Annotated in this window: 199 protein-coding genes, 3 pseudogenes and 2 riboswitches (2 of these 204 only partly in view); of the genes and pseudogenes, 98 read left to right on the top strand and 104 right to left on the bottom strand. The window is 73.3% G+C overall.

Translation table 11 applies throughout. The annotated features are described in order from the left end of the window. The 5 genes and pseudogenes from OG294_RS06865 to OG294_RS06845 all read right to left on the bottom strand — a co-directional run. Positions 1 to 1296: the 5' portion of an MFS transporter gene (locus OG294_RS06865; RefSeq protein ID WP_327065521.1), read on the bottom strand. The gene continues 171 nt to the left of window position 1, outside the view; the window shows 1296 of its 1467 coding nt (coding positions 1-1296); it begins with the start codon at positions 1294 to 1296; the stop codon falls past the left edge of the window. A 75-nt stretch (positions 1297 to 1371) separates the two neighbouring features. Beyond that, positions 1372 to 2169: pseudogene (locus tag OG294_RS06860) on the bottom strand (isocitrate lyase/PEP mutase family protein); the annotation flags it as partial. A gap of 136 nt (positions 2170 to 2305) precedes the next feature. Beyond that, the gene (locus OG294_RS06855; RefSeq protein ID WP_327065520.1) at positions 2306 to 3193 is read right to left on the bottom strand and encodes a DMT family transporter; all 888 of its coding nucleotides are present in this window, start codon (positions 3191 to 3193) and stop codon (positions 2306 to 2308) included. Between the two features lie 84 nt (positions 3194 to 3277). Further along, positions 3278 to 3736, bottom strand: a complete 459-nt coding sequence (locus OG294_RS06850; RefSeq protein WP_327065519.1) for a YchJ family protein — start codon at positions 3734 to 3736, stop codon at positions 3278 to 3280. A 69-nt stretch (positions 3737 to 3805) separates the two neighbouring features. Next, positions 3806 to 4855: a LysM peptidoglycan-binding domain-containing protein gene (locus OG294_RS06845; protein ID WP_327065518.1), complete on the bottom strand. Its 1050-nt coding sequence runs from the start codon at positions 4853 to 4855 to the stop codon at positions 3806 to 3808. A gap of 68 nt (positions 4856 to 4923) precedes the next feature. Continuing rightward, positions 4924 to 5090: riboswitch (cyclic di-AMP (ydaO/yuaA leader) on the bottom strand. Positions 5091 to 5379: 289 nt separating this feature from the next. Between OG294_RS06845 and OG294_RS06840 the strand changes: the two genes are divergently transcribed. The 6 genes from OG294_RS06840 to OG294_RS06815 all read left to right on the top strand — a co-directional run bounded on the left by OG294_RS06840 (position 5380) and on the right by OG294_RS06815 (position 13756). Further along, positions 5380 to 5805, top strand: a complete 426-nt coding sequence (locus OG294_RS06840) for a PPOX class F420-dependent oxidoreductase (protein WP_327065517.1) — start codon at positions 5380 to 5382, stop codon at positions 5803 to 5805. Between the two features lie 168 nt (positions 5806 to 5973). Further along, entirely contained in the window at positions 5974 to 6564 is a 591-nt protein-coding gene (locus OG294_RS06835) for a hypothetical protein (protein ID WP_327065516.1), read from the top strand. Positions 6565 to 6724: 160 nt separating this feature from the next. After that, the gene (locus OG294_RS06830) at positions 6725 to 7909 is read left to right on the top strand and encodes a hypothetical protein (RefSeq protein WP_327065515.1); all 1185 of its coding nucleotides are present in this window, start codon (positions 6725 to 6727) and stop codon (positions 7907 to 7909) included. 324 nt (positions 7910 to 8233) lie between these two features. Further along, a complete protein-coding gene (locus OG294_RS06825; RefSeq protein ID WP_327065514.1) occupies positions 8234 to 9874 on the top strand; it encodes an APC family permease in 1641 nt (546 codons plus the stop codon). 127 nt (positions 9875 to 10001) lie between these two features. Further along, the gene (locus OG294_RS06820) at positions 10002 to 12455 is read left to right on the top strand and encodes a SpoIIE family protein phosphatase (RefSeq protein ID WP_327065513.1); all 2454 of its coding nucleotides are present in this window, start codon (positions 10002 to 10004) and stop codon (positions 12453 to 12455) included. A 149-nt stretch (positions 12456 to 12604) separates the two neighbouring features. After that, positions 12605 to 13756 carry an alpha-hydroxy acid oxidase gene (locus OG294_RS06815; protein ID WP_327065512.1) on the top strand — a complete coding sequence of 384 codons (1152 nt, stop codon included), beginning with the start codon at positions 12605 to 12607 and terminating at the stop codon, positions 13754 to 13756. Between the two features lie 12 nt (positions 13757 to 13768). On the opposite strand, the gene OG294_RS06810 is transcribed toward OG294_RS06815, so the two are convergent. Then, positions 13769 to 14194 (bottom strand): DoxX family protein, encoded by a 426-nt coding sequence (locus OG294_RS06810; RefSeq protein ID WP_327065511.1) that lies wholly within the window; start codon positions 14192 to 14194, stop codon positions 13769 to 13771. Positions 14195 to 14305: 111 nt separating this feature from the next. Continuing rightward, positions 14306 to 15010, bottom strand: coding sequence for a Mut7-C RNAse domain-containing protein (locus OG294_RS06805; protein ID WP_327071462.1), 705 nt, complete (start codon positions 15008 to 15010; stop codon positions 14306 to 14308). Positions 15011 to 15326: 316 nt separating this feature from the next. Between OG294_RS06805 and OG294_RS06800 the strand changes: the two genes are divergently transcribed. Further along, on the top strand, positions 15327 to 15983 hold the full coding sequence (locus OG294_RS06800; protein ID WP_327065510.1) for an NAD(P)H-binding protein: 657 nt from the start codon (positions 15327 to 15329) through the stop codon (positions 15981 to 15983). 13 nt (positions 15984 to 15996) lie between these two features. On the opposite strand, the gene OG294_RS06795 is transcribed toward OG294_RS06800, so the two are convergent. Both OG294_RS06795 and OG294_RS06790 read right to left on the bottom strand, forming a co-directional pair. Then, entirely contained in the window at positions 15997 to 16716 is a 720-nt protein-coding gene (locus OG294_RS06795) for a DUF5825 family protein (protein WP_327065509.1), read from the bottom strand. A 42-nt stretch (positions 16717 to 16758) separates the two neighbouring features. Continuing rightward, positions 16759 to 18675 (bottom strand): RiPP maturation radical SAM C-methyltransferase, encoded by a 1917-nt coding sequence (locus OG294_RS06790; protein ID WP_327065508.1) that lies wholly within the window; start codon positions 18673 to 18675, stop codon positions 16759 to 16761. 509 nt (positions 18676 to 19184) lie between these two features. Between OG294_RS06790 and OG294_RS06785 the strand changes: the two genes are divergently transcribed. Next, positions 19185 to 20954, top strand: coding sequence for an ABC transporter ATP-binding protein (locus OG294_RS06785; RefSeq protein ID WP_327065507.1), 1770 nt, complete (start codon positions 19185 to 19187; stop codon positions 20952 to 20954). Here the strand turns inward: OG294_RS06785 and OG294_RS06780 are convergent. From OG294_RS06780 to OG294_RS06770, 3 genes are all read right to left on the bottom strand, one after another. After that, positions 20882 to 23218: a LuxR C-terminal-related transcriptional regulator gene (locus OG294_RS06780; protein WP_327065506.1), complete on the bottom strand. Its 2337-nt coding sequence runs from the start codon at positions 23216 to 23218 to the stop codon at positions 20882 to 20884. The two genes, OG294_RS06785 and OG294_RS06780, sit on opposite strands and share 73 nt — an antisense overlap. A gap of 193 nt (positions 23219 to 23411) precedes the next feature. Further along, positions 23412 to 26411 (bottom strand): AfsR/SARP family transcriptional regulator, encoded by a 3000-nt coding sequence (locus OG294_RS06775; protein ID WP_327065505.1) that lies wholly within the window; start codon positions 26409 to 26411, stop codon positions 23412 to 23414. Further along, positions 26411 to 27208, bottom strand: a complete 798-nt coding sequence (locus tag OG294_RS06770; protein ID WP_327065504.1) for an exodeoxyribonuclease III — start codon at positions 27206 to 27208, stop codon at positions 26411 to 26413. The genes OG294_RS06775 and OG294_RS06770 overlap by 1 nt, the downstream gene beginning before the upstream one ends. Positions 27209 to 27524: 316 nt before the next feature. Here OG294_RS06770 and OG294_RS06765 point away from each other — a divergent pair, with 316 nt between their 5' ends. Next, the gene (locus OG294_RS06765) at positions 27525 to 28304 is read left to right on the top strand and encodes a GntR family transcriptional regulator (RefSeq protein ID WP_327065503.1); all 780 of its coding nucleotides are present in this window, start codon (positions 27525 to 27527) and stop codon (positions 28302 to 28304) included. An 86-nt stretch (positions 28305 to 28390) separates the two neighbouring features. Here OG294_RS06765 and OG294_RS06760 read toward each other — a convergent pair whose 3' ends face one another. Next, the gene (locus OG294_RS06760) at positions 28391 to 29548 is read right to left on the bottom strand and encodes an ROK family protein (RefSeq protein ID WP_327065502.1); all 1158 of its coding nucleotides are present in this window, start codon (positions 29546 to 29548) and stop codon (positions 28391 to 28393) included. A 561-nt stretch (positions 29549 to 30109) separates the two neighbouring features. Here OG294_RS06760 and OG294_RS06755 point away from each other — a divergent pair. Then, on the top strand, positions 30110 to 30814 hold the full coding sequence (locus OG294_RS06755) for a class I SAM-dependent methyltransferase (RefSeq protein WP_327065501.1): 705 nt from the start codon (positions 30110 to 30112) through the stop codon (positions 30812 to 30814). A gap of 121 nt (positions 30815 to 30935) precedes the next feature. Then, the gene (locus OG294_RS06750) at positions 30936 to 31361 is read left to right on the top strand and encodes a GNAT family N-acetyltransferase (RefSeq protein ID WP_327065500.1); all 426 of its coding nucleotides are present in this window, start codon (positions 30936 to 30938) and stop codon (positions 31359 to 31361) included. Positions 31362 to 31386: 25 nt separating this feature from the next. Here OG294_RS06750 and bioD read toward each other — a convergent pair whose 3' ends face one another. Genes bioD through bioB form a run of 3 tightly spaced genes read right to left on the bottom strand, consistent with a single transcriptional unit; the run spans position 31387 to position 34754 of the window. Beyond that, the gene (bioD, locus tag OG294_RS06745) at positions 31387 to 32109 is read right to left on the bottom strand and encodes a dethiobiotin synthase (RefSeq protein ID WP_327065499.1); all 723 of its coding nucleotides are present in this window, start codon (positions 32107 to 32109) and stop codon (positions 31387 to 31389) included. 52 nt (positions 32110 to 32161) lie between these two features. Continuing rightward, complete coding sequence (locus tag OG294_RS06740; RefSeq protein ID WP_327065498.1) at positions 32162 to 33454, bottom strand: adenosylmethionine--8-amino-7-oxononanoate transaminase; 1293 nt, start codon at positions 33452 to 33454, stop codon at positions 32162 to 32164. A 10-nt stretch (positions 33455 to 33464) separates the two neighbouring features. Continuing rightward, positions 33465 to 34754: a biotin synthase BioB gene (gene bioB / locus OG294_RS06735; RefSeq protein WP_327065497.1), complete on the bottom strand. Its 1290-nt coding sequence runs from the start codon at positions 34752 to 34754 to the stop codon at positions 33465 to 33467. Between the two features lie 306 nt (positions 34755 to 35060). Here bioB and OG294_RS06730 point away from each other — a divergent pair, with 306 nt between their 5' ends. Continuing rightward, positions 35061 to 35876 (top strand): hypothetical protein, encoded by an 816-nt coding sequence (locus tag OG294_RS06730; RefSeq protein WP_327065496.1) that lies wholly within the window; start codon positions 35061 to 35063, stop codon positions 35874 to 35876. Between the two features lie 104 nt (positions 35877 to 35980). Here OG294_RS06730 and OG294_RS06725 read toward each other — a convergent pair whose 3' ends face one another. Further along, positions 35981 to 38476 (bottom strand): DEAD/DEAH box helicase, encoded by a 2496-nt coding sequence (locus OG294_RS06725; protein WP_442789313.1) that lies wholly within the window; start codon positions 38474 to 38476, stop codon positions 35981 to 35983. 161 nt (positions 38477 to 38637) lie between these two features. Between OG294_RS06725 and OG294_RS06720 the strand changes: the two genes are divergently transcribed. Beyond that, positions 38638 to 39819, top strand: coding sequence for an 8-amino-7-oxononanoate synthase (locus OG294_RS06720; protein WP_327065494.1), 1182 nt, complete (start codon positions 38638 to 38640; stop codon positions 39817 to 39819). Positions 39820 to 39827: 8 nt separating this feature from the next. On the opposite strand, the gene OG294_RS06715 is transcribed toward OG294_RS06720, so the two are convergent. Then, a complete protein-coding gene (locus OG294_RS06715; RefSeq protein ID WP_327065493.1) occupies positions 39828 to 41252 on the bottom strand; it encodes an MFS transporter in 1425 nt (474 codons plus the stop codon). A gap of 193 nt (positions 41253 to 41445) precedes the next feature. Between OG294_RS06715 and OG294_RS06710 the strand changes: the two genes are divergently transcribed. After that, positions 41446 to 42219, top strand: a complete 774-nt coding sequence (locus tag OG294_RS06710; protein ID WP_327065492.1) for an enoyl-CoA hydratase/isomerase family protein — start codon at positions 41446 to 41448, stop codon at positions 42217 to 42219. Positions 42220 to 42223: 4 nt separating this feature from the next. On the opposite strand, the gene OG294_RS06705 is transcribed toward OG294_RS06710, so the two are convergent. Further along, on the bottom strand, positions 42224 to 42880 hold the full coding sequence (locus tag OG294_RS06705; RefSeq protein WP_327065491.1) for a GNAT family N-acetyltransferase: 657 nt from the start codon (positions 42878 to 42880) through the stop codon (positions 42224 to 42226). A gap of 263 nt (positions 42881 to 43143) precedes the next feature. Here OG294_RS06705 and tdh point away from each other — a divergent pair, with 263 nt between their 5' ends. The 4 genes from tdh to OG294_RS06685 all read left to right on the top strand — a co-directional run bounded on the left by tdh (position 43144) and on the right by OG294_RS06685 (position 47350). After that, the gene (gene tdh / locus OG294_RS06700; RefSeq protein ID WP_327065490.1) at positions 43144 to 44175 is read left to right on the top strand and encodes an L-threonine 3-dehydrogenase; all 1032 of its coding nucleotides are present in this window, start codon (positions 43144 to 43146) and stop codon (positions 44173 to 44175) included. 8 nt (positions 44176 to 44183) lie between these two features. Further along, on the top strand, positions 44184 to 45377 hold the full coding sequence (locus tag OG294_RS06695) for a glycine C-acetyltransferase (RefSeq protein WP_327065489.1): 1194 nt from the start codon (positions 44184 to 44186) through the stop codon (positions 45375 to 45377). A gap of 51 nt (positions 45378 to 45428) precedes the next feature. Next, positions 45429 to 46340: a LysR family transcriptional regulator gene (locus tag OG294_RS06690; RefSeq protein ID WP_327065488.1), complete on the top strand. Its 912-nt coding sequence runs from the start codon at positions 45429 to 45431 to the stop codon at positions 46338 to 46340. A gap of 104 nt (positions 46341 to 46444) precedes the next feature. Then, a complete protein-coding gene (locus tag OG294_RS06685; protein ID WP_327065487.1) occupies positions 46445 to 47350 on the top strand; it encodes a Gfo/Idh/MocA family protein in 906 nt (301 codons plus the stop codon). A 98-nt stretch (positions 47351 to 47448) separates the two neighbouring features. Here the strand turns inward: OG294_RS06685 and OG294_RS06680 are convergent, their stop codons facing one another. Next, complete coding sequence (locus OG294_RS06680) at positions 47449 to 48027, bottom strand: hypothetical protein (protein WP_327065486.1); 579 nt, start codon at positions 48025 to 48027, stop codon at positions 47449 to 47451. Positions 48028 to 48336: 309 nt separating this feature from the next. Here OG294_RS06680 and OG294_RS06675 point away from each other — a divergent pair, with 309 nt between their 5' ends. Further along, the gene (locus OG294_RS06675) at positions 48337 to 49032 is read left to right on the top strand and encodes a Clp protease N-terminal domain-containing protein (RefSeq protein ID WP_327065485.1); all 696 of its coding nucleotides are present in this window, start codon (positions 48337 to 48339) and stop codon (positions 49030 to 49032) included. Between the two features lie 31 nt (positions 49033 to 49063). On the opposite strand, the gene OG294_RS06670 is transcribed toward OG294_RS06675, so the two are convergent. Beyond that, positions 49064 to 49633 (bottom strand): AAA family ATPase, encoded by a 570-nt coding sequence (locus tag OG294_RS06670; protein ID WP_327065484.1) that lies wholly within the window; start codon positions 49631 to 49633, stop codon positions 49064 to 49066. Positions 49634 to 49768: 135 nt separating this feature from the next. On the opposite strand from OG294_RS06670, the gene OG294_RS06665 reads away from it, so the two are divergent. From OG294_RS06665 to OG294_RS06635, 7 genes are all read left to right on the top strand, one after another. Beyond that, positions 49769 to 51517: an acyclic terpene utilization AtuA family protein gene (locus OG294_RS06665; protein WP_327065483.1), complete on the top strand. Its 1749-nt coding sequence runs from the start codon at positions 49769 to 49771 to the stop codon at positions 51515 to 51517. Next, complete coding sequence (locus tag OG294_RS06660; protein WP_327065482.1) at positions 51514 to 53112, top strand: acyl-CoA carboxylase subunit beta; 1599 nt, start codon at positions 51514 to 51516, stop codon at positions 53110 to 53112. The genes OG294_RS06665 and OG294_RS06660 overlap by 4 nt, the downstream gene beginning before the upstream one ends. A gap of 57 nt (positions 53113 to 53169) precedes the next feature. Next, positions 53170 to 55182, top strand: coding sequence for an ATP-binding protein (locus OG294_RS06655; protein WP_327071461.1), 2013 nt, complete (start codon positions 53170 to 53172; stop codon positions 55180 to 55182). A gap of 15 nt (positions 55183 to 55197) precedes the next feature. Then, on the top strand, positions 55198 to 56379 hold the full coding sequence (locus tag OG294_RS06650; RefSeq protein ID WP_327065481.1) for an acyl-CoA dehydrogenase family protein: 1182 nt from the start codon (positions 55198 to 55200) through the stop codon (positions 56377 to 56379). 94 nt (positions 56380 to 56473) lie between these two features. Then, entirely contained in the window at positions 56474 to 58042 is a 1569-nt protein-coding gene (locus OG294_RS06645) for an AMP-binding protein (protein WP_327065480.1), read from the top strand. 166 nt (positions 58043 to 58208) lie between these two features. Beyond that, positions 58209 to 58886, top strand: coding sequence for a TetR/AcrR family transcriptional regulator (locus tag OG294_RS06640; RefSeq protein WP_327065479.1), 678 nt, complete (start codon positions 58209 to 58211; stop codon positions 58884 to 58886). Between the two features lie 64 nt (positions 58887 to 58950). Next, the gene (locus OG294_RS06635; RefSeq protein WP_327065478.1) at positions 58951 to 61431 is read left to right on the top strand and encodes a SpoIIE family protein phosphatase; all 2481 of its coding nucleotides are present in this window, start codon (positions 58951 to 58953) and stop codon (positions 61429 to 61431) included. A gap of 51 nt (positions 61432 to 61482) precedes the next feature. Here the strand turns inward: OG294_RS06635 and OG294_RS06630 are convergent, their stop codons facing one another. From OG294_RS06630 to OG294_RS06615, 4 genes are all read right to left on the bottom strand, one after another. Continuing rightward, on the bottom strand, positions 61483 to 63000 hold the full coding sequence (locus OG294_RS06630; RefSeq protein WP_327071460.1) for an MFS transporter: 1518 nt from the start codon (positions 62998 to 63000) through the stop codon (positions 61483 to 61485). A gap of 20 nt (positions 63001 to 63020) precedes the next feature. After that, the gene (locus OG294_RS06625) at positions 63021 to 63575 is read right to left on the bottom strand and encodes a TetR/AcrR family transcriptional regulator (RefSeq protein WP_327065477.1); all 555 of its coding nucleotides are present in this window, start codon (positions 63573 to 63575) and stop codon (positions 63021 to 63023) included. 157 nt (positions 63576 to 63732) lie between these two features. Next, on the bottom strand, positions 63733 to 64125 hold the full coding sequence (locus OG294_RS06620; protein WP_327065476.1) for a cell division protein SepF: 393 nt from the start codon (positions 64123 to 64125) through the stop codon (positions 63733 to 63735). A 281-nt stretch (positions 64126 to 64406) separates the two neighbouring features. Then, complete coding sequence (locus OG294_RS06615) at positions 64407 to 64922, bottom strand: DinB family protein (RefSeq protein ID WP_327065475.1); 516 nt, start codon at positions 64920 to 64922, stop codon at positions 64407 to 64409. A 149-nt stretch (positions 64923 to 65071) separates the two neighbouring features. On the opposite strand from OG294_RS06615, the gene OG294_RS06610 reads away from it, so the two are divergent. After that, positions 65072 to 65806 (top strand): SDR family oxidoreductase, encoded by a 735-nt coding sequence (locus OG294_RS06610; RefSeq protein ID WP_327065473.1) that lies wholly within the window; start codon positions 65072 to 65074, stop codon positions 65804 to 65806. On the opposite strand, the gene OG294_RS06605 is transcribed toward OG294_RS06610, so the two are convergent. Continuing rightward, on the bottom strand, positions 65764 to 66468 hold the full coding sequence (locus OG294_RS06605; protein ID WP_327065471.1) for a TVP38/TMEM64 family protein: 705 nt from the start codon (positions 66466 to 66468) through the stop codon (positions 65764 to 65766). The genes OG294_RS06610 and OG294_RS06605 overlap by 43 nt on opposite strands. Continuing rightward, on the bottom strand, positions 66465 to 67655 hold the full coding sequence (locus OG294_RS06600; RefSeq protein WP_327065470.1) for an MFS transporter: 1191 nt from the start codon (positions 67653 to 67655) through the stop codon (positions 66465 to 66467). The genes OG294_RS06605 and OG294_RS06600 overlap by 4 nt, the downstream gene beginning before the upstream one ends. 141 nt (positions 67656 to 67796) lie before the next feature. Here OG294_RS06600 and OG294_RS06595 point away from each other — a divergent pair, with 141 nt between their 5' ends. Both OG294_RS06595 and OG294_RS06590 read left to right on the top strand, forming a co-directional pair. Further along, positions 67797 to 68987, top strand: a complete 1191-nt coding sequence (locus OG294_RS06595) for an ROK family transcriptional regulator (protein WP_327065469.1) — start codon at positions 67797 to 67799, stop codon at positions 68985 to 68987. 367 nt (positions 68988 to 69354) lie between these two features. Further along, positions 69355 to 73431, top strand: a complete 4077-nt coding sequence (locus OG294_RS06590; RefSeq protein WP_442789115.1) for a Pls/PosA family non-ribosomal peptide synthetase — start codon at positions 69355 to 69357, stop codon at positions 73429 to 73431. 150 nt (positions 73432 to 73581) lie between these two features. Here OG294_RS06590 and OG294_RS06585 read toward each other — a convergent pair whose 3' ends face one another. The 3 genes from OG294_RS06585 to OG294_RS06575 all read right to left on the bottom strand — a co-directional run bounded on the left by OG294_RS06585 (position 73582) and on the right by OG294_RS06575 (position 76414). Next, positions 73582 to 74412 carry a hypothetical protein gene (locus OG294_RS06585; protein ID WP_327065467.1) on the bottom strand — a complete coding sequence of 277 codons (831 nt, stop codon included), beginning with the start codon at positions 74410 to 74412 and terminating at the stop codon, positions 73582 to 73584. Then, entirely contained in the window at positions 74396 to 74884 is a 489-nt protein-coding gene (locus OG294_RS06580; protein ID WP_327065466.1) for a hypothetical protein, read from the bottom strand. Before OG294_RS06580 ends, OG294_RS06585 begins: the two co-directional genes overlap by 17 nt. 165 nt (positions 74885 to 75049) lie before the next feature. Beyond that, positions 75050 to 76414 (bottom strand): hypothetical protein, encoded by a 1365-nt coding sequence (locus OG294_RS06575; protein ID WP_327065465.1) that lies wholly within the window; start codon positions 76412 to 76414, stop codon positions 75050 to 75052. A 310-nt stretch (positions 76415 to 76724) separates the two neighbouring features. Here OG294_RS06575 and OG294_RS06570 point away from each other — a divergent pair, with 310 nt between their 5' ends. From OG294_RS06570 to OG294_RS06505, 14 genes are all read left to right on the top strand, one after another. After that, positions 76725 to 77069, top strand: coding sequence for an ATP-binding protein (locus tag OG294_RS06570; RefSeq protein WP_327065464.1), 345 nt, complete (start codon positions 76725 to 76727; stop codon positions 77067 to 77069). A gap of 276 nt (positions 77070 to 77345) precedes the next feature. Beyond that, positions 77346 to 79262 (top strand): nucleotidyltransferase domain-containing protein, encoded by a 1917-nt coding sequence (locus OG294_RS06565; protein ID WP_327065463.1) that lies wholly within the window; start codon positions 77346 to 77348, stop codon positions 79260 to 79262. Beyond that, entirely contained in the window at positions 79259 to 80386 is a 1128-nt protein-coding gene (locus OG294_RS06560) for a hypothetical protein (RefSeq protein ID WP_327065462.1), read from the top strand. Before OG294_RS06565 ends, OG294_RS06560 begins: the two co-directional genes overlap by 4 nt. Continuing rightward, positions 80367 to 81158 carry an SDR family NAD(P)-dependent oxidoreductase gene (locus OG294_RS06555; protein ID WP_327065461.1) on the top strand — a complete coding sequence of 264 codons (792 nt, stop codon included), beginning with the start codon at positions 80367 to 80369 and terminating at the stop codon, positions 81156 to 81158. Before OG294_RS06560 ends, OG294_RS06555 begins: the two co-directional genes overlap by 20 nt. Positions 81159 to 81193: 35 nt before the next feature. Next, complete coding sequence (locus OG294_RS06550; protein WP_327065460.1) at positions 81194 to 81625, top strand: NUDIX hydrolase; 432 nt, start codon at positions 81194 to 81196, stop codon at positions 81623 to 81625. Positions 81626 to 81927: 302 nt separating this feature from the next. After that, the gene (locus tag OG294_RS06545; RefSeq protein ID WP_327065459.1) at positions 81928 to 82344 is read left to right on the top strand and encodes a TOBE domain-containing protein; all 417 of its coding nucleotides are present in this window, start codon (positions 81928 to 81930) and stop codon (positions 82342 to 82344) included. Positions 82345 to 82399: 55 nt separating this feature from the next. After that, positions 82400 to 82873 carry a hypothetical protein gene (locus tag OG294_RS06540; protein WP_327065458.1) on the top strand — a complete coding sequence of 158 codons (474 nt, stop codon included), beginning with the start codon at positions 82400 to 82402 and terminating at the stop codon, positions 82871 to 82873. Continuing rightward, positions 82870 to 83616, top strand: a complete 747-nt coding sequence (locus OG294_RS06535; protein ID WP_327065457.1) for a glycerophosphodiester phosphodiesterase — start codon at positions 82870 to 82872, stop codon at positions 83614 to 83616. The genes OG294_RS06540 and OG294_RS06535 overlap by 4 nt, the downstream gene beginning before the upstream one ends. Continuing rightward, positions 83616 to 84746: a winged helix DNA-binding domain-containing protein gene (locus OG294_RS06530; protein ID WP_327065456.1), complete on the top strand. Its 1131-nt coding sequence runs from the start codon at positions 83616 to 83618 to the stop codon at positions 84744 to 84746. The genes OG294_RS06535 and OG294_RS06530 overlap by 1 nt, the downstream gene beginning before the upstream one ends. Before the next feature lie 84 nt (positions 84747 to 84830). Continuing rightward, positions 84831 to 85934, top strand: a complete 1104-nt coding sequence (locus tag OG294_RS06525) for an AI-2E family transporter (RefSeq protein WP_327065455.1) — start codon at positions 84831 to 84833, stop codon at positions 85932 to 85934. A gap of 88 nt (positions 85935 to 86022) precedes the next feature. Then, positions 86023 to 86979 carry an alpha/beta hydrolase gene (locus tag OG294_RS06520; RefSeq protein WP_327065454.1) on the top strand — a complete coding sequence of 319 codons (957 nt, stop codon included), beginning with the start codon at positions 86023 to 86025 and terminating at the stop codon, positions 86977 to 86979. Between the two features lie 143 nt (positions 86980 to 87122). Continuing rightward, a complete protein-coding gene (locus OG294_RS06515) occupies positions 87123 to 87911 on the top strand; it encodes a spermidine synthase (RefSeq protein ID WP_327071459.1) in 789 nt (262 codons plus the stop codon). A 140-nt stretch (positions 87912 to 88051) separates the two neighbouring features. Further along, the gene (locus OG294_RS06510; protein WP_327065453.1) at positions 88052 to 88879 is read left to right on the top strand and encodes a class I SAM-dependent methyltransferase; all 828 of its coding nucleotides are present in this window, start codon (positions 88052 to 88054) and stop codon (positions 88877 to 88879) included. 121 nt (positions 88880 to 89000) lie between these two features. Continuing rightward, positions 89001 to 92723, top strand: a complete 3723-nt coding sequence (locus OG294_RS06505; RefSeq protein ID WP_327065452.1) for a TIR domain-containing protein — start codon at positions 89001 to 89003, stop codon at positions 92721 to 92723. Here OG294_RS06505 and OG294_RS06500 read toward each other — a convergent pair whose 3' ends face one another. From OG294_RS06500 to OG294_RS06485, 4 genes are all read right to left on the bottom strand, one after another. Beyond that, positions 92724 to 93635 carry a hypothetical protein gene (locus OG294_RS06500; protein WP_327065451.1) on the bottom strand — a complete coding sequence of 304 codons (912 nt, stop codon included), beginning with the start codon at positions 93633 to 93635 and terminating at the stop codon, positions 92724 to 92726. A gap of 85 nt (positions 93636 to 93720) precedes the next feature. Next, the gene (locus OG294_RS06495) at positions 93721 to 94674 is read right to left on the bottom strand and encodes an AAA family ATPase (RefSeq protein WP_327065450.1); all 954 of its coding nucleotides are present in this window, start codon (positions 94672 to 94674) and stop codon (positions 93721 to 93723) included. A gap of 26 nt (positions 94675 to 94700) precedes the next feature. Then, positions 94701 to 95978 carry a toll/interleukin-1 receptor domain-containing protein gene (locus OG294_RS06490; protein WP_327065449.1) on the bottom strand — a complete coding sequence of 426 codons (1278 nt, stop codon included), beginning with the start codon at positions 95976 to 95978 and terminating at the stop codon, positions 94701 to 94703. Positions 95979 to 95991: 13 nt separating this feature from the next. Next, complete coding sequence (locus OG294_RS06485; RefSeq protein WP_327065448.1) at positions 95992 to 96879, bottom strand: DUF4231 domain-containing protein; 888 nt, start codon at positions 96877 to 96879, stop codon at positions 95992 to 95994. A 28-nt stretch (positions 96880 to 96907) separates the two neighbouring features. On the opposite strand from OG294_RS06485, the gene OG294_RS06480 reads away from it, so the two are divergent. Further along, positions 96908 to 102046, top strand: coding sequence for a DNA/RNA helicase domain-containing protein (locus OG294_RS06480; protein ID WP_327065447.1), 5139 nt, complete (start codon positions 96908 to 96910; stop codon positions 102044 to 102046). Between the two features lie 17 nt (positions 102047 to 102063). Here the strand turns inward: OG294_RS06480 and OG294_RS06475 are convergent, their stop codons facing one another. Continuing rightward, positions 102064 to 103530 carry an MFS transporter gene (locus OG294_RS06475; protein ID WP_327065446.1) on the bottom strand — a complete coding sequence of 489 codons (1467 nt, stop codon included), beginning with the start codon at positions 103528 to 103530 and terminating at the stop codon, positions 102064 to 102066. Further along, entirely contained in the window at positions 103527 to 104213 is a 687-nt protein-coding gene (locus OG294_RS06470; protein ID WP_327065445.1) for a TetR/AcrR family transcriptional regulator, read from the bottom strand. Before OG294_RS06470 ends, OG294_RS06475 begins: the two co-directional genes overlap by 4 nt. A gap of 172 nt (positions 104214 to 104385) precedes the next feature. On the opposite strand from OG294_RS06470, the gene OG294_RS06465 reads away from it, so the two are divergent. The 4 genes from OG294_RS06465 to OG294_RS06450 all read left to right on the top strand — a co-directional run bounded on the left by OG294_RS06465 (position 104386) and on the right by OG294_RS06450 (position 107879). Continuing rightward, positions 104386 to 105051: a DedA family protein gene (locus OG294_RS06465; RefSeq protein WP_327065444.1), complete on the top strand. Its 666-nt coding sequence runs from the start codon at positions 104386 to 104388 to the stop codon at positions 105049 to 105051. A 109-nt stretch (positions 105052 to 105160) separates the two neighbouring features. After that, positions 105161 to 105829, top strand: a complete 669-nt coding sequence (locus OG294_RS06460) for an O-methyltransferase (RefSeq protein ID WP_327065443.1) — start codon at positions 105161 to 105163, stop codon at positions 105827 to 105829. A gap of 284 nt (positions 105830 to 106113) precedes the next feature. Beyond that, a complete protein-coding gene (locus tag OG294_RS06455) occupies positions 106114 to 106707 on the top strand; it encodes a hypothetical protein (RefSeq protein ID WP_327065442.1) in 594 nt (197 codons plus the stop codon). Positions 106708 to 106808: 101 nt separating this feature from the next. Further along, the gene (locus OG294_RS06450) at positions 106809 to 107879 is read left to right on the top strand and encodes a hypothetical protein (RefSeq protein WP_327065441.1); all 1071 of its coding nucleotides are present in this window, start codon (positions 106809 to 106811) and stop codon (positions 107877 to 107879) included. Between the two features lie 35 nt (positions 107880 to 107914). Here OG294_RS06450 and OG294_RS06445 read toward each other — a convergent pair whose 3' ends face one another. The 6 genes from OG294_RS06445 to OG294_RS06420 all read right to left on the bottom strand — a co-directional run bounded on the left by OG294_RS06445 (position 107915) and on the right by OG294_RS06420 (position 116201). Beyond that, positions 107915 to 109339, bottom strand: a complete 1425-nt coding sequence (locus tag OG294_RS06445) for a family 2B encapsulin nanocompartment shell protein (RefSeq protein ID WP_327065440.1) — start codon at positions 109337 to 109339, stop codon at positions 107915 to 107917. Between the two features lie 293 nt (positions 109340 to 109632). Then, positions 109633 to 110619, bottom strand: a complete 987-nt coding sequence (locus tag OG294_RS06440) for an aldo/keto reductase (protein ID WP_327065439.1) — start codon at positions 110617 to 110619, stop codon at positions 109633 to 109635. 79 nt (positions 110620 to 110698) lie between these two features. Continuing rightward, positions 110699 to 112057 (bottom strand): vWA domain-containing protein, encoded by a 1359-nt coding sequence (locus OG294_RS06435; protein WP_327065438.1) that lies wholly within the window; start codon positions 112055 to 112057, stop codon positions 110699 to 110701. Further along, a complete protein-coding gene (locus tag OG294_RS06430) occupies positions 112054 to 113322 on the bottom strand; it encodes an AAA family ATPase (RefSeq protein WP_327065437.1) in 1269 nt (422 codons plus the stop codon). Before OG294_RS06430 ends, OG294_RS06435 begins: the two co-directional genes overlap by 4 nt. Before the next feature lie 101 nt (positions 113323 to 113423). Then, positions 113424 to 114857, bottom strand: coding sequence for a hypothetical protein (locus tag OG294_RS06425; RefSeq protein ID WP_327065436.1), 1434 nt, complete (start codon positions 114855 to 114857; stop codon positions 113424 to 113426). Positions 114858 to 115109: 252 nt separating this feature from the next. Next, positions 115110 to 116201 (bottom strand): hypothetical protein, encoded by a 1092-nt coding sequence (locus tag OG294_RS06420; RefSeq protein WP_327065435.1) that lies wholly within the window; start codon positions 116199 to 116201, stop codon positions 115110 to 115112. A 124-nt stretch (positions 116202 to 116325) separates the two neighbouring features. Between OG294_RS06420 and OG294_RS06415 the strand changes: the two genes are divergently transcribed. Further along, complete coding sequence (locus OG294_RS06415) at positions 116326 to 117093, top strand: SDR family NAD(P)-dependent oxidoreductase (RefSeq protein WP_327065434.1); 768 nt, start codon at positions 116326 to 116328, stop codon at positions 117091 to 117093. A 79-nt stretch (positions 117094 to 117172) separates the two neighbouring features. Here OG294_RS06415 and OG294_RS06410 read toward each other — a convergent pair whose 3' ends face one another. Both OG294_RS06410 and OG294_RS06405 read right to left on the bottom strand, forming a co-directional pair. After that, complete coding sequence (locus OG294_RS06410) at positions 117173 to 117904, bottom strand: bestrophin-like domain (protein WP_327065433.1); 732 nt, start codon at positions 117902 to 117904, stop codon at positions 117173 to 117175. Continuing rightward, a complete protein-coding gene (locus OG294_RS06405; protein WP_327065432.1) occupies positions 117901 to 118047 on the bottom strand; it encodes a hypothetical protein in 147 nt (48 codons plus the stop codon). The genes OG294_RS06410 and OG294_RS06405 overlap by 4 nt, the downstream gene beginning before the upstream one ends. Before the next feature lie 435 nt (positions 118048 to 118482). On the opposite strand from OG294_RS06405, the gene OG294_RS06400 reads away from it, so the two are divergent. Then, the gene (locus tag OG294_RS06400) at positions 118483 to 118626 is read left to right on the top strand and encodes a hypothetical protein (protein WP_327065431.1); all 144 of its coding nucleotides are present in this window, start codon (positions 118483 to 118485) and stop codon (positions 118624 to 118626) included. A 168-nt stretch (positions 118627 to 118794) separates the two neighbouring features. On the opposite strand, the gene OG294_RS06395 is transcribed toward OG294_RS06400, so the two are convergent. Then, positions 118795 to 119550, bottom strand: coding sequence for a TetR family transcriptional regulator (locus OG294_RS06395; protein WP_327065430.1), 756 nt, complete (start codon positions 119548 to 119550; stop codon positions 118795 to 118797). A gap of 649 nt (positions 119551 to 120199) precedes the next feature. On the opposite strand from OG294_RS06395, the gene OG294_RS06390 reads away from it, so the two are divergent. Continuing rightward, positions 120200 to 121558 (top strand): GH1 family beta-glucosidase, encoded by a 1359-nt coding sequence (locus OG294_RS06390; protein ID WP_327065429.1) that lies wholly within the window; start codon positions 120200 to 120202, stop codon positions 121556 to 121558. Between the two features lie 8 nt (positions 121559 to 121566). On the opposite strand, the pseudogene OG294_RS06385 reads toward OG294_RS06390, so the two are convergent. Both OG294_RS06385 and OG294_RS06380 read right to left on the bottom strand, forming a co-directional pair. Continuing rightward, positions 121567 to 121678, bottom strand: a pseudogene (locus OG294_RS06385) (FAD-dependent monooxygenase); the annotation flags it as partial. Between the two features lie 64 nt (positions 121679 to 121742). Next, positions 121743 to 122648 carry a LysR family transcriptional regulator gene (locus OG294_RS06380; RefSeq protein WP_327071458.1) on the bottom strand — a complete coding sequence of 302 codons (906 nt, stop codon included), beginning with the start codon at positions 122646 to 122648 and terminating at the stop codon, positions 121743 to 121745. 140 nt (positions 122649 to 122788) lie between these two features. On the opposite strand from OG294_RS06380, the gene OG294_RS06375 reads away from it, so the two are divergent. The 3 genes from OG294_RS06375 (at position 122789) to OG294_RS06365 (ending at position 125153) form a co-directional block, all read left to right on the top strand. Beyond that, positions 122789 to 123631 carry a 3'(2'),5'-bisphosphate nucleotidase CysQ gene (locus OG294_RS06375; RefSeq protein ID WP_327065428.1) on the top strand — a complete coding sequence of 281 codons (843 nt, stop codon included), beginning with the start codon at positions 122789 to 122791 and terminating at the stop codon, positions 123629 to 123631. A gap of 48 nt (positions 123632 to 123679) precedes the next feature. After that, positions 123680 to 124276 carry an NADPH-dependent F420 reductase gene (locus OG294_RS06370; RefSeq protein WP_327065427.1) on the top strand — a complete coding sequence of 199 codons (597 nt, stop codon included), beginning with the start codon at positions 123680 to 123682 and terminating at the stop codon, positions 124274 to 124276. Positions 124277 to 124595: 319 nt separating this feature from the next. Continuing rightward, complete coding sequence (locus OG294_RS06365; RefSeq protein WP_327065426.1) at positions 124596 to 125153, top strand: hypothetical protein; 558 nt, start codon at positions 124596 to 124598, stop codon at positions 125151 to 125153. Positions 125154 to 125277: 124 nt separating this feature from the next. On the opposite strand, the gene OG294_RS06360 is transcribed toward OG294_RS06365, so the two are convergent. The 4 genes from OG294_RS06360 to OG294_RS06345 are packed head-to-tail and all read right to left on the bottom strand — an operon-like array spanning position 125278 to position 130304. Next, positions 125278 to 125913, bottom strand: coding sequence for a sarcosine oxidase subunit gamma (locus OG294_RS06360; protein ID WP_327065425.1), 636 nt, complete (start codon positions 125911 to 125913; stop codon positions 125278 to 125280). Continuing rightward, the gene (locus OG294_RS06355; RefSeq protein WP_327065424.1) at positions 125903 to 128773 is read right to left on the bottom strand and encodes a sarcosine oxidase subunit alpha family protein; all 2871 of its coding nucleotides are present in this window, start codon (positions 128771 to 128773) and stop codon (positions 125903 to 125905) included. The genes OG294_RS06360 and OG294_RS06355 overlap by 11 nt, the downstream gene beginning before the upstream one ends. Beyond that, a complete protein-coding gene (locus OG294_RS06350) occupies positions 128770 to 129063 on the bottom strand; it encodes a sarcosine oxidase subunit delta (protein ID WP_327065423.1) in 294 nt (97 codons plus the stop codon). Before OG294_RS06350 ends, OG294_RS06355 begins: the two co-directional genes overlap by 4 nt. A 23-nt stretch (positions 129064 to 129086) precedes the next feature. Beyond that, positions 129087 to 130304, bottom strand: coding sequence for a sarcosine oxidase subunit beta family protein (locus tag OG294_RS06345; RefSeq protein WP_327065422.1), 1218 nt, complete (start codon positions 130302 to 130304; stop codon positions 129087 to 129089). Between the two features lie 366 nt (positions 130305 to 130670). Between OG294_RS06345 and betA the strand changes: the two genes are divergently transcribed. Continuing rightward, complete coding sequence (gene betA, locus OG294_RS06340) at positions 130671 to 132350, top strand: choline dehydrogenase (protein ID WP_327065421.1); 1680 nt, start codon at positions 130671 to 130673, stop codon at positions 132348 to 132350. Here betA and OG294_RS41020 read toward each other — a convergent pair. Next, positions 132283 to 132717, bottom strand: coding sequence for an FAD-dependent oxidoreductase (locus OG294_RS41020; protein ID WP_442789114.1), 435 nt, complete (start codon positions 132715 to 132717; stop codon positions 132283 to 132285). The two genes, betA and OG294_RS41020, sit on opposite strands and share 68 nt — an antisense overlap. After that, entirely contained in the window at positions 132714 to 133034 is a 321-nt protein-coding gene (locus OG294_RS06330; protein ID WP_327065420.1) for a bifunctional 3-phenylpropionate/cinnamic acid dioxygenase ferredoxin subunit, read from the bottom strand. The genes OG294_RS41020 and OG294_RS06330 overlap by 4 nt, the downstream gene beginning before the upstream one ends. A 214-nt stretch (positions 133035 to 133248) precedes the next feature. On the opposite strand from OG294_RS06330, the gene OG294_RS06325 reads away from it, so the two are divergent. Continuing rightward, entirely contained in the window at positions 133249 to 133998 is a 750-nt protein-coding gene (locus tag OG294_RS06325) for an IclR family transcriptional regulator (protein ID WP_327065419.1), read from the top strand. A 78-nt stretch (positions 133999 to 134076) separates the two neighbouring features. Here the strand turns inward: OG294_RS06325 and OG294_RS06320 are convergent, their stop codons facing one another. Both OG294_RS06320 and OG294_RS06315 read right to left on the bottom strand, forming a co-directional pair. Further along, the gene (locus tag OG294_RS06320; protein ID WP_327065418.1) at positions 134077 to 135648 is read right to left on the bottom strand and encodes an amino acid permease; all 1572 of its coding nucleotides are present in this window, start codon (positions 135646 to 135648) and stop codon (positions 134077 to 134079) included. Positions 135649 to 135755: 107 nt separating this feature from the next. After that, the gene (locus OG294_RS06315) at positions 135756 to 137252 is read right to left on the bottom strand and encodes an aldehyde dehydrogenase family protein (RefSeq protein ID WP_327065417.1); all 1497 of its coding nucleotides are present in this window, start codon (positions 137250 to 137252) and stop codon (positions 135756 to 135758) included. A gap of 194 nt (positions 137253 to 137446) precedes the next feature. Between OG294_RS06315 and OG294_RS06310 the strand changes: the two genes are divergently transcribed. The 5 genes from OG294_RS06310 (at position 137447) to OG294_RS06290 (ending at position 145193) form a co-directional block, all read left to right on the top strand. Beyond that, positions 137447 to 139969: a GcvT family protein gene (locus OG294_RS06310; RefSeq protein WP_442789113.1), complete on the top strand. Its 2523-nt coding sequence runs from the start codon at positions 137447 to 137449 to the stop codon at positions 139967 to 139969. 77 nt (positions 139970 to 140046) lie between these two features. Further along, on the top strand, positions 140047 to 141168 hold the full coding sequence (locus OG294_RS06305; RefSeq protein WP_327065415.1) for an aromatic ring-hydroxylating oxygenase subunit alpha: 1122 nt from the start codon (positions 140047 to 140049) through the stop codon (positions 141166 to 141168). Positions 141169 to 141473: 305 nt separating this feature from the next. Continuing rightward, a complete protein-coding gene (locus tag OG294_RS06300) occupies positions 141474 to 142313 on the top strand; it encodes an SDR family oxidoreductase (protein ID WP_327065414.1) in 840 nt (279 codons plus the stop codon). 358 nt (positions 142314 to 142671) lie between these two features. Further along, positions 142672 to 144153 (top strand): cytochrome ubiquinol oxidase subunit I, encoded by a 1482-nt coding sequence (locus OG294_RS06295; RefSeq protein ID WP_327065413.1) that lies wholly within the window; start codon positions 142672 to 142674, stop codon positions 144151 to 144153. Beyond that, a complete protein-coding gene (locus OG294_RS06290; RefSeq protein WP_327065412.1) occupies positions 144153 to 145193 on the top strand; it encodes a cytochrome d ubiquinol oxidase subunit II in 1041 nt (346 codons plus the stop codon). The genes OG294_RS06295 and OG294_RS06290 overlap by 1 nt, the downstream gene beginning before the upstream one ends. A 53-nt stretch (positions 145194 to 145246) precedes the next feature. On the opposite strand, the gene OG294_RS06285 is transcribed toward OG294_RS06290, so the two are convergent. Genes OG294_RS06285 through OG294_RS06275 form a run of 3 tightly spaced genes read right to left on the bottom strand, consistent with a single transcriptional unit; the run spans position 145247 to position 148151 of the window. After that, complete coding sequence (locus tag OG294_RS06285; protein WP_327065411.1) at positions 145247 to 145375, bottom strand: hypothetical protein; 129 nt, start codon at positions 145373 to 145375, stop codon at positions 145247 to 145249. A gap of 1 nt (position 145376) precedes the next feature. After that, a complete protein-coding gene (locus OG294_RS06280) occupies positions 145377 to 146324 on the bottom strand; it encodes a cyclase family protein (protein WP_327065410.1) in 948 nt (315 codons plus the stop codon). Positions 146325 to 146330: 6 nt separating this feature from the next. Next, positions 146331 to 148151 carry a glycoside hydrolase family 15 protein gene (locus OG294_RS06275; protein WP_327065409.1) on the bottom strand — a complete coding sequence of 607 codons (1821 nt, stop codon included), beginning with the start codon at positions 148149 to 148151 and terminating at the stop codon, positions 146331 to 146333. Positions 148152 to 148537: 386 nt separating this feature from the next. On the opposite strand from OG294_RS06275, the gene OG294_RS06270 reads away from it, so the two are divergent. From OG294_RS06270 to OG294_RS06230, 9 genes and pseudogenes are all read left to right on the top strand, one after another. Continuing rightward, complete coding sequence (locus tag OG294_RS06270) at positions 148538 to 149095, top strand: gluconokinase (RefSeq protein WP_327065408.1); 558 nt, start codon at positions 148538 to 148540, stop codon at positions 149093 to 149095. A gap of 192 nt (positions 149096 to 149287) precedes the next feature. Next, complete coding sequence (locus OG294_RS06265; protein ID WP_327065407.1) at positions 149288 to 150208, top strand: aldose 1-epimerase family protein; 921 nt, start codon at positions 149288 to 149290, stop codon at positions 150206 to 150208. A 161-nt stretch (positions 150209 to 150369) separates the two neighbouring features. Then, positions 150370 to 150558 (top strand): hypothetical protein, encoded by a 189-nt coding sequence (locus tag OG294_RS06260; RefSeq protein WP_327065406.1) that lies wholly within the window; start codon positions 150370 to 150372, stop codon positions 150556 to 150558. Continuing rightward, the gene (locus OG294_RS41015) at positions 150518 to 150949 is read left to right on the top strand and encodes a family 1 glycosylhydrolase (RefSeq protein ID WP_442789312.1); all 432 of its coding nucleotides are present in this window, start codon (positions 150518 to 150520) and stop codon (positions 150947 to 150949) included. Before OG294_RS06260 ends, OG294_RS41015 begins: the two co-directional genes overlap by 41 nt. Positions 150950 to 151048: 99 nt before the next feature. Then, positions 151049 to 152338 carry an MFS transporter gene (locus OG294_RS06250; protein ID WP_327065405.1) on the top strand — a complete coding sequence of 430 codons (1290 nt, stop codon included), beginning with the start codon at positions 151049 to 151051 and terminating at the stop codon, positions 152336 to 152338. A gap of 63 nt (positions 152339 to 152401) precedes the next feature. Next, entirely contained in the window at positions 152402 to 153025 is a 624-nt protein-coding gene (locus OG294_RS06245) for a GNAT family N-acetyltransferase (protein ID WP_327065404.1), read from the top strand. 73 nt (positions 153026 to 153098) lie between these two features. After that, positions 153099 to 153680: pseudogene (locus OG294_RS06240) on the top strand (GNAT family N-acetyltransferase); the annotation flags it as partial. Positions 153681 to 153852: 172 nt separating this feature from the next. Further along, the gene (locus OG294_RS06235; RefSeq protein WP_327065403.1) at positions 153853 to 154143 is read left to right on the top strand and encodes a hypothetical protein; all 291 of its coding nucleotides are present in this window, start codon (positions 153853 to 153855) and stop codon (positions 154141 to 154143) included. A 212-nt stretch (positions 154144 to 154355) separates the two neighbouring features. Beyond that, positions 154356 to 155297: an amidohydrolase family protein gene (locus tag OG294_RS06230; protein WP_327065402.1), complete on the top strand. Its 942-nt coding sequence runs from the start codon at positions 154356 to 154358 to the stop codon at positions 155295 to 155297. Between the two features lie 32 nt (positions 155298 to 155329). Here OG294_RS06230 and OG294_RS06225 read toward each other — a convergent pair whose 3' ends face one another. Both OG294_RS06225 and OG294_RS06220 read right to left on the bottom strand, forming a co-directional pair. Then, on the bottom strand, positions 155330 to 155623 hold the full coding sequence (locus OG294_RS06225) for an MTH1187 family thiamine-binding protein (protein WP_327065401.1): 294 nt from the start codon (positions 155621 to 155623) through the stop codon (positions 155330 to 155332). A 114-nt stretch (positions 155624 to 155737) separates the two neighbouring features. Continuing rightward, a complete protein-coding gene (locus tag OG294_RS06220; protein ID WP_327065400.1) occupies positions 155738 to 156487 on the bottom strand; it encodes a hypothetical protein in 750 nt (249 codons plus the stop codon). Between the two features lie 502 nt (positions 156488 to 156989). On the opposite strand from OG294_RS06220, the gene OG294_RS06215 reads away from it, so the two are divergent. Both OG294_RS06215 and OG294_RS06210 read left to right on the top strand, forming a co-directional pair. Then, a complete protein-coding gene (locus OG294_RS06215) occupies positions 156990 to 157403 on the top strand; it encodes a DUF6191 domain-containing protein (protein ID WP_327065399.1) in 414 nt (137 codons plus the stop codon). Positions 157404 to 157480: 77 nt separating this feature from the next. Continuing rightward, positions 157481 to 158377: a DUF3626 domain-containing protein gene (locus OG294_RS06210; RefSeq protein WP_327065398.1), complete on the top strand. Its 897-nt coding sequence runs from the start codon at positions 157481 to 157483 to the stop codon at positions 158375 to 158377. A 34-nt stretch (positions 158378 to 158411) separates the two neighbouring features. On the opposite strand, the gene OG294_RS06205 is transcribed toward OG294_RS06210, so the two are convergent. The 6 genes from OG294_RS06205 to OG294_RS06180 all read right to left on the bottom strand — a co-directional run bounded on the left by OG294_RS06205 (position 158412) and on the right by OG294_RS06180 (position 165644). Beyond that, a complete protein-coding gene (locus tag OG294_RS06205) occupies positions 158412 to 159539 on the bottom strand; it encodes a serine hydrolase domain-containing protein (RefSeq protein ID WP_327071456.1) in 1128 nt (375 codons plus the stop codon). Positions 159540 to 159657: 118 nt separating this feature from the next. Further along, positions 159658 to 160668, bottom strand: a complete 1011-nt coding sequence (locus OG294_RS06200) for a TIGR03842 family LLM class F420-dependent oxidoreductase (RefSeq protein ID WP_327065397.1) — start codon at positions 160666 to 160668, stop codon at positions 159658 to 159660. Between the two features lie 91 nt (positions 160669 to 160759). Beyond that, positions 160760 to 162163 carry a dihydropyrimidinase gene (gene hydA, locus OG294_RS06195; RefSeq protein WP_327065396.1) on the bottom strand — a complete coding sequence of 468 codons (1404 nt, stop codon included), beginning with the start codon at positions 162161 to 162163 and terminating at the stop codon, positions 160760 to 160762. Beyond that, on the bottom strand, positions 162160 to 163464 hold the full coding sequence (locus OG294_RS06190) for an aspartate aminotransferase family protein (RefSeq protein ID WP_327065395.1): 1305 nt from the start codon (positions 163462 to 163464) through the stop codon (positions 162160 to 162162). Before OG294_RS06190 ends, hydA begins: the two co-directional genes overlap by 4 nt. 110 nt (positions 163465 to 163574) lie before the next feature. Continuing rightward, positions 163575 to 164423, bottom strand: a complete 849-nt coding sequence (locus OG294_RS06185) for a nitrilase-related carbon-nitrogen hydrolase (protein ID WP_327065394.1) — start codon at positions 164421 to 164423, stop codon at positions 163575 to 163577. Between the two features lie 333 nt (positions 164424 to 164756). After that, positions 164757 to 165644, bottom strand: a complete 888-nt coding sequence (locus OG294_RS06180) for a DMT family transporter (protein ID WP_327065393.1) — start codon at positions 165642 to 165644, stop codon at positions 164757 to 164759. Positions 165645 to 165917: 273 nt separating this feature from the next. On the opposite strand from OG294_RS06180, the gene OG294_RS06175 reads away from it, so the two are divergent. Both OG294_RS06175 and OG294_RS06170 read left to right on the top strand, forming a co-directional pair. Beyond that, the gene (locus OG294_RS06175) at positions 165918 to 166223 is read left to right on the top strand and encodes an antibiotic biosynthesis monooxygenase family protein (RefSeq protein WP_327065392.1); all 306 of its coding nucleotides are present in this window, start codon (positions 165918 to 165920) and stop codon (positions 166221 to 166223) included. 114 nt (positions 166224 to 166337) lie between these two features. Continuing rightward, positions 166338 to 166826 carry a pyridoxamine 5'-phosphate oxidase family protein gene (locus tag OG294_RS06170; RefSeq protein ID WP_327065391.1) on the top strand — a complete coding sequence of 163 codons (489 nt, stop codon included), beginning with the start codon at positions 166338 to 166340 and terminating at the stop codon, positions 166824 to 166826. An 85-nt stretch (positions 166827 to 166911) separates the two neighbouring features. On the opposite strand, the gene OG294_RS06165 is transcribed toward OG294_RS06170, so the two are convergent. Next, a complete protein-coding gene (locus OG294_RS06165) occupies positions 166912 to 167262 on the bottom strand; it encodes a hypothetical protein (protein ID WP_327065390.1) in 351 nt (116 codons plus the stop codon). 120 nt (positions 167263 to 167382) lie between these two features. On the opposite strand from OG294_RS06165, the gene OG294_RS06160 reads away from it, so the two are divergent. After that, complete coding sequence (locus tag OG294_RS06160) at positions 167383 to 167934, top strand: DinB family protein (RefSeq protein WP_327065389.1); 552 nt, start codon at positions 167383 to 167385, stop codon at positions 167932 to 167934. Between the two features lie 62 nt (positions 167935 to 167996). Here the strand turns inward: OG294_RS06160 and OG294_RS06155 are convergent, their stop codons facing one another. Further along, positions 167997 to 168776: a hypothetical protein gene (locus OG294_RS06155; RefSeq protein WP_327065388.1), complete on the bottom strand. Its 780-nt coding sequence runs from the start codon at positions 168774 to 168776 to the stop codon at positions 167997 to 167999. A gap of 186 nt (positions 168777 to 168962) precedes the next feature. Between OG294_RS06155 and OG294_RS06150 the strand changes: the two genes are divergently transcribed. Together OG294_RS06150 and OG294_RS06145 are read left to right on the top strand one after the other, a co-directional pair. After that, a complete protein-coding gene (locus OG294_RS06150) occupies positions 168963 to 169481 on the top strand; it encodes a methylated-DNA--[protein]-cysteine S-methyltransferase (RefSeq protein ID WP_327065387.1) in 519 nt (172 codons plus the stop codon). After that, complete coding sequence (locus tag OG294_RS06145) at positions 169411 to 170229, top strand: serine hydrolase domain-containing protein (protein WP_327065386.1); 819 nt, start codon at positions 169411 to 169413, stop codon at positions 170227 to 170229. The genes OG294_RS06150 and OG294_RS06145 overlap by 71 nt, the downstream gene beginning before the upstream one ends. Here the strand turns inward: OG294_RS06145 and OG294_RS06140 are convergent. From OG294_RS06140 to OG294_RS06125, 4 genes are all read right to left on the bottom strand, one after another. Further along, positions 170210 to 171163 (bottom strand): IS481 family transposase, encoded by a 954-nt coding sequence (locus OG294_RS06140; protein ID WP_327065385.1) that lies wholly within the window; start codon positions 171161 to 171163, stop codon positions 170210 to 170212. The two genes, OG294_RS06145 and OG294_RS06140, sit on opposite strands and share 20 nt — an antisense overlap. A 136-nt stretch (positions 171164 to 171299) precedes the next feature. Next, positions 171300 to 171779, bottom strand: coding sequence for a hypothetical protein (locus tag OG294_RS06135; protein WP_327065384.1), 480 nt, complete (start codon positions 171777 to 171779; stop codon positions 171300 to 171302). 11 nt (positions 171780 to 171790) lie between these two features. Beyond that, positions 171791 to 172654: a C40 family peptidase gene (locus OG294_RS06130; RefSeq protein ID WP_327065383.1), complete on the bottom strand. Its 864-nt coding sequence runs from the start codon at positions 172652 to 172654 to the stop codon at positions 171791 to 171793. A gap of 222 nt (positions 172655 to 172876) precedes the next feature. Next, positions 172877 to 177148 (bottom strand): nSTAND1 domain-containing NTPase, encoded by a 4272-nt coding sequence (locus tag OG294_RS06125; protein WP_327065382.1) that lies wholly within the window; start codon positions 177146 to 177148, stop codon positions 172877 to 172879. A gap of 181 nt (positions 177149 to 177329) precedes the next feature. Here OG294_RS06125 and OG294_RS06120 point away from each other — a divergent pair, with 181 nt between their 5' ends. Next, positions 177330 to 177752, top strand: a complete 423-nt coding sequence (locus OG294_RS06120) for a MarR family winged helix-turn-helix transcriptional regulator (protein ID WP_327065381.1) — start codon at positions 177330 to 177332, stop codon at positions 177750 to 177752. Positions 177753 to 178132: 380 nt separating this feature from the next. On the opposite strand, the gene OG294_RS06115 is transcribed toward OG294_RS06120, so the two are convergent. Both OG294_RS06115 and OG294_RS06110 read right to left on the bottom strand, forming a co-directional pair. After that, positions 178133 to 178939 carry a LysM peptidoglycan-binding domain-containing protein gene (locus OG294_RS06115; RefSeq protein ID WP_327065380.1) on the bottom strand — a complete coding sequence of 269 codons (807 nt, stop codon included), beginning with the start codon at positions 178937 to 178939 and terminating at the stop codon, positions 178133 to 178135. Positions 178940 to 178944: 5 nt separating this feature from the next. Then, positions 178945 to 179070: riboswitch (cyclic di-AMP (ydaO/yuaA leader) on the bottom strand. A 331-nt stretch (positions 179071 to 179401) separates the two neighbouring features. Continuing rightward, positions 179402 to 180850, bottom strand: coding sequence for a serine hydrolase domain-containing protein (locus tag OG294_RS06110; RefSeq protein ID WP_327065379.1), 1449 nt, complete (start codon positions 180848 to 180850; stop codon positions 179402 to 179404). A gap of 259 nt (positions 180851 to 181109) precedes the next feature. On the opposite strand from OG294_RS06110, the gene OG294_RS06105 reads away from it, so the two are divergent. Further along, entirely contained in the window at positions 181110 to 181880 is a 771-nt protein-coding gene (locus OG294_RS06105) for an SAM-dependent methyltransferase (RefSeq protein ID WP_327065378.1), read from the top strand. Between the two features lie 7 nt (positions 181881 to 181887). Here OG294_RS06105 and OG294_RS06100 read toward each other — a convergent pair whose 3' ends face one another. Continuing rightward, positions 181888 to 182808 (bottom strand): carbohydrate kinase family protein, encoded by a 921-nt coding sequence (locus OG294_RS06100; protein WP_327065377.1) that lies wholly within the window; start codon positions 182806 to 182808, stop codon positions 181888 to 181890. Positions 182809 to 182912: 104 nt separating this feature from the next. Here OG294_RS06100 and OG294_RS06095 point away from each other — a divergent pair, with 104 nt between their 5' ends. From OG294_RS06095 to lpdA, 4 genes are all read left to right on the top strand, one after another. Next, a complete protein-coding gene (locus OG294_RS06095; RefSeq protein WP_327065376.1) occupies positions 182913 to 183872 on the top strand; it encodes a pseudouridine synthase in 960 nt (319 codons plus the stop codon). Beyond that, positions 183869 to 184573 carry a pyridoxine/pyridoxamine 5'-phosphate oxidase gene (locus OG294_RS06090; RefSeq protein ID WP_327065375.1) on the top strand — a complete coding sequence of 235 codons (705 nt, stop codon included), beginning with the start codon at positions 183869 to 183871 and terminating at the stop codon, positions 184571 to 184573. The genes OG294_RS06095 and OG294_RS06090 overlap by 4 nt, the downstream gene beginning before the upstream one ends. An 89-nt stretch (positions 184574 to 184662) precedes the next feature. Next, the gene (locus OG294_RS06085; protein WP_327065374.1) at positions 184663 to 185640 is read left to right on the top strand and encodes an alpha/beta fold hydrolase; all 978 of its coding nucleotides are present in this window, start codon (positions 184663 to 184665) and stop codon (positions 185638 to 185640) included. A gap of 125 nt (positions 185641 to 185765) precedes the next feature. Beyond that, entirely contained in the window at positions 185766 to 187175 is a 1410-nt protein-coding gene (gene lpdA / locus OG294_RS06080) for a dihydrolipoyl dehydrogenase (RefSeq protein WP_327065373.1), read from the top strand. A gap of 64 nt (positions 187176 to 187239) precedes the next feature. On the opposite strand, the gene OG294_RS06075 is transcribed toward lpdA, so the two are convergent. From OG294_RS06075 to OG294_RS06060, 4 genes are all read right to left on the bottom strand, one after another. Then, entirely contained in the window at positions 187240 to 190212 is a 2973-nt protein-coding gene (locus OG294_RS06075) for an SGNH hydrolase domain-containing protein (protein ID WP_327065372.1), read from the bottom strand. 14 nt (positions 190213 to 190226) lie between these two features. Next, positions 190227 to 191948 (bottom strand): glycosyltransferase family 2 protein, encoded by a 1722-nt coding sequence (locus OG294_RS06070; protein ID WP_327065371.1) that lies wholly within the window; start codon positions 191946 to 191948, stop codon positions 190227 to 190229. Between the two features lie 181 nt (positions 191949 to 192129). Then, positions 192130 to 192474 (bottom strand): rodlet layer protein, encoded by a 345-nt coding sequence (locus tag OG294_RS06065; RefSeq protein ID WP_327065370.1) that lies wholly within the window; start codon positions 192472 to 192474, stop codon positions 192130 to 192132. 146 nt (positions 192475 to 192620) lie between these two features. Next, a complete protein-coding gene (locus OG294_RS06060) occupies positions 192621 to 193259 on the bottom strand; it encodes a TetR family transcriptional regulator (RefSeq protein ID WP_327065369.1) in 639 nt (212 codons plus the stop codon). 135 nt (positions 193260 to 193394) lie between these two features. Here OG294_RS06060 and OG294_RS06055 point away from each other — a divergent pair, with 135 nt between their 5' ends. Together OG294_RS06055 and OG294_RS06050 are read left to right on the top strand one after the other, a co-directional pair. Next, positions 193395 to 193550 (top strand): hypothetical protein, encoded by a 156-nt coding sequence (locus OG294_RS06055; RefSeq protein ID WP_327065368.1) that lies wholly within the window; start codon positions 193395 to 193397, stop codon positions 193548 to 193550. A gap of 91 nt (positions 193551 to 193641) precedes the next feature. Further along, complete coding sequence (locus OG294_RS06050; protein ID WP_327065367.1) at positions 193642 to 193893, top strand: DUF4190 domain-containing protein; 252 nt, start codon at positions 193642 to 193644, stop codon at positions 193891 to 193893. 87 nt (positions 193894 to 193980) lie between these two features. Here the strand turns inward: OG294_RS06050 and OG294_RS06045 are convergent, their stop codons facing one another. The 3 genes from OG294_RS06045 to OG294_RS06035 form a co-directional block, all read right to left on the bottom strand. After that, complete coding sequence (locus OG294_RS06045) at positions 193981 to 194763, bottom strand: SGNH/GDSL hydrolase family protein (protein WP_327065366.1); 783 nt, start codon at positions 194761 to 194763, stop codon at positions 193981 to 193983. A gap of 93 nt (positions 194764 to 194856) precedes the next feature. Beyond that, entirely contained in the window at positions 194857 to 195588 is a 732-nt protein-coding gene (locus OG294_RS06040; RefSeq protein ID WP_327065365.1) for a YoaK family protein, read from the bottom strand. 47 nt (positions 195589 to 195635) lie between these two features. Continuing rightward, entirely contained in the window at positions 195636 to 195920 is a 285-nt protein-coding gene (locus tag OG294_RS06035; RefSeq protein ID WP_327065364.1) for a DUF427 domain-containing protein, read from the bottom strand. Positions 195921 to 196168: 248 nt separating this feature from the next. Between OG294_RS06035 and OG294_RS06030 the strand changes: the two genes are divergently transcribed. Further along, positions 196169 to 196354, top strand: coding sequence for a hypothetical protein (locus OG294_RS06030; protein WP_327065363.1), 186 nt, complete (start codon positions 196169 to 196171; stop codon positions 196352 to 196354). Between the two features lie 34 nt (positions 196355 to 196388). Here the strand turns inward: OG294_RS06030 and OG294_RS06025 are convergent, their stop codons facing one another. The 5 genes from OG294_RS06025 to OG294_RS06005 all read right to left on the bottom strand — a co-directional run bounded on the left by OG294_RS06025 (position 196389) and on the right by OG294_RS06005 (position 201829). Beyond that, entirely contained in the window at positions 196389 to 197237 is an 849-nt protein-coding gene (locus OG294_RS06025) for a hypothetical protein (RefSeq protein WP_327065362.1), read from the bottom strand. Positions 197238 to 197736: 499 nt separating this feature from the next. Then, complete coding sequence (locus OG294_RS06020; protein ID WP_327065361.1) at positions 197737 to 198132, bottom strand: DUF3592 domain-containing protein; 396 nt, start codon at positions 198130 to 198132, stop codon at positions 197737 to 197739. A gap of 123 nt (positions 198133 to 198255) precedes the next feature. Further along, positions 198256 to 200583, bottom strand: coding sequence for an ABC transporter permease (locus OG294_RS06015; protein ID WP_327065360.1), 2328 nt, complete (start codon positions 200581 to 200583; stop codon positions 198256 to 198258). After that, positions 200580 to 201305, bottom strand: coding sequence for an ABC transporter ATP-binding protein (locus tag OG294_RS06010; protein WP_327065359.1), 726 nt, complete (start codon positions 201303 to 201305; stop codon positions 200580 to 200582). The genes OG294_RS06015 and OG294_RS06010 overlap by 4 nt, the downstream gene beginning before the upstream one ends. Beyond that, on the bottom strand, positions 201305 to 201829 hold the full coding sequence (locus tag OG294_RS06005; RefSeq protein WP_327065358.1) for a PadR family transcriptional regulator: 525 nt from the start codon (positions 201827 to 201829) through the stop codon (positions 201305 to 201307). The genes OG294_RS06010 and OG294_RS06005 overlap by 1 nt, the downstream gene beginning before the upstream one ends. Positions 201830 to 202055: 226 nt before the next feature. Here OG294_RS06005 and gndA point away from each other — a divergent pair, with 226 nt between their 5' ends. The 3 genes from gndA to OG294_RS05990 are packed head-to-tail and all read left to right on the top strand — an operon-like array spanning position 202056 to position 205374. Further along, on the top strand, positions 202056 to 203498 hold the full coding sequence (gene gndA, locus OG294_RS06000; protein WP_327065357.1) for an NADP-dependent phosphogluconate dehydrogenase: 1443 nt from the start codon (positions 202056 to 202058) through the stop codon (positions 203496 to 203498). Next, positions 203495 to 204577 (top strand): Dyp-type peroxidase, encoded by a 1083-nt coding sequence (locus OG294_RS05995; RefSeq protein ID WP_327065356.1) that lies wholly within the window; start codon positions 203495 to 203497, stop codon positions 204575 to 204577. Before gndA ends, OG294_RS05995 begins: the two co-directional genes overlap by 4 nt. Then, positions 204574 to 205374, top strand: coding sequence for a family 1 encapsulin nanocompartment shell protein (locus OG294_RS05990; RefSeq protein WP_327065355.1), 801 nt, complete (start codon positions 204574 to 204576; stop codon positions 205372 to 205374). Before OG294_RS05995 ends, OG294_RS05990 begins: the two co-directional genes overlap by 4 nt. Before the next feature lie 39 nt (positions 205375 to 205413). On the opposite strand, the gene OG294_RS05985 is transcribed toward OG294_RS05990, so the two are convergent. From OG294_RS05985 to pdxR, 6 genes are all read right to left on the bottom strand, one after another. After that, complete coding sequence (locus OG294_RS05985) at positions 205414 to 206517, bottom strand: calcium:proton antiporter (protein WP_327071455.1); 1104 nt, start codon at positions 206515 to 206517, stop codon at positions 205414 to 205416. Positions 206518 to 206846: 329 nt separating this feature from the next. Next, entirely contained in the window at positions 206847 to 207281 is a 435-nt protein-coding gene (locus OG294_RS05980; RefSeq protein WP_327065354.1) for an NUDIX domain-containing protein, read from the bottom strand. Beyond that, entirely contained in the window at positions 207281 to 207973 is a 693-nt protein-coding gene (locus OG294_RS05975; RefSeq protein WP_327065353.1) for an HAD family hydrolase, read from the bottom strand. Before OG294_RS05975 ends, OG294_RS05980 begins: the two co-directional genes overlap by 1 nt. 77 nt (positions 207974 to 208050) lie before the next feature. Beyond that, on the bottom strand, positions 208051 to 208695 hold the full coding sequence (locus tag OG294_RS05970) for a dihydrofolate reductase family protein (protein ID WP_327065352.1): 645 nt from the start codon (positions 208693 to 208695) through the stop codon (positions 208051 to 208053). A 45-nt stretch (positions 208696 to 208740) separates the two neighbouring features. Next, on the bottom strand, positions 208741 to 209901 hold the full coding sequence (locus OG294_RS05965; protein ID WP_327065351.1) for a glycoside hydrolase family 3 N-terminal domain-containing protein: 1161 nt from the start codon (positions 209899 to 209901) through the stop codon (positions 208741 to 208743). Between the two features lie 188 nt (positions 209902 to 210089). Next, positions 210090 to 211550, bottom strand: a complete 1461-nt coding sequence (gene pdxR, locus OG294_RS05960) for a MocR-like pyridoxine biosynthesis transcription factor PdxR (RefSeq protein WP_327065350.1) — start codon at positions 211548 to 211550, stop codon at positions 210090 to 210092. Positions 211551 to 211598: 48 nt separating this feature from the next. On the opposite strand from pdxR, the gene OG294_RS05955 reads away from it, so the two are divergent. Further along, on the top strand, positions 211599 to 212105 hold the full coding sequence (locus OG294_RS05955; protein WP_327065349.1) for a carboxymuconolactone decarboxylase family protein: 507 nt from the start codon (positions 211599 to 211601) through the stop codon (positions 212103 to 212105). A 39-nt stretch (positions 212106 to 212144) separates the two neighbouring features. Here OG294_RS05955 and OG294_RS05950 read toward each other — a convergent pair whose 3' ends face one another. After that, a complete protein-coding gene (locus OG294_RS05950) occupies positions 212145 to 212441 on the bottom strand; it encodes a DUF6296 family protein (protein ID WP_327065348.1) in 297 nt (98 codons plus the stop codon). A 202-nt stretch (positions 212442 to 212643) separates the two neighbouring features. Then, positions 212644 to 213432, bottom strand: a complete 789-nt coding sequence (locus OG294_RS05945) for a DedA family protein (protein WP_327065347.1) — start codon at positions 213430 to 213432, stop codon at positions 212644 to 212646. A 220-nt stretch (positions 213433 to 213652) separates the two neighbouring features. Here OG294_RS05945 and OG294_RS05940 point away from each other — a divergent pair, with 220 nt between their 5' ends. Together OG294_RS05940 and OG294_RS05935 are read left to right on the top strand one after the other, a co-directional pair. Continuing rightward, entirely contained in the window at positions 213653 to 215155 is a 1503-nt protein-coding gene (locus OG294_RS05940) for an MFS transporter (protein WP_327065346.1), read from the top strand. Further along, positions 215152 to 215781 carry a TetR/AcrR family transcriptional regulator gene (locus OG294_RS05935; RefSeq protein WP_327065345.1) on the top strand — a complete coding sequence of 210 codons (630 nt, stop codon included), beginning with the start codon at positions 215152 to 215154 and terminating at the stop codon, positions 215779 to 215781. Before OG294_RS05940 ends, OG294_RS05935 begins: the two co-directional genes overlap by 4 nt. A 53-nt stretch (positions 215782 to 215834) precedes the next feature. On the opposite strand, the gene OG294_RS05930 is transcribed toward OG294_RS05935, so the two are convergent. Beyond that, entirely contained in the window at positions 215835 to 216119 is a 285-nt protein-coding gene (locus OG294_RS05930) for a hypothetical protein (RefSeq protein ID WP_327065344.1), read from the bottom strand. Positions 216120 to 216334: 215 nt separating this feature from the next. Next, complete coding sequence (locus OG294_RS05925) at positions 216335 to 217081, bottom strand: PIG-L deacetylase family protein (protein WP_327065343.1); 747 nt, start codon at positions 217079 to 217081, stop codon at positions 216335 to 216337. Positions 217082 to 217322: 241 nt separating this feature from the next. Between OG294_RS05925 and OG294_RS05920 the strand changes: the two genes are divergently transcribed. The 3 genes from OG294_RS05920 (at position 217323) to OG294_RS05910 (ending at position 219506) form a co-directional block, all read left to right on the top strand. Then, entirely contained in the window at positions 217323 to 217667 is a 345-nt protein-coding gene (locus tag OG294_RS05920) for an ArsR/SmtB family transcription factor (protein ID WP_327065342.1), read from the top strand. Further along, on the top strand, positions 217664 to 218170 hold the full coding sequence (locus OG294_RS05915; RefSeq protein WP_327065341.1) for an SRPBCC family protein: 507 nt from the start codon (positions 217664 to 217666) through the stop codon (positions 218168 to 218170). Before OG294_RS05920 ends, OG294_RS05915 begins: the two co-directional genes overlap by 4 nt. Before the next feature lie 133 nt (positions 218171 to 218303). Then, positions 218304 to 219506 (top strand): ROK family transcriptional regulator, encoded by a 1203-nt coding sequence (locus OG294_RS05910; protein ID WP_327065340.1) that lies wholly within the window; start codon positions 218304 to 218306, stop codon positions 219504 to 219506. A 46-nt stretch (positions 219507 to 219552) separates the two neighbouring features. Here the strand turns inward: OG294_RS05910 and OG294_RS05905 are convergent, their stop codons facing one another. Next, entirely contained in the window at positions 219553 to 221100 is a 1548-nt protein-coding gene (locus tag OG294_RS05905; RefSeq protein ID WP_327065339.1) for a Na+/H+ antiporter, read from the bottom strand. A gap of 244 nt (positions 221101 to 221344) precedes the next feature. Here OG294_RS05905 and OG294_RS05900 point away from each other — a divergent pair, with 244 nt between their 5' ends. Next, complete coding sequence (locus OG294_RS05900; protein ID WP_327065338.1) at positions 221345 to 222490, top strand: lactonase family protein; 1146 nt, start codon at positions 221345 to 221347, stop codon at positions 222488 to 222490. A 73-nt stretch (positions 222491 to 222563) separates the two neighbouring features. On the opposite strand, the gene OG294_RS05895 is transcribed toward OG294_RS05900, so the two are convergent. Together OG294_RS05895 and OG294_RS05890 are read right to left on the bottom strand one after the other, a co-directional pair. Next, positions 222564 to 223949: an APC family permease gene (locus OG294_RS05895; RefSeq protein ID WP_442789311.1), complete on the bottom strand. Its 1386-nt coding sequence runs from the start codon at positions 223947 to 223949 to the stop codon at positions 222564 to 222566. Positions 223950 to 224136: 187 nt separating this feature from the next. Further along, a complete protein-coding gene (locus OG294_RS05890) occupies positions 224137 to 224652 on the bottom strand; it encodes a mycothiol transferase (protein ID WP_327065336.1) in 516 nt (171 codons plus the stop codon). Between the two features lie 241 nt (positions 224653 to 224893). Here OG294_RS05890 and OG294_RS05885 point away from each other — a divergent pair, with 241 nt between their 5' ends. Next, positions 224894 to 225574: a type 1 glutamine amidotransferase domain-containing protein gene (locus tag OG294_RS05885; protein ID WP_327065335.1), complete on the top strand. Its 681-nt coding sequence runs from the start codon at positions 224894 to 224896 to the stop codon at positions 225572 to 225574. Between the two features lie 100 nt (positions 225575 to 225674). Here OG294_RS05885 and OG294_RS05880 read toward each other — a convergent pair whose 3' ends face one another. Next, positions 225675 to 226358 carry an NADPH-dependent F420 reductase gene (locus OG294_RS05880; RefSeq protein WP_327065334.1) on the bottom strand — a complete coding sequence of 228 codons (684 nt, stop codon included), beginning with the start codon at positions 226356 to 226358 and terminating at the stop codon, positions 225675 to 225677. 50 nt (positions 226359 to 226408) lie between these two features. Next, the gene (locus tag OG294_RS05875) at positions 226409 to 226834 is read right to left on the bottom strand and encodes an HIT family protein (protein ID WP_327065333.1); all 426 of its coding nucleotides are present in this window, start codon (positions 226832 to 226834) and stop codon (positions 226409 to 226411) included. A gap of 136 nt (positions 226835 to 226970) precedes the next feature. On the opposite strand from OG294_RS05875, the gene OG294_RS05870 reads away from it, so the two are divergent. After that, positions 226971 to 227495 carry a hypothetical protein gene (locus OG294_RS05870; RefSeq protein ID WP_327065332.1) on the top strand — a complete coding sequence of 175 codons (525 nt, stop codon included), beginning with the start codon at positions 226971 to 226973 and terminating at the stop codon, positions 227493 to 227495. A gap of 13 nt (positions 227496 to 227508) precedes the next feature. Here OG294_RS05870 and ctaF read toward each other — a convergent pair whose 3' ends face one another. Continuing rightward, complete coding sequence (gene ctaF, locus OG294_RS05865) at positions 227509 to 227898, bottom strand: aa3-type cytochrome oxidase subunit IV (protein WP_327065331.1); 390 nt, start codon at positions 227896 to 227898, stop codon at positions 227509 to 227511. Continuing rightward, positions 227895 to 228615, bottom strand: the final stretch of a protein-coding gene (ctaD, locus tag OG294_RS05860) for an aa3-type cytochrome oxidase subunit I (RefSeq protein WP_327065330.1). 1010 nt of this gene lie beyond the right edge of the window; the window shows 721 of its 1731 coding nt (coding positions 1011-1731); its start codon lies off the right edge, out of view; it ends in the stop codon at positions 227895 to 227897. The genes ctaF and ctaD overlap by 4 nt, the downstream gene beginning before the upstream one ends.

The following is a 228615-nucleotide window of genomic DNA, read 5'->3' as shown; positions in this document are numbered from 1 at the left end:
CGCCTGCTGCGCGCTGCGCGGGGTGCCCAGCACGCTGACCACCACCGCGACCCCGACCACCGCGCCGATCTGGCGGCCCATCGTGGTCACCGCCGAGCCGGTGGCGAACCGGGTGGGCGGCAGCGCGGTGGCGGCCGCGCCGATCAGCGTGGGCAGGGTGAGCGCGACCCCGACGCCGGTGAGCAGCATCCCGGGCAGCAGCTCGCTCGCGTACCCGGGAGTGGTCCGCACCGTCGCGATCCACCAGGCGATCCCGGCCGTGAAGCAGAGCAGTCCGAGCGCGGCCAGCCGGCCGTGCCCGAGGCGGCGCAGCAGCGGCCCGGCGCCCAGCGTGATCGGCGGCACCAGCAGCGGCCCGGGCGCCACGGCGAGCCCGGTGCGCAACGCGGAGTAGCCCCAGACCTGCTGGCACCAGAGCACCGAGGTCAGCAGCATGCCGGAGAACGCGATGGTGAAGAGCAGCGCCGTCGCGTTGGCGGCGGCGAAGACCGGCACCCGCAGCAGGGGCAGTTCGACCACCGGCGCGGGGTGCCGGGCGGAGCGCAGCAGGAAGCCGGCCGTCAGGACGACGGCCCCGGCCAGGCTGCCGATCACCCGGGCCGATCCCCAGCCCCAGCCGTCCGACTTGACCAGGCCGATCGCGAGCAGCGCGATGGCGGCGGTCAGCAGCAGCGCGCCGACCAGGTCGGGCCACGGGCCCTGGCTCCGGGCGCGGGGCCGGGGCAGCACCCGCAGGCCGGCCACCAGCCCGGCCGCCCCGACCGGCAGGTTGACCAGGAAGACCCAGCGCCAGTCGGCCTCGACCAGCAGCCCGCCGAGCACCGGGCCCAGGCCGGCCGCGATCCCGCCGATCGACGCCCAGGCCCGGACGGCGCCGGGTCGCCGCTGCGGCTCGGTGGCGTCCAGCAGCAGCGCCAGCGAGGTGGGCATCAGCAGCGCACCGCCGAGCGCCTGCAGCAGGCGGGCGCCGACCAGCCAGCCGACGCCGGGCGCCAGCGCGCAGAGCGCGGAGGAGAGCGTGAACAGCGCCAGCCCGGCCAGGAAGGCACCACGGTGGCCCACCCGGTCGGCCAGCCGCCCGGCGGGCACCAGCAGGGCGGCGAAGACGATGGCGTAGCCGTTGAGCACCCAGGAGAGCGAGGTCAGCGTGCTGCCGTGGAAGTGCTGGTTCATCGCGGGCAGCGCGACGTTGACGATGAAGAGGTCGAGGTTGGAGACGAAGACGGCGGCGGCCACGACGAGGAAGACGGCGCGGGAGCCGCCCGGTCGCGCGTTTGGATTTCCAACTATGTGCATGACGTGGCACGGTAGTGGGAGTGGGTTTGGAAACGCAACTCTATGAGGTTGGAGAGAGGCGGATGCCGCGTCGGCTCAGTCCGTCCCGGGCACCGCCATCAGGGCGTTGGCGTCGCCGAAGGGCAGGGCCTCGGCGAGCGCGGCGAAGCTGCCGGTGCGCAGGACGGCGTCGGCCGCGCGCCGGGCCGCGCCGAGGGCGACCCGGGAGAACCCGGAGCCGATGCTGATCCGCCGCGCGCCCAGCTCGCCGAGCTGGCTGACCGTCAACTCGGCCAGTGGGCCGGCGGCCAGCACGTTGACGGGGCGCGAGACCGCGGCGCAGACGGTGCGCACGGCCTCGGCGTCCGGCAGGCCGGGGGCGAAGAGCACATCGGCGCCCGCGGCCTCGAAGGCCTGCAGGCGCCGCACCGTGTCGGCCAGGTCGGGGCGTCCGTGCAGGAAGTTCTCGGCGCGCGCGGTGACGGTGAACGGGAGGTCCAGCCGCCGGGCCGCCGCGACGGCGGCACGCACCCGCTCGACGGCCACCTCGAACGGATGGATCGGGGCCTGCTCGTCGCCCGTGGCGTCCTCGATCGACCCGCCCACCAGGCCCGCCTCGGCGGCGAGTTCGATCGTGGCGGCGATCGCCTCGGCGTCCGGGCCGAAGCCGCTCTCCAGGTCGGCGGAGACCGGCAGGTGGCCGGCGCCGACGATCGCGCGGGCGTTGGCCAGCGCCTCCGCGCGGTCGACCAGCCCCGCGCCGTCGGGCCGGCCGAGCGAGAAGGCCAGGCCCGCGCTGGTGGTGGCCAGGGCGGCGAAGCCGAGACCGGTGAGCAGGCGCGCGGTGCCCGCGTCCCAGGCGTTGGCGACGACGAACACGTCGGGGCCGGTGTGGAGTTCGCGGAAGGCGAGCGCGCGGCGGCGCTAGTCCTCGAGGGAGAGCTGCACGGAGAATCCTCTGCTGAAGGCGACGGTGGCAGTTGTGACGGTGAGGGCGGTGAGGTCGGGGGACGGACGCGCGGGCGGCGGGTCAGGGCCGCCGGGAGAGCGCGACGCCGCCCAGGCAGAGGCAGCCGCCGAGCAGGGTCAGCAGCGCCGGCACCTCGCCCAGGACCGCCCAGGACATCACTACCACCAACGCGGGCACCGCGTAGGTGGTCGCGCCCATCCGGCCCGCCGTGGTGCGGGAGAGCGCGTAGGCCCAGGTGCTGAACGCCAGGGCGGTGGGGAACAGGCCCAGGTAGACCAGGTCCAGCGTGGCCGAGGCCGGGGCGTGGGCGAGCTGACCGGCCAACTGGCCGCTGAACGGCAGGCAGACCACCATGCCGATCAGGCAGCTGAACGCGGTGGCCTGCAGCGGGGTCGCGTGCTGCAGCGCGGGCTTCTGGGCCACCACGCCGGCCGCGTAGAGCAGGGCGGCGACCAGGCAGAGCAGCACGCCGAGGTACGAGGCGCCGCTGCCACCGGACTTGGACAGGCCCACCACCACGGCTCCGGCGAACGAGACCGCCATCCCGGCCATCAACCGGCGCGGAAACCCCTCGCGCAGCAGCCAGCCGCTGAGCAGCGCGATCACCAGGGGACCGATGTTCACCACCATGGCCGCGGTGCCCGCGTCGACCTTCTGCTCACCCCAGTTGAGTGCCAGCATGTAGAGCCCGAACCAGAGCACGCCGCTGAGGGCTATGCCGGGCCAGGAGGCGCGTGGCGGCAGGCCCTCGCCGCGCACCGCCCAGATCGCGAGCAGCGCCACCGAGCCGACCGCGAGGCGGCCCAGGGCCAGCACGCCGGGGCTGTAGTGCTCGGTGGCGGAGCGGATCGCCACGAAGGAGGAGGCCCAGAGCAGGACGGAGGCGGTGGCCGCGGCCACCGCCTTGGAGTTGAGTCGGGTGGTGCCGGCGGTGGCAGGGAGGTCCATGGGGGCAAACTAATCGGTGACCGAAGCTTCCAGCACGCAATTTATCGGTGCCAGGGCCTCACCAGCGGTGCGGCGGCGGTCCGTTCAGTCGGTCGCGGTGATCGTGCCGTCCAGGTAGACCCAGGATCCCTCGTGGCGCACGAAGCGGCTGTTCTCGTGCAGCCGTCCGTCGAGCCTGCCTTCGACGTAGTGGGCGACGAACTCGACGGTGCCCTCCTGGTGGAACGGGCCGCCCTCGGTGCTGCCCAGGATGTCCAGTCGCTGCCAGCGGAGCCGCGGGTCGAAGTCGACCTCGGAAGGCCGGGTCCGCGGGTGCCAGCTGCTCAGCAGGTAGGCGCTGTCGTGGACCACGAAGGCGCTGAACCGCGATCGCATCAGCTGCTCGGCGGTGGCCGCCTCGGCCTCGCCCCGGTGCAGCCTGCGGCAGCAGTCGGCGTAGCTCGCCGGCCGGCCGCAGGGGCAGGGGAGAGACCCGTCGGACGCGGCGGGCGCGAGGGCGGGGGCGGGCCTGGCCGGGCGGGTGCGATTGCTGCGCTTGGACATGACCCCATTCTGACGGGCCCCGGCGGTGCCCGGTGACAGTCCACCGGGCACCACCTGACCGGGCACTCCCTAGGAGGGGAGCTGCAGGTGCTGCCCGGGGAAGATCAGGTCGGGGTTGCCGCCGACGGTGCCGAGGTTCTCCTGGTAGAGCTGCTGCCAGTTGTCGACGTGGTGGTCCATCGCGATGGCCCAGAGCGAGTCGCCGCTCTGCACCGTGTAGCCCTGACCGGCGTCGCTCTGCCCGGTCGGGGCCGCCTGGCCGGTGGTGGGGCCGACCGGGGCCGCGGGCACGGCCGGTGCGGGTGCCACGGGAGCGGTCGGGGTGGTGTCGCCGACTGGGATCTGCGTGCTGCCGGGGGCGAGCGGGGACGGGGTGGTCGGCGCGTTGCTCTGCTGTGTGCCGGGGGCGGTCGGTGCGGCCGGGGGCGTGGTCGCCGTCGGGTTCGGGCTCGCGCTGGGGGCGGGCGTGCTCGGCGCGGGTGCGCTCGGGGTCGGCGAGGCGGTCGGGGTGGTCGGGCCGCTGGTCGGCGCGGTGGAGGGTGCGGTGGTCGGCGCCGTCGGCGTGCTGCTGGGCGTCCCCGTCCCCGTCCCCGTCCCCGTGCCGGGGGCCGGGGTGGTGGGCGCAGCCGGCGTGGTGGCCGTCGTCGTGGGCGTGGGGCTCGGCGTGGGTGCCGCGGTGGGCGCGGTCACCGGCGCGGGCGAGCCGACCGGTGCGGGGGTACCGCTCGCGGGCGGCGTGCTGGGCGCGGTGGGCGCCGCAGGCGCGGTCGTCGGGTTGCTGCTGGGCGTTCCGGTCGGCGCGGCCAGCCCGGCCACCGCCGCGCAGCTGCCCCAGACGCTCGGTCCCTGGCTGGCGAGCAACTGCTCCGCCACGGCGATCTGCTGCGCCTGGGTGGCGTGCGAGGCCTGCGCCGCGTACTGGTCGCCGCCGTTCGCGACCCACTGGCGCTGGGTGAGGTGCAGTCCGCCGTAGTAGCCGTCGCCGTTGTCGGCGGTCCAGTTGCCGCCGGTGACGCACTGGGCGAGCGAGTCCCAGGTGGTGACCGGCGCGGCGTGCGCGCCGGTCGCGGTGAGCAGCGGCAGGGCGACGCCGACGCCGGCCACGGTCGCGGCGGCCACGGCGCGATCGGTCTGGGTCGGGCGGCGGTGCCGGCCCGGGCCTGAGAACACCCCGGATATGCCCATGGAACATCCCTCTCCGCACGCCTGCGAGGTGAGCTGTCGGGTTCGGGCCGGGAGGCTGGCCCGGCCGCCCGCCCGGACGGATCCGGCGGACGGCTTCACCCCTAGCCGCGTGGGGACGGCGCTGAACCTGGGTCCCCCGCGCCTGCCCAGAAGTCGGTGATCGAGGACCCGGAGCGCGGTGGGCAGGACTCGGCGTACCTCGTCCGGGCACCCGCGTCGGCGGGTTGCAGGGAGACTAGACGGATCATCACTCCGATAACAACCCCGCATCGCACACGTCACACAAGAATCACGGAAGCTGCGCGGTGCTCCGTATCGACACCTCTTGCGCGTACTGCGTCAGGTCCGCCCGCCCGACGGGTGACGAACCCGCCCGGCGGGCGGGTGTCCGCCGCTAGGTTGGGCGCTGGAACCGTCATCGACCGACGGACCGTCAACTCGACGCAGAGGAGAGGCCCATGGCCGACGAGGCCAAGATCCGTGAGCTGTTCGCCTCCCGGATCAACGGGGTGCTGGTGACCCTGAAGCGGGACGGACGGCCGCAACTGTCCAACATCCGCTACGCCTACGACCCGGCGAGGGAGCTGATCCGGGTCTCCGTCACCGCGGACCGGGTGAAGGCGAAGAACCTGGCCCGGGACCCGCGGGCGAGCCTGTACGCGACCAGCGAGGACTTCTGGACCTGGGCGGTGGCCGAGGGCACCGTCGAGCTGACCCCGGTGGCCGCGGCGCCCGACGACGACACGGTGGAGGAGCTGATCGACCTCTACCGCGCGCTCGACGGCGAGCACCCCGACTGGGACGACTACCGGGCCGCGATGGTCCGCGACCGCCGGCTCGTGGTCAAGCTGCACGTGGAGCACTTCTACGGCCAGACCCCCTGAGACCGGGGCGGAACAGCGGCGTGGGACAGGGCCGGGCGGGCCGGTGCGGCGGCCCGCCCGGCCCCGCGCGCGGGTTTGCCCGATCGGCGGACACCGCGCCGCGTGCCGCAGCACGATAGGAGGGCGCGCCCGGGCCCGGGTGTGGGCGGGCGCGCCGGGAGGTGGGCTGTGCACGAGCTGGAGCCGGCCGTCGAAGCGGCCGAGGGCGATCCGCACTGGTGGTGGGAGGTGGACTCCGCGCTGATGGGCAAGGCCTCCGCACTGGAGGTGTCCATGTACTGGGCCCTCGGCCTGACCCGCTGGGCGGCCGGCCACGACCCCAGAGTGGCCGGCGGCGATCTGGAGGCCGTGCGGACCCTGTTGGGCCTGGCCATCTACCGCGCGGCCCAGGGCGAGGCCGTCACCGATCCGGGCCGGATCCCCACCCTGCTGCCGCTGCTGACGCTCGCTCGCGGCGTGGCCAGGAGCACCGCCGAGGCTCGGCCGCTCGGCTACGGCGACCGGGGCCGGCTCCGGTTGGCCGACCGCGCCCGGCTGCGCACGGTGCTGGCCGATCCGGACCGGGCGGTCTTCGAGGGCCTGCGGAAGGAGACGGTGCTGGTGCTGGTCGCCAACACCGACCACGCCCGCACCGAGCTGTGCCGGCGCGCCAACGACGCGACCGTCTGGAAGGACCGCCCGCTGATCACCATCAGCACCCGCGAGGCCCACCTGCCGGAGCACGGGCTGCTGCCCTGGGACTGGTACAGCACGGGGTGAACGCCGCGCCCGGACCCGCCGCCACCTGCGACGACGTGCACCCGGTGGCGGGGGCCGGCCCGGTGGCCCCGGCGCCGTGCGGCGGGGGCGGCTCCCGTACGCTCGGGTGCTCCACGGGTGGAGCAGGACAGCGTAAGCAGTACAGGGGGAGGCCAGAACGATGAGCGCCGACGATGTGTGGCGGGCGCCGGATCCGGACGCGGAGCCGGTGCGCCGGCCGGATCCCGCGCCGTACCAGGGCCCCGCGCCCCACCCCGCTCCCGCGCCGCACCAGGGCGGCTGGCCGCCGCCCGGCCTCGCCTGGGGCTACCGGCCGCCGCCGCCCCGGCCCGGCGTCATACCGCTGACGCCGCTGGGCATCGGCGAGGTGATCAGCGGCGTCTTCCGCACCCTGCGCCAGTACGCCAAGGCCCTGCTGGTCCCGCTGTCGCTCGCGGCCCTGGTCGTGCTCGCGCTGTGCGGGGTCTACCTGGCGGTCGGCTACAGCGCGGTCAGCGGCATCATCGACGACGCCCGCAGCCAGGTGGACTACCAGCTGACCGACGGGCAGTCGATCACCGTCGGCATCACGGCGGTCGTCGGCGTGCTGCTCCTGCTCTGCTGCTTCTGGGGCTTCTCGCTGGTGGCGACCACCGTGAGCACGGCGGTGCTGCGCCACGCCGCGGTCGGCCGGCCGGTGACGGCCGGCCGGCTCTGGTCGGAGAGCCGGCCTTACCTGGGGCGGGTGATCCGCACCCAGCTGCTGCTCGGCCTGGCGGCGCTGAGCGGCCTGCTGGTCGCGGTGCTGCCCGGGGCGCTGATCGGGCTGGCCACCGGCAGCGCGGCCGTCTTCGGCGTGCTGACCGCCTGCCTGCTGCTGCCCGTCGCGGCGTTCGGCGGCTATGCCGCGGTCCGGCTGGCGCTGGTGACGCCGGTGCTGATCCTGGAGAACCAGCGGCCGGTGGCGGCGGTCCGCCGGGCCTGGCGGCTCAACGAGGGCTCCTGGTGGCGCAGCCTGGGCATCCCGTACGTGGTCCGGATGATCGGCTCCTTCGCCGCCCAGGTGGTCACCGTGCCCGCGATGATCATCGGAGTGGTGGTCATGGTGAGCACCAGCGCCCCGACCGAGCGGATCGACGAGTACGGCGAGGCCGTGACGAGCAGCGTGCCGACGGCCTTCGGCGTCTTCTTCCTGATCGGCTGCGTGCTGGTCGGCTACGGGCTGGCGATGGCGCTGGCCGCGCCGCTGCAGCCGTTGACCGACGGGCTGCTCTACCTCGACCGGCGGATCCGCCGCGAGAACCTGGCGGCGGTGCTGGCTGCCGAGGCGCAGCGTGCGGCCTCGGCGGAGCGCGATCCGAGCTGACGCCGAGTCGGTCCGGCAGGACCGAGGGGTCGATCCGGAAGGACCGGGGCCTGGGCCGGGCAGGGGAAAGGTTCCCGGCCCAGGCCGGACCGGGTGGGTGGGGCAGGGCCTGGCGGGGCCGGGTCGAGCCTGGCACGCCCCGGCGCGCAAATCAACGCTTGCTGACATGATTCTCCGTCACATCCATCTCAGCAGGTGATGATCCCTCGCCCGCTAGGCCGGACGGCTGGCGATGATGGCGCCCGTTCGGCGTGCGGCACGCGGGCCGGGGCCGTTCTGCGGGAGCGTCGGGCTGACCCCCGCCGTCGTCCGAGAGGACCAGCCATGGCAACGCCCGCTCCGGCGCCCCCGAACAACTCCCAACGGCACGTCCTGCGCCGCGAGGTCGGCATGCTCGGCCTGCTCTGGGCCTCGGTCGGAGCGATCATCGGCTCCGGCTGGCTCTTCGGCGCCGAGAAGGCCGTCACGGCCGCCGGTCCCGCCGCACTGCTCTCCTGGGGCGTCGGCGCGATCGCCATCGTGCTGCTCGCCCTGGTGCACGCCGAGCTCGGCGGCCTCTTCCCGGTGGCCGGCGGCACCGCGCGCTACCCGCACTACGCCTTCGGCGGCTTCGCCGGCATGTCCTTCGGCTGGTTCACCTGGCTGCAGGCCGCCACCATCGCCCCGATCGAGGTGCAGGCGATGATCGGCTACGCCCGGCACTGGAGCTGGGCGGACGGCTTCCAGAACAAGAACCAGACGCTGACCGGTTCGGGTTTCGCGGTCGCCGCGGTGCTGCTCGCGATCTTCGTCGCGATCAACTTCCTCGGCGTCAAGTGGCTGGCCCGCACCAACAGCGCGGCCACCTGGTGGAAGGTCGCCGTGCCGGTGGTGACGATCCTGATCTTCGCGTCGCAGGAGTTCCACGGCTCCAACTTCACCTCGCAGGGCTTCGCGCCCTTCGGCGCCCGCGGCGTGCTCTCGGCGATCAGCACCAGCGGCGTGATCTTCGCGCTGCTCGGCTTCGAACAGGCCATCCAGTGGGCCGGCGAGAGCACCCACCCGCGCCGCGACATCCCCCGCGCGGTGCTCGGATCGGTGCTGATCGGCAGCCTGGTCTACATCCTGCTCCAGGTGGTCTTCATCGGTGCGCTGCCCCCGGACACCTTCGCCAAGGGCTGGGGCAACCTGACCTACCAGGGCATCAGCGGCCCGTTCGCCGGGCTGGCCACGCTGATCGGGCTCAGCGGGCTGGCCACCGTGCTGTACATCGACGCGATCATCTCGCCGGCCGGCACCGGCCTGGTCTACATCACCTCCAGCTCCCGGATCACCTACGGCCTCAGCCGCAACGGCTACGCGCCGCAGGCGATGCAGGCCACCGACCGGCGCGCGGTGCCCTGGGCCGGCCTGCTGATCGCCTTCGTGGCCGGTGTGCTCTGCTTCCTGCCCTTCCCCAGCTGGCAGCGGCTGGTCAGCTTCATCACCTCGGCGGTGGTGCTGATGTACGCGGGAGCGCCGCTGGCCTTCGGCGTGCTGCGCAAGCGCTTCCCCGACCTGGAGCGGCCCTACCGGCTGCCGGCCGGCGAGTTCGTCTCGCCGCTCGCCTTCGTGATCGCCAGCCTGGTCATCTACTGGTCCGGCTGGGACACGCTGTGGCGGCTGGGCGCCTCGATCCTGCTCGGCTACCTGCTGCTGGGCTCCTACGCCGCCTACGCCCGGTCCAAGGGGCTGCCGGGCGCCCCCCGGATGGACTTCCGGGCCGGCCAGTGGCTGCCCGTCTACCTGGTGGGCATGGGCGTGGTCTCCTGGCAGGGCCAGTTCGGCGCGGGCGCCGAACACCACCTGCCGCTGTGGTGGGACATCCTGGTGATCTCGGTCTTCTCCCTGGCCGTCTACTACTGGGCGCTGGCGGTGTCGCTGCCGGCGGCCGACATCGAGCGCAACATCGCCGATGTCGAGGTGCTCGACGCGGGCGGCCACTGACCGCTCCGGCCCGTCACCGAGCGTGGCCCGGCAGGCGGTCTCCGGTCACTGCCCGGAGCGCCGCAGCGCCGAAACGGGAAGTCCGATGGAGGATGAGGAGAGAGCGCGACCGGGCGAGGTGGACGGCATGGACGACTCCCGCTTCCCGTTCCTCGACGGCGTGGCAGGGGTACTGGTCGACGGCGGCGGCAGGATCATGGACTGCACGGCCGCCGCCGAGACGCTGCTGGCCCTCCCCGCAGGGGTGCTGCGCGGGCGCCGGGTCCGCGAGCTGCTGGCCGCACCGGCCGAGCCGGCCGGCCCCCCGAGCACGGCCGGGCCGCAGGGCTACGCGCGGCGCGGCAGCAGTTGGGCGGGGCGGGTCAGCGTCCACACCGGCGACGGGCGGCTGATCGCGCTGGAGGTCCGGATACTGGTGCTGCGCGGTGCGCCCTTCGGTGACCGCAGCAGCGCCCGCTATGTCGTGCTCGGTGCCCGGGCCGGCGCCGCGGACCGCTGGCGCCAGGACCAGGCGTTCACCCGCGAGCTCTTCCTGCAGGACCGGCTCGGCCTGGTGGTCTTCGACCAGGACCTGCGGATCGTGCGGACCAACACCCACCTGCTGCCCTACTCCGGCATGCCGGTCACCCTCACCGGGCGCAAGCTGGCCGACTTCCTCCAGCCGCAGGACGCCGCCGCCTTCGAGCAGCACCTGCGCGAGGTGATGGAGACCGGGCGGCCGCTGGTGCTGGCCGAGGAACTGGCCCGCACCGTGATAGACCCGCGCGGCGGCCGGATGATGGCGATCTCCGCGTTCCGGCTGCAGGCCTCCGACGGTGCGGTGATCGGCCTGACCGCGCTCTTCAACGACATCACCGACGAGTACCGCACCCGGCGGCGCCTGGCGCTGCTGCACCAGGTCACCGTGGCCACCGGGCGCTCGCTGTCGGTCACCGAGAGCGCCCAGCAGCTGGCCGAGGCGCTGGTGGGCGACTTCGCGGACGTCGCGGTGGTGGAGGTGGCACCCGCCGTCTTCACCGGCGAGGAGCCGGCCCCGGACCGCGACGGCCTGCTGCTGCTGCGCCGCACGGCCGTGGCGGGGCCGCCCGAGGCGGTGCCGGCCACCGGGGACAGCGTGCAGGTCGGACCGGACGGAGCGGAGGCGGCCGGGCTCGCCGCGGACCTGGGGGAGCCCTGGCTGGTCACCGCCCCGCTGATCGCCCGCGGCCTGCTGCTCGGCCGGATCGGGGTGCGCCGCGACCACTGGAAGGAGGCCTTCGAGGAGGAGGACCGCACGCTGCTGCGCGAGATCGCCGCCCGCGCCGCGCTCGCGCTGGACAACGCCCGCCGCTACACCCGCGAGCACCGTGCCGCGATCGGCCTGCAGCGCAGCCTGCTGCCGCCGGCCGTCCGCTCGGTCGCCGCGGTCAGCACCGCCAGCGTCTACCTGCCGACCGACACCGTGGGCGGCGTGGGCGGTGACTGGTTCGACGTCATCCCGCTCTCCTCGGCCCGGGTGGCGCTGGTGGTCGGCGACGTCACCGGGCACGGCCTGCACGCCTCGGCCACCATGGGCCGGCTGCGCACCGCCGTGCGCACGCTGGCCGACCTGGACCTGGAGCCGGACGAACTGCTGGTCCACCTGGACGACCTGGTGGCCCAACTGCTCGTGGAGGCGGCGCTGGCGGCCGACGGGGAGGTGGACCTGGAGGCGGAGGGGCTGGACCCGGGCCGCTACGGCGCCGGTGTCCAGAGCCACCCCTGGGCGGAGGCCGAGGGCGAGCGGGCCGCCGGCCGGGCCGCCCGGCCGGAGCCCGGCTCGTTCGGCGGGACCTGCCTGTACGCGGTCTACGACCCGGTCGCCCGGACCTGCACGGTGGCCAGCGCCGGCCACCCGCCGCCCGCCGTCGCCCACCCGGACGGCAGCACCGAGTACCTGCCGGTGGCGCCCGGGCCGCCGCTGGGCGTGGGCGGGCTGCCGTTCGAGGCCACCAGGGTGGTGCTGGAGCCGGGCAGCGTGCTCGCGCTCTACACCGACGGGCTGATCGAGCGCGGCGAGGGCGACATCGACAGCGGGATGGACGAGCTGACCAGGCGGCTGGCCGCGGTCCGGGCCCAGGACCTGCCGCTGCCGGAGGCCGGGCAGCGGATCATCGCCGGACTGCCGCCGACCCGGCTGCACGACGACGTGACCCTGCTGCTGGCCCGCACCAAGGTGGTGCCCGCCGCCGACACCGCCGTCTGGTCGGTCGAGCCCGACCCCGCGGCGGTCGGCCGGGTGCGCGAGGACGCCACCCGGACGCTGGTCGCCTGGGGCCTGGAGGAACTGGCCTTCACCACCGAGCTGGTGCTCAGCGAGCTGGTCACCAACGCGATCCGCTACGCCGGCGGGCCCGTGGTGGTGCGGCTGATCCGGGCGGACATGCTGACCTGCGAGGTCTCCGACGGCAGCAGCACCCAGCCGCGGATGCGCCGGGCCCGGCTGACCGACGAGGGCGGGCGCGGGCTCTACCTGGTGGCGCAGCTGACCAGCCGCTGGGGGAGCCGCTACACCACCTCGGGCAAGACGATCTGGACCGAGCAGGAACTGCCGGGGCGGTAGCAGCGGTAGCGGCGGGTGCGCGGCGGCCGGGACCGTGCGGCGGGCTTTCGCACGGCCCCCGATCGGAGGAGAGTAGCGAACTGACTTATCGTCAGATCCATTCGCACACAAGACCATTGGTGCGATGGACGGGGCAGGGGTGGTGGACTGTGGCGCAGTTGCCGACGGCGGGGCGGGTGCCGGTGCAGGGCAGTGGGAACGGAGAGGAGCAGATGCTGGCGCGGCTGCTCACCGTGGCGGAGTACGAGGAGCCGGCGCGGGCCCGACTGCCCGCCCCGGTCTGGGACTTCCTGGCTGGTGCCAGCGGTACCGAGACGCTGCCACGGGCGGTGCGCCAGGCGCTGGACCGGGTCCGGCTCCGGCCCTCGGTGCTGGTCGACGTCGACCGGGTGGACCCGGCGGCCGAGCTGCTCGGTGCCGCGCTGGGCATGCCGGTGGGCATCGCGCCGATGGCCTACCACCGGCTCTGCGATCCGCAGGGCGAGGTCGCCACCGCCCGGGCCGCCGGAGCGCAGGGTGCGCTCTTCATCGCCTCGATCTTCGCCAGCCGGACCCTGGAGGAGATCGCCGCGGCCGGTGCCGGACCCTGCTGGCTCCAGCTCTACTGGCTGCGCCGCCGGGAGGCGCTGATCCAGCTGATCGCCAGGGCCGAGGCGGCCGGCTTCCGCGCGCTGGTGCTCACCGTCGACGCCCCCCAGGTCGCCCGGCGGCTGCGGGACGACCGCAACGCCTTCACGCTGCCCGATCACGTCCATGCGGTCAATCTGGACCCGGAGTTGATGACCGCCAGCCATGTCCGGCAGGACGGCCGGTCGGCCATCGTCCGGCACGCCCGCGAGCAGTTCGACGCCTCGATCACCTGGTCCGACCTCGGCTGGCTGCGCCGGCAGACCTCGCTGCCGCTGGTCCTCAAGGGCATCCTGACCAGCGAGGACGCCCGGCGGGCGGTGGACGCGGGGGCGGCCGGCATCGTGGTCTCCAACCACGGCGGACGTCAACTGGACGGCGCGATACCGGCGATCACCGCGCTGCCGGAGATCACGGCCGCCGTGCGCGGGCGCTGCGCGGTACTGGTGGACGGCGAACTGCGCACCGGTGTCGACGTGTTGAAGGTGCTCGCGCTCGGCGCGGACGCGGCGCTGCTGGGCCGCCCCGCGCTGTGGGGGCTGGCGGTGGCGGGCGAGGCCGGGGTGAGCGCGCTGCTGGCGCTGCTGCGGGAGGAGTTGACGGAGGCGATGGCGCTGGCGGGGCGTCCGCGGGTGCGGGACGTGGACCGGGGGCTGGTGCGGGTGCTGGGCTGACGGTGCCTCGGATCAGCTGCGCTCGGTCTGCGCGGCGCGGTGCACGCGCAGCGCCCAGCGCACCAGCGGGACCTGGAGCGGCAGGCGGGCGAGCGCCGCGGTGCGCAGCGGGAGCGGGCGGTCGCGCCAGTCGGCGGCCATCTTGACGTTGGCCGGGAAGACGGCGACGAAGAGTCCGGCGGCGGCCAGCGCGCCCAGCCTGCGGGTGCGCGGGGCGGCGACGGCCGCCCCGATCGCGAGCTCGGCCGCCCCGCTCGCACGGGTCCAGGCGCGCGGGCTGCCGGGCAGCGCACGGGGCACCATGGCGTCGAAGGTGCGGGGTGCGACGAAGTGCGTGATGCCCGCGCCGATCAGCAGGCCGCCGAGCAGCCGCGCGGAGCGCGTGGACCCGGGGGAGGCCGAGGGCCGCACGCCGGGGCGGGGCGAGGATGCGGGCACGGGGCACTCCATCGTTCGGCGACCCGCCGTCGGGGCGGATCCCGCTGCGGTGTCGTTACCGGAGAGTAGCTCCTGGTCGTGGCGCGCGGAAGTGTCAGGTCCGGACAGGCCCTATGGCCGGGCCGGCTGTGTCGGCCGGCCGGGGCCGAACTCGCCCAGCGCCTCGTCCACGATCGCGGTCAACCGGGCGTGGTGCGCCCCGCGCCAGTACACCTGCCCGCAGTCCGCGCAGCGGGCGAAGGCGTCGTAGGAGCGCTCCGTGCCGTCCTCCAACTGCTCCTGCACAGTGGCCTTCGCGGCCTGCCGCAGTTGCCCGTTGCAGCTCGTACACCTGGTCCAGGGGGCCAGTGGCGGCGCGAACCGGGAGAGCACGTCGCGCAGTTGCTCCTCCGGGCGGTGGCTGTAGACGTATCCGCCCGCCCACAGCTCGCGGCGCCGCAACAGGCCCCGGTCGCGCGAGAGCAGCACCCGCTGCTCGGCGGCGGAGCGGGCGGCGAGCGCGGCGTCGCCGATGTCGGGGTTCTCGTAGGACGCGTCGATCCCCAGCAGGCGCAGCCGTCGGGCCAGGGTGCCGAGATGGACGTCGAGCAGGAAGCGGGGCGGGCCGGGCAGCGGCTGCGGCCGGGTCACCCCGCGCACCGAGATCTGCTCGCCGTGCCGGGGCAGGTGTCCGGCGGGCACCGGGCGGCCGTCGGCCAGCAGCTCGCCGACCTCGGTCAGCGGCACACCGAGCGACTCCACCAGGTGGCCGAGGGTGGCGGCGCCGTCGGTGCGCACCATCGACCGGCCGATCCGCCGCGCCGCGGGGAGGAACATGCGCAGCTCGGCGGCCACCTCGAGCCAGACCTCGGGCCGCTCGACGGCAGTGGTGGTCGCGGTGGTCGCGGAGGCCACCGCGGGCTCGACGTTCTCGATGTGCTCCACACCGTCCAGCATGCCAGCGCGGGGGCGGCCGGGGCCAGCAGGTTTCCGGGCCCGGCGCAGGGCCGGTCGGGCCGGTCTGGTCGGTCGGGCCGGCCCCGGGACGCGCAGCTGCCGGTCGGGGCCGACGGTCCGGTCGGCGGTGCGCCATCCGGTGCTGACACGGTGTCAGAAGCCTGCCGCGGAGCGCCCGGCCGGTAACGTGGCCCGCATGCGTATCGTCATTGCCGGAGGCCATGGTCAGATCGCCCTCCACCTGGAGCGGCTGCTCGCCGAGCGCGGGGATCGCCCGGTGGGCCTGATCCGCCGTGCCGAGCAGGAGGCGGACCTGCGGGAGCGCGGCGCCGAGCCGGTCCTGCTCGACCTCGAAACCGCCGACCGCGCGCGGGTCGCCCAGGTGCTGGCCGACGCCGACGCGGTGGTCTTCGCCGCCGGTGCGGGGGCGGGCAGCGGTGCCGCGCGCAAGGACACGGTCGACCGGGCGGCGGCCGTCCTGCTGGCCGACGGCGCCGAGCAGGCGGGGGTGCGGCGCTACGTGATGCTCTCCTCGATGGGCGCCGACGCCCGGGCCGGGGACGGCGCGGACCCGGTCTTCGGCGCCTACCTGCGGGCCAAGGGCGCGGCCGACGACGACCTGCGCGCGCGCCCGGGCCTGGACTGGACGGTGCTGCGCCCGGGGCGGCTGACCGACGACGCGCCCACCGGGCTGGTCCGGCTGGCCGATTCGACCGGCCGGGGCGCGGTGCCGCGCGCCGACGTGGCCGCCGTCATCGCCGCGCTGCTGGCCGACCCGGCGCCACTGGTGGGACGCACGGTGGAGCTGGTGTCGGGCGAGGACACCGTGGCGCGGGCCGTCGCCACCGCCTGACGTTGCGCCCGCCTCACAGCACGATCGGTGCGTGCGCCCAGCGCCGGACCCGGTAGGGCAGCCACCAGAACAGCTCGCCCACCTGGCCGACCAACTGCTCGCCGCGCAGGTCGGCCAGGATGTGCGCGGGCAGATCGGCCTGCGGGGCGCCGTCCACCAGGCGCTCGATGACCTCCTGGTAGTCCGGCTCGTCGACCGTGAAGCGGCGCAGTTCGCCCCAGCGGCGGTCGCGGATCTGGACGAACCCCGGGCCCTTGCGCCACAGGCACTTGCCCACGTGGTGGGTGTCGGTCCACAACCGCAGTGCCGCGTCGGGGTCGGCGGGGCCGAGCAGGGCGGTCGGCGGCTGGAGGTGGCCGAGTTCCTCCCAGGCCTCGGCCCGCGGACCGAGGCGCAGGGTCCAGTCGACCTGGACGGCGCGTGCGGTCAGGTCCCGGATCAGGCAGAGCCGGTGGACCGTCGCCGAGGCGGTGGCGGTGGCGGTGGCGGTGGCGGTGGCGGTGTCGGTAGTGGTGGCGGTGTCGGGGCTGGTGAGGTCCACCGTGCCCGGGATCTCCACCCGGCGGGCGCCGAGGTCCCAGAGCCGCTGGGCGGCGGGCCCGCTCGGGCCCGCCACCTCCACGGTGCCGAGGGACATCGACGGCAGGTACCGCGTGACCGGCTCGACGTCACGCCAGGCCCGGACCGCCACGGTGGCCGGTCGCGGCGGCGCGGTGAGTGCCGTGGTGTTCATCAACTCTCCTGCTGCTGTTGGGGTTTGTCCGGAGAGGTGCGGTCAGGCCGGCACCTGTTCGGGCCGGGTCGCCGGCCAGTCCTCGGCCTCCTGGCGGGCCCGCCGGTAGCCGAGCCTGAGCAGCTCCTGGTTGACCGCGGGCGGCGCGACCTGGACGTACTGGCCGTTGTCGGTGAAGACCAGGCCCTGGGCCGACCAGCGGTCCAGCAGTGCCTGGACGGCTACCGCGTCCGCCTGTGCGCAGCCGGGCCGGGCGGCGACCTTGCGGGCCAGTGCGGCCGGTGCGTGCGGCTGGTCGAGCAGTCGGAAGGCGGCCAGTTCCAGCGGCTCGGAGAGCTCCAGGACGGTCCAGTCGAAGGCCCGGCGCCGGCTCACCAGGACGATCCGGTCGCCGAGGTCGGTGTGGGTCAGCCGACTGGCCGCGTGGTGCTCCTGCCAGGCGGCCAACGCCTCGTTCAGCCGGGCCACGGTCGGCTCGCCGATGCCGCGCGGCGGCACGTCGAAGATGTAGGCGAGGTCGAGCAGTTCGGCCTCCGGCAGGTCGTAGACGACCCGGTAGGGGAGGGCCGGGCGCAGCTCGGAGAAGCCGAGTTCGGGCCGGTTGAAGTACGGGCTGAACCGCTCGATGGCGATCCGGGCGGACAGGTCGCCGGGCGGGTCGAGGTGCTCCAGCGCCGGGAGTTGGCCGATCACCCCGTCGTAGTCCCGGTCCTGCTCGCCGGGGAAGCCGTGCAGGTAGTTCCAGGCCACCGAGAGGCCGGCGGCCGAACCGTCGCGCAGCATCCGGACGTTCTGGCAGCCGCTGACGCCCTTGTCCATCAGGTCCAGCACCCGGTTGTTGAGGCTCTCGATGCCGGGCTGCACGTAGACGAGCCCTGCGTCGGCCAGCGTCCGCAGCTGGGACTGGCGCATGTTGGCCTTGATCTCGATGTGCAGCCGCAGGTCGTAGCCGGTCTCGATCAGGCGGGGCAGCAGGGTGGTCAGGTAGCCCATGTCGAGGATGTTGTCGACCACGAACATGTCCAGCACCTGGTGCTCGCGGGCGAGTTCGACGATCTCGGCGAAGAAGTCGTCCGGGTGCTTGCTGCGGAACTGCATCGAGGAGCCGTTGAGGCCGCAGAAGGTGCAGTGGTGCTTCTCGCCCCACCAGCAGCCGCGCGCGCCCTCGACCACCAGCTTCGGCTCGGTCCAGGTCCGCGCGTGCGAGGCGGCCAGCCGCTCGAAGTAGCCGCGGTAGTCCGGCCGGACGATCGCCGCCGGCGGCAGCGGGGTGGTGCTGATCGGGTTGGCCCGCGGGCCGGACGCGTCGCGCCAGCACAGGCTCGGCACCGTGGCGAGGTCCCGGCCGGCCGCCAGCGCGTTGAGCAGCTGGGGAAAGGCCACCTCGCCCTCGCCGCGGACGACGTGGTCGACGAAGGGGAAGTTGCGGTGCATCGCCTCGCCCTGCGCGCCGTCGCAGTTCGCGCCGCCCAGCACGGTCACGATCCCCGGTGCCAGCCGCTTGACGTGCTTGGCGGCGGCGAGCGCGGCGGTGTTCTGCTGGAAGGTGGAGGTGAAGCCGACCACGTCCGGCGCTGCGGCGACGATGGCCTGCGCGATCTCCTGGACGAACCGCGGTGCCTGGCGGTGCAGTTCGACGGCCTGGCGCAGCCGGTCCTCGTCCAGGTGGCTGCCGAGCAGCTCGGTGAACTCGGCCTCGCGCCACTGCGGGTCGTCGTACAGCGCGGAGGAGAAGACCCAGTCCCCGCAGCCGAGGAAGTAGGAGTCGAGCGAGTAGTACTCGTAGTCGCCGAGCGTGAACTCCCCTTGCCGGGTGAGCCAGTCGACGTACTCCAGGTTGGCGTGCAGCACCTCCGCCTGTCCGTCCGTCTTCTCGTCGACGGCCCGTTTGAGAATGCCCAGGGCCAGCGACGGCACGTCGATCGGTGACCAGGGCATGTTGACCAGAAGCACGCGCACGGTCTTCCTCTCCTCTCCATTGTCCTGCGCCGGGACTTCTTGCGCCGGGAGTTCCTTCGCCGGGCTTCCTGCGTCCGGACTTCTTGCGCCCGGACTCCTTGCGCCGGGACGGCCGGCCGCCCCGGCAGCGGTGCCCGGGACGACCGGCGGTGGTTGCCCGGGTCAGCTCATCAGGCCGGCGTGAGGGCGCGGAGCGTGATCGGGATCCGAACGGTGACTCCGATCGGCGGCATCTTGATGTGCGGCTCGGCGGCGGACAGCTTGTCGCCCTTGATGACGTCCTTCTTCATGGGTGCTACCTCCTTCAGGATCTTCGGTGACGGCCGCCGGTCGCTCCGGCGTGCCGCCTTCAGGAGACCAAGGGGCCGATGGCCGCGGCCAGAGCAGGAAACTGGCAGCAGCCGGTGGCAGATCCGGCGCCCTGCCAGGCGGATTCCTGTCATGGCCGGCGGCCGGGCGGGCTCCCTAACCTGGGCCCTCCGGCCGCTCCCGCCTACCGAAGGAGTCCGATGTCCGCTGCTGCTGCCGGCGGCACGCCAGGGGTGAGCCCGCTGCGTGCCGTGCTGCGCCGCCACGGTGTGCAGGTCGGCCTCGCGTTCGTTCTGCTGCTGGCCTCGGTGGCCGCCTCGCTGACCGTTCCGCTGACGGTGCGCAACCTGGTCCAGGACCTCGGGCAGCATCGTTCGGCCGCGTCCGACGCGCTGGCGCTCGTGGTGCTCGCACTCGTCGCCGCGCTGGCCGCCGCCTGGGGCTCCTTCGTGCTGGGCCGGATCGGCGAGCTGACCGTGCTGGAGACCCGGGGGCGGCTGATGCGGCACGTGCTGCGGATGCCGGTGCTGGACGTGCGCCGGATCGGCGCGGGGGACCTCACCAACCGGGTCACCGCCGACACCGCGCAGCTGCGCACCATGCTCGACGTGGGCATCACCGCGCTGCCCGCCTCGGCGATCACGGCCGTCCTGACGCTGGTCGTCATGGGGCTGCTCGATCCGGTGCTGCTGCTCATCGTGGTCGCCACCTTCGCGGTGGCGGGCAGCGTGATCGCGGTCTTCGTGCGCAGCGCGCGCCGGGGGTCACTGGCCCAGCAGGAGGCACTGGGTGCGCTGGCGCAGGGCTTCAACTCGGCGCTCGGGGCGCTGGCCGCGGTCAAGGCCAACCGCGCCGAGGGGCCGATCGGCGACCAGGTGACGGGCACGGCCACCGCCGCGACCGACGCCGCCGTGGCGGCCGACCGGCGGTTGGCGTTCATCACCCCGGTGATGGGCCTGGGCCAGCAGATCGCGATCGTCGGGGTGCTGGCCGGCAGCGGCGCCCGGCTGGCCTCGGGCAGCCTCAGTGCGGCGGACTTCGTGGCCTTCATGATGTACCTGTTCCAGCTGGTCACCCCGCTCACGGTGCTGGCCACCGGTTTCGGCCGGCTGCAGACCGGCCTGGCGGCGCGGAGCCGGGTCCAGGAGGTGCTGGACCTGCCGGCCGAGGAGCCGGGCCCGGCCCAGGAACCGGACCCGGACCGGCACGCCCCTGCCCTGCGGCTGAGCAACCTGGCCGGCGGCTACGGTGGCGAGCGGGTGCTGCACGGCGTCAGCTTCGAGGTCGCCCAGCGCGGCCTGACCGCACTGGTGGGGCCCTCGGGGGCCGGCAAGTCGACCGTCCTCGCCATGCTGGAGCGGCTGTTGCCGCCGGAGCGGGGCACCGCGGAACTGCACGGCGTCGACCTCGCCGAGTGGCCGCTGGACGTGCTGCGCCGCCGGATCGCCTACGTCGACCAGGAGTTCACCCTGCTGGAGGCCAGCGTCCGGGAGAATCTGCTGCTGGGCCGTCAGGGCGGACGCACCGATGGCGAGTTGTGCAGCGCGCTCGCCCAGGTCGGACTGGCGGAGCAGATCGCCGCGCTGCCGCAGGGCCTGGACACCCGGCTCGCCGGCGCCGTCGACCTCTCCGGTGGCCAGCGCCAGCGGCTGGCGCTGGCCCGGGCGCTGCTCTCCGAGGCCGAGGTGCTGCTGCTGGACGAGCCGAGCTCCCAGCTCGACGGCGTGAACGAGCAGTTGCTGCGGCAGGCGGTCGACCGGCTGGCCGCCGACCGGGCGGTGGTGGTGGTCGCGCACCGCCTGTCCACCGTCCGGCACGCCGATCAGATCGTCTTCCTCCAGGACGGCCGGGTCCACGGCATCGGCACGCACGACCGGTTGGTGGCCGACTGCCTGGGCTACCGCGCGCTGGTGGCGGGCCAGAGCGGTGGGTCGGCGCGGGCGGCGGGACCGCTCGGCTCGCCGGTGTGAACCCAGCGCGCCACCTGGGCCCGGGAACCGCAGCCGAGCCGCTTCATGATCTCCCGCATGTGGTTCACCACCGTCCATTCCGAGATGAGCAGCTGGCGGGCGATCTGGCGGTTGCCCAGGCCGTCCGCCACCAGCAGCGCCACCTGGTGCTGACGCAGTGTCAGAACATCGTTACTGGAGGCATTCTGGCCCTGGACGGCGATGGCGGGGCGTGCGGCCGGTGCCGGCCGGTCGGCCGTTCGGCGGTACTGGACGGCCAGTTCGGCCAGCAGCAGCGGCAACGGGACGGCTGCCCCGGCGCGCTGCGCCTCGTCGAACTCCCGCTCGCTGAGCATGGGACGGTAGCGGCGCTCGATCCGGCTGACCGCCAGGTCGGGCTCGGTGGGCGTGCCCAGGCAGGCCTCCCGGCCGGCGTGGAAGCCCGCCAGCACCCGGACGGCGCCGCGCGCCCGCACCTCGGCGGCCGACAGCAGCGGACTCGCCGCGATCGTGAGGAACGCGCCGAGGACGGCGGGCGCGCCGAGGGTGCGCAGGTTCGCCATCGCCCGTTGGTGGCAGTCCTGGGCGGCGGCCGAGTCGCCCGTGGCCGCCAGGAAGAGGCTCAGGTGGAGCAGGGCGCCGCCCGCGCCCACGACGTCCTGTCGGCGCAGCGCGTCCGGCAGGACGCGGCGGACCGCCTCGACGGCCCCGGCGCTGTCGCCGCTCAGGAACCGGGCCAGGGCCGCCTCCAGCCGGATCCGCGCGGCACCCCGTTCCGCTCCGCCGGCGGCGCCGTCCCGCCGTGCGCACTGCAGCGCCTGCTCCGCAGCGCGCTCCAGCAGGGCCGAGCCGGCGGCAGTGTCGTGCCAGAACTCGCGCACCGCGCAGAGGCGTTGCCAGCGCGCGCCGTGCGGACCGGTCGGCGCTCCGGTCGCCACCGCCTGGTCGAGCAGCGCCTGCAGGCCGTCGGCCTCGCCCGCCTGCAGGCAGGCCTCGGCGAGCAGCAGGGCCAGCCGGTCCTGCTCGCCCGGCGGGCACGCGGCGGCGAGGGCGCGCAGCTGCCCGGCCGTCGCGAGCTCGATCCCGGTGGCATCGGCGTAGCCCCGGGTGTCCTCGATCAGGTCGAGCGCCTCGCCGGCCGGTCCCGCGCCGAGCAGGGTGTCGAGGGCGGTGCGGATGTTGCGCTCCTCGCAGTGCAGTGCGGCCAGCCCGCTCTGCTGGGCGCCCTCCTCGATCCGCCGCGCGCCGGCCCGGGCCAGCCGCGCGTAGTAGCGGGCGTGGGCCAGGCGCGCCGCAGGCCGGTCGAAGCCGGGCTCGCGCGGATCGGGCGGCGGCTGGGCGGGGACGTCGAGCGGCAGGTGCAGGCGCACCCGGGTCAGGCCGCTGAGCCGCCCGGACGGCAGCCCCGAGAGTGCGAGCAACTGCGCGTCGACCAGGGTCTGCAGCGCCACGGTGAACTCCTCCACCGGCACGCCGGTCACCTGGCGCAGCGCCTCCGCGCCGAACCCGCCGGTGAACAGCACCGCGTGGGCGAGCAGCCGGCGTTCGGCCGCGGTGAGCTGCGGGACCGGCCCGCTCGGCCGGCCCCGCCGGTAGGCGTTGAGCAGCCGGACGAGTTCGGGGCCCTCGGGCCCGGCGCGCCGCTCCAGTATCGCGGTGAGGACCTCGGGGCCCTCCAGCCTCGCCACCCGGGCCGCCAGCACGAGTGCGCCGGGGACGCCGCGCAGGTCCACGCAGGTCTGGGCGATCTGGTGCTGATTGTGCCGATCGATCCGGAAGTCCGGGTTCAACTCCCGTACGTGGGAGGCGTAGAGCTGGACCGAGGGGACCTGGCAGAACTCCTGCAGCGCCACCCCCGAGCAGTCGGCGGGCACCGCGAGCGGGGCGACCGGGCAGCCGGTCAGGCCGGGTGCCGCCGCGCGACGGCGCGCGGTGGCCAGCACCCGGACGCCCCCGGTCCGCGCCGCGGCCAGGGCTGCGCGGCCCAGCTCGGGATCCAGTGCGTCGATCCCGTCCAGCAGCACCAGCTGCTCGGCGCCGGGCGGGGACAACGGGTCGGCCCGGTGGCGCAACAGGGCGCTCGACTCCGTGACCGGGCCCCGGGTGGCCGCGACGACCACCAGCCCGCCGGTGCGCCGCCAGTCGGCGGCGACCGCCTGCGCGAGCCAGCTCTTGCCCACCCCCGGCGGCCCGTGCAGCACGACGCCGCCCCCGGCGTCGGCCGCCAGCAGCGAGCGGACGGCGGCGACCAGCTCGGCGGCATCGCCGACCGGTCGTGCCGGCAAGGCTTTCTGAGTACGCGTCACGAATTCCCCCAGGCACCTGAGCAGCGCGGTGGCGGGAGGGAGCGACGTGGGAAGTCGAGCCTGCGCCATTCATTTCAGCTGCTGAGGTCAGCTTTCCCGCACACACCAGCTCTGTCAACCGGTTGCGGAAGCGCTGTCAACCGGTGGTCGGCCGTGCCCTCGCGGTGCGGGGTCACGGTCCGCCGAGGCGGGTGCGGACCGTTTCGAGTTGGGAGGTCGCCTTCAGTTCGGTGTACAGCTCGGCGCTCTGCTCCCAGTGCTCCCGGGCCAGGCCGGGGTCGCCCATCGCCTGGTGATCGTCGCCGATGCGCAGGTGACAGGCCGCCAGTGAGAACCGGTCGCCGATCGCGGCGCAGATCTCGCGGGCCTGGTGGTGGCGGGCGAGAGCCTGGGCGGGGTCGGTCGCGCGTTCGACGTCGCCGAGGCCGTTGAGTGCGAAGATCTGGCGAGTCCGGTCGCCGGCTCTGGTGGCCATCGCCAGGGCCTGGTGCAGCACCCGTGCGGCCTCGGCGGGCTGGCCGAGGTGGTGCAGCGTCATGCCGAGGTTGGCCAGGGCCCTTCCCTCGGTGACGTGATCGCCGACCTCCCGGGCCAGTTCGAGGGCCTGACGGTGGTACTGCGCCGCCTGCTCGAAGTTCTCCGTCCGCTCGCAGACCGCGCCGAGGTTGTTCAGCACGATCACCTGGCCCGCGCGGTCGCCCGCCGCTCCGTAGGCGGCCATCGCCCACGTGAAGTGGTCGATCGCTTCCTCGTGGCGACCCAGCTGGGCGTAGGTCGCGCCGAGGTTGGTCAGCACCCGGCGCTCTCCGGCCTGGTCCGCGAGGTTCCGGAAGTCGAGGAGCGCGGCCTGGAAGCACTCGATGGCCTCCGGGTAGCGGCCCAGCAGCCAGTACGACCCCGCCAGGTTCGTCTGGGCGGTGGCGTGACCGGCCAAGTCGCCCGTGACCGTGGTGGATTCGGTGGCCGCGGTGTGGAGGGTCAGGGACTTGCCGTAGTGGCCGTAGTGGTCCAGATAGCGGGCGAGGATCGCGGAGAGGTCGCTGCTGTGCTGTGTGGCGGCGGCGACGGGGTGCGTGCCGGCGGCGATCAGGTTGGTCAGCTCGGTGTCGAGCCAGTTGCGCGCGCTCTCCTCGCCGTGCAGCGGGTCGGTGGGCGTGGCGGGTTTCGGGGGATGCGGGCGCCGGTGCGACTCGTGGGGGTAGAGGACGTCCGCCGCTGCCGCGGCGGTGTGGCCGTAGTAGTCGAAGAGCCGTTCCAGCGCGGCCCGCCCGGTGGCGTCGGTTTCCTCGGACCGGGCGAGACCGCGGGCGTGCTGGCGCAGCAGGTCGTGGAACGTGTAGCGGCCGGGGGACCGCTCGATGAGCAGGTGGTGGTCGTGGAGTTCCTCGACGAGGTCCTCGGTCCCGGTCAGCGGCAGATCGGCGAGGGCCGCCAGGGCGTACGCGGAGAAGTCGTCGCCGGGGTGCAGTCCCGCGAGGCGGAAGAGCCGCTGCTGGTCGGGGGCCAGGGCGTCGTAGGACACGGCGAAGGCCGCGGCGACGCTCTGGTCCTGCGTCCGGAGCTCGGTGGGCAGGCTGATCCGGTCGCGGAGCCGGGCGAGCAGGTGGGAGGGGGTCCAGGTGCCACGGTGCGCCAGGCGCGCGGCGGTGATGCGGATGGCGAGGGGCAGGTGGCCGCAGAGCCTGACGATCTCGGCGACGGCGTCCTCCTGGCCGACGATCCGGTCCGGGCCGCAGATCTGGCCGAACAGGGCGACAGCCGTGCCCGGTTCGAGGACGTCCAGCGAGAGCGCGCCGGCTCCGGCGAGAGCGGGCATCCGGCGCCGCGACGTGACGAGGACCAGGCAGCCGGGGGATCCGGGGAGCAGGAGCCGGACCTGTGCGGCGTCGACGGCGTTGTCCAGGACGATCAGGAGGCGGCGGTCGGCGGCGACGCTGCGCCACAGCAGTGCACGCTCCTCGGGATCCGCGGGAAGGGCGTCCTCGCTCACCCCGACGGCGCGCAGCAGCCGGGCCAACGCGGCGCCGGGCTCCAGCGGGGTCTGGCCCGGGGTGAAGCCGTGCAGGTCGACGAAGACCTGGCCGTCGGCGTACCGGTCGGCCAGGGCGTGGGCGACGTGGACGGCCAGCGCGGTCTTGCCGACCCCGGCCATCCCGTCGATCGCGGAAATCACGACGGCGCTGGTCGCCGGGGCGGCCGCGGCTGCCAACAGGCGGTCCGTTTCCGGGCCGCGGCCGGTGAAGTCGGCCACGTCCCGCGGGAGGCTGTTGCGGGGCGCGTACCCGGCCGGGGCATTCGCGGTCGTCGCGGCCCCGGCGCCCGGCCTGCTGCCGCGGCGTCCGGTGCCCGCGGTCCGGCCCGGTGCCGTCCCGCCGCTCTCGGACTGCTCCGCCGGGTCGAGCAGCGAGGGGTCCGCGGCGAGGATCCGGAGCTGGAGATCCGCGACCTGCGCCGAGGGCTCGACCCCGAGTTCCGCGACCAGCCGCTTGCGCAGGTCCTGGTAGACCGCGAGGGCTTCGGCCTGGCGGTCGGCACCGTACAGCGCCAGCATCAGCTGCCCGTGCAGCGCCTCCCGCAGCGGGTGGGCCCGGGTGAGCCCGCGGAGTTCGGCGACCAGCTCCCGGTGCCGTCCCAGCCTCAGGTCCGCGCCGACACGGTCCTGCCACGCGTTCATGCGGGTCTCGTCGAGCTGGTGGGCCCGCGCGGCGCCGTCGACACACGGTGGCAGGTCGGTGAACGGCTCGCCGCGCCACAGGTCCAGTGCGGTGCTCAGCGTCCGCCGCGCCGCCGAGGCCTCACCTGCGCGCAACTGCTCCGCGCCGAGCCGGCACCCCTCGACGAACTCCTCCACGTCCAGCTCACCGGGATCCGTCCTGATGAGATAGCCCGGCGCCACGGTTCGCAGCCGCAGCCCCGTGTCGTCACCGAGCATCCGGCGCAGGCGCAGGACGTGGTTGCGCAGCGACGCGATGGCGGTGGACGGACGGTCCTCGCCCCACACCGCCGACGCCAGTTGCTCCGCCGACACGACCCGGTTCGCGTTCACCAGCAGCATCACCAGCACCGCGCGCGGACCGCCCGAGGGCAACACCACCTCGCCGTCCGGGAGGGTGACGTGCACCGGCCCCAGCAGGTTGAAGCGCACGGGGCCGGGACGCTCGCTCGGGTCCATCAGATGTCGTACGCGACCGTGACCGGTGCGTGGTCCGACCACCGCTCGGCATGGGTGGCGGCGCGCTCGACCAGGGCGGTGGTGGCGCGGTCGGCCAGGCCCGGGGTGGTGATGTGGTAGTCGATCCGCCAGCCCGAGTCGTTGTCGAAGGCGCGGCCGCGGTAGGACCACCAGCTGTAGGGGCCCGCCTGGTCGGGGTGGAGGCGGCGGACCACGTCGACGTAGCCGGCCTCGTCCAGGACGCGGCCGAGCCAGGCGCGCTCCTCGGGCAGGAAGCCGGCGGACTTCTGGTTGGCCTTCCAGTTCTTGAGGTCGGCCTCCTGGTGGGCGATGTTCCAGTCGCCGCAGACCACCACCTCGCGGCCGTCGGCGGCGGCCCGGGCGCGCAGGCCGGTGAGGTGGACGAGGAACTCCGCCATGAAGCGTTCCTTCTCGTCCTGGCGCTCGGTGCCGACCTCGCCGGAGGGCAGGTAGAGGCTGGCGACGGTGAGTCCGGGCAGGTCGATCTCCACGTACCGGCCGGTGCCGTCGAACTCCGCCGAGCCGAACCCGACCTGGGTGCGCTGCGGTTCGGTGCGGGACAGGACCGCGACGCCGGCCCGGCCCTTCGCCGCGGACGAGGCCCAGACGGCGTGCCAGCCCGGCAGCTCGCGCAGCTCGGGCGGCAGTTGGCCGCTCTCGGCGCGCACCTCCTGCAGGCAGAGCACGTCCGCCTCGGTGGCGGCGAGCCATTCCAGGAAGCCCTTCTTCGCGGCGGCCCGAATCCCGTTCACATTCACAGTCGTTACCACAGTCACCCGGGCAGCCTACCGGGCGGACGGCAGGGGCCACGGCGGCCTGCGGGAGGGGTGCGCGGGGTGCGGTGGGTGTGCGCTGTGATGCCTGGGAGTTTGCTGGGTGTTTCGGGCTCGTCAAGGCTTGTCATTGGTCTTGACCATCTCCCGGCGGGCAGCCTAGGGTCGCTTACTGCAAAGACCTTTAATAAAGAAGGACGGATAAAGTCCGCGCCCCTACCTGGCGATACGCGCCGGTGCGGCCGGGGCGCACCCTGTCCTTCAGGATGCCGGCGGTCCCGTCCACAGCGGCCGACCGCGGGCCAGGGTGGAGGACACGGTGGGGACAGCTCAGCTCGCGGCGGTACCGGAGCCGAAGTACTGGCACCTGCGCACGGTGCTGCTGCGCGCCATCGACTCGGAGTTCTCCACCGGTGAGGTGATCCCCAACGAGCGTGAGCTCGCCGCCCGCTTCGGCGTGGCCCGGGCCACCCTGCGCCAGGCCCTGGACCAGCTGGAGCTGGAGGGCCGGCTGGTCCGCCGCCGCGGTATCGGCACCCTGGTCGCCGCCCCGCGGGTGGGCGTGCCGGTGAGCCGGCGCGAGGAGGGCTGGCCGGGCAGCAGCCGCGAGCAGTCCTGGCAGACGGTGGACTGCGTGAGCGCCGCCGCGGCCGAGAAGCTGGCCAAGGCGCTGGGCGTCCCGGTGGGCGAGACGGTGCACACGGTGCGCCGGGTGCGGGTCGAGCAGGGGCAGACGGTGGCCACCGAGTCGCTGCACGTGCCGGAGTCGGTGCTGGCCCAGCTGCCCGAGATCCGGCTGTCGGGTGCGCCGGCGGAGGGCGAGGACCAGGCCCGTTCGGTGCTGCGCCGGCTGGAGCGGCTCACCGTGGAGGGCGAGTCGCGGGCCGTGGAGCTCGGCGTGGCCGAGGCCGAGGAGGGCGCGCTGCTCCAGCGCCCGCCGGGCACGCCGGTCCTGGTGGTCACCACCCAGTACGCCTCGGGCGGTCGGCTGGCCGCGCTCGCGGTCTCGACCTACCGCGCCGACACCTGCCGGCTGACCTTCGGTGAGACCGGCCTGGTCGAGGTCACCCCGGTGGCTCCGGTGCGCACCGCCTCCTGAACCGCGAAGACTGATGAGAAGGCCTGAGGGCCGGACCTCCCAGGAAGGGGTCCGGCCCTCGGTCGTGTCAGGCTCTCGGTCGCCGGTCAGCTGCGGGAGGTCGGCTGGTCCACCGCGAAGAGCTGCTCCTCGACCTGGTCCAGCGCCACCCGCAGCGCTCCCAGCGCCACCACGTCCTCGCCCAGCGTGGAGAGCGCCACCTCCGGCGCCCGCAGGCAGTAGAGCGCGAGTTGCTCGCGCAGCGGCGAGAGCACGTCGTCCAGCCCGGCCGCCCAGCCGCCGATCACCACCAACTGCGGGTCGATCGCCAGCACCAGGGCCGCGACGTCGTGCACCAGGCGCTGCAGGAAGCGGTCCATCGCCACCTGGGCCACCGCGTCGCCCGCCCGGGCCAGGGCCAGCACCCGGGCCACCGCCGCCTCGTCCAGCGGGTCCAGCGGTTTGGCGCCGGTGGAGAGCAGGCGCTCGGGGGTGGCCTCCTGGCCGAGCAGGTGCAGCGCGCCGATCTCGCCGGCCGCGCCGCCGAAGCCGCGGTGCAGCCGTCCGTTGATCAGTGACCCGGCGCCGGGGCTCAGGCCGGCCAGCACGAAGACCACGTCGCCCATGCCGACCGCCGCGCCCTGCCAGTGCTCGGCGATGGCGGCCAGGTTGGCGTCGTTCTCGATCAGGACGGGGCAGCGGAACGAGCGGCGCAGCCGGGCGCCGAGGTCCAGGCCGGTCCAGCCGGGCATCGCGGTGCCCAGGCGCACCGAGCCGTCGCGGTCCACGATGCCGGGGGTGCCCACCCCGACCGCCCACAGGTTGTCGCGGGAGACGCCGGCCTTGCGCAGCACCTCGGCGACGGCCGCGCGGGCGGCGCCCAGGCGCTCCTCGGCGTCGAGCGTCTCGTCGACCAGGCGCGCGAAGGTGCCGATCTGGCGGCCGGTCAGGTCGGCCAGCACGACGCGGACGACGTGGACGCCGATCTCGACACCCAGGATGTGCCCGGCCTCGGCACGGAAGCGGAACCAGCGGGCCGGACGGCCGCGCTGGCGACCGCTCTCCTGGGCCTGGTCCACCTCGGCGACCAGGCCGGACTCCATCAGGCCCTCGATCACACCCTCGACGGTCGGCCGGGACAGCCCGGTGTCGCCGACCAGCTGGGTCAGCGTGACGGCCTGCCCGTCGCGCAGCGCGCGCAGGGTGACCGCGGCGTTGATCCGACGCAGCAGCGAGGAGTCCCCTCCGGTGAGCCGATCCGCCAAGTCGCTGCCTTTCCGCGTTCGCGCGACTGCAGGTGGCGCGCGGTGACAAGTGCACGGTGAGCTCCGTTGCTCCGCGGCACGGGCCGTCCGGCGGCGTCGCGAGGAGCACCGCACGCCGGAGGGCGTCAGCCGGATCGTACCCGCGGGGCATCCTGGTCGCGAGCAAATGCGCAGCTCATGACTGGTTCGGTATCGAAAGTTGACCTAGGCCGTGTCTCACAATTCGCGTCGGATCAGCGTGCGGCTCCCCCAGCCTTCGGCCGGGAGGTACCCCCACCACCCAGCCTGGCGGCTGGGTGGCGCCCGGCTGGGTGTGCCGGCGAAGCGTCCTCGTACTGGGTCGTACGTGGATGATTCGCCGGTGCGTCCAGGCGGGCAGCGACATCAGCAGCTGACGCTGCGGGCCGGCGTCGCGCGCCTGGCGGGAATTGTGAGACACGGCCCAGGCCGTGACTGACGGGATGTCAGGCCGTGCGGGGGGAACCCCGGCGATGTGCACTAGGGTCTGCTCAACCACCACACGCTACAAGTGCACGCACGCCACGAGCAGAGGAATGCACCATGTCCGATCTCGTCAGCCCGCCGGCTCAGTGCCCGGACCCGCCCGCCGCGGACGTGAACGAGGAGTTCGTGCGCGCGCAGACGCGGCTCGGGGCCCTCCCGTTCGTCCCGGAGATCAGCCTGTACACGGCGCAGGAGGCGATCGCGCTGTGGGAGCGGACCGAGTCGGCGCGTGGCCGGGTCGGACTGCCGCCGCCGTTCTGGGCCTTCGCCTGGGCGGGCGGACTCGGGGTCGCCCGCTATGTGCTGGACCACCCGCAGGCGGTGGCCGGCCGGTCGGTGCTCGACCTGGCGGCCGGGTCGGGGCTGGTGGGGGTGGCGGCGGCGCACAGCGGGGCGCGTACCGTGCGGGCCGCCGAGATCGACGCCTACGCGGTGGCGGCGATCGGGCTCAACGCCGCGGCCAACGGGGTGCGGATCGAGGCCGAGTGCGCGGACCTGCTGGACGGGGACGGGGCGCCGGCCGAGGTGGTGCTGGCCGGTGACGTCTTCTACGAGCGCGCGATGGCGGCCCGCTTCCTGCCCTTCCTGGAGCGCGCGCACGCCCGCGGCGCGCTGGTGCTGGTCGGCGACCCGGGGCGGGCCTACCTGCCGCGCGAACGCTTCACCGCCGTCGCCGAGTACGAGGTGCCGGTGCTGGCCGACCTGGAGGACAGCGCGGTCAAACGCACCACGGTGTGGCGGCTCTCGGAGCGCTCGGCCTGAGCGGGGGCTCGGCCCGGGCGGTTGTCCGGCCCGAGTGCCCGGCCCGAGCGCCCGGTCCGGGCGGCCGTCCGACCAGTGGAATTCCCGGAGCCGGCCCGGCGGCAGCTGGTAGGACGGTCCGATGAGCGAGCTGACGATCCGTCCTGCCACCACCCCCGAGATCCCCGCGCTGCTCGCCTTCTGGGCGCGAGCGGCCGAGGGCACCAGCATCAGCGACGACCCGGCCGGCGTGGCCCGGCTGATCGAGCGCGACCCCGAGGCGCTGATCGTCGCCGAGCGCGAGGGCGTGCTGGTCGGCACCGTGATCGCGGGCTGGGACGGCTGGCGTGCCAGCCTCTACCGGCTCGCGGTCGACCCGGACCAGCGTCGCCGGGGCATCGGCGCCGCGCTGCTGGCGGCGGCCGAGCGGCGCTTCACGGCGCTCGGCGGCCGACGGGCGGACGCGATGGTGCTGGAGCGCAACGAGCTGGGCCGACGGACCTGGCAGGCGGCCGGCTACCAGCGCGAGGAGCAGTGGCGCCGCTGGGTCAAGCCCTTGGGGGCGTAGTGCAGCAGGAGCGCGAGGGCGTCCGCTACGCCTGGGCCGCCGTGAAGGCCGCCGCATCCCACTGCCCGCCGAGGGCCGGCGCCAGGCCGGCGGCTGCCAGCCCGGTGAAGTCCGCCGCCCGGGGCGCACCGGTCGGCAGCGCGCCGAGCAGCGGGGCACCGGCGGCGATCGGCAGGTCGATGACGTTGCAGCGGGTGGCCAGGTCCGGCTCGCTGGGCCAACTGCCCACCACCACACCGGTGATGGCCAGCTTGCGGGCCCGCAGCGCCTCGGCGGTCAGGGTGGTGGTGTTGAGCGTGCCCAGGCCCGGCGCCGCCACCAGAAGCAGCTCGGCGCCGTCCACGGCCTGCGCCAGGTCGGCCAGGGTCAGGCCGTCGGCGTCGTAGCGGACCAGCAGGCCGCCGGCTCCCTCGACCAGCACCAGGTCATGGGAGGCGGTCAACTCCTCGATCGCCGCAAGGAACTGAGGAACCGTCACGAACGGCTGCCCGGAGCGTAGCGCGGCCCGCTCCGGGGAGAGCGGCTCGGGGTAGCGGACCAGCTCGCGGATGGTCAGCGGCGCGTCGGCACCGACCAGCCGGGCCACCTCCTGCGCGTCCCCGGGCTCGTCCGGCGTCACGCCGGTCTGGCCCGGCTTGAGCACCGCGGTGCTCAAGCCGGCACGCACCGCGAGCGCGGCCACCGCCGCCGTCACCGCGGTCTTGCCGACCTCGGTCCCGGTCCCGGTCACGAACAGCACCCGACTCACTGACCCACCTCGTTCATCCGTCGTCCCTTGTCCCGCCGGTCGCCGTGCCGGTTCATCCCGCCACCGCCGCCGCGCGCACCGCCGCACCGATCCGGGCGAGGTCCTCCTCGCCCGTGACGTACGGCGGCATGGTGTAGATCAGATCGCGGAACGGCCGCAGCCACACGCCCTCGCGGGCCGCGGCCTCGGTGGCAGCCCGGACATCGACCGGGTGGTCGAGCTGGACCACGCCGATCGCCCCGAGCACTCGCACGTCCGCGACGCCGGGCGTCTCGCGGGCCGCTGCCAGGCCCTCCTGCAGCCCGGTCTCGATCCGCTTGACCTCCCGCTGCCAGTCCTGGCCGAGCAGCAGGCCGATCGAGGCGTTCGCCACGGCCGCCGCCAGCGGGTTGCCCATGAACGTCGGCCCGTGCGCGAGCACCGGCACCTCGCCCCGGCTGATCCCCTCGGCGACCCTGCCGGTGCACAGGGTGGCGGCCATCGTCAGGTAGCCGCCGGTCAGCGCCTTGCCCAGGCACATCACGTCGGGGCTGATGCCCGCGTGGTCGGCGGCGAACAGCGCGCCGCTGCGCCCGAAGCCGGTGGCGATCTCGTCGAAGATCAGCAACACGTCGTGCCGGTCGCACAGTTCGCGCAGCAGCCGCAGATAGCCGGGGGAGTGGAAGCGCATCCCGCCGGCGCCCTGCACGACCGGCTCCACGATCACGGCGGCCAGTTCCCCGGCGTTGCGTTCGATCAGCCCGGCCAGCTCGGCCGCGTAGCCGGGGTCGACCTCGGCGTCGAAGCCGGCCGGCGGCTCGGCGGCGAAGAGCTGACGGGGCAGCACGCCGCCCCACAGCTGGTGCATCCCGCCCTCGGGGTCGCAGACCGACATCGGGTGGAAGGTGTCACCGTGGTAGCCGCCGCGCCAGGTGAGCAGCCGCTGCTTGCCGGGCCGCCCGATCGACTGCCAGTACTGCAGGCACATCTTCATCGCGACCTCGACCGCCACCGAGCCGGAGTCGGCCAGGAAGACGTGCTGCAGCGGCTCGGGGGTGATCGCCACCAGTGTCTCGGCCAGCCGGACGGCGGGCTCGTGGGTGAGCCCGCCGAACATCACGTGGCTCATCCGGCCCAGCTGCTCGCGGATCGCGTCGTTGAGCACCGGGTGGTTGTAGCCGTGCACCGCCGCCCACCAGGAGGACATCCCGTCCACCAACTCGCGGTGTCCGCCCGCCGGTTCGGCAAGCCGCAGGCGTACGCCCGCGGCCGACTCCACCACGAGGGGCGTCTGGGTGCCGGGCATCGGTCCGTAGGGGTGCCAGACGTGCGCCCGGTCCAGGGCGAGCAGGGTCGAGGTGTCCATCACGGCAGCCTCAGGCGTTCGGGGCGAGCTCGGTGCCCGCGCCGCGCAGTCGGACCCGCACCAGGTCGGAGCGGAGCTCGTTCTCGTTCTCGGTCCGGGGCTGCTCGGCCTGCTCGGCCTGCTCGGTCTGGCCGGTCGCGGCAGCCTCCGGCGCGGCCTCGCCGCACGGCCCGCAGCCGCCGCCCGCCGCCTGACCGTGACCGCCGCAGCCGCCGCCCGCAGCCGCCGCCTCGTGCCCGCCGCAGCCGCCCGCCGCGCCGTGCCCGCCGCAGCCGCCGGCCTGCTCGGCCAGCTCGGACCGGTGGCGGGGCAGGGTCTGCTCGCCCTGGCCCTCGACCTCGAAGCCCGCGTCCTTGATCATGTCGAGGTCGGCCTGGCCGGCCTGGCCCTCGCTGGTCAGGTAGTCGCCCAGGAAGATCGAGTTGGCGATGTGCAGGCCCAGCGGCTGCAGGGTGCGCAGGTGCAGCTCGCGTCCGCCGGCGATCCGCACCTCGGAGTCCGGGTGGACGAAGCGGACCATCGCCAGGATCCGCAGGCAGTGCTGCGGCGTGAGGTGCCACTCCTTGGCCAGCGGGGTGCCCTCGAACGGGATCAGGAAGTTGACCGGCACCGAGTCCGAGCCCAGCTCGCGCAGCGCGAAGACCACGTCGACCAGGTCCTCGGGGGTCTCGCCCATGCCCGCGATCAGGCCGGAGCAGGCCGACAGGCCCGCGCCGTGCGCCTTCTGCACGGTGTCCACCCGGTCCGCGTAGGTGTGGGTGGTGGTGATCTCGCCGTAGGTGCTCTCGGAGGTGTTCAGGTTGTGGTTGTAGGCGTCCACGCCGGCCGCCCGCAGCCGCTCGGCCTGGTTGTCGGAGAGCAGGCCCAGGCAGGCGCAGATCTCGACGGCCGGTTCCTGCTCCTTGATCGCCGCGATGGTGTTGGTGACCCGGTCGATGTCCCGGTCCGTCGGGCCCCGCCCGCTGGCCACCAGGCAGACCCGCTTGGCGCCGCCCTGGACACCGGCGGTGGCGGCCTCGGCGGCCTGATCCGGCTTCAGCCAGGTGTACTTGAGGATGCCCGTGTCGGCGCCCAGGCGCTGCGAACAGTACGAGCAGTCCTCGGGGCACAGGCCGCTCTTCAGGTTGACCAGGTAGTTGAGCTTGACCCGGCGGCCGAACCACTGCCGGCGCACCCGACCGGCGGCGGCGACCACGTCGAGGAGTTGGTCGTCGGTGGTGGCCAGCACGGCCAGGGCCTCCTCCCGGGTGGGGAGCTCGCGGTTCAGGCCTTTGGCGATGAGGGTGTCGAGCAGATCCATGGAGCTGATCCTGCCCGGACGACCTCAAGCGGCGCCATAGCGAATCGGCCAGAAGATCGCCGTGCGGGTGTGCGAGTTGTCACAGTGCCGCCAAGCCGGATCGTTCGTCCCCGATCACTCGCCCGTGGGCTGCGGGTTTCCTGGCCGGCGGCTGGGAGCGGGCCCGGCGGTGAGGCCGGCCGCTCACCACCTCCTGGGCGTCGTGCGCGCCGCCTCGTCCCGCGCACCGTCAGCTCCGGCCGCCTGCCGTGCTTCTGACGGATCCCCGCTGCTCCGGGTGGTCGAGCGGTTGCTTAGAATCTCGCCATGACCACCCAGGGGGACTCCCACCCGATACCCGTCGACTCCGATGACGCGCCGAGCCGGGTCAGAAGCGGTGTGCTCGGCAATCCGAGGCGTCTGCTGGTCGGGTCCGTCACGGTGGTCGCACTCGGTGCGGGCGGCTGGATCGTCTCCTCGCCGCACCCCGGCGACTGGCTGCCGGGGCTTGGCCCCTCCAGCAAGAACCTCCCCTCCCCGTCGGTGGTCGGCGGCCCGTTGCCGGCCTCCTCGGAGAACCCCAACCCGTTCGACGTCAACAGCCTCTTCCCGGCCGCCCGGCCGATAGACTTGGAGGCCTACAAGGGCCGGCTCGCGGGCGCCCGGCAGGGGCCGGACTGCGCGCAGGCCCTGCAGGACGCGGCCCAGAACGTCCTGAAGGACCAGAACTGCCAGGGCTATCTGGCGGTCGAGTTCAGCCGCCAGGACGGCAAGGTGGTGACCAGCTCGACGGTGCTGCGGTTCCCCAGCGACCAGGCCAGTGCCAAGGTGGCCCAGCTGATGCGCGGACAGGGCAGCGTGGCACGGTGGGTGCAGGCGGACGGCACCTTCGCCGCCACCGCCTCGCCCGGCGCCGCGGTCTCCCCGTCACCCGGTGGTCCCTCGCCCGTCGCCTTGCCGGGTGCCCCCGCCAAGGCGGCCGACCAGCCGCCCAAGGTGGAGTCGGTGCGGCACTACGTCACGGTGACCAGCTCCCGCTTCGTGGACGGGCACAGCCCGGTCACGCCCCAGGACCAGCAGGATCTCGACCAGGCCACCCATGCGGCCTCCTACACGGTGGACGCCGCCTTCATCTGGAGCTGACCGGCCGACCGCTGACCGGCCGACAGCCGGCCGGGCAGCAGCCGACCGGGCAACGCCGAAGCGGGGACCGACGATCCGTCGGTCCCCGCTTCGGCGTTGCGGCCTCAGCCCAGCCGGTCGACCGCGGTGACCCGCAGCACGGCCCGCCCCTCGGCGTCCGAGCCGAACAGGTCGACGACGGCGCTGATGCCCCAGTCGTGGTCACCCGCCGGGTCGTCGAAGATCTGCCGCACCCGCCAGCTGCCGTCCGCCTCGTCCTCCTCGATCAGCAGCATCCGCGGACCGCGGGCGTCGGGGCCGGTGCCGAGGTCGTCGTGCTCCTCGTAGTAGGCGTCCATCGCGTCCGCCCAGCGGTCCGCGTCCCAGCCGTCCTCGCTGTCCAGCTCGCCGAGTTCGCGGTAGTTCTCGAGCGAGCACAGCTCCACCCGGCGGAACATCTCGTTGCGCACCAGCACCCGGAAGGCGCGCGCGTTGGCGGTGACCGGCAGCGGCCGGCTCTCCACCTCGCGCTCGTCCTCGTCCTCCTCGGTGGGGTTGGCGAGTTGCTCCCACTCGTCCAGCAGGCTGGAGTCGACCTGGCGGACCAGCTCGCCCAGCCAGGCGATCACGTCCTTGAGCGCCTCGGTCTTGCTGTCCTCGGGGACGGTCTGCTCCAGCGCCTTGTAGGCGCCGGCCAGGTAGCGCAGCACGATGCCCTCGGTGCGGGCCAGGTCGTAGTGGCCGACGTAGTCGGTGAAGTTCATGGCGCGCTCGTACAGGTCGCGCACCACCGACTTGGGCTGCAGCTGGTAGTCGCCGATCCACGGGTGGGCCCGCCGGTACACCTCGTAGGCGTGGTTGAGCAGCTCCTCCAGCGGCTTGGGATAGGTCACCTCCTGCAGGCGCTCCATCCGCTCCTCGTACTCGATCCCGTCGCGCTTCATCTCCCCGATCGCCTCGCCGCGCGCCTTGTTCTGCTGCGCGGCCAGGATCTGGCGCGGGTCGTCCAGGGTCGCCTCGACCACCGAGACCACGTCCATCGCGTAGCTGGGCGACTCGGTGTCGAGCAGCTCGAAGGAGGCCAGCGCGAAGGTGGACAGCGGCTGGTTGAGCGCGAAGTTCTCCTGCAGGTCGACGGTCAGGCGCACGATCCGGCCCTCGGCGTCCGGCTCGGCCAGCCGCTCCACCACGCCGCCGGCCAGCAGCGAACGGTAGATGGCGATCGTCGAGCGGATGTGCCGGCGCTGGGCGGAGCGGTCCTCGTGGTTGTCGGTGAGCAGCTTGCGCATCGCCTCGAAGGCGTTGCCCGGGCGGCCGATCACCGCGAGCAGCATCGCGTGGCTGACCCGGAAACGGGAGACCAGCGGCTCGGGCTCGGCGGCGATCAGGCGCTCGAAGGTCTCCTCGGTCCAGCCGACGAAACCTTCCGGCGCCTTCTTGCGCACCACCTTGCGCTTCTTCTTCGGGTCGTCGCCGGCCTTGGCGAGCGCCTTGTCGTTCTCCACCACGTGCTCGGGCGCCTGAGCCACCACCTGGCCCACCGTGTCGAAGCCGGCCCGCCCGGCCCGCCCGGCGATCTGGTGGAACTCGCGGGCCCGCAGCACCCGCACCTTGACCCCGTCGTACTTGGACAGTGCGGTGAACAGCACCGTGCGGATCGGCACGTTGACGCCCACGCCCAGCGTGTCGGTGCCGCAGATCACCTTCAACAGGCCTGCCTGGGCCAGGCGTTCGACCAGCCGACGGTACTTGGGCAGCATCCCCGCGTGGTGCACGCCGATGCCGTGGCGCACGAAGCGCGACAGGTTGCGGCCGAACTTGGTGGTGAAGCGGAAGTTGCCGATGAGCGCGGCGATCGCGTCCTTCTCCGCCTTCGAGCACATGTTGATGCTCATCAGCGACTGGGCCCGCTCTACCGCCTCCTTCTGGGTGAAGTGCACGACGTAGACCGGCGCCTGGCCGGTCGTCAGCAACTCCTCCAGGGTGTCGTGCAGGGTGGTGCGCTTGTACTCGTAGAAGAGCGGCACCGGACGGGTCACGGAGCGCACCACGGTGGTGGCGCGCCCGGTGCGCCGGGTCAGGTCCTCCTCGAACCGGCGCACGTCGCCGAGCGTCGCGGACATCAGCAGGAACTGCACCTGCGGCAGCTCCAGGATCGGGATCTGCCAGGCCCAGCCGCGGTCCGGCTCGGCGTAGAAGTGGAACTCGTCCATCACCACCTGGCCGATGTCGGCCCGGTCGCCGTCGCGCAGCGCGATGTTCGCCAGCACCTCGGCGGTGCAGCAGATGATCGGCGCGGTCGGGTTCACACTGGCGTCGCCGGTCATCATGCCGACCTGCTCGGTGCCGAAGATCTTGCACAGGTCGAAGAACTTCTCCGAGACCAGCGCCTTGATCGGGGCGGTGTAGAAGGTCCGCTTGCCCTCCGCCAGCGCCGCGAAGTGCGCGCCCGCCGCCACCAGGGACTTGCCGGACCCGGTGGGGGTCGCCAGGATCACGTTCGCGCCGGTGAACAGCTCGATCAGCGCCTCCTCCTGAGCGGGGTAGAGCGTGATGCCCCGCTCCTCGGCCCACGCGGCGAAGGTGGTGTACAACGCGTCGGCGTCGGCGGGCCTGGGCATCAGATCAAGGAGGGTCACCCGCCCTATCTTGCCTGCTGCCCGTCTGGCTGGGCAAAGATCGGGTCCGCCGGGTGGCTGTCGCCACCCCACAGCCGCCCGCCGCGCCCTTGTGCCAAGGCGCACATTGCCTGCCTCCCGCCCGCCGTGCCAGGCTGCCGCCCATGATCCAGCACCCCGCCGCGGCCACCAGGGCCAGCGCCCCCGCCGTCGTCTTCGACTGGCTCGACGAGGCCGCCGAGCTGCGCGCTCGCGCCGGCCTGACCCGCACGCTGCGCGACCGGCCCGCCCAGGACCCGGTGCTCGACCTGGCCAGCAACGACTACCTCGGCCTGACCCACCACCCCGAGGTGACCCGGGCCGCCGCCGAGGCCGCGCTGCGCTGGGGCGCCGGGGCCACCGGATCCCGCCTGGTCACCGGTACCACCGAGCTGCACACCGAGCTGGAAGTCGAGCTGGCCGACTTCTACGGGGTGGAGGCCGCCCTGGTCTTCTCCTCCGGCTACGCCGCCAACCTGGCCGCGCTCACCGCGCTCACCGACCCCGACACGCTGATCGTCTCGGACGCCTACAACCACGCCTCGCTGATCGACGGCTGCCGGCTGTCGCGCGCGGACGTGCACCGGGCCCCGCACGCCGACCCCGGGGCCGCCGCCGCCGCGCTCGCCGGGCGCCACCAGCCGCGCGCGCTGCTGATCAGCGACACCGTCTTCTCGGTGGACGGCAACGCCGCCCCGCTGACCGGGCTGGCCGACGCCGCCCGGGCCCACGGCGCCGCGCTGCTGCTGGACGACGCGCACGGCCTCGGGGTGCTGGGCACCGGCGGGCGCGGCGCGCTGACCGCCGCCGGGCTCGCGGGGGAGCCGGACGTGGTGGCCACCGCCACCCTCTCCAAGTCGCTCGGCTCCCAGGGCGGGGTCGTGCTCGGGCCCCGCCGGGTGATCCGGCACCTGGTCGAGACCGCGCGCACCTTCATCTTCGACACCGGGCTCGCCCCCGCCGCGGTCGGGGCGGCGCTGGCCGCGCTGCGCCTGCTGCGCGCCGAGCCGGCCCGCGCCGAGCGCGCCCGGGAGGTCGCGCGCACCCTGGCCGCCCGCCTGACCGCCGCGGGCCTGCGGGCGAGCGAGCCGGACGCCGCCGTGGTCTCGGTCCGCGCGCCCGGCCCCGAGCAGGCGGTGGCCTGGGCCGCGGCCTGCCGCGCCGCCGGACTCGCGGTGGGCTGCTTCCGCCCGCCGTCCGTGCCCGACGGCTACTCCCGGCTGCGCGTGACGGCCCGCGCGGACCTGGCGGAGGAGCAGATCGACTTCGCGGTCCGCACGCTGAGCGTGACGGCGCCGCTGGACTGACCCGGCCCTCAGACCTGGGCGGGCACCGGTTGCTCGTCGGCGGGCGTCGGCTGCTGGGTCGGCACCGGTTGCTGGGCGGGTGCCGCCTGCTCGGTGGGTGCCGCCTGCTGGGCGGGTGCCGCCTGCTGGGTCGGCACCGGTTCGGCGGGCGCCGCCTGCTGGGACGGTGCCAGCTGCTCGGTGGGCTCCACCTGCTCGGCCGGTGCCGCCTGCTGGGTCGGCACCGGCTGTTCGGTGGGCGCCGCCTGTTCGGCTGCCCGCTGGGCCGCCCGCCTTCCGCGCCACGCCGGAGTGAGCGCGACGAGCACCAGCGGTGCCGCCGCACAGGCGAAGCAGAGCGGCAGCGGCCACCGGCCCGCCAGCGGCCCGGCCGCCGCGGTGCCCAGCGCCGACCCGGCGTTGAAAGCGGTGTTCACCCAGCTCCCCGCCCTGGTCCGGTGCTCGGCCGCCGCCCGCTCGTCCGCCAGCACGTACGCCGTGGCCAGGGTCGGGCTCACCAGCAGCCCGACCGCCGCCACCGCCATCGCCAGCGCGAGCAGCCCGCCCAGGCCCACCGCGACGCCCGCCAGCGCCAGCAGCCCGCCGAGCCCGGCCGCCGTCGCGGTCAGCCGGGTCGCCACCGGGCGCTGCCAGCGCACCGCGCCGTGCGCCAGACCGCCCACGGCGCTGCCCGCCGCCAGCGCCGCCTCCAGCCAGGCCAGCGCGCCCGCCTGCCCGCGGGCGCCGACCGCGACCACCAGCAGCAGGCTGAGCCCGCCCAGCGCGAGCCCGAGCGCCCAGGCCACCGCCACCGGTCGCCCGATCCCGCGCAGCCGCCCGCCGCCGCGCCGCGCCGTGTGCGCCCCGCCCGGCGGCTCGGCGGCGGTCACCCGCGCCGGAGCGAGCCGGGCCAGCGCCAGCGCGCCGACGATCACCAGCACCGCGCTCAGCACCAGCCCCGGGGCGCCGCCGATCAGCCCGACCAGCAGCGGCCCGCTGACGTACAGCAGCTCCTCGGCCACCGCGTCCAGGCTGAAGGCGCGTTCCAGCAGTCCGTGCGGGCCCAGCAGTTCACTCCAGCGGGCGCGCAGCACCGGCCCGAGCGGGGGAGCGCAGGCTCCGGCCGCGGCCGCCAGCGCCAGCAGCGCCGGCTCGCCGCGGACCAGCGTCAGCGCGAGCAGCAGCCCGCCGTACGGCAGGCTCAGCGCCGGCAGCACCCGGCGCACTCCGTGTCGGTCGATCAGTGCGGCGCGCACCGGCGCCAGCGCGGCGCAGGTCAGGCCGAAGAGGGCCAGCACCGCGCCCACGGCGGTGTAGGAGCCGGTGCTGTGGCGCACCGTCAGCACCAGCGCGAGCGAGACGGTGCCGTAGGAGAGCCGCCCGACGAGGGCAGCGGCGAAGACGGGTGCGGCGCCGGGTATGCGCAGCAACGCCCGGTAGGAGGACGAAGACATGGGAGTTCCTCAACTCAGATCGATCCGGGTCGGCGAAGCCTGCGGGAACGCCGAGCAGTCGCACCCGGTTGACGTCACGGGTGCGGTCGGCGGGGCAGGCTACGCACGGAAGAGGAACATGGCCGCAGACTAGCAGCGCCCGGGCCGCTATCGTCAAGGGTTCACAGCCGTTAACTCATCTGGAGGCCCCGCCATGTCACGGTTCGTCACCCTGGAGGTCGCGGACGCCGTCGGCACCATCCGACTGGCCCGCCCGCCGATGAACGCGCTGGACATCGCCATGCAGGACCAACTGCGCGAGGTCGCGCAGGAGGCCACCGAGCGCCCCGAGGTGCGCGCGGTGGTGATCTGGGGCGGCGAGAAGGTGTTCGCGGCGGGCGCGGACATCAAGGAGATGCAGGGCATGTCGTACACCGACATGGTCGCGCGGGGCGCGGCGCTGCAGCAGGCCTTCACCGCGGTGGCCCGCATCCCCAAGCCGGTGGTGGCCGCGGTCACCGGCTACGCGCTCGGCGGCGGCTGCGAGCTGGCGCTCTGCGCCGACGTCCGGATCGCCGCCGAGAACGCCAAGCTCGGCCAGCCGGAGATCCTGCTCGGTCTGATCCCGGGGGCCGGCGGCACCCAGCGGCTGGCCCGGCTGGTCGGCCCGGCCAAGGCGAAGGACCTGATCTTCACCGGCCGCCAGGTCCGCGCCGAGGAGGCGCTGCGGATCGGGCTGGTCGACCAGGTGGTCCCGGCCGAGGAGGTCTACCAGGCCGCCCTGGCCTGGGCCGGCAAGCTCGCGGCCGGCCCCGCCTGGGCGCTGCGCGCGGCCAAGGAGGCGGTGGACCGCGGCCTGGAGAGCGACCTGGACACCGGCCTCGCGCTGGAGCGCTCGCTCTTCGCGGGCCTGTTCGCCACCGAGGACCGCGAGATCGGCATGCGCAGCTTCGTCGAGGACGGCCCGGGCAAGGCGAAGTTCAACTGACCGTTCACCGCGGCCGGCTGAGCAGCACCTCGGCCCCCACCGGCCGGTAGCCGGCCGCCTGGAAGGCCCGCACGCTGGCCGCGTTGCCCGGCGCCTGCTGGGCCCAGATCACCTCGCCCTCGGGCAGCAGGTGGCGGGCGCTGATCGCCAGCGCCCGCCCCAGCCCGCGCCCGGTTGCCTGCGGGGCCACCTCGACCGCCGCCTCCCAGCGCCCGGCCACACCCACCCCGAGCACCAGCACCCCGCCCGGCACCGTCCACACCCGCACCCCGTCGCGGAACCGCAGGGCCCGCACGACCCTGGGGTGTTCGAGGTCCGCGATCTCCACCAGCGGCAGCGGCGGCGGGCCGGGCAACCGCCCGGCCACCGTCAGCAGGTCCACGTTGCCGATGGTGCGCCCGGTGCGCCCGGCGAGGGCGGTCAGGAATCCGGGGCAGAGCGGCGCGGCCAGCGGCTCGGCCACCGCCTCGGCGAGGGCCGTGTGCACCCAGGCCGGGTCCTCGGCGGTGAAGACCACCGCGTGCGCGCTGAACGACAGCACCCCCGCCGTCCGCGGTCCGGGCTGCGGCACGATGGTGACCTCGCCGTTCGGGGGCGGGAACCGGCCGCGGGCCGCGTCGGCCAGGAAGCCTGCCAGAGTGCGTCGCTGAGGGTTCGTCATACCTTTGAGCCTAACGATCTCCGACCATCCGTGATCCTCCGAACGGGTGAGGACCGGCATGGTGCCGGGCCGCCCCCACCCAGCTCGGGCACGATCGTGAAGCCCTGCTGTCGCCGTCGTTAAGAATTCCTCGATGGACCACACCCCCTCCCACCAGGCAGATTGCTCCGTGCCCGGCACGGAATGGCGCCGTCGCCGGGCTTCAGGTCTTTGGTCTTGCGCTCTGCCCCCGATCTCCCCTCCCGCGCGTCAGGAGCCCCGCCGTGAAGGCACTCGTCAAGAAGCAGGCCGAGCCCGGACTGTGGCTGACCGACGTCCCGGAGCCCGAGATCGGCCCCGCCGACGTGCTCATCAAGGTGCTGCGCACCGGCATCTGCGGCACCGACCTGCACATCCGCAAGTGGGACGGCTGGGCGCAGCAGACCATCCGCACCCCGATGACCATCGGCCACGAGTTCGTCGGCGAGGTCGTGGCGCTCGGCCCGGCGGTCACCGACGTCAGCGTCGGCGACCTGGTCAGCGGCGAGGGCCACCTGGTCTGCGGCAAGTGCCGCAACTGCCTGGCCGGGCGGCGCCACCTGTGCCGCAACACGGTGGGCCTGGGCGTCAACCGGGACGGCGCGTTCGCCGAGTACGTCGCGCTCCCCGCCTCCAACGTCTGGGTGCACCGGGTGCCGGTCGACCTGGACGTGGCGGCGATCTTCGACCCGTTCGGCAACGCCGTGCACACCGCGCTCTCCTTCCCGCTGGTCGGCGAGGACGTGCTGGTCACCGGCGCTGGCCCGATCGGCATCATGGCGGCCGCGGTCGCCAAGCACGCCGGTGCCCGGCACGTGATGATCACCGACGTCAGCCCGTACCGCCTGGACCTGGCCCGCAAGGTCGGCGTCTCGCTGGCGCTGGACGTCTCGCAGCACACCATCGAGGAGGGCCAGCAGAAGCTCGGCCTGCGCGAGGGCTTCGACGTGGGCCTGGAGATGTCCGGCCGCCCCGAGGCGCTGCGCTCGATGATCGACAACATGACGCACGGCGGCAAGATCGCCATGCTCGGCCTGCCCGCCGAGGAGTTCGCGATCGACTGGGCGAAGGTGGTCACCTCGATGATCACCATCAAGGGCATCTACGGGCGCGAGATGTTCGAGACCTGGTACGCGATGTCGGTGCTGCTGGAGGGCGGGCTCGACCTGACCCCGGTGATCACCGGCCGGTACCCGGCGCAGGACTTCGAGGCCGCGTTCGACGAGGCGGCCGGCGGTCGCTGCGGCAAGATCATTCTCGACTGGACCTCTTTCTAGGAGCCCCCGTGTTCGACTCCGTACGCGAAGACATCGCCGTCACCCTGGACGAGATCCGCGAGGCGGGCCTCTTCAAGCCGGAGCGGGTGATCGGCACCCCGCAGAGTGCCGCCGTCACCGTCACCGGCGGTGGCCGCCCGGGCGAGGTGCTCAACTTCTGCGCCAACAACTACCTGGGCCTGGCCGACCACCCCGACGTGCTCGCCGCCGCCAAGGACGCGCTGGACCGCTGGGGCTACGGCATGGCCTCGGTGCGCTTCATCTGCGGCACCCAGGACGTGCACAAGGAGCTGGAGGCGCGGCTGTCGGCGTTCCTCGGCCAGGAGGACACGATCCTCTACTCCTCGTGCTTCGACGCCAACGGCGGTGTCTTCGAGACCCTGCTGGACGAGCGCGACGCCGTCATCTCGGACGCGCTCAACCACGCGAGCATCATCGACGGCATCCGCCTGTGCAAGGCCACCCGCAAGCGCTACGCCAACCGCGACCTGGCCGAGCTGGAGCAGTGCCTGAAGGAGACCCAGGACGCCCGGCGCCGGCTGATCGTCACCGACGGCGTCTTCTCGATGGACGGCTACCTCGCCCCGCTGGCCGAGATCTGCGACCTGGCGGACCGCTACGGCGCCATGGTGATGGTGGACGACTCGCACGCGGTCGGCTTCACCGGCCCCGGCGGACGCGGCACCCCCGAGCTGCACGGTGTGATGGACCGGGTCGACATCATCACCGGCACCCTGGGCAAGGCGCTCGGCGGCGCCTCCGGCGGCTACGTCGCCGCCCGTCGCGAGATCGTCGCCCTGCTGCGCCAGCGCTCGCGTCCGTACCTGTTCTCCAACTCGCTCGCCCCGGTGATCGCGGCCGCCTCGCTGACCGTGCTCGACCTGATCGAGAACTCGCACGACCTGCGCGAGAAGCTCGCCGCGAACACCGCGCTGTTCCGCTCGAAGATGACCGAGGCCGGCTTCGAGATCCTGCCCGGCGAGCACCCGATCGCGCCGGTGATGATCGGCGACGCGGCCAAGGCCGGCCGGCTCGCCGAGCTGCTGCTGGAGCGCGGCGTGTACGTGATCGGGTTCTCCTACCCGGTCGTGCCGCACGGCCAGGCCCGGATCCGGGTCCAGCTGTCGGCGGCGCACTCCACCGAGGACGTCGAGCGCGCGGTGGCCGCCTTCATCGACGCCCGGGCCGCCCTGGAGGCGTGATCGCGCCGACAGCGTGATCGAGAGGTGCGTCCACGCTGGCAGAATGGCGGAGTGATCGACGCCAGACGCCTGCGGACGCTGCGCGCCGTGGCGGACCACCGGACGGTGACCGCCGCGGCCGCGGCGCTCTACCTCACCCCTTCCGCCGTCTCCCAGCAGCTCGCCGCGCTGGAGCAGGAGACCGGGCACGCGCTGCTCGCCCGGGACGGCCGAGGGGTACGGCTGACGGCGGCCGGTGAGATCCTGCTCAGCCACGCGGACGCCGTGCTCGCCCAGCTGGAACGGGCCGAGGCCGACCTCGCCGCCTATGCGAGCGGCGCCGGCGGCCAGGTCACGGTGGCCTCCTTCGCCACCGGCATCGCCCTGGTGCTGGCGCCGGCCATCGCCACGCTGGCCACGGCCGCGCCGGGCGTGCGGCTCAAGGTGCTGGACGCCGAGGGCGATGCGAGCCTGCCGATGCTGCTCGACGGCCAGGCCGACCTCGCCGTGGCCGTCGAGTACCGCGGCGCGCCCCGCGGCGACGACCAGCGCCTGGCCCGGTTCCCGCTCTACGCCGAGCCGTTCGAGGCGGTGCTGCCGCTGGACCACCGGCTGGCCGGACAGGCGGGCCCGGTGGCGATGGCCGAGCTGGCCGCCGAGCCGTGGATCGGTCCCTACCCCGGCAACCCCTGCCACGACGTGGTGCTGCTCGCCTGCGAGCACGCCGGCTTCGCACCGCAGCTGGTGCACTCCTCCGACGACTTCAGCGCCGTGGTCGCGCTCGCCTCGGCCGGCGCCGGGGTGGCGCTGGTGCCGCGCTCCGCGCTGCGCGGGGTCGACCTGACGCGGGTGGCGGTGCGCGCGGTGGACAGCGAGCTGGCCACCCGCAAGGTCTTCGCGGCGGTACGGGGCGGGGCCGAGCAGCACCCGCTGATCAGACCGGTGCTGGACGCGCTGGCCACGGCCGCCGCCGAGCTGGCCTGATACCGATCCGCCGGTCGCCCCGATCCTGCCGGTCGTCCTGATCCTGTCGGTCGTCCTGAATCGCCGGCCGACCTGATCCGCCGAGTGTCCCGAGGAGCCAGAACATGACTGCCCTTCCCATCGCGGTGATCGGCCTGGGCGACATCGCCCAGAAGGCCTACCTGCCGGTGCTCACCGCACTGCCGGGCCTGGACCTGCGGCTGATGACCCGTGACCGGGCCAAGCTCGACCGGATCGGCGACGCCCACCGGATCGAGTCCCGCTACACCGATCTCGACGAGCTGATCAGGAGCGGCCCGCGCGCCGCCTTCCTGCACTCCGCCACCGACACGCACGCGGCCATCGCCGAACGGCTGCTCACCGCGGGCATCGACGTCTACGTGGACAAGCCGCTCGACTACCACCTGGCCGAGTCGCGCCGGCTGACCGAACTCGCCGACCGCCTCGGCCGCTCGCTGATGGTGGGCTTCAACCGACGCTACGCGCCCGGGTACGTGCAGGCCAAGGAGCGGCCGCGCGACCTGATCATCCTGCAGAAGAACCGCGAGGGACTGCCCGAGGCAGCGCGCACGCTCGTCCTGGACGACTTCATCCATGTGGTGGACACCCTGCGCTTCCTGGTCCCCGGTGAGATCGAGCACGTGGACGTCCGCTCGCGCAGCCGGGCCGGCCTGCTCGAACACCTGGTGCTGACCCTGGCCGGCGACGGGTTCACCGCGCTGGGCGTGATGAACAGGGTGAGCGGCTCGACCGAGGAGGTGCTGGAGGTGTCCGGCGCCGACAGCAAGCGCAGCGTGGTCAACCTCGCCGAGGTGATCGACCACCGCGGCCAGCCGACCGTGCGCCGCCGCGGCGACTGGGTGCCGGTGGCCCGGCAGCGCGGCATCGAGCAGATCGTGCTGGCCTTCCTGGAGGCGGTGCGGGCCGGGAGGACCGTCGACGCCCACGACGCGTTGCGGACCCACGCGTTGTGCGAGGAGATCGTCCAGCGGGTGGCCGAGCAGGCCTGACCCGCCGGCCCGGGGACGACCCGCAGCCCGGGAAACGACCTCGCCCGCCGTACGGCCAGGACGGCCGTGCGGCGGGCGAGTCGGTGCTGCTGGGTGCCTCAGGAGGCGGACGGCGAGGCCGAGGCACCGTCGGCCGGGGCGCCGGACGGCTTCGCGGGCAGCAGCGGCGCGCAGGTCTTGTAGGCGGCGGCCGTCGCCGGGTCGGCGGTGTTCAGACCGCGCAGGCCGCCGGTGGCCGGCAGGGTGACGCCGTGGTCCTTGAGGCAGCCGGTGAACGCCTGCATCGCGGTGCTGTTGAAGCCGCCGGCGCCGCCGCGCCCCTGGCCGCCCTGCGGGCGCAGCGAGGCGCAGGCCTGCATCGCGGCCTGGCGGGTCGAGTCGGCCGAAGCGCCGCCACCGTAGAAGCCGCCACCGCCGCCACCGCCGCCCGGGGCGCCGCTGGGACGCCCGCTCGGGTGACCGCTGGGCCGCCCGGTGGGCATGGTGACACCGTGCTGCTGCAGGCAGGACGCGTACGCGGCCATCGCCTGCGAGCCCTTGCCGTCGGCGGAGGCCGAGGCGGACGGCTTGGCCGAGGCGGCCGAGGCCGTGGTCGACGACGAGGAGCAGCCGGTCAGCAGCAGTCCGGCGGCGAGCAGAGCGGCGGCGCCGACGGTGCGGATGGTGGTCCGGGACAAGGCCGGTGCCTCCTGATTCGGTGCGGGAAAAGCGAAGGGGTGCCGTTGGCGCAGCGGGGGCTTGACGCCAACGGCAGTAACGACTCAACAGCACCGTGGTTTAGGAACCCTGGGCCTTGCTGGGAGCTTCCTCTCACCCACTGCGGTCGCGGGGTGGCCGCGTGCGCGGACAACCGGGCGCTATGTCCCTGTTCGTCCGCTCTCGTCGCCCGATGGTTGCGCCATCGCGCACATGGATCTCCCAGCGTCCTCGAAGCCCGCATAAGGCGAACCCGGGTCCGGCGATGGGGTTACTGCCACCTGACCCCGATGGGGGTATCAAGGGGTTATCCCTGCCCGCACTCGCCCTGCGAGTCGGCCGGCCAGGACCTGGAGGGCCTGGCGGACCTGGACACGACCGCCCGGTTCGCCCGGTTCACCGCCCGGGCCCGCACCGCGCTCAAGCTCGCCCTCGAACGGGCCCGCGCCGAGGACGCACCCGTGGTCGGGACAGGGCACCTGCTCGCCGGAGTGCTCGCGGAGGGCGGCAACCTCGCGCTCCACGTGCTCGGTGCGCTGGAGATCAACGTCGCCCAGCTCACCGAGACCCTCGCCCGCACCGACCTGGGCGGCGAGCCCGGCGAGGAGGGCGCCGCAGCCGGCGAAGCGGCCGAGTCCGCGCTGCGGTTCAGCGCCGCCGCGGCGGCGGCCCTGGAGTTGACGGTCAACGAGGCGCTGGCGCTCGGCCACAACTACATCGGCTGCGAGCACCTGCTGCTGGGCCTGGTCGCGGAGCCGGACGGTGCGGGCGGCGGCCTGCTGCGCGAGCTGGGCGCCGAGCAGCGGCTCACCCGCCGCGCCGTGGTGGCGGCGCTGGCCGGCTACGTGCACCTGCGGGCCACGCAGCCCCAGCCGCAGCCCTCCGCCGACCAGCTGCGGGCGGTGACGGAGACCGTGCGGGCCGAGCTCCAGGCCGAGCTGCCGCCACTGGTCGAGCGGATCGCGCGCCTCGAAGCCCGCGGCTGACCGACCGCTCCCGGCTCGTCCCGTTCACTGCTCACGAGGCGTGTTCCAGGCGCCCCTCGCTGCTCGCCCTGATCCGCCGGGCGAGCAGCGGCACGTCCACCGGCCGGGTCGTGTCGACGCGGTGCACCGGACCGAGGCCCAGCGGCTCGGCCGTCCGGCTCCACAGCGCCCACCGCTCCTCGGAGGCCGGCCCGTCGCCGTCCAGGTGCACCGGATGCCTGCTCGCCGCCCGCTCCGCGAAGCGCTGCCGCGCGACCGCCAACGGGGCGTCGCACCAGACCTCCTGGACCTCGTCCACCCCTGCGCGGGCGAGCCCGGCGATCGCGAACCCGCGCAGACTGCTCAGCCACGGGCTCTCCAGGACGGCCCCCTCGGGCGCCTGCCCCAGCAGCGTCCACAGCGTCTCCGCCGCGGCCCGCCCCAGCGCATTGCTCCACTCCCGCGCGGTGACGCCGGGCGCGGGCGCCACCCCGAGGGCGTCGGCCAGACTCTCCTTGACCGCGTCCTTGCTGAACAGCGGCAGCCCCAACTCCCGTGCCAGAGCCCGGGCCAACGTGGTCTTCCCGGCGCCGGGAAGACCGTTCACGAGTACGGTCACCATGGGGTGATCGTAGAGCCCGGCCGTGCCCGCCGGGAGAAAAACAAGCACGCACGATTGCTTTTTTCTCCGCACTGACCCACCATCAACTCCGAGCCACCCGCAACCGCCCGCCCGCGCGACCGAGAAGGCGCCCGCATGCCGCACCCCGGACCGGACTCCACCGCCCCCGCCACCCCGCCCCCGCCGCTGCGCGTCGGCAACGCCTCCGGCTTCTACGGCGACCGCTTCTCCGCCGTGCGCGAGATGCTCACCGGCGGGCCGCTGGACGTCCTCACCGGCGACTACCTGGCCGAGCTGACCATGCTGATCCTGGCCCGCGACCGGCTGAAGGACCCGAAGCTCGGCTACGCCAAGGTGTTCCTGCGCCAGTTGGAGGAGTGCCTGGGCCTGGCGGTGGACCGCGGGGTGCGGATCGTGGTCAACGCGGGCGGCCTGAACCCGGCCCAACTGGCCGAGAACATCGCCGAACTGGCCGCTCGGCAGGGCATCGCGCTGCGCGTCGGCCAGGTCGCCGGGGACGATCTGCTGTCCCGGGCGGGCGAGTTCACCACGCCCGCCGGCCTGCTCGCGGCCAACGCCTACCTGGGCGCCTTCGGGATCGCCGAGTGCCTGCGCGAGGGCGCCGACCTGGTCGTCACCGGCCGGGTGACGGACGCCGCCCTGGTGGCCGGCCCGGCCGCGGCGCACTTCGGCTGGGGGCCGGCCGATCTGGACGCGCTGGCCGGTGCGGTGGTGGCGGGCCATGTGCTGGAGTGCGGCGCGCAGGCGACCGGCGGGAACTACGCCTTCTTCACCGAACACGACGTCACCCGCCCGGGCTTCCCGCTCGCCGAGCTGCACGCCGACGGCAGCAGCGTGATCACCAAGCACCCGGGCACCGGCGGCGCGGTCACCCTCGGCACGGTCACCGCCCAGCTCCTCTACGAGACCGCCGGAGCCCGCTACCTCGGCCCGGACGTGACGGCCCGGCTGGACACCGTGCGCCTGGAGCAGCAGGGCCCGGACCGGGTGCGGATCAGCGCAGTGCGCGGCGAAGCACCGCCGCCCACCCTCAAGGTCGGCCTGAACCGGCTCGGCGGCTGGCGCAACGAGGTGGTCTTCGTCCTCACCGGGCTCGACATCGAGGCCAAGGCGGCCCTGGTCCGCGCCCAGCTGGAGCAGGCGCTCGACGAGGCGGGGAGCCGCCCGGCCGAGCTGCGCTGGACCCTGGCCCGCACCGACCGGCCCGACGCCGCGACCGAGCAGCAGGCCAGTGCGCTGCTCCAGCTCACGGTGCGGGATCGGGACCAGGCCAGGGTCGGGCGCGCGGTCGGCGCGGCGGCCGTCGAACTCGGCCTGGCCGGCTACCCGGGCTTCCACCTGACGGCGCCGCCGGGGCCGGGGGCGCCGTACGGGGTCTTCGAGGCCGTGCACCTGGACGCCACGCTGGTGGAGCACTGGGCCGTGCTGCCCGACGGCACCCGCCGCGCGATCCCGCCGGCCGTGGTCACCGCCCCCGTGCCGGCTCGGCCCGCCGGGGAGCCCGACCTCCCCGACCCGCTCCCGGCGGGCCCCACCCGCCGCGTCCCGCTGGGCCTGGTCGCCGGGGCCCGCAGCGGCGACAAGGGCGGCGATGCCAATCTCGGCGTCTGGGTCCGCACCGAGCAGGCCTGGCGCTGGCTCGCCCACGAACTGACGGTCCATCGGCTCAAGGAGCTGCTGCCCGAGACCGCCGAGCTGACGGTCACCCGCCACCTGCTGCCCAACCTGCGTGCCGTCAACTTCGTCGTCACCGGCCTGCTCGGCCGGGGCGTGGGCGCCCAGGAGCGGTTCGACCCGCAGGCCAAGGCACTGGGGGAGTGGCTGCGCTCCCGCACCCTCGACATCCCGGAGGTCCTGCTGTGACCGTGCTCGCCACCCGGCTCGACCCGGGGTCGGCGGACCACCTCGCCCACCGCGAGGCGATGCTCGCCAAACTCGCCGGGCTCGACGCCGAACACGCCAAGGCGCTGGCCGGCGGGGGTCCCAAGTACGTCGAACGCCACCGCGCGCGTGGCAAGCTGCTCGCCCGTGAGCGGATCGAGCTGCTGCTCGACCCGGACTCGCCGTTCCTGGAGCTCTCCCCGCTGGCCGCCTGGGGCAGCGACTACCCGGTCGGCGCCGGGCTGGTCACCGGCATCGGCACGGTCGAGGGCACCGAGTGCGTGATCACCGCCAACGACCCGACGGTGCGCGGCGGGGCGAGCAATCCGTGGACCCTGCGCAAGGCGCTGCGGGCCAACGAGATCGCGCTGCGCAACCGCCTGCCGCTGATCAACCTGGTCGAGTCGGGCGGCGCCGACCTGCCCAGCCAGAAGGAGATCTTCATCCCGGGCGGCGCGCTCTTCCGTGACCTCACCCGGCTCTCCGCCGCCGGGATCCCCACCGTCGCGGTGGTCTTCGGCAACTCCACCGCCGGTGGTGCCTACGTGCCGGGCATGTCCGACCACACCGTGCTGGTCAAGGGGCGGGCCAAGGTCTTCCTCGGCGGTCCGCCGCTGGTCAAGATGGCCACCGGCGAGGAGGCCGACGACGAGTCGCTCGGCGGCGCCGAGATGCACGCCCGGGTCTCGGGTCTGGCCGACCAGTTCGCCGTGGACGAGCCCGACGCGCTGCGGCTGGCCCGCCGGATCGTGCACCGGCTGCACTGGCGCAAGGCCGGAGCGGCGCTCGATCCGGCCGCCCGGCCGCCGGTCTACGACGAGGAGGAGCTGCTCGGCATCGTGCCGAGCGACCTCAAGGTCCCCTTCGACCCGCGCGAGGTGATCGCCCGGATCGTCGACGGCTCCGACTTCGACGAGTTCAAGCCGCTCTACGGGTCGAGCCTGGCCGCCGGCTGGGCCACGCTGTTCGGCCACCCGGTGGGCTTCCTGGCCAACGCGCAGGGCGTGCTGTTCAGCGCGGAGTCCCAGAAGGCCGCCCAGTTCATCCAGTTGGCCAACCAGCGGGACATCCCGCTGCTCTTCCTGCACAACACCACCGGCTACATGGTCGGCAAGGAGTACGAGCAGGGCGGCATCATCAAGCACGGCGCGATGATGATCAACGCGGTGGCCAACAGCACCGTCCCGCACCTGTCCGTCCTGCTCGGCGCCTCCTACGGGGCCGGCCACTACGGCATGTGCGGGCGGGCCTACGACCCGCGCTTCCTGTTCGCCTGGCCCAGCGCCAAGTCCGCGGTGATGGGACCGGCCCAACTGGCGGGCGTGCTCTCGATCGTGGCCCGCCAGTCGGCCGCCGCCAAGGGCCAGCCCTACGACGAGGACGCGGACGCCGCGATCCGCGCCATGGTCGAGCAGCAGATCGAGGCGGAGTCGCTGCCGGCCTTCCTCTCCGGACGGCTCTACGACGACGGGGTGATCGACCCGCGCGACACCCGCACGGTGCTCGGGCTGTGCCTGTCCGCGATCCACAGCGCACCGGTCGAGGGGGCGCGCGGCTATGGCGTCTTCCGGATGTGAGGGTGTGACGGCGTGAGGGATGTGCAGGGCGTGCGCGAAGAAGTGAAGGACCGTCAGATGATCACCAGCCTGCTCGTCGCCAACCGCGGTGAGATCGCCCGCCGGATCTTCCGCAGCTGCCGCGAACTCGGCATCGCCACCGTGGCGGTGTACGCGGACCCGGACGAGGGGGCGCCGCACGTCCTGGAGGCGGACAGCGCCGTCCGGCTGCCCGGAGCCGCCCCCGCCGACACCTACCTGCGCGCCGACCTGCTGGTGCAGGCCGCCCTCGCGGCGGGCGCGGACGCGGTGCACCCGGGGTACGGGTTCCTCTCCGAGGATCCGGCCTTCGCCCGCGCGGTGCTGGCGGCGGGGCTGGCCTGGGTCGGTCCGAGCCCCGAGGCGATGGCCGCGATGGGCTCCAAGAGCGCGGCCAAGCGCCTGATGGCCGCAGCCGGGGTGCCGGTCCTCGAACCCGTGGAGCCCGAGGCGGCCACCGCGGCCGATCTGCCGCTGCTGGTCAAGGCGGCGGCGGGCGGCGGCGGTCGCGGCATGCGGGTGGTGCGCCGACTGGCCGACCTGGCAGGCGAGCTGGCCGCGGCCTCGGTGGAGGCGGCGGCGGCCTTCGGTGACGGCGAGGTCTTCCTGGAGCCGTACCTGCCCAGCGGCCGGCACGTCGAGGTGCAGTTGCTGGCCGACGCGCACGGCACCGTCTGGGCGCTGGGCGAGCGCGACTGCTCGGTGCAGCGCCGGCACCAGAAGGTGCTGGAGGAGACCCCGGCGCCGGGCCTGCCACCGGCGCTGCGCGCCGAGTTGGCCGCGGCGGCAGAATCGGCCGCGCGCGCGATCGACTACACCGGCGCCGGGACGGTCGAGTTCCTGCTCGCCCCGGACGGCCGGTTCTTCTTCCTGGAGATGAACACCCGCCTCCAGGTGGAGCATCCGGTCACCGAGTGCGTCACCGGCCTGGACCTGGTGGCCCTGCAACTGGCCGTGGCGGAGGGGCAGGCGCTGCCCGCCGAGCCGCCCGCCGCGCGCGGCCACGCGATCGAGGCCCGGCTCTACGCCGAGGATCCGGCGGCCGGCTGGCAGCCGCAGAGCGGCACCCTGCACCGGATCGAGTTCCCCGCCGAGCACCCCGTGGCCGGCACCGAGCGGCACAGTGGCCTGCGGATCGACTCCGGCGTGGTGAACGGCAGTGCGGTCGGGGTGCGGTACGACGCGATGCTCGCCAAGGTGATCGCCTGGGCGCCCACCAGGGCCGCTGCCGCGCGCCGGCTGGCCGACGCGCTGCTCCGGGCCCGGATCCACGGCCTGACCACCAACCGTGCGCTGCTGGTCCACGTGCTGCGCCATCCCGCCTTCCTGGCGGGGGAGTTGCACACCGCCTTCCTCACCGAGCACGCGGCGGACCTGCTGCCCGCCGCTGACAAGCGCGAGCTGCCGCTGGCCGCCCTGGCCGCCGCGCTCGCCCAGGCCGCCGCCCACCCCGGCCCGCTGCCCGCCGGCTGGCGCAATCTGCCCTCCCAGCCCCAGGTCAGGCGCTATCGCGCCGCGGACGGGCAGGAGTTGACGGTCGGCTACCGCCGGACCAGGGACGGCCTGCTGGCCGAGGAGCACCCGGGCGTGCGGCTGCTCGACGCGACCACCGAGCAGGTCGTGCTGGAGGTCGACGGCGTGCGCCGCACCTTCGGGATCGCCCGCTACGGCGACGTGATCGAGGTCGACACGCCGGCGGCCTCCGTCACCCTCACCGCCCTTCCGCGCTTCGCCGAACCCGTGGTGGCACCGACTCCGGGTGCGCTGCTCGCCCCGATGCCCGGCACGGTGATCCGGCTGGGCGCCGAGGTCGGCGAGCGGGTGGCGGCCGGCCAGCCGCTGCTCTGGCTGGAGGCGATGAAGATGGAACACCAGGTCACCGCGCCGGTGGACGGCACGGTGACCGAACTGCGCGCCCTGGCCGGGCAGCAGGTCGAGCTCGGCGCGGTGCTGGCCGTCGTCGAACCCGTCCGGCCCGCCGACTGCGCCGACCCCGCCGATTCCGACGGCCCCACCGGGCCCACCGCGCCCGCCAGTTCCGTGATCCAGTAGACCGGAGGACCCCGCATGTCCGCACCGAGTACTTCCGAGAGCCCGCTGATCGAGACCCCCGAGCGGATCGCGCTGCGCCGCGCGGTCGGCGACCTGGGCCGCCGCTACGGTTCCGGCTACTTCCTCGCCAAGGCGCGGGCCGGTGAGCACACCGACGAACTCTGGTCGGATGCAGGAAAGTTGGGCTTCCTCGGGGTCAACCTGCCGGAGGAGTACGGTGGTGGCGGCGCCGGCGTCTACGAACTGGCGATCGTCCTGGAGGAGTTGGGCACGGTCGGCTGCCCGCTGCTGATGCTGGTGGTCTCCCCGGCGATCTGCGGCACCATCCTGGCCCGGTTCGGCACCGAGGAGCAGAAGCGCGCCTGGCTGCCGGGCCTGGCCGACGGCAGCCGCCGGATGGCCTTCGCCATCACCGAGCCGGACGCGGGCTCCAACTCGCACAAGCTCTCCACGGTGGCCAAGCGCGACGGCGGCGACTGGGTGCTGAACGGCCGCAAGGTCTTCATCTCCGGCATCGACGGCTCGGACGCGGTGCTGGTGGTCGGCCGCACCGAGGACGCGCGCACCGGCAAGCTCAAGCCCGCGCTGTTCATCGTGCCGCGCCGGACCCCGGGTTTCGAGTACCGGCCGATCCCGATGGAACTCGTCTCCCCCGAGCGCCAGTTCCAGGTCTTCCTGGACGACGTCCGGCTGCCCGCCGATGCCCTGGTGGGCGAGGAGAACGCCGGTCTGCAGCAGCTGTTCGCCGGGCTCAACCCCGAGCGGATCATGACCGCCGCCTTCTCGCTCGGGGTGGCCCGCCAGGCGCTGAACACCGCCGTGGAGTACGCCAAGGGCCGTACCGTCTGGGACACGCCGATCGGCGCCCACCAGGGCCTGGCCCACCCGCTGGCGCAGTGCGCCATCGAGGTCGAGCTGGCCCGGCTGATGATGCGCAAGGCCGCCCACCTGTACGACGCGGGCGACGACGCCGCGGCGGGGGAGGCCGCCAACATGGCCAAGTACGCCTCCGGCGAGGCGGCCACCCGCACCGTCGACCAGGCCGTGCAGACGCTGGGCGGCAACGGCCTGACCCAGGAGTACGGCCTGGCCGCGCTGCTCGCCGCCACCCGGGTCGGCCGGGTGGCCCCGGTCAGCCGCGAGATGATCCTCAACTACGTGGCCCAGCACACCCTCGGCCTGCCGCGCTCCTACTGAGTGGTCACGCCGGGGCGTGCGCGCCCCGGCACCCGGGTAGCACCTCCGGCACGGCCACCACCCGGCCGTGAGTCGCCGATCCGCAGGAGTCCCCATGGCGTTCCGCAGCGAGTACCCCGACGTCCCCGTCGTCGACCAGCCGCTCCACGACGTGGTGCTGGCCGGCGCCGCCCGCTACGGCGACGCCCCCGCCCTGGTCGACGGCGTGACCGGCGAGACCCTGAGCTACACCGAACTCGGCGCCGCCGTCGGCCGGGTGGCCGCCGGGCTGGCCGAGGCGGGGGTGGCCAAGGGGGACGTGGTGGCGCTGCACAGCCCCAACTCGATCGCCTACCCCGTCGCCGTGTACGCGGCCGGCCGGGCGGGCGCCGTCGTCACCACGGTCTCCTCCCTCGCCACCCCCGAGGAGCTGGCCGGCCAGCTGCGCGACAGCGGCGCCGGCTGGATCATCACCTGCTCGGCGCTGCTGCCGGTGTCGCTGGCGGCGACCGACGGCGGCAAGGGAGTGCGCGAGATCTTCCTGCTCGACCAGGGCGGCCCGGCCGGCTACCGCACCCTGGCCGACCTGCGGGCCTCCACCGCCCCCGAGCCGCAGGTCGCCATCGATCCGGGCACCGACCTCGCCGCCCTGCCCTACTCCAGCGGCACCACCGGCCTGCCCAAGGGCGTGATGCTCACCCACCGCTCGATCGCCACCAACCTCGCCCAGATCGACGCCGTCGAGCCTGGCGTGGTCGGCGAGCGGCTGATCGCCGTGCTGCCCTTCTTTCATATCTACGGATTGGTCATCCTTCTGCATCGCCCGCTCCAGGTCGGCGCCACCGTGGTGGTGCTGCCCCGCTTCGACCTGGCCCAGTTCCTGCGCACCATCCAGGACCACCGTATCGAGGGGCTGGTGGTGGCCCCGCCGATCGTGCTGGCGCTGGCCAAGCACCCGCTGGTCGACGAGTTCGACCTCTCCTCGATCCGCTACGTGCGCAGCGCCGCGGCCCCGCTCGACGCCGACCTCGCGGCGGCCTGCGCCGACCGGCTCGGCCTCGCCACGGTCCAGCAGGGCTACGGGATGACCGAGCTCTCGCCCGCCACCCACCTCGTCCCGCTCAGCGACCCCGATCCGGCCCCCGGCTCGGTCGGCAAGCTGGTGGCCGCCACCGAGCTGCGGGTGCGCTCGCTGGACGGCGGCGGGGAGGACCTCGGGGCCGGCGAGCAGGGCGAGATCCTGATCCGCGGCCCGCAGGTGATGAAGGGCTACCTGGGCCGCCCCGCCGACACCGACACGATGATCGACCCGGACGGCTGGCTGCACACCGGCGACGTCGGCTACGTCGACGAGCGCGGCTACCTGTTCATCGTCGACCGGGTCAAGGAGCTGATCAAGTACAAGGGCTACCAGGTGGCGCCCGCCGAGCTGGAGGCGCTGCTGCTGACCCACCCGGGGATAGCGGACGCCGCCGTGGTCGGGGTCACCGATGAGGACGGCACCGAGCGGCCGAAGGCGTTCGTGGTGCGGGCGCCGGGCAGCGAGCTGACCGGGCCCGAGGTGATGGAGTTCGTCGCCGCCCGGGTCGCGCCGTACAAGAAGGTCCGCGCGGTCGGCTTCCTGGACGCGGTGCCGAAGTCCGCCAGCGGCAAGATCCTGCGCCGGGAGCTGCGCGGCCGCTGACCTGGGATCAGTCCTCGGCCCCGGGCCCGTCTGGGAGGATGGGAGGATGCGGGGCCGGGGACCGCCCTCCCCGGGGACCACCCCGCCACCCCACCCCGGGGCCCGCTTGGTCCCCCCATCCGGGGCCACCCAGGACCCCCTCACACCCCGCCCGGAGTGCACCGCCATGACCACCGCTGCCCGCACCCCGCAGCAGGACCGCAGCCGCGCCACCCGCCGCCGACTGCTGGAGGCGGCCGTGGACTGTCTGGCCGAGCGCGGCTGGAACGGCAGCACCGTCACCGTGGTGGCCGAACGCGCCGGGGTGACCCGCGGCGCCGCCCAGCACCACTTCCCGACCCGCGAGGACCTCTTCACCGCCGCCGTCGAACACGTGACCGCCGAGCGGCTGGCCGCCGTCCGGGCCGGCACCGGCGAGCTGCCGCCGCCGGGGCCGGCCAGGACCGAGGCCGTGGTGGACCTGCTGGTCCGCCTCTACACCGGGCCGCTCTTCCGTGCGGCCCTGCACCTGTGGGTGGCCGCGGCGACCGAGCAGCCGCTGCGCGAGCGGATCATCGCCCTGGAGAACCGGGTCGGTCGCGAGTCCCACCGGGCCGCGCTGGACTCGCTCGGGGTGGACGGGAGCGCGCAGGGCGTGCGCGAGTCGGTCCAGGCCACCCTTGACCTGGCCCGCGGCCTGGGCCTGGCCAACCTGCTCACCGACGACACCGCCCGGCGCACCGGCGTGGTGCGCCAGTGGACCCGGATGCTGCAGGCGGCGCTGGACCAGGCCGCGCTCGATCGGGCCGTCCCCGGGCAGCGGCCGGCTGACGGCGCGTCGCCCGCCGCGCAGCCGGACGCCTGACGCAACGCCAAGCCCAGGCCCACCACCGGTCGCCGCCCCGCTGATCAGCGGGCAGTCTGGAACAGTGCACGCACCTCAGACCGGCCCCCCGCCCGAAGGGGGCGCGCAGCCCGGCGGCTCCGGCGTGTCCGGGATCGTCCCGGCGGCCCTGGACGGCCACCGCCTGGTTCCGCTGGCCACCGCCCTGCTGGACGCCGACGGCCTGGTCCTGCACTGGAGCGAGGACGCCGAGCGGCTGCTCGGCTGGCGGGCCGAGGAGATCGTCGGGCACTTCGCCGCCCCGCTGCTGACCACCTCCCAGCACCGCCCCGAGGTGCTGGACCTGTACGAGAACATCCTGGCCGGCCGCCGCTGGTCGGGGATCTTCCCGGTGCGGCACAAGGACGGCCACGAGGTCGAGCTGGACTTCCGCACCTACGGCATCACCGGACCGGGCGGCCGCCCGCTGGTCCTGGCCACCGGCTCCGACGTGCGCGCCATCCAGCAGGTGGAGGCCAATCTCGCGGTCCTGGACGGCTTCTTCACCCAGTCGCCGATCGGCATGGCGGTCTACGACACCGAGCTGCGCTACGTGCGGATCAACCCGGCGCTGGCCGCGATGAACGGCCTGCCAGTGGCGGCCCACCTGAGCAAGCGGATCGACGAGGTGCTGCCCGGGATCAACACCACCGAGATCGAGGGCGTGATGCGCGAGGTGCTCGCCACCGGCGAGCCGGTGATCGACGCCCGCTCGCACGGCCGCACACCCGGCGCACCGGGCAACGACCACGCCTGGTCGGCCTCCTACTTCCGGCTCGCCGACGCCTCGGGCCGGGTGCTCGGCGTCAGCTCCTCGCTCATCGACGTGACCGAGCGCTTCCAGGCCGAGGCCCGCGCCGCCCGCGCCCAGGAGCGGCTGACCCTGCTCGCCGAGGCCAGTGCCCGGATCGGCACCACCCTGGACATGCAGCGCACCGCGGAGGAACTGGTCTCCGCGGTGGTCCCCAGGTTCGCCGACTTCGCCACCGTCGACCTGCTCGACCCGATCCTGCAGGGGGAGGAGCCCGGCCTGCTCGCCCCCGACCAGGGCGTGCTGCTGCGCGCGGTGGCCTCCGGCGAGGCGTACGGGGCGGGGCTGACCAACGTGGCCGACGCGGTCGGCGAGACCACCGCCTACGACTCCAGCCGGATCTACACCAAGAGCCTGCGCAGCGGCCGCCCGATGGTGGTGGCCGAGGTGGACGAGGCGGCGCTGCGCCGGATCGCCCCGCGCGAGGAACGGGTGGAGCCGGGCCTGGCGGCCGGCATCCACTCCTACCTGCTGGTTCCGCTGCTGGCCCGCGGCATGGTGCTCGGCGGCGCGGAGTTCGTCCGCACCCGCAACCCCGAGTCGTTCAGCGAGGCGGACGTGGCACTGGCCGAGGAGCTGGTGGCCCGCACCGCCGTCTGCATCGACAACGCCCGCCTCTACCGCCGCGAGCGCGACACCGCGCTGACCCTGCAGCGCAGCCTGCTGCCGCAGGAGATCCACCGCACCCTGGGCCTGGAGATCGCCTACCGCTACCTGCCCAGCAGCGTGGTCAGCGAGGTCGGCGGCGACTGGTTCGACGTGGTGCCGCTCTCCTGCGGCCGGGTGGCGCTGGTGGTCGGCGACGTGATGGGCCATGGGATCAGGGCGGCGGCGACGATGGGTCAGCTGCGCACGGTGGCCCGCACCCTGGCCACCCTGGACATGCCGCCGGCCCAGGTGCTCGCCCGCCTGGACGAGACCGCCACCGGCATCGGCGAGGGCCAGTTCGCCACCTGCGTCTGCGCGGTCTACGACCCGGTGGACCGCAGCTGCACGGTGGCCAGCGCCGGCCACCTGCCCCCGGTGGTGATGGGCACGGACGGCGTGGCCCGGGTACTGGACGTGCCGCCGGGGGTGCCGCTGGGGGTGGGCGGGGTCTCCTTCGAGAACGTCGAGTTCACGCTGCCCGAGGGCAGCGTGCTGACCCTCTTCACCGACGGCCTGGTGGAGCGCCGCGGCGAGGACATCGACCGGGGCATCAACGAGCTGTGCGCCACCCTCGCCGCCCGGGGCCGCACCCTGGAGGCGCACTGCGACGCGGTGGTCTCCGCACTGGTGCGCGGCGACAGCGAGGACGACGTGGCGATGATCATGGCCAGGGCGCTGCCGGTGCCCAGTGACCGGATGGCCACCCTGCAGCTCACCGGCCAGGGCCCGATGCCCGCGCGGGCCCGCCGCTTCACCCGTTCCACGCTCGCCGACTGGGGCTTGGCCCCGCTCGCCGACTCCGCCGAACTGCTGGTCAGCGAGCTGGTCACGAACGCCCTGGTGCACGCCCAGGAACCGCAGCGGCTGCGGCTGTTCCGGGACCGGATGCTCACCCTGGAGGTGGCCGACTCCGGGCGCCAGGCCCCGCGGCTGCGCCCCTCGGGCTCGCAGGACGAGGGCGGGCGCGGTATGCACCTGGTCAACGAGCTGGCCCAGCGCTGGGGCAGCCGGCCGACCCGCAGCGGCAAGGTGGTCTGGGCGGAGCTGGAGCTGCCGCTCGGCAGCTGACGGGCCGCGCCGCCCGGTTCGCCACCGGGCGGCGCGTCCGGCCGGGGCCCGTCAGACCCGGCGCAGCAGCCGCCAGGCCAGGCCGGCGCCCAGCAGCACCAGCACCGCGGCGAGCACCGCCGCCAGGCCGATGCCCCGCACGAACGCCTCCTGCGCCATGCCCACCAGCGCCTGTCCGGCCTCGCCCGGCAGGTGCTGGGCCGCCGCCACCGCCGAGCCCAGCGACTCGTGGGCCCTGGCGGCCGTCTCCGCATCCACCCCGGGCGGGGTGCCGCCGCCGCGGTAGACGGCGGTGAGCACCGAGCCGAACAGCGCGATCCCCAGCGCCGTGCCCAGCTCGTAGGCAGTCTCCGAGACCGCGGAGGCCGCCCCGGACCTGGCCGGCGGCGCAGCGCTCAGCACCAGGTCGGCGGAGAGCGTGTACACCAGGCCCTCGGCCGCGCCGACCGCGAGGAAGACCACGGCCAGCAGCAGGAACGAGGTGTCCTGGCGCAGCAGCCCCAGGGCGCCCAGCGCCAGTCCCAGCAGCGCCATGCCGCCGACCAGCGCCGCCCTGGGCCCGGCCGAGCGGGTCAGCCGGGCGGTCAGGATCGAGGCGGCAGCCGCACCGGCGAAGGCGGGCAGCTCGGCCAGCCCGGCCGTCAGCGGCGAGAGCCCCCGTACCAGCTGGAGGTACTGCGACATGAAGAAGACCACGCCGGCCAGCCCGAAGACCGCGATCAGCGCCCCCAGCACGGCGGCGGTGAACCGGCGGTCGGCGAACAGCCGCACGTCCAGCAGCGGGTCGGCCAGCCGCAGCTGCCGGCGCACGAAGAGCCAGAGCCCGAGCACGCCCAGCACGGCCGCGACCGGCACCTGCCACCGGGCCACGCCGTGGGCGGCGGCCTCGGTGATCGCGTAGACCAGCGCGATCAGGCCGGTCATCGAGCAGAGCACGCTGAGCAGGTCCAGCCGGCCCGGTCGCGGGTCCTTGGACTCCGGCAGCAGCCAGCCCCCCAGCACCAGCAGGAGCGCCACGACGGGCAGGTTCAGCAGGAAGACCGAGCCCCACCAGAAGTGCTCCAGCAGCACCCCGCCGACCAGCGGCCCGGCCGCGGCGCCGGCGGTGGCGGCCGCGCCCCAGATGCCGATCGCCCTGGCCCGCTCGCGGGCCTCGGGGAACAGCGCGCGGATCAGCGACAGCGTGGAGGGCATGATGGTCGCCCCGGCCACGCCCAGCAGCGCCCGGGCGGCGATCAGCCAGCCGGGGCCGGGCGCGTAGGCGGCCAGCAGCGAGGCCGCGCCGAAGGCGGCGGTGCCGATCAGCAGCAGCCGCTTGCGCCCGATCCGGTCGCTGAGCGCGCCCATGCTGACCAGCAGACCCGCCAGCACGAAGGAGTAGCTGTCGCCGATCCACAGCAGTGCGGTGGAGCTGGGCGCCAGGGTCTCGGTGATCGAGGGGATCGCCAGCACCAGCACGGTGGCGTCGACGACGACCAGCAGCACGCCCAGGACCAGGACGGCCAGGCCCGACCAGCGCCGGCGGTCACCGGTGCCACCGGTTCCGAGGGTGGTGGAGGTGGTGGACATCGCGGTGTCGAGCGTGCTGGTCATGAGGTTCCTGTCCTTCGCAGGGCCCCGCCGAGGAAGAGCTCGGTCAGGGCGAAGGCGCTGTCCCGGGGGGCGAGCCGGCCGTCCTGGACGGCCCAGCCCACGCCGGCCAGCAGGTCGAAGAAGGCTTCGCTGAGCCAGCCGGCCGGCAGCTCGATCCGGAAGGCCCCCTCCTGCTGGCCGCGCAGGAAGAAGGCGCGGACCCGGGCGTCCTGCTCCTCCCAGAGCGCGCACAGCTCCGGGTCGTCGAAGAGCTGGTTCTCACCGGCCAGGAAGGCGCAGAGCGCGGCGTCGGGCACCAGCAGGCCGATCAGCCGGCGCAGCGCCTCGGCGGTGTCGCCGGTCTCGATGGCGGCGGTGTCCAGCGCGCTGTTGTAGCGGCGCAGACCGAGCAGACCGACCTCGCGGATCAGCGCCTCGCGGCCGGGGAAGATCCGGTGCAGCGAGGCCCGGCTGATCCCGGCGGCGCGGGCGATCTCGTCCAGATGTGCGGTCGGCTGCCGGGAGAGCACGCCGACGGCTGCCTTGAGGACCGCGTCACGATCGATTGCCATGAGTCCAGGATAGCTCGGATGAGACATGCATGTCTCAGCTGAGACTTTTGGCGCCGAACTGCGGCATCGGCCGACCGGCGGCGGGCAGCAAAAAACCGGAGGCGGCTACTGCCGTCTCCGGTCTGCGCTGCTCCGGGTCAGTGCCCGGTGCCCGCGGTCAGCTCTGGTTGTAGAAGCCGCTGTCGTCCAGCGGCCGGTCGATCACCATCACCTCGACCTGCGGCGGCGTGAGCAGGAACACCCGGCGGGCGATCCGCTCGATGCCGCCGCGGGTGCCGAAGACCAGGCCCGAGGCGAAGTCGACCATCCGCTTGGCCTCGCCGTCGTCCATCTCGGTCACGTCCATCACCACCGGGGTGCCCGAGCGGATGTGCTCGCCCACCACCCGGGCGGACTCGAAGCCGGTGGGCTTCACCGAGACGATCTTGGTCGGATTCGGCAGCACCGGAATCGTGTCGGCGGTCGCCCACGACTCCTCCTCGTACACCGCGGCGGGGTAGCTCCCCGAGGGCATCAGCCACCCGTGGTGCTCGTCGCGAAGTGCTCCCATGCCGCGCCTCCCTGTCCTGTCCCCGTCTGGTTCCGGGCGTCACTGCGGCCAACTGACGCGTCATCCACTGCCCGGAACTGTCCGAGTATCGCACTGATCACCGTCTCGGCGCCCGCCCTGGCACGCCGTTCGGGTGGTGGCGCCTGCCGGTGGCACGCGCCGTCCTCATCGAGAGCGGACGCAGCCCTCCCCTCCCGCGGTTGCGGGCGGTTCCCGGGATCACCCGAGCGGCCTTGTCATGCTGGGGAATTGACGCAGGATCATGCGCCGGTGACGCGCTCTCATTCCCCGGTGGTACCGTCGACCGCCTCGCGCAGCAGGTCCGCGTGGCCGTTGTGGCGGGCGTACTCCTCGATCATGTGGACCTGGATCCAGCGCAGCGTCACCTTCTCGCGGCCCTTCTGCCGGACGGCGGCGACGGTGTCCAGCGACAACCCGGCCACGGCCTGCTCGGCGAGCTCGACCTCCCGGCGCCAGGCGGCGAAGTCGGCGGCCGGGTCGGCCTGGTCCACCCCGTTGAAGTCGAGGTCCCGGTCCTCGTCGGTGCAGTAGAGCGGGGTCGGGTCACCGTCGTGCAGGATCACCTGGTACCAGTAGTGCTCCACCTCGGCCATGTGCCGGACCAGGCCCAGCAGCGAGAGCGAGGACGGCGTCACCGAGCGCAGCCGCAGCTGCTCGTCCGTCAGTCCCGAGGTCTTGAGGGCCAGCGTCTTGCGGTGGAAGTCGAGCCAGGCGGCGAGCATGGTCGTCTCGTCCGCGGCGTTCGGCGGTTCGATCCGCTCCGTGGTGTCGGTCATGGGCGCCATCCTGGCCCAGTCCCGGGGTCGGTGGCGAGACATTTGACAGCGCTAGGCTCCCTTCGATCACGACGAGACGAAGCGGTTCGACGGCTGACGACCGAGGGATGCCGGGCCGCCGCGCCCGCAGGAGAGCTACGGAGGGGCACATGTCACGACCCGTCACCCTGGTGACCGGCGGCAGTCGCGGGATCGGTGCGGCGGTCTGCCTGCGGCTGGCCGCCGACGGCCACGACCTGGCGATCGGCTACCGGCGCGACGCCGAGGCCGCCGAGGAGGTCGCCCGGCAGGCCCGTGCGGCGGGTGCCACGGCGCTGGCCGTCCAGCTGGACACCGCGGCGGAGGACCAGGTGGAGCGCTTCTTCGACCTGGCCGCCGAGCGCCTCGGCCCGGCCACCGGGCTGGTCAACAACGCCGGGGTGACCAGCCCCCGCGGACCGCTGGCCGACCTGCGCACCGAGGACCTGCGCCGGGTGGTGGACGTCAACCTGGTCGGCTACCTGCTCTGCGCCCGCCGTGCCGCGCGCGACTTCGGCCGCGGCGCGGCGATCGTCAACGTCTCCTCGGGCGCCGCCACCCTGGGCAGCCCCGGCGAGTACATCCACTACGCGGCCACCAAGGCCGCCACCGACACCCTGACCATCGGGCTGGCCAAGGAGCTGGGACCGGCCGGTATCCGGGTCAACGCGGTCTCGCCGGGCACCATCGAGACCGAGATCCACGAGCTCAGCGGCGAGCCGGACCGGCCGGCCCGGGTCGCCCCCAGCGTCCCGCTGCGCCGGGCCGGTCGGCCCGAGGAGATCGCCGGCGCGGTCGCCTGGCTGCTGTCGCCGGACGCCTCCTACACCTCGGGCGCGATCCTGCGAGTGGCCGGCGGCATGTGAGCGGGCCCGGACCCGGTCGACGCGGCCCGGTGCCTGGCCCGCCAGGCACCGGCCAGGCTGAGCACGCCCAAGGCCACGATCACCGCGCCCGACAGGAGGAAGGCGGGCGAGGTGGGCGAGCCGGCCGAGGCGCCGGCCACCACGTAGGCCGCCGTGCCGGGCAGCACACCCAGCGCGGTGGCCGCCAGGTACGGGCGCACCCGCACTCCGGAGAGCGCCGCGCCCAGGTTCACCGCCTGGAACGGGACCCCGGGCACCAGGCGCAGCAGCAGCACGCTGCGGAACCCGTGCTCGGTCAGGCCCCGGTCCAGCGCCAGCAGCGCCCGCCCGCGCAGCAGCGGGCGCAGCGCCCGCTGACCGAGGCCGCGCCCCAGGCCGAAGGCGAGCGCCGCGCCCGCCGTGGTGCCGAGCACCGCCAGCGGCACGCCCCAGCGGGCACCGAAGAGCACCCCGGCCGCCACGTTGAGGGCCGGCTTGGGCAGGAAGGCGAGGGTGCCGAAGGCGAAGAGCGCCACGAACGCGGGCGCCCGCCAGACACCGGGCACCGCGGTGGCCACCTGTCGCGGATCCCAGCACAGCAGCGAGGCGGCGGCCCCGAGGAGGATCAGCACCAGCAGCGCGAGCCGGGCCCAGGGTGCGCGCGCGGCACGGCTCAGGTTCATGCGGGGGAGTTTAGAGGGTCCGCCGACCGGGGTGCGTCGGCCCGCGCCGTCCGCAGTGTGCCCGCGGTGAGGGTCAGCGCCGCCGCCAGCGCCGTCACCAGAGCGAAGGAGACCCGCAGCGAGCTGCCCTGGGCGATGGTGCCCACGATCGCGGGCGCGATCAGCCCCGAGGTGTAGGTGACGGTGGCGACGCCGGCGATCGCCCGGCTCGGGTTGGGCCCGGCGTGGCCGGCCGCCGCGAAGGCCAGCGGGACCACCACGGCGATGCCTGTGCCGAGCAGTGCGAATCCCGGGATCGCCACCGCGGGGCTGCCCGCGGCCACCACCAGCACCCCGCCGGTCGCCGCCACCGCCCCGCCCAGCCGCACGGTGGGCACCGGGCCGAGCCGGCGCACCACCGCGTCGCCGGCCAGCCGGGCCGCGGTCATGGTGAAGGCGAAGGCGGTGTAGGAGACCGCCGCGGTGCCGGCCGTGGCCCCGGTCAGGTCGCGCAGGTAGACGCCCGACCAGTCGCCGCCCGCCCCCTCGGCGAAGACCGCGCAGAAGCCGACCAGGCCGATCGCCAGTGCCGAGCGCGGCGGCAGCGCGAACCGCGGCGGCGCCTCGGCCTGCTCCCCGGGCCGCACGTCCAGCAGGCCCGCGCCGGCCAGCCGGCCCAGGACCAGCAGCACCGCCGCCGCGAGCGCCAGGTGGATCCGCGCGTCCAGGTGGGACCGGGCGGCCAGCGCGCCGAAGGCGGAGGCGACCAGGCCGCCCAGGCTCCACATCCCGTGCAGTCCGGACATGATCGACTTGCCCAGCCGCTGTTCGACCTCGACCCCCTCGGCGTTCATCGCCACGTCGGCCATGCCCGAGGTGGCCCCGTAGACCAGCAGCGCCAGGCAGAGCCAGGGCAGGCCGGGGGCGAGCGCCGGCAGTGCGAGGGCCGCGCACCACAGCGCCAGCAGCAGCCGGATCGCCGCGCGGGCGCCGAGCCGGTGGGCGATCCGCCCGGCCAGCGGCATCGCCAGCGAGGCCCCGACGGCGGGCATCACCAGCGCCAGGCCCAGCTCGCCCGCGCTCAGGTGCAGCCGGTCCTGGAAGGCGGGGATCCGGGTGGCGAAGCTGCCGGTGACCGCGCCGTGCACGGCGAAGACCAGCGCGATGCTGACCCTGGCCCGGCGCAGGGGTCGATCGGATGACGGCATGGCTGGGTCCTCCCCGTTCGGCGCGGCGCGGTGCGACGCATGGTGTGGTGCGCGGTGTGGAGCGGCGTGCAGTGTGGGCGTGCGGTCCGATAAATTATCAGGAAGGGTCCCTGATGAATAGATCTGGAAGGATGCGTGCCCATGACCATCGCGCGCACGGCCACCCCCAGCACCGCCCGTGCGATCAACGACCGGCTGGCCCTGGAGCTGCTGCTCAGCCACGGACCGCTGACCGCCACCGATCTGCGAGAGCTGACCGGGCTCTCCCGCCCCACCATCGCCGACCTGCTGGAACGCCTGCAGCGGGGCGGCCTGGTGGCCATGGTCGGCGAGCGCGGCGAGCAGCGGCGCGGCCCCAACGCCCGGGTCTACGCCCTGCGCGCCGACCGGGCCCACGTGGCCGGCATCGACGTGCGCACGGTCGGGGTCACGATGACCGTCGCCGACCTGACCGGCCGCAGCCTGGCGCGGGCCGCGCTGCCGGTGGGCCCCGAGGGGACGCCGCCGGACTTCGCCGACCAGGTGCTGCGCGCCCTGCTCGCCTGTGCCGAGCGGGCCGGCGCAGGCGAGCTGCACACCGTCGCGGTCGGCGCGCCCGGCCTGGTCGACCCCACCACCGGCGAGCTCAGCACCACCTCGCGGCTGCAGAGCTGGCACGGCGAGCTGGTCACCGCGCTGCGGGCCGGGCTGAGGGCGGAGGTGATCCTGGAGAACGAGGTCAACCTGGCCGGCCTCGCCGAGCACCGGGTCGGCGCCGCCACCGACCGCGACACCTTCGTGCTGCTCTGGCTCGGCCACGGCACCGGTGCCGCCGTGGTGCTGGACGGGCGGCTGCGCCGCGGCTTCTCCGGCGGCGCCGGCGAGATCGGCTTCCTGCCGGTGCCCGGCACCGGGGGCCTGCCCGGCACCAGCAGCTGCGACGGCGGCTTCCACAGCCTCGCCGGCGGTCGGGCCGTCTGCGAGCTGGCCCGGGCGCACGGGCTGCTTCAGGGCCCGAGCACCCAGGACGCCCCGGCCGCGGAGGCGGCCGTGCTGGCGGCGATCGCGGCCGGTCCGGCGGGCGAGCCGTTCCTGGACGAGCTGGCCGAGCGGGTCGCCCTCGGCGCCTCGGCGGTCACCGTGCTGCTGGACCCGGGCTGCGTGGTGCTGGGCGGCGAGGTCGGCCGGGCCGGCGGCAGCGCGCTGGCCGAGCGGGTGGCCGCCCGGCTGGCCCGGCTCTCGCCGGTGCGCACCGAGGTCCGGGCCGGCGCGGCCGGGGGTGGCGCGGTGCTCAGCGGCGCGGTGCTGACCGCCTCGGACGCGGTCCGCCGCGACCTGTTCGGCGGCCACTGAGCAGGTCCGTCGGGCAAGGCCGTTGAGCAGGTCCGTCAGGCAGGTCCGTCGGGCAAGGCCACAGCTCCCACACCTTCACGCGCGGCCGGGGCACGGTTCTTCACCGGAGCGGACCGCCTTCACAGCAGTGGATCATGCCTTCACCTGGGGCTGGACGCCTGCTGTGCAGTCAATGAGGTTTTGATGAGCAAATGCCCGATTCGTCGTGGTCGCGCTCCGTGAGCACTTACGCTCAGTTGCGGGTTCAGGCAAATGGGCAGGAGCGGGGCATTTCGCAGCCGCCCGTCGCAGATCCGCGTGCCCAGACACGCGGCCGGAGACTCCCGTCCGTGCCTGACCCGCAAGTGATCCGGCGAGAGCAAGGTACATGGAAGCACTAGAAGACCGAGGCGCCCACCTGCGCCCACCTCGGGGGGAAGCACCCGGCGAGACCGCCGGGGCACTGTGGCCGCTGGCGCCCGCCCCACCCGTGCGCACGCTGGTGGACATCCTGGAAGCCGCCGCCCGTGCCTGCCCGCAGGCGCCGGCGCTGGAGGCCGACGGCCGGACCTTCGACTACGGAGCGTTGTTGGCGGCGGTCGACGACCTGGCCCGGAGACTGGCCGCGGCCGGCATCGGCCGCGGCGACCGGGTCGGCGTCCGGGTGCCGTCGGGCACCGTGGACCTCTACCTCGCGATCCTCGCCGTGCTGCGCGTCGGTGCGGCCTACGTCCCGGTGGACGCGGACGACCCCGACGAGCGCGCCGAGCTGATCTGGAACGACGCCGCGGTCTGCGCCGTGATCGGCGCGGGCTGTGCGGTCCGGCCCGGCCCGACGGTGGCCCCCGGCGGTCGTCCGGCCCGGCCCACCCCTGAGGACGACGCCTGGATCATCTTCACCTCCGGCACCACCGGACGCCCCAAGGGCGTTGCGGTCAGCCACCGCTCGGCGGCGGCCTTCGTGGACGCCGAGGCCGGGATGTTCCTGCGCGAGGACAACCTGCGCCCCGGTGACCGGGTACTGGCCGGGCTGTCGGTGGCCTTCGACGCCTCCTGCGAGGAGATGTGGCTGGCCTGGCGGCATGCCGCCTGCCTGGTGCCCGCTCCCCGTTCGCTGGTCAAGGCCGGCACCGACCTGGGCCCCTGGCTGGTCGAGCGCCGGATCACCGTGATCTCCACCGTGCCGACCCTGCTCGCACTGTGGCCTGCCGAGTGCCTCGACGGGGTCCGGCTGGTCATCGTGGGCGGCGAGGCCTGCCCGGCCGAGCTGGTCGAGCGGATCGCCGTGCCGGGACGGGAGTTCTGGAACACCTACGGCCCCACCGAGACCACGGTCGTCGCCACGGCCGCCCGGCTGCTGCCCGGTCGGCCGGTGCGGATCGGCGCCCCGCTGGACGGCTGGGAGATCGCCGTCGTCAACAGCGAGGGCAGGCCGGTGGCCTGGCACGAGACCGGTGAGCTGCTGATCGGCGGCGTCGGCACCGCCCGCTACCTGGATCCGGCCAAGGACGCCGAGAAGTTCCGCCCGCATCCCGCGCTGCGCGGCTCGCGGGTCTACCGCAGCGGCGACCTGGTGCGGGCCGAGCCCGAGGGGCTGGTCTTCGTCGGCCGGGCCGACGAGCAGGTCAAGCTGGCCGGGCGCCGGGTCGAACTCGGCGAGATCGACGCCGCGCTGCAGGCGCTGCCCGGCGTACGGGCCGCGGCCGCGGCCGTGCGCAGGACCGCTGCCGGCGGCGAGGTGCTGGTCGGCTACCTGGTGGCCGAGCGGCCCGAGGCGCCGTTCGACACCGATGCCGCCCGCGCGCTGCTGCTGGAGCGGCTGCCGCAGTCGCTGGTCCCGGTGCTGGCCCTGGTGACCGGCCTGCCCACCCGCACCTCCGGCAAGGTGGACCGCAACGCGCTGCCCTGGCCGCTGGCCGGCGCGGCCGAGGACCCCGGCGCCGAGGACCCGGCGCTGACCGGCACGGCCGGCGAGCTGGCCGCGCGCTGGCGCGAGCTGCTGGGCCTGCCGGTGACCGCCGAGAGCGACTTCTTCGCCCTCGGCGGCACCAGCCTGGCCGCCGCCAAGCTGGTCTCCATGCTGCGCGGGCGCTGCCCCGGCGTCTCGGTCGCCGACCTCTACGGCCACCCGACGCTGCTGGCCATGGCCGCCCGCCTGGACGAGCTGACCGGCGAGCGCGGCACCGCAGCGGAGCAGAGCGCGCGTCAGGCCGCCCCGAGCGAGCCCGCCCAGGTCCGTGCGGTGCGCCCCACCCCGCGCCGGGCCGGTCTGGTCCAGTTGCTGGTGCTCACCGTCGCCTACACGATCAGCGGCCTGCGCTGGGTGCTGGCGCTGGCCGCGCTCGACAACCTGACCGGGAAGCTGTCGTGGGCCCCGCACGCCCCGTGGTGGCTGATCATCACCGGCTGGCTGGTGCTCTCCAGCGCCGCGGGCCGGCTGCTGCTCGGTTCGGCGGCCGCCCGGCTGCTGACTGCTGGCCTGAAGCCCGGCAGCTACCCGCGCGGCGGCTCGGTGCACCTGCGGCTGTGGGCCGCCGAGCGGGCGGTGGCGGTCTTCAACCTGGCCTCGCTGCTCGGCACCCCCTGGGCCCGGCACTACGCCCGCGCGCTGGGCTGCCGGGTCGGCCAAGGGGCCGACCTGCACACCATGCCCCCGGTCAGCGGCCTGGGCCGGTTCGGCGCCGGCTGCTCGCTGGAGCCCGAGGCGGACCTGGCCGGCTGGTGGCTGGACGGCGACGTGCTGCACCTGGGCACGGTGGAGGTCGGCGCCGGCGCCCGGGTCGGCACCCGCTCGATGCTGATGCCCGGCGCCCGGCTCGGCGAGGGCGCGGACCTGGCGCCCGGCGCCTGCCTGTTCGGTGAACTGCCCGCCGGTGAACGCTGGCACGGCTCGCCCGCCCGCCCGCTGGACGGCGCCGGGGCGGCCCGGGCCGGCGAGGGCTGGCCGGCTCCGGCGCACGGGCGCTCGCGCGGCTGGAACCTGGCCTACGCGCTGGCCCTGCCGCTGCTCAGCCTGCTGCCGGTGCTCGCCGCCGCGCCCGCCCTGCTGGTGGTCTTCCACCTGGTCGACCAGGACCGCTCGCTGGGTGCGGTGCTGGTCCAGCTGCTGGCCGTCTCCCCGCTGGCGGCGCTGGCCTCGATGGTCTGCTACGCGGGCCTGCTGGTGCTGCTGGTACGGGTGTTGAGCATCCCGATCAAGCCCGGCTTCCACCCCGCGCACGGCAGGGCCGCGTGGTGCACCTGGGTGGTCAGCCGCCTGATGGCCACCGCCCGCGGTGCGCTCTTCCCGCTCTACGCCAGCCTGTTCACCCCCGTGTGGCTGCGGCTGCTCGGCGGCCGGATCGGACGCCGGGTGGAGGCCTCCACGGTGCTCGCGCTGCCCGGCCTGATGCGGGTGGGCGACGGCGCCTTCCTGGCCGACGACACCCTGATCGCACCCTTCGAGGTGCGCGGCGGCTGGCTGCGCCTGGGCACGGCCGAGGTGGGCCGCCGGGCCTTCGTCGGCAACTCCGGCATCGTCGGTCCCGACCGCAGGCTGCCGGACGACGCGCTGGTCGGCGTCCTGTCGGACACCCCGCCCGGGGCCGAGCCGGGCTCGTCCTGGCTGGGCCGGCCCGGTCTGTCGCTGCCCCGGGTGGCCGAGACCGGAGACCTGAGCCGCACCTACGACCCGCCCCGGCGCCTGATGCTGGCCCGCGCGGCCGTGGAGCTGTGCCGGGTGATGCCGGTGCTCTGCGCCGTGGTGCTGGGCGACCTGGCGGTGGTGGCGATGCAGGAACTGGTCGACAGTCAGGGCCTGGTCCTGGGTGCCGCCCTGGTCGGCCCGGTGCTGATCGGCGCGGGCGTGGCCGCCTGCCTGGTCACCACCGCGGCCAAGTGGCTGCTGGTGGGCCGCTTCCGCAGCGGGGAGCACCCGCTCTGGTCCTCCTTCGTGTGGCGCAACGAGCTGTACGACACCTTCGTGGAGGAGCTGGCGATGCCGTGGCTGGGGCAGACCCTGGTCGGCACCCCGTTCCTCAACGTCTGGCTGCGCTCGCTGGGCGCGCGGATCGGGCGCGGTGTCTGGTGCGAGACGCACTGGCTGCCGGAGACCGACCTGGTCCGGGTCGAGGACGGGGCGAGCGTCAACCGCGGCTGCGTGCTGCAGACCCACCTCTTCCACGACCGGGTGATGCGCCTGGACGAGGTGCACCTGGGTACCGGGGCGACGCTGGGCCCGCACTCCATCGTGCTGCCCGGCTCCGCGCTCGGCGAGGGCGCGGCCGTCGGGGCCTCCTCGCTGGTGATGCGCGGTGAGGCGCTGCCGGCCGGGACCCGCTGGGCGGGCAACCCGGTGGCCGCCTGGCCCACCGCCCACCGCACCGGCCACGCGGGGCGCCGGCACAGCACGCCCGGACGGCACCGCTCGGCCGCCCGGCCCCGCCGCAGCGCCGGCACCGATGCCTCGCCGGGGCGCCAGCGCTGACGAGGGCGCATCCAGGCCCGAGGGGCCGGCCCGGGCGGCACCAGCCGCCGTGGCCGGCCCCTCGGTCTTCCCCGTTCACGGCGGGGAGCAGCGCCACGTCGGATTCGGGCTCACGGGCGGGTTCGGCTTCTGGCTGTCGGCATCGTCTGATCAGGTGAGCTCTGAGAGCCGAGCCCGTAGCGGTCCGTTCAGATCCAGGTTGTCGCCTCGGGAGACGGTCTGCAGGAGTTCGGTGATGACCACGAGCTCGGCGAATCTCCCCACCGGAGTGTCGAGGATGTGGCCGAGCCGCTGCCGGACTTCGGTGGCGGTGTCCGGTACGAGGAGACTGTAGGAGTGCAGCAGTGCTGCGTCGTACCCGGCGGGCGCGGTACCCCAGCCTTCCCAGTCGAGGATCGTGAGGGTCGGGCCTGTGAGGTTGGCCCAGTGCAGGTCGCCGTGGGCGGTCGTCCAGGCGGGCACCTTGGTGTCGACGGGGGTGCCGAGGAACTCCGGCATGGCACGGTCCAGGTACTCCTGACGGACTGCCACCCGGTTGCTGGGGACGGCGGCGATGGCGTCGAGGGCGGTGCTGAGTCCGTTCCACCAGGCGTCGTCCAGGTCGGGCGCTTTCCGGAGGGTCGGCTCGTGAGTGGTGATGGCAGGGACGGTGATCCTGTCGTAGAGCTCTGCCAAGTAACCGTGTTGGTCCTCGGTCCAGGTGTGCCGGCCCCTCAGCCGTGCTCGGGGGACCGCAGGAGGCATGAGTCGCTCCGCCTCCTGCGGCCCCTCCCAGAGCTTGCCGCCGGCCTTCTCGGCCGGGGCGGACACCAGACGGAGCCAGCCTTCGCCGGACGCCGTGGTGACCGGGCGGCTGAGGGTCCGTCCGCGCCAGCCCCACGACTCGTGGGAGCCGTTCGCGGTCGCGCCGAGCATCGTCGCGACGGTGGCGTGTGCTTCGCGCATCCGCTCGGCGGTCTTCGGCTCAGGTTCCGAGTACATCAACGACCCTTCGGAGTACGTCCCGAGACAACGGCGGTCGGCCGACGGCTTCGGCTGCCTGCTTCCAGTGTTCCGGGTTTCTGGTCGACAGGAGCACACGCTTCACCCCAGGGGCAGATGCCACGACGGCGAGGGCCACCTCGGCAGGAGCCCAGCCGGGGTTGATCAGCTCGGACAGTTCCGGGGTCACCATGCCGGGGATCTCGCCGCCGTGGAGCGGGGCGGAGGCGAACACCTCCAGCCCCGCTGCCGCCGCATCGGCCAGCGGTCCGTGTCCGTCGAGGGCCTGAGCGACGGGCGCCAGGTGGACGAGCGAGATCGGGAGCTGGACGGCCCGAAGGTGGTGGTTCGAACGGATCGAGCCATCGTGGCCGACCACCTCAAAGTCGACTGCGTCGACCGCGGTCGTCGTATCAGCCGGTCCTTCGACCCGGACGCACAACACGTCCTGATCATCCGTGAACTCCAGCAACTGCTCTAAGGTACACAGGTACTGGTACAGAAATCCCCATGCTGCCGCGGTCGGCCATTCATCTCCCCCTCTGGTAGGCGTACAGGGAACCCGATGAAGCCTGGCACTTGCTGTCCATGCTTCCGAATCCTGGTGGCTCCTCGTTTCGCAGCAGGACGTGGGCGGTCAGGCCAGGAAAATGGAGGCTCGCTCATCGAGTTCCTGGGCTGCGGATACGCCGCGGCTCTTGAATTGGGCCAAGTTCTTGCGCATCTCCAGCACCGCACGACGCGTCCGGACCGACTGCACGCCCTCCATGCTGTCCAGTGCCCTGTTCCAGGTACCGCACGCCTGCTCGATGCCGCCGTCGGCCAGTTCCATCTTGGCCTGGGCAACCAAGTCAAGGGCCTTGATGCGGGCGTACGTGGTGGCCGGCCTGGTGGCTGCGGCTGCTGCGTAGTTCTCGGCGGCGCCTTTGCGGTCGCCGAGTCGGGCGAAGACCTTCGCGGAGCGGGAGTTCACGGTGGCGCGCGCCGGGCCCCAGGAGCGGGCCCAGTACGGCATGTCGTCCAGGTCGGCGGTCTCCAGCAGGTCACGGGCCCGTTGGACCGCCAGGACGGCAGGGCGTCGCTGGTTGGTGGCGGCCAGGCCATGGGCGTGGGTGATGGTGAAGAGGGCTTCGGTGCCAGCGTCCACCCGACCGGCGGCCCAGGTCAGCGCGGTGTCGGACAGCGCGAAGGTCTTGGAGGGGTGACGGAGCTTCATGCCCTGCTGGGCGAGGGTCCGCAGCACGAAGGCGTCGTGGCCCACGATCCCGGACTCGACGGCGAGGGCATATGACTGGTGGTAGTAGCGCTGGGCGAGGCCCTGCTCTCCGGCGTCGTACGCCTTCCAGCCAGCCAGGTGCACGCCGACGGCCGCCGCCGAGAGCATCTGCTGCCGGTCCTCGTGCGTGCGGAAGCTGCCCCGGCACAGTGCGGCGACGTCGGATCGTAGGTACTGGATCAGGGCTGAGCGTCCGTGCTGGCCGCCGTGGCGCTCGTCGATCTCGGTGAACATGCTGATCATGTCGCGGACGGCGACGACTTCGGCGGCACCGGCCACCGAGCCGCTGCGGACGGCTGCGGTGCGTTCGGCGCTCTCGCGGACGTACTCCAGCGGCAGGTGGATCGCGGCGACCGAGTACGCCGAGGCGGCCAGGAACTTGCGACGGTCCAAATCAGCTCTCCACACCCGCGCGAGGACACCCACCGGATCGGGGCCGATGGACAGCCCAAGGCCCGGGTCGGATTGTTCCACCGACCGTAGTCCGAGCTCGGCGGGGGTGTAGGGCCGTCCCGTTCTGCGGAACAGGGCTTCGCAGATGAAGGCCGGGGTGTCGCCCTCCGGGTCGGACCCTCGCAGCCACTTGTGAACGGTCGAGGGGTTCGTCCGCAGGTGCACGCCGACTTCGGCCGCCACTCGGACCACGCCTCGGGCGAGGGCATCGAACGTCATCTCGGCGTCGGTGATGGCTGCTTCGAGCTGGTGGTTCGTCACGGGCTGCGCCATGACCTGTCCCTTCCTCGGCACCAGGGTGCGGTAAACACGGTAAAGAGAACCGAGCCTTCGCAGCAGGGTCTTGGGCGAAGGAAAGCCAGTTGACTTGGCGTCAGTCACTCGGAGTCGCGAGCCGTCACCGGTTCGGGGCAGCCTGGTGACTGCCTCCGACCGCTGCTGCCCGGACGCCCCCCCGTTGTCCGAGGCCGGCAGCCCTGGCGACCAGGAGCGAGCGACCGTGACCCCCAACGTGTTGACCAGAGCAGAACCGCCAGTACGGCTTGCGGAAGCATCGCTGCCGTACCAGCTTCAGTCCGCGTCCGTGGCCCGCCGGTTGCTGTGCGACAAGTTCGCTGACTCGGACCTGATCCACCTCGCCGACGATGCCGAGCTGGTTCTCACCGAGCTGGTCTCCAACGCCGCGAAGACCGGATGCTTGACCACGATGCAGGTCAGCGTCGCCCAGGTGACCAGCCGGGTGGGCCGCGTCGTGCGCATCGCCGTACGGGACGGCTCCCGCACCCTCCCCGTCCTGGTCGCCCCTGACATCGGTGACGAGTCCGGCCGGGGGTTGGCCTTGGTGGACCACTTGGCCGTCGTCTGGGGCGTCGAGCTGGACGCCCGTGGCAAGACGGTGTGGGCCGACCTCTCCATGGAGCGGGTGTGAGCGGCCGGCGCAGGGGCGAACACCGCGATCCGGTCTGTGCCGCCTTGACTGTGCTGTGGGCGCTCGGCCACGCCGTTGTGCTCGGTCTCCTGCCGGTCTTGATCCAGCACGATGACGCGCCTGCCATGGACCAGGCCTCGACCTCCGAGTCGGCTCCGGACACGCCGCCCGCCGCCTGACTCCTCGCTCCCCCAGGTCCCGACCGGAGAAGACCGATCCCCGGCCGGGTCGCCCCATCACTCCAAGACGTACTGCGCATCCTCGTGGAGGAATCTCGTGTCCATCTCCCCTGAGCACGCCCCCACCCCGCCCGCCACGATCGCCTTCAGCGGTCCCGACAACGTCGGCAAGACCAAGCAGATCGGCATTCTGGCCCGGCGCATCGGGCCGACCGCCCGCATGGCCGGCCCGCTCGACGACTACGACCCGCGCTGGGGCGGCATCAAGGCTATGGGCATGGGCACTTGGTGGTTCGAACGAGGCCCCGTCGAGGAGGTCGCCGACGTGCTGGCCAGCTCCTATCTGGAGCGCTCCCGCACGTCGGCTGCTGGTCCAGTGCGCCTGATGGACCGAGGGATCCCGATGCTGGAGGCATCCCTCGGTGCCACCATCGCAGTGCGCGAGCACACCGGCACCGAGCTGGCCGCCGACCGGGCCCGCGAGCTGCTGGCGCCCTTCGCCGCCGACCTGCGGGCAGCCGAGGCCCAGGAGCACGGCATCGTGCTCCTGCACGACGACGACCCGGTGATCGGCACCGCCCGCAGCCTGTCCCACGAGCGGAGCGTCACCCCGACCTACGCGGACTACCAGTGCCACCTGCACCAGCAGATCTACCGACTGGTGCGGGAGGACAGGTGGGCGGAGACCATCGTGATCGGTGAGCACCGGGTGATGGCCGTCCAGGACGAGATCCGGCGACGGCTGCACCCGTTCACTCCCCTCGTGCCGCCGCGCGCCCTGCCCGGGGTGCGCGTGGTGGCGCTCGGCGGCATGTCGGAGAGCGGCAAGAGCACCGCGGGCGAGTACTTGCGGCTGCACCACGGCTACGGGCGCCTCAAGATCGGCTACCTGATCGAGGACGCCGCCAACCGCGCCGGCATCACCGACCCCTACGAGATCCCGGCCGTGGTGCGCGCCGAGCTGCTGGTCGACGGCCTCGACCGGTTCTGCGCGGCCCACCACTTCCTCGACCGGGTGACCATCGAGTCCCTGCACGACCAGGAGGCGACCGCCGAGCTGCAGCGGATGCTCGGCAGCCAGTTGGCCATCGTCTACCTCGACACCACCCCTGGCGTCCGCGCCGAACGCGGCACCGCCGGGCCCGAGGACCTGGTGGAGCGCGACACCGTCAAGGCCAGGCGCGGAGCCGCCGAGGTCGCCGCGCTCGCACACGAGGTGATCGACAACAACGGCAGCCGGTTGCACCTGGAACGGCGCCTGGACGGCATCGCGCTCGCCCACCGCTGGCCGCTGCGCGAACCGAGTACCGCGCCGGTCAACGCCCTGGGCCTGCCCGTCCACCTGGAGTCCTACCTGTCCGCGCTGCTGGACGTCACCACCGTCCAGCAGCCGCCGCTGATCGACCTCCTCGCGGTCACCGGCAGCGGAGCGCGTGGCAAGTACCAGCACGGCTGGTCCGACCTGGACGTGTTCGTGGTCGCCGGCCAGGACAGCATCCCGTGCCTACGACAGGTCCTCGCACGGTTGGAAGCTGACCTCGGCGGCGTCAAACTCGGCCTCACCGTGCTGACCCAGGACGAGTGCCGCACCGGCGCGGTCACCTCCCGCCTGCTGCACGTCCTCGCCCTCATCGGCTCCGGCACGCTCGTCCCGCTGTGGTGCCGCCCAGGACTCGCGCTGCCCGCCCCCGACGCGGCCACCGACGTGGCCGCGAGCGTCGAGGCCGGCGTGCAGGCCGCCATCGAGATCCGCCGCCAGCTCCTCAAAGGAGCCCCCGACCTACGGGCGCTGTACAAGATCACCGCGCTGCTGGCCAAGGTGATGCTCCGGTTCGAGGGCACCGAGTGCGCCTCCGACGACGACGCGCTCGCGGTCCTCCTCGACCGCCGTTCCGGCGGGCACACCGACCTGCGGCACCAGGCGCGTGAGAACCGGGACGCGGCGGTGGAGCTGGCCAACACCGTCCTCGGCCACTGGCTGGCCACCTTCGCCCTGCCCACGAGCCGCACGTGAGCACCCCGATGAAGCCGGTGCCGGCCTTCCGAAAGGTCCTCGACCCCGCAAGCGCCGACGCCGAGGTCCGCGGTTGGCAGGCCGTCGCCCACGCGCTGCCGGTGCCCGAGCTGCTGGGCCACGTTCAGCTGTCCGGCAAGCACCTGGTCTCCTACGAGGACGTGTTCGCCAGCGGCCGGTGCACCATGCTGATGGGCGACCTCATCGCCACCGCCGACCGCCACCCGGGCGCCTTGCCCCGGGTCACTGCCCTGGTCGACGCCGTGTGCGACAGCCTGCTGGACGCGGTGGCCGCCAGTGGCCGGCCCGCGCCGCTGGCAGCCTGCGTGCCCGGCCTCTACCTGGATCGCATCCGCCCCGGCGGCCGGATCGACACCTGGTACCTGTCCGGCCGCCTGTCTCTCCCCGGCCCGCGCACCGGCGGCCCACTGCCACTGAGCACCCTCACCGGCCACACCTTTGTGGTCAACGGCATCCCGCTGCGGCTCGACCTCCCCGGCGCGATCCGAGATGCCCGGGAAGCCCTCCGCTCCGGCCGCCACTGGCTCACCGCCCTTACCCAGGGCGACCCGACCGAGCCGAACATCGCCGATCCGCTGTGCTGGCTCGACTTCGAGTACGCAGGGCGAAACGCCCTCTCCGGGGAGATCGCCGTCATGCTCTGGTACCTGCTGGGCATGGGCGGCTGGCTGGTGCCCACCTACCAGCCCGACGTCTACGCCCGTACCCTGCCGCTGCACCTACCGCCCGTCGCCACCCCGCACCTCCAGCCCGTCGAACACGACGAGCGCCATCGCCGCCTGGAGATCCGGTACACCTGGCCGGTCGGCCCCGGTCGCCAGGCGGCGATCACCCGCCTGCTGCAACGGGTTCGAGCCGACCTCGCCCTGGCGGCCGGCCTCAGCCCGGACCGCTTCCTCGCCCAGATCCGGCACTTCCTCACCCTGCGGATCCTCGGCGTCATCCCGCCCGCACGGCTCACCGGCTCCGACCTGCTCCTGCTGCTGGCCAAGCTCGCCGAGGCCCAGCACCCCGAGACGGTCTGCGAAGACTTCACCCGCACCGATCCGCTGCCTGCCACTAGCCCCGACGATTGGACCGACGATGACCACGCCCCTGCTTGAACTCCCCATCGCCGCACGGCCGCTCCAGGGCCGCGTGGCCCTGGTCACCGGCGGAGCCACCGGCATCGGAGCCGCGATCAGCCGTGCCCTGGCCGCAGCCGGAGCCACCGTCGCCATCAACCACCTCGCCCAGATCGACCGGGCCCGCACGGTCCTCGACGACGTCCGCCGCGAGGGCCGCACAGGCATCGAGGTCAGCGCCGACCTCACCGACCCGAACGCCGTGGCCATGCTGACCAGCCAGGTCGAATCCGAACTCGGCCCGATCGGGATCCTCGTCAACAACGCCGGCGCCTACCCCCGCATCCCGTGGGGCCAGCTCGGCGAGGACGACTGGGACCGCGCCATCGAGACCAACCTCACCATCCACTACCGCACTTGCCGCACCGTCACCCCGGGCATGGCCGAACGCCGGTGGGGCCGCATCGTCAACATCGGCAGCGTCAACGCCCGCGCCGGACGCCCGGGCCTGGCCGCCTACAGCACCGCCAAGGCCGGCCTGCTCGGCCTCACCAGGTCGCTGGCCAGGGAACTTGGACCGGCAGGGATCTGCGTGAACACTGTTCTGCCTGGGGCCATCCAGGTCGAGGCGGAGAACGACCTGCCCGCCCACCACCGTGCCCGACCGGAGGACCAGATCCGTCGCCAGTGCGTCCCGCGCCGAGGCCGCCCCGAGGACGTCGCCGCAGCGGTCACGTTCCTCGCAAGCCCCAGCGCGTCCTTCGTCACCGGCCAGTCGTTGCACGTCGACGGGGGATGGATCCTCCACTGACCAGCACCGCCACACCGCGCAGGAAGCAGGCCACCATGCTCAGGCGAGTCCGAGCCGTCCTCGTCACCCCGAACAACACCACGCTGCTGATCAAGCGCATCCGCCCCGGCATCGCCCCGTACTGGGTCATCGTCGGCGGCAAGGTCGACCCGACCGACGCCAGCCCCGAGGACGCCCTGCTCCGCGAAGTCCGAGAGGAGATCGCCGGCGAAGCCCGGATCGTCTCCCTTCTCCACACCATCGAGGCCGACAACGAGCGCCAGGACTTCTACCTCGCCACCATCGAGAGGTGGAACTTCGAGGACCGCACCGGCCCCGAGTTCAGCCGGGAAGGCCGCGGCGAGTACCTCCTGGAAGAGATTCCCCTCACTGCCGAGGCGCTCGACACCGTCAACCTCCTGCCTCAGGAGATCGCCACCGTCCTGCGTGACGCTGTCGAGCAGGGGGAACTCCTAGCTGTTCGGTAAGCCCAACGCGGGGAACGGCAGCTCAGCCGGTTGCCAGGTCCATACTGACAGCGACTGTCAGCTACGGGCCGGCGCCGGTTGGCTGTTGGAGCACGCCGGCTACCGCCCCGGCAAGGAGATTGTTGGCGGCATTCACTGCTCGGAGCGCCGGACCCTCACGCCCACGACAGGGCGACTGCGACGAGTGCGGATAGTGGGCTTACCTCATTGAGGACCAGGGGGCCGCCGGTGTGTGTCGGGGCGGGGTCGATGGGGCAGGATGGGACACCGCTGTCGATCATCACGAGACCCCGGGGAGTGCCATGGGTCAGCCCGCCCGCCCGGTCCACCAGTACCGCATCGGCGAGGCCGCGGCCATGCTCGGCGTCAGTGCCGACACCATGCGCCGCTGGGTCGACGCCGGGAGGCTGCCCGCCGAGCGGGACGAGCACGGCCACCGGATCATCGCCGGGGAGCGGCTCGCCGCCTTCGCGCGGGAACTGGCCAAGCCCGGCGCGGCCGAGGCCGAGGGCCGGCTCTCCTCGGCGCGCAACCGGTTCCCCGGCATCGTGACCCACGTGGTGCTCGGTGACGTGGCCGCGCAGGTGGAGATCCAGGCCGGGCCGTTCCGGGTGGTGTCGCTGATCAGCCGGGAGTCGGCCGAGGAGCTGGCGCTGGCCCCCGGGGCCCGGGCGACCGCAGTCATCAAGTCGACCAATGTGATGATCGAAGGCAGCTGATCCCGCGAGTCGACACCGTCCGCACTGTCCGCACTGTCCGCACTGGAGGAGAGCCGTGTCCCGAGCCGTCCTGCCCACCACCCAGGCCGCGGTGGTGGCCGCCACCGCGGTGGCCGAACGCCACGGCCGCCGGGTGACGGCCACGCACGACATCGGCGACGACCAGACCTTCGCCGGCCTCCACCGCCCGGGCGCCCCGGTCGGAGCTTCGCGCGGCACCGACTGGACGCACCAGGACCTGGCCCACGTCCCGCACGAGGCGCTGCTGGAGTTCGGCGGCGTGCCGGGGATCTCGGTGCGCCTCTTCGACCACGACGAGGTCACCGTCACCGTGGAGGGCGTGGCCTTCGAGGACGTCCCGCGCGACAGCATGCCGGCCTTCCTGGACGCGGTCTGGTCCGGCCTCGCGCACACCAAGGTGCACCGCTTCCCGCCCGGGCTGACCCTCAAGGTCGCCGTGCCCGGCGAACCGACCTACAGCGAGCTCGTGCTGCGGGCCACCGCCTGGATCAACGGGATCGCCCGGTGAGCGCCGGGCAGCCGGGCGCCGGTGGACCCGTCGACGTCGCGCCCCGTCCGCTGGCCGTGGCCCACCGCGGCGACCCGTACCGGTTCCGCGAGAACACCCTGCCCTCGGTCGCCGCCGCGCTCGCCGCCGGTGCCGACGCGGTGGAGGTGGACGTCCAGCTCACCCGCGACGGCGTCCCGGTGCTGCTGCACGACCCGACCCTCAAGCGCCTGTGGGGGCTGGACCGCCCGGTGCGCGTGCTCACCGCCGAGAAGTTGGCGGCGCAGCGCTTCGCGGACGGCCAGCGGGTCCCCGCGCTGGCCGAGGCGCTCGGGCTGCTGGCCGACCACCCCGACGCCAGGCTGATGATCGACCTGGACGAACCGGCACCCGCCGCGGCCGCCTGGCGGGCCGTCAGCGAGGCGGGCGCCGAGGACCGGGTGCTCTTCTGCGGACCGGCCGCGGCCATGTTCGCGGTGCGCGAGCTGGCCCCCGAGGTGCCGCTCGCGCTGACCTGGAAGCAGCCCGGCGTGCCGGTGGCCGCGCTGCTGGCGGACCTGCGCCCGCGCTACCTCAACCCGCCCTTCGGCCTGGTGGACCGGGCGCTGGTCGAGCGGGCCGCCGACGCGGGCCTGGCGGTCAGCACCTGGACGGTGGACCGGCGCAGCACCATGCGCCGGATGCGCGCGGCGGGTGTCGCCTCGCTGACCTCCAACCGGATCGGCCTGCTGCGCTCCGTCCTGGGGCCGGTGGGCGGCCACTGATGCCCGAGGTGCTCGACCGGCGCGCGCTGAACCGCGCGCTGCTGGCCCGTCAGCACCTGCTGGCACCGGCCGCCATGACGCCGCAGCAGCTGATCGGGCACCTGGTCGGGCTCCAGGCCCAGGCCGTCGACCCGCCCTTCTACGGACTCTGGTCGCGGCTGGCCGACTTCACCCCGGTGCAGCTCGGCGAACTGCTGGAGCGGCGTGCGGTGGTCCGGCTCGGCCTGCAGCGCGGCACCATCCACCTGGTCACCGCCGAGGACTGCCTGACGCTGCGGCCGCTGCTGCAGGGCGTCCTGGACCAGGGGTTGCGCGGTGCGTTCGGCCGGAGGCTGGCCGGCCTGGACCTGGCGGCGCTGACCGAGCGGGGCCGGCGCCTGGTCGAGGAGCGCCCGCGCACCTTCCAGGAACTGGGCGCCCTGCTCGGCCCCGAGTACCCCGAGCACGATCCGGCCGCGCTCGCCCAGGTGCTGCGGGCCCGGCTCGCGCTGGTGCAGGTCCCGCCGCGCGGCCTGTGGCGCAACTCCGGCGCCGCCGCGCACACCACGGCCGAGCAGTGGCTGGGCCGTCCGCTCGCCGAGCCGGCCGACCCCGCCGACCTGGCGGCGCGGCGCGAGGAGCTGGTGCTGCGCTACCTGGCCGCCTTCGGCCCGGCGAGCGTGGCGGACCTGCAGAAGTGGTCCGGGCTGACCCGCCTCTCGGCCGAGGTCCGGCGGCTGCGCCCGCGGCTGGCGGAGTTCCGCGACGAGGCGGGCCGACCGCTCCACGACCTGCCCGAGGCCCCGCGCCCCGCGGGCGGCACGCCCGCCCCGGTGCGGCTGCTGGCGCCCTTCGACAACCTGCTGCTCTCGCACGCGGACCGCACCCGGGTGCTGCCGGAGGCCCACCGGCCGCGGGTGATGACGCAGAACGGGATCGTGCTGGGGACCCTGCTGGTGGACGGGTTCGTGGCCGGGATCTGGGAGCTCGTCCGACCGACGGCGCGGGCCGAGGAGGCGACGGTGGCGGTGCGCCCGTTCGCACCGCTCGACCGGGCCGCTCGGACGGCGGCCGAGCAGGAGGCGCGCCGGCTGCTGGCCTTCGCGGAGCCGCAGGTGTCACGGGCACGGGTGCGGTTCGACGCGCCCTGATGATCCAATTCGGGCGAATGGTCATCATGTGTGCTGGTATGTCTGGAAAGTGAGAGCGGGTCGGCAACGGGCGGAGGCACCAGCATGGCGGGCCGATCACCGCAGGAGCGGCCGCCCGCCGCCTACCGTCTGCCGCCCGCCGTGCGACTGGCGGCGGCCTGGTCGGTGGCGGTGATCCTCTTCATCACCGTCGGCGCCGTGATCGTCTACGCACTCGTGGCGCTGCGCGCCGCCACTGTCCCGCTCTTCCTCGCGCTGCTCGGCACCGCGCTGCTCTACCCCGTGATGCCCTGGCTGGTCCGACGGGGGCTGAGCCGCGGTCTGGCCGCCGGGCTGACCTGTGCGGTGCTGGTCGTGGGGGTCTCCGGGGTCCTGGCCGTGCTCACCAACTCGCTGGTGCACAGCGCCCCGCAGATCGCCCACGCGCTGCAGCAGGCCGGCGAGCAGATCGCCGACCGCCTGGGCCCGCTCGGCGACCGGATCAAGTTCGCCCTCTCCCAGTCCGCCGGCTCCGGCAGCTCGCTCGTCTCCTCGCTCGCCGACGGCGTGCTGTCCGGGCTCGGCCTCGCCACCCAGGTGATCACCGGCGGCGTGCTCACGCTGGCGCTGGTCTTCTTCTTCCTGCGCGACGGCCACCGCGGCGGCGACCTGGTGCGCTCGGTGCTGCCCGGCGACCGGTCCGAGACGGTGATCGCCTGCGCGCTCAAGGCCTTCACCGCGATGGCCGGCTTCATGCGCGGCACCACGCTGATCGCGCTGATCGACGCCACCTTCATCACCACCGGCCTGCTGATCCTCAGCGTCCCCGGCGCGGCCGGTCTGGGCGCGCTGGTCTTCCTGGGCGCCTTCGTCCCGTTCATCGGAGCCTTCCTCTCCGGCACGGTGGCGGTGCTGGTCGCGCTGGCCGACGGCGGCCCGAGCCGCGCGCTGTGGACGCTGGGGGTGGTGCTCGCGGTGCAGATGGTGGAGGGCAACATCCTGCAACCGCTCATCCAGAGCCGGACGGTGGAACTGCACCCGGCGACGATCATGATCGCGGTGGTGGCCGGCGCCGGAGTGGCCGGGATCCTCGGCGCGCTGTTCGCGGTGCCGCTGAGCGCCGCCGGCCTCGGCATCGTCAACGTGCTGCGCGCCGGGCCGGGCGGGGCCGCCGGGAGCCCGGCCGAGGAGGCGGTCGCCGACGGGTGAGCGGTCGGCGGGTGAACGGCTGACGGGTGATCACCGCCACGGCCCCCGCGACCGGCCGGGCGGCGGCGCACCCAGTACAGTCGGCGCTGTGGAATTCCGAACCGACATCCTGGGCGCCCCCTACGAAGCCGCCGACCTGGAGCTTCGCCCCGACGACGAGGGGCCGGTCGGTGCCACGCTGGTCCGCCGCCTGACCCCGCAGCCCGACGGCGGCCCCCGCCGCGCGGTGCTCTACCTGCACGGCTACGTGGACTACTTCTTCCAGACCCATCTGGCCGACCACTACGCCGCCCTCGGCTACTCGTTCTACGCCCTGGACCTGCGCAAGTACGGCCGCTCGCTGCGACCGCACCAGTCGCCGAACTTCATCCGCGACCTGACCGCCTACGACGAGGAACTCGACGCGGCCGTCCGGATCATCCGCGAGCAGGACGGCCACACCGAGCTGCTGGTCAACGGCCACTCCACCGGTGGTCTGATCGCCGCGCTGTGGACCTCCCGCCGGGCCGGGCGGGGGCTGGTCGACGGGCTCGTCCTCAACAGCCCCTTCCTCGCGATGCCCACCAACCCCGCGGTCCGCACGCTCGGCGCCCCGGCCGTCGGCGCGCTCGGGCGGCTCGCCGCCACCCGCAAGCTGCCCGCCCCGCTCAACCCGCACTACGTGCACAGCCTGCACCGCGACCACCGCGGCAGCTGGGACTTCGACCTGACCCTCAAGCCCGCCGAGGGCTTCCCGATGTACGCCGGCTGGCTGGCGGCCATCCAGCACGGCCACCGCCAGGTCCGGCGCGGCCTGCGCATCGACTGCCCGGTGCTGCTGATGGCCTCCACCGGCAGCATCTCCACCAGCAAGTGGCACCCCGACCTGCACCGGCGCGACGCCGTGCTGCGCGCCGACGACATCGCCGCCCTCGGCCCGCGCCTGGGGCCGCTGGTGACGATCGTGCGGATCGAGGGCGGCATGCACGACCTCGTGCTCTCCGCGCCCGAGGTCCGCACGGAGGTCTTCGCCGAGCTGGACCGCTGGCTGAAGGCGTATCAGTGACCGCAGTGCCGGGCGACCCGGCGGGCGGCTCGTCGGCTGATCCGTCGGCTGATCCCTCGGCCGGGGCGTCGGCCGATCCGTCGGCCGGGGGGAGCGAGCCGCTGCCGGTGCAGCGCGCGGTCGCCTTCGGCACGGCGAAGCTGATGCCCGACCTCGACAGCGCCGACGCCTGGCTGCTCACGCTGGACGGCACCCCGCAGTCCTACGTCGACCTCGCCGAGCCGACCCACCTCGAATTCGAGTACACCCGCCGCCTGGGCCACCTCGCCGACACCCTCGCACCCGAGGGCCGGGCCCTTACCGTGCTGCACCTGGGCGGCGGCGCGCTGACCCTGCCGCGCTACCTCGCCGCCACCCGCCCCGGTTCGCACCAGCGGGTGGCCGAGGCGGACGGGCCGCTGGTCGAGCTGGTCCGCGAGGTACTGCCGTGGACCGATCCGGGCATCGAGGTGACCGTCGCCGACGCCCGCGAGGTCCTGGCGCACACCGCGCCGCGCTCGCTGGACCTGGTGATCGCCGACGTCTTCCAGGGCTCGCGCACCCCCGCGCACCTCACCAGCACGGAGTTCGTCGAGCTCGCCGCGGCCGTACTGCGTCCCACCGGCTGCTACGTCGCCAACCTCGCCGACAGCGCCCCGCTCGACTTCGCCAGGGCCCAGGCCGCCACCGTGCGCGGGGTCTTCGAGCACAGCTGCCTGGTCGCCGAGCCCTCGGTGCTGAGGGGCCGCCGCTACGGCAACCTGCTGCTGATCGGCTCGCCTGCGCCACTGCCCGTCGAGGCGCTGACCAGGCGGCTGGCCGGCGACCCGTTCCCGGCCCGGCTGACCAGCGGCCCCGAGCTGCGCCGGCTGATCGGCACGGCCACCGCCGTGTCGGACGAGCAGGCGCACCCCTCGCCGCCCCCGCCGGCCGGGGCGTTCAGCATCGGCTGAGGCCGGGGTCTGGGCCGGGACTGGGTGGCCGGGGTCTCGGCCCGCGGGGCGGGGGCGGGGGAGGAGCGCCGGCTGACCCGGTGTCAGAATGACCGGGCCGGCCGCCGATCCGGGTGGGCCGCCGATCCGAGGAGTGTAAGGTGTCGACCGCCCCGTCCGACCCCGAAGGCCGTGCCGGGTCCGCGCTGCGCCCGGTGCCCGAGACGGCTCTGTGCACGCTCTACCACCGCGCCGCCGAGGCCCGCAGACCCGACACCGTGCTGCGCGACCCGAAGGCCGTGGAGCTGGTCGACCGTCACGACTTCCCCTTCGAGGCCCGGTTCGGCCGGGTCGTGCCCGCGCTCGCCCGGCTCCAGGCGCTGCGGACCGCCGCCTTCGACCGCGAGGTGGCCGACTTCCTGCGACGGGACCCGCGCGGCACCGTGGTCTGCCTCGGCGAGGGACTGGACACCCAGTACTGGCGGGTCGACAACGGCCGGGCCCGCTGGCTGGGCGTCGACCTGCCCGAGTCCGTCGAATTGCGCGAGCGCCTGCTGCCGGCCGCCCCGCGGCACCGGTCGCTGGCCGCCTCCGCCACCGACCCGGGCTGGCTGGACGAGGTCGACCCGGCCCAGCGCGTGCTGATCACCGCCCAGGGCCTGCTGATGTACCTGCCACCGGAGGAGGTGCACGCGCTGGTCGCGCGCTGCGCCGCCCGGCTGCCCAGCGCGACCTTCGTCTTCGATGCAGTCCCGCACTGGTTCAACCGGCTCTCCCAGGCGGCCCGCCTGCGCGAGGGCGGCTGCCGGGCGCCGACGATGACCTGGACCATCGGTTCGCGCGCCCTGCTGGCCGACCCGCGCACCGTGCCGCTCACCGCCCGCCACGGCTGGTTCATCCGGGTCCTGGCCCTGGACCTCCCCGACCGCCGAGCCCGCCTGGTCCGCTCCCTGGGCCCACTCGACCTCCGGCGCCGCCCGGCGGCCTGAGCGGCCGACGGACTGACCAGCGACCCCGGCGCCCGTTGAGCGCACCGATCCCGCTGAGGACTACCGGGCAGGCCAGCGCTCGCCCGCCTATGATTCCCTCCGACTGCGATCGGAGAATCACATGGCACGGGGGGTGTCCGCTGCGGTGCGGGCGGTCGGCAACCTGTGGGCTCAGCCTGCCGGTGTCCGTTGGAACCGGCACGCGGCATGGTGGGCGGCCTGTGGCCTGTCCTGGCTGGTCTGCTACCCGTTCTTCGGGCCGGTCCTGTCGCTTGCCGCGCTGGTGGTCCCGAGCCTGGCCTTCAGTCCGCTGCTCGTGAGCCTCGGGTTCGTGCTGCGCCACCGTGCTTCGAAAGACCTCCGGTTCTCCTGGTCGCCGAAGCAACTCCGCGTCCCGGCAAGCTGCTTCCTGGCCGTCCAGACCGTCTCAGCCACGGCGCTCGCCATCCACCTGGCCCAACCGCTCTCCCCGCACTACCGGTTGGCGTACCTCGTCGCCGTTGTCCTGTCGTGCCTTGGCGGTCTGGCCGCGCACGCTCTCCGGGCAGACCTCGGAGGCGGGGCGCAGGAGGCGCCACGGTCCAGCACACCGGAGCGGCTCATCGTGCTCAGTGCGCTCGCCAGCGCCGCGGGCTTCGGCCTGTTCGCCTGGGCCGTTCGCCGTGGCACCCTGCCGATCGCCTACGGGGAGCAGCGGTTCAGCCCGCGCTGGCGCTCGGTTGCCGGGGTCTACGGCTGGCTCGACGGGCAGCTCCACACAAGCCTGTTCGGCCCCTCCGTCGAGCAGCCGTACTGGCCGTTGCTCCCGGCCGGCGCCGGGCTGGTCGTCGCGCTGGTCGCAGTCGGCGCGAAGCAGGCCGCCGGCCGTGCGACCCGCGAACCGTTCACGGCCGAGGAGGAGAGCAACGGTGGGAAGGTCTTTCTCAGTTACTCGCGCAACGACGCCGACTTCGCTCGCGCGCTCACTTCTGCCATCCAGGGCCAGGTGCGCGAGGTGTGGGTCGACTGGCAGGCGATCAAACCGTCCGAGAAGTGGCGCCAGTCGATCGCCGACGGCATTCGGGAGTCGGATGCCCTGATCGTCCTGGTCAGCCGTAGCTCCCTCGCCTCACCGTACTGCTGGGACGAATGCCGCCAGGCGATCGAACTGCGCAAGCGCATCCTCCCGGTGGTCATCGAGGCGGACCTGGCCTCCGGCACCACGGCCGTGCTGCGCGACGCGGGCTGGGACGAGCTGACCGAGTTCCAGCGACTGGACATGTCCGAACCGGACCGGTTCGAGGATGACGTGCGCCGTGTCGTCTCCTTTGTCGCGCAGGAACACCGCTGGGTGGCGGGCCACACCCGGCTGGGCCTGCAGGCCCATGACTGGCAGCAGAGCGGACGCAGTGAAGGCTTCCTGCTCCGTGCGGACGAACTCCGCTCGGCGCAGTGGTTGCGGGACTACGTGCCGAGCGACTCCTCGTTCCGCGCCGCACTGACCGATGCGCAGCATGCGTTCATCGACGCTAGTCGCGCCGCCCTGCGCCGGCGCGGTATTCGGTTCAGGACCGGGGCGGCGGCGGTCCTGCTCGCGCTCGCGGGCCTCGCCTCGCTGGTGGTCGCAGTCCAGGCCGGGGCACAGACCGCCCAGCGCCAGACCCTCTCCCGCACGCTCGCGGCTGCTGCGCAGAACGAGGCCGCCGGACACCTCGACACCTCCTCGCTGCTCGCCGCGGCCGCGTACACGGAGTCCGACACGGCTGAGGCGCGCAGCGCGATGGCCGACCGGCTGATGCACTTCAACCACGCGGTGGAAGTCCTGCCCGGCACGGGCACTCCAGGCGCCGGAGCGGCCAGGCTGGTCTTCAGCGTCAACGGCTCGGTCCTCGCCGTGGAAAGCTCGGACGGTACGACACAGCTCTGGGACACCCGTGGCTGGCGGCTGCGCGCCACCCTGCGCGGCGTCCTCCCGGTCCAGGGCGAGCACGGGCTGAGCACGGACGGCCGGTGGGTGGCACTGCTGGACGGCGCGCGGATCACGGTGACCGACACGACGACGATGCGTGTGGCAGGCTCCTTCGACCTGCTGGGCGCCGGGCTGGTCGGATCCTGGTTCGGCGGTCTGAGCCCCGATGGCCGGACCCTGGTCGGATCGTTCGGCACCGTGGCGCAGATCTGGAACGTCCTTAATCGGCGCGAGCTGTCCCAGAGCTCCTGCGCCACCTTGTCGTTGAGCCCTTCGGGCAAGGAGATGTGGTGCCAGCAGGACGGTGGGACGTGGCTGCGTGACGCCCAGTCCGGCCTTGCCTCCCTTGACGTCCGCATCACGGGCAATCCCACCCTGATGGGCTGGGAGGCCGACGACGAGCCGCTGATCGCCCTGGCCGACAGCACCGCAGCGGCCCTGCCCGCCGATGGCAGGGGCGAGCCGTGGATCCCGGAACAGGGAATGAGCCTGCAGGCGGTGTCCGACGACGGAACCCGCGCGCTGCTGACCGGCGGTACCCGGCTGACGTACGAGGTGTGGGACCTACCGGGCCGCCGCAAGCTCGGCGACGTCACCGCGGCCCAGCTGACGCAGCAGGGCCTCTCTGTCACCGGTTCCAGCAGCGACGAACAACTCGCCACTCTGGCGGACCTCACCCCGACCTACGGCATGCTGCTCAGTACGGGCGGCGAGCGGGGCAGCGGCGTCTGGTCCGCCTCCCGGGGCAGGCTGGAGGCGGACGACAACCAGATCGCCTACACCCGCGACGGTCGCACGGCGGCCACCGTCACCGCGACCGCGGCCGTCGCCGTCTGGGACCGCGGCCCCGACGGCCGTCTCGTCTCCCAGATCCCGGACGGCGACCTGAGCGCGGTCCGCTACTCCGCCGTGAGCCCCGACGGAAAGACCGTGGCGGCGGTGGACAGTGGCACCGTGCGGTTGTTCAGTACCCGTACTGGCGCCGCCGGCACGACCATTGGGCTCACCGGTACGGGAAACGGTGTCGTCTACAGTCCTGACGGCAGCCGTCTGGCGGTGAGCGAGACGCTCGGCACCGGCGTGTCGACCGGCCAGGGCGAGGCTGTGCGAACGGTGGTCGAACTGTTCTCGGTGGCCGACGGCAAGCGCACCGTGCTCCTGAACAGTCCGAGCCCACCCGATGCGAAGGAATGGACCAGCGGCCTGGCCTTCGCGCCCGACGGCCGACGCCTGTACCTCGGGCTGTCCCAGGCGATGACGGTCTACGCCTGGGACCTGTCCACAGGACGGGTGGTCCAGGAGTTCGGCCCCGAGGGCTCCGGGCACATCGAGGCTGTGGCCCTGAGCCCCGACGGCCGCTCGCTGGTCACCGTGGATGTCGAGCACACGCTGCGCCAGTGGGACACCACGACCGGCAGGGTCCTCTGGTCGTTCCAGGGTGCCTCGCAGACCGTTGCCTTCAGCCCGGACGGCCGGACCCTGGCGGCCGCCTCGGATTCCGGGCAGTCCCTGTTGATCTGGAACGCGGCGACCCACCAGAGCACCGGTACCCCGTTCGACGTGGGTTCCCCGATCGGCGCGGTTCAGCTGTCCGGCGTCGACGGAGTCGCGGTCGTCACCCTGGCTGCCACGGCGGACGGCGGTGGCGTTCTGGTGCTGGACCTGCTGCACCGGGCCGTGGTCGGCCCGGTCATCGCACGCGTGGGCGCGGGGTCGACCGCGCGGCTGACGTCCGACGGCAGGTACGCCGTGGCCGTGGGCCCGGGCGGGATCCTGACCGCGGTGGTCGACCCGGCAGCGTGGAAGGACTCCCTGTGCTCCTTGGCCGACCAGCGGTTTCCCCGCTCGGACTGGCTCTCCTACGCACCCGATCAGCGCTACCTGGCGGTGTGCTGATCACTCGCCGGGTGGCCGGGTCGGCCGGCGTCGGCGTCCGACCCGGCCCACCGTCGTGCGGCGGTCCCAGTGGACGAGTTCCATCACCTCGCTCGCCCAGCGTGGCCACCGCCCGGGGGGATAGGGAATGAACCCCACGGCGGTGCACCCGGCGCGCGCCAGCCGCGCAGCCAGCGCCTGCCACTCCCCGGGCGTGCTGCGGTGGCGGTCCAGAGCGGGTCCGCCCAGCCCCAGGTCACTGAGGACGAGGACGCGAGTGCCACGGGGCGGCGGTGAGTACTCCTCCCAGGAGAGCCGCGCCCCGGCCCCGGCACCGCGCAGTGGGGAGTGCTCGAAGTAGCGGATCTCGGTCCGTTCACGGCCGACCGTGTTGCGCACTTGACCGATCAGTTCCTGCTGGTCGCGGTGGAACGGTTCCATGCCGAGCCCGAGATCCACCAGCACCTGAACGCCGAACCGCAGGGTGGGCACCCCGTGCCGGGGCACCTGTGCCAGGGGTCGCCCGGTGGCGAGCCGATGAACCGTCCTCGCGATGTCCAGCTCGCCCTCCCAAGCCGCCCGCGACAGCGCGGCCTGCAGGACCGCGGAGGTCGAGCGTGGGGCCAGCAACGGCAGATTGCGCGGGCCGGCGGCATCGGGACCGCGAGGGGCAGCGGCCGGCAGGGAAGGAACACTCCAGTCGGGCAGGACGACCGGCTCTTGCGCGACGGGCGTGAGCAGCAGCGGGGCAGATGGCGCCGTGGACGCGACCGTGCCGCCGCTCTGCGCCGGAGATGCCGCACGGACGGGAGCGGGCGTCCTGGTGCGCTCTGCGGACGGCTCGGCGAGTCGGCCACCTGGGCTGCCGATTCCCTTGACCTCCTGCTCCGCGGCTTCCGGCACTCGTTGCGAGAACCCCAGCAGTCCGGCCACGGCCCGCTGCGCGGCAGTGTCCTCGGCGCCGGCTGATGCGAACGCCCTGACGAGGTCGCCCAGCCAGATGTCACCGGCCACCGGGTCACAGCTCCGGCTGCTGGGGCTTGATCAGGGTCAGGCTCTTCAGCATCGACCAGCGGCTGTCCTCGGTGTCGATCCCCAGTGCCGTGCAGGCCCGCAGGGCGTCCAGGTACTCGGCGGTGCTCGGTGTGCGCACCGCCGTTCGGCGGGCCTCCGACCGGGCCCGGTCGAGCTCCTGGGCCAGCTCCAGTGCCAGGCGTTCGTCGGCAGGTCCGAACGGTGTGCCCTCGCCGCGGTAGTGCGCGGCGGCGATCTCGACCAGACGCTCCACATCCGGCTCGGGAAGGGAGGCGACCACACAGCGGCGGAGGAAGGCCTGGGGCAACTCACGCTCCTCGTTCGTCGTGATGATCACCAGAGGGGAGCCCGACGAAGGGGCCGAGCCCTCGCCCGCGGTCTTCCTGCCGACCTTCTGCCCGGTCTCCGACACCGTGAACTGACGCGAACCCAAGGGCACCAGAAGACTGTTGGGCATGTCCGGGTCGGCCTTGTCGATCTCGTCGATGAGCACGACGGCGCCGCTGGGCGAGCGGTTCTCGTTGACCTCGTGCCAGGGATCAGTCCGCCTGGCCCCGGCCTTCGGGCCTACGGCGGCCGAGGCGGGGTCGAGCGCCCACCACAGTGGCCCGGGGGTCACGTAGTCGTCGTCGGTCAGGGCGGTCCCCTTCTCCCGTACCTGGGCGTCGCTCAGCCGTCGGATGTGGTCGTAGGTCCACAGCAGATCTCCCCCCTTGGTACGGGAGGTGACCACGTGCTCGTAGTAGCGCCACCCGCGGATACGTGCGACGTAGGCGGCGAGGGAGGACTTCCCGCACCCGGGCTCGCCGCGGAGCAGCAGCGGGCGCTTGGTGGCGAGGGCCACGTCGATGGCCAGCCCGACCTCGTCGGGCATGACGTAGACCAGGCCGTCCCGACGGTCGGGGGAGTCGGCCGGCCATGGCGATGGTGTTCCCACCGCAGCACCATCGGTGTCCAACTTACTTACCTCCATTGGCCGTTCAGTCGATTGAGCAGGTTCCTGAGGTCCTGGGTCAGCTGGTAGCCGCCGAACTCGGCTTCTTCCGCGAGGAGCGGGGAGAGGACGACGAGGTCGTCGACCTTCCACTCACCGACGGTCGCGGCGTCCGGGACGGAGTCACCGGTCAGCAGGATGATCAGGAGCCAGGGAAAGAGGTCGTGCAACCGTTGGAGGACCTCGGCGACGACTGCCGGGCGGACCGCGCTGACGTCGATCGAGAGGCAGTGCAGCTCTTCGGCCCGCGGCCTGAACTGTGCGGGCCGAGCGGTCGGGGGGAATCTGATCAGTCCGCGCACGGATTCGACGCACTGATCGAGGAGCTCCGCTGCCGTGTCCTCGCCCAGGGGTATGCCGCCTGCGGCTTCGAAGTGGTAGAGGTGGAACTGCAGGCACATCGCACGGTCGACGTACTGTCCGGCGGTCGTCTGTTCGCAGGCGTTGAGGAGAACGGCTCGCCGCTCGGACTGCGCCGGGGGCGGGATGATCCGCCGGGCGGCCTCCGCGTTGATCCAGGTCGGCGTGATCTGGGCGACCAGCTGGCCGAGCTTGCCCGGATCGATGTGCGGGGCGATCGCGTTGATCGCCCGCCTGAGGCCGGCACTGTTCGAGGTGCCGAGCAGTTGGTGGGCCAGGAAGGTGCAACCTCCCGCGAGGGCGTTCACGTTTCCCAGGTCGGCCTCCGGCACACCGAGCGCCCGCGCCACTTCGGTCAGGACACCCTGGTCGGCGGTCTGCTTCAGGTAGGTGGCGATCTTCGAGATCCAGCTGCGCATGTGGTCCTCGCCCGCGCGCAGGTCCGGCAGGTCCGCGAACTCCCGCAGGACCGAGTCGGCGAGCCGGCCCAGGTCGTCGTCCTGGCAGGCGCCCGGTGCCAGTCGGGCGACCTGCACCGGCAGGACGTCCGTGAACCCCTTGTCCCGCAGGTCATTCGACGTCACGTCACCGACCAGGACCGGGACCACCAGGAGCGAGGGGTTGAGCGCGCGTCGCCACATCAGGATGTTGACCTCGCGCATCACCCAGTGCGAGTCGAGGGCCGCTTCGTTGAAGAGGATGATCGCCGCATCGCATTCGGCCAGCCACGTGTAGAGGACGGGACACCAGTCCTGCCCCGGACGGAGCGCCTCCACGTCGACCCTGACGTCGTGATTCCTCGCCCTGAGCCCTTCGACGAGGCGATCCCGCAGCCGCCCGGCGAGTGGATCCCCCTTGGAACTGTGGCTGATGAAGATCTGCGCCATAACGGGCCGGCACCTATGCCGTGGTCCATTTGACCATCCAGGCGTCGTTCTGCACCGAGATGATCTGCTCGCACCTGGCGACGAAGTCGTCCTCCGCACCCTCGGTGGGGGTCTCCGGTGTCCCCCAGCGCACCAGGAGGGCTGCCAGCTCACTCGCCGTCCGGGCGTACTCCAGTTCCTGGTACGCGAACTTGGCCGAGGCGGCGTGGGCGGCGACCGCGGTCGACGCCGTGGCGACCACCGCCATCCAGCCGCTCACCTGCTGGATCGCGGAGACGGCTGCCAGGCTCCCGAGCCCCGCACTGAGGAGGCTCAGCCCGACCTCCGCCCGACGTACCCGGACGAGACGGTCGTGCATGCGCAGCGCCTGCGGGCGGTAGTAGCCCTGGATCTGCTGGTCGACCCGGTTGGTCAGGTAGCTCTCGAAGTCCCGCACCCGCGGGAGTCCCCGCTCGACGGGCTGGAGGCCAGTGGTGTGCCGTGCCAGGTCGACGGCGTCCAGCTCCAGTTCGGCCAGCCGCTCGCGCAGTCTGAGCTCGGCCCCGGCATCGCGGTACGGCGTGACCCCGGCGAGGTAGGTGTAGGCCTCCGACTTGAGGGATTCGGAGACCGCCCGGAGCCGGATCCAGTCCTGGGTGGCCTGGGCATCTCCGCGACCGGCCGCCAGCGGGACGGCGGCACCCGTGAGCGCGGCGGCGACGGCGAGCAGGCGGCCGGTCAGCTGCGAGACGTCCATCAGCTGGGACGCCAGGGTGCCCAGCACGGCCGTCGCGATGCCGAACGCCAGAGCCAGGCTCCGGCTGCGTCCTATCGAGCGCTTCTGCGCCACGGCAGCCTGTGACCAGACGTTCTGACGGCGCCAGACCAGCGCTATCGGCGAGAACCCCCCAGGTGCTTCCACGGGATGATTCTGGCGGACGACCAGGGCGTTGGGCAAAGAGCTGGAACGGCGAACGGCCCCGCCTGCCCGACCTGCTCCGCACCTATCATGGCGGGTGCCGGCCGGCGGCGGTGCCGAGCGGGAGGGGGAGGCGACCGTGGGGTTCCGAGACGTCGAAGCGCGTTTCCCGTCAACCGCGGCCGAGGCCCTGGCCGGGCTGCTCTTCGGCACGACACCGCAGTGGCGCGGGAGCACCGTGCGACTGTCGGACCTCGTCTCGTACGACACACCGGCCGACCAGGGGCCGGGCCCGGGGGTCAGGGCGGCCTGCGCGGCGCTGGTCCGGGGCTGGTTGCGAAGCGAGGCCGAGGCGTTCTCCGGGGCGGAGCGCCGGCTGATCACCGACAGCCTGGTCCACGCGCTCGCGTCACTGCCGGCCTTCGAGTGGACCGCCTTTGACGCGGCCGTGGCCGGCTGGAGGAGCACCGCCGACCAGCTGCACCGCGCCTGCGCCCCGGGCCTGGCCAGGATGCCTCGACGGCTGTTCGTGGTGTACCGCGGGATCCTTGACGGCTTGTGCCTCCATCTCCTCCATGCCGTCGTGCAGAAATCACCGTGGCTGCAACGGGTGCTGCCGAAGTGCAGCACGCTCGCGACCGAGGTGGAGCGGCTGCGGGCACTGACCACCCGCACGCGTGCGGGCATGGACGAGGACGAAGCCTTCGAGCGGCGCTACCTCGCCGAGTCGATCCGGAGGTACCAGCGGATCACGCTCGTCGGTGCCGGGCAGGATGCGGGGCGACCCACCGAGCCACCGCTCGATCTCGGCTACATCAGCCGGGCCGTCGTCGTGCGCGGTGACCAGAGCGGGGCGGGCGCGGCCACCATGGCCTTGGAGGAGGTCCTCGCCACCAGTCCACGGGTTCTGCTGCGCGGACCCGCCGGCGCCGGGAAGAGCGCCTCGGTGACCTGGCTGGCTGCAGCCGCCGCGGCGGCTGCAGAGGGTCGCGGTCCCGGATTCCTCCAGGACCGCGTTCCCTTCGTGCTGCCCGTGCGGGCGCTTCGCGCACGGCATCGTGAGCTTCCCGCCCCTGAGGAATTCCTCGCGGCTGCCGGTTCCGCGCTGGCGGGCACGCAGCCGACGGGCTGGGTGCAGCGGGTGCTTGCCCAGAGGCGCGGCCTGATCCTGGTCGACGGGGTCGACGAAGTCCCGGACGAGGACCGCGACATGGTCGGCGTGTGGCTCGAGCGGCTGGTGGCCGCCCTCCCGGAGGCCCTGTGGCTGGTCACCAGCCGCCCCGCCGCCGTCCCCGCCGACTCGCTGGTCCCGGCCGGGTTCACCGACCTGTCCCTGGGTCCGATGGACGAGGAGGCCGTCGCTGGTTTCATCCGGCGTTGGCACCGCTCGGCGCGGATCGGCGATCCCGGCGACGACCGGCTTCCGGACCAGGCCGAGGAGCTGATAGCGGCGCTCAGGGTCCGCGGGGACCTGGCCGACCTCGCCACCAGCCCGCTCCTGTGCGCGCTGATCTGTGAGTTGAACCGCTCCGGGCAGTTGCCCGCAGCCCGCACCGGGCTGTACACCGCCGTCCTGACCGGACTGCTCTCCCGCCGCGACCCGGAACGGACGAGCGAGCCGAGCGAGTCGTCGCGCCTTTCCCGGCAGGAGCAGACCGCCGTCCTCCAGCGCCTGGCGTACTGGCAAGTCCGCAACGCGCAGAGCGAGATGGATGTCGCTACGGCGGTCGCCCTGGGGTCGAAGGCGCTGCCCATGCTGCGGGACGCTACCGCGGCGGAAGGCCGGGAGGAGGTCTTCCGGCACTTCCTGGTCGTCACCGGGGCTCTCTGGGAGCCGGCCGCTGGGCGTGTCAGCTTCGTGCATCGAGCCATCCGGGACTACCTCGCGGCTCAGGCGGTGCTGGCTGACCGGGACTTCGATCTCCTGGTGCGTCACGCACTGAACCCCGAGTGGCGGGACGTCGTGCGCAACGCGGTGGCGCTCGCCCGGCCGAGCGAAGCGGCGGCGCTGGTGCGCGGCCTGCTGGAGCGGGGTGACGGCTCGCTGCCGCGCAGCCGCCGTGTGGAGCTGTTCGTGCTCGCTGCTGAGGCCGTGCAGGAAGCCGCTGGACTGGACCCGCGGGTGTCGCAGGCCGTCCGTTCCTGCCTCGCCTCCATGCTGCCGCCCCGCGACGAAGCCGAGGCCCGTGCTTTCGCGCAGGCGGGGGCCGGCCTGCCCGGTCTGCTGCCCGTGCAGGCCGACGGGAGAACCGGTGGGCCCGCTCGTGACGTGGGTGGCACGCAGGCCGCAGCGGTCCTCCGATGGCGCTCGGAGCAGCCGAACCCGGCGTCGTCGACCCCGGTCCGCCGCCGGCGACCCGAGCTTCCCGCACTGACCGGAGGAGCTCGGCAGCTGGCCGTGGCGCTCAGTGTGGCGACCCGGATCGAACCCGAGCTGATCCGCGCGGTGCGGTTGCGGGTCTTCCCGTACCTGGATGCGGGCGACGAGGCCGACCTGTGGTTCAGTCCCTGGGCCGGGGCCCGCACCCGCACCGCGATGGCGCTGCGCCCCGAGGTGCTGGCCGAACTGCGCGACGAGCTCGCCCGGAAGCTGGCGGAGAGCCGCCCCGACGACCCGATCCGCACGGTCGGCGGCCTGATAGCCGAGACACACGTCGCGCTCTCCCCGGCGCTCCTCCTGGAGGAGCGGGTCAACTGGATCGTCGTCTGCGCGGGTTCGGAGCAGACGACGGCCCTGGAGGAGGCGCTTCGGCCGGCCCTGCGTGCCTTGGTCGACGAGGGACGCGACGGCGTCGGCGACTGGCTGGCCGGCGCCTGGCAGCGGCTTCCCGCTGCCGCCAAGGAGAGCGTCACCGCCTGGCAGCTCGTCACCGCGGCCGGGCAACGGCTGCCGGAACTGAAGCTGGAGCAGCCCCGGGCACCTGAGCGGATCAGCAGTGCGGACGTCGCCCTGGTGGCCGACCTGCTGCCCGACGTGGCCTTGCCGGTGTCGCGCGAGGGCCGTCTTCTCCACCTCGGCCCGGCCACCGCCGGGGCGCCCGTGATGATGGTGCCCGACACGCATCCCCGCGTCCTGGACCTGTTGCCGGCCGATGGTGCGCCTGGCCGGGTCCGCACCGTGACGGTCGCCGAAGGGGATGTCCGCACGCTGCGGGTCGGCGAGGCAACCGTCCGGCTGCGCACCGCGAGGGGGGCGGTGTACGAGTTCCCCGCACCCTCGCAGCCTCTCGGACCTGTCACCGGAACCTCCGCGGCCTCACCCGGCAGCGGCGAAGGACCCGTCGAACCGGTCGGCGTCGACGGGTCGCCGAACGTGCTGCTGCGGGGACCGGCCTCGGTGATCGCCGACCAGGCCCTGAGCGGCGTCCTGGCGCTACGGCTGGCGGAGCGATTCCTGCAGGCGCACGGCCGTCGGCCGAGCCAAGCTGCGCTCCACTCCTGGGAGCGCAGCGTGCCGGCACTGGCGAACGCGCTGGTCCGGGCAGGTCTGGGAGCGGTGGAGGTACTCCTGGAGTACGGGTTGCCACTGACCAGTCGGTCCGCGGACGCCGTGCTTGCCGGGGTGCACCCCGACACCGGTGAACCCTCGTACGTCGTGGTCGAGCTCAAGGCCTGGAGCGCGGCGGAGCCCGTGGACGACGGTGCGGAACTCTGCCGGGCCGACGGGTATGGCCGGGCTGTCGTGAACCCGATCGAGCAGGTGCGCTCGCACTGCGAGTACCTGGTCTCCATCAACGAATCCGTGGCCGCACACCCGGAGCGGGTGTGCGGGGTGGCGTATCTGTACAACGCGACCGAGTTCGGTGTCTCAGGTCTGCTCCAGCTGGGCCAGAGCGAGCAGGGCCGACTGTTCACCGCCGAGAGGTCCAGCGACCTCCGTGCCTTCCTGCGGGCCAGGCTGCGGCCGGAATCCGGCGCTCCGGCGGCCGACCAGCTGCTGGCCGGGAACATTCGGCCGCCTCGGCAGCTGATGGCCGTCGCCGCCGAACTCATTCGTGGCCAGGGGCAGTTCATCCTGCTGGGCCAGCAGCGACTGGCGTACGAGACGGTCATGCAGGCAGTCGGCCGCACCCGGCGTTCGGAGCAGAAGGAGGTGATCGTGATCACCGGCGGGCCCGGGACCGGCAAAAGCGTCGTCGCGCTCGCACTCCTGGGGGAGCTGCACCGCCGTGGCAACACCGCGGTGCACGCGACCGGTTCGCGCTCCTTCACTCAGGCGCTGCGCGAGCTGGCAGGTGCCCGTAGCCGCGAGAGCCGCAGCCTGTTCCGGTACTTCAACAGCTTCACGGCCGGCGAACCCAACAGCCTGGACGTGCTGATCTGCGACGAGGCCCACCGGATCCGGGAGACCTCACCAAACCGTTTCGCGCCCGCCCATCAGCGCGCCGGCCGCCCGCAGATCGACGAGCTGATCGAGGCGGCTCGCGTGCCGGTCTTCCTTCTGGACGAGCACCAGATCGTCCAGCCCGGTGAGGTGGGCGGGGTGGAGCTGATCAGGGCGGCAGCGGCGGCCCAGGGCCTGGACTGCCGGGTCGTCGCACTGGGTGAGCAGTTCCGATTCGGCGGAAGTGATGTGTACGTGGAGTGGGTGGGGCGTCTCCTGGGCCTGACGGCCGGTGGGCCGGTCCGCTGGGACCCAGACGGGAAGGTCGTCCTCGGGGTAGCCGAAAGCCCTGAGGAACTCGACGCTTTCCTGGCGGCACGACAGACGGAGGGCTACACGGCCAGGATGACGGCAGGTTACTGCTGGCCGCGGACCGGAGTGCCGCAGGACGGCCCCCTTCCGCTGGACGTGCGGATCGACGGCTGGGCGCGCCCCTGGTGCCTGTTCGGTGACCGTGCCGTCGCAGGTGCCCCACCGTCGAGCCTGTGGGCCACCGACCCGGCCGGATCCGGCCAGGTCGGCCTCGTCTACACGGCACAGGGCCACCAGTTCGACTGGAGTGGGGTCATCCTTGGTCCTGACCTGGTGTGGCGCACCGACCGGTGGCTCTGCGACCGCACCGCCTCCCGTGACCCGGCGTTCGGGAAGGGCGTCAGCGACGCGGATGTCGATCGCATGATCCGCAACAGCTACCGGATCCTGTTGACCCGCGGCATGGTCGGCACCGTGCTGTACTCCACCGATCCGGAGACCCGGGCCATGCTGCGCGGCCTCACCCCGCCGTAAGCAACGACCGAGGCCGTTCAGGCCGGATCGGGGGCGGTGGTTCGTGGTGGCTCCGGGGTGGGCCGGCGGCTGTCGGCGGTGGCCGGGCGGTTGGGCAGCAGGGCGGCCGGGAGGAGGCCGAGGGCGGCGACGGCGGCCAGGGTCAGTAGGGCGGGTGGCAGGCCCGCGGCGCTCGGGGCGGTGGTGGTGGTGGTGCCCGGTGACCGGGGCGACATGAGGCTCGCGGCGATGGCGATCCCGAGGGTGGGGCCGATGTTCATGGCCGTCTGCTTGAGCCCGCCGATCACCCCCGCGTAGCCGGGCGGGGCTTCGCCCACCACCGTCCCGGTGGCGCTGACCATGACGGCGGCGTACCCGGCGCCGAGGACGGCGAAGGCCGTGCCGCCGAGCGCCCACCCGCCGGCCGGGGTGAGCCGGGAGAGGGTCGCGATGCCCAGGGCGACGAGCGTCATCCCGGTGAGCGCGGTGCGGCGCGGGCCGTGGCGGCGCAGCGCCGCACCGGCGACGGGCGCGCCCAGGATCATCAGCGCGGTCAGCGGCAGGCCGTACAGGCCGCTGGCGAGCGGGTCGAGCCCGCGGACGTCCTGCAGGAAGAAGGTGACGGTGAAGAGGGCGCCGAACATCCCGGCGCTGGTGGCCAGCAGGAGGGCCATCGAGGCCGTCACCGGGACCGAGCGTGCCACCACGGGCGGCACCAGCGGGTGCGCGCTGCGGCGTTCCCGCAGCACGAAGGCGATGGCGACGGCCGCTGCGGCCGTGAAGCCGAGCAGCGTCGGCGGTGCGGTCCAGCCGTGGCCGGGCACGGTGGAGAGCGTGCCCACCAGCACCGCGAGTGCGCCCGAGAGCAGCAGCGCGCCGCTCGGATCCAGGCGCTCGGCGCCCTGCCGTGGTGCGCCCTGCCGTGGTGCATCGGGCCCGGGTGCGCGCAGCAGCAGGGCGAGGGCGGCGATGGCCAGCGCGACCGGCACGTTGAGGACGAACACCGCCCGCCAGCCCAGGTGCGTGACGATGGCGCCGCCGAGTACCGGGCCGGCCGCGGCCGCCAGGCCGATCGCGCTGGTGCGGATCGCGATCGGGCCGGCCAGCCGGTCCGCCGGGTAGCCGAGGCGCAGCAGGGCGAGCGTGGCCGGCTGGAGCAGTGCGCCGAACGCGCCCTGCACCGTGCGCAGGACGATGACCCAGCCGATGTCCGGTGCGAGCACGATGCCGGCCGAGGCGGCTCCGAAGCCGAGCACGCCGACGGCGAGCAGCCGCGGGTGCCCGTACCGGTCGCCCAGTCGGCCGGCCAGGACCAGCAGCGCGGCCACCGCGAGCAGGTAGCCGGTGCTCGTCCACTGGACCTGCGTCACGCCGGCGCCCAGGGTGCGCTGCAGGCTGGGCTGCGCCACGGTCAGCACGGTGCCGTCCAGCGCGACGATCATCGCGCCCGCCACGCTGACCAGCAGCGCCAGGCGCGGGCTCGGAGTCAGCGGGGTGGGGGTCATGGGCGCACCGGGCCGAGGTGGGCGTCGAGTGCGGCGTCGATCAGCCGGTCGAGGTGGTCGTCGCCGGGAGTGGCAGTGGGAGTGGCAGTGGGCGTGGGCGTGGGCGTGGGCGCGGGGGCCGCGCCGAGGATGAGCTGCAGGCTGCCGTAGGTCCAGAGCTGGGCGATGCCGTGCAGGTTCGCCCAGAACGCTGCCGTCGCCACGGCGGGCGACGGGGCGGGCGACGGGGCGTCGGCCGGGGCGGACCCGGCCTGGCACTGGGCGACCAGTGCCACCATGCCCTCGAAGAGCGGGCGGGTGGACTCCCGCAGCCGGGGCCGGTCCGTCTGCGGCTCGCCGTTGCGCTCACTGTCCAGCAGGTCGTGCCGGAACATCAGTTCGAACATGCCGCGGTGCTCCAGTGCGTACCCGACGTACTCCCGCCCGATCGCCGCCAGCTGCTCGCGCGGTGAGCCGGCCGAGGCCAGGGCCGCGGCGAACCTGGCGCCGAGGTCCGCGAAGCCCCGGTGGGCGATCGCGGAGAGCAGCGCGTGGTGGGTGGGGAAGTAGCGGCGCGGCGCGCCGTGGGACACACCGGCCCGGCGGGCGATCTCGCGCAGTCCCAGTGATGCGCTGCCGTCGGTCATCACCAGGTCGACGCCGACGTCGACCAGCCGCTCGCGGAGGGAGTTCTCACGATCCATGGACAGTGTCTACCAGGTGGCCGTAGACACTGTCTACACGATCGCGGGCGGGTCGGGATCCCGGCGGTGCCGAGCCGAAAGGAACCTAAAGCGGCAGTAAAGCGTTCGGGCTGGAGATGGCAGGCTAGGCTGCCCTGTCGACGGACTGATCCGCGTTCTGGAGGAACCGGCCTTGCACATTGAACAGTGGATCGACGGCGCGCCCCCTGGTGCTGTCTACGCGCTGGTCGGGCTGATCATCGGCATCGAGAGCCTCGGTATCCCGTTGCCCGGTGAGATCGCCCTGATCGCCGCCGGCGTGCTGGCCTCGAAGGGGACGGTGAATCCGGCCCTGGTCGCGCTCTGCGCGGTGGCCGGCGCCATCATCGGCGACTCGATCGGCTATTCGATCGGGCGCAAGGGCGGCAAGCCGCTCTTCGAGAAGCTCGGCCGGAAGTTCCCCCGGCACTTCGGCCCCGAGCACGTGGAGACCGCCGAGCGGGCCTTCCACAAGTGGGGCATGTGGGCCGTCTTCTTCGGCCGGTTCATCGCGCTGCTGCGGATCTTCGCCGGGCCGCTGGCCGGCGCACTGCGGATGCCGTACTGGAAGTTCCTGATCGCCAACGTGCTCGGCGGTGTGACCTGGGCCGGTGGCACCACGGTGGCCGTGTACTACGTGGGCAAGGCGGTGGAGAAGTACATGCAGGGCTTCTCCTATGTGGCCCTGGGGATCGTGCTGGTGGGCGGTGGGGTCATCGGGCTGGTGATCAAGCGCCGTGCGGCGCGGGCCTTCGGCGCGCCGGCGGCGACCGAGGACGCGGCACCCGCGGCGGCGACCCGGGTGACCGCGGGGGAGTGAGCGCGGACGGCAGGTCGGCAGGCCGGCGGCCCTGACGGGTGGTCATTCCCGCTGCCCGTGCTGCCCGTAGGATCGGCGGTGGAAAGCTCGGCAAGGCGTGGAGGTTCGGATGACCCAGCAGCAGTGGACCGCGGTGGACGAGTACCTGGAGGAGGCGCTCGTCGGTGAGGACGCGGCGCTGACCGCCGCCCTGGCGACCAGTGAGCGCGCCGGCCTGCCGCACATCGCCGTCTCGCCCACCCAGGGCAAGCTGCTGCACCTGCTGGCGCTGACCGCCGGGGCCCGCCGGATCCTGGAGGTCGGCTCGCTCGGCGGCTACAGCGCCATCTGGCTGGGCCGGGCGCTGCCCGCCGACGGCCGGCTGATCTCGCTGGAGATCTCCCCGGCGCACGCCGCCGTCGCGCGGGCGAACCTGCACGAGGCCGGCCTGGAGAAGGTGGCCGAGGTCCGCACCGGGCGCGCGGTCGACAGCCTGGCCGAGCTGGTGGACGACGGTGCCGAGCCGTTCGACCTGGTCTTCATCGACGCGGACAAGCCCAGCAACCCGGAGTACTTCGCGTGGGCGCTGCGGCTCACCCGTCCCGGTTCGCTGATCATCGTGGACAACGTGGTGCGCCGCGGTGCCGTCGCCGACGCCGAGAGCACGGATCCGGCGGTGATCGGGGTCCGGCGCCTGAACGAGCTGGTCGCCGCCGAACCGCGGGTCGAGGCCACGGCGGTGCAGACGGTCGGCAGCAAGGGCTACGACGGCTTCATGCTGATCCGTGTGATGAGCTGACTGGCAGGCCTGGTTCGCCGCGGAGCCCCGGTGCGTGAGCGCCGGGGCTTCGGCGTTGCGGCTTCGGCGTTGGGGCTTCGGCGTTGGGGACTGGTGTCGGGCTTCGCCGGTGGGGTTCGGCAGGGGGTCCGGCGCGGGCCCTGACGGCAGGGCTTGTTCGAGTCGTGCTACGCGCGTCACTAACTATTCACCGCATGAACCCTTCAGCGGGCGCCGAGCCACTGCTGTCATGGACGCATCCAATCCGGTCGGCCTGACAACAGGTCAATTCCCTGGGAGCGTCCATGCGTTCATCGAAGCTGCAATGCCTGAGAGCTTTCCTGGCCGTCACGCTCGGATCTGCGACCGGTGCCCTCGCGCTGGTCGGGGCGACCGGCGCCCAGGCCGCGCCGGGCCACCAGTGGCCCGGGCACACCGGCCCCACCGTGGCTGCCGCCGCGGCCAGTTGCTCGCAGGCCTACCTGCCGCTGCCCGACCCCTCGTGCACGCCCGGCGCCGTGAATCCGGACGTCACGCAGGACACCATCGACTCCACCATCTGCGTCTCGGGCTGGACGGCCACCGTGCGGCCGCCGACCTCCTACACCAACCGCCTGAAGGCGCAGCAGATCGTGGCCTACGGCTACGCCGACACCACCATGTCGGACTACGAGGAGGACCACTTCATACCGCTGGAGCTCGGCGGTTCACCGACCTCCCCGCTGAACCTGTGGCCCGAGCCGCACGCCACGGTCGACGGCGGCAGCTCGTACGGCAAGGACGGGGTGGAGACCAAGCTGAAGAACGCCGTCTGCGCCGGCAAGGCGGGGCTGACCGCTGCGCAGAACGCGATCGCCACGGACTGGACCACGGCCCTCAGCACGCTCGGCCTGGGCTGAGCCGCACGGATCGGGCCGGCTTGCGCCGATCCGGTGTCAACGCTCTCCTGTCCCGGCGGGGGAGTCCGGCGGGCCGCGGCCGTCCGTGCCCATAGTGGGCCATGGAGCGTGCCGAACCCGAGCCTGTGCTGGTCAGCCGACGTGCCGCGCTACGGGCGGGGGTGGCGACCGGGGTGCTGGGTGCGAGCGGGGCGCTGGGCGCGGCCGGGTGTGGCGGGGGTGGCGGCGGCGGTGCTGGGCATCCCGGCGGTGGCGCGAGTTCGCCCACCGCTTCGGGCGCCGCTCCGGGGGCCCCGACAAGCCGCGCGTCCGGCACGGCTGCGGCCGGCCTGCCGGCCACCAGGCCCTGGGTGCCCGGGCCGGGGGAGATCCAACCGGACGTCAAGCTCCGGGCGGTGCAGCTGGTCGAGGCGCTCGGCAGCTGGCCGTCCGGGGGTTCCGGGACGGCGGCGGCACAGGCCCGCGTCACGGCGCTCGGCGGTCTCGACCCTGCCCTGGCCGACCAGGCCGGCCCGCTGCTCCCGTCGGCCGACCGCGCCGCACTGCAGGTGATCGACGCCCAGTACGGCGGCATCCTGGCCGACTCGGCGAGCGTGCTGGTGGTGTGCGACCAGTGGACCGGTGCCGCCGGCTCCCCGAGCGCGGTCGCGCGGGGCGGCACCACGGTCGACGTCCGGCTCAGTGCCGCGGCGCCGCGGTGGACGGTGACCGCGCTGCACCCCGCCGCGCCGGGGCCGGTGGCCGCCACCGTCTCCGCCGCGGCCGGCCGGGTGCTCGCGAACAGCCGGATCGAACTGCCGCCCGCCGCGCTGGCCGACGTGCGCAGCGGCGCGGTCCACGACAGCGTGCTGGAGGCGATGCTGACGCTGGCCCGGACGTACACGATGTCGGTCAGCGTGGTGCGCTCGGGGCATCCGCTGGACGTGTTCGGCACCGACCGGCCCAGTGACCACCCGCTGGGGCGCGCGTTCGACGTCTGGCGGATCAACGGGCTGACCGTGGTGGACCCCGGCACGCCGCACGACCTGGTGGACGGCTTCATGCGCGCGGCAGCCGCCGCGGGCTCCTACAACGTCGGCGGTCCGCGGCAACTGTCCGGGGGAGGGACACCGAACCAGTTCTTCACCGACGACACCCACCACGACCACGTCCACGCCGGCTTCACCGGCTGAGCCGGGTGAAGCCGGCGTGGACGGCCGATGGTGCGTCAGGAGCGCGGGCCGGCCACCTCGACGTTCTCCAGCACGCCGAGCGCGTCGGGCACCAGGACGGCGGCGGAGTAGTAGGCGCTGACCAGGTAGGAGATCACGGCCTTCTCGTTGATGCCCATGAACCGCACGTTCAGGCCGGGCTCGTACTCGTCCGGGATGCCGGTCTGGTGCAGCCCGATCACGCCCTGGTTGTCCTCGCCCGCACGCATCGCGATGATCGACGAGGTGTGCCCGCCCGCCACCGGGATCTTGCCGCACGGGAAGATCGGCACGCCGCGCCAGGCCGGGATGTGGTGGCCGCCGATGTCCACGCTGCCGAAGTAGATGCCGCGCTTGCTGCACTCGCGGCCGAAGGCGGCGATCGCCCGGGGGTGGGCGAAGATGTGCGAGGTCTCGCGGCGCAGGCTGAGCAGCTCGTCCATGTCGTCGGGGGTGGGCGGGCCGGAGTGGGTCTGGATCCGCTGGTCGTACTCGGCGTTGGCGAGCAGGCCGAACTCGGGGTTGTTGACCAGCTCGTACTCCTGGCGCTCGCGCAGCGCCTCGACGGTGAGCTTCAACTGCTGCTCGATCTGGTTCATCGGGTCGTTGTAGAGGTCGGCGACCCGGCTGTGCACCCGCAGGACGGTCTGCGCCACACTCAGTTCGAACTCGCGCGGGGCGAGTTCGTAGTCCACGAAGGTGCTGGGCAGGTCCGGCTCGCCGTCGTGGCCGGCGGCCAGCTCGATCTCGGCCTCACCGTGCTGGTTCTGCGCCTGCTCGGTGTCGGTCAGGTAGGTCGCGATCTGGTCGCGCAACTCCGGGGAGGCCGCCGCCAACTCCTGGAAGGTGGCCCACGGCAGGGTGAGCACGGTGCCGGCGGTGGCCGCCTTCACCGTGTACTCCCACAGCGCGTCCGACTGGCGGATCGCCTCGTCACCGAGGTGGTCCCCGTCGGCCAGGTGGCCGAGGACGGCGGACTCGCCGTACTTGCCGGTGCCGATCCGGTCGATCTTGCCGTGGGCGATCAGGTAGATCTCGTCGATCGGCTCCCCGGCCTGGACGAGCACCTCGCCGGGAGCCACCTCGCGCTGGGTGAACCGACCGGCCAGCTGGGCCAGCACCGCGTCCTCGTCGATGCCGCGCAGCATCGGCACCTCGCGCAGCGAAGGCGGCACGACCCGCACCTCGTTACCGGTCTTCACGAAGCTCACCCGGCCACGGCCCACGGCGTAGCTGAGCCGGCGGTTCACCCGGTAGGTGCCGCCGGAGACCTGCACCCAGGGCAGCGCGCGCAGCAGCCAGCGCGAGCTGATGCCCTGCATCTGCGGTTCGGACTTGGTCGTGGTGGCGAGGTTGCGTGCCGCCACGGTGCTCAGACTGAGCTGGGCGCGCACCTGGATCTGCTGCGGTTCGGTCGGGGCCGGCCCGGTGTCGGTCGTCATCGGCTCTCTCCCAATTCGTCACGGTCGCGGGGCGGACGGGTGAGCTCCGCCGCCCGCGATGGAATCCGTTGCGTAGTCAGATTCCATCGCTGCCACGGCCAATCGGGTGGGATAACGAGCGAATCGGTGGACAGCCGGGGAAGCGTGTTCCCGGCTTCGCGCCCCCCTGGCGCGTCCAGCGCCGCAACCGGGGCTGAGCTGGGCGGACCCGGCCGCGGACCGGCGCGATTCCGGCGAACGGATCAGCGACGGCAGCAGGGTTTTTCGAGCCCCGAGGGCCGGCCCTGCGAGGGTCAGTGCGCCTCGTCCAGCCGGGCCCGCTGCTCGGCCGTCAGCTCCAGGTCCACCGCCGCCAGGCTCTCGGTCACCTGCGCCACCGAGGAGGCCCCGACCAGCGGGATCACCGGCACCTCGCCGCCGATCAGCCAGGCCAGCACCACCTGGTTGGCGGTGGCCCCGGTCTCCTTCGCCACCGCCGCCAGCGCGGCCCAGCGCGCCGGGGTGCCGGCGTGGTCGAACCCGGGGTCGGACGGCTGCTCCGGCCTGCTGTAGCCACCGCCCAGCAGCGGCGAGTAGGCGACCAGCGCGAGGCCCGGGTCGGACCGCAGGTAGCTGAGCACGTCGCCACCGGCCACGCCGATGTTGCCGTCCGCCGAACGCAGCGTCGGCATGTCGGTGCGGTGCCGCAGGTAGCTGTGGTGGTACTGCAGCACCTCGTAGCCGGGCAGGCCGGCCGCCGCCGCCAGGGCGCGGGCCCGCTCCACCCGCCACGCCCAGTGGTTGCTCACCCCCAGCAGCCCGACGCTGCCCTCGGCGACCAGCTCGGCGAAGGCCGTCACGGTCTCGTCCAGCGGCACCCGGTCGTCCTCGATGTGCGCGTACAGCAGGTCCAGCTTCTCCACGCCGAGCCGCTCCCGGCTGGCCGCCGAGGAGGCACGGATCACCTTGGCCGACAGCCCCTCGACGTTCTTGCCGAACGTGGTGCTCGGACTGAGCGGACGGCCGCCGAGCTTGGTCGCGATGACGATCTCGTCACCGATCCCACGGCTGCGCCGCCAGCGTCCGAGCAGCGCCTCGCTCTCCCCGCCCTGCGTGCCCCGCGCCCAGAAGGCGTAGTTGTTGGAGGTGTCGACGAAGCTGCCGCCGGCCGCCACGTAGGCGTCGAGGATGGCGAACGAGGTCTGCTCGTCGGTCCTGGTGCCGAAGTTCATCGCACCCAGGCTCAGCACGCTCACCTCGCGCCGGGTGGCCGGGTTCTGACCGATCGTGCGGTACTTCATGGGTGTCGCTCCTCGGGCTCGGGGCTTCGGGCGGCGCTCGCGTCCGGGGAGGAGTCTGCAAGGTGGAGCGCACTCCATGTCAACGGGTCGCGGAGGTCGAACCGATCTCGACCACGCGCGCCCACGCCGGTGGTGCGTCCGGCACGTAGTCGGGATCGTTCTCGTCCCACGACCCGCGCGTCCGCAGCCGCGGGAACAGGCCCACCACCGTCCGGCACGGCGGCCGGGTACCCGGCCAACGGGTCTGTCCGTCGGTCAGGACGACGATCACGTCCGGCCGGGGCCCCGTCCGCAGCGCTGTGGCGAAGCCCGCGCGCAGATTCGTGCCCCCGCCGCCCACCAGCGTGATCCCCTCGGCCCGGCACAGCGGCTGCACGGTCCCGGCCGCCGCGTCGCACGGCACGACACTGATCAGGTCGCGACGGCCGCCCACGGCCCGGGAGATCGCGGCCACCTCGCGCAGCGCGCTGCCCAGTTCGGCGTCGCTGACCGAGCCGGAGGTGTCGATGACCACCGACACCCGGGGCGGCCGGCGCCGCAGGCTCGGCAGCACGGCACCGGGCAGCGCGGCCGAGCGGCGCGCCGGACGGCCGTACGTGTAGTCCTCGCCCGCACCAGCGCCGGAGGTCGCCGAGCGGACCGCCGCCCCCAGCAGTTCCCGCCACGGCTGCGGCGGCTGGAACGCCTCCTCCGCCCAGCGCCGCCACCCCTTCGGGGCGCTGCCGGGACGGCCGGTGATGCCCTGCGCCACCCGGAACCGGACGGCGTCCCGCTCCTGCTCGCTCAGGCCGTGCGCGCCCTGCGCCCCCAGCTCCCACTCCCGCTCCAGGCCGTCGGCGCCGCTGCCGCAGTCCAGCCAGGCCAGGCCCAAGGTGCCGGGGCCGAGCCCGAACTGGCGCAGGTACTCCTCCAGCAGCTGGCCCTCGGGCAGCCCCAGGGCTCCCGGCCGGACGGCGCCCGCGGGCTCGGCCAGTCCGTCACCGAACACGTCGTCGTTGATCTCGCAGTCCGCGGCGATGTTCATCCGTAACCGTTCCCCGCGGCCGGTCAGGCCGCGCTCGCGGGCGACCCGGTCGCTGCGCCCGTGATGGTCGCGCAGCAGGTGCGACACCTCGTGCACCCAGACGCCGGCCAGCTCCGTGATCGGGGTGCGCGCCACGAAGGCCGGTGAGACGTAGCACCGCCAGTGCCGGTCGACGGCCATCGTCGGGACCTGCCGGGACTCGACGGTGTGCAGCGCGAACAGGGCCGTCGCCAGGTAGGGGCGGACCCGGGCGGCGTGCAGGCGGGCGGCGAAGAGCTTCTCGCGGTCGAGTTCGATCGGCGCGGTCGGTGTGCCGGGTCTGGCCGATGCGCCGGGAATGGACGGCGTGCCGGGTCTGGCCGATGCGCCGGGAATGGACGGCGTGCCGGGTCCGACCGGCGTGGTCGGGGTCATCGGCGGGCCCCGGCGGTGGCGGCGGTGGCCCCGGCGGCGGTGTGCGGTCCCGTCGGCGCCGCCGCCCGGTCCGCCCGCCGGGTCAGCGTCACGGCCCCGGCGAGCCGCTCGATCGATGCCGGGACGTCCCAGTCCGGCCGGCGCAGCGCGGCGAGCGTGGTCGCGGGGACGACGACCAGGTCCGGGGCTCCGGTCTCCAGTGCGCGCGCCAGCAGCGCCCAGGCCGCGTCCCAGCGGGACTTCTCCGGCTGCCGACGGACCGCGGCCACCACACCGTCGAGCACGGCCTGCCGCAGATCCCCGCGCTCGGGCAGCGTGGCGCTCGCCGGGTCGGCGAGCAGCACCTCGGGATCCGGCAGGTCCATCCGGTCCAGCGCGGCCAGCAGCTCCAGCCCAGGACCGTCGCCCACGGTGCCCCTGACCAGCAGGGAGAGCACGTCGCGGGAGGAGCCTGCCGCGGTCGCGAAGGCGATCAGACGCAGGGTCGTCTCCCAGCTGCGCGGCGACGGCCACGGTCCGCCCCGGCGGCTCTCGCCGGTCGGCAGCCGGTGCACGAGCGTGGGGCGGGCGGTGAGCAGGCCGCACACCGCGCGACGGGCGACGTCCACGGCCCCGGGCAGCCGCTCGCGGTCCAGCCGCGGCAGGGTGGCCCGGGGCCAGGTGCCGCCGAGGCCGCGCACCACGACCTCGTGGTCGTGGGTCCACTGCAGATGGACGAACCGGTTGGCCAGCGGCGGGCTCAGCTCCCAGCCGTCGGCTGCCGAGGCGCGCGGATTGGCGGCGGCCACGATCCGTACGCCGGGCGGTAGTTGCAGCGTGCCGATCCGCCGCTCCAGGACCAGGCGGAGCAGGGCGGCCTGCACGGCCGGCGGTGCGGTGGAGAGCTCGTCGAGGAAGAGCAGTCCGCGGCCGGTCCGGACCAGGCGCACGGCCCAGTCCGGCGGGGCCATCGGGACGCCCTGCTGCGCGGGGTCGTCGCCGAGGACGGGCAGGCCGGAGAAGTCGGAGGGCTCGTGCACGCTGGCGATCACCGTGGTCAGCGGCAGGTCCAGGGCGGTGGCGAGTTGGGTCAGCGCTGCGGTCTTGCCGATCCCCGGTTCGCCCCACAGGAGCACCGGGAGGTCGGCGGCCACGGCCAGGGTGAGGGCTTCCAGCTGGGTGTCCTGGCGTGGCTCGGTGGTCGCGTCACGCAGCAGGGCCAGCAGTTCGCCGGCCACCTCGAGCTGCGGGGCGATGGTGGGGTCGGACGGGGCGTGTGCGGGCATGGGTGATCACCTGTGTCGGTTGTGGTGGTGGGGCGGGTGGGACCGGGCTCAGCCGGTCGGTTCGGCGGTTCGGTTCGGCGAGTGGGTTCGGCGGGGTGAGTTCAGCCGGTCAGCGCGTGGCGCGGGTGCCGGCGGTGGTCACGGGGGCGGGGCGGGTTCGGCGGGAGACGGTCGGGGCCGGGGCCGACCAGCCCGGCCCGGTAGAGCCCGTAGCTGATCCGCCGCAGCGCGGCCGTCTCCAGCTCGTCCCGCAGGGCGCCGGGGCGCAGCAGGGCCTCCGGGCCCAGCAGCTCCTCGACGACGGTCAGCGCACCGGCGATGTCGCCGTGGTCCAGGCGCTCGCGGACGCCGGTGAGGCTGTCCGGACGGCGGTGCGCCAGGTCGATCGCCTGGAGGCAGGGCAGCGGTGTGCCCGAGAGTGCGGCCAGCAACTCCTCGCGGCGGATCTCGGCGGGGTCGTGGTCCAGCGGGGCGAGCACCCCGTCGACCAGGCCGATCCGGTGCCGGGCTCCCCGGCAGTCCACCAGGCGTGGCTGCCCCGCGTGGCCGGTGGCGGCGCAGGGAGCGGTCGTCCGGTGCTCCGGTACCAGCGCCGAGGCCACCAGTGGATGCAGCCGGTCCGGGTCGATCGCCCCCGCACGGAGCAGCTCCAGGTCGGGCAGCAGCCAGGTCGCCGCGTCGGGCAGGACCGGCAGCACGCGGTCGTCCGGGGCCGTGGACACGGAGGTGACCCGCGCGGACTGCGGGCCGACGCCGCTCGGGTCGGTGACCAGCTCCAGGACGAGCCGGCGCCGGGAGCCGAGCCGCACGCTGACAGCACCGGCGGGGTGTGGGCCATGGGCACCGGCGGGGTGGCCCTCGGCGAGGAGCAGGATCGCGGCCTCGGCCGCCCACCGGTCCACGGCGCAGGAGCGACCCGGCGGCAGCAGCCCCGGTGGTAGCGGAAGCGGCGGCAGCCGAGGCGGCGCGCCGGTGGGCTGTTGCCCGGCTCCGGAGCGCAGCCGCAGCTCGTCGGCCCGGCTCGCGTCCCACAGGTGGCGGTGCAGGTCGAGGCGGAACCGCGGGACCGGGCGGGCATGCGGATGGAGGCCGGCGGCGCTGTCGGGGCCGGTACCGTGCCACAGCGCGAGGCTGACCCGCTGGCCGGCGTCCGCCCAGGCGGGCGGCGTCCGGACCACCAGGTGCACCGGGCGGTCGCCGGCACCGTCCGCGGTTGGGTAGCGGGCGAGTGAGACGGTCAGCCCTGGGCGCAGCAGTCCGTCCGGGGCGACCCTCGGCAGGTGCCAGCGCAGCAGGTCGGGTGCCAGTCGGCGGAGGTCGGCCCGGACCCGTGCCGTGAGTTCCCGGCCGTGGGTGCGCGCCAGGGTTCGCAGACCGAGGTCGACGTCGACGCCTGCGGCGGCGCACGCCCCTGCCCAGTCCCCGGCGGAGCGGCGGGCGGTCGCGGTTGCGATCATGGCGGGCGGCACGGCGAACTCGCGCACGCGCAGCCAGCGGGAGAGGTGGGAATCCCCACGCGCAGTCGGAGTGAGCATCAGCACTCACCTTGCGCGGATGGGACCCCCAATCTGTGAACAGAGTGAGTGGTCATCGGCAGGGACTCTAGCGCTCCTCGCCACGGCCTGCGAGGGATTTTCCGGCGGACATCGGCGGCCACCGGGGGCGGACATCGGCGGCCACCGGGGGCGGCCGGGGGCGGCCGGATGCCCGGGGCGCCGGAGGGACTGTCGGACCGTCAGGTCATCAGGCTGTCGCAGCCGTATGCCGGTCATCGGGTCGTCAGGTCATCAGGCCGTCGCGCCGGGGCGCCGGTCGGCGGGGCGGCGGGGCGGGATCGGCGTGGCCGGGAAGTCCCGCGGGCCGGTCCACAGGGCCGGCACGGCGTCGCAGCGGCGGGCGAGCTCGTAGGCGATCGACTCGTAGTTGACCCGCCAGCCGTGGAAGTGCGGCCAGGCCAGTATGGTCGGCCGCTCGGCCTCGAAACCGGAGGCGATGATCATGGTCACCGCCGCGTCGAACTCGGCGTAGCTGATCCGGATCGGGCTGTTCGGCTCCGGGTCGGGGTCGTAGTCGATCCGCAGCACCCGTGCGATGTCGCGCAGCGCCGTGAAGCCGGCACGCAGCACCAGCCGGGCCTCCGGCGGCGCGCTGCGCGGGCTGAGCGAGAGCTGGATCGCGGCGGCGTCCATCACCGCGATCAGCCCGACGATCCAGCTGCGGTGCGCCTGCGGGGAACGGAAGGAGACCAGCACCGGGTAGTTGGAGTGGCTCTCGCCCAGCTCGGCGGCCAGCCGCTCCCAGTCGCGGTAGAGCTGCGGCAGCGCCGTCTCGGTGTCCACCAGGGACTGCCGCGCCAGCAGTTCGGGCCCCCAGGCCGGCTCGCCCGCCCGGGACTGCAGCAGCGTCACCTCGACCTCCCGGCGGTTGTACGAGCCGTACAGCGTGGGCAGGTAGGCGATCTGCAGCGCGATCACCACCGGTCCGCTGGCGGCGGCCAGGAAGTCCAGCGCCGAGAGCCGAAGCCGGTCGCCGCTGGCGAAGCCGAGGGTGAAGAGGCTGGAGCCGGCCTCTCTTATCGACACGCTCCAGCCGAGTCCGGAGTCGGCGTAGGTCAGCAGCGTGAAGGAGGCCAGCAGCGCGCAGAGCCAGCAGAACAGCATGCCGACCAGGATCAGCGGCGCCAGCCAGGCCTGGGCCCGGTCATGGGCCCGGTAGCTGCGGAACGGCGCGGCGCAGGCGTGCAGGACGGCGCGCAGCGACCGCCACAGCCGGGTGACCAGCGAGGAGTAGAGCCCGCGCGGCACCACCAGGGTGCGCAGAATGCTGGCGATGGTGAGCGCGAGCAGCAGGACACCGGCCAGTGCGGAGATCAACCTCATGGCCGACATTCTCGATCATCGGCGGCTCTGGTGCGGGAGCGACCGGTGGGTGGGCGGCCGATAGGGTGCTGCCGATGATCATAGGGGCGGGTCGGCCGGCCCGATCCGGGGGGAGCGGGGAACGGTGCGACAGCAGCGGCTTGCGGTGGTGTCAGGTGGCGGGACCGGGATCGGCAAGGCGATCGCGGCGCAGCTGGCGGCCGACGGCCACCGGGTGGTCGTCCTCGGGCGGCGGGCGGAGGTCCTGGAGCAGGCCCGCGCCTCGATCGACCGGGCGGTCGGCGCGCCCAGCGTCGTGCCGGTGCCGGTGGACCTGACCGACGCTCAGCAGGTCGGCGAGGCCGCGGCGGTGATCGCCGAGCTGGGGCCGGTGGACGTCCTGGTGAACAACGCGGGCGCGGTGATCACCGCGCCCGCCGACGAGACGCTCGCCGCGCTGGCCGATGCCTGGCGCCGGGACCTGGACACCAACCTGCTGACGGCCGTCCTGCTGACCACCGCGCTGCAGGAGCGGCTGCGCCGTCCCGGCGGGCGGCTGATCATGATCAGCTCCGCCGCCGCCCAGCGCGGCGGAGCAGGCGCGCACTCGGCCGGCTCGTACGCCGCGGCGAAAGCGGCGCTGCACGGCTGGGCGTTCGGGCTGGCCCGCGCGCCGGGGCCGGACGGGATCACGGTCAACGTGCTGGCCCCCGGGTACATCGAGGACACCGAGATCTTCGGTGACCGCTGGAGCGAGCGTTTCCACGCCGAGAAGGTGGCCGACACGCTGGTCGGCCGGGCCGGCACCCCCGCCGACGTCGCCGCCGCCGTCGGTTACCTGGCCTCGCCGGCCGCCGGGTACCTCACCGGGCAGGTGATCGGTCTCAACGGCGGTGCTGTGCTAGGGCGTTAAGGACGGCGGCTGCGGGGCCGGGGCGTTGGCGACGGCGGCTGCGGGGCCTGCTGCCGGGCGGCTCGACGCGCCTGGGGCGTCAACTCTGCTGGGACAGTTGGGCGAAGCGCTGCAGGCTCTGCTGGTAGGCCACCGGGGTGACGTGCATCGGGCCGGTGTAGGGGTGCGTCATGTGCAGCACCAGGTAGATCCCGAAGCCCACCACCGCGCCGACCAGGCCGAGTGCGATCGCCTCCCGGTGGTGGAAGGTCAGGCCCGCGATCGGCGCGTAGAGCAGCACCAGCAGGCCGGTACCGATCAGGGCCGGGTAGAGCGGGGCGGGCAGGGTCAGCGAGGCGTCCGCCAGACGGATCTGGCGCTTGGTCGAGACGTCGTCCAAGTCGCTGAGTTCGGCGGTGCGTTGGGGTGAGTCGGGCAGCGACTCGACGTGCGTGCGCACGGTGTCAAGGCTGGTCCAGGTGGCCGGGTCGGAGCTGCCGTGGGTCATCGCCTGGAAGTCCGGGCCGATCACGTCGACGACGTAGGAGCGCAGCAGCGGGCGGGTGCTCGCGTCGGCGTCCGTGTAGGCGGCGTTGAGCGCGCGGGCCTCGTCCCAGGTGTGGCCGCGCGCGGTGTTCAGGTTGGACCAGGACCCGGCGATCAGGAAGGCGGCGACCAGGATGAAGGACGAGAGCGACGCCGAGCCCAGGAACCCGAGCGCGCCGCTGGAGAAGGAGCCCTCGCGGGAGCGCGTGGTGCGGCCGAAGGCGGCCAGGATGCCCACGGCCAGCGCGGCGCCGAGGATTACGGCGAGGATGATTCCCAGACTCAACGACGTCTCCCTGCAGTGTGGTTGATGAAGGTGGCAGCCGCGGCGATGACGGCCGGGATGGTGATGGCGACCAGGGCGAAGGCGCTCTGCGGCTCCTGCGCCACGGACAGGTTGTCCGGCGGCCGGGTGGGCACCGCGGTCACCGCATGCGTCTGGGTGGGAAGCGGCGGGGGTGGCAGGACCGGGGCCGGCTTCGTGGGCGGCGGCGCGGTCACCGGCTTCACCGGGGCAACTGCCTTGGGAGCGGCTAGCTTTGGCGCAGCCGGCTTGGGTGCGGCCGGCTTGGGAGGGGGAGGGGCCGCGGCGTGGGTGACCGGGGCGGCCGGTGGCGGGCTGGCGGCGGGATGGGGCGCCGGCGGTGCGGGGGGTTTCGGGGGTGGCGGCGGAGTGGGTGGCGGAGGGACCGTCGGGGGCGGTGAGGGTGGTACCGGTGGTGGTGGCGGATTCGGGGGCGGCGGCGGGGTGGGAGGTGGTGGTGGCTCGGGCGGGCACGGTGGCGGTGGTGGGGGCGGCGGGCACGGGTGCGGGGGGAGCGGCGGGTAGGGCCAGACCGGGACCACGGGCCAGTGGTGGGGCGGGTGGTCGTGCTGCTGCCCGGGACCGTGGTGCTCGTGGCCGTCAGCGTGCTCGGTGTGCTCGTCGTGTCCGGTGAGCACGTCGTGTTCGTTGCCGTGGTGCGCCTCGTCGTCGCCTCGCATGTCCAGGACGATAATCAGGCGTGATTGGGCCGAAGTGCTGAATGGTTTCCTTTCCCGGGGAATTGACCCTTGCGGGGGGCGCGGGCTCGCCTCGTCGTACGTGCGGCGAACTCATGTTCCGTTTCGGCCTGCAATCCGGCGTGCAGTTCGGCGAGGAGCCCGGCGGGGCGCCCGGCAAGGCCCCGGGCGGGATCAGCCGGCCAGGTACCGGCGGAGCAGCGACTTGCACTCGGCGATCAGTGCGGGGTCGCCGTCCCGGTCGTACTGGAAGGCGAGTTTGAGCACCGCGTCCGCGCATTCGAGGGCCACCCGCAGGGCCAGTGGGCCGGGTCCGCGCCCGTCGCCGGACAGGTGCTCGGTGGTGAGCCGATGCAGCAGCTGGGCCACCGCGCTGTTGTTGTCCAACGCCCCGTCGAGCAGGTGTTCCACATTCTCCAGGGCGGGCGGGGTGGGACCGGTCAGGCCGAAGTCGAGCGCGCCGAAGCCGGGCACCGCGCGCTTCATCGCCACGAACTCCTCGACCGCCAGGTCGACGAACCCGCCGATGTCCTGCGGGGACTCCGCGGCCAGCCGCCGGGTCAGCCGGTCGAGGTACCGCCTCAGGTTGCGCCGGGCGAGCGCCGCGAGCAGGCTCTGCTTGCCGGTGAAGAACTGGTAGAGCGTGCCGATCGGGACGTGGGCGCGGGCCGCGATCTCCTTGGTGGTCAGCGCGGCCGTGCCCACCTCGTCGAGCAACTCCGCGCAGGCGTCCAGGATCCGCTCCAGGCGCTCCTGGCTGCGCTGCTGCACCGGCCGGCGCCGCAGCTCGGGATCGGTCGCCTCGAACAGCGCGCCGCCGCCCACCCCGACCGCACCGCTCACCGGTTCAACGGCCGCACCGGCCACGCCGCCGGCCGCCGGCTCACCGTTCACCTGGGGTGCCCGGCTCTTCGGGTTCCGCTCGTTCATGTGCTGCCCAGCTCCCGTCCTCACCGCCTGCACGACTACTGTGCCGCATCCGGTGCGCAGCAGGCGAATCACCATCGTGAGGAATCCTCATTTTCAGCGGCGATCCGGGGAGCCGGGGGAGCCGAGGGCGGCTTCCGCCGGTGCAACTATGGGCCGGCTGCCGCTGCATGGGGCGCCCCCGACGGCTGAAGCGCCGTCCTGCCCGGCGTCCGCACCGCTTCGCGGCTGGGGTCCGCGTGGGAGGTCGATCGGCCCGATCGCCGTCCCATCTTCGGCCTTGTGCCGCAGGGTTGCTTACATGAGTTCTGCTCATCTTCATCGATGGAGCTGCCATGGGGCGGTGCACGATGGCCACACGGGTGAACTCGCCTGTGCTCACTACCATCGCCATGCCAGGACGTGGCGTTGCTGCGTGGCCTCGGGCCGATGGTTCCGCTTTTCGATCGACTGGCCCAGGATCCGGCCCATCGGTCACGGGCTCGCCGATCCGATCCACCGCGCCGACCGGGCGGCTGTTGGATCGGGGCGGTGCTGTCCTGGGCCTTGCTGCTTGCGCCCTTCGGTCGCCGACGGCTGTTTCAGCTCTGGCGTTTCGGGAGTGAGCCACTAACATGAGGTCTCCTCGCATTTTGCGAAAGGGGATGGGGAGATGGCGAATCGACGTGACCTGCCGGTGGCCTTCCGCTGGGGCGCCTCCACGGCGGCGTACCAGGTCGAGGGGGCGGTGGACGAGGACGGGCGTGGGCCGTCGATCTGGGACGTGTTCACGGCTCGCCCCGGGGCCGTGCGCGACAGTCGCACCGGCGAGATCGCCTGCGACCACTACCACCGCCATACCGAGGACGTGGCGTTGATGCGCGACCTCGGCCTGGACGGCTACCGCTTCTCGATCGCCTGGCCCAGGATTCAGCCCACCGGCGCCGGTTCGGCCAATCCGGCCGGTCTCGGTTTCTACGATCGGCTTGTGGACGACCTGCTCGCCGTCGGGATCTCCCCGCTGCCGACGCTCTTCCACTGGGACCTGCCGCAGGCCCTTGAGGAGGGCGGCGGCTGGTTGGCTCGTGACACGGCGCACCGCTTCGCCGAGTACACCGAAATCGTCGCCGACCGGCTCGGTGACCGCGTGCCCGCATGGATCACTCTCAACGAGCCCTTCGTCCACATGGTGTACGGCTACGCGCTCGGGATCCACGCTCCGGGGCGCACGCTGATGCTCGACGCGCTTCCGGTCGCGCACCATCAGCTGCTCGGGCACGCTCTGGCGGCCGAGGTGTTGCACGAGCGCGGCCACGCCGTCTTGATCGCCAACAACCTCAGCCCGGTGTGGCCGGCGAGTGACGCGCCGGCGGACATGGCGGCCGCCGCCGCGTACGACGCCCTGCACAACCGGCTGTTCACCGATCCGCTGCTGCTCGGGCGCTACCCGGACCTGAGCGCGTACGGCGTGTCACCGGACCTCGGCGGGTGTGTCCGGCCCGGGGACTTGGAGCTCATCGCCGCTTCAGGGCTGGACGGGCTCGGCGTCAACTACTACAACCCGACCCGGATCGCCGCGCCGACCGACCCCGGCGGTCTCCCGTTCACCGAGGCCGAGATCACCGGTGTGCCCCGAACCGCCTTCGGCTGGCCGGTCGTTCCGGACGGCCTGCGCGAACTCCTGGTCGGCCTGCGGGACCGGTACGGCGACGCACTTCCGCCGATCACCATCACCGAGAACGGCTGCTCCGTCGCCGACCGACCCGCCCCCGACGGCACCATCCCCGACCAACCGCGCATCGACTACCTGGCCGGCCACCTCGACGCCCTCGCCGCAGCGATCGCCGAAGGCGTGGACGTGCGGGGCTACTTCACCTGGTCCCTGCTCGACAACTTCGAATGGGCCGAGGGGTTCAGCCAGCGCTTCGGCCTGGTCCACGTCGACTTCGCGACGCAGCTGCGCATGCCCAAGGCCTCGTACGCCTGGTACCGCGACCTGATCGCCGCCCACCGAGCCCACCGAGCAGGGTAGTTGGCCTCCAGGGGAGAGGTCGGCCTCGTGGACGGTGGCGGGGATGCCGTGGACGTGCAGGACGCGCGCGAGGGTGAGGCCGCCCAGGCCCGCGCCGATGAGCGTGACCGGTGCCGGCATGGTGTTTTCTTCGAAGTCATGGTGGAACGCTGTTCCATTCGCACGCGCGGCCGTGCGGCGTCGGCTACGACGCTCCGCAGGTGGCCAGTGCGGTTCGCGCCAGTGCGCGCAGCCAGGTGTGGGCGTGGTCGGTGTCGTAGCGCTGGTGCCACGACAGGTAGACCGGTGCCGACGGCAGTTCGACCGGCAGGGGGAGCACGACCAGACCGAGGCCGGCGGCCGCGGTGCGTACGGTGATTTCGGGGACGCTGATCAGGAGATCGGAGCCGCGCGCGAACTCCAGCGCGGCCGCTTCGGTGGGCGCGGCCGCCACCACCCGGCGGGTGAGGCCGAGTCGCGCGAGGGCGTCGTCGACCGCGTTGCTGAGGTTCCCACGTCGCGAGACGGTGACGTGTTCGGCGGCGGCGTACCGCTCGGTGGTGACGGTTCGGGCGCGGGTGAGGGGGTGTCCCCGCCTCACGACGGCGACGAGGCGGGTCTCGCCCACCTTCTCGGCGCGGATGTCGGGTGCGCTCGGACGGTTGGCGTTCGCCTCCAGATCGACCTCGCCATGCCGCAACTCGGGGGTGTCGACGCTCGATTCCGCGACGAAGCGCAATCGCACGCCCGCCGCCTGTCCGCGTACGGCCGCGAGCAGCGTGGGGCCACTCATGGCGACCAGGGAATCGTGCCAGCGGAGTGTGAAAGTGCGTTCCAGGGTTGCCGGATCGAGTTCACGGCTCGGTGCGAGCACGCCCCGGACCTGGTGCAGCAGCTCGTGCACCTGCTCCCGGACGGCGATCGCGTAGGGCGTCGGGGTCATGGCGCGGCCGGTGCGCACCAGGATCTGGTCGCCGGTCGTGCGCCGGATCCGGCCCAGGCTCCGGCTCATCGCGGGGGCGGTGACGTGCAGTCGTGCGGCCGCTCCGGCCACGCTGCCCTCCTCCAGCAGCGCGTCGAGCGCGGTGAGCAGATTCAAATCCAATTGCATGGGAGTAATCCCAGCCGTACTTGACATGCATTTGATGTTAATGGAGGGGGTGGATAGCGTCGTCACCACGGCGCAGGGCGGAACGCGCGTCCTGGCCCGAAATCCTCTTCACCACCCTTTGCTCAGACGGGAGTTCCACCATGTCCGAAACGCTTCAGAGCACTGACGTCACCGGCACCGGCACCGTCACCGTCTCCGTCTCCGACGCCGACCTGCTCGACCGGACCGCGGCCGCCGTGCGTGAGGCCGGTTCGGCACTGCGCGAGCGGTACGGCGAGGTGGTCCCCTACCGGACCCGCGAAGAGCTGATGAGCGCGCTCGCGGCCAACGACGACACGGCCCTCGGCATCCTGCGCCCCCGCCTCACGAGCCTTCGCCCGGACGCCGGCTGGGTGGAGGACGAGCTGGACGGCGGGGCGCTGCCGCCCGGCGAGTGGTGGGTCGTGGATCCGGCTGAAGGCAACGTCAACCACCTGCACGCCCTGCCGGAGTGGGCGGTGACCGCCACCCTCGTGCGCGACAACCGGCCGGTGCTCACCGTGGTCCACCTGCCGTTGACCGGCGAGACCTACACCGCGCTCACCGGCGCGGGCGCCCACCTCGACGGCCGGCCGCTGAGCGTCTCCCGGACCGCGGACCTCGGCCTGAGCATCGTGGCCACCAGTCAGGCCCGGCCGGACGAGGACGAGAAGGTCGTGCGGCGCGTCGGCTCCTCGATCACCGCGATGCTCTTCGACGCGCTCGTCGTCCGCGTCGCCGTACCCGCGACCCTGCACCTGCTGAACGTGGCCGCCGGCCGGCTCGACGCCTTCTGGCAGTTCGCCGGCGCCCGGGCGGACCTGCTGCCCGGCGCGCTCCTCGTCACCGAGGCCGGCGGACGGATCTCCGACGCCGAGGGCCGCCCCTGGACCCCGCAGAGCGAAAGCTTCCTGGCCACCGCGCCCGGCGTCCACGCCGAGGCCGTCGCCACGCTTTCACGCTGACTCTGCACCACACCCGCAAACCCGCACGCACGGAAGGACCAGATCATCATGACCACGATCGCCGTTCTCGGAAACGGCCGCGTCGGCGGCAACCTGGCCACCGCCCTCACCCGGGCAGGACATGAGGTGACCGTGGCGGACCGCGCGCCGGGCGCCGCCGCCGACGCCGCCCGAACAGCCCGGATCGTCATCAACGCCACCCCGGGCGCCGGCTCCCTGGACCGGCTCGCCGCGCTGCGCGACGAACTGCGCGACAAGATCCTCGTCGACGTCTCCAACGCCACCGTCGACGGACCGGACGGACTGCCCACCGACCTGATCTACCCCGGCTCGAGCCTCGCCGAGCAACTCCAGGAAGCGCTCCCCGAAACACACGTCGTCAAGACACTCAACACCATGCTCTTCCCGGTGATGACCGCGCCGGCCACGCTCGCCCAGACGCCCACGGTGTTCCTCTCCGGCGAGGACCCCAGGGCCAAGCAGACCGTCCGCGAACTCCTCACCGACCTCGGCTGGCGCAAGGAGTGGATCACCGACCTCGGCGGGATCCGGACCGCCCGCGCCACGGAGGCCGCGATCCTGTTCGTACCCCACGTGATCCGGTCCAGCGGATTCGTCCCCTTCGCGATTTCGATCACCCGCTGACCCCGGACGGCGGTGCCTGCGTCCCGACCCGTGCCGACCAGGCGTGCTGGGGTGGGGGCTGCAGGGAGCCGGCCGACGGCGTGGGCGGTCCGGCGAAGCTCGGCCTCGGCCCGTACCGCGAGAGGTGGAGAAACCGTCACAGACACGGCGGCCGCTGACCGAGTGTGCCGTTGGGCGGGCAAGGACGAGTGTCGACCGCACGGCCGGGCAGGCTCGCCCGCGTCGAATGGACAGCCGGCGCATGGGAAGATCGGTTCCCCGGCACCATCCGCACCAGAGCGGTCGGCGAAGCCGTCCGAATCGTCATCGAGGAGCAGCTGTGACCGAGCAGCCCGGCCCGCAGCAGCGCATCGCCGACACCATCCGCCCGGCCATGCTCAACGGCCTGCAGGATGTCGAGCTGATCGGCGACCCGGGCACCGAGTGCATCAACGAGTGGGTCGACTGGATTGCCGCAGTCGTCGCCGGCCAGGTCGTGCAGTCGATCGCAGCCGAACGCGACGCCTTCGCGGACCGGGTGGACACCCTCACACTCGTCGCCAGGCGCAACCAGGAGGGATGCAAGGATGCGACCCGAGACGTGCAGCGACTCGAGGCCCGTGTCGCCGAGCTGGAAGCGGAGCTGACGCAGCTGCGTGCACCCGGAGCCGTGCTCCCCGGCCCGGGGGCGGAACTCGACGCGGGATCGGCAGCCGGCAGGCCTGCCCAGTCCCTCCGGGACCGGCTCCGCGCCAAGTACCCCGCGACCGCAGCGGCTCTGGACCGCCGGGATGCCGAGGCCGATCCGAGCCGGAACACCGAGGGCTGCCCGGATGACCCGAACGACCTGCCGCACCCGTTGAGCTGCCCCGGGCACGATGAGCCTGTGGCACTGTGACGTCCCGCTGACGTCCCGGCTGCACCGACACACGCGGCGCAGGACTGTGAGGTGCCGGCGCGACTGCGGTGACCCCGGCATGCGGGTATGGCAGCGCGATTTCCCGCACGACGCCCGGACCCGTTCAGGGTGTGAGCCGGGGGTGGCGGTACTCCTCCATCGCGTCGAGGAGCCAGTCCGTCAGGTACTGCGCGAACGACCCCCGCACGAGTAGCCGGTAGGTCGGCTCCGCGTCGACCTGGTGGAGGATCACCTGGACCTTGCCGAGCAGCGTCTGTGCACAGCGGCCCGGCCCGAAGGCGCGGGGGTGCAGGTCGAGCGAGCAGCCCTTCTCCAGGACCTGGCGGGCGGCGGGACCGGACAGTTCGAGGGTGGTGCGGTTGGCGGAGACGTCCACGACCGATCCGGGCTCGTCCGCCAGCGCCGCCCGCAGCAGGTCGGCGCTGGCGCCCGCGGAGCCGTCGGGGCCCAGCACGAGCCACTCCTGCGGGCCCAGCCAGAGGACCTGGAGGCTTCCCGCCTCGATGACGGTGTTCGGGGCGGTCGGCAGTGGCGAGCCCAGCGCCGCGGCGATCCTCCCCCAGCCTCCGGCCGGGGGCGCCCCCGTGGTGGCCGGCCCGTGCGGGTCGAGCTGGAGGTCGAGTTGCGCGAGGAAGGGCACCTCGCGCAACCGGACTCCCCGCTCTCCGCCGGTCGAGTGCGCCGCGAGGACGTCGGCGAGGTGCCCGAGTGGGCTGCGCCGGTGGGTGTCAGCCGTCACGGCGGGTCCCCTTCGGGTCGTAGAGGACGGGGTCGGTGATGGTCGCGGCGACCACGCCGTCGGGCAGCGGCGCGTAGACCCTCTCGCCCAGCCGCTCCCGCCCGCCGACGACGAGTGCCAGGGCGAAGGTGTGACCGAGCGCCGCGCTGCGGTAGCTGGAGGTGACGTGCCCCAGCGCCCTGGTGGGCGGTGACACCTCGGCGTCCGCCACCAGCTGCGCGCCCTCCGGTAGCAGTACGGCGGGATCCACGGGCAGCAGGCCGACCAGCTGCCTGCGGTCGCCGCGCGCGGTGTCGGCACGGCGGAAGGAACGCTTGCCGATGAAGGGCTTCCGCTGGGAGACGACCCACTCCATGCCGAGGTCCTGCGGGGTGACCGTGCCGTCGGTGTCCTGGCCGATGACGGGGTAGCCCTTCTCGGCGCGCAGCACGTGCATGCTCTCGGTGCCGTACGGGGTGATGCCCAGCGGTGCGCCGGCCCGGATGACCGACTCCCAGGTGGCGAGGCCGTACCAGCCGGCGACGTTGATCTCGAAGGCCAGCTCGCCGGAGAAGGAGATGCGGCAGATCCGGGCCGCCACGCCGCTCGCGAGGCGGGTCTCACGGGCCGTCATGAAGGGGAAGGCGTCGTTCGACACGTCCAGGTCCGGGGCCAGGGCTGCGACGACCTCGCGCGATCGGGGGCCGACGACCGCGACCGTGGCCCACTGCTCGGTCACCGAGGTGAACCGCACGCGCAGCTCGGGCCATTCGGTCTGCGACCACTCCTCCAGCCAGTCCAGGACGCCCGCGGCGTTCCCGGTCGTGGTCGTCATGATGTAGTGGTCGGCTGCCAGGCGCAGGGTCACGCCGTCGTCGAAGACCATGCCGTCCGCCCGGCACATCACCCCGTACCGCGCGGAGTTGACGGCCAGCTTGGCGAAGGCGTTGGTGTAGACACGGTTCAGGAACTCGCCCGCGTCGGGCCCGATGACGTCGATCTTGCCGAGGGTGCTGGCGTCCATGACGGCGACGCCTTCGCGGGCCGCGCGGCACTCGCGCTCCACGGCCGCCGCCATGGACTCCCCGGGCCGCGGGTAGTACCAGGGGCGCTTCCACTGGCCGACGTTCTCGAAGACCGCGCCGTGCTCGACGTGCCAGGGATGGATCGCGGTGGTGCGCACCGGGTCGAAGAGGGCGCCGCGTTCACGCCCGGCGAGCAGCGCGAAGGAGACGGGTACGTACGGGCCGCGGTAGGTGGTGGTGCCCACCTCGCCCGGCGAGCGGGCGCCGAGCAGCCGGGCGATGACGCCGGTGGCGCTCACTCCGGACGCCTTGCCCTGGTCGTGCGCGGTGCCGATGGTGGTGTAGCGCTTGATGTGCTCGACGGAGCGCATACCGGCTCGGATCGCGCGCTGCACGTCCGCGACCGTGGCGTCCCGCTGCAGGTCGACGAAGTGGTCGTGCCACTCGGAGGGGTCGCCCGTCTCGCCGGGCACGAGCCACACCGGCCGCGGCCGGGCCGGCGGGAGGTCGCCGGAACTGGGCGGCACCGAGGGCACGCTGGTGGGGAAGCCTGCCAGGTCGGCTGCCTCGACCCCGGCGGCGAAGGCGCCGCCGAGGCACCCGGCGAGGTCGAGGACGCCCAGGGCGGCTCCGACGCTGACGACGTTCTGTGCGGCCTGCGCGGGGACGAACGCCGCCAGGTCGTCCTCGTAACGGGTCGTGCCCTGGGACTGGCTCCACAGGTGGACGGCCGGGTTCCAGCCGCCCGAGACGGCGAGCAGGTCGCAGGCCACCTCGCGGACCGGGCCGCTGATCGCGTCGTCGGCATCGAGCTCGGCGATGCGGACCGCCGACAGACGATCGTGACCCCGGGTGCCGACCACGGCCGATCCGGTGCGGACCTCGATCCCGGCACCGCGCGCGGAGGCGACGAGATCGGCGGGCGGCTCCGCCCGGGTGTCGACCAGTGCCGCCACCCGGGCCCCGGCCGCGACCAGGTCGAGCGCGGTGGCGTAGGCGTGGTCATTGGTGGTGAGGACCACGGCCCGGCGGCCGGGGAGCACGGCGTACCGGTTCACGTAGGCGCGCACGGCGGCGGCGGACATGACGCCCGGTCGGTCGTTGCCGGCGAAGACCATCGGCCGCTCGTGGGCGCCGGTCGCCAGGACCACCCGGCGGGCCCGGATGTGCCACAGACGCTGCCGGGAGACGCCGGGGACGGGGTGCGGGCCGAGGTGGTCGGTGCGGTGCTCGGCGACGAGCAGGTAGTTGTGGTCGTGGTAGCCGATCGCCGTGGACCTGGTGAGGATCCGGGTGTCGCTCTGCGCGGTGAGCTCCGCACGGGCGTCCGCCACCCAGTCGAGCGCCGGGCGGCCGTCGATCGACTCCCGCCCCGCGAGCAGGGATCCACCGAGTTCCGGCTGGTCGTCGACCAGGACGACGCGGGCGCCGCAACGCCCGGCCGCGAGGGTCGCGGCGAGTCCGGCCGGGCCGCCGCCGACGACCAGGACGTCGGTGTGGATGTGCATCTTGTCGTGGACGGCTTCGTCGGGCCTCGGGTCGAGGCGGCCGAGGCCCGCGAGGCCGACCGCCGAGAGGCCCTCGTACAGCTCGATCGTGGTCGCGAGGAGCATCGGCTCCGAGCAGGGCCCGTCGACCTGGACGAGGGCGCTCGGCTCCTCCACGCCTGCGGTGCTGATGCCGCGCGGCCGCCCGCGGTGGAGGCTGGGAGCGACCCGCAGCACGCCGTTGGCGAGCAGGGCGGAGGCGAGCGTGTCGCCGCGCAGGCCGGTGTACGCCACGCCGTCGAAGGTGAAGCGCAGGGGAGCGGAGCGGTCGACCCGTCCGCCGCGGGGGAGACGCCGGGGCTGCGTCATGCGGTCACCGGCTTCGGCCGGCCGGCGGCCGTCGGGCGATCGCTCGGCACGGCCAGGATCTGGTGGGTGACGGTGTGTCGGACGACGTTGAACCAGCGCCGGCAGCCGGCGGCGTGCGACCAGCGTTCCGCGAAGGGGCCCTTGGTGTTGTCGCGCACGAACAGGTACTCGCCCCACTCGGCGTCGGACAGGCCCTCGGGGTCCGCCGGGTAGGCGACATGGGCCTGGCCGCCGTAGTGGAACTCGAGCTCGTCCCGTTCGCCGCACCAGGGACAGGCGATCAGCAGCATGCGTGGTCCTCCGGTCAGTGCGGTCAGTGCGCCACGGCGGCGGCGCCGTGCTCGTCGATCAGTGCGCCGGTGGTGAACCGCTCCAGCCCGAAGGGTGCGTTCAGCGGGTGCGGCTCGCCGGTGGCGATGGTGTGCGCGTACACCCAGCCGGAGGCGGGCGTCGCCTTGAAGCCGCCGGTGCCCCAGCCGCAGTTGAGGAAGAGGTTCTCGATCGGCGTCGGGCCGATGATCGGCGAGGCGTCGGGGGTGACGTCGACGATGCCGCCCCAGGTGCGCAGCACGTGCGCCCGGGCGAAGACCGGGAACAGTTCGAGCGCCGCGGCCATCTGATGCTCGATCTGGTGGAAGGAGCCGCGCTGGCCGTAGCCGTTGTAGGGATCCACGCCCGCGCCCATGACCAGCTCGCCCTTGTGGGCCTGGCTCACGTACACGTGCACGTGGTTGGACATCACCACGGTGGGGTGCACGGGTTCCAGCAGCTCGGAGACGAGCGCCTGCAGGGGGTGGCTCTGCACCGGGAGCCGCAGTCCGGCCAGGTCGGCCAGGACGCTGCTGTGCCCGGCGGCGGCCAGTGCGACCCGCCCCGCGCCGATCGGTCCCCGGCTGGTCCGCACGCCGACGACGCGGTCGCCCTCGCGCAGGAATCCGGTCACCTCGCAGCCCTGGATCAGGTCGACGCCGTACTCGTCCGCCTTGCGCGCCAGCGCCCAGGCGACGTGGTCGTGCTTGGCGATGCCGGCCCGGGGCTGCAGCGTCGCGCCGAGCACCGGGTAGCGCACGTCGGGGGAGGTGTTGACGATCGGGCAGAACTCGCGCACCTGGTCGGCGTCCAGCCACTCGGCGTCGACCCCGCCGAGCCGGTTGGCGTTGACCCGGCGAGTGCCCTCACGGACGTCCTGCAGGGTGTGGGCGAGGTTGAGCACGCCGCGCTGGCTGAACAGGAAGTCGTACTCCAGCTCCTGCGGCAGCACCTCCCAGAGCTTCAGCGCGTGCTCGTACAGCGCCGCGCTCTCCTCGCAGAGGTAGTTGGACCGGATGATGGTGGTGTTCCGGGCCATGTTGCCGCCGGCGAGCCAACCGCGTTCCAGCACGGCGACGTTGGTGATCCCGTGGTTGCGGGCGAGGTAGTAGGCGGTGGCCAGCCCGTGGCCGCCCGCCCCGACGATGACCACGTCGTAGGAGCGCTTGGGGTCGGGGGTGCGCCACAGCCGGTCGGGGTGCTCGGGCAGCTGGTGGGACATCGCGGGACTCCTGGGGAGAGACGGCGTCGGTCTCTGGGGAATCGGCGTCAGGAGCAGATCCTCGCTGTGCGCCGTGGGTGACTCACCTCCTCAGCGGTGTTTCAGACTATGCACACTGTTGCGTCTAACACAACAGATTGACCAGAGGATGGCAGGGGGCCTTGACGATCCCCGAGTAGGTCCCGAAACTGTTGCGCACTGTGAACACAGTTTCTTGTGGAGAAACTTGCTGTTCAGCGGCAACGACGGGCGCCGCGCGTCACCGTGCCCTCGCGAACCCGCCGGAACCCCCCCACTGCAACCCGCAGCAACCTCGCCAGACTTGCGCAGACGGCGTCACCGCCCCGAGAGCAATGGCAGGACACCATGGCCTTGAAGCAGTACGACTTCATCATCGTCGGCGGAGGGTCGGCAGGCTGCGCGCTCGCGGCCCGGCTCAGCGCGGACCCGGCCAACCGGGTGCTGGTGCTGGAGGCGGGCCGGCCGGACTACCCCTGGGACGTCTTCATCCACATGCCGGCCGCCCTGACCTTCCCGATCGGCAGCCGGTTCTACGACTGGAAGTACGAGTCCGAGCCGGAGCCCTTCATGAACGGGCGGAAGATCTACCACGCCCGGGGCAAGGTCCTCGGTGGCTCCAGCAGCATCAACGGCATGATCTTCCAGCGCGGCAACCCGCTCGACTACGAGCGTTGGGGCGCCGACGCCGGCATGAAGGACTGGGACTACGCCCACTGCCTCCCCTACTTCAAGCGCATGGAGAACTGCCTCGCCGACCGGGAAGCCGGCGGCCCGGCCGCCGACGGCCGAGGTTTCCGCGGCCACGACGGCCCCCTCGTCCTGGAGCGCGGGCCGGTCGCCAACCCCTTGTTCTCCGCGTTCTTCGAGGCGGTCCAGCAGGCCGGCTACCCGCTCACGGACGACGTCAACGGCTACCGCCAGGAGGGCTTCGCCCCCTTCGACCGCAACCTGCGCCGCGGGCGCCGGCTCAGCGCCGCCCGCGCCTACCTGCACCCGGTGCTCGGCCGCCGCAACCTCGACCTGCAGACCCGCGCCCACGTCGGTCGTGTCCTCTTCGAGGGCAGGCGCGCGGTCGGTGTGGAGTACCGCCGAGGAGGCACCACGCACCGCGTGCGGGGAGGCAAGGTGATCCTCTCCGGCGGCGCCGTCAACTCCCCGCAGCTGCTGCAGCTCTCCGGCGTCGGCAACGCGGCGGAGCTGGGCACGCTCGGCATCGACGCCGTCCAGCACCTGCCCGGCGTCGGTGAGAACCTGCAGGACCACCTCGAGGTGTACGTCCAGCACGCGTGCAAGCAGCCGGTGTCCGTGCAGCCCGCCATGAAGCTGTGGCGGCGCCCGTTCATCGGCGCGCAGTGGCTCTTCCTGCGCTCGGGCCCGGGCGCGACCAACCACTTCGAGGGCGGCGGCTTCGTCCGCAGCAACGAGGACGTCGACTACCCCAACCTGATGTTCCACTTCCTGCCGATCGCGGTGCGCTACGACGGCTCCGCACCGGCGGGCGGGCACGGGTACCAGGTGCACATCGGCCCGATGTACTCCGACGCCCGGGGTTCGGTGAAGATCAGGTCGACGGACCCGCGCGAGCACCCGGCTCTCAGGTTCAACTACCTCTCCACCGCTCAGGACCGCCGGGAATGGGTCGAGGCGATCCGGGTCACCCGCAGGATCCTCGAGCAGCCCGCCTTCGCCGAGTTCAGCGACGGCGAGATCTCGCCCGGACCGCAGGTCGAGACCGACGAGGAGATCCTGCAGTGGGTCGCCAAGGACGGCGAGACCGCCCTGCACCCCTCGTGCACCGCCAGGATGGGCACGGACGAGATGTCGGTCCTCGACCCGGCCACCCTGGGGGTCCACGGCCTGGACGGGCTGCATGTGGTCGACGCGTCCGCGATGCCGTACGTGACCAACGGCAACATCTACGCCCCCGTCATGATGCTCGCCGAGAAGGCCGCCGACCTCATCCTCGGCAACACTCCCCTCGAACCGGACCACACCGAGTTCTACCGCCACCGCGGGAGCACCTGATCCGCACCGAGCTCCCGCGGCCCGCACGGATCCGTTCGGCGTGGGCCCCCTCTAGGCCGTGTCTCACAATTCCCGCCAGGCGCGCGACGCCGGGCATCCCGCCTGGACGCACCGGCGAACCATCCAAGTACGACGGCGAGCACGGCGACGTCATGCCCGTGGCGCCGGTAGACGGGGAGCTGCCGAGCGCGAGCGCGCCGGCCTCCAGGCCGCCCTTGAGGAAGCCCTTGGACAGCGGCGGCCGGTCGTACGGGTGGTGGCGTTCCTCGCCGATGACGGTGATCGAGCCGTCGTAGCCCTCGGCGCGCAGCGCGCGGACGGTGCTCAGGCCGGCCAGTGAGCCGCCGACCACGGCGATGGACGTCATGCCGGCTCGCCGACCGTGACGTGCAGGACGACGCATCCGTCCTCCACCGTGACCCGGTGCGTCCGCAGCGCCGACTTGGCCGGCGGAGACGTCGGTCGACCGGTGCGGAGGTCGAAGGAGGCCGCGTGCAGGGGACATTCGACGAAGCAGCCCGCCAACCAGCCGTCGGCGAGCGAGGCGTCCTGGTGGGTGCAGGTGTCGTCGACGGCGTACAGGGTCCCGTCGGCGTTGAAGACGGCGATCGGCGCCGGTACGCCTGTCGTCACTCGGAGCGCTTCGCCGGGCGGCAGTTCGTCGATCCGGCACACCGTGATCATGGGAGCCTCCAGCTTCGGAACCTCGAATCCGCTCGAGGTGTATCGTATTGCACAACACGATTCGGATTACGCAACATGCTTTCGAGCTGCTGAGGGCTTGTCAAGGGGACGAATGCCATCGGCGGGAAGCTGTGCATAATGTTGCGCTATGAGCAACAGTCAGAACGGTGGGTCCCCTGGGGGGCCGGGCCCCTCGCGGCGGGCGGAGTCCCCGGTGCAGTCCGTCGACCGGGCCGTGGCCATCCTGGAGATCCTCGCCCGCCGTGGTGAGACGGGTGTCACCGAACTCGCGGTGGAGCTCGGTGTGCACAAGTCGACGGCCTTCCGCCTCGCCGCTGCCCTGGAGATGCGCGGCCTGGTCGAGCAGCCGGGGGAGCGCGGCAAGTACCGCCTGGGCCTGGGCCTGGTCCGGCTGGCCGGCGCCGCCACGGTCCGGATGGACCTGTCCCAGCAGAGCCGTCCGGTCTGCGAGCGGCTGGCCGTCCAGGTCGCGGAGACGATCAACGTGGCGATCCTCGACGGCAACGAGGCCGTCAATATCGACCAGGTGTTCGGCCCATCGGCTCTGACCACGCACAACTGGGTCGGTCAGCGCACGCCGCTGCACGCGACGTCCAGCGGAAAGGTGCTCATGGCGTACCTGCCCGAGGAGGCGCTGAAGGCAAGGACCGCCGCCCCCCTGGTGCGCTACACTCCGCGCACCGTGACCGATCCCGGTGCCCTGCTCGCGCAGCTGAAGCTGGCCGTCACGGACGGCTTCGCCTACTGCGTCGAGGAGTTGGAGCCGGGACTCAACGCCGTCGCGGCGCCCGTGCGGGCGCACAACGGGCAGGTGGTGGCGGCCATCAGTGCCTCCGGGCCGTCCTTCCGGCTGACCGAGCACCGCATTCCCGAGGTGGCTGCCGCGGTCCGGTCCGCGGCGGAGGAGGTCTCGGCCCGGCTGGGCTATCTCCGCCTGGAGTAGTCGGCCGTCGGGTGGCCGGCGGAACGGGGCACAGGGTGGTCCCGCGGCCGTCCCGTCGGCACGATACTTGACGGATCGTCAGGCCTCGGTCGCCAGGCCATCGTTCGTCACCGGCTCGGCGGCGGTGTGCTGCGGTGTGCCGCCGCGGCTGCCGTAGCGCAGGTACAGCAGGCCGCCGACGGCCGAGACCACCGCGGTGAAGACGATGGCGCCCCACGTGTAGTACCAGTGGTCGTCGCCGTAGACGGCGGCTCGCGGCCACGCCAGATTGACGGTCATGGCCACGCCGTAGCCGACGGCCACGATGTTCACGACCAGACCCCAGCGGCCCAGGGAGAAGTACGGGCCGTGGTCCGCGCGCGGCCACCGGCCCCGCAGGCGGCGCAGCAGCATCGGGGCGGTGACCAGCAGGTAGGGCAGGTAGAAGAGGATGATGGCGACCGAGGTGAGGATGTAGAAGACCCGCTGGTTGCCGATGTTGACGAGCAGCAGGGCGATGGTCAGCACGCCGGTGACGACAGCCGGCGCGACCGGGGTGCTGGACCTGGGGGAGACCTTGGCCAGCGCGGCGCCGAAGGGGAGGCGTCCGTCGCGGGCCATGGAGAAGAGCAGTCGGATGGCGGCGGTCTGCACGGCGAGGCAGCAGACCGTGATGGCGATCGCCGAGCAGATCAGGAAGGCGTCGCCCAGACCGGTGCCGAGGGTGGACTTGACCAGGTAGGGCATGCCGAGCGTGCCGAGCTCCGAGGCGTTGATGTTGCCGACCGCCATCATCCCGACGAGCATGAGCAGCCCGCCGGCCAGGAAGGCGGCGGTGACGGCCCGCAGGATCGCCCGGGGGGCGTGGCGGCGCGGCTCGGTGGTCTCCTCGGCCAGCATGCCGGCCGTGTCGAAGCCGTAGAAGACGTACGCGCTCATGATCGACGCCACCAGGAAGGCGCCCAGGTAGCCCCACGAGTGACCGGCACCGGTGCCCGCGGTGTGCAGGACGACCTGTGGGCCGCGCTTGATGTGCACCGCGAGCATGATGATGAGCAGGGTGACGCCGATGAGCTCGACGGCGACGCCCAGGTTGTTGATCTTCGCCATCAGGCGGACGCCCACGATGTTGACGATCGTGGTGAACACGACCAGGCCCAGGGCGAGGACGATCGCGTTCTGCGCGCCGTTCGGCGTGGTCGTCACTCCGGCGTCGGCGGCGCCGCCGACGACCTGGAAGGCCAGCGAGACCTGCGGCAGGATGACCTGGTACGCGACGGCGACGGCGGCCGCGGTGACGATCGCGCCGATGGTCATGATCCAGCCGGCCATCCACGAGGCGACCGGTCGCGCGATCTGTTTCGACCACTGGTACACGCCACCGGCCAGTGGGAACTGGCCTGCCATCTCGGCGAAGCAGAGGGCGACGGCCCCCTGGCCGATGAAGACCAGCGGCCAGGTCCAGACGAAGGCCGGGCCGCCGGAGGCGAAGCCGAAGCCGAAGAGCTGGAACACGCCGGTCATGATCGAGATGTAGCTGAAGCCCGCGGCGAAGCTGGAGAAGGAACCGAGGGAGCGCTGGAGTTCCTGCTGGTAGCCGAAGCGCGCGAGGTCGGTGGAGTCGTTGGTGGGTGGGGGCGCGGTGGTCCTGGTGGTTCCCGGGTTGCTCATGGTCGCTCCAGTGGCAGGCAAGGGGGTCGGGGGACGTGCTTGCGGCGCGGACCGGGTGGAGTCGGCAGGTGCGGACGTGGCGGCCGGGGGAGGGCAGTGATGCCGCGTCAGCCACCGAACCAGTGCTGGGCGGCGGGGGTGATGGTGCGCCAGATGTGCTTGGACTCCTGGTACTCGCGCAGGCCGGACGGGCCGAGTTCGCGGCCGGTGCCGGACTGCTTGAAGCCGCCCCATTCGGCCTGCGGCACGTACGGGTGGTAGTCGTTGATCCAGACGGTGCCGAGCCGGAGCCGGGATGCGACGCGCTCGCCGCGTCCGGTGTCCTGCGTCCACACGGCGCCCGCCAGACCGTACGGGGTGTCGTTGGCCAGGGCCACCACCTCGTCCTCGTCGTCGAAGAGTTCGACGGTGAGGACGGGGCCGAACACCTCCTCGCGGATCACCGCCATGCCCGGGTGGCAGCCGTCCAGGACGGTGGGCCGCGGGAAGAATCCCGCCTGGAGCTCGGGCTCGGTGGGCCGGCTGCCGCCGGCGCGGAGCACGGCGCCCGCCGCGAGGGCGCCCGCGATGTGGTCCTCGACCTTCCGGCGGTGCTCGGCGGAGACCAGCGGGCCGGTCTCGGTGCCCTTGTCGAGCCCGTCGCCGAGCCGGATGAGGTCGGCTCGGCGGGCGAGCTCGGCGGTGAAGTCGGCGTGCAGGCTGCGGTGCAGCAGCAGTCGCGAGCCGGCCGAGCAGACCTGGCCGGAGTGCAGGAAGGCGGCGGTGAGCGCGAAGTCGAGGGCCGCGTCGAGGTCGGCATCGGCGAAGACGATGTTGGGGTTCTTGCCCCCGAGTTCCAGGGCGACCTTCTTGACCGTGTCGGCCGCCGCCCGCATCACCGAGCGACCGGTGGCCAGGCCGCCGGTGAAGGAGACCAGGTCGACCGCGGGATGCCGGGCGAGTGCGGCGCCGACCGCGCCACCGCCCAGGACCAGGTTCGCTGTTCCGCCCGGCGCGCCGGCCTGCTCCAACTCCGCCTGGAGCAGCCGGAAGAGACGGATCGTGGTCAGCGGTGTGACCTCGCTGGGCTTCGCCACCACGGTGTTGCCGGCCGCCAGGGCGGGAGCGAGCTTCCAGACGATCTGCAGCAGCGGGTAGTTCCACGGTGTGATCAGTGCGCAGACGCCCACGGGCTCGTGGACCACCCGGCTGATCGCGTCCGGCCGCCCGGTGTCGATCGTCCGGCCGGCGTCCGAGGTCACCAGCGCCGCGTAGTAGCGCAGGACGGCGGTGGCGTCGTCGACGTCCATCCGGCTCTCGGCCAGGGTCTTGCCCGTGTCGAGCGTCTCCAGCCGCGCCAGCTGTTCCCGCTGCGACTGGAGCGCGTCGGCGGTGGCGGTGAGCACGCCCGCGCGGTGCGCGGACGGCGCGCGGGCCCAGGAGCCCTCGTCGAAGGCGGACCGGGCGGCGCGGACCGCGCGGTCGGTGTCGGCTTCGGACGCCTCGGCGACCGCTGCCAGGGTCGAGGAGTCGAAGGGATTGACGACCGCTCGCTGTCGGCCGTCCTCGGCCGGCGTCCAGGCGCCGTCGATCAGCAGGCAGGCCGGGTCGAGGGATGGGGGCACAGGCGCCGCCTTTCTCGCGAGTTGCGCGATACGAGACGTTTGTCTCCATGCGCAACTTGTCGGCGAGTATGGAAGGGCCCCATATCCCTGTCAAGGGAGGACGCTCGGATGGCATACGGCCGGGCCCGGTGGCGGGTCTTGACAGCTTGTGATGTGGGCCCGACCCTGTTTCTCATCGCGCAAGCAGATGCGTAATGTGCAACTCGTACTGTCGGGCTCAGCCGCCGCAGCCACCTCCCGAGGGGACGGATGCTTTGACAGTTCAACCGAGGGTCGTGATCGTCGGTGCCGGCATCGTCGGCTGCGCGCTGAGCGACGAACTCACCGCGCGCGGCTGGACCGACGTCACGGTGCTCGAGCAGGGACCCCTGTTCGCCACCGGAGGGTCGAGCTCGCACGCGCCGGGACTGGTCTTCCAGACCAACTCCTCCAGGACCATGACCGAGTTCGCCTCCTACACCGTCCGCAAGTACTCCGCCCTGACCCTCGACGGCCAGTGGTGCTTCCAGCAGCTCGGCGGACTCGAGGTCGCCACCACCCCCGAGCGGCTCGCCGAGCTGACCCGCAAGCACGGGCTGGCCGCCTCCTGGGGGGTGCCGGGCGCACTGCTCGACCCCGGGCAGTGCGTCGCCCTGCACCCGCTGCTGGACCGCGACCGGATCCTGGGCGGCTTCCACGTGCCCACCGACGGCCTCGCCAAGGCGGTGCGCGCCGGCGAGGCGCAGGCCCGGCGTGCGATCGGGCGCGGCGCGCGGTTCATGGCGCACCACACGGTCACCGGGATCGGGTCCGCGAACGGCAGGGTCACCGCCGTCGTCACCGATCAGGGCAGCTTCCCCGCCGACGTGGTCGTCTCCTGCGCCGGGTTCTGGGGGCCGAGGATCGGCCGGATGGCCGGGCTCGCCGTCCCGCTCGTTCCGCTGGCCCACCAGTACGCCAGGACCAGCCCGGTTCCGGCGCTGGCCGGCTGCAACACCGGGGAGCTGGAAGCCTCCAAGCCGATCCTGCGCCACCAGGACCGCGACCTGTACTACCGCGAGCACGGTGACCGCATCGGCATCGGCTCCTACGCGCACCGCCCGATGCCCGTCGATCTCGGCGAGGTGCCCGCCCCCGGTGGTCCGGTCATGCCCTCGATGCTGCCCTTCACGAAGGAGGACTTCGAGCAGCCCTGGGCCGATTCGCAGGCGCTGCTGCCCGCGCTCGCCCGGGCCAGGGTGGACGAGGGCTTCAACGGCATCTTCTCCTTCACCCCCGACGGCTTCCCCCTCCTGGGCGAGGCGCCCGAGCTGCGCGGCTTCTGGGTCGCCGAGGCGGTGTGGGTGACCCACTCCGCGGGTGTGGCACGGGCGATGGCGCAGTGGCTGGTCGAAGGCACCCCGCGCACCGATGTGCACGAGTGCGATCTCAACCGCTTCGAGCCGGGGCAGCTCGCCCCCGCCTACGTGCACCGGCGCGGCTGCCAGAACTTCGTCGAGGTGTACGACATCATCCACCCGCTGCAGCCGATGGAGGACCCCCGCCCGCTGCGGGTCAGTCCCTTCCACGCGCGCCAGCGGGACCTGGGCGCCTTCTTCCTGGAGGCCTCCGGCTGGGAGCGCCCGCACTGGTACGAGGCCAACCAGGCGCTGCCCGAGGTCGCCGGCATCCCCGGGCGCGGCGCCTGGGCCTCCCGCTACTGGTCCCCGATCGCCGGCGCCGAGGCCCTGGCCACCCGCGAGCGCGTCGCGATGTACGACATGACGGCGCTCAAGCGCCTGGAGGTCACCGGCCCCGGCGCGCAGGCGTTCCTGCAGTACCTGACGACGAATCAGCTCGACAAGCCGGTCGGCTCCGTCACCTACACCCTGCTGCTGGACGAGACCGGTGGGGTGCGCAGCGACCTGACGGTGGCCAGGCTGGGCCCGGGCCGCGGCTGCGGCGAACGCTGGCAGCTCGGTGCCAACGGCAACCTCGACCTCGACTGGCTCATCCGCCGTCTCCCGTCGGACGGTTCGGTCCAGGTCCGCGACACCACCGCCGGCACCTGCTGCATCGGCCTGTGGGGACCGCTCGCCCGTGACCTGGTCCAGCCGCTCACCGACGCGGACTTCTCGCACCAGGGCTTCGGCTACTTCAGGGCGAAGCAGGCGTACCTGGGCAACGTGCCGGTCACCGCGATGCGGCTGTCCTACGTCGGCGAACTCGGCTGGGAGTTGTACACCACGGCCGACAACGGGCAGAAGCTCTGGGATACCCTGTGGGAGGCCGGACAATCGCTCGGCATCGTCGCCGCCGGACGCAGCGCCTTCAACAGTCTTCGCCTGGAGAAGGGCTACCGCTCCTGGGGCACCGACCTGACCGCCGAGCACAACCCCTATGAAGCCGGGCTCGGCTTCGCCGTGCGCATGGACAAGGGGGACTTCCTCGGCCGCGACGCGCTGCTCGGCACGACCGAGGAGACGGTGGCGCGCAGGCTCGTCTGCCTCCTGCTGGACGACCCGCGGGCCGTCGTCATGGGCAAGGAACCGGTGTACGCCGACGGCGCTCCCGCGGGGTACGTCACCAGCGCCGCCTACGGGTACAGCATCGGCGCCTCCATCGCCTACGCGTGGCTGCCGCGCGCCGCCGCCGACCCCGGCCGCAGGGTGGAGGTCGAGTACTTCGGCGAGCGGCTGCCCGCAACCGTCACGCAGGAGCCGCTGTTCGACCCGAAGATGGCCCGCATCCGCCGCTGAACAGGTGTCGGGCGGACCGGGGCCGTCATCCGGATCCATCTCCAGCCGTGCCTTCCTCCGACGAAAGGCCCACCGCCGTGACCGCGAGCGAGCTCCCGCCGAGCCTGATCCGCACTCTCCCGGGCTCCTCCTACACCGACCCGCAGACCTTCGCGCTGGAGCAGGAGAAGATATTCGAGCAGATGTGGTTCTGCGCCGTGCGCGCGAGTGACCTGGACAAGCCGGGCAGCTTCCGGACCGTGCAGGTCGGCCGGGAGAGCGTGCTGGTCACCCGGTCCCGGGACGACAGCGTCAGGGCCTTCCTCAACATCTGCCGCCACCGCGGCGCGCGGCTCTGCACCGAGGAGCAGGGCGAGGTCAAGCGGAACTTCCAATGTCCCTACCATGCCTGGACCTACGGCCCGGACGGCAAGCTCGTCGCCGCGCCCAACCTCACCAGCATGCCGGACGTCGACCGCACCACCTACGGCCTGGTCCCGGTGCACGTGCGCGAGTGGCTCGGCTACGTGTGGGTCTGCCTGGCCGACGAGCCGCCGTCCTTCGAGGCCGACGTGATCGGCGCCGCGACGCAGCGCCTGGGCGATCCCGAGGCGATCGAGCGCTACCGGACCGAGGAGCTCGCGGTCGGCCGCCGGATCCGCTACGAGGTGGGAGCCAACTGGAAGCTGATCGTCGAGAACTTCATGGAGTGCTACCACTGTGCCACCATCCACCCCGAACTGACCGATGTGCTACCCGAGTTCGCCGGAGGCTACGCGGCGCAGTACTACGTGGGCCACGGCGCCGAGTTCGCCGACGACGCCGAGGGTTTCACCGTCGACGGCAGCGCGGGCGTGGACCGGATCCCGACCGTCTCCGCGGACCAGGACCGCAGGTACTACGCGATCACGGTCAAGCCGCAGGTGTTCGTCAACCTGGTGCCCGACCATGTCATCGTGCACCGGATGTTCCCGCTCGCCGCCGACCGCACCGTCGTGGAGTGCGACTGGCTCTTCCTCAAGGACGTCGTCGAGGCGGGCCGCGACGTCTCCCGCTCGGTGGAGCTGTTCCACCGGGTCAACCTCCAGGACTTCGAGGCGTGCGAGCGCTGCCAGCCCGCCATGGACTCGCGCGCCTACCGGACCGGCGGTGTGCTGGTGCCGAGCGAGCACCACATCGGCGCGTTCCACGCCTGGGTCCGTGACCGGCTCCGCGGCTGACAGCGTCTTACGGGCATCCACGCGGGAAGGCTGGGAATCGCCGGCGTGCCCGCCCCGACCCCGGTCCAGGCGCCGAGTCCGCTGAAGACGAGGTACCCGACACCTCCGGACCGTGCGGCGTCCGGTAGCCCGATTGCGTGGCGCCCACTATCGAACGGGTGAGCACAGCGCGGCGCTTCGGGCTTGTCGTGCCTGGTGGTGCTTCCCTCGCCGAGAGGGTGTGGAGCCTGGACAGAGCATGGGCACAGGAGGCGGGCAGTCCGCCACTGACCGCCGGGCCGCCCACAGATCCGAAAGGAGAAGTCGTGGCAGGCAGTGTCGGTGGGAATCGCGGGGTGATCCACTCACAGCTCCTGGCCGGGCAGAAGGCGCTGGTGACCGGTGCCAACTCCGGCATCGGCAAGGCGACGGCGATCGCACTCGGCCGGGCCGGCGCGGACGTCGTCGTCAACTATGTCGTCGGCGCGGACGAAGCCGAGAAGGTGGTCACGGAGATCGAGGCCTTCGGGGTCCGTTCCTACGCGCACGAGGCCGACGTGTCCGACGAGGAGCAGGTCGTCCAGATGGTCTCGCGCATGGTGGACGAGCTCGGCACCATCGACATCATGGTCGCCAACGCGGGCCTGCAGCGGGACGCTCCCGTCACGGAGATGACACTCGCCCAGTGGCACAAGGTCATCGACGTCAACCTCACCGGCCAGTTCCTCTGCGCCCGGGAGGCGGCCAAGGAGTTCCTGCGGCGTGGTGTCGTCCCGGAGGTGTCCCGCGCCGCCGGGAAGATCATCTGCATGAGCTCGGTCCACCAGATCATTCCCTGGTCGGGGCACGTGAACTACGCCTCCTCCAAGGGCGGCGTCGGCATGATGATGCAGACGCTCGCCCAAGAGCTGGCGCCCAGGAAGATCCGGGTGAACGCCGTCGCTCCCGGCGCCATCCGCACCCCGATCAACAAGGACGCCTGGGACACCCCCGAGGCCGAGGCCGACCTCCTGCGGCTGATCCCCTACAGCCGCGTCGGCGACCCGGAGGACATCGCCAACGCCGTCGTGGCAGTCGCCTCCGACCTGCTCGACTACGTGGTGGGCACGACGCTCTACGTGGACGGCGGAATGACGCTCTTTCCCGGCTTCGCCACCGGCGGCTGACACCTCGATGGAGGACCACATCACGCCCCGCCGAGTGACGGACCTCGGCGGGGGAGTCGCCGGGTTGTTCGCCGCGCGGGCGCCGCGCCGGTCGCCCGTCGCCGTGACCCTTGTCGACCGCTGCGCCCACCTCTTCCAGCCGCTGCTGTACCAGTGCGCCTAGAGTCGGCCAAGGACGCCCGGGAGCGGTTCACCGGCTTCCGCAGCAGGCTCGGAGCGCTGCTCACCCGGTCGATCGTGTCCGCCTCCGGGGCGCGCCGCGAGCGCGCGGCACCTGCGCCGGAACCCGCGCTCCGACCGACCCCGCCCGGCCCGCTCACTGACCCAGCGCCACCCGGCTCGAGCCATCGAGGCACACATGCACAGCACCACGCTTCTTCTCGCGAGCGCCCCGCCCCAGATGCTGCCCGCGCGCGAGCTGATGGCCTTCACCCTGGGCTCCCACATCCTCCTGGTCCCGTTCGGTGTCGCGCTGCCCTTGATCACGCTCCTGATGCACTACCGCGGGCTGCGCAAGGGCGATGCCGTGGCCCTGAAGCTGGCCCGGCGCTGGTCGGCGGTGATGGCTGTGCAGTTCGCCATCGGGATCGTCACCGGCACCGTCCTCTCCTTCGAGTTCGGGCTGCTGTGGCCGAGGATGATGGGCCGCTGGGGGGACGTGTTCGGTCTCGGATTCGGCGTCGAGGCCTGGGCGTTCTTCCTTGAAGCCGTCCTCATCGCGATCTACCTGTACGGCTGGCGCAGGCTCAGGCCCTGGACACACTTCTGGCTCGGCGCGCCGCTGCCGCTGGCCGCGCTGCTGGGAGCGTTCGGCATCATCGCGGCGAACTCCTGGATGAACACCCCGCAGGGCTTCACCCTCGACGCCCAGGGCAATCCGGTCGACGTCACCGTGCGGCAGGCGATCTTCACGCCGATCTTCGGTCCGGAGTACTGGCACTTCGCGGTGGCGATGTTCCTGACCGCCGGCTACGTGGTCGCCGGGGTCTACGCGGTCGGCTGGCTGCGCGGACGCCGCGACCGTTACCACAGGCTCGGCTTCACCGTGCCGTTCACCGTCGCCGCGATCCTCACCCCCGTCCAGTTCTTCCTGGGCGACAACCTCGCCCGGCAGGTCTTCCACAAACAGCCGGTCAAGTTCGCCGCCGCCGAGATGGTCTGGAACACCGACACCCACGTGCCGGAGTACCTGTTCGGGCGCCTCAACGAGGACGGAACGATCTCCGGCGGCATCAAGATCCCCCAACTCGACTCGATCCTGGCCGGATTCAAGCCCAGCACCCAGGTCACCGGCCTGACCTCGGTGGCCGCCGACGACCGCCCCACCGCCACCCAGGCGACCATCGTCCACTGGACCTTCGACATCATGGCCACCATCGGCAGCCTGCTGATCCTGCTCGCCCTCTGGTACGCGTGGTGCTGGTGGCGCCGCCGTGACCTCCCCCGGTCCCGGTGGTTCTTCCGCTGCGCCGCCGTCGCCGGGGCCGCCAGTCTGCTGACCGTGGAGTGCGGCTGGATCACCACCGAGGTCGGCCGCCAACCCTGGATCGTCTACTTCAACATGCGGGTCTCCGACGCGGTCACCGCCACCCGCGCGAGTTCACTGTGGACGATGTTCGGCATCGTGGTGGCCGTGTACGTGCTCATTTTCGGCGCCTTCCTCGCCGTGCTGCTGAAGATGCGCACCCGCTGGCGGATCGCCGACGAGAGCCCGGCCGGGCGGGCCGGCGCGATCGGTCCGGAGGCCGGCACTCCGTACGGCCCGAGGGAAGCGACCGCGGCAACCACCGGAGCCGCGCCGGATCCCGGCACGCCGCGGCCACCTGGTGGCGCGTCGTGATGGCCGACGCGATCTCCTGGGTGCTGGTGCTGGCAATCGCCGCCTACGCCTGCGCCGGGGGCACCGACTACGGCGCCGGCTTCTGGGACCTGCTGGCCGGGGGAGCCGAGCGCGGCGAGCGACCCCGCTGGCTGATCGACCATGCCATGGCACCCGTCTGGGAGGCCAACAACGTCTGGCTGATCTTCGTCTTCATCATCATGTGGACCGGCTTCCCCACGATGTTCCAGGCCGTTTTCGACGCCATGTGGCTGCCACTGGCCCTGGCCGCCATCGGCCTGGTCCTGCGCGGCGCAGGCTTCGCCCTGCGCAAGCCGACCCGGCGCCTGGCCGGACGGCGGATCTACGGCGCGGTCTTCGCGGTCTCCTCACTGCTCACCCCCTTCTTCTTCGGCGTGGTCATCGGCGGCATCGCCGCCGGCCGGGTCGCGCCCGGGACCACGGCCTCCTCCGACGCCTGGGCCAATCCCACCTCCATCGTTGCCGGGCTGCTCACTGTCGCGGCCACCGCGTACCTCGGCGCCGTCTTCCTCACCGCGGACGCGCGCCGCTTCGGAGCCGACGACCTGGTCCGGTACTTCCGGCTCCGAGCGCTCTGCAGCCTCGGAGTCATCGTGGTGCTGGCGGTCATCGGCATCCCCGTCACCCACCACGACGCCGCCCACGTCCGGCACGGCCTCACCCATGGGGCCGGGTTGGCGCTCGTGATCCTCGCTGCCCTCGCCGCCGCCCTTACCGCACTGCTGCTCGCGCGGCGGGAGTACCGCTGGTGCCGCTGCACCTCGGTGGCCGGCGTCGCCCTGACCGTGGGCGCCTGGGGCCTCGCCCAGCGCCCGTACCTGCTGCCCACCTCGTTGACGGTGGCACAGGCCGCTGGAGCCGCCCACACGTTGCGCTGGTTGGCGATCGTCACGGTGATCGCGGTCGTGGTGGTCGGGCCGGCCCTCGTCCTGCTCTACCGTCTCGACACGCTCGGCGAGCTGGAACCCCTCACCGACTCCGATACGCGAGGGGCTCAGGCACCGGGCGACAACCTCTAGCCCGACCGGGGACCCTCCGGTTCGGCCGCTGTCCGGCGCGGACCAGTGGGCGTTCAGCGCAGCCGGTCGATCGGGTTGCCGTCGTGGTGGCGCAGCTCGCCGAAGTCCTGGGGGCGCAGCCGGAAGAGCGCCGCCCGTAGAACTTGGTGTTGCCATGGGCTCCCGTTCTCGGGTGTTCGCACGTCACAGGACCGCGATGGGATTGACCGGTGATCCGGTGGCGCCGGGAAGCCGGAGCGGGGCGATCACGCAGAGGAACGACCAGCGGCCCTGCTCCTCGCAGATCGGCACCAGATCCTCGAACTGCAGGTAGTCCAGCAGGTGCAGGCCCATGGCGTGGATGCCGAGAACGTGCACCGGGAAGGCCACCCCCTCCGTGGTACTGGGAGCGGTGTCGCTGTTGCCGTCGCTGCCGAGCGCCGCGACCTGCCGGTCCGCCAGGAACCCCATGGCCGTGGGGTGGAGCCCGGCGCGAGCCTCGGCCGCGTTCCACGGCCCGAGTTCGCGCTGACGGCGGCGATGGCCGACCCGCACGAAGAGCAGGTCCCCCCGGGTGACTCGCAGATGCTGCGCGCTCTCGGCGGCGGCCAGTTCCTCTCCGGTCACGTGGTCGCCGGGTTCGAGCCACGGCACGCCGCGCAGACGAGGAATGTCGAGCAGCACGCCGCGGCCGACGATTCCGTCCCGCGCCACGTCGATGGACAGCTTCGTCGCCCCGGTCGCGGTCAGGCTGCTCGCGGCCACGCCGTTGTGCAGGGTGCCGTCGTAGACGACATGGCACAGGGCGTCGATGTGGCCGTCGGCGTCGCCGTGCACGTTCATGGCGAAGCGGTCCGAGGCGAACTGCAGGCCGTTCGCCTCGATGCTGCCGTCGACGACGCCGGTCATCTGGTGCTCGCACGGCTCGGGGTTGCCGGGGCGCGCCCGGGTTTCCAGGACGGCGGCGAGCGAGACGGTTCGACCTGATCGGACCTCACCGGCAGCTGCCAGCACCTGCGTCGGTGTGAGGGTGTCCAGTGCCCCGCGGTCGGCGGTGCCCCGGACGGCCTCGCGTCGCACGCGCTGGTAGAGCGCGCGGAACTCGGCCGAACTCAGCGGTGGTGGGCCGGGGGATCCTGTGCGGGTCGCCATGGATGCTCAGCGAGCCTGTTCCCGGTCGAGTGCCGCGTCGAGGGTGGTGGCGGCCATGATCAGCGAGAGATGGGTGAACGCCTGGGGGAAGTTGCCCAGTTGCTCCCCGCTCGGCCCGATCTCCTCGGCGAAGAGACCGACGTGGTTGGCGTAGGTCTGCATCTTCTCGAAGGCGTAGCGCCCCTGCTCGGTCCGGCCGGCCCGGGCCATCGCATCGACGTAGAGGAAGGTGCAGAGGCTGAACGTGCCCTCGGAGCCTCGTAGACCGTCGGGCGAGGCGGCCGGGTCGTAGCGGTAGACGAGGCTGTCGGAGACGAGTTTGCGGTCGATGGCGTCCAGCGTGGACAGCCAGCCCGGGCCCTTGGGCGCGAGGAAGCCGACCCGGGGGATGAGCAGCAAGGACGCGTCCAGCACGTCCCCGTCGTAGTGCTGGACGAGAGCCTGCTCCTTGTCGCTCCACCCGCGGGTCATCACCTGCTCGAGGATGGCGTCGCGGGCGGTGGTCCAGCGCGCGAGGTCGGCGGGCCTGCTGAACTCGGTGGCCAGACGGAGCCCGGCGTCGAAGGCGGCCCAGCACATCACCCGGCTGTAGGTGAAGTCCTTGCGTCCGCCGCGGGTCTCCCAGATGCCCTCGTCGGGACGGTCCCAGGAGTCGGCGAGCCAGTCCAGGGCGGCGGCGAGCCCCTTCCACCCGTGATAGCCCGTGTGCTGGCCCACGGTGCCGCCCTCGGCCAGGGCGTAGAGCACCTCGCCGTAGATGTCGAGCTGCAACTGGTCCATGGCGGCGTTGCCGGCCCGGACCGGGGCCGAGCCGCGGTAGCCCTCGAAGTGGTCGAGGATCACCTCGGGGATGTCGGGATCGCCGTCGACCCGGTACATGATCTGCAGACGCTCGCCGTCGGACCCCGCTCGTTCGGCCAGGCGGTCGCGCAGCCAGTGGGTGAACCGGGTGGCCTCCTCGGCGAATCCGAGGTCGAGCAGCGCTCGGACGGACAGCGAGCCGTCACGGACCCAGGTGTAGCGGTAGTCCCAGTTGCGCTCGCCACCGATCTGCTCGGGAAGGCCCATGGTCGCCGCGGCGACCGGGGCGCCCGTGGGGTGGTAGGTGAGGAGTTTGAGCGTGATGGCGGAGCGGCCCACCATGTTCGGCCATCGGCCGCGGTAGGTGGAGGTGCGCAGCCAGCCCTGCCAGAAGTTGCCGATGTCGAAGAGCCGGTCACTGAGCTCCTCCACGGTGATCGGCGCGGGCGGGGCCCCGTCCGGGACGCAGACGGTGAAGGCGGCACCCGCCAGCTCCCTGGCGTTCAGCGTGACCTCTCCGCGCACGTCGTTCCCGTTGCGTTCCACGGGGAAGGTGCTCTGCAGGTATCCGGCCAGTTCCGGGGCGTGGAACACCGCGGTCTCGCCCTGGAGATCGAGTTCGTGAGGGGCACGGCCGTAGTCGAACCGCGGACGGCAGTCCAGGACGAACCGCACAGTGCCCCGCACCGCGCGCACGACGCGAATCAGCGTGTGCCGGTCGGTGGGCGTGCCCGTCCGGTCGGGTGGCATGCAGTCGATCACCTCGCCGACCCCGTCGGGGGACATGAACCGGGTCACCAGGACGGCGGTGTCGGGGTAGTAGAGCTGCTTGTACGTGACATCCGCCTCCTCCGGGGCGAAGAGGAAGTAGCAGCCCCGGTCGTGGTCGAGCAGGGCGGCGAAGATGCTGGGTGAGTCGAACCGAGGAGCTGCGAACCAGTCGACGACCCCTTGGGACGAGACGAGCGCGGCGGTCTGCAGGTCGCCCACCAGACCGTGGTCGGCGATAGGCGGATAGCGGTCCATGGTGTCTCCGCGATCTCGGGAAGATCCCCTGCGTTCCACTATCCGACCAGCCGCGAGCATGCGCTCCACGTCTGTTGCCGATGATCCCGGAATCCGCTGTGACCAGGCAGGACGTGCCTGCCCACCGGGTACTCCGGATGGACCAGTCACGTGCCTGCCAGGCATCGGCGGGCACGACCGGGACAGGCCTCGGCCTGTCCCGGTCGTGCCCGGAGAGCGGTACCGGACGAGCCGCTCGGCTTGCCGACGATCGTCCCCGCGGTGGGTGTCCTCACGCTCAGGTTCCAACGAGCGATCTGGCGGCGGATCAGCATCCGAACCGGCCGCTGACACCCCCGGCAGCACTGCGGGAGGCGACAGCCCACGAGTGCTCGGAGGATCGTGGCATGGCAACGAAGCGCGCGGATCCACCGCGCCGGACGACGATCCTCGTGGTTCTGGGCGTTTCCGGGTCAGGCAAGAGCACGGTGGCGGCCATGCTGGCCGAACGGCTCGGGCTGTCCTTCCTGGAGACGGACGACCTCCACACCCCACAGGACCGGGCCAGGATGGCCGCCGGTCATCCGCTCGCCGATGCGGACCGGTGGCCGTGGCTCGGCCGGGTCACGCGGTGGATGGATGAACAGATCGCAAGCGGCGCGTCGGGCGTCGTGGCCTGCTCGGCGCTGAAGCGATCGTACCGGGACTATCTGCGGGACGGGCGGCCGGAGGTTCGGCTGCTGTACCTGCAGGGGAGCCGGGAGCTCATCGCGTCGCGGCTGGCCGCGCGGCGGGGCCACTTCTTCCCGGTCGAGCTGCTGGCGAGTCAGTTCGAGGACTTCGAGGAGCCGGCGGCGGACGAGCACCCGTACGTGGTGCCGCTCGCGGGTTCCCCGGAGCAGACCGTCGCCAGGGCGTTGGAGCTGCTCGGTGCCGACGGGCTCAGAACGTCACCGGACAGCTGAAGGGCGCCCGGCGCGCCAGGAATCGTCTCAAAGGGCGAACCCGCCGAGCTGTTCCAAAGGCGGGATCGTGTCTCGCTTGATTTGGACCCTGCGTGCCCGCACCCTGCCGATCGAGGGGCCCGGACTCGTCGGGCCGCCACGGCGCTCGGGCTCGTGGGTTGGATCCGCCCTCAGGCAGTGCGAGGAGGCCGCGTGCGCGAGAGCCGGACCGGACGGCAGCTGACACTGCGTCATGGGAGCCAGTCCGTGGTCGTCGTCGAGCTGGGCGGCGCCCTTCGGCACTACGCGATCGGCGAACGTCCGGTTCTCGACGGCTTCGCTGCCGACGGCCGGATCACGGGAGGACGCGGCCAACTCCTGGTGCCATGGCCGAACCGGGTCGGGGGCGGCCGCTACCGGTGGCACGGGCAGGACCTGCAACTTCCGCTGACCGAGCCGGTGAACGGCAACGCGATCCACGGTCTGCTCCGCTGGACCTCGTGGCAGGTGCTGGAGGTGGCGGACAGCCGAGCCGTGCTGGAAGTCACGCTGTGGCCGCAGCCCGGCTACCCCTTCCACCTGCGGATCCGAGCCGAGTACGTCCTGGGCGACGAGGGCCTCGAGGTGGCCGTGACCGCGCTGAACCAGGGCGCGAGCGTCGCGCCGTACGGCGTCGGCCAGCATCCTTACCTCACCGTCGGTACGGCCGCGGTCGACGAAGCGGTGCTGACCGTGCCGGCGCGGAGTTGGCTCCGTACCGACGACCTGGGCCTGCCCGTGGCCGCCGAACCGGTTGCGGGCACCCCGTACGACTTCCGCACACCGAGGGCGATCGGCGCCCAGCACCTGGACACCCCGTTCGGCGATCTCGACCGGGACGCCCGCGGTCGCGCCGTGGTACGCCTGGCCCACCCGTCGGGGGAACAGGGTACGGATGTCTGGCTCGGCGAGGGGGCGGACTTCCTGCAGGTGTACACCGGCGACACCCTGCCGGAGAGGGAACGTCGTCGGGCGGTCGCCATCGAACCGATGTCCTGCCCGCCGGACGCCTTCCGCAGCGGTACGTCGATCGTCGCCCTCGGACCGGGCGAGCGGCACACCGTCAGATGGGGCATCTCGCCATGGGAGAAGTGACTGCGGCCCATGCTCCTCGACCTCGTCGTCACCGGCCTGCCCACCTGAGGTACGCGGCCGCGCTCGTGACGTTGCTCTGCGCGACGTTCGCGCCCGCTCCGGCGGGAGCCGGCACGAGCCTCTATCAGCTCGTCCAGTGAATCGTCCTGGCCGGAGGGGACGTGAGGACGAACCGGATCCTCATCGGGGCGGTCCTGATCCTGGTGCTCGCCGTCGGCTCGCAGATCCTGGCGAGCCGGCTGCACAGCCCCGCCCTGATCGTCCCGCTGCCCGTCGGCTTCACCGCAGGCGCGCTGACCAGCGACGTCAATCCCCAGCGACTGGCCCCGAGCATCACGGCCGCTCCGTAGTCCAGGCCGAGCAGCGCACTCGTCTTCCACGCGGTCGACGCCAGTACCAGGGGTCGGTCCGGCAGGCGGGTCCAGCCCGTGCGGTCCGCCCGCGCGGCCTGAGGCCGGAAGGCGAACACGATGCCAGGGTGTTCGACGGCCCGAGGGTGACCAGCAGCGCTTCGGCCTCGTCCACGTCGACTTCGCGACGCGGCGGCGAACACCGAAGGCGTCGTACGCCTGGTGCCGGGACCTGATCGACCATCACCGACACCGGCACTCAAGGCAGCTCCGGGGTCCTTGGAGGGGCCGGGAGAGGAACTTGCTGTGCTCGCAGGCAGGGTGCATGCGCCGCACTCCCGACGGCTTCCGTCGCCCGTTCCCCGGATGGATACTTCTCGCCGTGACCTGATCACCCGGAGCCGGCAAGGCAGTTGAGCACTCCCGACGGAGCGGGAGGCGAGCGCCCCGCTCCGGACCCACCTGACCCGGCCGGAAGTGAGTACTGCTCATGATCAGTGGCGAGCCCGCGGGGCCCGGGAGAGCGACCGAGCCGGCCGTGCCGGTGCCGGTGGTGGCGGTGGCCGAGCTCCGGGGCCGGGTCGGCGGCGGCTGGATCGGTGCGCTGAGCCTGGCCAACCTGGCCGTCTTCCTGGGGTTCTTCACGCCGATCCAGATCCTGCTGCCGCTGCAGCTCGAACGCCTCGACGCCGCGCACAAGGCCGACCTGCTGTCGTGGGTCACCGGGGTCGGCGCGCTCGTCGCGATGCTCGTCAACCCGCTGGCCGGTGCGGTCTCGGACCGCACCACCTCCCGCTTCGGACGTCGTCGGCCGTGGATCGTGCTGGGTGCGCTGCTCGGCGCGGGCGGCCTGCTGTACACGGCGGGCCGGCACTCGCTGCCCGGTGTCATCGTCGGGTGGGCGCTGGCGCAGGCAGGGCTGAACGTCATGCTGGCGGGGGTCACCACGCCGGTCGTCGACCAAGTCCCGGTCGGGCAGCGGGCCGTGGTCTCCGGCTGGACGGGGATCAGCCAGTCGCTGGGGCTGGTGGCGGGCGCGGGGCTGGTGACGGTGCTCGGCGGCGGCGTCCTGGCCGGCTACGGCGGGACCGCGATCGCGGTCGTCGTGCTCGGGCTGCCCTTCGTCCTCTTCTGCCGCGACCCGGTTCTCCCGCCCGCGGCGCGTGCCCCGTTCGGCCTCCGGACGCTGGCCGCCGGCTACTGGGTCAGCCCCCGCCGGTACCCCGACTTCGGCTGGGCCTTCCTCACCCGTCTGCTGATCAATCTGGGCAACGCGATCGGCACCCTTTACCTGCTCTACTACCTGACCGACGCCGTGCACTACCCGTCGCCCGACAGCGGCGTCCTCGTCCTCACCGCCGTCTACACCGCGGCCGCGCTGCTCACCGCGATCCCCGCCGGTGCGATCTCGGACCGCACCGGCCGCCGCCGGGCGCTGGTCGTCTTCTCCTGCGTGGTGATGGCCGCCGCCGCGCTGCTCCTGGCGCTGTTCCACAGCTGGCCGGTCACCATCGTTGCGGCGTTCGTGCTCGGCGCGGGGTACGGCATCTATCTGGCCGTCGACCAGGCCCTGGTCACCCAGGTGCTGCCGGTCGCCGCCGACCACGCCAAGGACCTGGGCATCATCAACATCGCCAACTCCGGTCCCCAGGTGCTCGCTCCGGCCCTGGCCGCTCCCGTCGTGTCCCACCTGGGCGGCTACGGCGGTCTCTACGCCCTCACCGCCGTGGTCACCCTGCTCGCCGCCCCGCTGGTCCACCGCATCCGCGGCGTCGCCTGAACTCCGGCCGCCGACGGCGCAATTCGCTTGCCGTCGGCGGACGACGGCATCGACAATCCGGCCATGAGCGAGCAACGGGCCGGTGCGAAGGCCGCTTTCAGTGAGAAGCCCACGCTGGTCGGCGAGCGGGTGCTGCTGCGTCCCTTCCAGCTGGCAACGGACATCGACGTGCTGCGCGGCATGCTGGCCGACCCCGAGGTCGCCCGCTTCGCCAACGGGGACCCCGGCAACACCCCGCCCCCGCCCTGGGACGAGGACGCCGAGCGGCGGATGCGGGCGTGGTACGGCAGCCGCGCCGAGCAGGCCGACCGGCTGGACCTGGCGGTGGTCGACCGCGCCACCGGTCACTGTGTCGGCGAGGTGGTGCTCAACGAGTGGGAACCCGCCAACCGCAGTTGCAACTTCCGGATCGTCCTGGCCGAAGCCGGTCGCGACCGGGGCCTCGGCACCGAGGCGCTGCGCCTGATCGTCGGCCATGGCTTCGAGCGCCTGGGGCTGCACCGCATCTCGCTCGGTCTCTTCTCCTTCAATCCGCGCGCGCGACGCTGCTACGAGAAGGCCGGCTTCGTCCTGGAGGGCGTGCGTCGCCAGGCACACCGGTTCGGGGACGAGTGGGCGGACGATCTGGTGATGGCGATCCTGGCTCCCGAATGGGAGCAGCACCGCGGCCACCCGCAGGGGCGGTGACCGACGTGCTGGCCGGGCACCGTGCGGGAGCGTCGTCACCGCGCGGGCGCGCCTGGTCCGTAGGCTGACCGGCATGTCTGAGTCGTCGAACGCCGATCGGTCCACCACCGGGCAGGGCGCCGCCGAGCCGTCGGTCGCGTCCGCTGCCACCGGCGTCCTGCGCGGCGCCCGGGTGCTGCTGCGCCCGGCCACCGCCGAGGACGTCCCGGCGCTGGTCGCGATCCGCCGCACCCCCGAGGTGTACGAGCGCTGGCGCGGCGGCGAGGACCTGGCGGCGGCGGTGGCCGAGGACCTCGCCGAGCCGGGCAGCCACCCGCTCGCGATCCTCCACCGGGGCCGGGTGGCCGGGGCGATCCAGTGGTCGGAGGAGACCGAGCCGGAGTACCGCCATGCGAGCATCGACATCTACCTCGACCCGGCCCTGCACGGTCGCGGCCTCGGCACGGACGCCGTGCGCACGCTGGCCCGCCACTTGATCACCGACCGGGGCCACCACCGGCTGGTGATCGACCCGGCCGCGGACAACGCGCCGGCCATCCGCTGCTACACCAAGGTCGGCTTCCGCCCGGTCGGCGTGATGCGCCGCTACGAGCGTGGCGCGGACGGCAGTTGGCACGACGGCCTGCTGATGGATCTGCTCGCCGACGAGCTCACCCCCGACGAGCCGGACCGTGCCGAACCGGCCCCCGGCGAGCCGGTTCCCGGGGGAGCCGGCGGACAATGACCGGACCCACCCGGTGCCTCCCCGGCGGTCCGGGGCTAACCTGCACGGTCAGGGCCAACCGCAGTACCGGGGTTGGCCAATGGTCTAACAGGGGGTGGTGTGAGTGCAGGACGCGAACTCGGGCACCGTGGACGAGTGGCCCAGCGACGGCTCGACGTACCAGGCACCGACGGCCTGTCCGCTCTGCGCGGGCGAGCTGCGGCAGGTCGAGGTCGACGCGCACACCGACAGATCCGGCCGTCTGCTGGTGAAGGCCTTCGTGCCCGGGCGGGTCTTCGCGCGCAAGAGTTCCGTGGAGGCGCTGGCCTGCCGCGGTTGCGGGCACCTGATGCTCTTCATGGCGAACCCCGAGATCATGGACGGCCCGCCGCCGCGCACTCGTCGCTGGCGCTGACGGCCGGCAACGTGGGCTGCGGCTGCGGCTGCGGCTGCGGTGCCGGGGCCGGGTCGGGGCTGGGGTCGGGGCTGGGCGAGCGGATTTCCCGGACGCCCGGCCGGTGATGCCTACCGGCCGGTAGGTTGTGCTGTGGTGATCGCACCATCAGGCATTCGATGGCCTGGAGCCCAGGCACGATCGAGAGCGAGACCGGGAGAGGTGGGCGTCGGATGGCGGAGGACCAGCAGCGCGCGGCAGGCCGGGACGCGGCAACGGCTCCCGGTGCCGCCCCGGGTACGGCGGCCGAGGCCGCCGGGGTCACCGCGTTCTGGCAGCGGCTCGGTCTGCCCGGCCTGATCGACGTGCACACCCACTTCATGCCCGAGAACGTGCTGGCCAAGGTGTGGGCCTACTTCGATGCGGCCGGTCCGCTGATCGGCCGGGAGTGGGGCATCACCTACCGCGAGGACGAGGCCGAACGCCTGGCCGTGCTGCGGGGCTTCGGCGTCCGCGCGTTCACCGCGATGCTCTACCCGCACAAGGCGGGGATGGCCGAGTGGCTCAACGGCTGGGCGGCCGGGTTCGCCGCGCGGACCCCGGACTGCCTGCACACCGCGACCTTCTTCCCGGAGCCGGGCGCCGAGCGCTACGTGGCCGAGGCGGTCGACGGCGGTGCCCGGGTCTTCAAGGCCCACCTCCAGGTGGGCGGCTACGACCCGACCGATCCGCTGTTGGACGGCGTCTGGGGTCTGCTCGCCGAGCGCGGGATCCCGGTGGTCACCCACTGCGGCTCCGGGCCGGCACCGGGCAAGCACACCGGGCCCGGCCCGATGGCCGAGGTGATGGCCCGCCATCCGGCGCTCCCGCTGATCGTGGCCCATCTCGGACTGCCCGAGTACGCCGAGTTCCTCGACCTGGCGGCCAGGTACCCGGCGGTCCACCTGGACACCACGATGGCCTTCACCGAGTTCACCGAGCGGCATTCGCCGTTCCCGCCCGACCTTCGGCCGCGCCTGCTGCAGTTGGGGGACCGGATCCTGCTCGGCACCGACTACCCGAACATCCCGTACCCCTACCTGCACGCGCTGGACTCGCTGGCCGGGCTCGACCTCGGCGACGACTGGCTCCGCGCGGTCTGCTATCAGAACGCCGCCCGGCTCTTCGGGAGGTGAGCCCCGGGCCCGGTGCGTCCCGGCCCGCCCTTTCAGCCCGCGAGGTGCCGTTCCAGCGAGGCCATCTTCCGGGTCAGCCCGTCGGTGACGCCGGCCCGGTCGTCGATCTTGATCACCGTGCTGACCCGGCTGGCGAAGGGCTTCACCGCCTCCACGGCCTCCTTGATCAGGCTCATCACCTCGTCCCAGTCGCCCTCGATCGAGGTGAACATCGCGTCGGTCTGATTCGGCAGCCCACTGGCCCGGACGACCCGTACGGCGGCGGCCACGGCCTCGGCCACGTCCTCACCGATGCCGAGCGGGGTGACGCTGAACGCGGCGATCATGATTCCTCCAAAGCGACGAGTGAGTCCGGCCCTGGGCAGCGGCCTGACGATTCGAGCCGGTCGCCAGCATGCTGTCACACCCGGGACGGGCAACCGGTGTTCGCCCACGGGCCGTCAGCCACCGTAGACACCGCGGCAGATCCTGGCCTGATCGGAGTCGGCCGGCCACCGCCCGTAGGTCTGTGCCAAGCCGCAGACCCCGGTGCCGCCTGCCCCGCCTGCCCCGCCGGTCCCGCCGCCGACCGCGGGGCCGCCACCGGCCGGTGTGCCGGGCGCCGAGCCGCCCGCGGACCCGGGCCCACTGTCGGACGGCCTGGGCGGCGGCGCCGGTGAGGGCGCCGGACGTGCCGCGGTCGGCGGCCCGCCACGCCCGGGACGGCTCGCATGTCCGGCCGGGCCCCGCGTCGCCCCCGAGCCCGACCCATCGGGGTGCGCGGGCCGGAGCGGTGGAGGTCCGGTCGGTCCGGGTGACTGGTCGTCCTCGGCCGTCGAACTGCTGCCCGGCGTCTCGGCCCGGTTCGGCTCGGCCGAACCGCCCGACGGGGCCGAGGGGGAGCCGGGGCTGTCGGCCGCCGACGACAGCCCGGTCCCAGCGCCGGGCGACACCGGCGCGCTGCCCGCCCGCTGCTCCTCGCGCAGCTCGAAGCTGTCGCTCGGCGCCACGTGCGACCGAACGGGCGGTGGCGCCCCGGCCGTGGCCGTCCCGCTCGGCCCGGGCGACCCGGCAAGGGACGACATCGGAGTCGCAGGGTCGTCGAGCCGGGCGGGCACCTGCTCCTCGCAGCCCGCCACGGTCAGCGCGACGGCGCAGCCCAGTCCGGCGACGACGGCCCGCAGCAGCGCGCGGCGCAGCGGCCGGGGCATGCGTCGGTCATCGCGGGCTGGACGGGGGAGAGAAGCGAGGTCATGGTCCATGCCGGTTCAACGAGCCGGCGGGCCGGCAGGAGACCGGCCGTCAACTCCCGTCCCCCGACGTCATCCGCCAGTCCCCGGGCCCGCCCAGGTTTCCCGGTGTTTCCCCGCGGTGTTTCCTGCCCCGGTCGCACGGTGTTTCCCACCGGGTTTCCCGCAGGGCCCGTTTCCCAGCCTCGACGGGAAACGGGAAACCCATCGACACCGCCTGCGGACTGCCGCATGTTGGCCGTGCCGGAACCACCGGCCCCGCAGAGACTCCCGGAGAGGCACCCACCATGAACGATCCCGCCGCCACCGTCAGCTCCAGCCTCCGGGCCCGGTCGCCTCGCCGCAGGTGACCGTGCTCGGCCCGATCCTCGCTCCTTCTCAACTCCACAGCGGATTCCACCGGCCCAGGCGCTCCGCAGTCGAACGGGCACGTTGGTACCGGCCGCTCCGTTGTCAGGACGGGATGAACGCCGCCGAGGCGGCAGCAGTGGAGCAACCAGGCAGGCCGACATCTTCGGCAGGCGGCATCTACAGTCGGAAGTGGGCGATGAACATATTCCTCGGGGTGGTGGCGGCGGTACCCGCGCTGCTCCTCATCGATCAGGCCTTGCTGTGGATGGAGCGGCACGGCTGGATCTACTGGCGAAAACGCGAGGCTGAAGTCGGCGCCGGGTCGATGTTCAGCGTGATCAACGAGATTCACACCCTGCTCTCCCCGAGCCAGCGGCACGTGGCCGAGGAGAAGGAGCGGCGACTGGTCCTTCGTGAGGACGTGGAGCCGGGCGCTCCGCTCGATCGCCGGATCGACCTCGGCTCCGGGCGTGTGGTCATCCGCCGGCCGCCGCCCGTTGTTGCGGACCGGCACGAGACACCCTGATCGGCCGTCCTGGTCGAGCCCACTGAACGACCGACCCCGGCTCCCACCCCGCCACCGGTCTGCGGCAGACTTCGACCGTGCGTACCGACTCCGAGGAGCCCAGGCGGCTACGGGCCATCCGTCACGTCGCTGCCCGGTCCACCGGAGTACCGGTCGATCCGCAGCTGCGGCTGACGCTGAACTTCCACCCCGACCGCTTGGTGGGCGGTCGGCCCGTCCTGCGCGCGATGGCGGCCGACGGGGTGTACCGGTCGCAGTTCGTGACCGGGACCAGCAATGGCGGGTTGACCGCCCGTCAGGGCGGCGACCGCTGGCGGTGGGAGCAGCGGATCTTCGGCGGGGCCTATGACGACGCGCCCGCCGATGAGCGCCCGATCTACGGGGCGCTGAACTTCCGACGCCAAGTGGTGGGTGCGGCGCCGCGGTTCGGGTCGGCGCACTTCCGCCTGGCGTGCGAAGCACTCACCCGGGCCACCTTCTGCTACCCGGACAGCGCCGCCGAGCCCGAGGACTTCGGCGTCGCGTCGGCAATGTCACTGGTGGAGCTGGCCGCCGCCGACAGCAGGGACGCCCTGGACGACTACATCGAGGCCCAGGTGCACGGGCCCGTCCTGTTCGACCAGCACGTGGAGGCGCTGGTTCTGGACCCGTGCTACCAGGGGACGGAGGTCGAGGCCGCCGCTCGCCTGCTGCCCTGCCGGGTCGAGTGGCACGGCGGCTACCGGCTCGGAGTCGAGGAACTCCGGCGCCACCCGGAGTTCCGGGGGCAGGAGTTCGTGGACCTCGGGGCCGAGCTGGCCGAGGACGGGCTCCTCGACCCGGGCATCATCGGAGCAGCCGCACGCACCGGCCGCTACGACGAGCAGGCACTCAAGCGGGTCTGGCACTACCTGGCTCGCTTCGGCGCCGCACCTGCCGCGGCCGTCCCACCTGGCCCGGCCACCGAGGCTGCCCCCATCGTCCACGTGGCCTGAGCGGCCGGAGCCCTGGACCGGCGCCCCGGAGGCCTCAGCCGGCCGCGATGCCGAGGGCAGCGTGGATCGCGCGGACGATCCGCTCGTCCGTTCCGTTCATGGCCATCCGATTCTTCGTCAGCGCGAAGGAGAAGCGGTGCAGCGGATCGGCGTAGGCCCCGCTGCCCCCGGAGCCGCTCATGCCGAACGCCTGGTCACCGGTGCGGATGCCCGATCCTGGACCGCCGAGCATGAAGCCGTAGGACTTCGGTATCGGCAGTCCGAGTATCCGGTCGACCCCGAGGGTGCGCGGGGCGGTGGCCGTCTTCAGTGCGGCGTCGGAGAGCAGCCGGACGCCGTCGACCTCGCCACAGGCGAGCATCGCGTACATCCGGGCGGCGGCCCGGGCGGTCAGGGTGCTGTTGGCCGGCAGCGCGGTACGCCGGAAGTCGGCCCGGTTCGCGAGTTCGGCCACCGGGGAGACCGTCCGCGGCGCGCACACCAGGAAGGGCGAGTCGTCCGGCATGGCGGCCAGCCGGGCCGCCCAGGTGCCGTCGTAGCAGGTGGCCAGCCGGGGCAGCAGCTGGTCGGGGACCGAGAAGAGCAGGGTGTCGGCGACGCCGAGCGGGGCGGCGAGTTCGTCGCGGAGCAGCTGCTCACAGCTGCGGCCAGTACTCCGGTGCAGGATCTCGGCGAGCAGCACGCCAAAGGTCCATGCGTGGTAGCCCGTGGCGGTGCCCGGGGCCCACAGCGGTGGCTGCGCGGCCAGCCACGCGGCGACGGTCGGTGGGTCGAGCAGTTCCTCCGGGGACAGGTCGGGGCGCAGCTGGGGCACTCCGGCGGAGTGCGAGAGCAACTGGCCCAGGGTGATCTGCTGCTTGCCCTGCGCCCCGAACTCCGGCCAGTAGCTGCTGATCGGAGCGTCGTAGTCGAGTATCCGCTGGTCGACCAGGACGGCCACCAGCGTTGCGGCGACCCCCTTGCCGGTCGACCAGGAGGGCACCAGGGTCTCGCCCTCCATCAGCGCCCCGCTCGCCACGTCGGCGAGGCCCGACCAGGCGTCGACCACGAGCTCCCCGTCAAGGTAGGCGGCGACCTGGATGCCGGTCTCCTCGCCGGTGACGGTGAGTTCGTCGAGGATCTCCTGCACCCTGGTCTGTGCCGGGTTGCTCGGTGCTGTCACAGTCAAGTCCGCCTCCGGATCCGTGTGATCGGGTCTGCTGACGACCCGTCACGGATCCTAGCCCCCGGCCTTGCGCTCAGAACCGTGGGATCACAACTGTGCGCTCAGAACTGTGGGATCACAGCTGTGGGATCACCGCGCTGCCGTACAGGTCGATGGTCGTCTCGATCGCGTCGTGCATCGCGTAGACGGCGAACTGGTCGACGCCGAGCGAGCGCAACTGCTCCAGCCGGGCGAGGTGGGCGGCCGGCGGGCCGATCAGGCAGAACCGGTCCACGATCTCGTCCGGCACGAACCCGGTGTCGGGGTTGTCCGCGCGTCCGTGGTGGCTGTAGTCGTAGCCCTGCCGGTCCTTGATGTAGGCGGTGAGCGCCTCCGGGACCAGGTCCGAGTGCTCGCCGTAGTGGGTGACCAGGTCGGCGACGTGGTTGCCCACCATGCCCCCGAACCAGCGGCACTGTTCACGGGCGTGGGCCAGCGCGGCCGGAGAGTCGTCCGCCGTGACGTAGGCCGGGGCCGCGACGCAGATGCGCACCGAGTCCGGGTCTCGACCGGCGGCCGTCGCGGCCGACCGCACCGCCTTGATCATGTATTCGGTCAGATACGGGTCGGCCAGTTGCAGGATGAAGCCGTCCGCCTGGCGGCCGGTCAGCTCCAGGGCCCTGGGGCCGTAGGCGCCCATCCAGATCGGCAGGTGGCCGTCCCTGACCCAGGGCAGGCGCAGTTCGGTGCCGTCGACCACCACCGGGCGTCCCTCGGCCAGCTCCTTGATCGCGTGCATGGCCTCGCTGAGCCGGGCCAGGGTGGCCGGGCGCCGCCCGGCCACCCGCATCGCGGAGTCCCCGCGCCCGATGCCGCAGACGGTCCGGTTGCCGAACATGTCGTTGAGGGTCGCGAAGAGCGAGGCGGTCACCTCCCAGGTCCGGGTGGAGGGATTGGTGACCATCGGCCCCACTGTCAGCCGCTCGGTCCGAGCGAGGATCTGACTGTAGATCACGAAGGGCTCCTGCCAGAGCACACAGGAGTCGAAGGTCCAGCCATGGCTGAAGCCGGCCGCCTCGGCGCGTTGCATCCGCTCCACCAGCAGTCGGGCGGGCGGGTCGGTCTGCAGCACGAGTCCGATGTCCATGCACGGGGTCCGTTCGTCGAAGGGGTGGGCAACCCGGAGCGGGCACCCGGGTTCGGTGCGGGGACGTGGTGCGCGGGAAGGCCTGCCCGGGTCAGCCCAGGTACTGGCAGGTACCCCGTCGCAGGAAACCCCCGTGCCCGGCGCGGCCGAGCCAGCGGCCGTCCTCCAGGATCACGGTGCCGCGCGACAGCACGGTCTCCACCCGGCCGGTGACCTGCCGTCCCTCGTAGGCGGAGTAGTCGACGTTCATGTGGTGGGTGGCGGCCGAGATGGTCTGGGTCGCGGCGGGGTCGTAGATCACCACGTCGGCGTCGGCGCCGGGCGCGATGGTGCCCTTGCGCGGGTAGAGGCCGAACATCCGGGCGGGCGCGGCGCAGGCGATCTCGATCCAGCGCCGTCGGGAGATCCGGCCCTCCACCACCGCCTGGTGCAGCAGGTCCATCCGGTTCTCCACGCCGGGCAGCCCGTTGGGGATCTTCGAGAAGTCCCCGCGCCCCAGGTCCTTCTGGCCGACGAAGCAGAACGGGCAGTGGTCGGTCGAGACGACCTGGAGGTCGTCCGTGCGCAGGCCCTTCCACAGCTCCGCCTGGTGTTCGCGCGGGCGCAGCGGGGTGGAGCAGACGTACTTGGCGCCCTCGAAGTCGGGCTCGGCGAGGTTGTCGGTGGAGAGGAAGAGGTACTGCGGGCAGGTCTCGCCGAAGACCGGCAGCCCCTGGTCCCGGGCCGCAGTCAGCTCGGCCAGTGCGGAGGCGGCGGAGACGTGCACCACGTAGAGCGGTGAGCCGGCCACCTGGGCGAGCTTGATCGCCCGGTGGGTCGCTTCCGCCTCCAACAGCTCCCGGCGCACCTCGCCGTGATAGCGCGGGTCGGTGTGGCCGGCCGCCAGTGCCTGCGCGACCAGGACGTCGATCGCGATGCCGTTCTCGGCGTGCATCATGATCAGCCCGCCGTTTCCGGCGCAGCGCTGCATCGCCCGCAGGATCCTGCCGTCGTCGCTGTAGAAGACGCCGGGGTAGGCCATGAAGAGCTTGAAGGAGGTCGATTCACCGCTCTCGGTGAGCAGGTCCAGTTCCTTCAGCACGTCGTCGGTGACGTCCGAGACGATGGTGTGGAAGGCGTAGTCGATCGCGCAGTTGCCCTCGGCCTTGGCGTGCCAGCTGTCCAGTCCCGCCCGCAGCGAGCCACCCACCTGCTGCACGGCGAAGTCCACGATGGTCGTGGTGCCGCCCCAGGCTGCCGCCCGGGTACCGGTCTCGAAGCTGTCCGACGCTTTGGTCCCGCCGAACGGCAATTCCATATGGGTGTGGGCATCCACCCCGCCGGGGATGACGTACCGCCCCTGGGCGTCGATCACCCGGTCCGCCTGCCAGCCGGCCGCCACCTCGCTGCCTGTGCTGGCGAGTGCCACGATCCGCTGGTCCTCGATCAGCACGTCCGCCGTGAGTTCCTCGGCGGCGGTGATCACCAGTCCGCCGCTGATCAGGGTGCGCGTCATGCTCCTGCCTCCGTTCCGGCGGCGGCCCGCCGCAGCGCCTCGATGAGCAGCTCCGCGCCCTCGCGGGCCTCGTCCTCGGTGAGGGAGAGCGGCGGGGCGATCCGCAGCGCGTCCCCGGCCCGGCCGCCCTTGCCGATCAGCAGCCCGAGGGACCGCGCGTGTTCGAGGACGGCGGTGGCTGCGGCGGCATCCGTCAGCGCGACGCCGAGCATCAGGCCGCGGCCCCGGATCTCGCGCACGATCGGTGACTCCAGCCGGGCGGCCTCCAGTTGGGCCCGCAGCAGTGCTCCGGTGCGGCGGGCGTTGGCCTGCAGGTCGTGCTCCAGCAGGTAGCGCAGGTTGGCCAGGGCGGCCACGCAGGTGATGGGGCTGCCGCCGAAGGTGGAGATGGAGTTGGCGCCCAGGCAGTCCATCACCTCCGCGCGGGCCACCACCCCGCCCATGGACATCCCGTTCGCGATGCCCTTGGCGAAGGTGAGGATGTCCGGTGGGCCTGCCTGGCCGTGCGCCTGCCAGCCCCAGAAGTGGTCACCGGTACGGCCCCAGCCGGTCTGCACCTCATCGCTGATCCACAGGATGCCGTGCTGGTCCAGGACCTCCTTGAAGGCGGCGAGCAGACCGTCCGGCCCGTGGGTGAAGCCGCCGACACCCTGGATCGGCTCGGCGATCAGCGCGGCCACCGTCCCCTCGGCCTGGCCCAGCATCTCCTTGAGGTCCGTCACGCAGGCCGCGATGAACTCGGCGTCGGTCAGCCGCGCGTAGGGCCCGCTGTCACGGACCCCGCCGTGCACGAAGAGGGTCTGCAGCGGCGAGAGGCTGGTGGGGGACCAGCTGGTGTTGCCGGTGATGCCCACGGTGGAGAAGGAGCGGCCGTGGTAGCTGTTGCGCAGCGCGAGGATCTGGTTGGAGCGCCGGAAGGTGGTGGCCAGCAGCAGTGCGGCGTCATTGGCCTCCGTGCCCGAGGAGGTGAAGAACACCTTGGCGTCCGGGATGCCGGACAACGCGGCGATCTCCTCGGCCAGTTCGACCATCGCCGAGGAGAGGTAGAGGGTGGAGGTGTGCAGGATCCGGCCGGCCTGCTCGGCCACCGCCTTGGTCACCTCGGGCAGCGCGTGAGCCGTCATCGTGGTCAGGATGCCGCCGAAGAAGTCCAGGTAGCGGTTGCCCTCGGCATCCCAGACGTACCGGCCCTCGCCGTGCGTCAGCTCGATCGGCTCGCGGTAGTAGGTGGCCAGCCAGGCCGGCAGCACGGCCCGGTGCCGCGCCCGCAAGCCGGCGGTCGGGAGGTCGGTCGTGGTCATCGGATGGAGCCCTCCTCGGTCTGCGGGTTCGCATGCGTGCGGCGTCGCCGTCTGCAGGGTCGAGTGTCTGCGCGGTCGACTGGCCTGGTCGAGTGCCCGGCGCCGGTCGCTCAGGCCTGGGTGAGCGGCCCGTACGCGTCGGGCCTGCGGTCGCGGTAGAACGCCCACTGCTGGCGGACCTCTTCGATCAGCCCGAGGTCCAGGTCCCGGACCAGCAGCTCCTCCTCCTTGTCGGAGGCCACCTCGCCGACGAACTGACCGCGCGGGTCCACGAAGTACGAGCTGCCGTAGAAGTCGTTGTCGCCGTACTCCTCCACGCCGACCCGGTTGATCGCCGCCACGAAGTACTCGTTGGCCACGGCCGCGGCCGGCTGTTCCAGCTGCCACAGATAGCCGGACAGGCCGCGGCTGGTCGCGGAGGGGTTGTAGACGATCTGCGCCCCGGCGAGCCCGAGCGCCCGCCAGCCCTCGGGGAAGTGCCGGTCGTAGCAGATGTAGACACCGACCTTGCCGACCGCGGTGTCGAAGACCGGCCAGCCGAGGTTGCCGGGCTTGAAGTAGTACTTCTCCCAGAAGCCCTTGACCTGCGGGATGTGGTGCTTGCGGTACTTGCCCAGGAAGGTGCCGTCGGCGTCGATCACGGCGGCGGTGTTGTAGTACACCCCGCTCTGCTCCACCTCGTAGACGGGCACGACCATGACCAGGCCCAGTTCGGCGGCCAACGCGCACATCCGGGTCACGGTGGGCCCGTCCGGGACGGGCTCGGCCCACCGGTAGTGCTCCGGCTCCTGGACCTGGCAGAAGTAGGGGGCGTTGAAGACCTCCTGGAACCCGATGATCCGCGCCCCCTGGGCGGCCGCCTCCCGGGCGTACCGCTCATGGAGATCCAGCATCGAGGACTGCTCGCCCGTCCAACGGGTCTGGACGAGGGCGGCGCGGACGATCTGGGACTGCGACATGGGAAGCGCTCCTGAATCAGTGAGAGCTGATGGGGCCTGGAGCTGTCGGGGCCGGGGCCGTCGGGACGGGTCGTTGACGTGCCAACGACCTGGACGTCCCCGCGTCACTCCGACGTTCGGGTGACAGTCGGCGATCGAGTGACCGACCGGGAACCGGGGGACGGCTGTGACGGGAGGCTGCGACGGGTGTCCTTGCAGACTCCCCAGCCGGCAGCGGACCGAACCCCGACAACCTGTCAGGTCTCCCCGCCTCTCGCTCCCACCCGGCTGACATCCCGCCAGTGGACGCGCCGGCGGGGCACCGGGTGCGAGCCGCCGGTCCCGGTCCCCGCTTCACGGGGAGGCCTTCTGCATCTCGGCGGTCCTGCTCCCACAGGCGTTCGGCAGCGAGGGATGGCGCCCCAGGACCACCACGCCTCCCAGCATCGCCAGCAGCCCGACCACCTCCCAGGCCAGCGCCCCCGGTGTGACCCGCAGCCGGTCGCCGAGGAACCCCACCGCGCAGACGATCCCGGCCAGCGGCTGCGCCGCGGTCAGCGCCGGCAGCGACATCCGCAGCGGTGCCACCTCGAAGGCGCTCTGCACCAGGAGCAGCCCGAAAGCCCCGAGGCCCACCACCGCGTACGGCTCCCAGTGGCCCAGCACCGCCGCCACCCCGCCGGCGTCGATCCGGCTGGCGGTGGCGCGGGTGAGCGCGTCCTGCAGGCCGTAGAGCAGCCCGGCCGCCAGGGCGAGGACGGTCGCCTCCTCGAAGCGCGGCAGGCGCCGCCCGAAGGAGACCAGCAGCAGGGCCAGACCCGCCACCACGCCGAAGACCAGCCAGTGCCGCAGCTCGCCCGCCTGCGGCCTGCCCTCCCGGGGATCACCGGCCAGGATGAACGCCGTCACCCCGAGGCCCAGCACCACCACCCCGCCCCAGCCCGAACGCCCCAGCCGCTGTCTGCTCAGCACGCTGGCCAGGGCCATGGCGAAGGCGAGATTGGTGGTGAGCAGCGGCTCCACCAGGGAGACCTCACCCAGGGCGAGCGCCCAGGCGCTGAGCACCAGGCCGGTCACCATGGCTGCGATGCCCGCCAGCCACTCGGGCATCTTCAGCAGGTCCAGCAGCAGCCGCCAACGCAGCAGGTCGGCGCGCGGGGCCCGCTGCGCCGCGTGCTGCTGGAGCACGAAGCCCAGGCCCAGGCAGCAGCCCGCGCCGATCGCCAACAGGAAGACCGTCACGCAGGATCACCCGGTCGTCGTGTGGTCCGAGCGCGTCGCGCCGGGACCGGCCGCAGCCGGTTCGGCACGACGCTCGATTGGCGGCCAGCCTACCGCCACCCCGATGGTGCGGCGCCGTGCGTGCGGGAGGGAGCACGCGTCGGGAGGCGGCGCCCAGTGGCCGGGCCGGGTGGGCGTCGATAATGGAGGTGGACTCTCCGTGGGTGGCCTCTGGGGCCGACGTTTCCGGGGGCTGCCGGCCTCCCGCCGGCCGGGCTGGTGGAGGAGGTAACGATGATCGTCCGGATCTGGGAGGCGCGGGTCGCGCCGAAGCTGGTGACCGAGTTCTGCGCGGTGATCCAGTCGGAGATGCTGCCGCAGTTGGCGGGACTCGACGGCTGTCTCGGCGGCGAACTGCTGTGCTCGCTCTCCGGAGGCCCGCACCGGGTGCTGGTGGTGACCAGGTGGCGGGACGAGGAGGCGCTGCGCGGCTACGCCGGTCCGGCATGGGCGAAGCGGCCGGTCTGGTCGGACGAGGAACGGACCTATCTGGAGCAGCCGCCCGAGGTGGCTCACTTCACGGTGCTCAGCAGCCCGTGACCGCGGGGCGATCGCGCCGGAGTCCCAGGGTCCGGACGCCGCCCGTGCAGCCCGAGCCATCGGCCACCAGCGCTCACCCCGTGCTCACCGGCCGGCGGACCGTAGGCTGAGCGCATGACCGCCCCTGACGCTCCTGCCGTCGCCACCCCAGTCACAGCCCCAACCCCAGCCCCTGCCGGTGTCGATGCCGCGCCCGTGCTCAGCGCGGAGTTCCTCGCCTTCTGGGCGGAGCGCCACCTCTGCACCCTGACCACGCTGCGGCCCAACGGCACCCCGCACGTTGTCCCGGTCGGCGCCACCTACGACCCGGCCACCGGCATCGCCCGGGTGATCACCAGCAGCGGCAGCCGCAAGGCGCGCAACGTCCTGGCGGCCGGGGAGGCGGGCGCGCGGGTGGCGCTCTGTCAGGTGGACGGCGCCCGGTGGGCGACCCTCGAAGGTCGGGCCGTGGTGCGCCAGGACGCCGAGTCGGTGGCCGATGCCGAGGAGCGCTACACACGGCGCTACCGCGCGCCGCGCCCCAACCCGGAGCGGGTGGTGATCGAGGTCAAGGTGACCCGGGTGCTCGGCCGCGGCACCGGCCCGGGTCCGGCGGCCTCCTGACCCGGCCGTCTCCTGCCCCGGCCGTCCTCGGCCGCCTCTTACCGAGGCCCGAGCGACCGGGGCCCGGGCGATCGGACCCGACGCCTCACGGCCTCCCGGACGGGCCCTTGCCGGCCGGTCCGGCGGCGGCCTCCCGCAGGGCGCGCAGCACCGTCGCCTCGATGCCCAGCGCGCGGGCCCGGACCAGCACCGGGTGGGCCCGCACCGCTGCCCCGGCCCGCACATAGGCCTCCCAGCGGCGGTCGAACTCGGCCTGCTCGCCCGCCTCCCAGGTGCACCGCTGGACGGCCTGCCAGGTCGCGGGGAACGCCGCGCGCCGTCGGCCGCGCACGGCGAGTGCATGATCGCCGACCGCCCGGTCGGCGCTGAGCACCTCCTGCTGAAGGGCTATCAGATCGGCTGGCAGCGAGAGGAGTTCGGTCGGCGCGGTGATCACGGCGGATACCTTAGACGCCGTCACTGACAATCAACTGACAATCGCTGGAGCCCCGCTGGAACTCGCCCCGCGGTGACGCCCTGGGCTCGATTGTCGGTGCGCTCTGGCACGATCGCGCGCATGAACGAGATCCCGCCGCAGAACCTCGCACCGAGCTGGCCCTCGAGCCTCGACACCCGCATGCCGCTGCCCCGGGTCGCCGATGAGCGCGAGACGCTGACCGCCTTCCTCGACTGGCACCGCGCCACCTTCGAACTGAAGTGTGCCGAGCTGGTGGCCGCCCAGCTGGCGGAGAAGAGCGTGGCGCCCTCCGGGCTGAGCCTGCACGGCATGGTGCGGCACCTGGCCGGCGTCGAGCGCTGGTGGTTCGGCCGCCAGTTCGCCGGCCAGGAGCTCCCGCACCTCTACTACGCGGATGACGACCCGGACCAGGACTTCGAGTTCACCGGAGCGGACGCGGCGCACGACTTCGCCGTCTGGCGGGCGGAGTGCGATCGTTCCCGCGCGATCGTGGCCGCCGCGCCCTCGCTGGACGCGCTCGCCGCCGCGCCGATGAGCGGCGAGCCGATCTCGCTGCGCCGCATCCTGGTGGGCATGGTCGCCGAGTACGCCCGGCACAACGGCCACGCCGACCTGCTGCGCGAGCGGTTGGACGGAGCGACCGGCTACTGACCCGCCCCACCCACGGCGGCAACCGCCCGGGGAACCGGCTCCCCGGGCGGTCGCCGCGCGGATCACAGGCCGCTCGGCCAGGCGTAGCCGCTGGGCGCGGAGACCTGGGCGTTCTCGGTGCTCGTGCCGTAGACGAGGGCGATCTCGTCGTGCGCGCCGAGCTTGATGGCGGCCGGATCCCCGGTCACCGGCCTGCCGTTGACGTAGGCCGTCAGCGTGTGGGCGGCATCGGTCCGGGCGCCGCCCAGATGGTCGGCGGCCAGCGACACCTGCCACTCGGTCATGAACTGGCCGAGGGTGAAGTCCGCCCGGACCGGGGACTCGATGTGGATCACCCCGCTGGTGTCGTGGGTGTGCAGCGGGCTGATCCGCTGGGCGCCCTCGTCGATGCCCACCAGCGCGGGGACGGCGACCGCCCGGCCGTCCAGGTAGATGTCCAGATGGGCGTGGATGTGCTCGACGGTGCCCTCGGAGCCCAGCATCGGCAGACCCGCCGCCGTGACCGCCGCCGCCGGATCGGCGGGTGCCTCCCACGGCGGCGCGCCGGTGCGGCCCTCGGCGGTGGTACGCGGCTGGGGCGGTATCCCGGTGCCGGTGCCGGTGCCCGGACCCGGGTCCGTGCCCGTGGCCGTGGCGGTGCCGTTGCCGCGGTCGCTCACCACGACGGCGGCCAGGCCGCCGAGCATCGCGAGCCCGAGCACCCCGACCGCCGAGCGGAGCAGCAGCCGACGCCGCTGCTCCGCCCGCCGGGCCGCAGCCCGGGCCGTGGCAGCCCTTGTGCGACGGTCGGCGGGCTGCTGGGCGGGCCGGTCGATGGGGGAGCGGCGGGGCGGCGAGACCATGATCGGCGTCCTTTGCGTCGGCTGCTGGGAGCAGTGATTCGAATTTGAACTAAAGTCGACGGTACCTTGTGATTGAAGTGTGAACAAAAGGTGCGGGAGTGCCGTGTCCGAAATCCGCCGGTCCAGCCCGTCCGGAGGCGGCACAGTAGAGGGGTACAGCGCATCCAGCGAGAGAGGTCGGCTGCCGTGACCAGCACCGTTTACACCACCATCGAGAGCCCGCTCGGCGAGCTGCTGCTGGTCGGCGAGGAGTCCGCAACCGCGCCGGGCGGGACGGCGCTGTGCTCGCTGTCGATGACGGGGCAGCGTCGCGCGCCCACCGTCCAGCCGGACTGGCGGGCCGACCCGGCCGCTTTCGCGGAGATCACCGAGCAACTGCGCCGGTACTTCGCCGGGGACCTGAAGGACTTCGCGGTGGAGTTCCGCACCCGGGGCTCCGAGTTCCAGGAGCGGGTCTGGCAGGCGATCGACGCCATCCCCTACGGCGCCACCACCAGCTACGGCCGGCTGGCCGAGCAGCTCGGCCTGGCGCGCCCCGCGGTCCGCGCGGTCGGCACCGCGATCGGAGCCAACCCGCTGCTGATCCTGCGCCCCTGCCACCGGGTGATCGGCGCCAACGGCTCACTCACCGGGTATGCGGGCGGGCTGGAGCGCAAGGAGTACCTGCTGGCTCGCGAGGGCGCCTGGCCGACCGCGCTCGGCTGACCGGGCCCGAATCGGCCGGTTGGCGCCGATGCCTCGAACTTCCCCAGCATGTCTGCTGGTTCTCGGGTACGCAGGAGTGGGCTTTGCCAGATTCGGCTTCCCAGGGGTCGGATTCTCGGGACCGTGCGCCCCAGGACCGGACCACGCCCCCTGGGACGTCGGCACCCGCTACGCGGACACGCTCGCCGAACGGGTGCTGCTACCCCTCGGGTCGACACGGACGGGGTGCGGGCCCGACCTGGAAGCGTCGGCCGTCGGCCACTGGCACGGCCGGCTGCTGGCGCCCTGGCGGATTCCGGGGCTGCCCGGAGCGGGTGCCGTGCGCTCCACGGCCCGCGACCTGGCCCGGTGTCTGCGGGCCCACCTGGCTGCCGCCGGCGGCAGTTCGGGATGGGTGGAGCCGCAGACGCCGGGCCTCCCGCTCGCCCGGGCACTGCGGGAGGTCCAACGTCCGCGCCTGGTGCGGCCCAGGACTCCGAACCGTGACGAGCTCTGTCTGGTCTGGAACCTGCGCCGGGCCGGCGGACGCGCGTTGGTGCTCCACACCGGTGCCACCCGGGGCTTCACCGCGTTCGTCGGTTTCTGCCCGTCGACGGGAACCGGGCTCGCGGCACTGGCCAACAGCGGGCCGAGCCTGGACGGACGCTTCCTGCAGGCGGCGTACGACCAGTTGAAGGAGCTCGGAGGCGCCGGCACCTCAGCGGGGCCCGCGCCTCAGCCGGGACGGCCTAGCTGTTCTGACCCGTGAGGTTGGGGACGCGGCTGGCGGGTGGCTTGCCTGCGAGTGCGGTGTGTCCGCGGTGGTGATTGTAGGTGTGGAGCCAGGTGGGGTAGGCGTCGCGTCGTTCCTGCTCGGTGCGGTAGGGCCTTGCGTAGGCCCACTCGTCGAGCAGGGTGCGGTTGAAGCGTTCGACCTTGCCGTTGGTCTGCGGGCGGTAGGGCCGGGTGCGCTTGTGGGTGATCCCGGCCGCCGCGAGGACGTCGCGCCAGGGGTGGGACTTGTAGCAGGAGCCGTTGTCGGTCAGCACGCGCTTCACGGTGATCCCGGCCCGGGCGAAGAACTCGTTCGCCCGGGTCCAGAACGCTGCGGCGGTGTCCTTGCGTTCGTCGGCCAGGATCTCGCTGTAGGCCAGGCGGGAGTGGTCGTCGACGGCGTTGTGGAGGTAGCTGTATCCGACTGCGGAGCGGGTCTTGCGGCCGGCCTGGCGGCCCAGGGTTTTGTGGCCGCCGCCGTCGGGGATGTTGCCGAGCTTCTTGATGTCGACGTGGACCAACTCGCCCGGCGCGCTGTGTTCGTAGCGTCGGATCGGCCGACTTGTGGCGCGGTCCAGGTGGGCCAGGCGGGCGAGGCGGTAGCGGGTCAGGACCCGGTGCACGGTGGCCGGGTTGAGTCGCAGGAGGTAGGCGATGCGGGCCGGGCCCCAGCGCCGCAGGACGCGGACCTTGATGATCCGCCGCTCGGTGCGGGTCGGGGTCCGGCGGGGGCTGTGGTGGGGCCGGCTGGAGAGGTCGACCATCCCGGCCTCGCCGAGCGCACGGTAGCGGTCGGCCCAGCGCTTGGCCGTGGTCGGCGAGACCTGGAAGCGTTCGGCGGCCCGGCGCAGGGGCCAGCCGTCCTCGACCACGCAGCGGGCCAGGCGCAGGCGTCCGGTCTCGGTCAGGGGTGCGTTACGGTGTGGCATGAGGGCCTTTCTGGGTGCCGGGTAGATGTCGCAATCCACACCGAGCCAGAAGGCCCTCACTCATTTCAAGATCACCACGCCGTGAGCTCTGTCACCAACCTCCGTGGTCAGTACACCTAGCACCAGCCGGGACGGCCTACCACCAGTCGGTGCAGGTGATGACCTGGTCGAGGGTCAGGCCGCAGGCGCGGAAGCGGTAGTTGGGGTCGGCGCTGGTGGCCTGGGACGGGGAGGTCTTGGAGGAGTTGTCGCCGCGGTCGACGTTGAACGGGCCGCACTGCAGCCAGGTGTGCCCACCGTCGCGGGTCCAGTCCATCCAGACGCTCTCACCGGAGCGGGTCGTGCCCTCGATCTTGGCGAAACCACGACCGCCGGCGGACTGCAGGCTGATGGTGTCGCCATCGTGGGAGGCGGAGCGCTGGACGGTGCCGGTGGCGTTGTCGGAGACGTCGACGAAGCCGTTGGCCCCACCGGCGCAGTCACCGGCCGAGGCGGCGGCCGGACCGGCCGGCGCGGCGATCAGGAGGGCGGCGCCCAGGGCGATGGCGGCCCCGGCGGCGGCCGTGCGCAGCCAGGAGGTGCCGGTGGTGCTGACCGGGCAGGAGGTGTTGGTCATGGGAGTGCTCCTCAGCAGGTGGGGACGGAGTCGAGCCAGGCCGGACCCTGGAGGTAGATGTTGCTGATCCAGGCCTGGTAATCGGGGAGGAAGGACCAGGCGTCGTTGGTCAGGCCTTCGGCCGTGACGCTCTGGGCGTGCTTCTGGCAGGTGACCCGCACGGTGGTGGAGTCCGCGAAGGCGTAGACGCGCGGGCTGTCGGTGGACGCCTGGGCGTGGGTCCAGACGCCGGTGCCCCAGGTCTGGGCGGTGGGTCCGGTCACCGGGCCCGGGTCGATCCGCACGGCGCCGAAGTAGTCGCCGCCCAGCCGCACCGGGCTGACCATGATGTGCGTGCCCGACTGGCGGGCCTCGACCATCTGGCCGGCGCCGAGGTAGACGGCGACGTGGTGGAGGTTGTCGGAGCTGCCGTAGGCGAGCAGGTCGCCGGGGAGCAGCGGGGCGGTGCCCTGGTCGGCGGTGAAGCGCTGGGCCGCGTGCAGGGTGTAGAACTGCTGGCCGGCGTCGCCGTTCAGCTCGTCCTGGCCGGTGGCCTGGGCGTAGGCGTACCGGACCAGGCCGGAACAGTCGAAACCCAGGCGCTGGCCGTCGTCGTTGCTGGCCGGGTCGACCCCGTCGGGATGGCCGTAGGTCGCTCCGGGCGTGGGGCCGTGACCGCCGCCCCAGCTGTACCAGACACCGAGTTGGCTGCAGGCGGCGCGCACCGCGCTCTCGGCCGTGGCGGAGGCACCCGGGGCGAGCACCGCGCAGTCGGTGGCGGGCCCGGCTCTGTCCTGCGATGCCCGGGCCCAGGCATCGAATGCCGGACCGGTCAGCAACAGGAGGCTGGCGAGGGCGGCGGCGGAGGTGGTCTTCAGCTTGCTCGGGCGGGACATGGTGGGCTCCAGGGCAGGGGAGAGTGGCTGACCAGGCAGCAGGAGGACGGGCCGTCAGAGCGGGGCCGTCTCAGCGGGTGACCGCCGATGCATCGAGAGTGATCGCCGACGGCAGGGCGTGTCCAGACGATCGCCGTCGCCCAATCGTCAGGAAACGGGAAACACTTTGGGAAACCCCCGCTGACCTGCTGTGTCGTGGAACTCGGTGGAGGTCGGTGGAGGTCAGCAGCCGGGCTTGTACGGCTGATCGGGCAGCAGTCGGGCCCAGTGCTCGGGGCTGACGACGCCGACCACCCGACAGATCCCGGCCGTGCGGTCCTGGGTGCTGGAGTCCCACAGCCGGATCGTGCCGTCGCTGCCGCTGCTGGCCAGCGTGCGGCCGTCGGGGCTGAAGGCGACCGACCAGACGGCGTCGGTGTGTCCGGTCAGGGTGGCGGTGAGCGTGTGGTCCCGGGTGTCCCAGGTGCGGACGGTGCCGTCGTTGCCGGCGCTGGCCAGGGTGCGCCCGTCGGGGGCGAACGCGATGCCGCGCACCGAGCCGGTGTGTCCGGTCAGGGTGGCGGTGAGGCTGTGGTCCTGGCTGTCCCAGGTGCGTACGGTGCCGTCGTTGCCGGCGCTGGCCAGGGTGCGCCCGTCAGGGGCGAACGCGACCGCGCGCACCGAACCCCGGTGGCCGCTGAGCGTGGCGAGCGGTCGCCTGGTCCGGGCCTCCCAGAGCCGCACCGTCAGGTCGTCGCTGCCGGAGGCGATCAGGCGGCCGTCCGGGCTGAACGCCACCGCGTTGACGAAGTCGGTGTGCCCGCTCAGCACGCCGATCGGCTGCCGGGAGCCGACGTCCCAGAGCCGTACCGTGCGGTCCTCGCCGGCCGAGGCCAGCAGACGCCCGTCGGGGCTGAACGCCACGGCGAAGACCGATCCCTGATGACCGGTGAGCACCGCGAGCTGGGCATGGGTCGCCAGGTCCCAGAGCCGGACGGTCTGGTCGGCCCCGGCCGAGGCCAGGGTGCGCCCGTCGGGGCTGAAGGCGACGCCGAAGACGGAGCCGGTGTGCCCCGCGAGCGCCCCGGTGACGGCATGCCGGGCGACATCCCACAGCCGCACGGTGTGTGCGGCGTCCGCCGCGGCCAGGGTGCGCCCGTCGGGGCTGAACGCGCTCTGCCAGATCTCGGTGAACGGATGCACGGTCAGGGCTTCCGCGCCGACCTCCCAGAGCGCCGCGGTCTGGTCGAAGCCGGCGGTGGCGATCAGCTTGCCGTCCGCGCTGACGGCCACGCCCTGGACGTAGTCGGTGTGTCCGCAGAGCGTGGCGATGACCCGGTGGGCGGTCAGGTCCCAGAGCCGCACGGTGCCGTCGCCGCTCGCGCTCACCAGGGTCGTGCCGCCGTCGGTGAAGGCCACGCCGTTCACGTCGTCGCTGTGGCCGGTGAGGGTGGTGAGCAGGGTGTGGCTGGCAGTGTCCCAGAGCCGCACCGTGCGGTCGGCGCTGCCCGAGGCGATGGTGCGTCCGTCGGGGCTGAACGCCACACCGAGCACCTCGTCGCCGTGGCCGGTGAGGGTGCCCACCTGCGCGTGCGTGGTGGTGTCCCAGAGCCGCACCGTGCGGTCCTCGCCGGCCGAGGCCAGCAGTCGGCCGTCCGGGCTGAACGCCACGCCGACCACCTCGTCGGTGTGACCGCTCATGGCGGCGATCAGGGTGTGACTGGTGGTGTCCCACAGCCGCACCGTGCGATCGGCCCCGGCGGAGGCCAGGGTCTGCCCGTCGGGGCTGAACGCCACGGCCCGCACCGCGCCGCCGTTGCCGAAGAGCGTGACCGGGAGCCGGCGGCCCGGCATGTCCCACAGCCGCACCGTGCCGTCCGAGCTGCCGGAGGCGATGGTCTGGCCGTCCGGGGCGAAGGCGACGGCGCGCACCGGACCGCCGTGCCCGGTCAGCGTGGTGTCGAGCCGGCGGTCGGCAGCGCTCCAGATCTTCACCGTCCCGTCCGAGCTGGCCGTTGCCAGGCGGCTGGAGTCGGGGCTGAAGGCCACCGCGTTGACCGGCCCGGCATGGCCGAAGAGCCGGCCGGCGAAGGCCTGGGACTGGGTGCTCAGCAGCGCGCCACGGGCCTCGGTGGTCGGCGCGGTCCGGAACGCCTCGTCGGCCAGTAGCATCGACTCCTCGGGGCGGCCGGCCGCGAGGGCGGCCGATTCGGCGGCGAGTGCCTTGGAGAGTGCGGTCCGGCGCTCCATGAGTGCCTCGGCCCGCTGCCGGTAGGCGACGCTGCCGGCGGTGATGGCGAGCAGCAGCAGCCCCACGAGGGTGACCAGCAGTTGCCGCCGTCGGCGCAGCTGCCGCCGCTGCGTCCGTTGCCGCTCCGCCTCCTCGGCCTGGCCGGCTCGCAGGAAGGCGGCCTCGGCGGGTGTCAGCTCCGCTCGGCGCCGCGGATCGCGCAGGTGCTCGGAGGCGACCGCGAGCCGGGTGCCGCGGTAGAGCGCCGTCGGATCGCGCCCTTCGCGCTCCCAGTCGGCGGCGGCCTCGGCGAGCTGCTGGCGCACCAGCAGACCGGCCCGGTCGGCGTGGATCCACCCGCGCAGCCGCGGCCAGGCCCGGATCAGCGCCTCATGGGTGATCAGCACGGTCTGGCTGTCGACGGTGACCAGCCGGGCCTGGACGAAGGCGTCGAGCACCGCCGTGGCCCGGTGGCCGGGGCCGCCCTGCGGGGTGCGCGGCGCGGGCACGGGCGTGGCGGCGGTGCGGGGCAGCAGCCGGCGCGGCGCCCATCGGTGCAGCTGTGGGCGCGATCGTGCGAGCGGCCCGGTGGGTCGGGACCCAGGCAGGCCGGCCAGACCGAGCAGAGCAGGCAGACCAGGCAGAGCAGCCAGATCCGCCGGATCGGCGAGAGCGGCCGGATCGCCCTGCTCGACCGCCGGGTCGGGTGCGGAGAGCCAGGCCAGCAACTGCTGGTGGGCCAGCGGGTGGCGGGTCGGCTCGCTCTCCTCGCTCAGGTGGATCAGGCGGAGCAGCAGGTGCCGAGCCGTCCGCCGGCCCTCGGCGGACAGGCCGGCGAAGAGGTTCTCGGCGGTGGCCGCGATCGCACCGTGCACCCCGCCGGTGCGCAGGTAGCCCGCGACGGTCAGGGCACGCCCCTCGCGCTGTTGCCAGGTGGCGAGCAGCGCGTGCGAGAGCAGCGGGAGCACGCCCGCCGCACCCGGCTGGAGGGGGAGGACGGCGGCCTCGGCGCGCGGGTGGGGCGGGTCGGCGGGCAGCGGCAGCTCCACCGGCCCGAGGTCGCGCAGCAGGATTTCGGCCAGCCCCGGCTCCAGCAGCAGGCCGGCCTCCGTCGCCGGGCGGGTGATCGCTTCGTGGAGTTCCGCGCTGGTCATCGGACCGAGCGCGAGCAGGCCGCGGGTGAAGACGGGGACCAGCTGCGGATGGTCGAGGCAGCGTCCGCAGAAGTCGGCGCGCACGCCCAGCACGACGAGGGTGGCCTCGGCCGCCGGCCGGTCGTCCGGGACGGTGGCGAGCTCGCAGAGGGCCTGGATGAAGGCGTGCCGCTCGGCGGGATCGGGGCAGAGGGTGAAGACCTCCTCGAACTGGTCCACGATCAGGGCCGGCCCGAGGGCCGGGGCAGCCGACTGCGCCGGGCGGGGCACGCCGGAGGGCGAGGGTGAAGGTGGAGTGGAGGGTGAGAGTTCCGGCTCGGCCATTGGTGTCGGCGGGGCTTCGGCGCTGGGCGGCGGAAGCGCGACGAGCCGGGGTGCGGCCTCGGCATCGGAGACTGACAAGGTGTCAAGAAGCTGACGCAGGACGGAGAGCGGTCGCGCACCCGGCGTGCAGACCAGGACACGGCGGGCCCCCGGGTGGGCGGACGGCAGGTCGCCGCGCTGGAGGGCGGGCAGCAGGCCGGCCCGCAGCAGGGAGGACTTGCCCGCGCCCGAGGGGGCGACCAGTGCGAGCGGTCCCCGTCCCGCGCGCTCGGCCAGCCGGTCGAGCAACGCGGCGAGGGCGTGGTCGCGCCCGGCGAACCAGTGGGCGTCCTGCGGGCCGAAGGCGGCCAGCCCGGGGTAGGGGCAGGGCAGGTCGAGTGCCGGTGGCACGGCGAGCGCGTGGCCGGCAGCGGTCGGCAGGGCACTGTCGGTGGCTGGCCCGCTTGACCCGGGCCCGGCCGGGCCGGCCCCCGTCGGCCCGGGCTCGGCGGCTTCGGTCAGCCGCAGCAGCGAACCGTCGGCGCGCAGCAGCTCGTCGCAGCGGCGCGCCAGGTCATGGCCCGCCGGCTTGCTGCCGTTCTCGATCTTGCTGAGGTAGCCCTTGCTGTAGTGCAGCAGGCGGGAGAGGGCACTGAGCGACAGTCCGCGCTCGGTGCGCAGCCGGCGCAGCTCGGCACCGAAGCACTCGTCCCGGGAGCGGGCGGCAGTCGGAGGATGGGCAGTCGGCCGGCCGTGAGCGGGCGCGGCGCCGGGCGCTTGGTCGGCAGTGGCCCGGGGAGCCCCGTCCGCCGGTGGAATCAGGTCCATGCGCACCCCGCGACGCCAGCCAGGCCGCGCTTGGCGACTTCTCGGATCTGTCGTCGACAGGTTACCGGCTGTGACCAGCCCGTCTGGCATGCTGTGATCTCGATCGGCGCGGGTCCAGTGGCGGCGCCAGTGGCACATATGTTGTAATACGCAACCACCATGGGAGAGGAAGAGGTCACGCGTGTCGGGTCGAGACGAGTCGATCGAGATCATCCAGCGCGAGCTGACCGCCTTCGCCCGGCGGGCCCGGCACAAGGCCTCGCAGCTGCACCCGGGGCTCTCCCTGGTGACGTACAGCATCCTCGACCTGATGAACGAGCGCGGTGGCTGCCGGGCGGCCGACCTGGCCGCGTACTTCATGCTCGACAAGTCGACCGTGAGCCGGCAGGTCGGCGCTCTGGAGAAGCTGGGGCTGCTCAGCCGCGAGGTGGATCCGGAGGATCACCGCGGGCAGATCCTGCGCCCCAGCGAGCAGGGGATGGCGCTGCTGCGGCACGCGTACGAGATGCGCCGGGAGTCGTTCACCGAGCGGTTCACGGAGTGGACCGACGAGGACGTCGCGCGGCTGGCGGGCTATCTGGTGCGGTACGGCGCGGCGGACTGACGCCGGATCGCACGGCGGGCCGGCGCCCGGCAGCTGACGAGCGGGGCGCAGCCCGTCGCTGCGACAGCGCGCCAACAGCCCGGCACACCAACAGCCCGGCACACAAAAGGCCCGGCACACCAACAGCCCGGCACACAAAAGGCCCGGCACACCAACAGCCCGGCACACAAAAGGCCCGGCACACCAACAGCCCGGCACACAAAAGGCCCGGCACACCAACAGCCCGGCACGCCGAAGGCCCAGCGAGCCAAGAGCCAGGCGCGCCAAAGCCGTCGGCCGGCCACAGGTGGGAAACCCGTGGCCGGCCGACGGCTGCGGACGATCCGCCGAGCGCTACCGCCCGATGGGGGCGGGCCGGCGGCCGTTGATCACCGGGGTGATCAGTACGCCTGGTGGGCCTGCCAGAAGACCCAGGCCTGGTTCGGGCTGCCGTAGGTCTGGTTCATGTACTGCAGCGCCCACTTGATCTGGGTGGCGGGGTTGGTCGCCCAGTCCGAGCCGGCCGAGGCCATCTTGTTGCCGGGCAGGGCCTGCGGCAGGCCGTAGGCACCGGAGCTCGGGTTGGTGGCGGTGACGTTCCAGCCGCTCTCGTGGGTGATGATCTGGTCGAACGACGCCAGCTGGTCGGCCGGGACGATCGAGGCGGCGAGCGCCTGCAGCGAGGCGACGCTGGCGTTGGCGCTCAGCGCCGGGGTGGCCGGAGCGGCCGCGGCAGCCGGAGCGGCGGGGGCAGCCGGAGCCGGGGCGGCGGCCGGAGCCTGGGCCGGGGCGGGGGTCTGCGCCGGGGCCTGGGCCTGGGCGTCGCCGAGCGCGAGGTGCTGGCCGGGGTAGATCACGTCCGGACCGTTGACGAGCACCGACTTGTTCAGGTCGTAGAGCTTCTGCCAGCCGCCCTGCACGTTGTGGCTGGTGGCGATCTTGGACAGCCAGTCGCCGTCCTGCACGGTGTAGCCGGCGGGCGCCTGGGCGACCGGGGCGGCGGCCTGGGAGGCGGCGGCCGGAGCGGCGGCGGCCGCCTGGTGCTGTGCGGCGTGGCCGTGCGAACCGGAGTGGATCGGCGTGGCGCTGGCGCCACCGGCGGTGATCATGGGCAGACCGGCGCCGGCGCCGACGATGACGGCGGTGGCGATCGCGCGCTTGATGGCGGCGCGGCTGGGCAGGCTGGGGCGACCGTTGACGGACAGCATGAAAAGCGTTTCCTCTCCCACGCCTGCGAGGTGAGCTGTCGGATTCGGGCTGGAGTTGCCCGGCCGCGCAATGCGCGGCTTCACCCCAAGCCCCGCCCGGAGCCGTGCTCCAGGTGGGGCGACTTACCTTGGGTCCCCCGCCCCTGCCGTGGTGCTTCAGTGCACAGTGCCCGTTCCATCCGGCGGCAGGATTCGGCGTTCCGGGGAGCGGGGTTCGTGTGGAGACGAACGGCATGCACCGTAGACAGGTCGAAGGTCCCATCTCAAGCCAGGAGGCGCTGTCGCAGGGCAATGTGAGGTGTCTCATGCCGAAGCTGGAGGGGCGATAACGATTCGCATCGTTATCGCCCCGTGATATGAATTTCCGTCAGCCAGCGCCACGTCAGCCAGCGCCACGTCAGCCAGTCAGCCAGTCAGCCCGCCAGCGCCGCGTCAGCCGACGCCGAGCCCGCCAGCGCCGCGTCAGCCCGCGTGCCACCCCTGCGGGTCGACGTCGCCGGGCACCACCGCGGCCGGCTGGTAGGCGCCGCGGGTCAGCACGAAGCCCGCCACGTCGAGGTGGCTGACCGAGCCGTCCTCGGCGCGCACCACGCGCAGCGGCTCGCCCGCGTAGTAGCCGTCGAGCCCGACCCAGCTGCCGTCCGGCTCGGGCAGGAAGCGGGAGGTGCGGGCGGGGCCGCTCAGCGCGGTGAGCTCCAGGGCCCGGTCCGCCCGCAGGTGCAGGGCCAGCGCGGTGGGTCCCCAGTACCAGGGGCCGGTCAGCGCGAGCAGGTCGGGATCGGCGTCGGTGAACGGGCGCCAGGCGGTGGGCAGCAGCGGTTCGCGCTCGGCGACGATCCGGATCAGGTCGGGGGCCACGGTCCCGAGCCCGGAGCCGGCGGTGACATTGGTGAGGGTGATCGCCGCCACGTCGTCCTCGGGGCTGAACCACAGGCCGGCCAGGAAGCCGGGCATCGAGCCGCCGTGGCCGACCAGCAGCCGCCCGTCCTGCCGGGACAGCTGCAGGCCCAGTCCGAAGCAGGAGGTCCAGTCGTCACGGTCCGGGCCGGCGGCGGGGCGGCGCATCTCGGCCAGCGTGGCGGGGGCCAGGACCTTCTCCGCGCCGCCCGGGAGCGTGCCGGCCAGGAAGGAGGCCCAGCGGGCGAGGTCGGCGGCGGTGGACCAGAGCTGCCCGGCCGGCGCCATCAGGCCGGTGTCGGTGAGCGGCTCGGGGAGCATCACGTCCGCCCACGGGTGCACGGCGAACCCGCCCGCGTGCGGGGCCTGCGGCAGCAGCGTGGTGCGGGTCAGGCCGAGCGGATCGAGCACCTCCTGGCGCAGCACCTCGCCCCACGGCAGCCGGCGCACCTTGGCCACCAGCGCGCCGAGCAGCGCGTAGCCGGGGTTGGAGTAGTGGTGGCGCTCGCCGGCCGGGTGGCGGAACGGCTGCTCCTCCAGCAGGTTGCCCAGCTCCGGGCGGTGCGAGCCGTCGGTCCGCTCCCACCACGGGCCCGGCGTCTCGGCGGCCAGCCCGGCCGTGTGGCTGAGCAGTTCGCGGATCGTGGCCCGCCCGGCCGAGGTGCCCGGCAGGTGCTGCTCCAGCGGATCGGCCAGGTCGAGCAGGCCCTCGTCGCGCAGGCGCAGCACCAGCACCGCGGCGAAGGACTTGGTGATCGAGCCGATCCGGTACTGCGTGTTCTCGTCCGGCGCGTGGCCCTCGATCATGCTCCGGCCACCGCTCCAGACCCGGTGGCCGCCGCGCGCCACCAGGCCGACCAGCGAGGGCGTCCGGCCCTGTGCCTGTCCGACGGCGAGGCGGTGCAGCAGGGCCCGGCGCGTCTCGGGCAGCAGCTCGTCCGCGGCCACGGCAGGGATGGGCAACTCGTCGGCCCGTGCCTGGTTGATCGGCAACTCGCCCGACTGGTAGGTCATCTGATCTCACATTCGCAGCTGGGGGGCTGGAGAAGGTCGAACCGCTCGACCCTACCGGCGCCCGCCCCGCATGGCTCGGCAATAAGCGGGTCCGCCGGCGGGCGGGGCGGGCTCCCTTCGAGCGTCCCCGGCAACGACGCCCGGGAACCCCCGCCGACCAGCCCGGATTCTGCGGCCCGCTATGCTGCCCCCGGCCGCGCGACCACGGGCCGCAGGAACAGAGGGGGAGACGGTGCACCAGTCCGGACACGACAGCGACATGACGCGGCTTCAGACGGACCGCCCGCACCCCGCGCGCATCTACGACTACTGGCTCGGCGGCAAGGACAACTTCCCGCCGGACCGTCAGGCGGCCGAGCACGCGATCAGCGCCTCGGCGGACATACCCGCGGCGGCCCGCGAGAACCGGGCCTTCCTGCGGCGGGCGGTGCGGCTGGCAGCCGAGGCCGGCATCCGGCAGTTCATCGACATCGGCGCCGGCCTGCCCTCGCCCGGCAACGTGCACGAGGTGGTGCAGACCGTCGCCCCCGACGCCCGGGTGGTGTACGTCGACAACGACCCGATCGTGCTCACCCACGGGCGCGCGCTGCTGGCCGACAACCGCAGCACCACGGTGCTGACCGGGGACGTCCGGGAGCTGGACGAGCTCTTCGAACGCCCGGAGCTGCGCACCCTGGTGGACTTCTCGCAGCCGGTGGCCGTGCTGCTGCTGGCGCTGCTGCACTTCGTCAGCGACGAGCAGGCGCGGCACGCGGTGGACCAGGTGCGCGAGCGGGTGGCGCCGGGCAGCTACCTGCTGCTCTCGCACAGCACCCACGAGGGCAATCCCGAGCGCGCCGCCGAGGTGGCCAAGACCTGGGACAAGACCGCCTCGGGCATCCGGCTGCGCGGTCGCGAGGAGGTGACCGGGCTCTTCGACGGCTGGGAGCTGCTGGAGCCCGGTGTCGAATTCGTGCCGCTCTGGCGCCCGGACGCCGCCACCGAGGCCACCACCCGCTGGATGTACGCGGGGGTCGGCCGCAAGGCCTGACCGGTGCTCAGGACAGCGCCGCGGCCAGCTCACGGTGGTCGGGCGGATTGGCCCCGGCGCGGGAGACCGTGACGGCCGCCGCCGCACCGGCGTGCCGCAGCACGGCGGCCAGCGTCGCCCCGGTGAGGCTGCGCAGCGAAGCGCGGGCGGCGGCGCCGAGCAGGGCGCGGGCGGCGAGCGCGTCCAGGGTCGCGGACATGAAGGAGTCGCCGGCACCGACCGTGTCCACCACCTCGGCCGCCGTGGCCGGCCCCTCGGCCCGCGCGTCGCGGGTGACGGCGAGGGCGCCCGCGCCGCCCCTGGTCACCAGCACCAGGGCCGGGCCGAGGGTGAGCCAGTGCGCGGCGGCCTGCTCGGGGGAGCGGTCCGGGTAGAGCCAGTGGAGGTCCTCGTCGCTGGCCTTGACCAGGTCGCTGAGCGCCACGCAGCGCTCCACCCGGGCGCGCACCTCGGTGGGCGAGGCGAGCAGGGCCGGGCGGATGTTCGGGTCGTAGCTGACCGTCGCGCCCGCGCGCAGCTCGGCCACCAGGGCGGCGGTGGCCTCGGCGCCGGGTGCGAGCAGCGCGGCGAGCGAGCCGAAGTGCACGTGCGGGGCCGTGACGGCCAGGGCCGTGGGGGCGAGCGACCAGTGGATGTCGAAGGTGTAGTCGGCCCGCCCCCGGTCGTCCAGCGTGACGATCGCGCTCGGGGTGGCGGCCGGCGGCCGTCCGTCGGTGAGCAGCTCGACGCCGGCCGAGCGCAGGTGGGCGGTGATCAGCTCGCCGAGCCCGTCGGTGCCCAGCTGGGTGAGCAGCGCGGTGGGGTGCCCGAGCCGGCCCAGGCCGTAGGCGACGTTGGCCGGGCTGCCGCCGGGGTGTGTGACATCGGGCCGGCCGGGGGTGCGGACGATGTCCGCGACGCACTCACCGATGACGAGGAAGTCGGTCATCCTGCTCAGGCTCCCGGGCTGGTCGTGACGGGGGTACCCATCTTCGCGGGCCGGCGGGCGGCGCGGAACACCCGGGGGTCGCGGCGGGCCGTAGGCTTGCCGGAATGAGACGCAGGACGAAGCCGGTGCCCGCCCCCCTGCCGCAGCGGAACGGCGTGGACCCGGTCCGGGTGCGGCTGCCGGCCGAGGGCCGCTGGGCGACGGTGGCCGAGTACCTGGCGCACCGGTTGCCGGACGAGGTGGCGGACCGGCTGGCGCAGATGCTGCGGGCCGGTGAGATCGTCGGGGCGGACGGACCGGTCGGCCCCGACAGCCGCTACCTCCCCGGCACCAGCGTCTGGTTCCACCGTGACCTGCCGCCCGAGGTGCCGGTGCCCTTCGAGCTGGAGGTGATCCATCGCGACGAGCACCTGGTGGTGGTCGACAAGCCGCACTTCCTGGCCACCACGCCGCGCGGCAGCCACGTGGTGCAGACGGCGCTCTCCCGGCTGCGCCACGAGCTCGACCTGCCCGAGCTCAGCCCCGCGCACCGGCTGGACCGGCTGACGGCCGGCCTCGTCATGTTCGTCGCCGATCCGCGGGCCCGCGGCGCCTACCAGACGCTCTTCCGGGACCGCCTGGTGACCAAGGAGTACGAGGCCGTCGCCCGCCACGACCCGCGGGTGGCGCTGCCCCGCACGGTGCGCAGCCGGATCGTCAAGGAGCGCGGGGTGATCGCGGCCCGCGAGGAGGACGGACCGGTGAACGCCGAGAGCCGGATCGAGCTGATCGAGCACCGCGGCGGCCTGGCCCGCTACCGGCTGACCCCGCTGACCGGCCGGACCCACCAGCTGCGGCTGCACATGAGCGGGCTCGGCCTGCCGATCCTCGGCGATCCGGTCTACCCCGAGGTGCTGCCCGAGGCGGCGCCGGACGACTTTCGCAGGCCGCTGCAACTGCTCGCGGCCACGCTGGCGTTCACCGATCCGCTGACCGGACGGCCGGTGCTGCTCCGCTCGCGCCGGCGGCTGGCGGCCTGGGCGGAGCAGGGCACGGGCGAGGGCCTGGCAGAGGTGGCGGCATGACCACGGAAGAGCACGCACAGACACCCGGACAGCGCCTGACGGCCCTGCGCGAGCTGCTGATCCACCGGCCGCCGATGGCGCGCGAGCTGCCGGGCTTCGAGCCGGCGCAGGCGCCGGCGGAGCCGGTGGAGCTGTTCGTCCGCTGGCTGCTGGCGGCGATGCGCGACGGCGTCCCGGACGCGCAGGTGCTCACGCTCGGCACGACCGGGCTCGACGGCACCCCGGACGCGCGGATCGTGACCCTGCGCGACGTGGACCCGGCGGCGGGCGAGTGGTGGTTCTGGGGCGAGACCGACAGCCCCAAGGGCCGCCAGCTGGCCGCCGACCCGCGGGCGGCGCTGACCTGGTACTGGCCGGCCCTCGGGCGCCAGGTCCGGGTGCGCGGCGCGGTGCGGACCGGGGACGCGGGGGCGGCGGCGGGGACGTTCCGGCTGCTGAGCCTTAAGTCGCGGGCGGCCTCGCTGGTGGGGCGCCAGAGCGAACCGCTGGCGGAGGTGGCGCAGTTCCGGTCGGCCTGGGCGGCGGCGGAGCACGAGCTGGCGGCGGATCAGGGGATCGTCGCGGCGGGCTACACGCAGTACGCGGTGCGGGCCGAGGAGGTCGAGTTCTGGCAGGGCGCGGGCGACCGGCGCCATGTGCGGCTGGCGTACCGCAGGCCGGCCGGCGCGGGGGAGTGGACCCGGGGGATGCTCTGGCCGTGAGTCCCTGTCCGATGATCCGACAAGATCCGCCGGACAGGCCCCAGTTGGCTGGCTAGGCTGAGGCCGCACCCGCCTACCGAGGAGTCATCGTGGTCCATGCGGTCAAGCACAGCCAGGTCGAGGTCAACGGCATCCGCCTGCACGTCGCCGAGCAGGGCGAGGGGCCGCTGGTCCTGCTGCTGCACGGCTTCCCGGAGAGCTGGTACTCCTGGCGCCACCAGTTCGCGCCGCTGGCCGCGGCGGGCTACCGGGTGGTGGCGCCCGACCAGCGCGGCTACGCCCGCAGTGACCGGCCGCTGGACGTGGACTCCTACACCCTGCCGCACCTGGTCGGTGACGTGGTCGGGCTGATCGAGGCGCTCGGGGCCGAGCAGGCCGTGGTGGTCGGCCACGACTGGGGCGCGCCGGTGGCCTGGGCCAGCGCGATGCTGCGGCCCGATCTGGTGCGCGCGGTCGCCGGCCTGAGCGTGCCGCCGCGGCTGCCGGCCGGGATCGGCTCGCTGGCCGCTGCCCGGCACGTCTACGGCGACGGCTTCTACCAGAACTACTTCCAGCAGCCGGGTGTCGCCGATGCCGAGTTGGCGCGGGACCTGCGGGCCACCTTCCGCGCCACGCTGTTCGGCGTCTCGGGCGACAACCCCGCGCAGCCCAGCCCGTGGATCATCCCCGAGGGCAGCACCCTGCTCGACACCCTGCCCGAGCCGAAGGAGCTGCCCGGCTGGCTCACCGAGGAGGACATCGAGGCCTTCGCCGCCGACTACGCCGGGCACGGCGAGCACGCCTTTACCGGGCCGCTGAACTGGTACCGCAACATCGACCGCAACCAGGAGCTGATGGCGGCCTTCCGGGGCCTGGGCATCACCGTCCCCGCGCTCTACGTCATCGGCGACCGCGACATGGTCGGCGTGCTGCGCGGGGTGGACAAGCTGATCGGGTCGCTGCCGAGCATCCTGCCCCGGCTGTTCCGCAGCGTCACGCTCCCGGGCTGCGGCCACTGGACCCAGCAGGAGCGGCCCGCCGAGGTGAACCGCGAGCTGCTGGACTTCCTCGCCCACCTCGACGCTTAGGGCCGGCTCCGGGCCCCCTGGAGACCGGCCGTGCGCTCGCGCGGCAGGCGGGCGTGGCCGGTGCCGAGGGGTGGGAATACAGTCGGGTGCGTCAGCATCTTGTCCGACCATGCCGGAAGAGGATCATGAGCACCACGCATTACGACGTCGTCGTCCTGGGAGCGGGCCCGGGCGGGTACACCGCTGCCGTCCGTTCCGCCCAGCTCGGCCTGAAGGCGGCCGTGATCGAGGAGAAGTACTGGGGCGGGGTCTGCCTCAACGTCGGCTGCATCCCCTCCAAGGCACTGCTGCGCAACGCCGAGCTGGCCACCCTCTTCACCCGCGAGGCGAAGACCTACGGCATCAAGGTCGAGGGCCAGGTCACCTTCGACTACCGCGAGGCCTACCTGCGCAGCCGCAAGGTGGCCGACGGCCGGGTGGCCGGCATCCACTACCTGATGAAGAAGAACGCGATCGACGAGTACGACGGTCGCGGCACCTTCATCGACGACCACACCCTGCAGGTGGCCCTGAGCGCGGGCGGCTTCGCCACCGTCACCTTCGACCACGTGATCATCGCCACCGGTGCGACCACCCGCCTGCTGCCGGGCACCTCGCTCAGCGACCGGGTGGTGACCTACGAGGAGCAGATCCTCACCGACACGCTGCCCGAGAGCATCATCATCGCCGGCGCCGGCGCGATCGGCGTCGAGTTCGCCTACGTGCTGAACAGCTACGGCGTGCAGGTCACGATCGTGGAGTTCCTGGACCGGATGGTCCCGCTGGAGGACGCGGACGTCTCCGCCGAGCTGGCCAAGCAGTACAAGAAGCTCGGCATCCAGGTCCTCACCTCGACCCGGGTGGACTCGATCGACGACAGCGACCCGAACGCCAAGGTCAAGGTGACCGTCACCCGCAACGGGCAGCAGGAGGTGCTGGAGGCCGACAAGGTGCTCCAGGCGATCGGCTTCGCGCCCCGGGTCCAGGGCTACGGCCTGGAGGCCACCGGCGTGGCGCTGACCGAGCGCGGCGCGATCGCGGTGGACGGGCGCGGCCGCACCAACGTGCCGCACGTCTTCGCCATCGGCGACGTGACGGCCAAGCTGATGCTGGCGCACGCGGCCGAGGCGATGGCCGTCATCGCGGCCGAGACGATCGGCGGCGCGGAGACCATGGAGGTGGACTTCGCGATGATCCCGCGCGCCACCTACTGCCAGCCGCAGGTGGCCAGCTTCGGCTACACCGAGGCGCAGGCCCGTGACCTGGGCCACGACGTCAAGGTCGCCAAGTTCCCGTTCACCGCGAACGGCAAGGCGCACGGCCTGGGCCACCCGATCGGCTTCGTCAAGGTGATCAGCGACGCCAAGTACGGCGAGCTGCTGGGCGCCCACCTGATCGGCCCCGAGGTCACCGAGCTGCTGCCCGAGCTGACGCTGGCGCAGCAGTGGGACCTGACGGTGCACGAGGTGGCCCGCAACGTGCACGCCCACCCGACGCTGGGCGAGGCGGTCAAGGAGGCCATCCACGGCCTGTCCGGGCACATGATCAACTTCTGATGCCGAGCCGACACGGCCCGCTGACCAGGTGTCAGCGGGCCGTGCCGTGCCGTCCGGCGCACCGTCAGGGCCGGGTGGCAACCGAGACGTACTTCACCCGCATCGGGTGCCCCGGCTCGGTGGCCGGTGACACCGAGCCGCCGAACGCGGCGGGCAGGCCGCCGCCGACCGCGACGTCCAGGATCAGGAACAGCCCGTGGTGCACGGCCTTGTCCCAGGTCGCCGGGTCCATCTGGGCCGCCGTGACCCGGTGGTACTCCTTGCCGTCCAGGTACCAGCGCACCTGCTCGGGGCTGGTGGAGAAGTCCACCTCGACCGCGTAGGTGTGGAAGCCGCCCTGGCAGGCGGGGCAGGGCTGTTCACCCGAGCCCAGGCCCTGCGGCTCCTGGCAGGGCCCGCCCTGGGCGGTGCCGCAGTGCATGGTGCCGAAGACCGAGCCGGCGCCGTTGACCGACTCCATCACGTCCAGCTCGCCGATTCCGGGCCAGCCGGTGAAGCCGTCGCGCAGGCCCGCGCCCAGGGTCCAGAAGGCGGGCCAGTAGCCGGCCGCGGCCGGGCCGCTGACCTGGGGCAGCTGGATCGAGGCCTCGATCCGCAGCACCCCGCCGGGCGGCGGCGTGAAGTCGGCGCGCTTGGAGGTCAGGCGTCCCGAACTCCACTGCCCGTTCTGCCGGGTGGGGGTGATCTCCAGGACGCCTTGGCCGTCGAGGCGGACGTTGGCGGTGGAGTCGGTCATCGTCTCCTGTTCGCCGGTGCCCCACTGGGCGGCCGGGCAGCCCGGGTAGCAGGTCCCGGTGTCGTACTGCCAGAGCTGGTCCGAGGGCCTGGCACCGGCCGGCCCCTGGAAGTCGTCGCGCAGCAGCTGGGTCCAGCCGGCCTGCGGGGCCGCTCCGGTGGACCCGGTGGACGGCGCGCCCTGGGCCGGCACCAGGCCGGCGTCCACCAGCAGCCGCTCCAGGCGCGGGGTGAGCACTACTGCCGCGACGTTGGTCAGGTGCGCGTCGTCGCGGTAGAGCAGGATCCGCTGCAGCACCGCTGGGCAACTGGGCCCCGAGCCCGGGCAGAGCACCTGGTTGACCGAGACCGCCTGGATCCCGGGCTCGTGTCCGGCGGCGATCGCGTCGGCCAGCGGGTCCGGCCAGGTGGCCTTGGACCGGGGGAAGTCGCAGGCGCCGGGATCGGCGGTGTGGCCCGAGACGCAGGCCGGGATGTCCTGGCCGGGGATCGGGGTGTCCGTCAGGTAGACGATCGGCACGCCCAGCGCGCGCAGCGGGGTGAGGGTCTGTTCCCAGGCCTGGGCGAGCAGTCGACCGTCCTCGGTGTAGCGGTTGAGCGAGCCGACCACGATCAGCTTCGGCTTGGGCTCGCGCTGCAGCCGCGCCAGGCTGTCCGCCCGCCAGCTGTCGCACTCCCGGTAGGTGCGCCCCAGCTGCGGGTTGGTCACCGTGAGTTGCGGCAGCGGGCAGCCCTGCTTGACCAACTCCTCCAGCGCCCAGTGCCGTTCGGCCGCGATCGCGAGCACGGAGGAGAACCACTGGCCCGCGTGCGAGTCGCCGAGCAGCACGATCCGGTCGCTGCTCGCGGTGTCGCCGAACAGGCAGGGCGGGCTGCTGGTGGCCGCCGGGGCGACCTCGCAGGCGCCGTCCGGCGGGAAGTCCTTGCGGGCCTGGGCGGCGCTCGGCACGATGGTCGTCGCGGCGTGCGCATCGGCCGGCAGCAGCAGCGAACTCCCGGTGGCCGCGCCCGGAGGCAGGCCCGCCAGGTCCACCGGGGTGCCCGGACCGAGCACCCGCAGCGTGCCGGTGCCCACCACCAGCGCGAGCAGCACCGGGATGATGATCGCGCTCAGGCCCAACGAGAGCCCTCGGCGCGGGAGTTCGTTGACCACCGGATTGCGGCGCAGTGGCCGCTCGACCCAGCGCATGGCGGCCAGCGCGGGCAGCGCGGCCCCCGCCGTGAGGGCCACCTTGACCGGCCAGCCCAGGGTGCCGAACCTGGCCTCCGCCAGCACCAGCACCGGCCAGTGCCACAGGTAGAGGTTGTAGGACAGGCGTCCGACGGCGCGTGGGCCGGCCGTCGCCAGCAGTCGGCCGGGCCCGATGGGCCGGGTGTGCGGGGCCTCGCCGCGGCCCGGTATGCCGGCCAGGATCACTGCCGCGGTGCCGAGGGTGGGCGCCAGCGCGGCCCAGCCGGGATAGGGCGTGGCGGCCGTGTACGTAACCGCCGACCAGGCGATCAGCGCCGCGCCGGCCCAGCCCACCAGCGCGCGCAGCGGGCGCGGTCCGGGCAGCCGGTGCCAGGGCAGCAGCGCGAGCAGCGCGCCGATGCCGAACTGCCAGACCCGGGAGGGCGTGCCGAGGTAGGCCAGTGACACCTCGCGGTGCGTCCAGCCCAGCGCCAGCACGAACGAGACGGCGGTGGCCAGCGCGGTGGCGGTGACCACGGTGCTCCGGATCGCCAGTCCGCGGCGCAGCTGACGATGCGTCAGAAGCACGAGCAGGGTCAGCAGTGGCGCCCAGAGCAGGTAGAACTGCTCCTCCACCGCGAGCGACCAGAAGTGCAGCAGCGGGCTGGGATCGCGGCCGGCGGCCAGGTAGTCGGTCTGCTGGGCGACGAAGCGCCAGTTGGCCACCGAGAGCGCCGAGGCCAGCACGTCGTACTCCAGGTCGGTGCGACGCAGCGGCGCGGTGAGCCAGACACCCGCCAGCGCCACCACCGTCAGCACCAGGGCCGCCGAGGGCAGCAGCCGCCGGGCCCGGCGGGAGAAGAACTCGGCCAGCCGGATCCGCCCGGTGGCCACCGCCTCGCGAAGCAGCAGGCCGGTGATCAGATAGCCGGAGATCACGAAGAAGACGTCCACGCCGACGAAGCCGCCGGCCAGGTGCGGCACACCTGCGTGGAAGGCGAGGACGGCCAGCAGCGCCACGGCGCGCAGCCCCTCGATATCGGGTCGGAAGCCCGGGGTCCCGGTCCGGACGGCCTCGCTCGTCCCCGGTCCGGAGCGCGGTTCGCGGGTGGAGAGAATACTCGCAGTCACAGTGGCACGTTCCTTCAGCCGAGCCAGGTCAGCATGGGGCTGACCCAGCCGGAGGCGAGCAGTGCGGTCAGGGTGAGGGCGGCGGTCACGGCCAGGCCCTCCGGCCAGCGCCGGGGCAGCACGGCGGTGCCGGTGGCGCCCTCGGTGCGGCCCGCGCGGCCCGGGCGGCCGATCCGGGCGAGCAGCGGCAGCCGGCGCCGGGCCGACGGAGCCCGGGTGGTGCGCAGTTGGGCCACCAGGTCGCGGATCAGCGGCAGGCCGATCTGGCACTGCACCACGAGGTAGAGGGCCAGGCCCCAGGTGGGCCCCCAGCCCTGCCCGGCCACGTCCAGCGCGAGGCCGACGGCGGCGGCCAGGATCGAGCAGGCCGTCCAGCCGAGCGCGACCAGCACCACCCGTCGGGCCAGTCCGCCGGGCCTGGTCGCGCCGGCGCCGGTGGGCACCCAGGCGGCGCTGCGCCCGCGCAGCGTGTGCAGGACGGCGGCGCCGGCGGCCACGCTCATCAGCACATTGGCCCGGATCACCTCCACCCGCCAGCGGGTGCGGCTGACCCGGGGCAGCAGCACGTGCCAGAGCCAGAGCGGGGCGAGCAGCGGCAGCACGTGCCAGGGCCGGATCTGCCCGGGGTAGCAGTACATCATCACCAGCGGCGGCAGCGGGGCGGCGAAGAGGTTCAGCGTCATCGTCAGGTAGCCCACGACGCCCTCGTAGAAGCACAGGCGCATCCGCCAGGGCGCGCGCATCCGCTTCAGGTCGCGGCTGGTGAGCAGGTGCAGGTTGCCCATCGCCCAGCGGTACTGCTGGTTGACGAAGGAGGACAGGCTGTCCGGCGAGGTGCCCTTGGCGAGCAGCACCGGCACGTAGAGGGTGCGGAAACCCCGTTCGTAGAGCGCGAGTCCGGTGTACATGTCCTCGCTGTGGTCGAGCTTGGCGAAGCCGCCGGCCGCCTCGATCGCGGTGCGCCGGTAGACGGCGTTGCTGCCGCAGCAGATGGCCGCGTCGCTGGCGTCCCGGGAGGGCTGGATCCAGCGGAAGAACCACTCCTGGGCGGAGCCGGCGGCGCGTTCGATCCAGCTCATCGAGGCGTCGGTGTCGAAGCACTGCGGGCTCTGCACGATGCCGATCGCCGGATCGGCGAAGTACGGCACCAGGTGGTGCAGGAAGTCCGCGCGCGGGGCGAAGTCGGCGTCCAGGATGGCGATGTACTCGGCCTGACCGAGGGTCAGCGCGTGGTTCAGGTTGCCTGCCTTCTTCAGCGTGCCGCGGTCCGGGCGGACCACGTACCGGTAGCCGAACCCGGCGGCCAGCTCGGCGACGTCAGTGCGGTCCGCGTCGTCGAGCACCCAGACGGTCAACTCGCCCGGCCAGGAAACCTGGTGGACGGCCCGGTAGGCGTTCGCCAGCACCTCCAGCGGCTCGCCGCAGGTGGGCAGGTACAGGTCGACGCTCGGCGCCTCGGCCGGTCGCCAGGCCCGCACCAGCACCTCGTGCGACTGCCGGGTGAGCCGGCGCTGGCGCAGGCTGTTGAGCGAGGAGAGCGCGAGCGCCAGCACGTTGAGCGCCAGCACCGCGAGGAAGGCCCAGAGCGCGGGTGTGCGCAGGGCGAAGGTGAGCATGGTCGCCGCCGTGAGAACGAAGGCGAGAGAGGTGCAGAGCAGGACCCACCGGCGTTGCGGACCGAAGTACCAGTACAGCTCCTGGTCGTTCGGTGGCGCCGGAAGGTGATGGACAGTCATATGGCCCCCACAGCCGTGTCGACAGCTTCCGGGGTCCACAGTAGCCGATTGGTATAGACCACTGTGACGTGGCAGGTGAACAGCGTGCAACGATCGGAGTGGGGTGAGACGTCGGCAGCCCCCACCGTCGGGCGGTGGGGGCTGCCTGGCCGGTGACCGTGGCCGGCGGGGAGGGTGCTGCTCAGCCGATCGCGTGCGAGAGCAGCGCGCCGTCGCCGTTGCCCTGGGTGGTGTGGCCCACGTTGCAGATCTGGTGCTGCTGCTGGTTGGCGATCGGCACGTCCACCTGGACCGGGACCAGGATGCCGACCTGCACGTGGTGCACCTCGGGCAGGCAGAGGTCGGTGTTGTCCAGGGTGTGGTACGCCGCGCTGTGGTTGCCGTGGGTGCCGTCGTTGTTGGTGCCCCCGTCGCCCGAGATCGAGGCGGCCGAGCCGTCGGCGTTGCCGATGGCCATCGCCGGGGAGGCCAGCGCGGCCAGCGACGCGACGGCGATACCGGTGCTCGCCAGAGCCTTCTTGAGCATGGGTCATGTCCTCTCTACAGGACCGGCGGCGGCGCGAAACCACCGCGGCGCCGGCATTGGTGCGACGTCGCGTTCAACGCGCTGACCTGTGCGAGGACACTGCCCGACAGCCGGACTCACCCATCCGGAGGGGGTGGCGCCGGGCGTCAGTCGACCGGGCCGGCCGGCCAGTGCCGACGGCCCAGGCTGATCAGCCGCAGCTGGTCGCGGGCGAGCGCGGCGATCCGGCGCTCGGCGGCGGGGGAGTCGGCGGGAGCCTCCAGGAACGCGGCGGCGGTGGCCACCAGGTGCTCGACGTAGAGCCCGGCGAGCATCCGCAGATCGGCGGCGCTCCAGCCGGCGCTCTGCGGCTGGGTGCCGAGTGCGGCGGCGGTCTCGTCGGTGAAGGCCGCCAGCTCCGCCGCGATGGCCTCGCGCACCCGCTGCACCCCGCCGTGCCGCTCGCGGGCCAGGAAGCGGATGTGGGCCCGGTGTTCGCGCACGTGCCGGGCGACCACCGCGATCGTTCCGTCGATCAGCTGCTCGGCGTCCCCCTGTCCGGCCAGGATCGTCCGGATCATCAGGTGCAGGCTCTGCAGCGACTCGGTGACCAGGATCACGCCGAGCTCGTCCAGGTCGCGGAAGTGGCGGTAGAAGCCGGCGGGGGAGAGCCCGGCCTCCCGGGTCACCTCCCGAACGCCGAGGCCACTGAGGTTCTGGTGCTCCAGCAGCCGCAGTCCGGCGTCGAGCAGGGCGCGGCGGCTCTGCTCCTTCTGGGCGGCTCTGGTTCCGGGGGTGTGACTCACGTCATTCAGTAAACAACTGTTTGCCGACCTGCGCCAGCGTAGAGTGGAGATGTCGGCGAACACTTGTTAGCTCAAATCGCCGACCGGTCGGCCGGAGCCCCGGTCGCACGCCCCTGCCAGCCGAAGGGTCGCCTCATGTTCTTCTTTTTCGCGCTTGCCGCCGCGGGGGTCCTGCTGGGTGCCGCCGCGCACACCACCATGCCGCAGTTCCTGCTCGCCGGTGCGGTCATCGGCCTCTGGCTGCTGGCCTTCGGCGTCCGTGAGGGCGTCGGCCGGCTGCGTCACCGCTGACCGGCCCGACCCCGCCCGGACCCATCTGATCCATCTGATCCACCTGATCCGCCGCCAACAAGCCCTGCTCGTCCCAGAAGGGGGAAATCCCATGGAAGCCCGGACCCTGACCCGGGAGGCCGACGGGATGGCCGTCGCCTCGTTCGTCCTCGGTCTGATCGGCCTGCTGCTCTTCAACCTCGTCTTCGGGCCGCTCGCGCTGGTCCTCGGTTCGCTCGCGCTGGTGCGCGGCACCGACCGGCGTGGCCGCGCGCTGCTCGGCCTGGCCCTCGGCGCGGCCGACCTGGCGGTGCTCGCCGCGGAGCTCGTCAGCAGCCACGGCGCGCTGTGGCAGATCGGCTGACCCACCGTCAACTACGAGCAGGACGAGCAGCCGTACGCATGCAGCGGCCCGGCTCCCGCCGGCTGGCGGGAGCCGGGCCGCGGTCGTTCACAGCGGCAGCAGGTCGGGCCGCTTGGCCTCGACGTGGTCGCCCGAGGACTCGCCGCGCAGCCGCCGGCCGACCCAGGGCAGCAGGTAGTCCCGCGCCCACTGGAGGTTCTCCCGGCGCTGTTCGGCAGCGGTGTGCGACTCCTCGGCGGGCCACGGCGCGGCCGGGTCCTCCGCCGTTTCCAGGCCCAGCGCCCGGGCCGCGAGCAGTGCCACCCGCTGGTGGCCCTCGGGGGACAGGTGCAGCCGGTCCTCGCTCCAGGCCTGCCGGCTCTGCAGCGTGCGCAGCGACCAGAGGTCGGCCACCGCGCAGTCGTTGCGGTCCGCGATCGCCCGCAGGTGCACGTTGTACGTCGCGATCTTGCCGCGCAGGTGCTTGAGCACCGTCATGCCCCGGGTGTCGAAGCCGGTGGAGATCAGCACCGTGCCCGCGGACTCGCGCAGCCGCACGACGGCCGCCTCGAAGCGCTCGGCGACCAGGTCCGGGTCGCTGCCCGGGCGCAGGATGTCGTTGCCGCCGGCCACGAACGTCACCAGGTCGGGCTGGATCCGCTGGACCTGCGGCACCTGCTCGGCGACGATCTGGTCGAGCAGCCGGCCGCGCACCGCGAGGTTCGCGTACCGGAACTCGCCCTCGGGCCGCCCCGCCGCCAGCATCCAGGCCAGCCGGTCGGCCCAGCCGGCGAAGGTTCCGTCGGGGGACGGGTCGTTCAGGCCCTCGGTGAAGCTGTCGCCGAGGGCTACGTAGGAGTTGAACTCAAGGATCTCCAGATGGTCAGCCATGGGATCAGATACTTCACTGTCTCAAGTGACCTACGCCACCGTAGGTGTGGGGTGGCGGAGCGTGACATTGGCCACCTGCCCGGCGGGAATACTTCATGCGGGCCGGGTCCAGCCGGCTCCCGAGCCGACCGAGCGCAGCGCCGCCGCCACGACCGACGCCGCCAGTGCCGCCGGCACCGCCAGCGAGAGGGGCTGGGTGCCGTGCAGCACCAGCAGTGCGCCGGCCACGGCGCCCAGGATCAGGGTGAGCACGGAGATCAGCCGCCGCCCGGTCGGCTCGCCCCAGCGTCCCGCGTCCTCGGGGGCGGCGAAGATGCCGGTGATGGTCCGGGTCAGCACGGTGGTGGTCAGGTCGGGGACGGCGAGCACGGCCACGGTCGCGTTCTGGATGCCCATCCCGACGGCCGCCACCGCGATGGCGAGGTAGCGGGAACTGCTCGACTGGCCGAGCGTGACCACCGGCTCCGCCGCGAGGAGCACCGCCGCGGCGGCCAGCAGCAGGGTCTCGGCCGCCGTCCCGCGCAGCAGCACCTGCCCGCGGTGCGGCAGCCCCGCCAGCAGCCGGCCGCCCAGGAAGGCGCCGCAGGCGAAGGCGGTCACCGCCGTCAGCGAGGCGGCCAGCGAGAAGCCGGGGGCACCGGCCAGCGCGAAACCGAGGAAGACCACGTTGCCGGTCATGTTGGAGACGAAGACATGGCCCAGCGTCAGATAGCTGACCGCGTCGATCATTCCGCTGACCACGGTGAGCACGAGCAGCAGCGGTGGCAGCGGGCCGTGCCGGTCGCCGGGCAGCGGCACGGCGGTCCGCAGGGCCCCGTGTGCCACCGCCCGTGCCCGGAGCCCGCGCCGGATGCGGTCCGGCTCGCCGCGGGTCAGGGACGGACCTCCACGCCGCGCCAGAACGCCACCCGGCCGCGGATCTGCTCCGCCTCCGGCTTGGGGTCGGGGTAGTACCAGACGGCGTCCTCGTTCCGCTCGCCGTCCACCACCAGGGTGTAGTAGCTCGCGGTGCCCTTCCACGGGCAGAACGAGGTGGTCTCGGAGGGGACCAGGTAGTGGGCCGGTACGGCCGAGACGGGGAAGTAGTGGTTCTGCTCGACGACCACGGTGTCCTCGCTCTCGGCGATCACCTGGCCGTTCCAGTACGCGGTCGGCATGACGGATCCTCTCGTCCGGTGGCTGCGGTCCAGCCTAGGGCCTGCCCGGGAGCGGCGGACGGTACCGCGGGGGCGGGCGGGTTACGGGTGCTCACCCGGACGGGACGGCGCTGCGGCCGGTCGCCGCAGGGGCGGCTGGGCCCGGCGGGTGATCGGCCTCGGCGACGGTGTGACGGGCGGTTACCGGCGGGGCGAGCTGGCGACACTGCCCTCAGGCCGTTCGCTCACGATCGGAAGAGGTGGCCGCCATGACCCTGACCGTGCTCCTGTTGACCGTTCCGCCGCTGCTCGCCCTGTTGCTCTGCCTGACCGACCCCGCGCGCTCCCGCGAGACCGCTTCCCGCCTGGCCCGCCGCCACCGGCGCCGGGCGCGCGGACGGCACGCGGCACCGTCCGCGCGCCGGGCCGAGGCGGCGCTGAGCCGGCTGGCCTGACAGCTCCTGACGGAGCGTCGATCCTGCCGCCGGCTCAGGCCAGCGCGGGGCGGGCGAGCAGCGAGGTGACGCAGAGGCTGGTCTCGGCCGCCGAGCCGACGAACGGCACCCGCAGCCGGCGCAGCGAGTAGTGGTAGGCCTCGCGCTCGCGGGCGTCGGCGAAGTACCGCTGGTGCCGCGGGGTCGGGTCGGGCCGGGTGACGGTGAGGCGGTGGCCGGCCAGGCAGCGGGCGATCTCCTCGGTGGGCTGGCCGTAGAGCGGCCAGCCCAGCACCACCGGCGGGGTGCTCTGCAGCGCGAGGACGCGTTCCAGGGTGGCGATGCCCAGGTGGCTGAACGCGCCGGTGGCCAGCACCAGATCGGCTCCGGCGAGCACGGCCTGGTCGGCCGGCGTGGGGTCGTACCGCTCCAGGTCGGTGTTGACGGCGGCGTCGATCAGACCGGCGGCCAGCGCGTACTCGGTGGCCGGGAGCGAGACGTCCAGGCCCACCACGGTCAGCTCGGTGTCGTGCGCCCTGGACCGCAGGAAGGCGGCGTCCCGGCTGACGGCCTCGTCGGTGACGTGGACCGGGCCCGCCGCCTGCGGGGCGCTCGCGGTCGGTGCCGCGGTGCGGGCGGGGTGCAGCGGGTAGCGCCGGGCGAAGGTCGCGAAGTCGACCCCGAATTTGAGCAGCGCGCTGTTGATCCCGTAGCCGCAGGCCAGGTCGAGGATCTTCAGCTGCCGGCGCCCGGTGCGCCGGCGCAGCTCCGCGATGGTGCCGGGCAGCAGGCGGCGGGCGAAGTCGGGGGAGCGGTAGCGCAGCGGCGCCAGGTGACGGAAGTAGCCGGCGGGGAGCGGCTGCTGGTAGAGCGATTCGAACGACTGCTTGGCGAAGATTCGCACGCGGCCTCCTGGATCTGGCGCCCGTCGCCGAGGCGGCGAGGGCTGGACCTGATGGCCGGTCAATTTTGACATGGCCAGGGCGGCTCAGGGCATCGGCGCTCCGGGCCGCCGTGTAACTCGACCGGAACCGATCCGGAACCCGGAGGAAACCCGGCGCCGGTCCCGGTGCCGAGGTACGGGACGGGATCGGCGGGCCGCGACCCGTGCCGCGGGGGGTGGAGGCGACCGGCGCACGACCCGCTCACGGCCTGTCAAGGATTCATCAGAGCGAGTGAACGTGCTTGCCCCGGGTGAACCGGCTGACTTGAATGAGCGTCATGGACAGCCCGACCCGCCATCACGACCGACCGCCGCAGCCGCGCGCGGGTTCGGGCCGGTGCGGCTGTCCGCGCGCCGCGGTAGTGCTGCCTCCCCGTAGCTGAGTGGTCGCGCCGCGGGTGGGCCCGCCCGGCCCACCCGCGCCTCCCCTTCCCGCGCCCGCTGGGGTTCGTACCCCCGCTCAGGCCACCAGTGCGGTCAGGGTCAGCGCGGTCAGCACGATGGCGGCGCCGGCGGCCATGAAGACGTACTCGATCGCCCGCCGTTCCCGGCCCTGGACCAGGATCTGGCGCGGATCGGCCGGGTCGTAGCGGACCGGCACCGCGCGCCCGGCGGTCAGCGGCTGGGCCCGGCTGGGTCCGACGGGGGAGGGGACCTCCAGAACCAGCCCCTCCCGGGTGGCGAACTGGAGCAGCGGCCGTCCGGGGCCGTCCGCGTCGCTCGCGCGCCGGGCGACGAGCGCGGAGGCGGGCACCCCCACCTGCCGCAACCGACGGGTCTCGGCCAGCCCGGTGGCCCCGGCGAGGTAGGCGAGCACGCCGCCGACCAGCAGGTTGAGCGTGAGCAGTGCGAACACGGCAGCCGTCCCCTCAGCCGGCCGGTCCTGGCAGTGCCGGCTTCCTCCACGGTAGTCCGGCGCCGGGAGCGCCGACACCCCACCGGTGTGCCCGGTGGGGTGTCGGCGCTCCGCGGTGCGCTGCTACTCGTAGCGCAGTCCCGCCGGCTTGGTCCGGCGCCACAGCACCGGCAGGCTCAGCGCCGTGATCAGCAACACCGCCGCCGCGCCCGCGCCGGACATCAGGGCGATCTCACCCCAGACGAAGCCGATCGGCACCTTGGCCAGGAAGAGCAGTGCGCTGCCCAGCGCGAGGCCGCAGACCACGGCGAGCGCCAGGCCGAGCACGACCGGGACGATGCTCTGACAGAGCAGCGCGCCGGCCAGCGTGCGGGTGCGGGTACCGAAGGCGGTGAGCACCGCCAGGGTGCGCCTGCGCTCGCGCAGTTGCTCCAGCAGACCGACCAGCATGCCGGCGCCGATCAGCGTCAGGATCGCCACCGTCCCGGCCGTCAGCGCGTTGCGCACGCTGAGGAACTGGGCGTCCGGCAGCCTGCTCGTGGGGTTGTAGACGCTGCTCTCCACGCTGATCAGCGCCGCGTCGGTGCGGATCCGGTCCTCGGCGTCCGGCGTGCCGGGCACCGGGTGCACGTCGGCGCTGGCGGTCTGGGTGCGCAGCAGGGCGGCCGGGAGCACGGACGGGGTGGCCAGGATGGTGTCCAGGTAGTGCGGGCGGCCGTCGTGCGCGGGCTGTTCGACCGTGGCGCGGGAGGCCGGCAGCTGCCAGGCGCTCTTCGGCTCGCCGATCGGCTCCAACTGCACCGGTCCGCCGGCCGCGAGCGGGCTGCGGCCGGCCGAGGCGGAGGTGATGCCCAGGGCGGTGAACACGTCCCCGTCGGCGCAGTCGGTGATGTGTTCCATGGCCTTCAGGGTCGCGCAGTCGGCCACCCGGATGGTGAAGAGCTGCTCGCCCGCGCTGGCGTAGACGTCGGTGTAGCCGGTTGCGTCGGCGACCCCGGGGCTGTGGCGCAGCTGGTCGGCGAGCTGCCCGGCGCGGTCGCCGGCTCCTTCGAAGCTGACGGACAGCAGGGTGTGGTCCTTGGTGGCCAGTTCGTCGGTGGCGGGGGTGCGCGCGGCGGCGACCGAGCCGATCAGGGTCTGCAGGGCGATCGCGCCGGCCACCGTCACCACGATGCCGGTCACCGGCCGGGACGCGCTCTCCGGGCTGAACCGCAGCCGGCCGAGTGCCAGTTGCCAGGCCGGCGGCCCGCTGACCCGGCGCAGCGCGCGGGAGGCGAGCGCGACCAGTGGCGGCAGCAGCAGGGTGGCACCGACCAGCAGCAGGAGCAGGCCGGTGATCAGGATGGCCAGCGCCTGGCTGTTGTCGAGCGAGGTGAGCCTGCCGCGCTGGGTGAGGAGCAGGCCGAGGCCGAGCAGCGGCAGCAGCACGCGCCACCAGATCGCCCGTCGCCGGGTCCCGGCGCCGCGCACCACGCCGAGCGGCTCGGCGGCGATCCGGCGCATGGTCAGCATGGTGACGGTGACGGCCAGCAGCGGGACCACGACGAGCACCAGGGCCGCCAGCACCGGCTGCGGCTGGAGGTCGTCGGCGAAGACGCTCAGTCCGGCGACGGTCACCTTCGCCACCAGGTGACGGCCGATCAGGAAGAAGACCGTGCCGAGCCCCAGGCCCACGAGCGCGCCGGCCAGCGACTCGCCGGCCGAGATCCGTGCGGTGGTGGAGCGGTCGGCGCCCGCCAGTCGCAGGGCGGCCAGCCGGCGGTCGCGCGCCTCGCTGCCGAATCGGGCGGCGGCGGCGATGAACACGGCCACCGGGCTGAGCAGGATCACCACGCCGGCCACGGTGAGCAGCAGCAGGACCGGGTCGGTCGGCTTGGGCGGCAGCTTGTCCTCGAAGTGGTCGATCCGCAGCGTCGACGGATCGGTGTCGGTCAGCTTGTCGCTGCCCAGGTAGAACGCGTAGTCGCCGGGCCCGGCCAGGCCGGCGGGGCCGATCGTGCCGGTGATCGGCTGGGGGTAGCGCTCGCGCAGCAGTGCCGCGCCGGACGAGTGCAGCAGCTCGGCCAGCGCCGGCGAGACGGCGAGCGTGCCGGGGGCCGGATAGGCGCTCAGGCCCGGCGGCAGCGGGGCGTTCGGCCCCTCGGGCTGGACGATCCGGCCGAAGAAGGTCCGGCCCTGGTACACGCCGGGGGCGTCGTGGATCAGCAGGCTGTGGTCGGAGCGCGGTGCGATGACGGCGGAGACCACCGCGCCGCTCTGGGTGCGCAGCTTGTCGTCCCGGTGCGCGCGCACGGTGGGGAAGGAGGCGGCCAGCAGCAGGGTGGCCACTCCGAGGCCGGCGCCGATCGCGGTCAGCGCGGTGCGCAGCCGGCTGTCCCGGCCGCCGGCGAACGCCAGCCGCAGGCCGAGCGCCAGGTCGGTGACCAGGCGGGAGAGCGGACGGTCGGTCATCGGCCGTCTCCGGGCTCGCGGGTGCGCCCGTCGCGCACCACCACCTCGCGGTCGGCGTAGGCGGCCACCCGCATGTCGTGGGTGACCAGCAGCACGGCCGCACCGGACTCCCGGGCGGCGGCGGTGAGCAGCGCCATCACCTGCTCGCCGTGCAGCGAGTCGAGCGCGCCGGTCGGCTCGTCGGCGAAGATCACCGCCGGATCGGTGACCAGCGCGCGGGCGATCGCGGCCCGCTGGCCCTGGCCGCCGGACAGCTCGCCCGGCCGCTTGTCGGCCAGGTCGGCCACGTCCAGCCGCTCCAGCCACTGCCTGGCCCGCTCCTCGGCGGGGCGCCGGCGGATGCCGTTCAGCCGCAGCGGGAGCGCGGTGTTCTCCAGGCAGGAGAGTTCGGGCACCAGCTGGCCGAACTGGAAGACGAAGCCGAAGTCGGCCCGGCGCAGCGCGCTGCGGGCGCCGTCGGAGAGGGTGGCCAGGTCCTGGCCGCGGTAGCTGACGGTGCCGGACTCGGGCCTGATCAGGCCGGCCAGGCAGTGCAGCAGGGTGGACTTGCCGGAGCCGGAGGTGCCCAGCACGGCGACCAGCTCGCCGGGGGAGATGGTCAGCGAGGCGCCGTCCAGCGCCTGGGTGAGGCCGAAGCTCTTGTGGACGTCGACGGCGGTCAGCAGCGCGCCCTCGGCTGCCGGTCCGGTGGTGCGGGCGGTGGTGGTGGGAGCGGTGGACATCAGGCGCGCACCTTCCTGGCCAGGTCGTCGAGTCGGGCCGCGGTCAGCTCCAGCCAGCGCAGGTCGGCCTCCAGGTGGAACAGCGCGTGGTCGCAGAGCAGCTGGTCGGCGAGGTCGCCGGCCAGCTTGCGGCGGGTCAGCTCGCGCATGTGGCGCAGGTGCTCGGTGCGCTGGGTCTCCAGCACCTCCTGGGCGGGGCGCCCGGTCAGCAGGGCCAGCACCACCTTGGTGTAGAGGGTGCTCTGCAGGTAGGAGGCGGGGCTCTCGGGCTCGGCCAGCCAGCGGCTGACGTCGGTGATCCCGGCCTCGGTGATCACGTAGCGCTTGCGTTCGGGGCCCTCGCCCTGCTCGGTGCCGTCGACCTCGACCAGGCCGTTCTTCAGCAGGCGCGAGAGGGTGGCGTAGACCTGGCCGTAGGGCAGCGCGCGGGTCTGGCCGAAGCGCTCGTCGTAGGCGCGCTTGAGGTCGTAGCCGTGGCGCGGATGGGACTCCAGGAGCCCCAGGATGGTGTGACCGAGTGACATGCGGGCGACTATACACAAGGTGTATACATCGAACGCATAGTGGGGTGACCTCAGCTGACGCCGGCTCAGGACGGCCCTCCCCGGCTTCTGCTCGTTCGTCACGCTGTACGGCCGCGGTCCGGACGCTGTGCACCCGCTCCGCGTGCCGTGGTGCGTGGAGCGGGCGGGCACGGCAGGCTGGGGGCTGTTCACCGTGCTGCCGGACCAGCGACTTGGAGTCATCTGAATGAGCGCGCAGGAGTCTGCCGACATCGGCGTCACCGGACTGGCCGTCATGGGCCGCAACCTGGCCCGGAACTTCGCCCGGCACGGCCACCGGGTCGCCCTGCACAACCGCAGTAACGCCCGGACCAGCGCGCTGATGGCCGAGTTCGGCCACGAGGGCGCGTTCGTCCCCAGCGAGACGACGGCGCAGTTCGTGGCCTCGCTGGCCCGCCCGCGGCGGATCGTCATCATGGTCAAGGCGGGCGAGCCCACCGACGCGGTGATCGACGAACTGGTCCCGCTGCTCGAAGCCGGCGACATCGTGGTCGACGGCGGCAACGCGCACTTCATGGACACCCGCCGGCGCGAGGCGGCGCTGCGCGAACACGGCCTGCACTTCGTCGGCACCGGCATCTCCGGCGGCGAGGAGGGCGCGCTGCTGGGCCCGAGCATCATGCCGGGCGGCACCGCCGAGGCCTACCGCTCGCTCGGGCCGGTGCTGGAGTCGATCGCGGCCCAGGTGGACGGGCAGCCCTGCTGCACCCACGTCGGCCCGGACGGCGCCGGACACTTCGTCAAGATGGTGCACAACGGCATCGAGTACGCCGACATGCAGCTGATCGCCGAGGCCTACGACCTGCTGCGGCACGGCGCCGGGCGCCAGCCCGCCGAGATCGCCCGGACCTTCCGGACCTGGAACGAGGACCGGCTCAACTCCTATCTGATCGAGATCACCGCCGAGGTGCTCGGCCACACCGACGCCGCCACCGGGCGCCCGTTCGTCGACATCGTCCAGGACCGGGCCGAGCAGAAGGGCACCGGCCGGTGGACGGTGCAGAGCGCGCTCGAACTCGGCGTGCCGGTCTCCGGCATCGCCGAGGCGGTCTTCGCCCGCTCGCTCTCGGGCAGCGCGGCGCTGCGCGAGGCGGCCCGCGACCTGCCCGGCCCCACCGAGACCTGGCTGGACAGCGCGGCGGCCGACCGGTTCGCCGGTGACGTGGAGCAGGCGCTGTACGCCTCGAAGATCGTCGCCTACGCCCAGGGCTTCAACCAGATCCAGGCCGGCAGCGCGGAGTACGGGTGGGGGATCGCACCCGGTGCGATGGCCTCGATCTGGCGCGGCGGCTGCATCATCAGGGCGAGGTTCCTGGACCGGATCGAGGCCGCCTACCAGGCGGACCCCGAACTGCCCACCCTGCTCACCGACGAGTACTTCCGCAAGGCGCTCGGCGAGGCGCAGTCCGCCTGGCGCCGGGTGGTCTCCACCGCCGCCCAACTCGGCGTGCCGGTACCCGGATTCGCCACCGCACTGGCCTACTACGACGCGCTGCGCGCCGGGCGGCTGCCGGCCGCGCTGATCCAGGGCCAGCGGGACTTCTTCGGCGCCCACACCTACCGGCGCACCGACCGGGACGGGGTGTTCCACACGCTCTGGGCCGGCGACCGCAGCGAGCAGCAGCAGTGACGGCGGCCGACGGGCCGGAGCAGCCCCGCGGGCCGGCGGCCCCGCGTCCGCAGGCCGTCCGGGCTCCGCTCAGCTGCGCCGCGCGCTTCCTGGTGCTCACCGTGCGCCCGGGCGGCGAGCAGGCGGTGCGCGACCTGCTGCCGGACGTCGCCGCGCTGCGCAGGTCGGTCGGCTTCCGCGGCGCCGACACCGGGCTCAGCTGCGTGCTCGGCATCGGCTCGCAGCTCTGGGACCGGCTCTTCGCCCCGCCGCGCCCCGCCGGGCTGCACCCCTTCCGCGAGCTGCGCGGCGAGCGGCACACCGCCCCCGCCACCCCCGGCGACCTGCTGCTGCACCTGCGTGCCGAACGCCAGGACGCCTGCTTCGACCTGGCCGGCCTGCTGCTGGAGCGGCTGCGCGGCGCGGTGGACGTGGTGGACGAGGTGACCGGCTTCGGCTACGTCGACCGGCGCGACCTGCTCGGTTTCGTCGACGGCACCGAGAACCCCGAGGGCGCCGACGCCGACCGGGCGGCGCTGATCGGCGCCGAGGACCCGGACTTCGCCGGCGGCAGCTACGTGATCGTCCAGAAGTACCTGCACGACCTGGCCCGCTGGCGGGCGCTGCCGGTCGAGCAGCAGGAGCGCGCGGTGGGGCGCACCAAGCTCGAGGACGTCGAACTGCCCGGGGCCGAGCAGCCGGCCGACTCGCACGTGGCCCTCACCAGCCTCGATCCGGTGGACGGCCGCGAGCGCGAGATCGTCCGGCTGAACATGCCGTTCGGCTCCTATGCCGACGGGGAGTGCGGCACCTACTTCATCGGTTACTGCCACACCCCGGCGGTGACCGAGGAGATGCTGGAGAACATGTTCCTCGGGCGGTCACCGGGCCGCCACGACCGGCTGCTCGACTTCTCGACGGCCGTCACCGGCGGGCTCTTCTTCGTCCCCTCCGCCGATCTGCTCGACGACCCGCCGCCCGCCGCCGGGACGGCCGCCGCGCGCACCGCCCCCGCCGGGGCGGACGGCTCGCTCGGCATCGGCAGTCTCAAGCAGCAGCCCACCGCCCTCGCCGGACCGCAAAGGAGTGGCACCCGATGAACAACCTGCACCGCGACCTGGCCCCGATCTCCACCGGGGCCTGGGCGCAGATCGAGGAGGAGGCCCGGCGCACCTTCACCCTGCACCTGGCCGGGCGCCGGGTGGTCGACCTGGTGGGTCCGGTGGGCCCGGACCTCGCCGCGGTCGGCTCCGGCCACCTGCAGTCGATCGCGGCGCTGGTCCCGGGGACGTCGGCGCACGCCCGCGAGTCCCGCCCGGTGGTCGAGCTGCGGGTGCCGTTCACCCTGGACCGCCAGGCCGTGGACGACGTGGAGCGCGGCTCGCAGGACTCCGACTGGCAGCCCGTCAAGGACGCGGCCCGCACCATGGCGCAGGCCGAGGACACCGCGATCTTCGAGGGCTGGCCGGCGGCGGGCATCACCGGGGTGCGGATCGGCTCCGACAACCCGACGGTCACCCTGCCGGGCGAGGTCACCGACTACCCGGACGCGGTCAGCCGGGCGCTGACCACGCTGCGGCTGGCCGGCGTGGACGGCCCGTACTCGCTGCTGCTGGGCGCCGACGCCTACACGGCGGTCAACGAGACCTCCAACCACGGCTATCCGGTGCGCCAGCACCTGGCCCGGGTGGTCACCGGGGAGATCATCTGGGCGCCGGCCCTGCAGGGCGCCGTGGTGCTCTCCACCCGGGGCGGCGACTTCGAGCTGCACCTGGGCCAGGACCTGTCGATCGGCTACCTGTCGCACGACGCCCACGCGGTGCGGCTCTACCTCCAGGAGTCGCTGACCTTCGCGCTGCACTCCCCGGAGGCGGCGGTCACGCTCGTCAACGCCTGAGGCCCTCGGGGCCCGTCCGGCGGTCGGCCCGGGACCCGCCTACGGGCTGACCGCCAGCACCACGTAGGCCGCCAGCACCGACAGGTGCACCCCGCCCTGCAGCGGGGTGGCCCGGCCCGGGATCACGGTCAGCGTGCCCACCGCCACGGTGAGCGCGAGCAGCACCAGGTGCGAGGCGCTCAGGCCCAGCACCAGCGGCCCGCTCAGCCAGACGGAGGCGAGCGCGACCGCCGGGATGGTCAGGCCGATGCTGGCCATCGCCGAGCCGAGCGCCAGGTTCAGCCCGGTCTGCACCTCGTCGCGCCGGGCGGCCCGGACCGCCGCGATGGTCTCCGGCAGCAGCACCAGCATCGCGATCACCACGCCCATCACCGAGGCCGGCAGCCCGGCCGCCGTGACCCCGTGTTCGATGGTCGGCGAGACCGTCTTGGCCAGGCCGACCACGGCCACCAGCGCGACCATCAGCAGCACCAGGCTGGTCGCGGTCTCCCGGTTCGTGGGGAGTTCGTCATGGGTCTCGCCGTGCTGCGGGTCGGCCGCGGGCCGGTCGATCAGCTCCGGCGGCAGGAAGTACTCCCGGTGGCGCACCGTCTGGGTGGTCACGAAGAGGCCGTAGAGCACCAGGGCGGCCACCGAGGCGAAGGTGAGCTGGGTGGGGGAGAAGTTCGGCCCGGGGGTGCTGGTGGTGAAGGAGGGCAGCGCCAGGCTGAGCGTGGCGAGGGTGGCCACCGTGGCCAGCGCGGCGCCGGTGCCCTCCGGGTTGAAGACCGCGACCCGGGTGCGCAGCGAGCCGAGCAGCAGGCAGAGCCCGACGATCCCGTTGCAGGTGATCATGACCGCGGCGAAGACGGTGTCCCGCGCCAGGGTGGCGTTCTTCGCCGCGGAGTCGACCATCAGGGTGACGATCAGCGCCACCTCGATCACCGTGACCGCCACCGCCAGCACCAGCGACCCGAGCGGCTCGCCGACCCGGTGCGCCACCACCTCCGCGTGGTGCACCGCCGCCAGCACCGCCAGGACGAGCACCAGCCCGGCGACCGTGGCCACCGCGTTCGGCAGCGTGCGCCCCCAGACCAGCGCGAGCAGCACGGCCGCCAGCGGTGGCAGCAGGAGGGTCCACCGGCCGAGGGCGGCGGTCAGCATCTGGGGCAGCGATGGTCGGGTCATCGGGGAGAGCTTGGCAGACCCGACGTCTGATGGAAGGTCAGAAACGCCGCAGGCGCCGCCCGGTCGAGCTAGGCCGTGTCTCACAATTCCCGTCAGGCGCGCGACGCCGGCCCGCAGCGCCAGCTGCTGATGTCGCTGCCCGCCTGGACGCACGCCCGAATCGCCCAACTACGACCCAGTACGAGGACGACTCGGGTGCACGCCCAGCCGGGCCTACCCAGCCGCCAGGCTGGGTGATGGGGGCACCTCCCGGCCGAAGGCTGGGGGAGCCGCACGCTGATCCGACAAGATCCGCCGGACAGGCCCTACGCCCCGCTCCCCGCCAGATGGGCCCGGGCCAGCGCCAGGGTCGGCGGCAGCTGGGAGTGCACCGGTGCGGGCAGTTCGTCCTCGGCGAACCAGCCGAGCGCGTCGAACTTGTGCGGCTCGCCGATGGCCACCGCCGCCGGGTCGACCCGCACCGCGCAGACGACGGCGACCCAGTGCGAGTCCACCGGGTTCCCGCGCAGCACGTTGCGCACCCCGAGCACGGTGATCGCGAGCGGCTCGGCCGTGTACTCCTCGCGCACCTCGCGGGCCACCGCGGCCTCGAACTCCTCGCCGAACTCCAGCGCCCCGGCGCCACAGTCCCACCGCCCCGGCTCGTCGCGGGCCGCTGCCGCACGCCGGGCGAGCAGCACCCGCCCGGCGCCGTCGTGGCAGACGAAGACGCAGGAGACCGCGGGCTGACGGTCCGTCATCAGAAGTGCTCCCCCAGCTCGGTGAAGGCGGTCAGCCGCAGGACGCCGCCGTCCGCGGGGTCCAGCTCGGCGGCCTCCAGCGTCCAGGTGTGCTGGTGCGGGATGAACACCGCGTTCAGCCCGGCCGCGCGGGCCGGCAGGATGTCCGACTTCGGCGAGTTGCCGATCATCCAGGTGCGCTCCGGCGGCAGCGGGTGGGTGCCGATCAGCTGCTGATAGGCCGCCACGTCCTTCTCCGCGACGATGTGCACCGCCTTGAAGTGGCCGGCCAGCCCCGAGGCGTCGATCTTCGCCTGCTGCTCCGCCCGGTCGCCCTTGGTGAGCAGCAGCAGCTCGTGCCGCCGGGCGAGCCTGGCCAGCGTCTGGGCCACGCCGGGGATCAGCTCCACCTCGGCACCAGTGATCGAGGCGGCCAGCGCCGCCAGGCGCTCCCGCTGCGCCGCACTGGGTGCCCGGCCGTGCAGCTGCTCATGGCACTCGCCGAGGCTGCGCAGGAAGACCTGGGCGCCGTAGCCGTGGCGGGCCGCGTTGGCCGCCTCGATCCGGTCGAGAGCCGCACGCGCGGCGGCGCGACTGGGCGCGGGCGGGGCCACCTCGTCGAGGAAGGCCTCGATCGCCCGCTCGAAGCGGACGTTGTTCTCCCACAGGGTGTCGTCGGCGTCGAAGACGAGCACCTGTTCGTCGTGTCGCATCCGGCCACCGTAGGCGGGGGGATCGCGGCGTCAGGTGGTTTTCGCCCGGCCGGGCGGGCGCTGCGGCGCCGCCGGTGTCACCGCCGGGTCAGGGTCAGGTGGGTGACGCCGCTGGGAGAGCTCACCGACTCGACGTCGAAGCGCTCCTCCAGTCCGCCGAGGCCGTCCCAGAGCAGCTCGCCGCAGCCCAGCACGATCGGGACGACCACCAGGTGCAGCCGGTCGATCAGGTCCGCGGCCAGGAACGCGCGCACCGTGCTCGGCCCGCCGCCGATCCGCACGTCGAGGTCGCCCGCGGCCTCGCGCGCCAGGTGCACCGCCTCCTGGGGCGTGGCGTCGACGAAGTGGAAGGTGGTCCCGCCGGCCATCTCCACCGAGGGGCGCGGGTGGTGGGTGAGCACGAACACCGGCGTGTGGAACGGCGGGTTCTCGCCCCACCAGCCGTTCCACTCCTGGTCCTGCCACGGCCCGCGGTGCGGACCGAACTTGTTGCGCCCCATGATCTCGGCGCCGATGCCCGCGTCCCAGGTGCGGGCCAGCGCGTCGTCGACCCCGGTGCTGCCGCCGTCCTCACCGTGCATCCGGCGGAAGGTCCTGGTCTGGAAGAACCAGTCGTGCAGCCGCAGCCCGGCATGGCCGAACGGTGCGTCCAGCCGCTGACCGGCGCCGGTGCCGAAGCCGTCGAGGGAGATCGAGAAGTTGTGGACTCTCACCAGGGACATGGGTGCCTCTCCTGCCTCGGGAACCAGGGGTCCGGAACGATCCGTTCAGCGCAGCTCGGCCCGCAGCGCGGAGACCCGGGCCAGTGCGGCGTCGAATCCCGCGCGGTCGAGCTTGTCGGTGGTCAGTGCGTCGGCCAGCGCGGTGGTGGCGTCCTCGCCCTGGTCGGGGTCCTGGGCCGAGCAGAGGATCAGGTCCATGCCCGCCCCGGCGGCCGCCACCGCCCGCTGCCCGGTGCTGCCCCAGGCGCGCAGCGCACCGGCCTCCAGCGCGTCGGTGATGGTCACGCCGTGGAAGCCGAGCCGGTCGCGCAGCTCGCCGTTGACCACGGAGGGGGACAGGCCGGCCGGATGGTCGGGGTCGAGCGCGGGGTAGACGGCCCAGGAGACCATCACCAGATCGACCCCGGCAGCGATGGCCGCCGGGTAGGGCGCCTCGTCGGTCCCGGTGAGCCGCTGCTTGTCGGCGTTGAGCGTGACCGGACCGGTGTCGGTGTTGCTGTCGGCGGGCGCGGTGCCCAGGCCCGGGAAGTGCTTGGCGGTGGCGGCCACGCCCGCGCGCTGCTGGGCGGTGATGAAGGCGCTGCCGAGGCCGGCCGCGGCAGCCGGGTCGCTGCTGTAGGAGCGCTCGGTCCGGTCGATGAAGTTGCCGTCCTGGTCGTGCACGTCGAGCACCGGGGCGAGGTTGACGTTCATGCCGTGCGCGGTGAGGTTGCGGGCAGCCGCGTCACCCGCGGCTGCGGCGGCGGCCACCGCGTCCGGGCCCTGCCCGATCGCCCGCTCGGACTGCTCCGGCGCACCGGGCAGGCGGCGGATCCGTCCGCCCTCCTGGTCGGTCATCAGCAGCAGCGGCAGCCGCACGGGGCTCTGCTGCTGGGCCTGGCGCAGGGCGGCGACGGCGCGGCCGAGCGCGTCGGGGTCGGCCGTGTTGGAGCCGAAGAAGATCACCCCGGCGGCCCGGCCGGAGCGCACCGCACTGAGCAGGGAGGCCGGGACGGTGGGGCCGGTGTAGGAGTAGACGACCCGCTGGCCGGCCAACTGGTCCGGGGTCAGCACGGGCAGCGCCGGTGCCCGGGCACCGGCCAGCACGGCCGGCGAGCCCTGCGGCGCCAGGCCGGCCGCGGTGCCGCCGCGCGGCTGCCCGGGGGCGCCGCAGGCGGTGAGCAGCAGGGCGAGACACCCGAGCAGCCGGCGGGCGGGTGAGCGCATCGGACCTTCTTTCGCAACGGCCGGCTCCTGGACGGACGCGGCACCTGGTGGTCGGCGTCCAGCGGGATCCCCCGAGGACGAGCATCGCTCATCGGAGTGAAGGTGCGGTGCAAGCATGGGCAAACGTGTTCGTGTCGCGTTCGTGCGATCGGACGGCCGGGGCTGCTGTCCGGCCGTCCGACGGATCGTCAGTCCGGCGGCGGCAGGATCCGGCACAGGGCGTCCAGGGCCGCCTCCCAGGCGTGCTCGGCGGCGGCCGCGTAGCCGATCACCAGGCCGTCCGCGGCCGGCTGCGCGGCCCTGGGGTGCCGGAAGGCGGCCAGGCCGTCCAGGGCGATGCCCTGGGCCGCGGCCGTCCGGACGGTGGCCGCCTCGGTGCCCGAGGGCAGGGGGAGTACGGCGTGCAGTCCCGCCGCGATGCCGGTGGGCGCCAGGTGCGGGGTCCGCTCGGCCAAGGTGGCCACCACCTGGTCGCGGCGGCGCCGGTAGCGCTGGCGCATCCGGCGGATGTGGCGGTCGTAGGAGCCGGACTCGATGAAGTCGGCGAGCGTGAGCTGGTCCGGCACGCTGGTCCAGGCCTCCCGTTCGCCCTTGGCCGCGAGCACCGGATCGACCAGGTGCTCGGGCAGTACCAGCCAGCCGAGCCGCAGCGCCGGTGACAGGCTCTTGCTGACCGAGCCCAGGTAGAGCACCCGGTCGGGGGCCAGGCCCTGCAGCGCGCCGACCGGCTGCCGGTCGTGGCGGAACTCGCCGTCGTAGTCGTCCTCCAGGACCAGGGCGTCGGCGCCGCGCGCCCAGTCGACCGCCGCCGCCCGGCGGCCGGGGTGCAGCGCCACGCCGGTGGGGAACTGGTGGGCCGGGGTCAACAGGACGGCGCGCGGGTGCGGCAGCGTGGCCAGCTCGGCCGTCCGGGCGCCGTGCTCGTCCACCGTCAGCGGCTCGGTGCGCAGTCCGGCCCGTTCCAGCAGCTCGCGGTGGAACGGAAGGCCGTAGCCCTCCACCGCCAGCCGGCCGCGCAGGACCGCGCCGCCGCTCAGCAGCCGCAGCGCGTGCGCGAAGCCCGCGCAGACCACGATCCGCTCGGGGTCGGCGCGCACCCCGCGCACCCGGGCCAGGTAGTCGGCCAGCGCCCGGCGCAGCTCGGGGCGGCCCCGCGGATCGCCCGGGCCGAAAGCCTCGGCGGGTGCGGCGGTCAGCGCCCGGCGGCCTGCAGCGAGCCAGGCACCGCGCGGGAAGGAGGCGGGGTCCGGGTGGCCCTGGCGCAGGTCGTGCCGGGGCGGCCCGGCCACCGCTGTGGTCCCGGTGCGCGTGGGGGCGGTGGGCGCGGCGGTGCGGTTCGGCCGGTGTCTGCCCGAGCCGTCGGCCGTGGGCGCCCCGAGGGCGACCCGGGTGCCGGAGCCCTGGCGGGCCGTCAGCCAGCCCTCCGCCACCAGTTCCGCGTACGCGTCGGCCACCGTGTTGCGGGCCAGCCCCAGGTCCGCGGCGAGCGAGCGGTAGGGCGGCAGCCGGGTGCCGGGCGCGAGCCGCCCCGCGCGCACCGCCTCGCGCAGCGCGCGGGTCAGCACGGTGCGCCGGCTGCCCGGTCCGACCAGCTCGAGGTGCAGATCGAGGCCGATCCGCCGTGCCGAATTGACCCAGGATTCCGCCATGGAAGTGCACCTTATCCAAGGTCGAACAGAGTCCGTAGATTCATGATCATGACGAACGAGAGCAGCATCGAGAACCCCGGCGCGACCCCCACCGCCACCGGCGCGAACCGCCTGAACCTGGCCCAGGCCGCCCCGAAGGTCTTCAAGGCGGTCCTCGGCCTGGATGCGGCAGCCCGCGAAGGCATCGACCCGGTCCTGGTCGAGCTGGTCCAGATCCGGGTCTCGCAGCTGAACGGCTGCGCCTACTGCCTGCACATGCACACCAGCGACGCCCGCAAGGCCGGCGAGAGCGAGGAGCGGCTGCACCTGGTGGCCCTGTGGCGCGAGGCCGCCCACTTCTTCACCGCCAAGGAGCAGGCGGCGCTCGCGCTGGCCGAGTCGATCACCCGGCTCGCGGAGGGCGGCGTGCCGCAGGCCGTCCACGACCGGGCGGCCGAGCACTTCGAGCAGGCCGAGCTGGCCCAGTTGGTGGCGGTGATCCTGACCATCAACACCTGGAACCGGATCGCGCTCACCTCGGCCAAGGTCGCGGGGACCGACGAGCGCGGCCGCTGAACCTCGCGGTTCAGCGGCCGGATCGGCGCGGGCGGGAGGTCAGCTGATCGGGCCGCCCCAGACCTCGCGGCCCGGTGGTACGGCCGAGGCCGCGGCGCGGGCCTGGGGCAGCGGGACGGCGTGCAGGCACTGGTGCTGGTGGCCCTCGACGGCGTCCAGCAGGCTGGCCACCCCGCTGTCGGTGTCGATGACGACCTCGAACGCACCGGTGTCGTCGGCGTAGACGCAGTGGCCGCCGTTGGTCCTCGGCGTCCAGTGCACCACGACCACGGTGGCGGGCCCGTGCTGACCGACCGGGCCGGGAAGAGAGACTGCGTAGCGCTGGACGGGTTCCACGATCGGACCTCCTCTGGACCGGGCGCACCGGCGGGGCCCGGACCGCCGTCCGGGCCGATCCCTGAGCATCTGCCCAGCGATGTGCCTTTCAATCCCATTTTGGCATGACCATTGCGCCGTCGATCATGGTGTGCCGGACGGGCCGGCCGACCGGGCCGGGAATCCTGCAACGCGGCCACGGAGCACGGTCGTTCGGGCACGCTCAGCTGTCGGGGGACGATCGCTGCGGCGGCTCCGGTTCCGCCCCGGAACCGTGCGTGGCGGCGCCCCGCACGGCCGGAGCCGGGGTCGGGTCCGAGGGCGGGACCGGGTCCGAGGCCGGCGGGGCGGCCGGGTCCTGATCGGGGCGCGCCGCGGGCGGGCGGACCGGTGCGGTCGGCGTCGCGCGGGTGCGCCGGCGGCTGCGCCACCACAGCACCAGGAGCGCTGCCAGCAGCACCCCGCCCACGGCGGCCACCCCGGCCAGGCCGATGGTGTGCAGCAGGCGCTGGGCGGAGGCGCCCAGGAAGTAGCCGAGTGCCACGTTGCCCAGTCCCCAGGCGAACGAGGCTCCCGCACTGAAGGCCAGGAAGCGGCGGTAGGGCATCTTGGCGGCGCCGGCGGCGAAGGGCACGAAGGAGCGGACGAAGCCGATGAAGCGCCCGGTGAAGACGGCGGGGCCGCCGCGTTCGCGCAGGTACCCGCCGGCCCGGTCGATCCGCCCGCCGGGGCGGATCCGGTGGCCGTGGTGCCGGGCGGTGACCCGCTTGCCGAGCAGCCGGCCCAGTGCGTAGCCGGTGCTGTCCCCGACGATCCCGCCGCTCACCACGGCGATGGCCAGCGGCACCGGGTTGAGCGTGCCGTGCGCGGAGAGCGCGGCGGCGAAGAGGATCACCGTCTCGCTGGGCAGTATCAGGCCGACGAAGGCGCTGGTCTCGGCGGCGGTCAGGGCGAAGATCAGCGCATAGGACCACAGGCCCGCGGCTTGGACCAGCGAGGTCAGCGAGCCCATCAGCCTCTCCTTGCCGAGTCACCCCGTCCGCCCGGTCGGGCCCCCTTTCGCATCGTCCCCCTTCGCCCCAACGCGTGCTGCCGAACGGTTCATTCCGGTGCCCGGTGGGATCGCGACCTGGGGGTTTCGCCGAGCCGTCGAATTATGTCATCATCTGAAGACATCACATGGAGACATCATTCGACGGCTCATGGCCGTCTTGGTAAGGGAGGGCGCGTCCATGGACACCCCGATCGGGCCCCCGGCCTGGCGCGAACGGGCCTTGGTGCCCGTCCTGGTCTTTCTCGGCACCGTGGTGGCGGTGATCAGCAGCCTCGGCGCACCGCTGGTCCCGACCATCGCCACCGTCGACCACGTGTCGCTGTCCGACGCCCAGTGGTCGCTGACCATCACCATGCTGGTCGGCGCCGTCGCCACCCCCGTGATGGGGCGCCTGGGCGACGGCCCGCGGCGGCGCACGGTGACCCTGGCGGCCGCCGCCGTGGTGGTGGCCGGCAGCGTGCTGGCGGCGCTGCCGCTCGGCTTCGGCTGGCTGGTGGTCGGCCGCGGGCTGCAGGGGATCGGCCTCGGGCTCACCCCGCTGGCCATCGCCACCGCCCGGGACAGCCTGCCCGCCGAGGCCTCGCGCTCGGCGGTGGCGCTGCTCTCGATCACCACGGTGGCCGGCGTCGGCCTCGGCTACCCGATCACCGGGCTGATCGCCGAGTCCTTCGGGATCCACGCCGGCTTCTGGTTCGGCGCCGTGATCAGCGCGCTCGCGCTGCTGCTCGCCGCCCTGGTGCTGCCGGCCACCACCCATCGCAGGCAGCGCCCGCTGGACACCCTCGGCGCCGCCCTGCTCGGCCTCGCGCTCGCCGGGCTGCTGCTGGTGCTCAGCGAGGGCGAGAGCTGGGGCTGGGCCGCGCCGCGCCTGTGGGCGCTGGCGGCGCTCGCGGTGCTGCTGCTGGCCTGCTGGATCCGCCACGAGCTGCGCACCGAGCACCCCCTGGTGGAGCTGCGCACGCTGCGCAACCGGATCGTGCTGACCGCGGACGTGGCCGGACTGGTCGCCGGTGTCGGGATGTACCTGCTGATGTCGCTGGTGATCCGCTTCGTGCAGACCCCCGCCTCCACCGGCTACGGACTGGGCGGCTCGGTGGTGGTCGCGGGCCTGGTGCTGCTGCCCTTCTCGGCGCTGAGCGTGCTGTCCAGCAAGGTGGTGCCGCTGCTGATCCGGCGCACCTCCACCGCCCTGGTACTGCCGCTGGGCTGCGCGATCTCGCTGGTCTCGGTGCTCGTATTCCTGTTCGCCCGGGGCCACCTGTGGGAGCTGCTGGTGGTGATGGCGATCGCCGGGCTCGGCGTCGGCTGCACCTTCGCCGTGATGCCCGGTCTGATCGTCGCTGCGGTGGCGGCCGACGAGGTCGGCAGCGCGGTCAGCTTCAACCAGGTGCTGCGCTACGTCGGCTACTCCACCGGCAGCGCGCTGTGCGGCGCGGTGCTCCAGGCGCACACCGCACCAGGGCAGCTGCTGCCCGGCAACGACGGCTACCGGTTCGCCGCGCTGATCAGTTGTGCGGTGTGGGTGGTGATCGGGCTGGTTACCATCGTGCTGCCCCGGCGCGCTGCCGTGGCGGCCCAGGTGGCGACGGTGGACGAGGAGCTGATGGTGGACGAGAGCATCGCCGATATCGCACCCGGCGAGGACGAGGTGCCCTTCAGCCCGGCGCGGGCCGAGACGTGACCGAGTCGGCCCAGGCCGAGCCGGCGGAGCGGTCCGAGTCGGCGGAGCGCTCCGGTGCGGACGCCGCACCGCCGGTCCGGCGCCGGGACGCGGCCCGCAGCAGGGAGTTGCTCATCACGGCGGCGATGGAGCTCTTCGCCGACCGCGGCTTCGAACGCACCACCACCCGGGAGATCGGCGAACGGGCGGGCGTGGACCCCGCGCTGATCGCCCGGTACTTCGGCGGCAAGATGCAGCTCTACCTGGCCGCCGTCCGGGTCGAGCAGGGTGACACGGCCCCCGCCGACCTGCTCGACCCGGACCGGCTGCGCGAGCTGCTGGACCGCTTCGACCGGCGCGGTCCGGGGCCGTCCTTCCAGGCCGCGGTGCTGCCGGGGGACAGCACCGAGGTGCAGCAGGCCGCGCGGGCGCACCTGCGCGAGCGGCTGGTCGATCCGCTGCGGGACCGGTTCGCCGCCGAGGGCGTGCAGCAGGCCCAGCTGCGCGCCGAGCTGGCGGCGGCGGCCTTCGCCGGGGTGATCCTGGCCCGTACCAGCGGCGCCTTCGGCGAGCTGGCCGGGACCGATCCGGCGGAGCTGCTGCCGTTGCTGCGCGAGCTGTTGGGGGCCACCCGCCCGGCACAGTGAAACTGCCTCCCGCGGGGGCGGGAGGCAGTTCCACGGGGCAGCGGGGCCGGGTTTCAGGCGAGCGCGGCTCCGCCGCCGGCCTTGACCGCGTTGACGGCCGCCTGGTGCAGATCACGGGCGATCTGCTCCTCGGTCACCGCCTGTGGGCTGCCCTGCAGGGTGAACCAGTCCAGGGCGTCCGTGTACTGCACGGTGAGGATCGCCTCGGTGCCGGTCCAGGTGGTGTGCACGCTCAGGTCGCCGGTGAGCTTCACGCCCTCGACGGTGAGCACACCGCCTGGCCCTGATCGAACGTTCTTGGTGGTCCAGGCCGCCCAGCAGGCCGGTTCCTCAGCCATTGCGTTCTCTCCGCTCCGGGGGAAGCACGAGAATATCGGGATCTCGTGTCGGGGATCTCGTGTCGGGGGTCTTGTGGGGATCGTGCGCGGTGCGCCAGGGGCGGCAACGGTACCGCCCGTCACGATCTGACAACCGGTCACATGCTAGCCGCAGGCACTGGGCCGCGCCCACCGGGCATCCCGGTCCGGGCGGCCGGTGTCGGCCCGGACGACGCCTACTGGGGGTGCAGGTTGATCACCTCGAAGGCCGCCGCGAACCGGGTGCCCAGCCGGGTGCCGGTGGCACGGCCCATCGACTCCAGGAACCCGCGGGCGTCGGACATCTGGCCGCCGAGGCCCGCGAGGTAGGCGGCGTGGGCCTCAAGCGAGGCGACGCCGGCCTCGAAGTGGTCGGTGGTGTCGACGCCGTGCCCGGACAGCGGGGAGCCGGCCGCCCAGACCTGCCGCACGCCGTTCCACGGCTCCAGCCCCTCGGCGGTCAGCTCGCGGAAGACCCAGCGGTTGCCCGCGTCGCGCGCCGCGTCGAGGGCGGCCCGCCCGGTGGCGACGTGGTCGGCCTGGTTGGGGAAGACCCCGCCGTAGGTCTCCCGGAAGTTGGTGGTCAGCACGATCTCCGGGCGGTGCCGGCGCACCAGCCGCGCGATGTCGCGGCGCAGCGGCAGCCCGTACTCCACCACCCCGTCCGGGTGGCGCAGGAACTCCACGGTGTCGACGCCGACCAGCTCGGCCGAGGCGATCTGCTCGGCCTCGCGCAGTGGCGCGCACCGGGCCGGGTCGAGCGAGTCGATGCCGGCCTCGCCGCTGGTGACCATGGCGTAGACGACCGTCCTGCCCTGGGCCGTCCAGCGGGCCACGGCCGCCGCGGCGCCGTACTCCATGTCGTCCGGGTGGGCGACCACCGCCAGCGCGCGCTGCCAGTTCTCGTCGATGGCGGCCAGGGGGCTGGGGGGCGCTTCGGTCATCGTGCCGCTCCTCGGGGCTGGGTCCGGTCCACTGCTTGATCGTTGATCACCGTCTCGACCAGCCACTATCGCGCACGTCTGACGCCGTGTCAGCCGGGCGGGGGCGGGCGCGCCGAGCCTGCGTGGGCGGTGGGCGGTGGGCGGTGTGCGGGGCCGGGGCCGGGGCCGGCGCGAGGCGATCGGCCGGGGCGGTGGCGTGTATGCCTTGACGGGCATATAACCCGCGAGGCACGCTGGAGGGGTGACATCGGTATTCGACGTGCTGGCCGAGCCGCGTCGTCGGCGGATACTCGACCTGGTCCGTGGCGGCGAGCGGTCGGTCGGCGAGCTGGCGCAGGCCCTGCAGGCCAGCCAGCCGGCCGTCTCCAAGCACCTGCGGGTGCTGCGCGAGGCCGGGCTGGTCGAGGTGCGGGTGGCCGAGCAGCGCCGGCTCTACCGGCTGAGCCCGGCGCCGCTGCTCGAACTGGAGGAGTGGCTGGCGCCCTACCGCGCCCTCTGGAACACCGGTCTGGACCGGCTCGAAGACCACCTGGAGACGATGGACGGTCCCCCGGGACCGCCGGACACCCTACGGAGCTCCTCATGAACGACCTCGGCACCCTGGAGCCGGCCGGTGACCGCTGGCGGCTGCGCTTCACCCGCGACCTCGCCCACGCGCCGGAGCGGGTCTGGCGCGCCCTCACCGAACCCGAGCACCTGGCGGCCTGGTTCCCCCATCGCATCAGCGGCGAATGGCGGGTGGGCGCCACCTTGACCTTCACCGACCCGCTCGACCGGGCCCCCGCCTTCGAGGGCCGGGTGCTCGCCTGCGTCCCGCCCACGCTGCTGGAGTTCGAGTGGGGCACCGACGTGATCCGCCTGGAGCTGACCGAGCGCGCGGGCGGCTGCACCCTGGTGCTGCTGGACACCCTGGACGAGCGCGGCAAGGCCGCCCGGGACGGCGCCGGCTGGCACGAGTGCCTGGACCGGCTCGCCGCGGCGCTGGACGGAACGGACGGATCCGGGCCCGGCTGGGCCGAGTTGAACAAGCGGTACGTGGCCGCGCTCGGTCCCGGGGCCTCGACGATCGGGCCGCCGCCCGGCTACTGAGCCACCGTCGGCCCGACGGCCCGTGCCGGTGGCCCGCCCCGGCCGACTCCTCCCGCAGGTCAGCCGTGTTGCATAGAGTGGCTGCGGCAGAGGACGACCTGACGACGACACGGTGACGGCCCCGGAGGCATCGATGAACTCGCGCCCGCCGACGGGTGCCGCATCCCAGGGCGGGCCGCAGGTGGCGCAGCCCTGGAACCGGCAGCGGCTGCGCAGCAACAACGAGTGGCTGCTGCTGGAGCACCTGCGCACCGGCGGAGCGGCGTCCCGGGCCCAACTCGCCCGGGACACGGGGCTGTCCAAGCCCACCGTGTCCGCCGCGCTGGCGATGCTGGCCCGGGCCGGTCTGGTCCGCGAGGCCGGGCTGCTGGCGCCCGAGCGCGGGCGGGTGGCGGTGCTCTACGAGCCCGAGCCGCGGGTCGGCCATGTGCTCGGGGTGGATGTCGGGCGGGCCCGGCTGCGGGTGGCCGTGGCCGACCTGGCCGGGCGGATCGTGGCCCGGCGCGACGTGCCCAACCGGGGGCGCAGCGCCAACGCGGTCGCGGACGCGGTCGTCGCCGCGGCGCGCGAGACCACCGAGGAGGCCGGACTGCGCCCGTCCGAGGTGGTGCACGCGGCGATCGGCTCGCCCGGCGTGTGGGACGCGTCGCAGCGCCGGGTGCACTACGCCGGCAACCTGCCGGGCTGGGGACGGCGCGGGCTGTTCGAGCGGATCGCGGCCGGCCTGGAGACCGGGATCAGCGTGCACAACGACGCCAATCTCGCCGCGCTGGGCGAGTACGCCGACGGGGTGGGCGCCGGCAGCCGGGTCTTCGTCTACCTGCTGATCGGCACCGGCCTGGGCATGGGCGTGGTGGTCGACGGCGAACTCCAGCCGGGCGCCGGGGGTGCGGCCGGTGAGATCGGGCTGCTGCCGATGCCGGGCGGCGCGCACACCCTGGAGGACACCGCCGCCGCGGAGTCCGTGGTGCGCTCGGCCCGGGAGCTGGGCATGCGCGGGACGCTGACGGCCAAGCGGGTCTTCGAGGCGGCCCGGTCGGGCGAACCGGCCGCGCGGGCGGCCGTGCTGCGCGAGGCGGAGCACCTGGCCTTCGCGGTCGCGGTGGTGGCCGCCGTGCTGGATCCGGACCTGGTGGTGCTGGGCGGCGGTCTCGGCCACGGCGCCGACCTGCTGATCGAACCGCTGGAGCGTGAGCTGCACCGGCTCACTCCGCTGCGGCCGCGGGTGGCGGCCGGCCTGCTGGGGGACGAGGCGGTGCTGCGCGGGGCGCTGGCCACCGCGCTGGCGGGCGCCCGGCCCGAGGTGTTCGAGCGCCGGACGGCGGCGGTGGGGTAGCGGGTCGGCGCGGCTGACACCCCCGGCCGGTGCACCGGGGCTGCCCTCACTGACCGCCGAGTGCGGCCTCCTGGCGGTCGAGGTCGTGCTGCAGGCTTCGACGGGTGGCGTCACTGATGCGGTGTTCGTCGTAGAGGTGGCGCAGTTGGGCGTTCTGGACGGCCAGCACCTCGTGGCGCAGCGCGCGCAGGGCGGCATCGACGGAGGTGCCGTCCGGTGCCTCGTCGTCCCGGTCGAGGCGGGACTGCAGGGCGCGCCGGACCCGGTCGATGACCGGCTCGGGCATGGCTTCGAGGGTGTCGAGGTGGTCGACGTGGGTGAGCGCGGCGCGGGTGAGGCTGTCGCGGGCGTCGTCCTCCTCGCGCGCGGTGTGCTCGGGTTCCAGGGCCAGTCCGGAGCGGTGGACCACGGCGGCCAGGCTCAGGCCCTGGACGACGAGGGTGAACACCACGACCGCCGTGGTCAGCACCAGCAGCAGCGGCCGTCCGGTCAGCGCGGTGCCGTCGCCCGCGGTGAGCGGGATGGACAGGGCGGCGGCCAGCGGCATCACGCCGCGGGTGCCGGCCCAGGTGACCACCCCGGCGACCCGCCAGGACAGCCCGCCGCCGCTGGGCTTGACCGCGCGGGTCAGCGGCAGGGTCGACAGCACCCGGACGGTGATCAGCACGCCGGCCAGGGTCAGGGCCTGCAACGGCCACCAGCCGCTGCCCCCGGGCAGCGCGTGCACCAGCGTGGGCAGCTCCAGGCCGACGATGCTGAAGACGACGCTCTCCAGCAGGAACACCACGACCGCGTAGACCGCGTGCAGTTGCAGGCGGCTGTGGGCGTCGGTGAGCCGGTGGCCGGAGCGGCCGAGCAGGACGCCCGCGACGACGACCGAGGTGATGCCTGAGGTGTGCGCGGACTCCGCGAGGACGTAGGCCGCGTACGGGGTGACCAGGGCGATCACCGTCTCCAGCACCGGGTCGGTGGTCCGCCGGCGGATCAGCCACACCAGCCCGGCGACCGCCGCGCCGATCACGCTGCCGCCGCCTGCGAGCAGCAGGAACTCGCCGCCGGCCGCGGGCAGGCTCACCGCGCCGCCCGCGGCGACCGCGATGCCGACGGCGACCTTGAAGAGCACCAGCGAGGTGGCGTCGTTGAACAGGCTCTCCGCCTGTACCAGCACCTGGACCCGGCCCGGCAGTGCGAGCCGGCGGCCGAGCGCCGTGACGGCCACCGGGTCGGTACTGGCCAGCACGGCCCCCAGCACGAAGGCCATCGCGGGCGGCAGCCCGGTGACCGCGACCGCCACGAACCCCACCGCCGCCGCCGAGACGAAGACCAGCCCGAAGGCGAGGATCGTCACCGGCCGCCACACCATCCGCAGATCGCGCAGCGACAACTCCTCGGCGGAGGCGTACAGCAGCGGGGGCAGCACCACCAACGCGATCACCTGGGGCGGGACGTGCAGCGCGGGTACCCCGGGTATCAGCGCCACCCCGAGCCCGGCCAGCACCAGCAGCGAGGGAGCGGGCACCCGCCAGCGCCGGGCGAAGGTGGCCACGGCGGTGGCGAGAACGACGAGGAACAGGACGATCCCCACGGCGCGCATCTACGAACGACCTCATCACGACGACGGGGTCGCCGCCGCTCGATCGCTGCAGTCGTCCCCCGAGCCGACCAGACTTCCCGGCACACCGCCCATCATCTTATCGGGTTTCTAGCGGGCCTAGGCAGGTCATCGGCCGATGCACTCCGCAACTCGGCGGAGCTGTGCGCATGTTTCCCGCATTTCCGACATTCCGTCACATATCGTCACGAGATAACGAAACCCGATCCCGTAAGAGGCAACGACCATGCACCGAATCACTCGTCTCGCCCTGGCCTGCGCCACCGCGCTCGCGGCGGTGGGCTCCGTCGCCCCCTCCGCCACCGCGGCGGTCCCCAGGGACGACGGCCACCACGGCGGCCACCACGCCGTGTTCGTCCAGACCGACAACCCCGCCGGCAACCAGATCGTCGCCTACCGCCGCGCGGACGACGGCACGCTGACCCAGGACGGCCGCTACGACACCGGCGGGCTCGGCGGCGTGCTCGACGGTTCGGTCGCCGACCACCTGGCCTCGCAGGGCTCGTTGACCTACGACGAGCAGCACGGCCTGCTCTACGCCGTCAACGCCGGAAGCAACACCGTGACGGTCTTCGCCGTCGACGGCGACCGGCTGGAGAGGCGCCAGGTCGTCGGCTCCGGTGGCCGCTTCCCGGTGAGCGTCGCCGTCCACGGCGACGTGGTCTACGTCCTCAACGCCCTGGACGGCGGCTCGATCCAGGGCTACACCGTCCAGCAGGGACGCCTGCACACGCAGGACGGCTGGAACCGCTGCCTCGGGCTGGACCCGAACGCCACGCCGCAGTTCACCAACACCCCCGGGCAGGTCGGCTTCGTCTCCGACGGCTCGCAACTGGTGGTCACCACCAAGGCCAACGGCAACAACCTCGACGTCTTCCGGCTCGACCACGACGGCGCGCCCGCCGACACCCCGGTGGTCACCAATCTGCCCGGCGCGGTGCCCTTCGGGTTCGTCCCCGACGGCCGCCACGGCATCTTCCTGGCCGAGGCCGGCCCGAACGCGCTGGCCACCCTGACCATCCACCCCGACGGCACCGCCACCCAGGACGCGTTCGCGGCCACCGGTCAGGCGGCCACCTGCTGGGTGGTCGCCGTGCGCGACCTGCTCTACGCCTCGAACGCCGGCAGCTCGACGCTCAGCGGCTTCCGCACCGCCGACCACGGCCGTCGGTTGACCGCCCTGGGCAACACCCCCACCGACCCCGGCACGGTCGACGCCGCGGTCTCCGCCAACGGGCACTTCCTCTACGCCCAGACCGGTGTCAACGGAATCGTCGACGAATTCGCCGTCAACGACGACGGATCGCTCACCGCGCTCGGCTCCCAGGCCGTCCCCGACGGCGTCGGCGGCGAAGGCATCGTCGCGTTCTGACCCGTCACCGCACGACCGACCGCGCCCTGCCGTGCTGCGGGGGCGCGGTCGGTCGGCTCGCGGTGATGGAGCGTCAGATCTGCGCCGCCCGGGCCGAGTCGGCGTCGACAGTCCGGCGGAACCTCTCGTGGATCTCGACCGGGGCGAAGGGCCAGATCCGTTCGAACCTGGACCAGAGGAGGAAGGCCGCGCCGCCGGCTGCCACCCAGACCAGTGACCACTCGATCGGGTGGTAGCCCGGGGCGTTGCGGTCCGCGTAGCCGTAGATCACCAGCCAGCCGGTGGCCGCGATCAGGCTGGGCAGCGGGTAGCGCCACATCCGGTAGGGCCGGGGCAGGTCCGGCTGGCGGCGGCGCAGCACGGTGACGGCGAGCACCTGGGCGAAGGACTGGACGATCACCATCACCGTGGTGAGCAGGTTGATCAGGGTGTTCAGGTCGGTGTGCCGCCCGATCAGGAAGCCGGCCGCGGTGACCGCCCCCATGGTGAGCAGGCCCAGGGTCGGGAACTCGTGCTTGCGGTGCAGGCGGGAGTAGGAGCGGAAGAAGACCCCGTCGCGGGCCGCGTCGTACGGCACCCGGGAGCCGCCGAGCAGACCGGTGAGGACCGAGGCGAAGGCGGTCACCAGGATCAGCACGGTGACCACGTCGGCGGCCGACTTCCCCCAGGTCTGCTGGAGCACCGCGGAGGCCACCGAGGAGGAGGCGATGGAGTGCGGGTCCAGCATCTCGTGCCAGTCGAGCGCACCGAGCACGCCGACCTGGAGCAGCAGGTAGATGACCATGATGCCGAGGATCGAGAAGATGATCGAGCGCGGCATCACCCGGCCCGGGTTCTTGATCTCGGCGCCGAGGTAGGCGGTGGTGTTGTAGCCCAGGTAGTCGTAGATGCCGATGGTCAGCCCGGCCGCGAAGCCGAGCCAGAAGTGGCCGTGCGTCACGTCGACGGCGTGCGCGGGCCAGGTGAAGGCGCGGCTCGGCGAGAAGTGGGTGTACGAGGCGAGGATCACCGAGAGGACGGCTGCCAGCATGACGCCCCACATCGCGGTCGCGATCCTGGCGATGCGCTCCACCCGGCGCCAGAGCAGCAGGACCACCAGGACGATCACGGCCAGGCCGACCAGATCTCCCTGACTCTTCGTCATGCCCGGCCACAGGTAGCCGAGATATTGGACGAAGCCGACCACACCGGTGGACATGATCAGCGGGATGAAGAGCATCGCGGTCCAGACGAACAGGAACGGCATCAGCCGTCCGGTCCGGTACTGGAACGCCTCGCGGAGGTAGCCGTAGCTGCCGCCGGAGCCCGGCATCGCGGCGCCGAGTTCGGCCCAGACCAGGCCGTCGACCAGGGCGAGCACCGCGCCGGCCAGCCAGCCGATCACGGCCTGCGGGCCGCCGAAGGCGGCGACCATCAGCGGGATGGTGACGAACGGCCCGATGCCGCACATCTGGCTCATGTTGATGGCTACGGCCTGGAACAGGCCGATCCGTCTGCTGAGGGTTGCGGACACAAGGGGGCTCCGGGGGGCTCTGGGGAGGGTGAGCGCGCGCGTGGGGTGCCCATAAGTTAAGTTTCCTAACTTGATGAGTCAAGGCCTGGGGAGGCTGCGGCTGCGGGCCGCGGCCTCCCCGGATCCGGCGTCGTCAGTGGCCGCGGCGCTGCAGGACGCCGCGGATGAAGGCGGCCTGGCCCGCGTGCTGGAGGTCCTCCGTGATCACACTGACCAGCCGCACGCCGAGCGTCACGGGCGGCTCCCAGGCCTCGTCCACCACCTGGTCCAGGTCCTCGGCGGTCACGGTGCGCAGAAAGCGCAGGGTCTGCCGGTGCACGGCGTCGTAGTAGCCGGTCAGCAGCGAGCGGGAGGCGACCTGGACGTCGGCCACCTGGGTCGCGTCGTGACCGTAGCCGGTCTCCTCCTGGGGGAAGGGCAGGTCGAACTTGGCGGCCCAGCCGTCGGCGGTCCAGACCTGCTCGGCGCCGGTGAGGTCGGCCAGGTGGTCGTCCTGCACCCGGGTCAGGTGCCAGATCAGCCAGGCCACGCTGTTCGCCTCCTCGTCCAGCCTGGCCGACAGCTGCTTCGGGCCCAGGCCCCGGACGGCCTCGTGAACGGCCTCCTTGACCCGGTCGAGGGCATCGGCCAGCAGCTCGGCGCTCTTCATGGACAACTCCTTTGACAGCGAAGGTGACTGGTTCCGGTCAGGGTGGTCCGGCGGGCGGTGGGCCGGGGTGCGGGACCGGGGGTGTGCAGCAGGCATCCCCCGTCGGGCGCCGGACCGAGCGCGGCCGTTCGGGTGAGCGGGACTTCGCCCCCGGAGCGCCCCGGGAGCGGCGCCGGGGGAGGATGGCACGCGGGGCGCTGACCGGCGGGGGCCGACGGGGTGGCCGAGGAGGCTGGAGCACGTGATCACTCTGCAGGGGCTCACCATCGCATTCCTGACCGCTCCCGAGGGCGTGGAACAGGTCGAACTCACCGAGCCGTGGCAGGCGGTCCTGGAGGCCGGCGGGACACCGCGGCTGTTCTCCACCCGGCCCGGCCGGATCCAGGCCTACCGGCACCTGGAGCGCGCGGACACCTTCGGCGTCGACGCGGTGGTGGCCGCGCGTGACGAGGGCGACGAGGGCGACGGGGGAGACGGTGCAGGAGAGGGCGACGACGGGTCGGGGGGTGACCGGCCCGGCGAAGGTGAGCACGGCGAGAGCGGCAAGGGCGGCGAGGTGGCGGACGGTGGCGCCGGCTGTGCCGCGCTGGTGCTGCCGGGCGGGGTGGCCAACCCCGATCTGCTGCGGGTCGAGCCCGCCGCGGTGTCGCTGGTCCGGGCCTTCTTCACGGCGGGCAAGCCGGTCGCGGCGATCTGCCACGCGCCCTGGCTGCTGATCGAGGCCGACGTCGTGCGGGGGCGGACACTGACCTCCTGGCCCAGTCTGCGCACCGACCTGGTGAACGCCGGTGCCCACTGGGTGGACGAGGAGGTGCGGCTCTGCACCGCGGGCCCGAACACCCTGATCACCAGCCGCAAGCCGGACGACTTGCCGCTCTTCAACGACGCGCTGGTCACCGAGTTCGCCAAGAAGCGCCGCTGAGGCCGGGGCAGAGGGCTGAGGACAGGGGCAGGCCGGCCGGTGGGCCGGGCAGCCGTGAGGCCGTGCCCGGCCCACCGGCCGGCGGGGTGTCTGAGGGCGGTCAGCGGGTGGCGGCGTCGAGGGCCTCCTGGATGGCGGAGGGGCCGGCGGGGCGACCCGGGTCCTGGTCGAGACGGGCCTGCTGGTCCTTCAGGTACGGCACGCCGTAGGCGGGGGTGCCGGGCTGGAAGCGCCAGCTGTCGCCGAGCGTTCCGGCGTCCACCGCGAGGTAGCCGAGGGTGTCGAGCAGCTCGGTGACCCGCTGCTTGGCCGCGGCGTCGTCCCCCGCGATCGGGAGTGCGGAGCGGTCGGGGGCGCCGCTGGGGCGGGCCAGGCTCAGCAGGTGGCCGAAGTAGATGTTGTTGAACACCTTGACGACCGTGGCGCCGGCCAGGTGGCGCTGGACCAGCTCGCTGCTGGTGAATTCGCCGGAGTCGAGCTCGGCGAAGTGGCCGTCGCGGTCGGGGTAGTAGTTGCCGGTGTCGAGCACCAGACGGCCGGCCAGCGGGGCGGCGTCGAGCTCGAAGGCGTTCTTCAGCGGGATGGTCACCACCACCCAGTCGCCGGCCTCCGCAGCCTCGGCCGGGGTGGCGGCGCGAGCTCGCGGGCCCAGCTCCGCCACCAGGTCTGCGAGGGTCTCGGGGCCGCGCGAGTTGCTGAGCACCACGTCGAGGCCGGCGTTCACCGCGAGCCGGGCCAGGGAGCCGCCGATGTGTCCGCTGCCGATCAGTCCAAGAGTAGCCATGCCGATCACAGTGCCCGGCGCGGTCGCCGTATTCCTGGGAGGGCGTCAGTTCACCCGATCGGATCAGCAAGTGCCGCCCGCAGCAGGTCGGCGGTCCGGCTCGCCTCGGCCTCGTCCGCGTACCGGCGCCGGGGCCAGAAGAAGCCGCGCAGCCCGTCCTTCGGATTGCGCGGCACCACGTGCACATGCAGGTGCGGCACGGACTGGCTCACCCGGTTGTTCATCGCGACGAACGAGCCCCTGGCCGCCATCGCCCGCTCGGTGGCCCCGGTCAGACGCCGCACCCGGTCGAAGAACGGGCCGACCAGTTCGGCGGGCAGCTCGGTCAGCGTCGGGACGTGGGCGACGGGCACCACCAGCAGGTGGCCGGGAAAGAGCGGCCGGTGGTCCAGGAACGCCAGGGCCACCTCGTCCCGCAGGACCGTGTGGATCGGTGGCTCCGGGTCCGCCAGGAAGGCACAGAAGAGGCAGTCCATCCGGCCATCAGACCACGGCGGAAGCCGCCGGACGGGTCGGCCCACCGGGCGCCCGTCCCGTCCGGCCGCGCCCGGGTAGTGTTCGTCACCGCCGGTCACGGCGCTCTGCGAGGTCTTCGCGGGTGCCGGAGAGGCCGTGCTCAGCGCGGGCGCCCGTCGTGGGGCGGCGCGGCGCGAGGCGGCCTTCCGCGAACTGGTCGAGGTCTGGGCCCGGCGCAGCGGGCCGGTCGGCGCCGCGTGGTTCGCCCAGGCGGTGGAGCGGGGCTGTTCGGACGTCTACCCGCAGACCAAAGCCTGGGCCGCCAGCCTCGGTTGTCCCTCGCCGCAGCCCGCCCCGGCGGCCCGTCCCTGGTCCGGTGGGCAACTCCCGCCGGTGGAGCTGCGACTGGCCCGGTACAGCGCCCCGTACCTGCGCTACGGGCAGCCGCACGATGCCTCGGCCCTGCTGCACTTCGCGCTGCCGCCCCGCCCTGCCGAGGATCCGGCGGGGCCGTGGTGGCTGCGGTCCATGGAGCTCGGCGCCCCGGAGAGCTTCCGGCTGGACACTGCCGCCTTCGCCGGCCCGGGCACGCTCGAACTGAGCCGGGAGCCGGACCGGATCGGCGCGGTCTCGCTGCACGCGGCCGCGCTGGCCGTCGTCGTGGCGTCGGCGCCCGGCTGAGCCGGCGTCGACGTCACTCGCCGCGGTTGCCGTACTGGAAGACGAAGCCGGCGACGCCAGCGGCCGTGATCCCGGCGCCGATCAGCATCAGCCAGACGCCGAAGGCCATGCCGAGCGCGATCACCGCGGCCCCGGCGGCCGTCAGGGGCGGGTACCAGCTGTGCGGCGCGAAGAAGTCCAGCGGCCCGGCGGTCTCCGCCACCGCAACCTCGCGGCGGTCCTGTGCGCGCGGGCCCCGGCGGCGGTACTGGATGAAGAAGAAGGCCGAGATCAGCGCGGACATCAGGAAGGCGAAGGCGAGCGCGGCCTTGCCCGCCGGCTCCTTGGCGAACCAGTCGTAGATGCCGCCCATCACGGCGAAGAAGAGCGCGACACCGGCGAAGAGGAAGGCCTCGAACCTCATCGCCCACCCGCCGATCCGGCCGCACCCGGGGTGGTGGGCGCCGGGTCCCTGGAGAGCAGGTCGGTGTCCTCGGCCTCGCTGCGCGGGTGGTTGATGTCGAAGGCGGGGCTGTCGGAGCGGATCCTGGGCAGCGCACGGAAGTTGTGCCGCGGCGGCGGGCAGGAGGTGGCCCACTCCAGCGACCGGCCCCACCCCCACGGGTCGTCGACACCCACCGGGCGGGCGTACCTGGTGGTGTGCCAGACGTTGTAGAGGAACGGCAGCGTGGACACGCCGAGCAGGAACGCGCCGGCGCTGGAGATGGTGTTGAGGGTGGTGAAGCCGTCCGAGGGCAGGTAGTCGGCGTACCGGCGCGGCATGCCCTCGGCACCCAGCCAGTGCTGCACCAGGAAGGTCAGGTGGAAGCCGACGAAGAGCAGGACGAAGTGGACCCGGCCCAGCCGCTCGTCCAGCCGGCGGCCGGTGAACTTCGGCCACCAGAAGTAGAAGCCGCCGAAGGTCGCGAACACCACCGTGCCGAAGAGCACGTAGTGCATGTGGGCCACCACGAAGTAGGAGTCGGTGACGTGGAAGTCGATCGGCGGCGCCGCCAGCAGCACCCCGGACAGGCCGCCGAACAGGAAGGTGACCAGGAAGCCGATGGCCCACAGCATCGGCGTCTCGAAGGAGAGCGAGCCGCCCCACATGGTGCCGATCCAGTTGAAGAACTTCACCCCG

Source organism: Kitasatospora sp. NBC_01302 (genome assembly GCF_035976515.1).
Taxonomy (GTDB): domain Bacteria; phylum Actinomycetota; class Actinomycetes; order Streptomycetales; family Streptomycetaceae; genus Kitasatospora.
This window is presented reverse-complemented; position numbering and strand designations above follow the sequence as displayed.

Bases quoted from the DNA above. Each gene is read 5' to 3' on its own strand.
- OG294_RS06275 (WP_327065409.1), bottom strand. From the start codon at position 148,151: ATGGACCGCTATCCGCCTATCGCCGACCACGGTCTGGTGGGCGACCTG.
- OG294_RS06110 (WP_327065379.1), bottom strand. From the start codon at position 180,850: ATGACCTACCAGTCGGGCGAGTTGCCGATCAACCAGGCACGGGCCGAC.
- OG294_RS06170 (WP_327065391.1), top strand. From the start codon at position 166,338: ATGACCGCCCCTGACGCTCCTGCCGTCGCCACCCCAGTCACAGCCCCA.
- OG294_RS06175 (WP_327065392.1), top strand. From the start codon at position 165,918: ATGATCGTCCGGATCTGGGAGGCGCGGGTCGCGCCGAAGCTGGTGACC.
- OG294_RS06615 (WP_327065475.1), bottom strand. From the start codon at position 64,922: ATGACCGACACCACGGAGCGGATCGAACCGCCGAACGCCGCGGACGAG.
- OG294_RS06435 (WP_327065438.1), bottom strand. From the start codon at position 112,057: ATGACCCCGACCACGCCGGTCGGACCCGGCACGCCGTCCATTCCCGGC.
- OG294_RS06245 (WP_327065404.1), top strand. From the start codon at position 152,402: ATGAGCGAGCAACGGGCCGGTGCGAAGGCCGCTTTCAGTGAGAAGCCC.
- OG294_RS06135 (WP_327065384.1), bottom strand. From the start codon at position 171,779: ATGACCAACACCTCCTGCCCGGTCAGCACCACCGGCACCTCCTGGCTG.
- OG294_RS06545 (WP_327065459.1), top strand. From the start codon at position 81,928: ATGGGTCAGCCCGCCCGCCCGGTCCACCAGTACCGCATCGGCGAGGCC.
- OG294_RS06555 (WP_327065461.1), top strand. From the start codon at position 80,367: ATGACCACGCCCCTGCTTGAACTCCCCATCGCCGCACGGCCGCTCCAG.
- OG294_RS06645 (WP_327065480.1), top strand. From the start codon at position 56,474: ATGGCGTTCCGCAGCGAGTACCCCGACGTCCCCGTCGTCGACCAGCCG.
- OG294_RS06675 (WP_327065485.1), top strand. From the start codon at position 48,337: ATGGGGGTATCAAGGGGTTATCCCTGCCCGCACTCGCCCTGCGAGTCG.
- OG294_RS06250 (WP_327065405.1), top strand. From the start codon at position 151,049: ATGATCAGTGGCGAGCCCGCGGGGCCCGGGAGAGCGACCGAGCCGGCC.
- OG294_RS05890 (WP_327065336.1), bottom strand. From the start codon at position 224,652: ATGAAGAGCGCCGAGCTGCTGGCCGATGCCCTCGACCGGGTCAAGGAG.
- OG294_RS06655 (WP_327071461.1), top strand. From the start codon at position 53,170: ATGATCACCAGCCTGCTCGTCGCCAACCGCGGTGAGATCGCCCGCCGG.
- bioB (WP_327065497.1), bottom strand. From the start codon at position 34,754: ATGGATCTGCTCGACACCCTCATCGCCAAAGGCCTGAACCGCGAGCTC.
- OG294_RS06750 (WP_327065500.1), top strand. From the start codon at position 30,936: ATGAGCGAGCTGACGATCCGTCCTGCCACCACCCCCGAGATCCCCGCG.
- OG294_RS06355 (WP_327065424.1), bottom strand. From the start codon at position 128,773: ATGACGCAGCCCCGGCGTCTCCCCCGCGGCGGACGGGTCGACCGCTCC.
- OG294_RS06840 (WP_327065517.1), top strand. From the start codon at position 5,380: ATGGCCGACGAGGCCAAGATCCGTGAGCTGTTCGCCTCCCGGATCAAC.
- OG294_RS06425 (WP_327065436.1), bottom strand. From the start codon at position 114,857: ATGCTCACTCCGACTGCGCGTGGGGATTCCCACCTCTCCCGCTGGCTG.
- OG294_RS06710 (WP_327065492.1), top strand. From the start codon at position 41,446: ATGTCACGGTTCGTCACCCTGGAGGTCGCGGACGCCGTCGGCACCATC.
- OG294_RS06280 (WP_327065410.1), bottom strand. From the start codon at position 146,324: ATGGCGACCCGCACAGGATCCCCCGGCCCACCACCGCTGAGTTCGGCC.
- OG294_RS06145 (WP_327065386.1), top strand. From the start codon at position 169,411: ATGCGGGCGGGCTGGAGCGCAAGGAGTACCTGCTGGCTCGCGAGGGCG.
- OG294_RS05955 (WP_327065349.1), top strand. From the start codon at position 211,599: ATGACGAACGAGAGCAGCATCGAGAACCCCGGCGCGACCCCCACCGCC.
- OG294_RS06470 (WP_327065445.1), bottom strand. From the start codon at position 104,213: ATGGATCGTGAGAACTCCCTCCGCGAGCGGCTGGTCGACGTCGGCGTC.
- OG294_RS05910 (WP_327065340.1), top strand. From the start codon at position 218,304: ATGAACTCGCGCCCGCCGACGGGTGCCGCATCCCAGGGCGGGCCGCAG.
- OG294_RS05880 (WP_327065334.1), bottom strand. From the start codon at position 226,358: ATGGCTACTCTTGGACTGATCGGCAGCGGACACATCGGCGGCTCCCTG.
- OG294_RS06055 (WP_327065368.1), top strand. From the start codon at position 193,395: ATGTTCTTCTTTTTCGCGCTTGCCGCCGCGGGGGTCCTGCTGGGTGCC.
- OG294_RS05905 (WP_327065339.1), bottom strand. From the start codon at position 221,100: ATGCGCGCCGTGGGGATCGTCCTGTTCCTCGTCGTTCTCGCCACCGCC.
- OG294_RS06440 (WP_327065439.1), bottom strand. From the start codon at position 110,619: ATGAAGTACCGCACGATCGGTCAGAACCCGGCCACCCGGCGCGAGGTG.
- OG294_RS05915 (WP_327065341.1), top strand. From the start codon at position 217,664: ATGAACGACCTCGGCACCCTGGAGCCGGCCGGTGACCGCTGGCGGCTG.
- OG294_RS06855 (WP_327065520.1), bottom strand. From the start codon at position 3,193: ATGGACCTCCCTGCCACCGCCGGCACCACCCGACTCAACTCCAAGGCG.
- OG294_RS06625 (WP_327065477.1), bottom strand. From the start codon at position 63,575: ATGGCAATCGATCGTGACGCGGTCCTCAAGGCAGCCGTCGGCGTGCTC.
- OG294_RS06290 (WP_327065412.1), top strand. From the start codon at position 144,153: ATGGCCGACGCGATCTCCTGGGTGCTGGTGCTGGCAATCGCCGCCTAC.
- OG294_RS06620 (WP_327065476.1), bottom strand. From the start codon at position 64,125: ATGGGAGCACTTCGCGACGAGCACCACGGGTGGCTGATGCCCTCGGGG.
- OG294_RS06215 (WP_327065399.1), top strand. From the start codon at position 156,990: ATGAACGCCGCCGAGGCGGCAGCAGTGGAGCAACCAGGCAGGCCGACA.
- OG294_RS06705 (WP_327065491.1), bottom strand. From the start codon at position 42,880: ATGACGAACCCTCAGCGACGCACTCTGGCAGGCTTCCTGGCCGACGCG.
- OG294_RS06420 (WP_327065435.1), bottom strand. From the start codon at position 116,201: ATGAGGTTGATCTCCGCACTGGCCGGTGTCCTGCTGCTCGCGCTCACC.
- OG294_RS06330 (WP_327065420.1), bottom strand. From the start codon at position 133,034: ATGATCACGGTGTGCCGGATCGACGAACTGCCGCCCGGCGAAGCGCTC.
- OG294_RS06670 (WP_327065484.1), bottom strand. From the start codon at position 49,633: ATGGTGACCGTACTCGTGAACGGTCTTCCCGGCGCCGGGAAGACCACG.
- OG294_RS06640 (WP_327065479.1), top strand. From the start codon at position 58,209: ATGACCACCGCTGCCCGCACCCCGCAGCAGGACCGCAGCCGCGCCACC.
- OG294_RS06720 (WP_327065494.1), top strand. From the start codon at position 38,638: ATGATCCAGCACCCCGCCGCGGCCACCAGGGCCAGCGCCCCCGCCGTC.
- OG294_RS06140 (WP_327065385.1), bottom strand. From the start codon at position 171,163: ATGCCACACCGTAACGCACCCCTGACCGAGACCGGACGCCTGCGCCTG.
- OG294_RS06650 (WP_327065481.1), top strand. From the start codon at position 55,198: ATGTCCGCACCGAGTACTTCCGAGAGCCCGCTGATCGAGACCCCCGAG.
- OG294_RS06320 (WP_327065418.1), bottom strand. From the start codon at position 135,648: ATGAGCAACCCGGGAACCACCAGGACCACCGCGCCCCCACCCACCAAC.
- OG294_RS06795 (WP_327065509.1), bottom strand. From the start codon at position 16,716: ATGAACACCACGGCACTCACCGCGCCGCCGCGACCGGCCACCGTGGCG.
- OG294_RS06070 (WP_327065371.1), bottom strand. From the start codon at position 191,948: ATGACTGTCCATCACCTTCCGGCGCCACCGAACGACCAGGAGCTGTAC.
- OG294_RS06775 (WP_327065505.1), bottom strand. From the start codon at position 26,411: ATGGACCCGAGCGAGCGTCCCGGCCCCGTGCGCTTCAACCTGCTGGGG.
- OG294_RS06575 (WP_327065465.1), bottom strand. From the start codon at position 76,414: ATGGCGCAGCCCGTGACGAACCACCAGCTCGAAGCAGCCATCACCGAC.
- OG294_RS06105 (WP_327065378.1), top strand. From the start codon at position 181,110: ATGACGCGGCTTCAGACGGACCGCCCGCACCCCGCGCGCATCTACGAC.
- OG294_RS06755 (WP_327065501.1), top strand. From the start codon at position 30,110: ATGTCCGATCTCGTCAGCCCGCCGGCTCAGTGCCCGGACCCGCCCGCC.
- OG294_RS06005 (WP_327065358.1), bottom strand. From the start codon at position 201,829: ATGTCACTCGGTCACACCATCCTGGGGCTCCTGGAGTCCCATCCGCGC.
- OG294_RS06715 (WP_327065493.1), bottom strand. From the start codon at position 41,252: ATGTCTTCGTCCTCCTACCGGGCGTTGCTGCGCATACCCGGCGCCGCA.
- OG294_RS06600 (WP_327065470.1), bottom strand. From the start codon at position 67,655: ATGCCGTCATCCGATCGACCCCTGCGCCGGGCCAGGGTCAGCATCGCG.
- OG294_RS06530 (WP_327065456.1), top strand. From the start codon at position 83,616: ATGCCCGAGGTGCTCGACCGGCGCGCGCTGAACCGCGCGCTGCTGGCC.
- OG294_RS06685 (WP_327065487.1), top strand. From the start codon at position 46,445: ATGACTGCCCTTCCCATCGCGGTGATCGGCCTGGGCGACATCGCCCAG.
- OG294_RS06460 (WP_327065443.1), top strand. From the start codon at position 105,161: ATGACCCAGCAGCAGTGGACCGCGGTGGACGAGTACCTGGAGGAGGCG.
- OG294_RS06230 (WP_327065402.1), top strand. From the start codon at position 154,356: ATGGCGGAGGACCAGCAGCGCGCGGCAGGCCGGGACGCGGCAACGGCT.
- OG294_RS06505 (WP_327065452.1), top strand. From the start codon at position 89,001: ATGGCACGGGGGGTGTCCGCTGCGGTGCGGGCGGTCGGCAACCTGTGG.
- OG294_RS06550 (WP_327065460.1), top strand. From the start codon at position 81,194: ATGCTCAGGCGAGTCCGAGCCGTCCTCGTCACCCCGAACAACACCACG.
- OG294_RS06825 (WP_327065514.1), top strand. From the start codon at position 8,234: ATGGCAACGCCCGCTCCGGCGCCCCCGAACAACTCCCAACGGCACGTC.
- OG294_RS06050 (WP_327065367.1), top strand. From the start codon at position 193,642: ATGGAAGCCCGGACCCTGACCCGGGAGGCCGACGGGATGGCCGTCGCC.
- OG294_RS06525 (WP_327065455.1), top strand. From the start codon at position 84,831: ATGGCGGGCCGATCACCGCAGGAGCGGCCGCCCGCCGCCTACCGTCTG.
- OG294_RS06200 (WP_327065397.1), bottom strand. From the start codon at position 160,668: ATGGACATCGGACTCGTGCTGCAGACCGACCCGCCCGCCCGACTGCTG.
- hydA (WP_327065396.1), bottom strand. From the start codon at position 162,163: ATGACGCGCACCCTGATCAGCGGCGGACTGGTGATCACCGCCGCCGAG.
- OG294_RS05990 (WP_327065355.1), top strand. From the start codon at position 204,574: ATGAACAACCTGCACCGCGACCTGGCCCCGATCTCCACCGGGGCCTGG.
- OG294_RS06100 (WP_327065377.1), bottom strand. From the start codon at position 182,808: ATGACCGACTTCCTCGTCATCGGTGAGTGCGTCGCGGACATCGTCCGC.
- OG294_RS06740 (WP_327065498.1), bottom strand. From the start codon at position 33,454: ATGGACACCTCGACCCTGCTCGCCCTGGACCGGGCGCACGTCTGGCAC.
- betA (WP_327065421.1), top strand. From the start codon at position 130,671: ATGGCCTTGAAGCAGTACGACTTCATCATCGTCGGCGGAGGGTCGGCA.
- OG294_RS06270 (WP_327065408.1), top strand. From the start codon at position 148,538: ATGGCAACGAAGCGCGCGGATCCACCGCGCCGGACGACGATCCTCGTG.
- ctaF (WP_327065331.1), bottom strand. From the start codon at position 227,898: ATGAGGTTCGAGGCCTTCCTCTTCGCCGGTGTCGCGCTCTTCTTCGCC.
- OG294_RS06185 (WP_327065394.1), bottom strand. From the start codon at position 164,423: ATGTCGCAGTCCCAGATCGTCCGCGCCGCCCTCGTCCAGACCCGTTGG.
- OG294_RS05940 (WP_327065346.1), top strand. From the start codon at position 213,653: ATGGACACCCCGATCGGGCCCCCGGCCTGGCGCGAACGGGCCTTGGTG.
- OG294_RS05895 (WP_442789311.1), bottom strand. From the start codon at position 223,949: ATGAGCCAGATGTGCGGCATCGGGCCGTTCGTCACCATCCCGCTGATG.
- OG294_RS06450 (WP_327065441.1), top strand. From the start codon at position 106,809: ATGGAGCGTGCCGAACCCGAGCCTGTGCTGGTCAGCCGACGTGCCGCG.
- OG294_RS06490 (WP_327065449.1), bottom strand. From the start codon at position 95,978: ATGGCGCAGATCTTCATCAGCCACAGTTCCAAGGGGGATCCACTCGCC.
- OG294_RS06475 (WP_327065446.1), bottom strand. From the start codon at position 103,530: ATGACCCCCACCCCGCTGACTCCGAGCCCGCGCCTGGCGCTGCTGGTC.
- pdxR (WP_327065350.1), bottom strand. From the start codon at position 211,550: ATGGCGGAATCCTGGGTCAATTCGGCACGGCGGATCGGCCTCGATCTG.
- OG294_RS05925 (WP_327065343.1), bottom strand. From the start codon at position 217,081: ATGACCGAAGCGCCCCCCAGCCCCCTGGCCGCCATCGACGAGAACTGG.
- OG294_RS05945 (WP_327065347.1), bottom strand. From the start codon at position 213,432: ATGGGCTCGCTGACCTCGCTGGTCCAAGCCGCGGGCCTGTGGTCCTAT.
- OG294_RS06155 (WP_327065388.1), bottom strand. From the start codon at position 168,776: ATGGTCTCGCCGCCCCGCCGCTCCCCCATCGACCGGCCCGCCCAGCAG.
- OG294_RS06610 (WP_327065473.1), top strand. From the start codon at position 65,072: ATGTCACGACCCGTCACCCTGGTGACCGGCGGCAGTCGCGGGATCGGT.
- OG294_RS05980 (WP_327065354.1), bottom strand. From the start codon at position 207,281: ATGACGGACCGTCAGCCCGCGGTCTCCTGCGTCTTCGTCTGCCACGAC.
- OG294_RS06125 (WP_327065382.1), bottom strand. From the start codon at position 177,148: ATGGACCTGATTCCACCGGCGGACGGGGCTCCCCGGGCCACTGCCGAC.
- OG294_RS06665 (WP_327065483.1), top strand. From the start codon at position 49,769: ATGCCGCACCCCGGACCGGACTCCACCGCCCCCGCCACCCCGCCCCCG.
- OG294_RS06390 (WP_327065429.1), top strand. From the start codon at position 120,200: ATGGCGAATCGACGTGACCTGCCGGTGGCCTTCCGCTGGGGCGCCTCC.
- lpdA (WP_327065373.1), top strand. From the start codon at position 185,766: ATGAGCACCACGCATTACGACGTCGTCGTCCTGGGAGCGGGCCCGGGC.
- OG294_RS05970 (WP_327065352.1), bottom strand. From the start codon at position 208,695: ATGTCCCTGGTGAGAGTCCACAACTTCTCGATCTCCCTCGACGGCTTC.
- OG294_RS05975 (WP_327065353.1), bottom strand. From the start codon at position 207,973: ATGCGACACGACGAACAGGTGCTCGTCTTCGACGCCGACGACACCCTG.
- OG294_RS06595 (WP_327065469.1), top strand. From the start codon at position 67,797: ATGACCATCGCGCGCACGGCCACCCCCAGCACCGCCCGTGCGATCAAC.
- OG294_RS05900 (WP_327065338.1), top strand. From the start codon at position 221,345: ATGCACCGAATCACTCGTCTCGCCCTGGCCTGCGCCACCGCGCTCGCG.
- OG294_RS06820 (WP_327065513.1), top strand. From the start codon at position 10,002: ATGGACGACTCCCGCTTCCCGTTCCTCGACGGCGTGGCAGGGGTACTG.
- OG294_RS06095 (WP_327065376.1), top strand. From the start codon at position 182,913: ATGAGACGCAGGACGAAGCCGGTGCCCGCCCCCCTGCCGCAGCGGAAC.
- OG294_RS06380 (WP_327071458.1), bottom strand. From the start codon at position 122,648: ATGCAATTGGATTTGAATCTGCTCACCGCGCTCGACGCGCTGCTGGAG.
- OG294_RS06445 (WP_327065440.1), bottom strand. From the start codon at position 109,339: ATGACGACCGACACCGGGCCGGCCCCGACCGAACCGCAGCAGATCCAG.
- OG294_RS06160 (WP_327065389.1), top strand. From the start codon at position 167,383: ATGAACGAGATCCCGCCGCAGAACCTCGCACCGAGCTGGCCCTCGAGC.
- OG294_RS05965 (WP_327065351.1), bottom strand. From the start codon at position 209,901: ATGCGCTCACCCGCCCGCCGGCTGCTCGGGTGTCTCGCCCTGCTGCTC.
- OG294_RS06830 (WP_327065515.1), top strand. From the start codon at position 6,725: ATGAGCGCCGACGATGTGTGGCGGGCGCCGGATCCGGACGCGGAGCCG.
- OG294_RS06310 (WP_442789113.1), top strand. From the start codon at position 137,447: ATGTGCAACTCGTACTGTCGGGCTCAGCCGCCGCAGCCACCTCCCGAG.
- OG294_RS06805 (WP_327071462.1), bottom strand. From the start codon at position 15,010: ATGTTCCTCCCCGCGGCGCGGCGGATCGGCCGGTCGATGGTGCGCACC.
- OG294_RS06130 (WP_327065383.1), bottom strand. From the start codon at position 172,654: ATGTCCCGCCCGAGCAAGCTGAAGACCACCTCCGCCGCCGCCCTCGCC.
- OG294_RS06725 (WP_442789313.1), bottom strand. From the start codon at position 38,476: ATGCCCAGGCCCGCCGACGCCGACGCGTTGTACACCACCTTCGCCGCG.
- OG294_RS06785 (WP_327065507.1), top strand. From the start codon at position 19,185: ATGTCCGCTGCTGCTGCCGGCGGCACGCCAGGGGTGAGCCCGCTGCGT.
- OG294_RS06010 (WP_327065359.1), bottom strand. From the start codon at position 201,305: ATGTCCACCGCTCCCACCACCACCGCCCGCACCACCGGACCGGCAGCC.
- gndA (WP_327065357.1), top strand. From the start codon at position 202,056: ATGAGCGCGCAGGAGTCTGCCGACATCGGCGTCACCGGACTGGCCGTC.
- OG294_RS06590 (WP_442789115.1), top strand. From the start codon at position 69,355: ATGGAAGCACTAGAAGACCGAGGCGCCCACCTGCGCCCACCTCGGGGG.
- OG294_RS06375 (WP_327065428.1), top strand. From the start codon at position 122,789: ATGTCCGAAACGCTTCAGAGCACTGACGTCACCGGCACCGGCACCGTC.
- OG294_RS06190 (WP_327065395.1), bottom strand. From the start codon at position 163,464: ATGACCACGACCGACCTCCCGACCGCCGGCTTGCGGGCGCGGCACCGG.
- OG294_RS41020 (WP_442789114.1), bottom strand. From the start codon at position 132,717: ATGACGTCCATCGCCGTGGTCGGCGGCTCACTGGCCGGCCTGAGCACC.
- OG294_RS06295 (WP_327065413.1), top strand. From the start codon at position 142,672: ATGCACAGCACCACGCTTCTTCTCGCGAGCGCCCCGCCCCAGATGCTG.
- OG294_RS05930 (WP_327065344.1), bottom strand. From the start codon at position 216,119: ATGGCTGAGGAACCGGCCTGCTGGGCGGCCTGGACCACCAAGAACGTT.
- OG294_RS05875 (WP_327065333.1), bottom strand. From the start codon at position 226,834: ATGGACTGCCTCTTCTGTGCCTTCCTGGCGGACCCGGAGCCACCGATC.
- OG294_RS06585 (WP_327065467.1), bottom strand. From the start codon at position 74,412: ATGTACTCGGAACCTGAGCCGAAGACCGCCGAGCGGATGCGCGAAGCA.
- OG294_RS06370 (WP_327065427.1), top strand. From the start codon at position 123,680: ATGACCACGATCGCCGTTCTCGGAAACGGCCGCGTCGGCGGCAACCTG.
- OG294_RS06035 (WP_327065364.1), bottom strand. From the start codon at position 195,920: ATGCCGACCGCGTACTGGAACGGCCAGGTGATCGCCGAGAGCGAGGAC.
- OG294_RS06030 (WP_327065363.1), top strand. From the start codon at position 196,169: ATGACCCTGACCGTGCTCCTGTTGACCGTTCCGCCGCTGCTCGCCCTG.
- OG294_RS05985 (WP_327071455.1), bottom strand. From the start codon at position 206,517: ATGCTGACCGCCGCCCTCGGCCGGTGGACCCTCCTGCTGCCACCGCTG.
- OG294_RS06800 (WP_327065510.1), top strand. From the start codon at position 15,327: ATGCGTATCGTCATTGCCGGAGGCCATGGTCAGATCGCCCTCCACCTG.
- OG294_RS06350 (WP_327065423.1), bottom strand. From the start codon at position 129,063: ATGCTGCTGATCGCCTGTCCCTGGTGCGGCGAACGGGACGAGCTCGAG.
- OG294_RS06220 (WP_327065400.1), bottom strand. From the start codon at position 156,487: ATGCCCCGGCCGCTGCGCCGCGCGCTGCTGCGGGCCGTCGTCGCCGGA.
- OG294_RS06345 (WP_327065422.1), bottom strand. From the start codon at position 130,304: ATGTCCCACCAGCTGCCCGAGCACCCCGACCGGCTGTGGCGCACCCCC.
- OG294_RS06045 (WP_327065366.1), bottom strand. From the start codon at position 194,763: ATGGCTGACCATCTGGAGATCCTTGAGTTCAACTCCTACGTAGCCCTC.
- OG294_RS06430 (WP_327065437.1), bottom strand. From the start codon at position 113,322: ATGCCCGCACACGCCCCGTCCGACCCCACCATCGCCCCGCAGCTCGAG.
- OG294_RS06115 (WP_327065380.1), bottom strand. From the start codon at position 178,939: ATGCTGTCCGTCAACGGTCGCCCCAGCCTGCCCAGCCGCGCCGCCATC.
- OG294_RS06015 (WP_327065360.1), bottom strand. From the start codon at position 200,583: ATGACCGACCGTCCGCTCTCCCGCCTGGTCACCGACCTGGCGCTCGGC.
- OG294_RS06090 (WP_327065375.1), top strand. From the start codon at position 183,869: ATGACCACGGAAGAGCACGCACAGACACCCGGACAGCGCCTGACGGCC.
- OG294_RS06225 (WP_327065401.1), bottom strand. From the start codon at position 155,623: ATGATCGCCGCGTTCAGCGTCACCCCGCTCGGCATCGGTGAGGACGTG.
- OG294_RS06065 (WP_327065370.1), bottom strand. From the start codon at position 192,474: ATGCTCAAGAAGGCTCTGGCGAGCACCGGTATCGCCGTCGCGTCGCTG.
- OG294_RS06730 (WP_327065496.1), top strand. From the start codon at position 35,061: ATGACCACCCAGGGGGACTCCCACCCGATACCCGTCGACTCCGATGAC.
- OG294_RS06850 (WP_327065519.1), bottom strand. From the start codon at position 3,736: ATGTCCAAGCGCAGCAATCGCACCCGCCCGGCCAGGCCCGCCCCCGCC.
- OG294_RS06605 (WP_327065471.1), bottom strand. From the start codon at position 66,468: ATGAACCTGAGCCGTGCCGCGCGCGCACCCTGGGCCCGGCTCGCGCTG.
- OG294_RS06630 (WP_327071460.1), bottom strand. From the start codon at position 63,000: ATGTCCACCACCTCCACCACCCTCGGAACCGGTGGCACCGGTGACCGC.
- OG294_RS06515 (WP_327071459.1), top strand. From the start codon at position 87,123: ATGCCCGACCTCGACAGCGCCGACGCCTGGCTGCTCACGCTGGACGGC.
- OG294_RS06455 (WP_327065442.1), top strand. From the start codon at position 106,114: ATGCGTTCATCGAAGCTGCAATGCCTGAGAGCTTTCCTGGCCGTCACG.
- OG294_RS06395 (WP_327065430.1), bottom strand. From the start codon at position 119,550: ATGAACGAGCGGAACCCGAAGAGCCGGGCACCCCAGGTGAACGGTGAG.